The following is a 224,956-nucleotide window of genomic DNA, read 5'->3' on the forward strand; positions in this document are numbered from 1 at the left end:
GCCGTCGAAGATCGACTCGTCGTGTATACGGACAAAGGCGCGCAAGCGTGCGGGGCAGGTTAGCCTTACCGCAGCTCAGGGCCTGTATGACGGTTCGATAACGAACTTTGCGTTTTGCTGGCGAGGATCCTCCATGTTCTGGCAAGGGTAGGCGCCGTCACGCGCTGAGCTGGGCGAACGCGTCGAGTGCCTGCCTGATGCGCGTGCGCATGGCGTCACTGCCCGTGTGTCCGGCGTCGTCGATGACGGCGAGCTCCGCGTCCGGCCAGGCGCGCTCGAGCAGCCACGCCGTGTCGAGCGGGCAGCTCAGATCGAGCTTGCCGTGGATCAGCACGCCGGGGATGCCGGCCAGTCGCCCCGCGTTCCGCAACAGCGCGCCCTCCTCGAGCCACGCTCCGTGGGAGAAGTAGTGCGCGCAGAGCCGGACGACGGCGAGCCGGTCGCGCAGCGGTCGGCTACGAAACGCGCCAGGTGTGCCGTTCGGCTCGGTGTCCAGCAGCGCGTCCTCCCAGGCGCACCACGCGTCGGTGGCCCTGATCCGCACGTCCGGGTCCGGGTCCTCCAGGAGGCGTGCGTAGGCGGCGAGCAGGTCGCCGTCGCGGTCGGCCTCCGGCACGGCGTCGCGGAACCGTTCCCATTCGGCGGGGAGGAACCGGCCCGCGCCGTGGTAGAGCCAGTCGAGCTCACGGCGGCTGGTGGTGGTGACGCCGGCGATGACGATCTCGGTGACCCGGTGGGGGTGTCGCTGGGCGTAGGCGAGCTGCAGCGTCGAGCCCCACGAGCCGCCGAACAGCAGCCAGCGATCGACTCCGAGGTGCTCGCGCAACCGCTCCAGGTCGCCGAGCAAGTGTTCCGTGGTGTTGTGGCTCAGGTCGGTGGCCGGGTCGCTCGCGTGCGGGGTGCTGCGGCCGCAGCCGCGCTGGTCGAAGCAGATCAGCCGGTAGCGGGCGGGGTCGAAGTAGCGGCGGCGCTCCGGGTTCGTTCCCCAGCCGGGTCCGCCGTGGACGAACACCGCGGGTTTGCCATCGGGGTTGCCCGATGTCTCCCAGTGGATGTGGTTGCCGTCACCGACGTCGAGCTTGCCCTCGGCGTAGGGCTCGAACGCGGGGTACAGCGGGTCGGTCACGGGCACGGTTCCCTTCTGGCGAGTTACAACAGTGCTGTTATATTAGCGCTGTTGCGGCCGCTGTCCAGGGCTGATGCCGTATTTCGCTCAGGGGAACGACGCATTACATGCAGTCGAACACGTTTTGTGGGCAATTGAACACATAGCATTTTCAATTGCATCTCTCGTCGAGGTTGCTCCGTAAAACATTGTTGATCTGTGTTTCCCGACACGCGTTAGTGATTTCGCTGTTTCCGTTTCGTAATCTCGCGGAGGCGTCGCGCCGAGATCCCCTCTGTCCTCAGCGGACAGTCGCGCGCGGCCCCGTCGTTCAGGCCCCCGACTGAGCGACGATCCCCCACCCCGAAGGAGACCACGTCAGTGGCTTGGAACACACTGGCGCGGCGTGCCAAGGAATACGTCGCGCAGATTGCCCCGACCCGAAATCCCGATCCGATCGACGGCCCCGCGCGCAACAGGGTGCGCGGTTACGCCGCGATGGGCCTGCTTGCCGCCGCGATCGGCGGCGTGGCCGGAACGGGTGCCCTCGCGGACGCCGGCGACCCCGCACCGGCGGCCGCGAAGTCCGAGGCGCACCAGCAGCAGCGGCCCGCGGAGACCGAGAAGAAGGACTCCAAGCAGGACAAGGCGAAGCCGGCCGCCGAGCGTGCCGACGGCAACGAAAAGGCGCGCAAGGAGGCCAAGGCTGCCAAGGAGACCAAGGCGGCCAAGGAGACCAAGCCGGCGCAGCAGAAGCCCGCGCCTGCCAAGGTCGCCAAGAAGCCCGCTCCGCCCGCCCCGCCCAAGGACCCGGTCGAGCGGTGGATCGCGAACGCGATCGACATCATGCAGAAGAAGGGTGTCCCGGTGTCCACATCGGACAGCGATGAGATCCGCACCGTCATCGAGAAGGAGTCCAGCGGGAACCCGCGGGCCATCAACCTGTGGGACAGCAACGCCGCGAAGGGCATTCCGTCGAAGGGTCTGATGCAGACGATCGACCCGACGTTCGATGCGTACAAGCTGCCGGGTTACAACGACATCTACGACCCGGTGTCCAACATCATCGCCGGCGTGCGCTACACCCTGGCCCGCTACGGCAGCTTCGCCGAGCACCCCGGACTCGCCTCGATGGCCGGGGGCGGCGGCTACCAGGGCTACTGATCCGCGGTCACTGTTCGCCGGGGAGTCGTGCCGGACGCACCGTCGCGAACTCCCCGGCGAAGCGGCCCGGGCGATAGGGCGCGAGGCGCTCCTGTTCCTCGCCGGTCAGCTCACGCGCCACCAGCTCACCGAGCAACGGCGCGAGCGTGACGGCGCTGTGGCTGGCCACGACGTAGCCGCGCGGGGCGACCGGGCCCACCACGGGCAGTCCGTCCACGGGCAGCGAGCGCTGACCCACGAGCATCGCGTCGATCCGCACCGGAACGCCCACGCGTCCGGCGATCCGGTCCCGCATCGTCTCGGTGACGTGCTCAGGGGCCGGGCCGTCCGGATCGGCGTGCACGTCCTGGTCGAGCGTCTGCGCCAGCAGCGACCCCCCGCCCGCGGGCCGCAGGTTCACCGACGCGGTGGTGACCACGCGCGAGAGCCGCACCGGAACCGGTGCGGTCCGGCCGAGAAAGCCCATCACCGCGTTCCCCTTCTCCGGCTCCACCATGCGCACTTCGGGATGCAGGGAGCCGGTGTGCCTGCCAAGGCAGGTCACCACCTGGTCGGCGGTCCGCCTCGAGCCGTCGGCCAGGTGCACGGTTCCGTCGCCGGTCACCGCGGTCACCTTGTGACCGGTCTCCACGGTGACCGGCGCGGAGCCGAGCATCGCGGCGACGAACAACTCGGGAAAGCAGTGCGCCTCCCCGGGAAACCAGCCGATGAGCGCGTCCGGCGCGACGCGCAGGTCCGGCTCCAGTCGCGCCGCCTGTTCCCGGCCGAGGAATTCCGCGGGGTAACCGGCGTCGCGGAGGCGTTCGACGCGCGCCGTGAGGCGGCTGCGGTGGTCGTCGTCGGTCGCGTACTCCAGATGGCCGGTACGCACGAGCCAGCCCGCGTCCTCGCCGCCGATCCGCACGTGCTCGCGCAGCGCGTCGGCGTTGAGCCGCTGGTAGTGCGGCGGTTGCTTGTTGTTGCCGTTGACCCAGCCGAAAGTCGTCGACGACGTGCCCCGCGCGGGCGCCCCGGCGGCGTCGAGCACGGTGACCGCATGACCACGCCGCGCCAGGTTGGCGGCCACGGCCGCTCCGACGACGCCGAGACCGAGAACGATGACGCGCACGGGGTTCCCTTCTAGTCGGTGGGCAGGGGAGAGACGTCCAGTTCGGCACCGACGACGTTGGCCCGGAGCCGGTTGATCAGGCGCAGTGCGTCCACCGCGGTGTCGTGGGTGGCGGCGGCGACGCTGAGCGTGAGCGCGTGCGCCAACACGAGCCCCGCGGTCACCTCGCTCGCGGCCGTCGTCGTCGACTGCGGGGTGGAGAGCACCGCGTGCACCTTCGGCGCCAGCGCTAGGCCGAGGCTCTCGGTGACCACGACGACCTTCGCGCCCACCGTGTTCGCGTGTTCGACGATCACCGAGATCTCCCGGAACTGCCGGATGGGGGCGAACACGACCACCACTTCGTCGTCGCGCAGCGTCAGCAGCTCGTCGGCGAGCCGGAAACCCGTGACGCCCCCGCCGCGTGCGCGCACGCCGATGCGGGTGAGTGAAAGGCACAGGTAGTCGGCGAGGCTGGCGGCGGGCCCGATGCCGTAGGTCAGCACGCCGGGCGCGGCGATGAGCGCGTCGACGGCCCGCTGCCACGACTCGGTGTCCAGTCCCCGGCGCAGCTGGCCGAGCAGTGCGATGGTGTCGTCGAGGACGCGGGCGACCTGGTTGTCCGCAGTGGACACCCTGGCGAGCCGGTCGTCCATGGTGGCCGCGAGGTCACGCTGGCGGGTCAGCACGTCGAGCATGCTCCGCTTCAGCTCACGGAATCCTTGGTAGCCAAGGGCCTTCGCCGCACGCACCACCGTCGCGTCGCTGGTGCCGGTACGGGCGCCGAGCTCGCTGGCCGAGCAGGACACGACGACCTCGGGGTGGTCGGCCATGAACTCGGCGACCATGCGCTCGCTGGCTGACATGCCGCCGGCCAGCGCCGCCACGCGCTCGTGCAGCGGCGCGTCTCGCGAGTCGTTACTTGTAGTTTTCATTACGACATTGACCCCTTCCTGTCGTGAAGCTTACATTAGCTCGCGTCGCCGAGCCCGTACATCGTGGAGGTAACCATGTCCGACCGGGGTTCCGGTTCCGACGCCGACGTCGTCGTGATCGGCGTCGGCACGATGGGCAGCATGGCGCTGTGGCGCCTCGCCCGGGACGGGCTCAGGGTGATCGGGCTCGAACAGCACGCGCAGCTGGGACACGAGCACGGCGCCGCGGGCGGGCGGACCCGGATCTTCCGCGTCGCCTACAAGGAGGGCGCCTGGTACGTGCCGCTGCTGCGGCGCGCCGCGCGAGCCTGGGCCGAACTGGCCGAGGCGACCGGGCAGCGGATCATGCTGCCCACCGGCGCGCTCAGCATCGGCGCCCCCGAGCACCCCGACGTCGCCGAGGTGCTGCGCAGTGCCGAGCAGTTCGGCCTGCCGCACCAGCGGCTCGACCACGACCAGCTCGCCGCCCGCTACCCGCAGCACATCCTGCGTGACGACGACGTGGGCGTGTTCGACCCGCAGGGCGGGCTGCTGTTCCCCTCCACCGCGATCCGCGCCGCCGCGGGTCTTGCGCGCGACCTCGGCGCCGACGTGCGCACCGGTGTGCGCTGCACCGGCATCGACGAGGCGGGCGACCACGTCCGGGTGCACACCACCGGCGGCGTGCTCACCGCGAGCCGCGTGCTCGTGTGCGGAGGGCCGTGGACCGCCGAGCTGCTCCCGGGCGTGCGGGGACGGTACGAGGTGCGCAGGGTGGTGCTGCACTGGTTCCGCGCCACCGACCCCGCCGCGTTCGCCCCCGAGCGCTTCCCCGTCGGCATCCGGCGCAGCGGACCGGAGGCCGAGCTCTCGTTCTTCCCGCCCGACGGCGACGGACTCGTCAAGGTCAACCTCCACATCCCCAAGGAGACCGTGCCCGACCTGTCCACATTCGACAGAGCCGTGCCCGCCGGCTACACCCGGCGGGTCGAGACGGCCATCGGCGGCCTGTTCACCGGACTGGAACCCAGTGCCGAGGGCGCCGCCGCGTTCATCGAGGGCTACACCCCGGACAACCACGGGCTCATCGGCAGCCCGCCCGGCTTCGAGCGTGTCGTGTCGATGAGCGGCTTCTCGGGGCACGGATTCAAGCTCTCGCCCGTGCTCGCCTCGCTCGCGGTCGACGCACTGCTCGGCCTCGGCGACGACCCGCTTCCCGCCCGGCTCGATCTGGCCAGGACCTCCCAGGAGACCGCATGATCCGTATCGGAGTCGACGTCGGCGGCACGTTCACCGACGTGACCGCGCTGGACACCGGCAGCGGCCGGTTCCACATCTTCAAGCTCCCCTCCACCGGCCACGATCAGTCGATCGCCGTCGCCGACGGCATCCGGCACGTGCTCGGCGACGCCGGGCGCGAGGCGGACGACGTGACCTACCTCGGCCACGGCACCACCGTCGCGACCAACGCGCTGCTGGAGCTCAAGGGCGCCACCACGGCGCTGCTCGTCACCGGTGGCGTGCCGGACGTGCTGGAGATCGCGCGTCAGCGCAGGCCACACCTGTACGACCTGTTCGCGGACAAGCCGCGCGTGCTCGTGCCGCGCGAGCTGACGTTCGGCGTCGCCGAACGGCTCGCCGCGTCCGGCGAGGTCGTCACCGAGCTGACCGGCGCCGAGATCGAGCGGGTCGCCGCCGAGCTGGAGGAGTGTGGGGCCGAGTCGGTCGCGATCTGCTTCCTGCACAGCTATCGCGACGCGGCGCACGAGATCCGCGTCGAGGAGGCGCTCGCGCTGCGTCTTCCTGACGTGTTCGTGTCGCGCTCCAGCCGCGTCGCGCCGGAGTTCCGCGAGTACGAACGGTTCTCCACGGCCGTGATCAACTCCTTCATCGGACCGGTCGTCTCCCGCTACATCCGCCGCCTCGGCGAGCGCGTGGCCGAGGCCGGCCTGCCCGTGGGGCCGCGCGTGATCCAGTCCAACGGCGGGCTCGCCTCCACCGACGCGGTGGCCGAGCGGCCGGTGACGACGCTGCTCTCGGGACCCAGCGCCGGCGTGGTCGGCGCCAGCTACCTCGCGGGACTGGCCGGGATCGGCGACCTGATCACGTTCGACATGGGCGGCACCTCCACCGACGTGTGCCTGATCAGGGACGGGCGGCCCGCCTCGGCCAACGAGCGTGGCCTCGGCGGCTACCCGATCCGCGTGCCTTCGGTGGACGTGCACACGATCGGCGCGGGCGGCGGCAGCATCGCCTCCGTCGACGGCGCGGGCGGGCTGCGCGTCGGCCCGGAGAGCGCGGGCGCCCGCCCCGGTCCGGCGGCATACGGCCACGGCGGCACGCGGCCGACCACCACCGACGCCAACGTAGTCCGGGGCAGGCAGAACCCGGAAAGCGCACTGGGCGGGGCGATGCCGATCGACGGCGCCGCCGCCGAACGCGCCGTCGCCACCGTCGCCGAGGGGCTCGGCACGAGCGTCGTCGAGGCCGCCCGCGGAATCGGCAGGCTCGCGAACTCCCACATGGCCCGCGCCGTGCGGCAGGTGTCGGTGGAGGCGGGGGAGGACCCGCGCGAGTACGTGCTGATGGCCTACGGCGGAGCGGGTCCGCTGCACGCCGCCGAGGTCGCGGCGGAAGTCGGCATGACGCGGCTGCTCGTCCCGCCGCATCCCGGCACGCTCTGTGCGCTCGGCCTGCTGGTGAGCGACGTGCGCAGCGAGTTCACCAGCTCCTTCCTTCGCCGGGCCGAACCGGACACGCTGCCCGCGCTCAACGAGGCGGTCGCCGCGCTGGTCGCCGAAGGCAGCGCATGGCTGGCCGAGGAGGCGCGCATCGCGCAGCGGCACGAGGTCACGATCCTCGCCGACGCGCGGTACCCGAGGCAGAACTTCGAGCTGCGCATCCCGCTGCCCCCGGCGGGGCTCGACGAATCCTCGCTCGCATCGGTGGTCGCGGACTTCCACGCGCAGCACGAGAAGGCCTACGGCTTCGCGCACCCGGACTCGCCCGTGCAGTTGGTGAACCTGCGGGCCATCGCGCACGGTGAGGTCGCCAAGCCGGAGATGCCCCGCGTCGCGGCGGGCACCGCGACGCCGGAGCAGGACGCGTTGCTCGGCACCCGTGACGTGGACTTCGGCGAGGAGCACGGTGCGTTGCCGACGCCGGTGTTCGACCGGGCGAAGCTCAAGTCCGGCAACACGTTCGCCGGGCCGGTGATCGTGGAACAACTCGACTCGACCACCGTCGTGCCCCCGGGGTGGTCGTCCACTGTGGACGAGTTCGGAAACCTGCTGATCGAGGTGGTCGCGGAATGACGGAGATCGTTGTGGACCAGGTGAGCGTGCAGGTGATCGGCAACGCGATGCTGTCGGTCGCCGAGGAGATGGGCGCCGTGCTGCGCCGCGCGAGCTACTCCACCAACATCAAGGAACGCGTCGACTGCTCCACGGCGCTGTTCGACGCCCAGGGCAGGCTCGTCGCGCAGGCCGAGCACATTCCCATCCACATGGGCTCGATGCAGGGCCTGGTGCAGGCGCTGCTCGACGAGAAGGGCGCCTCGCAGTTGCGTCCCGGCGACGTCTACATCACCAACGACCCCTACACCGGCGGCGGCACGCACCTGCCCGACATCACGATGGCGGCGCCCGTGTTCCACGAGGGCGGGCTCGTCGGGTTCAGCGCCAACATCGCGCACCACTCGGACGTGGGCGGGCACGTGCCGGGCAGCAACTCCGGTGACTCCACGAGCATCTTCCAGGAGGGCCTGCGCATCCCGATGGTGCGCTTCATGATCGACGGCGCGGTGAACGAGGAGGTGCTGGCGTTCGTCACCCTCAACTCCCGGCTGCCCGAGGAGCGCAGGGGTGACCTGCTGGCCCAGCTCGCCGCCGTGCACACGGGCGGCAGCCGCTTCGCCGAGCTGCACGGGAAGTACGGCAGCGCCGTGATCGACGTGGCGTGCGCGCAGCTGCTCGCCTACGCCAGGCGCAGGCTCGAGGTGGCCGTCGCCGCGATCCCGGACGGCACCTACACGGCCGAGGACTGGCTCGACAGCGACAGCCCCGGCCAGGAGCCCATCCGCATCCGGACCGCCATCACCGTGGCGGGCGAGGACATCTCCATCGACTTCGCGGGCACCGGACGGCAGGCCGACGTGGCGATCAACGTGGTCCGCTCCGCGCTGGAGGCCACCGTCTACTACGCGCTGAAGGCCGCGCTGGACCCCGACATCCCGGCCAACGGCGGGTTCTTCGACGCCGTGCGTATCGACGCCCCGCTCGGCAGCATCGTCAACCCCCGCCCGCCCGCCGCCGTGGCGGCACGCACCGACGCGTGCCAGCGGGTCGCCGACGTGCTGCTGGGCGCGCTCGCCAAGGCGGTGCCCGGCCGCGTCCCCGCCGGCTCCCACAGCTCCATCACCTACGTCACGTTCGCCGGACCCGACGAGGAGTTCTTCGTCTACCCCGAGGTGATCGCGGGCGGGGCGGGCGCGCGCTCGGACCGCGACGGCCTCGACGCCGTGCAGGTGCACGTCACCAACTCGTCGAATCTGCCGATCGAGGCACTGGAGCTGGAGTACCCGCTGCGGGTCGACACCTACGAGCTGATCACCGACTCGGGGGGAGCGGGCCGGCATCGAGGTGGGCTCGGCGTGCGGCGCGACATCCGGGTCCTGTCCGGGCAGGCCGACTTCTCGGCGCACGCCGACCGGCAGACGTTCCCTCCCCTCGGGCTCGAAGGCGGCAAGGACGGCACCACCGGGAAGTTCATCCTCCGCCCCGGCACCGAAGCCGAACGCACGCTGCCCGGCGGCCGGGTCTCCGGCATCACCCTCGACCACGGCGACGTCGTGCGCATCGAGAGCCCCGGCTCCGGTGGCTACGGCGACCCGTTCACGCGCCCGGCCGACCTGGTCGCCCGCGACGTCGCGCAGGGAAGGGTGAGCGCGCAGAGCGCACTGCGGGACTACGGCGTGGTGCTCAGCGAGCACGGTGCCGTCGACGCCGGGGCCACCGCCCGCGTCCGCGGCGACCGGCGGGAGGGGTGACGTCGATGCGCTCGTTCGTGCGGGTGGCGGCGGCCGTCTGCACCGCCGCGCTGCTCACCTCGTGTGCCGCCGCGGCGGAGACCGCGGCGAGCTACCCGAGCCGGTCGATCGACTACGTGGTGCCCTTCGCCGCGGGCGGCTCCACCGACATCGCCGCGCGGGCGGGAGCCGAGGCATTGTCGGACGAGCTGGGCGTGCCGGTCAACGTGATCAACAAGCCGGGCGCCGACCAGATCATCGGCGTCAGCTCGGTGCGTTCGGCCGAGCCCGACGGCTACACCCTGCTCGCCGACGGCGCGGGGTCCAGCTCCATCCAGGGCCTGCTGCCGTACGTGCCCTACGACTGGGCCGACCGCACGTTCGTCGCCAAGTTCGCCGAGGGCCCGCACGTCTACGTCGTCGGCGGCGAGTCGTCCTACCGCGACTACGACGACGTGGTCGAGACCGCCAAGCGGGACCCGGACCACTTCACCGTAGGCTGGATCGGCGGCAGCAGCACCAGCGACTACGCGACGCTGCAGTTCCTCGCCGAGAACGGGATCGACGCCGCGCGCGTGCAGCGCGTGCCGTTCCGCAGCTCCGGCGAGGTGATGCGCGCCGTCGCCGCGGGCGACATCGACTTCGGCGCCGGTGGCGCGAGCTCCGCGTTCAGCCTCAGCAAGACGGGCAAGCTGCGGCCGATCGCCCTCACCGGCGACAAGCCGGTCACCAAGCTCGAGGGCGTGCCCACCGCCGCCGAGCTCGGCCACCCCGGGCTCGACATGCGGTACTGGGTCGGCGTGTCCGCGCCGCCGGGTCTGCCCGGAGACCTCACCACGAAACTCGCCGACGCCGTCGCGGCCATCGCCGAGGACGAGACCGTCGTCGAGGCGCTCGACGCCGTGGGGCTATCCCCCGCCGTGCTCACCGGCGAGGACCTGCGCGCCGACATCGACCGCGAGAAACACCGCTTCGCCACGCTGTCGGAGCAGATCGGCGTCGCGGGCTGACCCCACCTTTCCTCCACCGCTCCCCAGGAGGCCACATGGCCACGACCACCCCGCGCAGCTCCTCCAGGGCTCGCACACTGGGCGCCTACGCCCCGATGCTCGTTCTCCTGCTGCTCGCCGGACTGTCCATCGAGGAGGGTCTGCGCCTGCTGCTCACCGTGGATCCCGCCGCGCAGGCCGGCATGGCGGGCTGGTACGTCCTCGTGCTCGGCGTCGTGCTCGCCCTCACGAGCGCCTTCGCCGAACGCCCCTCGGTCACCGAAGGCACCGGGGACTCCGCCGACGACGAACCCGCCGCGTCCCCGTCCCGCCGCCGCGACCTGCTCGTCTGCCTGGCACTCGTGGCCGCCTACGCCGCGCTGCTCGGCACGCTCGGTTACGTGCTCGCCGGTGTCGCCGTCGTGTTCGTGTTCCTGCGCGTGATCTCCGGCTACGGCTGGGTTCGGTCCACTGTGTACACGATCGCGATCAACGCCGTCTTCGTCGCTCTGTTCGAACTGTCGGGAGTGGTCCTTCCCGCCGGAATCCTCAGGTTCTGAGGGAGGCTGCCAGATGGGACTGTCCGAACTGCTCGCCGGTTTCGCCGAGGTGTTCCAGCCGCAGGTGCTGCTGCTGGCCTTCCTCGGCTGTCTCGCCGGGACGATGGTCGGGGTGCTGCCAGGCCTCGGCCCGGTGTCGGCGATCGCGATCCTGTTCCCGCTCACCGCCTACCTCGGCCCGGCCGCGGCCATCGTGGTGCTCGCCGCGATCTACTACGGCGCCATGTACGGAGGATCGACCAGCGCGATCCTGCTGAAGATCCCGGGCGAGGTGTCGTCGCTGCCCGCCGCGCTGGAGGGCTACCCGATGACGAGGCGCGGCCGGGCGGGCACCGCGCTCGCGATCGCCGCCGGGGCGTCGTTCGTGGCCGGGATCGTCGGCACGATCGGCGTGTGGCTAATCGGGCCGCATCTCGCCGGGTTCGCGCTGGAGTTCGGCCCGCCGGAGATGCTGGGGCTCGTGCTGTTCAGCCTCACCGCGATCGCAGGCCTGTCGTCGGGCTCCGTCGTGCGCGGCATCGGGATGGCCGTCGCCGGGATGCTGCTCGCGTCGGTGGGCCTCGACCTCACCAGCAGCCAGCAGCGCATGACGTTCGGTTCGCTGGAGCTGATGCAGGGACTCGACATCGTGCCGGTGATGATCGGCCTGTTCGGCGTCGCCGAGGTGCTGCGCACGCTCGAACGCGGCACGCCCGTCGCGCAGGCCGCGAAGGTGGGCGGGTTCCTGCCCACGCGTGACGAGTTCCGCCGCAGCGCCGGTGCCGCGGGCCGGGGCACGGTGACGGGCTTCCTGCTGGGGCTCATCCCCGGCATGCTGCCGTCCACCACCACGTTCCTCAGCTACGCCAGTGAACGCCGCCGCGCGGAGCGGAAGGGCAACTCGCGCTTCGGCCAGGGTGCCGTCGAGGGGATCGGTGGCCCCGAGGCCGCCAACAACGCCACGGCGATGAGCGGGTTCGTGCCGCTGTTCAGCCTCGGCATCCCGACGGGGCCGACGATGGCGCTGATCATGGCGGCGCTCATGGTCTACGGCGTGGTGCCGGGCCCCACGATGTTCACCTCCGACGCCGACATCACCGCCGCCGTCATCGCGAGCTTCTTCGTGGCCAACGTGATCCTGCTCGTGCTCAACCTGCCGCTGGCCGGGGTGTGGGCGAAGATCGCCCGCGTGCCGTACGGCGTGCTCGGGCCGGTGATCCTGGTGTGCTGCGGCGTCGGCGCCTACACCGCGCGCAACAGCGTGTTCGACATCGTGGTGTGCCTCGTCGCCGGGGTCGCGGGCTGGGCGATGGGCAAGCGCGGGCTGCCGGTGGCGCCGTTCGTGATGGGCTTCATCCTCGGCCCGATGCTGGAGCTCTCGCTGCGCCAGACCGTCGCGATCTCCCCGATGTCGCTGGTGGAGAGCCCGATCTTCCTGTGCTTCGCCGCGGCGGCGCTGGTGTCGGTCTGGGTGGCCTACCGGCTGCACCGCAAGGGCGTGGAGAAGGTGGACGCCAACGCGTGAGCCTCAGGCGGCGAGGCGGTCGTCGAGCCAGTCGAACACCCGCTGCTCGACGACCAGCCTGCCGAGGGGCTCGCAGTGCCGGTCGGCGCCCTCGGCGGCGGTGAACGCGCTCAGGTGCGCCTCGCGGACGAGCCCCGCGAGGTGACGCGACTGGCCCGGCCAGAACTCCTCGCCCTCCGGATCGGCGATCAGCAACGGTGTCCGGACCCGCGCGCCGTCGGCCGCGAGCAGGCGGTAGGTGCGCACGGTGGTGTACAGGTCGAACCAGTTGTCGTGCCGGTACGGCCTGGCCCGGAAGGCCAGGGTGCGGCGCAGCGCCGGGATCCGGGTCGCCAGCCGCATTCCCCGCTCGAATCCCGTGCGGTCGCCGTTGTCGAGCTGCGCGGCGAGGCGGGCGCCGAGCTGCCTCGTCCACGGCGCCGACATGTCCACCACGCCGGGATCGACCACGGCCGCGCGCAGCCGGTGCTCGAAGGCCAGTGCGCGCGGCAGCCAGAAGCCGCCCTGGCTCAGCCCATACCCGGTCAGCCGATCGGCGTCGACGTCCGCTCTGGTGAGCAGCGTGTCGAGCACGGGCGTGAGCACGGCCTCCCAGTCGGCACGGAACCCGATGCCGTGCTCGAACAGCATCGACTGCTGGCCGGGGCCGTCGTAGACGAACGCGTTCCAGTCCCGCTCCAGCGCCGCCGCGACCCCGGCGCCGCTCCACAGGTCGCTGAGCGCGCCGTCGCTGCCGTTGGTCACCACGAGCGTGGGCCGCGGCCTGCCCGAGTCGTCCGGCCGCAGCAGGTACCCGGGCAGAGTCGTGTCCTCGTACGGCACGCTCACGCGCTGGTGCGCCCCGCCGGAGCAGTCGACGAACGCGTCCCAGCACGCGCGGTGCCTGCGAAACGTCGGCAGCAGGATCTCCTCGGTGTGCTTCTCACGGAAGGCGTCGACGCCGCCGAGTGCGCACGCCCAGTAGGTCGCCGCGCGCAGGAACGCGCCGCGGGCGCTGACGAGGTGCCCGGCCTCACGTGCGCCGATCGCGGCCCGCTCGGTGGCCTCGGCGGTCGCGCACCACTCGCGATACCACGCGTGGTGGCCGCCAACGCGGCCGACCGTCGCCAGCACGGCGCCCGGTTCGCTCGCCCCGTGCACGGCGGCGCCGAGCACGACCCTGGTCCGGAAGTCGAGAGACCGGTCGCGGAAGAACCCCGTCGTCAGTACCTTGTTGCGCGCCGCCATACCGGGAAAGTCGCGCGCGCCGCCTTGATCGTCACTCCGAGACATTTTTCGTGCCGAGTCAACAATGCCCACGATGCGAACACCATTGCCGGGAAATCGCGCTTTTGCTGTGCTGGAAATCGTGACTCAGCCGACCGCGCCAACGAGAGAGACCGCTGCCCCCATCGTGATCGACGCCGGTGCGCGGATCGTGTTCGCCGCCGGTGTTCCGGTGCCGCTGACCCGGCTCGAATACGACCTGCTGCTGCACCTTTTCCGGAATGCGGGCAGGGTGTGTCACCGCGTGGCCCTGCTCGACCGCGTGTGGGGCATCGCGAGGGCGAGCGGACACCGCAGCCGCACGCTCGACGTCCACATCCGGAAGCTGCGCGCGAAGCTCGGTGACGACCTGCCGTTGATCACCACGGTGCGCGGGGTGGGGTACCGGTTCGACGGTGCCACCTTGGTCCGGCTGGCGCCGGATTCGTAATTTACAGAACGAAATTAATCCGCGGTGCTCGGTGTGCTGTGACGAATTTCTTTCTTCCCGGCGAAACGTTCGCGCGAACGGGTGGAACTGATACGTTCGGCGACCGAAACCAGCCCGAAAGGAATTCCTCCCGATGAGCGTGACGCTGCACTGGTTCCTGCCCAGCCACGGTGACGGCAGGTCGATCGTGGACCGTCCGCACGTCACGGCGAGCGGCGCGAACACTCCGCGCGAGCCGGAGATCGAGTACCTGGCCCAGGTCGCGCAGGCCGCGGAGCACCTCGGCTTCACCGGCATGCTGACGCCCACCGGCACGTGGTGCCAGGACGCGTGGCTGAGCACGGCTGCGCTGCTGACCCGCACGAGCCGCATCAAGTTCCTCGTCGCCTTCCGCCCCGGCACCCTCACTCCCACGCTGGCGGCCCAGCTCGCGGTGACCTACCAGAAGATCTCGGGCGGCAGGCTGCTGCTCAACGTCGTGACCGGCGGCGACTCGGTGGAACAGCGGCGGTTCGGCGACTGGCTCGACCACGACCAGCGCTACGAGCGCACCGACGAGTTCCTCCGCCTGCTGCGCGCGATCTGGTCGGGAGAGCCGGTGGACTTCGACGGCAAGCACTACCAGGTACGCGACGCGCGCGCCTTCGACCTTCCCGACCCGGTGCCGCCGCTGTACTTCGGCGGCTCGTCCGAGGCGGCACTGCCCGTCGCGGCCCGCCGCGCGGACGTCCACCTCACGTGGGGCGAGCCCCCGGCGGCGGTGGGGGCCAAGGTCGCGCGGCTGCGCGAACTCGCCGAGGAGGAGGGGCGGACACTGCGGTTCGGCGTCCGCGCCCACGTCATCACGCGCGACGCGAGCGCGGACGCGTGGGGCACCGCCCAGCGGTTCCTCGACGAGATGGACCCTGCCGACGTCGCCGCGTCCCAGAAGCGCATGGCCGGACTGGAGTCCGCCGGGCAGCAGGCCATGAACCGCCTGCACAGCGGTGTGAAGACGGGCGACGTGCGGGAACTGGAGGTGCACCCGGGCCTGTGGGCCGGGGTCGGCCTGCTGCGCGGCGGCGCGGGCACCGCGTTCGTCGGCAGCCACACCGAGGTCGCCGACCTCGTGGAGGAGTACCACGCGGCCGGGATCGAGGAGTTCGTCCTGTCCGGCTACCCGCACCTCGAGGAGGCGTACTGGGTGGGCGAGGGCCTGCGGCCCGAGCTGCGCCGCCGCGGCCTGCTCGCACCGGAGGAGGCCACGCGTTGACCGTGCAGATCCTGTCGCTGGCGGTACTGCTGGCGATGTTCGTGCTGGCGTCGTTCGTGCCGGTGAACCTCGGCATCCTGGCGCTGGTCGCCGCGTTCGTCGTCGGCGTCGGGTTCGGCGGCCTCGACATCGACGGCATGCTGGGCGGCTTCCCGGCCGACCTGCTGGTGCTGCTCGTCGGCGTGACCTACCTCTTCGGGATCGCGCAGACCAACGGGACGCTGGAGCGCATCGTCGACGGCGGCGTGCGGCTCGTGCGCGGCCGCGTCGCGCTGGTGCCGTGGCTGCTGTTCGTCCTCACGGCGTTCGTCGCCGCCGTCGGTGCGCTGAGTGCGGCGGCCGTGGCGATCGTGGCACCCATCGCGATGCGGTTCGCTCAGCAGTACCGCATCAGCCCGCTGCTCACCGGTCTCATGGTGGTGCAGGGCGCGACGGCGGGTTCGTTCTCGCCACTGAGCCCGTTCGGAGCCATCACCGGGCAGCTGCTCGTGGGGGAGGGGCTGCCCGACCAGCAGCCGTGGTTGTTCGTCAACAGCTTCCTGTTCAACGCCGCGCTGGGTGTCCTCGTGTTCTGCGTCTTCGGCGGCGTGCGGCTGGTGCGCGAGCGCAGGCGGGACGAACCCGGGCCGGAACCGGCGAGCGGCGGTGGCGGGGTCGCCACGACGACCGTCACCACGACGCGGACCCGGTTCACCGTGCACCAGGTGCTCACGCTGGTGGGGCTGGCGGGGCTCGTGGTCGCGGGCACCGTGTTCGGCCTGGACGTCGGGTTCACGGCGCTCAGCATCGGTCTCGTGCTGACGCTGCTGGCGCCGAAGGACTACGCCGAGGCCATCGGCCGCATCCCGTGGTCGGCCGTGCTGCTCGTGTGCGGGGTGATCACCTATGTCGGCGTGCTCGACGAGATCGGCACGATCGACTACCTGCGGGATGCGATCTCCGGCGGCGGGAGCCCGCTGCTCACCGCACTGGCGGCCGCCTACATCGGTGGCGTCATCTCGGCGTTCGCCTCCACCGCGGGCGTGCTCGGCGCGTCCATCCCGCTGACCGTGCCGTTGCTCGACGACGGCGCACTGCCGCTGCTCGGCACGATCAGCGCGATCGGCATCGCCTCCAGCGTGGTCGACGTCAGCCCGCTGTCCACCAACGGCGCGCTGCTCGTGGCCAACCAGCAGTCGATGGACTCGCGGCTGTTCTTCCGCAAGCTGCTGTCGTGGGCGGTCCCGGTGATCGCGCTGGCGCCTGGGCTCAGCTGGCTGATCTTCGTGGTCTTCTGACGCCCCTCGCGTGACGGGGTGCGGTCGGCCCTGTTCGGAGCGATGATGGAGGGGTGAGCACCTCAGCGGGCGCCGGCCGCGAGGACGAGCCGCCGGCCAACCAGGGCAATGTCGACGTACCGGGAGGGCCCTCGCCCGACGCGCAGGGCGGGGGAGTGGCGCCGCCGACGGGGGCACGGGCCCAGCCGGAACGGGTGGTCAAGCGCACCCGGATCAGCGCCGCGTGGGTCGCCGCGATCGTCGGCGTCCTGGTGCTGATCCTGCTGCTGATCTTCATCCTGCAGAACCAGGATTCGGCGACCGTGAACTTCCTGTGGATGTCCGGCTCGCTCCCGGTGGGCGTGGGGGTGCTGCTGGCCGCGGTCGGCGGCGCCCTGCTCGTCGCCCTCCTGGGCGCGGCCAGGATCCTCCAGCTGCGGCACCGCTTCCGCAAGGCCAACGGCGGCCGCCACCAAGCCTGACCGACTGCCCCCAAGGCCACCTTTGTTGCGTTCAACGCAACAAAGGTGGCCTTGGGGGCACGATGCCGTCAGGCGGGCTGGCCGGCGAAGGCGGGCATGATCTCGTCGTGAACGAGGCGCAGCTGTTCGCGCATCGTCGCCACGCCAGGCAGCTCCAGGCCCGAGAACGCCTTCACCAGCGCGGCGTCGGTGATCGCGAGGATCAGGTGGTTGACACCCGCCGACGTGATCTGGGACTTGATCTTCTCGGCGCACTCCTCGGGCGTGCCCGCCACCGAGAGCCGGTCGGCCAGCTCCGGCGAGGTCAGCTCGAACGCGCGGTCCACCCTGCCCTCGCCGACCGCGGCGATGATGTCGGTCAGCTCGGCCGGGTCGACGTCGTTGCGCTCGAGCTGCTCGACCGGCATCGACGACGCGTACAGGCCCACCATCGCGCGCGCCGCGTCCTTGGCCGCCCGCGAGTCGGGGCCCGTGGCGAACACGATCCACGCGCCCAGGTCCAGCGAGGCGGCGTCGCGGCCGGCCCGCTCGGCTCCGATCCGGACGTTGTCCACCATGTACTCGTACGCGCGCCTGGTGTAGCTCAGGGCGTGGTGGACGCCGTCGGAGAGCTCGCCCGCCGTCTGGAACGACTTCGGCCCGCGCATCGCGCCGAGCTTCACCGGCACCCGCTCCTGCACCGGCCGGGCGAAGGTGAACAGCCCGCTGTAGGAGTAGAACTCGCCGTCGTAGGTGATCGCGCCCTCGTCGAGCAGCGTGCGGACGACGTGGTGGGCCTCCTTCATCCTGGTCAGCGGCTTCGTCTTGACCCAGTCGATGCCGTACTGCGCGAGCAGGCCGAAGTTGCCCGAGCCGAGCACGCACTCGGCGCGTCCCCCGGTCAGTTCGTCGAGCGTGGCCGTGGCCTGCGCGATCAGCGACGGTTCCCGCAGCGTCACCGCCGAGAGGCTCGGCCCGAACCGGATGTTCTTCGTCTTGTCGGCCGCCGCCGCGAACAACAGCCACAGGTCCTTGTGCCAGGTCTCGTCCGCGGCGTAGCAGGCGTAGAACCCGAGCTCGTCGGCCAGCTTGATGGACTCGATCGTGTCGTCGAGGGGATAGTCGGGCAGCATCACGTAGCTGAATCGCATGGTCTCCCACCTTCGCGGACGTTAGACGTCTACATTGGACATCACGTGCTTGACCCTCGTGTAGTCCTCGAGGCCGTACATGGACAGGTCCTTGCCGTACCCCGAGTGCTTGAACCCGCCGTGTGGCATCTCCGCGACCAGCGGGATGTGCGTGTTGATCCAGACACAGCCGAAGTCGAGCCCCTTCGACATCCGCATCGCCCTGCCGTGGTCGCGGGTCCACACCGACGACGCGAGCCCGTACTCGACGCCGTTGGCCCACCGCAGTGCCTCGTCCTCGTCGGTGAACCGCTGCACGCTGATCACCGGACCGAACACCTCCTGTTGCACCACCTCGTCGTCCTGGCGCAGCCCCGCGACCACGGTGGGCGCGTAGAAGAACCCGCGCTCACCCACCCGCTCCCCGCCGTGGGCGAGGTTCGCGTGGTCGGGCAGCCGGTCGACGAACCCGCTCACCTTCGCCAGCTGATCGGCGTTGTTGAGCGGCCCGTAGTCCACATCGGACTCCGTGCCGGTGCGGGTGCCCGCCGCCTGCTCCGCCAGCGCGGCCACCAGGTCGTCGTGCACCCTCGGCCCGGCCAGCACCCGGCTCGCCGCGGTGCAGTCCTCGCCCGCGTTGAAGTAGCCCGCCGCGGCCACGGCCTCCGCGGTCGCGGCGATGTCGGCGTCGTCGAACACGATCACCGGCGCCTTGCCACCCAGCTCCAGGTGCACCCGCTTGAGGTCGGCCGCCGCCGCGGCCGCCACCTCCCGCCCCGCGCGCACGCTGCCCGTGATCGACGCCATCGCCGGGATCGGGTGCGACACCAGCCCGGCACCGGTCTCGCGGTCGCCGCAGATCACGTTGAACACGCCCGGCGGCAGGAACTCCGCGGCCAGCTCGGCCAGGAAGACCGTGCTGACCGGCGTGGTGTCGGACGGCTTGAGCACCACGGCGTTGCCGGCCGCCAGCGCGGGCGCGAACTTCCACAGCGCCATCAGGGCCGGGTAGTTCCACGGCGTCACCTGCGCGCACACGCCCACCGGCTCACGGCGGATCCACGACGTGTGCCCGCGCAGGTACTCGCCCGCCGACTTGCCCTCCAGTACCCGTGCCGCGCCGGCGAAGAACCGCAGCTGGTCGAGCAGCATCGGCAGCTCCTCCTGCCGCGTCAGCTCCACCGGCTTGCCGGTGTTCTCGCACTCCAGCGCCAGCAGCTCGTCGGCGCGTTCCTCGATCCGGTCGGCGAGGCGCGACAGTGCGAGCTGCCGCTCCGCGGGCGTGGAGTCACGCCACGTGGCGAACGCGTCGCGCGCCACGGTCAGCGCCCGGTCCACGTCCTCCTGCCCGGACACCGGCGCCGTCGCGAAGACGTCGCCGGTGGCGGGGTCGACCAGTTCGGCGGTCCGGCCGCTGAGCGCGTCGGTGTACTCGCCGCCGACGAAGTTCCGTACCGTGCGCACGGCTGTGCTCGTCATGTGCCCTCCCTGGAGTTCGCGATCGCGTCACCGGCGATCGCGTCGCTGTGCCGGTACGGCCGCAGCAGCACGAGGAGCAGCAGGCCCGCGCCCACCACGACGACCCCGGAGAGCAGCACCAGGTAGTCGTCGTACCAGGGCGCGTCCGGCGTGCGCGGCCACACCATGTTCACGATGGCCGCGACGCCGTAGAGCAGCGCCGCGACGTTGACGGGCAGCCCCCACCGGCCCAGCGTGAAGCTGCCGGAGGGGCGCCAGCCCTTCAGCCTTGCCCGCAGCGCGGCGAGCACGACCAGCTGGAAGCCGAGGTAGATGCCGAGCACCGCGAAGGAGACGATCTTGGTGATCGCGTCCTCCGAGAAGCGAGAGACGAGCACCACCACGGCAGGCACCACGGCGGCCACCAGCAGTGTGTAGGGCGGCACCCCGCGGGCGCGGGAGAACCGGGCGAGCACGCCGCTGCCGGGCAGCATCCGGTCCCTCGCGTAGGAGTACATCAGCCTGCTCGCCGCGGCCTGCAGGCTCAGGGCACAGGACAGGAAGGACACGAGCACGACCGCCAGCACCACCTTGGCGCCCCAGTCGCCGAACGCCGTCGCCAGCACGCCGGACACCGGGTCGGCGTTCTCCCCGGAGATCACCGCGCCGAAGTCGGGCACGGCGAGCACCAGCGCCAGGCACACGAACGTGGCCGCTGCGCCGCCGACGTAGATCGTCATCCGCATCGCCTTGGGGATGCGCCTGCTCGCGTCAGGCACCTCCTCGGCGACGTCACCACAGGCCTCGAAGCCGTAGTACTGGAAGATGCCGATCAGGCTCGCCGCGAGGAACGCCGCGAGGTACGAGCCGCCCGCCTCGGCGCCGAAGCTGTCGAACAGCACCCCGAGCCCGTGGTGCCGCTCGGAGATCAGCAGCCAGCCGCCCACCACGAGCGCGCCGATGATCTCGGTGGTGAACCCGATCAGCGCGGCGATGCCGAGGACCTTCGTGCCGCCCAGGTTGATCGCCGTCGCCAGCACGATCATCGCCAGCGCGCAGACGATCGTGGTGTTGGTGGACACCGTGAGGTCGAGCAGCGAGGCGAGGTACGGGCCGGCGCCGTAGACGACGCTCGCGATGGTGACCAGCAGCGCGATCGCGTACACCCAGCCGGTGAGCCACGCCCACTTCGGCCCCCACAACCGCCGCGCCCACGGGTAGATCCCGCCCGCGATCGGGTACTGGGAGACGACCTCGCCGAAGACCAGCGCCACCAGCAGCTGTCCGAGCCCGACGATGAGCAGGCTCCAGATCATCGGCGGTCCGCCGACCGCGAGCGACACCGCGAACAGCGTGTAGATGCCGACGACGGGGGAGAGGTAGGTGAACCCGAGCGAGAAGTTCGCCCACAGGCTCATGTCCCTGCGGAACTCCGAGGTGTAGCCCAGCGCGGCGAGCTGCTGGGCGTCGCTGGAGACGTCGGCCCCGGATCCGGTGGTCGTCATCGGTCACCGTCCCCGGCGTCGAGCTCGTCGAGCAGCTTCTGCCCGGAGACCGCCTCGGCCGCCCAGTGCCGGTGCATCCACTCGAGGTGGTCGCCCCTGCTCGCGGCGATGCGCAGCGTGTCCCAGTTGGGGAACAGCTGCTGGGCCACGTGGACCGTCATCAGCTTCGGGTCCACCTCGAAGATGTGCTCGAAGCGCTCCACCGCCACGTCGGTGACCTGCCGGGCTGGAGGCGGCGTGTGCTGCTCCTCGAAACGGTAGGCACTCATGGTGCCTCCTCGTAGGCACGCTGGAGCCCGTACTTCCCGGGGTTCATGATGTTGTTGGGGTCCAGGGCCCTCTTGACCTGCAGCATCACGTCGTAGCCGCCGCCGAGCTCCAGCGGCACGAGGTCGACCTCGCCTTCACGGCAGGAACCGTGGCACGCGCTGATGGAGCCGCCGTGGTTCAGCGCCACGGCGGCGATGTCGCGTTTGGCGTCCACCCACGCCGCCCACGCTGCGTCGTCCAGCTCCTGCTCCCAGATGCCGACGTCGATCTCGGTGAGGTAGTCGACGCCCGTGTCGGCGCTGGTGTAGAAGAACATGCCCCAGTCGTCGAAGATGGGGTGCTTGTCCCGCAGCCGCGCGACGATGGAGTGCCACTCCCGCCGCACGGCGGGCAGGTTCGTGTAGTTGATCGCCGCGTCCTCGCAGTGCCAGCTCATCGGCGCCACCTGCCCGGCGGGCGTGCGGCCGTGCAGCGGCGTCGCGTAGCGGTCGTGCCGCGCGGCCCAGTCGCCGTGCGAGATCTCGTCGCCGAGGTAGCGGGCCCCGGCGTCACGGGCGATCCGCAGCAGGCGCCTGCCGCCGGCGCGGACCTCGTCGTCGTTGCCGTAGGCCACGGCGCACACGAGCGCGCGCACGTCGGCGGGCTGCGGGATGTAGGCCTCGTCGTCGCGGCGCAGGTAGTCCACCTTCCACTCGTCGAACAGCACCGCGCCCGCGAAGGTGGCCACGCCCGCCCTCGCCAGCTCGCCCACGCAGCGGTAGGCCGAGTCGAAGTCGGGGAACGCCCAGAACGGCGAGAACTCCGCCTCCGGCTTGGGATAGAGCTTCAGTGTGGCCTCCGTGGCGATGCCGAGTGTGCCCTGGTGGCCCATGAACAGGTGCTTGAGCTGGTAGCCGCTGGAGCTCTTCGACACCTTGCGCCCGCCGCCGTCGCCGACGCGGATGAGCTTTCCGGTCGGTAGCACCAGCTCGAAGCTGAGCACCAGGTCCCGGGTGTGCCCGAAGCGGGAGCCGACGAGCGACCAGCCGCTGGTGCCGATCCGCCCACCCACCAGGGAGCACGGGTAGGACGCCGGGTCGTCCGGGTAGATCAGGCCGTGCGCGCCGAGCACCTCGTTGAGCTTCAGCATGTTGATGCCCGTGCCGACCGTGCACGTGCGGTTGTCGAGGTCGATCTCCTTGATGTCGTCGAGCCGCTTGACGTCCACGACGATGCCGCGGCGTTCGGGCACCGCACCGTCGGTGAGCCCGGTGCCGCCGTCGCGCGGCACGATGGGGATGCGGTGGGCGTTGGCGATGCGTACCACCTCGGCGACCTGCTCGGCCGAGCCGGGCAGCACCACGAGGTCCGGCACCCGCTCACGCCAGCGGTGCACCGGGAACGGCGCGGGCACGCGTGCCCGGTTGTAGCGCGCGGTCTTCGACGTCAGCACGTACTCGCCGCCGAGCGCGTCGGTCAGCTCGGCCAGCACGCGGTCGGACAGCTGCGGTGCGGTTCCGGTGATCGTCATCGTCCCGTGCTCCCGCCCACCTCGATGCCCACCGACTCGGCGAGCAGCTCGTGGATGTCCACGACGTCGATCGCGCGCGCCTCGCCCGCCTCCGACAGCGGCCGCTCCGACCACGGGCACGCCGACACGAGCGTGTCCACGTCGAGCTCGGCGGCCTTGTCGAGGCGCGAGGCGCTGATCCGCGCGGTCAGTTCCGGCTTCTCGACGGGAAGGCCGCCGCCCCCGCCGGAGCAGTACGACCACTGCGTCACCCGGTCGACGTCGTGGAAGGTCAGTCCCGGAATGGCGCGCAGGATCTGCCTCGGCTCCTGCCAGATGCCCTTGCGTTTGTTGAGGCGGCAGGGATCGTGGTAGGTGATCGTGCGCTCGATCGGCACCGTCGGCGTCAGCCTGCCCTCGGCGAGGAACTGGGCCAGCAGTTCCACGACGAGCACGATCTCGATGTCGTAGTCGTCGCCGAAGTAGGCCGGGTAGTCCTCGGTGAAGGTGATGTAGTCGTGCGGGTCGAGCACGAGCACGCGCTTGACGCCGGAGGCGCGCCAGTCGGCGAGGTTGTGCTCGGCGAAGCGCCGCGACTGGTCGCGGTAGCCCATCTCCGCGGCGGGCCCGCCGCAGCACCACTGCTCGCGCATCAGCCCGAACTCGTAACCGGCGCGCTGGAGCAGTTGCGCGACCGCGCGCGGCACCGAGGTGCGGTAGAACGCGGCCTCGCAGTCGACGAACAGGATCGTCTCGCCGCCGATGGGGATGTCGAGTCCCTCGGCCCAGTCCCGCACGCGGTCCTGGCTCACCGGCACGTCGCCGAGCACGGGCTCGTGCGTGCGCTCGTCGGTCAGCTCGTTCCAGCGCCGGTAGCCGGGCTGGTGCACGCCGTTGTCGACGGCGAGCGCGCGCATCTGCTTCACCAGGTCGACGGTGCGGGTGCGGAAGCGGTAGAAGTCCCCGGTGAACAGGGTGTTGGGGCAGCGCAGCTCACACGCGCCGCACTGGGTGCAGTTGACGTAGTCCTCGGCGACGTCCTCGACGGTCAGCTCGCCCTGCTCCATCGCGACGACGTTGGCGTGGAAGGCGGTCGGGGTCCACGACTCGTTGCGGGTCACCTGCATGACGGGGCAGACCTCGCGGCAGAACTTGTGGCCGGAGGAGAAGCAGTTGTAGGCGGCGTTGCGCCAGTCGGCGAGGAACTCCATGGTCACGGGCTCGTGGCCGTTGCCACCGGCCGCGCCTGCTGACGTGGTGGGTTCGGTGTCTGTCATCGGTTGCGGCTCCACTCGGCGGCAGTCGGTTCGGGTTGGGATGTCGACGTTGCAGGTAGCTCCGTGACCGCGATCACAGTAGGCTTTAACATATGACTTCATATTTCAAATGGCAAGGGTCCGGCCGAAGATCCGGTTAAGCTCGGGTTCGCTGTGCGGGGAGGAGATCCAACGGTGACCGACGCCGATGTCTCGCGTGCCGCCCGCCATGTCGTGTTCGCGCCGCTGCGCGACGGCGGCAGGGTCGAGGTGGTCGCGCGGCGGATCAGCGAGGCCATCGGGCTGGGCCTGATCGCCGACGGCGAGCAGCTGCCGAGCGAGCTGGAGCTGGCGGGTGCGCTGGCCGTGTCGACGGTGACCCTGCGCGAGGCGCTCGCGTTGCTGCGCCAGCGCGGCCTCGTCGAGACGCGGCGGGGCAGGGGCGGCGGCTCGTTCGTCCGCGCGCCGGTGGATGCCTCGGTCGAGCGGCTGCGGACGGTGCTGCGCGAGACCGGCGTGCACGAGCTGCGGGAGATCGGCGACCACCTGCTGGCCGTCACCGCCACCGCCGCCCGGCTCGCCGCCGAGCGGGCCTCGGACGACCAGATCGCGCGGCTGGCCGAGCTGATCGACCAGCTCGAGGCCGCCGAGACGGTGGGGGAGCGCCGCAGAGCCGACGGGCTCTTCCACATCGAGATCGCCGCCGCCGCGCAGTCGGCCAGGCTGACCCGGCAGGAGATCGACCTGCAGGGCGAGATCGGCGAGCTGCTCTGGATTCCCTTCGGCGAGGCCATCGAACGCGACGAGCGGGTGGCACAGCACCGCGCGGTGCTCGCCGCGATCGCCGACGGCGACGGCGACCGTGCGCGCCGGCTCACCGAGGAACACGTCGAACTGGCCATTTCGCGGCTGATCGAGTTCCATCTACAACTTACCCAGAGTTCGCCCTAACCTGGGTGGGCAGACCCGCCACCGACCGTGGAGCAACCGTGCAGGAAGCCAGCCCGTACGCCGGTGAGGCCGCCACCACGGTGGAGGCTCTGCTCCGGGAGACCTTCGCGGGCATCGACGCGCTGCGCGAGCTCGCCGTCGGCGTGCACCGCGACGCCCGCGCGCGGGGCCGCGCTCCCACCACCGCGGACCTCGCGGCGATCCGGCCCACCGTGCTGCGTCAGCTCGCTTCGGCCGACATGCTCGCGGGCACCGGCGTGATCGCCGCGCCCGGCACCCTCGCCGACCGGCCGCGCTGGCTGGAGTGGTGGCGGCGCTCGCCGTCGGGCGGCGGCCCCAGGCCGCTGGCCGTCGACCTGGATCCCGGCAACATCGGCAGCTACGAGTACCCCGTGGCGCCGTGGTTCGACGTGCCGTGCCGGACAGGACGGCGCGTGGTGGTGGGGCCCTACGTCGACTACGCGGGCACCGACGAGTACATCCTCACCTTCGCCGCCCCGGTCACGAGCGACGCCGGCTTCTTCGGGGTCGCCGCCGCGGACATCAGGGCGACGGACATCGAGCGCGCGATGCTGCCGATGCTCAACGCCGAGGGTCCGGCGAGCCTGCTCGTGAACGCGAGCGGCCGCGTGATCGCGTCCAACACCCCGGCGACGATCGTCGGCTCCATCGTGCGGCGGGACCACGGCGAACGCCGCGAGCTGACGCACCGCGAGAACTGGGCCGACTGCACCGGTCTCCCGTGGTTTCTGGTGCGAACGACGGCGTAGCCACCCAGGTCTGGACCACCGAGGATAGGAGGAGCCGATCCAGCCTCGTGGACCTCGATCGCATCAGGGCGGGCCCCGGCGATCCGGACGGGCTCAACCCCGCCTGCGACAGCGGCGACAAGCCGCACCCCAACGACGCCCGCTACCGCGCGATGGCACTGGCCGTCCTGCCCGTGCTGCGGTGAGCTGATGTCAGGATGTGCGGCGTGACCAGTCGAATCGCCGCCCTCGCCATCGATGCCGTCGAGCCTCGCGTCGTCGCGGAGTTCTGGTGCGCCGTTCTCGGATGGACCGTGGTGGACACGGCCTCCGACGGCATCACCATCGGCCCCGCCGGCGGTGCGGGGCTCACGATCGACGTATTCGCCGTGCCGGAGCGCAAGAGCGTCAAGAACCGCCTGCACCTGGACCTGCGTGCCGATGGCGGCAGTACCGTCGAGGAGCTGCGGCGGTTGCTGGATCTGGGCGCGCGGCGGGTGGATGTCGGGCAGGGATCCGATGTCAGCTGGGTGGTGCTTGCCGACCCCGAGGGGAACGAGTTCTGTCTGCTGTCCCGCACCGTGCAGGAGGTGCTCAGCTCCTCGTGAGCGCGGCGACGGTCGGCGCCCAGCGCGCCGCGTAGTCGGTGAGCACGGAGTCCTCGGTGTAGGTGGAGTCGATGAGGTAGAGGCCGGGCAATGCGCACGTGCCGCCCAGCTCGCTCAGCACGGGCTTGAGGAGCAGATCCGGCGCGAGCGCGTGGCCGGGGCCCGCGCCGAGCATGAGCGGCACCGACACCACGCCCCGCAGGCCGGTGCCACCGGCGAACTGGTCGAGGAACAGCTTGAGCAGTCCCGTGTAGGTGGCCTTGAAGGTGGGGCTCGCGAAGACCACCAGCGATGACGCCCCGACGGTCTCGACCGCCCGGGACACGGTCTCATCGCCCCAGCCGAGCAGGCCGGGGCCGAGTTCCACGACGTCGATGACGTGGTCGGCGGGGCGGCCGGTGAGCGCCTCGGCGAGGCGCTGCCCGGCGTCGAGCGTGCGGGAGGCCGGTTTCGGGTTGCCCGCGACGACAGTGGTGGTCACATCCGCTCCTCGCGTGATCGATCGGTTGCGGCGCAGCCATGATCACACGGGGCCGGGTGCGAAGGGGACTCCCGCGTGCTTCTTTCCGGGAGTTCGCGCGCCTTCAGACGTCGATGACCTGCCCGGCGGCGCCGAGGTAGTCGACGAGGTTGCGGGGCGCGTACGGCGGCCGCATGCGCTCGCGCCGGAACACCGCGGACGAGGCGGCGTACTCGCCCGCCCGGTCCGTGACGCCGATTCGGCGCTCGTCCCTTCCGAGGACGCTGGTGAGCGTGCGCCACGTGTCGTGCAGCGTGCCGCACTCGTCGCGCCGGGGCAGGCGCGCGAGTGCGTCCGGCTCGAGGCCGAGACCGCGGTCCCGCGCGCGGCCCGCGAGCCAGCGCAGCGCGATGTCGGCGAGCGCGGTGTCGGAGTGCCCGCCGCCGACGTCGGAGTGGTCTCCGGCGAACCACACCTGCTCGCGCCGCTGCCCGTCGGCGGAGCTGGACACCTGCCAGACCGCGGGCGTGAACGAGCGTCGGTGCTCGTCGACGGCCAGCGCCTGGAACGCCGCCCGCACGGTGTGGCTCAGCGTCGTGTCGTGGAACTGCCAGCGCTGGTTGAACCGGTGGAGGAGCCGGCCGCCGCTGAGCGGGATGCCCAGTGCGCCCACGGTGTCCCACACCCCGACGAACTCCACCGGCGTCTGGTTCTCGTGCGCGAAGCTCGCGCGGAAGCGGGTCGCGCGTTCCCGGCCCGGCGCGGTCGCGCGGTCCCGGTCGCGGTAGAGCTCGTAGGCCTCGTCCAGCCGGCCGGCGTGCTGCGGCCGCAGGATGCCGCAGTTGACGATGAAGCCGACGGTGCTGCGTGCCGTGTAGGCGCCCCGGCTGAAGCCGAAGAAGAACAGCTCGTCGCCCGGTTCGTAGTGGTGGACCAGGAACTCGTACGCCGCCTTGACGTTGGCGGAGAGGCCGTAGCCGAACGCCCCGCCGAGCAGGCGCTGCCACGGTTTCGTGCCGACCCCCTCGAGGTAGCGGCACTGCTGCTTGACGCCGTCCGCTCCGACGGGGGCCACTGCGGCCTTGAGCCTGGCCACGTTCGTCGGACTGCGCTGGGTGAGGGTGTTCCAGGTGCCGTCGCAGAGCACCACGAGCCGCTTGGCCATGCCGCCTCCCCGGTGAGGTTGGTCAGCAGGATGCGACCGGGCGGGCGCTCCCGGTAGAGGCTTACGTCCCCTCGGCCGTGTCGAGGAGGCCGCCGATCAGTGTGGCGAGGCGCTTCCGGTCACCGGAGGTCAGGTCGTCGGCCAGCCGTTCCAGCCTCGTCACCACCTCGTCGTGGGTTCGCGTGGTGAGCCGCCGAGGTGGCCGCGGCCAAGATCCGCGCACGCGTCGACGGCGGCCCCGGCGGAGGGGCGTCGTACACACCGAGTGTCGGCGTGCTCGGCGCCGAGGACACCGCGCGGTTCAAGGGCGCGGAGCTCAACCCCGGAACCTACCTCGGCCTGCTCGGGCTCGGAGACCAGCGAGCGGGCATCTCGTCCCAGGTGCGGCCGTCGAGCACCCGGCCGCCCGCGTTGCGGGTGCGCCCGCCCCACTGCTTGAACAGGAACGGGATGCCCTCGGCGACACAGCGGTCGCGGACCTGCCGCACCCACGCCGGGTCCATCGGCCGGTGGCCCGCGCCTGACTCGCCTCCGACGTACACCCAGTCGATGTGGTCCAGGCCGAGGCTCGGCACCGGGCCGAGCAACGGTTGCAGCGACAGGAACCGCACGCTGGCGGGGGTGTCGCGCAGCCTGTCGGCGCGCTTCACGTAGTCGTCGCTCTCGACGGTGGTGCCCCACCACACGTTGGGAAGCGGCCGCGGCCGCAGCCGGGTGAGCACCGAGGCCATCCGGGCAGGCCGCTTGGTGAGCACGAAGAACGTGTGGCGTTCGGCCTGTTCCATCACGCGCAGCACCTCGGCGAGGTAGCTCTCCGGGACGCGCGGGTGGAACAGGTCGCTCATCGAGTCGACGAACACCAGCCGAGGGGCGCGCCAGCGGGCGGGATGCCGCAGGCGCTCGGGGTGCAGGGTGAGCCCGAAACCGGGACCGCTGGTGCGCGGATCACCGTCCCGCCGGTAGCCGGTATTGCCCATCGCCTTGAGCCGCTTGGCGAAGGCGAGCGCGTAGCAGTGGTCGCAGCCGGGGCTGACCACGTCACAGCCCGTCGTGGGGTTCCACGTGGCGGTCTCGATCTGGCCGTCGCGCGTGCGAGCGACCCGGCGCCGTCGCGAGGTCGTCATCCCTCCATGGTGCGCCTGCCCAGCGTCACCGACTCCGCCAGCGGCCTTCCCGGGACACCGGCCACGGCGCGGCCGCCGTGGCGGAGCGCGCCCAGAACCCAGAGCAGGCCCGAGGATGCGACGTCGGCGAGCAGGTCCGGCGAGACACCCGCGAAGCTCACCAGCCGTTCGGTCCCGTCGGGCAGCCGGACCCGCCCTTTCGCGTGGGCCGTCAGGTGGCCGCTGTGCTCGATCTCCCCGTCGATGGTCGCGGGCAGTGGGGTCCAGGTGAGTGCCCGGCCCGCCCGGCCCGCCCGGACGAACTCGGTGAGATACGCACCGGCCGAGAACACGGCCAGCCCGGCGATCGCCAGCGCGGCCGCGAGCACCCACGCGTTGCGGCCCGGGTCCTCGGTGCGCAGCAGCACCGGCAGGTGCGACTGCACGAGCCAGCCGAGTACGAGCAGCCACCACACCGAGGAGAGCGCGGAGATGCGCCGCCGGGAACGCATGTGCGCCTGTACAGCGGCGTCGTCGCAGGGCGCCGACGGCCCGTAGGCCAGCGGAGTGACGGGGCGTGCGCCGCGTGGTGGCCGGCTCTGGACGCGCGCGACACGCAGCATGGCCGAGCCCGGTGTCGCGGCGAGTGCGACGCCCTTCCGGCCGGGGCCGACCAGCCACAACCGGGGATCGGCCCTGAGCTGGGCCCGTGCGCCCGCTCCGAGCCGGAGCAGCACCCACCGTTCCTCCGGCACGTCGGCGATGCGCAGCGCCACGGCCAGCGTGCTGTACCGCAGCCCGCCCTCACGGGCGGTCACGTACCGGCCCGGCTCGTCGAGCAGCCGTTTCGTGGGTGCGACGCTGACGAACCAGGCCGTCAGGTTGTTCAGCCAGAGCGGTCCGAGCGTCGCGACGAGCAGCACGGGCGCGGCGAGGCCGGACTGCCCGCCATCGAGGACCAGCAGGACGACGCCCGCCGCCGCGCCGAGCGGGTGGAGGAGCAACGTCCGTCCGACCATGTCGCGCCAGCTGCCGAACACGGGCGCCAGCACCGGTTCGTCGCGCGTCGGCCGGCCGCCGAGCGGGGAGAACGGCCCCGGCCGGTACTCGGTGGCGGGGTCGTTCATCGTGGGCGGGCAGTCTTCGCGCGCCTGCCCAGGATCACGGGGTCGAGCACGGGCTGACCGGGAATCCCGGCCAGCGCCGCGCCTCCCGCGCCCGGCGCGCCGATGATCCACAGCTGTCGCGAACACCGGATGTTCGCGACGAGTTCGGGGGAGACCCGTCGCAGGCGCAGGGTGCGCTGGGTTCCGTCGGGCAGCCAGACGCGTCCCGTGGCGTCCATGCGCAGCACGGATCGGAAGCGGATGTCGTCGTCGAGCACGGCGGGCAGCGGCGTCCAGGTGAGCGCGTGCGCCGCTTTGGAGAGGCGCGGCAGCCCGGGCAGGAGCGTAGCCACGACACTCAGCAGCAGGACGACGGCCAGGGCCGGGATTGTGACGTCCACCCAGCCCGCAGCCAGGGCCGACTGAAGTAGCCAGCCCGCCGAGACTGCGCCCGCGACCGTACCGAGCACGGACCACCGCCGAACCCAGCGCACGTGTGCGCAGAGCACCGGATCGTCGCACGGCGCCGAGAGTCCCTGCCGCACCGGGTTCGCCGGCCGCGACCGGCGCGGCGGCACTGTGGTGATGCGGGCAGGCCGCAGCAGAGTGGCGCCGGGCAGCGCCACCAGCGCCCTGCCCTTCCGGTCGGGACCCACCACCCACAGGCGCGGTTCGGCGAGCAGCTGCGTGCGCAGTCCGGCGGGCAACCCCATCCGGAGCCACTGCTCTTCCGGTGCTCCGGCGACGCGCATCGTCACCCGCAGCCTCGTGACTCGCATTCCGGCGGCTGTCGCGGTCATCTCCCGGACCGGTTGCGCCAGCAGCTTCTTCGCCGGGCGCCCGAGGAACGTGAACCACAGCACGAGGTTGTACAGCGAACCGAGGCCGAAGAAGGCAGTGCCGAGCACGGGCAGGGCAAGAGGGGCCCGCGGGTCGCCGAGCACGAGACCTGCTGCGAAGGGCACGGTCAGCAGGGGATACAGGAGGAGAGTGGGCCGGGCCTTGCGCCGCAACCGGAGCAGTGGCGGGCCGAGCAGCGGCTCGTCCCGTGCGGGCCGGTCGCCGAGCGGCCGGGCCCGAAGCGGGGCCAGTGGCCCTACTCCGTCGGTGGTGGGTCGGCCGTCGTCGATGATCTCTGTCATGGTCGGCCGAGAACCTACCCGGCGCCGACGACCATGACGGAGTGGCGTGACGAAACCGTTGCGACGTCAGAACCGGCCGTGCCGCGGTCGATGTTGGTGAATCCCCAGCAGTTCCACAGTGGACCACCACTGTGGACGGATCAGCGGCTCAGCTCAACCGTGCCCTGGGCGTGGAGCGGATCGCGCAGGAACGTCAGCAGTGGCATGCCGACCCCGTAGGTGTTGAGCCGGCGAGCCGGGGTGATGCGCAGGAAGCACCCGTCGGGTTCGGTGAGCTCGCCGTGCTTGGTGATGGCGGGCAGCGCGCCGTCCTCCACGAGGCGCAGCAGGTGCTCGTCGTCGAGTGCGAGGATGTCGGCCACCGCCTGGAACTGCACCGACGAAGGCGGGCCGAAGGGCAGGCGGCGTACGGGGATGCACACGCCGACGTTCGGATTGGCGGCGATGTTGCGGGCCTTCCGGCTGCCGCGCAGGGTGCTGACGTACAAGGTGGACCCCACCGCCTGGTACAGCACACCGGCCACGTGGGGCCGGTGTGCCGCGGAGGTGGTGGCGAGCGTGCAGAAGGAACGCTTCGTGATCGCCTCGAGTACCTGGCGGGTGGTCTTGTCCTGGATGTTGGTGGTCATGAGGACAGTCAACGACGCGGGGCGGCGGGGGAGCCATCGCTGAGCGTCTCGCCTCCATCTTCCACACGCTCGCGGCCGCGCCGCAGTAGGACGAGCGCCTGCACACCGGTGTAGGCGAGCAGGGCGGCACCGACGACGGCGCTCACCTGGACCCCTTGCACGAACGCCTCCTTCGCCGACGCGAGCAGGGCCGCCGACTGCTCGGGCGGCAGCTGCGCCGCCGTCGCCACCGCGCCGCCGAGCGTCTCGCGTGCGGCCTCTCCCGCCTCGGCGGGCACGCCCGCGCGGTAGACCGCCGTCGCGACGCTTCCGAGCACCGCCGTGCCGAGCGCGCCGCCGAGTTCGAAGCCGGTCTCCGAGATCGCCGAGGCCGCCCCGGCTCGCTCCGGGGGCGCGGCCGTGATGATCAGATCGTTCGTCAGCGTCTCCGACAGCGGCACGCCGAACCCGACCAGCGCCATCCCGGTCACGAGCATCGCGAGTCCACTGTCGACACCGATCGTCACCAGCACGGCGAAGCCCACGGCCGCGACGAGCAGCCCGCCGCCGATCAGCCACGGCACCGGGAACCGGCGCGAGAGCCTTGCCGCGGCGAACGAGCCCGCGACACCGGCGGCCGTGGTCGGCAGCAGCCACAGCGCCGCCGTCATGGGCCGCATCCCGAGCACCAGCTGGAGGTACTGCGGCACCAGGAACAGCAGGCCGACGAGCGCGAAGACGCCGAGCATGTTCGTGAGCACGGAGGCGCTGAAGGCCCGATCGCGGAACAGGGACAGGTCGAGCATCGGGTCGGGCAGAGCGCGTTGCCTGCGCACGAACACCACGCCGAGCGCGATGCCGGCGAGCGCGCTGAGCGCCGCGAGCGGTTCGGCGCCGTACTCGGCGAAACGCTTGATCCCGTAGACGATGGGCAGGATCGCCGCCAGCGACAGCAGCGCCGACAGCGGGTCGAACCGGCCGGGGCTCGGGTCGCGCGCCTCCGGCAGCAGGAACGGCCCCGCCACGAGCAGCACCAGCATCACCGGCACGTTGATGAGGAACACCGAGCCCCACCAGAAGTGCTCCAGCAGCCAGCCGCCGATCACCGGGCCCAGCGCCATGCCGCCCGAGAAGCCGGAGCCCCAGACGGCGATGGCGAGCCGCCGCTGCGCCGGGTCGGCGAAGATACTGCGGATCAGCGAGAGGGTCGACGGCATGAGCGTCGCGCCGCCGACACCGAGCAGCGCCCGCGCGGCGATGAGCATGCCGGGGCTGCTCGCGAACGCGGCCAGCACCGAAGCCGCGCCGAACGCCGCGGCGCCCGCGAGCAGCAGCTTGCGTCGGCCGATGCGGTCGCCGAGGGTACCCATGAGCACCAGCAGCCCGGCGAGCACGAACGAGTAGATGTCGACGATCCACAGCTGCTCGGCGCCGCTCGGGCCGAGGTCCTCGCTCAGGTACGGCAGGGCGAACCCGAGCACGGTCATGTCGACGCTGATCAGCAGCACCGGCAGCACCAGCACTGCGAGCGCCAGCCAGTCCCGGCGTCCCGCCTTTGTCACGATGTCTCCCCTGAAAAACTGAACAGTCCAGACGGTAAAGTTTGCCCCTCGATTCGAAACTAAACCGTCTGGACGGTATAGTCAAGCGTCATGGGTCGGCCTTCAGCGCGCGAACAGGTCCTCGACGCCTACGAGGACATCCTCATCGAGAGCGGCTCTGCCGCCGTGACGCTCGACGCCGTCGCGGCGCGAGCGAAGGTGTCCAAGGGCGGACTGCTCTACCACTTCGGTTCCAAGGACGCCCTGCTCGACGGGCTGCTCGACCGGCTGCTGCGGCTCACCGCCGCCGACGCGGAGTACGCCCGCACGGCGCCAGAGGGCGTGGTGCGCTACTACCTGCTGTCCTCGGTCACCGACGCCAGCATGGACAAACCCGCACATCGCTCGTCCGTGGCCGCGCTCCGGCTGCTCGGCAGCGAGCCGAAGGTGGCCGAGGTGATGGCCGACGTCGGCCGGATCTGGTCCGCCCTGCTCGCCGAGTACGTCGACGACCCGCTCACCGCCGAGCTGGTCGCCGTCCTCGGCGACGGCCTCTACCTGCGGGCGACGGTGGGAGGTGCCGATGGGCAGCCGTTGCTCGACCGGCTGCCCGACGTCCTGCGCCGCCTCGAGCTGAGTTAGCTCTGGGTCAGCTCGACTCGACGTTGCTGTGGAGCTGGGAGGGGAGCACGAACTCGCCCGGCGTCCACAGCCCCGTCCTGGTCACCGTGCGCTGGTGCTCGGCGGCCTCGGCCGGAAGCGCGTCCGGCTCGTACGGCTCGAGGACGTAGAGCGAGCCCCAATCGCGGTTGAAGTCGCCCTTCAGGTAGGTGGGCAGCTCGCGGGCCTGCGTCGTCACGGTGATCCAGCCGAACGGTCCTCCGGCCTTGGGGGAGGACCAGGACTCGCCGATGTCGCGGAACGAGCCGCCGGCGCTCACCCGGTACTTCGGCATCTCCGCGACGCCGTTGACGACCGTGGACGGGCTCAGGCACGGGTGCTGGAAGGCCGCCGCCCACTCCAGGAAGGTCGGCGTGTCACCCACGACGTCGGTCATCCGCTCCAGCGCGGGCACCCGGGGCGCGGTGAAGCCGAGCCACGCGTCGGGGCCTAGCCCGTTGTCCTCGGCGACGATGCGGATCTGGTCGGCCTCGCTCGCCGCACCGTCCACGGTGATGCGCGCGTCGCGCCAGTCCGGCCCGCTGGAGGAGGCGGTGACCGGGCGCCGGTCGACGATCTCGAAGCCGTTCTCGGTCTGCCTGCCGAACTCGGCGGTCATCGAGTTGGCGCCGTCGACCTGTCCCGCCACCGCGACGACCACGGGGACGTCCCCGTCCCGCGCCCGCTGCGGCACCGGGTACCAGGCGGTGCGCAGCTCGCCGGTCCCGTTGCCGGTCGGCTCGTAGCTGCCCCACGCCGGCGCGTTCCGGCCGCCCAGTTCCTCCGGCGGCTGCCAGCTCTGCCCGTCCGACGTCCTCGGCAGACCGCCCCCGGTGACGAAGCCGTCCTGTGCCGGCTGCAGCCACTGCTCGGGAGTGACCTCCGGCATCGTGCCCTCCGGGGTCTGCCAGCCCGGCGCCGGTACGACCGGCTGTTCGGGGCTGGGATCGAGCAGGCCACGGCGGGGATGCTGCTCCACGTAGATGTAGTCCGACAGCCCGCAGCTCTGCCTCGCCAGCTGCGCGACGTTGTCGGTACCGCTGTTGTAGGTGTTCCATCGCTCCGCCGTGGCCTTGCCGATGCTGCCGATCTCGAAGAGCACCAGCACGGCGCACACGATCGACAGCGGCGCGGTGCCGAGCCGCAGCGCGCGGCTGCGGCTCTCCATGCGCGGCGGCAGCTCGAACGGCTTGTGCTCGTCGTGCTTGATGTGCTCCACCACGGCGACGGCGAACGCGACGGCGGCCGCCACCAGCAGCATGGTGCTGAGCGGGATGCCCAGGAGCTGCGGCGGCATGTCGTACCACGGCACACCCCAGCCCGACACGTACCACCACGCGTTCGGGCCCGTCGCGGCGAGCGCGGCGATGACGAGCAGCGCGGCGACGAACCCGGCCCGGTTGCGGCGGGACAGCAGCACGTTGGTGCTGGTCGCCAGCGCCGTGAGCGCGGCGAGGGCACCGCCGATCGTCGCGAGCATCCCGAAGTGGTGCGAGTGCTTGGTCGGCGTCAGGGCCAGCACCACGAACGACAGGCCGGCCATCGCGAGCAGGCGCCTGCTCGGCCCGAGCGCCGCGCCACGGATGATGCCGCGGCGCAGCAGCACCACCGCGCACGTGGCGAGGCACAGCAGCACCAGCAGCACCGGGAACCGGCGGGTCATCGAGCCGTCGGGACCGTCGGTGAAGAGCATCGTGTAGCGCGACAGTTCCTGGTGCCACGCCTGGTTGGGGCCGATCGCCGTCCGCAGTTCGGTCGCGCCGAGCGCGCCGCCGAGCGTCTGGTCGTAGAAGACGAGGTTGAGGATCACGAAGCCGCTGGCCGCGATCGGTGCGAGCACCGGGAGCCAGCCGAACTGCCGGGCGTGGTGGCGCACCATCTTGAACAGCGGCTTGCCCGCGACGATGAAGGGCAGCACCGCCATGAGGCCGTGCGGGTTGGCCGCCACGGACAGCGCCGCGGTGGTGAGACCGAGCGCCGCGGGCAGCAGCCTGCGCGTGGCGACCGCGCGCTCGACCGCACACAGCGTGATCAGCGACAGGACCGCGACGATGTTCTCCGGCCGCAGCCCGTTGTTGTAGGGCAGCCAGAACGCGAGGAACACCGCGCCGGCCGCCCACGCGGCGGCGCTGCTGCGGCGCACCTGCTGACCGAGGCGCGGCAGGACCTCCCTGCTGATGAGCACCCACGACGCGATCCCCATGAGCAACGACGGCAGCCGCATCCACGGCGCGAGCGTGCTGACGTGCGTCATCGCGGCGTAGAGGTCCACGAACCACGCCATCGGGGAGTCGGCCGTGCCGTACCAGCGGTAGTACTCGCCGATGTAGCCCGCGTCGTCGCGGATCCGGGCCATCGTGAGGAAGTAGCCGTCGTCGGCGGTCATCGCGCCGATGAGCCACCAGGCCACGAGCGTGCCGATCACGGCGAAGTCCAGCGGCCTCGGCTTCCACCAGCCGCGCGGGGCGAGGCGCGGCGGCTTGCGGCCGGTCAGCCGGTCGAGGCGGTACAGCGCCCACATGGCGACCACGAAGCAGCAGACCGACAACATGATCGCGATCCACTTGATCACGGTGGCCGTGGTGTCCCAGCGGTTGTCGACCTCCACCGACACCGACAGTCCGCGCACGTCGTCGCGGCCGGCGTCCAGGTCGGAGTAGATACCGGTGACCTGAGGGCGGTAGTCGCCCTCGGCGGCGGCGAGCACCTCGTCGCCGATCCGCGCCGACGTGCCCGCGCTGTCCGAGCGGATCTCGATCACGCAGGCGCCGGGACCGATGGGCGCCGAGCCGAGCTGCTGACCGCGTGTGGTGAACGTCAGCAGGCCGCTGTCGACACGCAGTGCCAGCCCGGTGAGCCTGCCCGGCTCCGACGCGGGGGCATTGGTGCTGACCAGCGTGGCGGGGCCGTCGGTGCGCTGGTCGAGGGCCGTGGCGGCGGCGCAGGGGACCTCGGCGGTCAACCGCACCGGGGCCTGCGCGGTCAGCGGTGCCGCGACCGCGCGCGTGCCCTGCTCCGTCGGCCAGTCGAGCGTCGTGACCTGCTGGTTCACCGGCAGCAGGGGTACGGCGACCGCGAGTATCGCGCTCAGCGTGCCCACGATCGTGGCGAGCAGGCCCAGTAGCTTGACGCGCCGCCGCCGGGACGACTCCTCGCTCACGCAGCGTTCCTTCCGGTCCGGGCTGCTGGGCCGCGCACCCTCATGCCCCCGAGATCTACCTCTTGTCCGGGAGGAATGTACGACCGTGCGTAGCCGGGCGACCGAGGGGGTCCCCACTCCCGCCCGCGAGTCGTGCGTTCCTGCCCGCGAGTCGTGCGTTCCTGGCCGCGAGTCGTGCGTTCCTGCCCGCGAGTCGTGCGCCCGAGCGCAAGACCCGGCGTCCTGAGTGCAAGACTCGGCGTCCTGAGTGCACGACTCGCGGTCGTGAGTGCACGACTCGCGGCCTCAGCCGGTGGCGTGGCGCTCGCGGAGCTCTCGGCGCAGGAGCTTGCCGGAGACGGTTTTCGGGATCTCGTCGAGGAACTCCACCCGGCGCGGGATCTTGTAGGCGGCGAGGCGCTGCCTCGCGAACGCGATCAGTTCCTCCTCGGTCACCCGTTCGCCTGACCGCAGGCTCACGAAGGCCTTGATCGTTTCGCCGCGGTAGTCGTCGGGCACGCCGACCACGGCGGCCTCGCGCACGGCCGGGTGTTCGTAGAGCACGTCCTCGACCTCGCGCGGCCACACCTTGTAACCGCTCGCGTTGATCTGATCCTTCTTCCGGTCGACGAGATAGAACCAGCCCTCCGCATCCATGTACCCGACGTCACCGGTGTGGAGCGCTCCGCCGGGGATGGCGCGCGCCGTCTCGTCCGGCTTGTTCCAGTAGCCCTCCACGACCTGGGGCCCGCTGATCACCACCTCGCCGATCTCGCCCGGCGACAGCTCGGTGCCGTCGTCGCCGACGATTCGCGCCACCGTGCCGGACACCGGGACGCCGATCGACACCGCGCCGGAGTGCTCGTCGACGGGTGCCCGCGCGTGCGCGGGAACGCCGTGGCTCGGCGACGTGGTCTCGGTGAGGCCGTAGATGTTGTGGATGTAGGTGCCGGTCAGCTCCTCGAACGCCGCGATCGTCGACCGCGGGATCGGCGCGCCGCCCGACCAGATCTTGCGCAGCGACGCGAACGCGGCGCGGTCGGCGTTCGGCGCGTTGAGCAACGCGATGAACACCGTGATCGCACCCACCGTGAACGTGGGCCGCTCAGCACGGATCACGTCGACCACCAGCGACGGCTCGAACCGGTACGTCAGCACGAGCGGCGCCCCGAGCAGCAGCGCGACGGTGACGTGACCGATCAGCCCGGTGATGTGAAAGACGGGTGCGACGCCCAGCACCACGTCGTCCGGTCCGAGCTCGCACAGGTGCCGATAGCACTGGGAGTTGAACACGATGTTGCCGTGCGTGTTCATGGCGCCCTTCGGTGGCCCGGTGGTGCCCGACGTGTAGGTCAGCACGGCGGTGTCTCCCGGCGTGAACGACACCGGCGGCGGCGCCTGGCCACGGTGCGCCGCCAGCAGCTCCGCCAGGTCCACCGCGCCGTCGGCCGCGCCCGTGCGTTCGACCCCGGCGAACACCCGCGCGTCGCCGCGGGTCTGGTACTCCAGCTCCGAGGTGGTGAGCACGGTGCGCACCGCCGTGTCGCCGACGACGGCGGCCGCGACGTCGCGGTGCAGCCCCTCGAGGGTCAGCAGCACCGTCGCGCCCGAGTCGCGCAGCAGCAGCTCCAGCTCGCGCTCGCGGTTCATCGGGTTGACGTTGACGGCGATGCCGCCCGCCTTCCACGTCCCGAGCAGCCCGATCACGTACTGCGGCACGTTCTGCAGGTACAGCGCCACCCGCTCGCCGGGGGTGAACCCGCGCTCCAGCAGGCCCACGGCGAAGGCGTCGCTGAGCGCGGCCAGCTCGGCGAAGCTGAGACGGCCGTCGAAGTAGCGGATCGCGTCGCCGCCGGGGTCACGCCGCACCGTGGCCTCGAACATCGCCAGCGCGTGCGGGAACTGCGGTACCAGCTCGGCCGGCTGGTGCTCGCCGTAATGCGCGAGCCAGGGCCGGTCGTCGTAGACGGACACGAGGCACCTCCTCACCCGACCTAAGTCGGCCGGAGGGTACGCGTCAACTCCGCGACCTTGCTCCTGCGCACGGTCTCCAGGTGCCGCGCCATCACCTCGCCCGCGGTCGCCGGGTCGCGGCGGCGCAGCGCGGTGACGATCTCGTGGTGCTGCCGCTGGCCGAGCGCGATCTCCTCCACCTCGTGCTGGTGCATGAGGGGGTTGTAGATCCGCTGCACGTCCAGCACCTGTTCGAGCAGCCGCGCGAGCGTGCCGTTGTTGCCGCAGGCGCGCAGCGCGTCGTGCCAGGCGACGTTGAGCGGGCGGATCCGCGCCCGGAGGTCGTCCGCCGTCTCCTCGTCGTCGCCCGCCGCCCAGAGCGCGCGCACGAGCCGGTCCAGCTCGTCGGTGAGCTGTTCGAGGTGGGCGAGCCGCAGCTCGCTCGCCGAGGTCGCGGCCCGCTCGGCGATGGCGCGTTCGAGGACGATCCGGGCGTCGAAGACCTCGATGATCTCCTCCGGTGACAGCTCGTGCACGACGTACCCTCTAGTCCGCCTCGTGATCAGCCCCTCCTGGGCGAGCCGGGCGAGTGCCTCGCGCACCGGTGTTCTCGACACGCCGAGCCGTTGAGAGAGGGGCGTCTCCAGCAGCACGGTGCCCGGCGGGAGCTCGCGGTCGAGGATCATGCCGCGCAGTCGCTGGTGCTGGACGGTCGCGGTGTCGTCCGGTCGCGTCATGTCGCCGAGTGTATCCATTTCCGTAACGAACGAGGACACCGGAGAAATCGTTCACGGAATTACTAATTCCGCGACCACAAATACGCCGACGTCCACATTTCAGGATGGATACACAGTCGATTGACATGTACACAAAATCGCGCCTAGGTTGATCTTGCGCCGGGCGATTCCGGCCGTTTCCCGCACCGCGGCGATCTCGTGAACCCAGCTCATGACGGAGTGAACCCATGTCTACCTCGCGCACCGACGCACCCGCGGCCCGGAGCCGCAGGGCCGGGCTCGTCCTCGGGCAGGTAGCCCTGCTCGCCGGAGTGCTGGCGCTGTGTGAGGCGCTGGTCCGTGGCAACGTGGTGTCGAGCCTGTACCTGCCGGCGCCGACCGACGTCCTCGACGAGGTGGTGCTGCTGCTGTCGGGGGAGAACGGTTTCTACGGCAACCTCGCCGTGACGCTGCAGGAATTCCTCACGGGCTACCTGCTCGCCGTGGCGGCGGGAATTCTTTTCGGCCTGTTCCTTGCGCTCGTCCCGCTCGCCGAGGCGTTTTTCCGGCCGTTTCTCGCGGCGTTGATGGCGGTGCCGAAGGTGACGGTGATCCCGTTGCTCACCCTGTGGTTCGGGCTCGGCCTCGGGCACAAGGTGATCATCGTGTTCCTGTTCTGCTTCTTCCCGATCGTCTACAACACGATCGCCGGCGTGAAGCAGACGTCGGCCGACCACCTGAAGGTCGCGAGGTCGTTCCGGGCGAGCCGGCTCCAGGTGGTCACCAAGGTGGTGCTGCCCTCGGCGGTGCCCACGATCTTCGCGGCGCTGCGGGTCGAGGCGGCCGCCGCGCTCGTCGGAGCGATCTTCGGCGAGATGGTCGCGTCGAAGGCGGGGCTGGGCAACGGCCTCACCGAGGCCACGTCGCTCTACGACACCCCGAGGGCGTTCGCCTTCATCATCCTGATCACGCTCGTCTCCGTCACGAGCGTCACCGTGATCGACCAGCTCGAGAAACGGGTCTTCCTCAAGTGGCGGCCCCGGCAGTCCCGGCTGCGCTGAGCGGCCGTCCCCCCCCCGAACCAGGAGGCAATCCCCGAAATGTCGCACAGCAGGAGAAAACCGGTCGCCGCGGCGGTCGCGGTGGTGCTGGCACTGACGATGACGGCCTGCACGCAGGAGGCCGAGCGCACCTCGTCCGGCCTGATCAAGATCACCTACGCGTCGTTCGCCGGACCGAGCGGGCTGCCCGCGAAGTTCGGCAAGGAGAAGGGTTTCTTCGAGGAACAGGGCCTCGACGTGACCTTCGTCGAGGCACAGGATCCCGTGGGCCTGGTCAGCAGCGGCGACGTGCAGATCGCCGACTCGGACACCACCTCGGCCGTGATCGCCGCGGGCAAGTCGGCGCCGATCAAGATCGTGTCCTCGATGTACCGCACCAAGGGCCCGTTCTACCTCATCGGCGGGAAGAACGTGCGGGATCTGGCCGATCTCAAGGGAAAGCGGATCGGCATCGGTCGCAAAGGCTCGGGCATGGAGGTCTACACCCGCTACATCCTGCGGGAGAACGGCATCTCCGAGTCGGACGTGACGCTCATCCCGACCGGCGCCTACCAGCCCGCCTACGCCGCGCTGGAGAGCGGTCAGGTGGACGCCACGATCATCCACGAGCCGTTCGTGTCGCTCGCCGAGTCCACCGGGGTCGGGCACCTGCTCGCCAAGGGGTGGGACTACCTGCCGACCTTCCACACGGGCGTCGAGATCACGAGCACGCGGTTCGCCGAGCAGAACCCCGACGTGGTGAAGAAGTTCCTGACCGCCTACTTCCGCTCCGCCATCTACGCGAAGGAGCACCAGGACGAGTTCCGCGACTTCGCGATCTCGCAGATCAAGGTGCCCGCCGAGGTTCAGGCCAGCGCGCTGCGCAGGGAGGAGCCGATCTGGGAGAACCGGCCCGAGGTCGACGCGAGCGCGCTGCGGGACACGCAGGAGATCCAGCGGGAGCTGGGTTTCCAGGACACGGTCTACGACACGAGCGAGATCGTCGACGACACGTATCTGCCGAGTGCGGGGGACCTCGCGGCCGCGGGCAGCGCGCGATGAGCGGGCAGGGCTTCACGGTCACGGGTGTGTCGAAGACCTACGAGGGTTCCGGGCTGGTTCAGGCGCTCGACGGTATCGACCTGACCGTCGGGGAAGGGGAGTTCGTGGTGCTGCTCGGCCGCAGCGGCTGCGGCAAGAGCACCCTGCTGGAGATCATGGCCGGGCTGCAGACGCCGACCAGCGGCACGGTACGGCTCGGCGACCGCGAGATCACCGCGCCCGACGAGCGGATCGGCGTGGTGTTCCAGGATCCCTCGCTGTACCCGTGGCGCACGGTCGGCCGCAACGTCGAGCTCGGCCTCGAACTCGCCGGGGTGCCGAAGGCACGGCGGCGGGCCGTCGCGCAGGAGCACCTGGAACTCGTGGGCCTGCCGGACGTCGGGAACAAGTACCCCCGGCAGCTCTCCGGCGGCATGCGCCAGCGGGTCGGCATCGCGCGGGCGCTGGCGACCCGGCCGGACGTGCTGCTCATGGACGAGCCGTTCGGCGCCGTCGACCACCTCACGCGCCTGCAGCTCCAACGGGACCTGCTGCGCCTGCAGGCCGAGGACACCCGCACGGTGGTGTTCGTGACCCACGACGTCGCCGAGGCTATCGTGCTCGCCGACCGGATCGTGCTGCTGACCCCGGGACCGGGACGGATCGCGCGGACGTGGGACGTGTCGCGCCCGAGGCCCCGCACGCTCGGCGACCCGGAGCTGACGGTGCTACGGGAGGAGATCTACGCCCACCTCGAGGACAGGGAGCGACAGCCACGATGACCGTCGACATCAGACGCCCGTATCCCGGCCTGCGGGAGCGGCGCGGCCGTGAGCTGGAACGCGTGCTCGGCGAGACCGCCCCGGCGTCCTCGCCCCACACCGGCGCCGCGCCGGAAACGCTGGCCGCGCTCACCGAGCGGCTCGGCGCGCTGGCGCCTGAGCTGACCGCGCTGTCGCTCGACCTGCACGCCCATCCCGAGCTCGCCTACGCCGAGCACCACGCGGCGTCGGCGATCGCCGAGGTGGTGGGCGCACACGGGATCGCCGCCGACACCGGGGCCTACGGCCTGCCGACGGCGGTGCGCGCGGTCGCAGGGCGAGGCGGTCCGCGCGTCGGGGTCGTCGCCGAGTACGACGCGCTGCCGGGCATCGGGCACGCGTGCGGGCACAACATCATCGCGGCGAGCGCCGTGGGCGCGTTCCTCGCGCTGGCCCGCACGTTGCGGGACGGCGAGGGGACCGTCGAGCTGATCGGCACGCCCGCCGAAGAGGGTGGTGGCGGCAAGCAGCGCATCCTCGACGCGGGCGGATTCGACGACGTCGACTTCGCGCTCATGGTCCACCCCGGCAACCTCGACGTCGCCGGGAGCCGCTCGCTCGGCTTCCGGCAGGTCGCGGTCACCTACCGGGGCCTGGCCGCGCATTCGGCGACCGGGCCGCACTGGGGCGTCAACGCGCTCGACGCCGTGGTCGCCGCCTACAACGGCATCGCGCAGCTGCGTCAGCACATTCTCTCGTCGGACAAGGTGCACGGCATCATCACCGACGGCGGCCAGGCGCCGAACGTGGTGCCCGAGACCGCGTCCGCGGTGTTCTACGTGCGCTCGCTGGACCTCGACACGCTGGCCGACCTGCACGAGCGCGTGGACGCCGTCCTGCGGGCAGCGGCACTCGCGACGGGCACGGTGGCCGAGATCAGCTGGGACGGCGCACCCGCGTACCTGCCGTTGCGCACGAACGCGACCCTGGAGGCGCGCTACGCCGTGAACCTCGCGGGCAGGCGCACGGTCCTGCCCGCCACGGCACGCCCAGCCGACGAGGTGGCCTCCACCGACATGGGCAACGTCAGCGTGTACGTGCCCGCGATCCACCCGATCATCGCCATCGCGCCGCGCGGCGTCGCCAACCACACCGCCGAGTTCGCCACCTACGCGGCAGCGGACTCCGGTACGGCCGCCGTGCACGACGCCGCGTTCGGCATCGCCGCCACCGCGGCCGACTTTCTCGCCGACGAGCGCCTGCGCGCCGACGCCCGCGCCGAGTTCGAGCGCGCGGGCGGCCGGGTGCGGCTCGCCGACGCACTTCATCCCGACACACCGAAAGGCACCGGCCCATGACCGAACCTCTGCTCGACCACCTCGTCTACGCGGCCCCCGACATCGACGAGCTGGTGACCGCCTTCGCCGAGCGCACGGGCGTCAAGCCGGTCCTCGGTGGCAGGCACGTCGGCCGCGGCACCCGCAACTACCTCGCCGGGCTCGGCGGCAACGCCTACCTCGAACTGATCGGGCCCGACGATCCCCGTGCGCCGGAAGGGAAGCCGGCGACGTTCGGCATCGACCGGCTCACCGGCCCCAGGCTCGCCGCGTGGGTCGTGCGCCCGCCGGACATCGAGGCGACCGTCGCGCGCGCGAGGGCCGAGGGCTACGACCCCGGCGACATCGGGCCCCTGTCGCGGCGCACGCCGGACGGGACGTTGCTGGAGTGGCGGCTGACGCCCAACCGCGGCGACCGCTTCGACGGGCTCGCTCCCGCGCTCATCGACTGGCTGGCCGCGCCGCATCCGACGACGAATGACCTGCCCGTGCTGCCGCTGGTGTCCCTGCGCGGATTCCACCCCGACCCGGCGGCGCTGCTGGCCGCTTTGCGGGCGCTGGATGTCGAGCTCGACGTCGCCGAGGGCGCCCCGGCACTGGAAGCCGTGCTGGACACGCCGCACGGTCCGATCACCCTTCGCTAGCGCGGAACCGAGAGAAAGGGACTTCATGACACAGCAGCGGCAGATCGGCCTGACCCTGCCCCAGCGTGGCGCGTTCTTCGACGTGCTCAGCCTGGGGGAGCTCGTCGAGACCGGGCACTACGCCGACGAGACGGGTCTGTTCGACTCCGTCTGGATCGGCGACAGTCTCCTGGCGAAGCCGCGGCCGGAGGCCATCGCCCTGTTCGGCTCGCTCGCCGCCGTCACCTCTCGCGTGCGGCTCGCCGTCGGCTGCCTCGCGAGCTTCCCGGTGCGCGACCCGATCCTGTTCGCGGACCAGTGGGCGACGCTCGACCAGCTCTCCGGCGGCAGGATGCTGCTCGCCGTGTGCACGGGGATCGTGAAGGCCAGGGACGCCTCCGCGAAGGAGGGCGCGCTCTACGGCGTCACCGACCGCTCGCGCGCCGCAAGGCTGGAGGAGAACACGGAGATCATCCGTCGCCTATGGACGGAGGACAACGTGACCTTCCACGGCGAGTTCACGTCGTTCGAGGACGTGACCGTGCTGCCGAAGCCCGTGCAGTCGCCGCCGCCGGTCTACATCGCCTCCAACCCGGCGCCGCGGCCGCTCGCCAAGCGCGCGCTGCGCCGCGTCGCCCGTATCGCGGACGGCTGGATGACCACCCGCAAGAGCCCCGAGCACCTGACCGTGAACCTGCCGGCCATCAAGGAGTTCCTCGCCGAGGAGGGTCGCGACCCGGAGAGCTTCGGCGTCTCGGCGTACCACAACCTCAACCTCAACCCCGACCGCGAGGCCGCGTACGACGAGAGCTACCGGTTCCTCGGCGAGTACTACGGTCCCGTGTTCAGCAGGGAGGACACCCGGCACTGGACGGCTACCGGTACGCCGGAGCAGGCGGCGGCCGACATCCAGGCGCTCTACGCCGACGGCGCGACCGAGGTGACCCTGCGCATCACGTCGTGGGACTGGCGGCGCCAGCTGAAGCTCCTGGTCGAGGAGGTGATCCCCCGCCTGGAGCTGCGCCCCTGAGGCCAGCCGGGAAGGCCTTTGCAGTGAAGCCCACCACTGCAGTGAAGGCCACCTTCCCTGCGTTCAACGCAGGGAAGGTGGCCTTCACTGCATTCGGGCCTAGCGGCGGTCGATGGCCAGGTACGTCTCGCGCAGGCGGTGCAGGTGCTGCTGCATCAGCTCGCCCGCGGCGGCGGCGTCGCGCCGCTCGATCGCCTCCACCATCTCGCCGTGGTCGGTGCATACCCGCTGCCAGAACGACGCCGGCGCGTTGCCGCGCAGGAAGCGGCTCTTCAGCACGGAGAAGATCGGCTGGGTCACCACCTCGAGCAGGCTGTTGTGCGTGCACGTCAGCAGCAGGATGTGGAACCCCTGCGGGTGCTCGTGCTGCGGGCCCGCCTCGACGTTCTCCTCCTCCACCGCCGTGCGCAGCGCGGCCAGCTCGTCCTCGGTCCGCTCGGTGGCGGCGAGGCGGGCGGCCGGCACCTCCAGGATCTCGCGCACGGCGAGCAGCTCGTCGACGGTGAGCCTGCTCGCGGTGAGCAGGCCGAGGCTGGTCTCGAGATAGGCGCTGATGCTGTGTGGGTCGACGTCGGCGACGAACGTGCCGCCGTTGACGCCCCGGCTCGTGTAGACGAGGTTCTGGGAGCTGAGTGAGCGCAGCGCCTCGCGCACCGTGCTGCGGCCGACGCCGAACGCCTGCCCCAGCTCGGGCTCCGACGGCAGCCGGTCGCCAGGAGCCAGCCCGCCGCTCACGATCAGCTCGCGCAGCTGGTCGGCGATCTGCTGGTACGCCGACCGCACCGGGGTCACGCCGAGCCCGCGCGGGGCGGCCTGCCTGCTCACCTTGCTCACGCCGCCAGTCTAGCCGTCCGGACTGATGATTCGCGACGGGTCTCGGCGGGCAAAAACATCGGAACGAAGACCGATCGGAAATCTTTGGGAGATAACCGATCAAGACGCAGACTGCGTCTTGACGGCAATACGTCTGACGTTTTAGCGTTCGGGGTCATGAGTGCTACGTCGCCACAGGTTCGGCAGGGATGGCAGGGGCGGTTCTACGAGGACTTCGAGGTCGGCGACATCTACCGTCATCCCCTCGGGCGCACGGTCAGCGAGACCGACAACACCTGGTTCACGTTGCTGAGCATGAACACCAACCAGGCACACTTCAACGCCCAGCACGCCGCGGAGTCGGAGTTCGGCAAACCACTCGTGGTGTCCACGCTGACGCTCGCGATCGCGATCGGCCAGAGCGTCACCGACGTCACCCAGAACGCCTTCGCCAACCTCGGGCTCGACGACGTGAAGTTCTCCCACCCCGTCTTCGCGGGCGACACGTTGTGGTCGGAGTCGATCGTGCTGTCCAAACGGGAGTCGGGCAGCAGGCCGAAGGCCGGCATCGTCACCATTCGCACGCGCACGCTCAACCAGGACGGTGCCGTGGTGTGCAGCTTCGTCCGCACCTTCTACGTCCACAAGCACGGTGCACAGGCGGGCAGGGACTCGTTCCCGGTCGCCGCCGAGCCGCTGACCGTGAACTGAGGCGCGCATGCTCCCGTTGCAGGACGTCAGGATCGTCTCGCTCGAACAGTACGGCGCGGGCCCGTTCGGCTCGCTGCACCTGGCCGAGCTGGGCGCCGAGATCATCAAGATCGAGGACCCTTCGGCCGGCGGAGACGTCGGGCGCACGGTGCCGCCGTACACGCGGGGGGAGGACTCGCTGTTCTTCGAGTCCTTCAACCGCAACAAGTCCAGCATCTCCCTGGACATGGCCACGCCCGAGGGCCGCGCCGTGTTCGAGGACCTCGTGCGCGAGGCCGACGCCGTCTACTCCAACCTGCGCGGCGACGTGCCGGCGAAGCTGCGCATCACCTACGACGACCTCAAGCACGTCAACCCTGCCATCGTGTGCTGCTCGCTGTCGGGCTTCGGGATGACCGGCCCGCGGGTCAAGGAACCCGGGTACGACTACATCCTCCAGGGCCTCGCGGGCTGGATGTCCGTGGGCGGAGAGCCGGACGGCCCGCCGCAGAAGACCGGACTGTCCATGGTGGACTACAGCGGTGGGCTCGTCGCCGCGATCGCGCTCGTATCCGGCATCCACGCGGCCCGTCGCGACGGCACCGGCATGGACTGCGACGTGAGCCTCTACGACACGGCGATCAGCATGCTGACCTACCTCGCCACGTGGCACCTGAGCGCGGGCCACGAGCCGCGGCGCACCGCCCGGTCGGCGCACCCTTCGCTGGTGCCCTTCCAGACGTTCCCCGCGAGCGACGGCTGGCTGGTGATCGGCTGCGCCAAGGAGAAGTTCTGGCAGCGGCTCGTCACCATCATCGGCAGGGAGGACCTGCTGGAGGACCCCCGGTTCCGCACCTTCACCGACCGGGCCGAACACCACGGCGAACTCGAGAAGATCCTCGACGCCGAGCTGGCCAGGGCGACCGTGGCCCAGTGGCTGGAGAAGATGCGCGCGGCGGCGATCCCGTGCGCGCCCATCAACAGCATCCCGCAGGCACTCGCCGACGAGCAGGCGCTCGCCCGCGAGCTCGTGGTCGCCACCGACCACCCGGTGTTCGGCACGGTCCGCGGGGTCGCCTCCCCGGTCCGCGTCGGGCCCGCGCGCGCCACACCTCACCGGGCGCCGCAGCGGGGCGAGCACACCGAATCACTGCTGCGTGACCTGCTCGGCTATTCGGCCGAGCACATCGCCGGCATCCGCGCGGCGGGCGCCTTCGGCACCGGCTGACCCATCCCCACCAGGAGTGACGAATGGACTTCTCGTTCAACGACGAACAACGGCTGTTCCGCGACACGCTGCGCGACTTCGTGGACAAGGAGATCATCCCGGTCGCGCGCGACTGGGAGCAGTCGGGCCGCTACCCGACCGAGATCGTCGCCACGATGCGGCAACTGGGCCTCTTCGGGCTCGCCGTGCCCCAGTCCTACGGCGGCCTCGGTGCCGACACGGTGTCGTTCGTGCTCACCTTCGAGGAGCTCTCGCGCGGCTGGATGGGCATCGCGGGCATCCTCGGCAGCCATTCGGTGTCGTGCTTCATGATCGCCAGGCACGGCACCGAGGAGCAGAAGGCGCGGTACCTGCCGAGGCTCGCGACCGGCGAGCTGCGCACCGGCATCGCACTGACCGAGCCGGGCGCGGGCACCGACCTGCAGGGAATCCGCACCACCGCGCGGCTCGACGGCGACCACTACGTCGTGAACGGCTCCAAGATGTGGATCACCAACGCCCGCCACGCCAACCCGCTGCCGGTACTGGTCAAGACCGACCCCACGGCGAGCCCCGCCCACCGCGGCATGAGCGTGCTGCTCGTGGACACCACGTCCGAGGGCTTCACGGTGGAGAAGGACATCCCGAAGCTCGGCTACAAGGGCACCGAGTCGTGTGAGCTGCGGCTCGACAACGTGCGCGTGCCCCGCTCGGCGTTGCTCGGCGGTGTGGAGGGCACGGGGCTGCGGCAGGCACTGTCCTCGTTGGAGACCGGGAGGGTCAACATCTCGGCCCGCTCGGTCGGCATCGCCCAGCGCGCCTACGAGGAGGCGCTGCGCTACGCCAGGGAACGTGAGGCGTTCGGCCGGGCGATCGGCGACTTCCAGGCCGTGCAGCTCAAGCTCGCCGAGATCGCGATCCAGCTGCAGGCGGCGCGGCTCATGACCTACTGGGCGGCGTCGCAGATGGACGCCGGCGTGCGGATGGACGCCGAGTCGGGCATGGCGAAGGTGTTCAGCTCGGAGACCGCCCTGCAGTGCGCGCTCGACGCGATGCGCATCCACGGCGGCTACGGCTACTCCGCGGAGTTCGAGGTGGAACGGCTCTACCGCGACGCTCCGCTCATGGCGATCGGTGAGGGCACCAACGACGTGCTGCGCACCGTGATCGCCAAGGCGCTGCTCGGGGGTAAGGCCCATGTGGGGTAGGCGGGCCCGAGGAGTCGTCGCCGCGCTCGCCGGGCTCGGCCTGCTCGCGGCGGGGTGTGCCGAGCCGCCCGCCGCCGACGACCCGAACGGGCCGATCCGCATCGGGGCGGCCGTGTCCGACACCGGCAAGTACTCGATCGAGGGCCAGGCGGTCAAGCGCGGCTACCAGCTGTGGGCCGACATGGTGAACAACGAGCTCGGCGGCATCCAGGTCGGTGATCGCAAGCGCAAGGTCGAGATCGTCTACTACGACGACCAGTCCGACCCCGAGCAAGCCGTCCGGCTCACGCAGCGGCTGATCAGCGAGGACGGCATCGACTTCATCTTCGGCTCGTACTCGTCGGGGCTCACCATCGCCGCGTCGGCGGTGACCGAGCCGAACAAGCGGATCCTCTTCGCGGGCGGCGCCGCGGCCGACACCGTGTTCAGCCAGGGCTCGGACTACGTGTTCAGCCCGCTGACCAACACGAGCCGCTACACCGAGTCGGCGCTGCGGGAGCTCGCCAAACGCGGGGTGAAGACCATCGGCATCCTGCACACCGACGAGGCGCCGATGGTGGACATCCAGGAAGCCACCGAGAAGCTCGCCGGCGAGCTCGGCATCCAGGTGGTCGGCACGCAGCGGGTGCCCAGCGACGCCAACGACATCCGGGGCGCGGTGACCCAGCTGCGCCAGGCGAACCCCGACGTGCTCGTCGAGGCAGGGCACACGCTGATGGGCGTGCTGACCGTGCAGACCATGCGGAGCATGGACTGGGCGCCCAGGTACGTGGTGATGATCCAGGCGCCCACCGAGCACAGCTTCGTGGAGCAGCTCGGCCCGGCCGCGACGGAGGGCATCATGGCGCCGACGCAGTGGCACGCCTCCGCGCAGTTCGCCGACGAGTACTTCGGCACCGCCGCCGACTACCGGCGCCGCTACGTCGAACGGTACGGCGAGGAGCCCTCCTACATGCCGCCCAGCGGCAGCGCCGTCGCCCTCTCGCTGCAGCTGGCCATCGAGAAGGCGGGCAGTGTCGACGTCGAGAAGGTCCGCAAGGCGCTGCTGGAGCTGGACGTCGACACGTTCTACGGCCACATCGACTACTCGGGCGAGGGCCATCCCAGTGGGCTCAAGGGCGCGAACGTCAACCGTCCGATGCTCACGATCCAGCTCAACGCCAAGGGCGAGCAGGTCGTCGTCGCCCCCGAGGAGAACGCCTCCGCGGAGATCGTCCCCATGAAGCCGTGGTCCCAGCGCAGGTAGTCCACGGCTAGCCCATCGGCGCACCGGAGCGCCGTGCTGACAAAGGAGTTACGCGTATGGGCCAGTTGAGTCAGGTGGTGCTCGACGGCATCGTGCTCGGCGGGTTCTATGCCCTCATCGCGCAGGGGCTCTCGCTGGTGTTCGGGGTGATGGGCGTGCTCAACCTCGCCCACGGCGAATGCGTGCTGATCGGCGCCTACCTCGCGTGGACCGCCCAGCACTACCTCGGGATCGACCCGCTCGTCGCACTGCCGGTGATCATGGTGCTCGGCTTCGGTTTCGGCTGGGTGCTGTGCAAGACGCTCGTGGGCAGGGTCGTGGAGCGGCCCCCGCTGATGTCGCTGCTGCTGACCTTCGGCATCGGCGCCGTCGCGCAGGGCGTGCTGCTGCGGCTGTTCAGCAGCACCCCGAGGGTGACCACGACGAGCTACTCCGACGACGTGGTGAACGTCTTCGGCCTCACGATCCCCACGCCGAGGGCGTTCATGCTCCTCGGTGCGGTGGTGATCCTGGTGCTCACGTGGGCATTGCTCAACCGCACGCGCGTCGGCCGCTCGATCCAGGCGGCGGCGCAGAACAAGGCCGCGGCGCGGGTCGTGGGCATCGACATCGGTGCCGTGTACGCGATCGCGTTCGGGATCGGCATCGCGCTGGTGTTCGCCGGCGGGACCCTGCTCGGCTCCGCGCAGGGCTTCTATCCGTTCCTCGGCCCGCTGCTGACCATGAAGGCGTTCGCGATCGTCGTGCTCGGCGGTGTGGGCCGGATGACCGGCACGGTGCTCGCGGCGATGGTGATCGGTCTCATCGAGACGATGCTGGCTTCCTACGTCCCCTCGGTCGGCACCGGTCTCGGCATCGCGGCCGCGTTCATCCTCGTGGTGCTCGTGCTCGTGGTGCGCCCCAACGGAATCAGCGGAGGAAAGCAGGTGACCGCCGGTGTCTAGCGGAACCCCCACGATCGGCACCGCGCCGCACCAGAAGGCGGCGGACCGGCTCTCCGCCGCACCCGCGCGCGGCCTCGCCTCGTCCCGGTTCGCCGACCCCCGGCTGCGGGCCGGGCTCTTCGCGGCCGGTCTCGCGGCCCTGCTGGTGACCCCGGCGTTCGGGCTGAACAACTCGGCGTTGTTGCTGCTGTCCACCGTGTTCATGTGGATCGGGCTCACGTCGAGCTGGAACATCATCTCCGGCTTCACCGGCTACGTGGACTTCGGGCACGGCGTGTTCTTCGGCATCGGCGGTTACACCGCCGGTCTGCTCGTGACGCACGTGGACATGCCCTTCTGGTACACCGTGCCGCTGGCGCCGGTGGCCGGGCTCGTCTTCGCTCTGCTCGTCGGCTACCCGCTGCTGCGGCTGCGGGGCGTGTACTTCTCGATCGCGATGCTCGGCGCCTTCATGGCGATGCGGGAGCTGGCGCTGGTGTTCCGCGACTTCACGGGCGGTTCCGGCGGCATCATCTTCAAGGCCGTGATCGACCGCACGCTGTTCTACTACGTGTTCCTCGGCATCGCGGTGGCCGTGGTGCTGGGCACGGTGTGGCTGCGGCGTTCCCAGCTCGGGTCGAGCATGCTCGCGGTGCGGGAGAACGAGATCGGCGCCGAGGCACGCGGCATCAACACCACGGCGGTGAAGCTCACGGCGTTCTGCGTGTCGGGTGCGATCACGGCGCTCATCGGCAGCCTGTGGGCCTACCAGACGGCGTTCATCGACCCGGCGATCATGTTCCGCGACATCCTGCTGATCAACCTCGCGCTCATGGTCACGCTCGGGGGCCTCGGCACCGTGTGGGGGCCCGCGCTCGGCGCGACGGTGTTCATCCTCCTGCGCGAGACGCTGTGGGGCACCGAGGGCGAGGACTTCCTGCTGTTCTTCGGGGTCGCGCTCATCGTGGTGGTCCTGGTGCTGCCCAAGGGGATCGTCGGCTCGCTCGCCGACCGAGCCCACCTGGCGAGGGCCCGGCGGGCCGGGAAGGAGGACGGCCGATGACGGCACTGCTCATGGCCGAGGGCGTCACGTGCCGCTTCGGCGGGCTGGTCGCGCTCGACGCGGTGGACTTCCACGTCGGTGAGGGCGAGATCGTGGGACTGATCGGGCCCAACGGCTCCGGCAAGTCCACGCTGCTGAGCTGCCTGTCCGCCGGTCGGCGCGCAGACGCTGGCCGGATCCGGCTGAGCGGCAGGGACATCACGCGCCGCCGTCCGTCCACAGTGGCCAGGATGGGGCTCACCAGGACGTTCCAGGACGCCCGCGTGTTCGGCGAGCTGACCGTCACGGAGAACGTCCTGCTGTCGCGGGACTGGACCCGCTTGCCCTCGTTCGGGCTGCTCCGCCCGCCGGAGCGGGCCGCGAGGGAGCGGGCGGCCATGCTGCTCGACCTGGTGGGCCTCGGCGGGCTGGCGGGAGAGAAGGCCGGCAGCCTCTCCGGCGGCCAGCAGCGGCTGCTGGAGCTGGTGATGGCGATGATGCCGGGGCCGAAGGTCGTGATGCTCGACGAGGCGACCTCGGGCGTCAATCCCGCGCTGATCGCCGAGCTGTCGCAGCACCTGCGCCTGTTGCACCGCGAGGAGCGCGTGTCCTTCGTGATCGTCGAGCACAACGTCGGGTTCGTGTTCGGCATGGCCGACCGGATCGTGGTGCTGCAGCAGGGGCGCGTGCTCGCCGAGGGGCCGCCCGCCGAGGTCAAGTCCAACCAGGAGGTCATCGATGCCTATCTCGGAGCCTGAGGCGGCACCGCGCACCGACGGCGCGGAACGCGGGCCGTTGCTGGAGGTGCGCGGGCTGCGTGCCGGGTACCGCGGCGTCGACATCCTGCACGGCGTGGACCTCGACGTCGCCGAGGGCGAGATCGTCTGCGTGGTCGGGCCCAACGGCTCCGGCAAGTCCACGGTGTTCAAGGCGCTGTACGGGCTGATCGACGTGCGCGAGGGCAGCGTCGTGTTCGGGGGCGAGGACATCACCTCGCACGGGCCGCAGCAGCTGCTGACGGCGGGGATCGCGCTCGTGCCGCAGCAGCCGGCGATCTTCCCGGCGATGACCGTCCACGAGAACATCGAGCTGGGCATGTATCTCGAACGCGACAAGGGCAAGATCCGCCGCCGCGTCGCCGAGGTGTTCGAGCTGTTCCCCAAGCTCGCCGCCCGGCGGTCGCAGCAGGCCGGGACGCTCTCCGGTGGCGAGCGGCGGGCGCTGGAGATCGGGCGCTCGCTCATGCTGCGGCCCCGGCTGGTGCTCATGGACGAGCCGTCCGTGGGCCTGTCGCCGGTGCTCGTACACGAGGTGTTCGAGCAGCTCCGCTCGCTGCGCGACGCGGCGGGCCTGACCTTCCTGATGATCGAGCAGAACGCGAAGTCCGGGCTCGAACTGAGCGACCGGGGCTACGTGATCGAACGCGGCCGCGTCACCTACTCCGGTGCGGGCGCGGAGCTGCTGGCCGACGACGAGGTACGCAGGACGTTTCTGGGCGTGGGAAAGGACAGTCGATGACAGCGACACACACTGCTGCGCAGCGGATCGCCGGGTTCACGGCGAACCTGAAGGCGGAGTCCCTGCCGGAGGAGGTCAAGGACGCCGCGGTGCTGCACGTGCTCGACACGCTCGGCTGCGGGCTCGCCGCGTCGGCGCTGGGGGAGGCGTCCTATGTGGTCTCCGGTGCGGACGAGGGAGCCGGGAACGGGCCGGCGACCGGGATCGGCGTGGCACACGGCCTGCCCGCCGCCGAGGCGGCGTTCGTCAACGGCGTGCTGTGCCACGCGCTCGACTTCGACGACACCCACCCCGACTCGGTGACCCACGTCAGCGTCGCGGTGACCCCGGCCGCGCTCGCCGCGGGTGAGGCCGCGGGTGCCGACGGCGCGACCGTGCTCGCCGCGCTGGTGGCGGGCAACGAGGTGTCGACCAGGATCGGCGCGGCGGCCGGCGGATTGTTCCATGCCAGGGGCCTGCACCCGAGCGGGGTCTGCGGGGTGTTCGGCGCGACAGCCGCCGCGGCGCGGGCGCGCGGGCTCGACGCGGCCACCACCGCGCACGCGCTCGGCATCGCGGGCAGCATGGCGTCGGGCCTGCTGGAGTTCCTCGCCGACGGCGCCGACACGAAACGCCTGCACCCCGGCTGGGCCGCCCAGGCCGGGATCACCGCCGCCCGGCTCGCCGCGCACGGCGCCACCGGGCCCGCGACGGTGTTCGAGGGCAGGCGCGGCTTCTACGCGACCTACCTCGCCGGGATCGACGTGGACCTCGGCGCGGGCCTCGCCGATCTGGGCGAGCGCTGGAACACCCCCGCGATCGCCTACAAGCCGTATCCCGCGTGCCACTACACGCACGCGCCCGTCGACGCGCTCGCGGAGCTGCTGCGGGAGCACCCGGTGCGGCCGGAGGAGGTGACGCGCTTGGTGGCGTTCACCGACAAGACCGGCGTGGACCTCGTGCTCGAACCCGCGGGGGACAAGGTGCGCCCGCGCACGCCGTACGACGCGAAGTTCAGCCTGCCCTACTGCCTGGCGAGCCTGCTCGTGCGCGGCAGCGTGGAGGTCGCGAGCTTCACCGCAGAGGCGATCACCGACGAGGCGGTGCTGGCGGTGACGCCGCGCGTCGGCTACGAGACCCGCGAGTACTCGCCGCGCCCGGACGCGTTCGGCGGCGGGGTGCGGGTGGAGACCACCGACGGTCGCACGTTCGAGGCGCAGCTGCGCTACCAGCGGGGCGGCATGGAGAACCCGATGACCGAGGACGACGTGCGCGGCAAGTACCGCGCCAACGCCGGCCTCGCGCTGGACGCCGAGGCCGTGCGGGAGCTGGAGGACGCGGTGACCACACTCGGCGAGCGGCCGGGGCTCGGTTTCCTCGCGGCGGTGCGGTCGTGACACTGGCGTTCGAGGCGGTGCGCTCCCTGCTGTTCGCGCCCGGCAAGGACGAGCGCAAGCTCACGAAGGCGCTCGCGAGCGGGGCCGACCTCGTGGTGGCCGACCTGGAGGACGCGGTGCCGCCGGGGGAGAAGGAGGCGGCACGCGAGACCATCGCGCGCGTGTTCGCCCGCGAGCCCCGTGACCGCCCGCGGTTCGTGCGGATCAACGCGCCCGGCACGGAGTGGGCCGACGGCGACCTCGCGGCGCTGGCGGACATCCGGCCGGACGGGATCATGGTGCCGAAGGCGACGCCGTCGGCGCTCGCCGCCCTCGGCGAGCACGGCCCGCCCGTGCTGGCGCTGATCGAGACCGCCGCCGGGGTGCGGGAGGCCTACGAGACCGCCGCGCACCCGAGGGTCGCCGCACTGATGCTGGGCGGCGCCGACCTCGCCGCCGAGGCGAACCTGGAGGTCAGGGCCGACGGGCAGGAGCTGCTGCACGCCCGCTCGACGCTCGTGTTCGCCTCCGTCGCCGCGGGCATTCGCCCGCCGTTCGACGTCGTCCACCTCGACGTGCGCGACGACGCGGGCCAGGAGGCGGAGGCCCGGCTGGCCCGATCACTCGGCTTCGGCGGCAAGGCGTGCGTGCATCCCGCGCAGCTCTCCGGGGTGCACCGCGTCTTCACCCCGACCGAGGCGGAGACGGCGCACGCGAAAGCCGTGCTCGCCGCGTTCGACGACGCGGCCGGGCGCGGCGAGTCCGTGGTGCTTCTCGACGGCAAGCTCGTCGATCCGCCGATCGTGGCCAGGGCGCGTACGACGCTGGCCAGGGCCGGAGGATGACGGGATGAAGGTCGGGATCTTCCTCACCAACCAGCAGCGGCCGGGCACCGACCAGGTGCGGGCGCTGGGGGAACAGCTGACGCTGCTGCGGGCCGCGCGCGACGGCGGCTGGGACTCGGTGTTCGCCGGGCAGCACTACCTCAGCGAGGGCGTCACCCATATCCAGCCGCTGCCGTACCTCGCGCGGCTCGCGGCCGAGGCGGGGGAGATGCGGGTCGGCATCGGCATCCTCCTGCTCGCGCTGCAGAACCCGGTGGAGGTCGCGGAGAACTACGCGGCGCTCGACGTCGTCACGGGCGGGCGGCTGATCTTCGGCGTCGGGCTCGGCTACCGCGAGGTCGAGTACAACGCCCTCGGCGTGCCACCGGAGGACAAGGTCCGCCGGTTCGAGGCGAACCTCGGCATCGTGAGGCGGCTGTGGGCGGGCGAGACGGTGGATGCCGACCTGCCGTGGTGCCGGCTCGACGGGGCGAAGCTGGGCCTGCTGCCCGTGCAGCGGCCCGGTCCGCCGGTGTGGATGGCCGCCAACAGCGACGGCGCGGTGCGCAGGGCTGCCCGGCTCACCGGCACCTGGATGATCAACCCGCACGCGACCGTCGACACGATCAGCAGGCAGGCGGACCTGTTCCGCGCCGAGGCCGCCGCGCACGGCAGGCCGGAGCCCGCCGAGCGGCCCGCCATGCGCGAGATCTTCTGCGCCGAGGACCGGGCGACCGCGCTCGAGCGGGCGATGCCGTACCTGAGCGACAAGTACCGCACCTACGCGCAGTGGGGTCAGCACCGGGTGATGCCAGGCCGCGAGTCGTTCGACATCCCGTACGAGCAGCTCGCCGAACAGCGGTTCGTGGTGGGCTCCCCGGAGGACTGCGTGCGCGCGCTGCTGCCGTGGCGCGACGAGCTGGGCGTCGACCACCTGATCCTGCGCACGCAGTGGGCGGGGATGCCGGTGGAGCACTCGCTGCGGTCGGTCGAGCTGCTGAGCCGGGAGGTGCTGCCGGTGCTCAGGGGGTGAGGCGCTCGCGGGCCTCCTGCACGCCCTTGACGGCGAGCTTGTCGGCACGCTCGTTCTCGGGGTGCCCGGCGTGGCCCTTCACCCAGTGCCACTCGACCTGATGCCTGCTCACCGCGGCCTCGAGGCGCTGCCACAGGTCTGCGTTCTTCACCGGCTCCCTGGTGCTGGTGAGCCAGCCGTTGCCCTTCCAGCGGGTCACCCAGCTCGTGATGCCGTTGCGGACGTAGCTGGAGTCGGTGTAGAGCTTCACCACCGAGGGGCGCGTCAGCGCCTCCAGCGCGCGGATCGGCGCCGTCAGCTCCATCCGGTTGTTGGTGGTGGTCTCGGGCTCGCCGCCGTACAGCTCGCGCTCGTGGCGGCCGTAGCGGAGCACCGCGCCCCAGCCGCCGGGGCCGGGATTGCCGCTGCACGCGCCGTCGGTGTAGATCTCCACGATCATCGGCTCGGCGGCGTCCACGCGGCGAGGTTAGCAACCTCAGGGGAAGCCGAGCTCGTAGCCCTGCGCCAACAGCCACGGCAGCAGCTCGGCCAGTGCCGCCACCGTCTGCTCGCGCTGGCCACCGCCGTCGTGCAGCAGCACCACCGCGCCCGGTTCGACGCCCTCCTTGACGGCGGCGACGATCCGCTCGGTGCCCGGAAGCGTCCAGTCGCGGGAGTCGACCGACCACGCGAGCGAGCGCATGCCGTTGCGGGCCGCGACGGCGCTCGTCCGCTCCGACCAGTTCCCGGCGGGCGCACGGAAATAGGGAACGGGCACATCGCGGCCCGCGGCGATCTGCAGATCGGTCCAGCCGCCCATGACCTCGGCCGTGATGCGCTGTTCGCTGCGCGTGCGCAGGTCCTGGTCGTGGCTGACGGTGTGGTCGCACAGGCGCATGCCGCGCGCCAGCACCTGCTGGACGAGCTCGGGATGGCGGCGGGCCTCGGAGCCCAGCATGCAGAACGTCGCCACGGCGTCGTGTTCGGACAGCAGGTCGAGAATTCGCGGCGTGTAGACCGGATCGGGGCCGTCGTCGAACGTGAGCGCGACGACCCGGCCGGGACGATCGGTGTGCCGGACCACCTCGGCGGCGACCGGAGGCGGTGTCGCGCGGGCAGGCGTGGATGTCGCGTGGCCGAGCGGATTCGCGGCCGTGGGCGCGCCCACGGCCGACGAGGTGCGCAGCGCGGCGACGGCGAACGTGGTGACCGTGACCAGCGTCAGGATCAGCACGGCCCAGCGATAACAGTAGGGAGGCCGCAGCACGCGGTGGCGCATGCCGTAGCACGATAAGGTGAAATTGTCCTCGGACGAGTGAACGAATTGCGCGTGTCGTCTTTTTCGATCGCATTCGAGGTCATTCGGTGACCATGTCCGGCGCGGCTGAGGCGCCTGGCCGGACCAACCGGTTCAGTGGCGGCGGTGGGCTTTGACGACCACGTCGTGGATCGAGACCTCCCGGCCGCCGGGACCGGTCACGGTCCGGTGCGGCTCCTCGGCGGTGGCGATCGCCCACGTGGCCGGGTCGAGACGCGCCGTGATGCCGGCGGCCGTCGCGGAGGCCGAGGCGGGTGGCCCGGTCTCACGGTGCCGGTGCCCGTCGTGATGGAGGTGGCCGACGATCAGCAGGGTGCCCGCAGGGGCGACCCACGACGCGATGCGGTCGTAGAAGTCGAGCTGCGGCATCGCGGGGTGTGCGTAGTGCGTGGTGACCAGGTCGTAGCGGGCGTCCGGTTCCCATGTGGACAGATCCGCCTCGACCCACCGCACCCGGCTCGCGCCACCGCCGGCGGTGACGCGCGCAGCCCCACGGGCGAGCGCCGCGGTGGCGATGTCCGCCGCGGTGACCTGCCAGCCACGCGTGGCGAGCCAGACCGCCTCGGCCCCGGCGCCGCAGCCCGCGTCGAGGGCCGTCCCCGGCGTCAGGCCGCGCACGTGCCGCACCAGGTGCGGGTTGGGCTGACTCGCGCCCATCGACGCGGCGCGCTCGCCCTGCCAGATCCGGTCCCAGTACTCCTTGTCGAACGAGTGCGTCATCGGGCGTCGTCCTCGCCGGCGTTGAGGTGCTGCGCCGCGCCATCCCCTGCGACCACCACGTCTCGAATCGCACCCGCTTGTTCTGCCACGTCCTGTCCTCTCGACGAACCCGCGGCCGCTCACCGGCCGCGTCTTTTACAGTGGCCACTGCCGGGCAAAATGGCAAAGTTATTTGCCGAATGGCAAACTGGATCGGTGAACGACACGATCGGCCGCACCCTCGACGCCGTCGGACCCCGGCTCAAGCAACTGCGACAGCGCCGCGAGATCACACTGACCGACCTCGCCGAGGAGACCGGCATCTCCGCCACCACCCTGTCCCGGCTCGAGGCCGGGCTGCGCCGCCCCACCCTCGAGCAGCTCCTGCCCCTGGCCCGCGCGTACGGCGTCACCCTGGACGAGCTCGTCGACGCACCGCCGACCGGCGACCCACGCGTCAACCTGCGTCCGATCCGCAGCGGCGACGGATCCACCATCCTGCCCCTGACCCGGCGGCCGGGCGGCATCCAGGCCTACAAGTTCATCCTCCCGGCGGGACGCGACGACACCGAACCCGATCTCCGCACCCACGAGGGTTACGACTGGGCCTTCGTCCTCAACGGCAGGCTCCGGCTCGTGCTCGGCGAGCACGACCTCGTTCTCGAACCCGGTGAGGCCGTCGAGTTCGACACCCGAACCCCGCACTGGTTCGGCGCCACCAGCTCCGGACCCGTGGAGTTCCTCAGCCTGGTCGGCAAACAGGGTGAACGCGCTCACGTCCGTGCCGCCCCCAAGCGGCGCGGCACCGCCTAGCCGCGGTTTCGCCGGTGCCGCGGCGCCTGCTAACGCACGACCTGGTAGCGCAGGTGGATCGCGTCGCGGCCCTGGAGTCGCCGGACGAGCCGCAGCTCGACGGGGGCGGCGCCCCGGTCGCCGAACAGGCGCCTGCCCGCGCCGAGGAGGACGGGCACGAGGTGGAGCTCCAGCTCGTCGAGCTGGCCCGCCTCCAGCAGCGCCCGCGCCGCTCCGGCGCCGTGCACGAGGATGGCGCGGTCACCCGCCGCGGCCCTGGCCTCGGCGGCACAGGCGGCGACATCGGTGTAGAAGCGGGCGCTGCCCGGCGGGTCGTCACCGTCGTCGACGTGATGCGTCAGCACGTGGATCGGCACCCCGTCGTGGTGGTCGCCCTGCCACCGGCCCGCCAGCTCGAACGTCCGCCTGCCGGAGATCACGGCACCGGTCGCCAACGCCTCGCGGAACACCTGCCCGTCCGGCCCCTCGGACTGCCTGTGGTCGAGCCAGTTGAACAGGCGCCCGCCGCCCTGGCCGAGTTCCTGGCCAGGCCGGTCGTCCGGCCCTGCGATGAAGCCGTCCAGCGACATGGCCATGTACAACCTGATCGGCGCGGTCTCTCGTGTCATCGGATCATCCTTTCCTCGTGACTGCCACTTGCCTACGCGTCGAACACGGGGGGCGCTTTTCGACACACCCTGCTCCCGGGCGAGGCCAAGCCGGTGAACCCGGGCCCGCGCCCTTGGTGGGTGCCGGGACGGGGGACGAGACTCTCGGGCGCGGCCGAATCCGAGGGAGGACCATCCGTGCTGTCCGAGTGGCTGGTCAAGGAGATCGACGAGGTTCCTCCGTTCACCGCGTTCGCCGGGGTCGACGAGCTGCACCGGCGGCTGCGTGCCGTGGCCTCGGCGTACCCGGAGATCACGCGCCTGCGCCGGGTGGGCACGTCGCGGCAGGGGGAGCCGTTGCTGTGCCTGTCCGTCGACGCGGACGCGGACCTGCCGGTGGCGCTCGTGTTCGGGCTCCCGCACCCCAACGAGCCCATCGGCGGGCTGACCGCGCTGCACCTGGCCGAGCGCCTGTGTGCCGACGCCGGCCTGCGGGAACGGCTGGGACACCGCTGGGAGATCATCGCGTGCATCGACCCCGATGGCCTGCGGCTCAACGAGGGCTGGCTCGCCGGACCGTTCACCCGCGAGCACTACTCGCGCCACTTCTACCGGCCCGCGGGCGGCGACCAGGTGGAGTGGACCTTTCCGCTCGACTACAAGGACGCCTACTTCGACGCGGCGCTGCCGGAGACCCAGGCGCTCATGCGGCTGATCGACCAGCTGCGCCCGGCGCTCGTCTGCTCGCTGCACAACAGCGAACTCGGCGGCGTCTACTACTACCTCAACCGGCCCGAGACCGTGCTGTACCCGGTGCTGCAGGAGATCCCGCAGCTGCTGGGGCTGCCGCTCGACCGCGGCGAGCCGGAGGGACCGCACATGGTCCGCCTGGCCGACGCCGTCTTCCGCGCCTCGTCGATCCGGCCCGCGTACGACCGGCTGGTGGAGAACGGAGGCCGGTGGCCGGGCGACTCGGGGGACAACACCGCGTCCTATGCCCAGCGCTACGGGGCGCTGGCGCTCATCAGCGAGGTGCCGCACTGGAAGGACTCGGCCACGGCCGACGAGACGCCGTCGGACACGCCGTACTCCGCGGCGCTCGCCACGAAGGCGAGCCACCTCGACGAGTTGCACGCGGTGCTGCGGGCCGGCCTCGATGCCGTGGAGGGCGGTCTCATGGTCCCCGACTCTCCGTACTGGCGGGCGACCCGGTTCTTCGCCACCTTCCTTTCCGGTGCGGCGGAATCGGCGCGCCAGCGCAGCGGGCTGGCCGAATCGCGGCGCCCGGCGACGGTCGCCGAGGTCGCCTCGCTGGCGGGCGACGTCCATTGTTTCCGCCTGCGCTACGGCGGAATCCTTCTCCGCGCGCTGGACGGGGAACTGGCCGTCGGCAACGTCCGCTCCGCCGTGCGGGCGGCGAGGGAGCGGGTCGCGTCGCGCTACGACCGCTGGCTCGCCGAGGATGCCGCGGTGGAGGCCTACGAGGTGATCCCGATCCGTCCCCTCGTGGCCACGCAGTACGCCGCCACGATCGCCGCCGCCGAGTACCTCACCTCCCGCGCCGCCATGCCCGCGTCCGGGTGAATCGTCCGATACCGCGGGAAAAGCCCGAGTAGCGTCCCCCACGTCGAGAGTCCGAAGAGGACTTGTCGTCGTGGGGAGGGCTGTGATGCGGACCATCGGTGCCGGACGGCGGACGGTGCTGGGCGCGACGTGCTGTGGGCTTGCGGCCGTCGTGCTGATCGCGGGGATGTCGCCGGGACGGCAGGCCAGCGCCCAGGCCGAGGCGCCCGTCAACCCGGTGCGCCCCGTGAGCCCCGACGATGTCCAGACCGATCCGAGCCACGGCTTCCTCGTTCTCGTCGAGGGCGACGCCGGACTGTACGAGAACGAAACCGAGGGACCGGTCGCCGTCGGCGGCGATATCCGCTTCCGTGCCTACCAGGTCGCGCTCAACAACCCCGGCACCTACGTCGCGCCCGGGGACGACCACGTGACCGGCCTCGTCGTCGGTGGCGCGCCGGACTACGAGGGCAGCCCCGCCGGCGGACGGCTGAACGTGCTGACCCAGACCTACGCCAAGATCGGCGACCTCGGCGACTCCGACGTGCTGCCCACCGGCGGTGAGACCCACGTCGTGCCCGACGGCGGGGGAGAGGGCACCCACCCGCAGGTGGACATCCAGACCCCGCAGCCGGCCGAGTCGGTCGGCGGCGACAGCGGATTCGACCTGCCCGCGCTGTTCTCGATCTACCGGGACCTCAACACCCGCATGTCGCGGTGTGCCCAGACCGTCCAGCTGACCGACCAGAACGGGCAGGAGGAGTGGAACGGCACCGACCCGGTCGCCACGCTGGGCCTGCGGCCGGGGCAGAACGTTCTCGAACTCACCGAGGAGGAGCTCGCGGCGCTGCGATTCATCAACCCCCGCAACGGTTATCTCCAGCCGGGCGACGAGGCGTGGCTGGTGATCAACGTGCAGGTCGACGGTGACTACACGTGGCCGGTGCCCGAGGTGAGCTGGCAGGGCACGCAGCCCTCGACGCACGTGCTGTGGAACTTCACGACGTCGGGCACGATCACGCTGCCCGAGGGCTCGCCGACGGTGTGGGGCACCGTGTACGCCCCGAACGCCGGGCTGGTGGACGAGAGCTCGGCCAACATCGAGGGCAACGTCGTGGTCCGGACCTTCGAGCACGGCGGGGCCGTCAGCGGGTCTGGCGGGGCGAACGGCGGCGAGGTGCATTACGCGCCGTTCGCCGACCTGATCGCTCCCTGCGCGGACGTGCCGGAGCCGACGACCGAGCCCACGACGACCGGGCCGACGACCACGGAGCCCACGACCACCGACCCGACCACGGCCACCACCGAACCGACGACGACGGAGCCGACGCCCACCGGCGACGTGCCGACCACCACGACGGAACCCACGTCCACCACCACCGAGCCCGCGCCGGTCGCGCCGACCTCGCCGGGGGACGCCGGGACCGGGCCGGAGGGCACCGGCGGCACCGACAGCACGGCTGGGCGACTGTCCGAGACCGGCACGGAGGTCACGCCGTGGCTCGTGCTCGGACTGTCCCTGCTCGGTGTGGGCGTGCTGCTGCTGGCGGGTCCCGCACTGGTCCGGCCGCGACCGGGCGGCCGGGGCTCAGCGGACGACGGCTGACGCCTTCCGCCAGGCCCTGCCGCCGAGCAGGCGCAGGCCGTTGAGCCCGACGAGCACGGTGGAGCCCTCGTGCCCGGCGACGCCGAGCGGCAGCGGGAGCGTGCCGAGCAGGTCCCACAGCACCAGGCCGGCGATGAAGGACCCGGCGATCACGAGGTTCGCCGTCACCACCCGCCGCGCCCGCCGTGCCAGTGCGAGCGCGGCGGGCACGGCGGTGAGGTCGTCGCGCACCACGATCGCGTCGGCGGCCCGCAGCGTGAGATCCGAGCCCGCCCCGCCCATCGCGATGCCGGCGTGTGCGGCGGCCAGCGCGGGAGCGTCGTTGATGCCATCACCGACCACCGCCACCCGCCGCCCCGCGGCCTCGAGCTCGCCGACCGCGGAGACCTTGTCCGCCGGCAGCAGCCCGGCACGGACGTCGGCGATGCCGACCGCCCCGGCCAGCCGGGCCGCGGCGGCGTGGTTGTCGCCGGTGAGCAGCACGGGAGCCGTGCCGGTCAGTGTGGTCACCGCGGCGACGGCGGGGGCGGCCTCGCGCCGGACCTGATCGGTGATGCCCAGCACCCCGGCGACGTGACCATCGCGCACGACGACGACAGCGGTGTGGCCGCGCCGTTCCAGTTCGTGGGCGACGGGGTGACCCTCCGGCACCAGCGCGGCGGGGGAGCCCACCCGCACGAGCTCGCCGTCGACCCGCGCCGAGACGCCACGGCCGGGCTGTGCGGCGAAGTCGTGGGCCGGGGGCAGGTGGAGACCGCGGTCGCGCGCGGCGCGCACGACCGCGCGGGCCAGCGGGTGCTCGCTCGGCTGCTCGGCGGCGGCCGCCAGGCGCAGCAGACCGTCCGCGTCGAGCCCCGGCACGGGACGCAGCTCGGCGAGCTCGGGAGCGCCCCTGGTGAGCGTGCCGGTCTTGTCGAACGCGACCCGCGTGGTGCTGCCGAGCCGTTCGAGGGCGACGGCGGACTTGACGAGCACGCCGTGCCTGCCCGCGTTGGCGATCGCGGCGAGCAGTGGGGGCATCGTCGCCAGCACGACCGCGCAGGGCGAGGCGACGATCATGAACGTCATCGCCCGCAGCAGTGACTCCTCGGCGGACGCGCCCCACAGCAGCGGCAGGGCGAACACCGCGATCGTCGCGGCCACCATGCCGATCGCATAGCGCTGCTCGATCTTCTCGATGAACAGCTGGGTGCGGGCCTTGGTCCGGCTCGCCTGCTCCACGAGTGCCGAGATGCGGGCTACCACGGAATCCTCGGCGCGGCGGCCGACGCGGATCCGCAGGGCACCCGTGCCGTTGAGTGTCCCGGCGAACACCTCGTCGCCCGGTGCCTTGTCCACGGGCAGCGGCTCACCGGTGATCGTGGACTGGTCGACCTCGCTGCCGCCGGACTCGACGGTGCCGTCCGCCGTGAGCCGCTCGCCCGGCCGGACCAGCACCAGGTCGCCCACCTCGAGGTCGGCCGCGGGCACGGTCTCCTCACCGTCACCGGTGAGCCGGGTAGCGGTCTCCGGGGCCAGCTCCAGCAGGCCGCGCACGGAGTCCTCGGTGCGCGCGGTCGCCAGCGCCTCCAGCGCGCCGGAGGTGGCGAAGATGACGATCAGCAGCGCGCCGTCGAGTACCTGCCCGATCGAGGCCGCGCCGAGCGCCGCCACGACCATGAGCAGGTCCACGTCCAGCCTGCGTGCACGCAGTTCCCGCAGCCCGGCGAGCGCGGGCTCCCAGCCGCCTGCCACGTAGCAGCCGAGGTAGAGCGCCCACCACAGCCACGCGGGGCCGCCGAGCAGGTCGGCGGCGAGTCCCGCGAGGAACAGCGCGAGCGCGGCGGCCGCCCACCGCGTCTCGGGCAGGGCGAACGGGCTCCGGCCGCGCACGGGCGTGGACGGGCGAGGCGGGGCGGTGAACGAGGAGATGACCACGGGCCGACCATAACAGAACAAATGAAGACGTCTTCATATAAGTTGCCTGCGCTACACTCCGGCCATGGGACACGGCGTGGAGGGCAGGGACCGGCCCGCGGCGCGGCTGGACGCCGACGCCGCCACCCACGTCGCCACCACCCTGCAGGCGCTCGCGACGCCGAGCAGGCTGCTGATCCTCACCGAGCTGCGGCAGGGGCCCCGGCCCGTCACCGAGCTGGCCGAGGCGGTCGGCATGGAGCAGTCCGCCGTCTCCCACCAGCTGCGGCTGCTGCGCAACCTCGGCCTGGTCAGCGGCACGCGCTCAGGCCGCAGCATCGTCTACAGCCTCTACGACACCCATGTGGCACAACTGCTCGACGAGGCGGTCTATCACATCGAGCACCTGCGCCTCGGTCTCGCCGACCGGCCCGGGGCCGCCGGCTGACCGTCCTCAGTGGACTACGGCTGGAAGTGGGTCAGCAGTTCGCGCACCGGTTTGCGGCCGGCCGGGATCGCCGGACGCCCCGGCGGCACCGGTGCGGGATGGCCGAGCGCGATAGCGTGGTCGGCGCGCCACGGCGCGGCAAGGCCCACGAGCCGCGCCGCGGCGCGGGCGTTGTCCTCCGGGTAGAGGGAAACCGGGCAGCTGCCCAGCGACCGGGCGTGTGCCGCGAGCAGCACCGACTGGCAGACGCGGCCGAGGTCGAACTCGGTGTCCCGGCCACGGTCGGGGCCCGACAGCAGGAGCAGCACCGTCGGCGCGTGCGCGAGGACCTGGGCGTACTGCCCGAGGCGGGAGAGTCCGGCCCGCACCCCGTGATCGCTCACCGACACGAACCGCCAGGGCTGCCGGTTGCGCGCCGAGCCCGTCCAGCGGGCGACGTCCACGATCGCCTCGATGTCCTCAGGCGGCACGGCCCGGTCGAAGAAGAAGCGGGTCGCGCGCAGCGACGTGATGAGGCCGGTGTCGGTCATGCCGCCATCGTCGCAGCCGCCGGCGACGTAATTCACGAGCGGCTCGCGATCTTCGTCTGTTACCGTGGAGCCGTGCAGTACCTCTTCTTCCTCTGAGCAGCCGAGCACCTGGCCGCCCGTGTCGTCTCCGGGCCGGGCCGGGCATGTCCTCGTTCGCTCGAACTTCCCGGATCGTTCGCCCATGCGCGCGAGGTCCGGACCATTCGGAGGAAGTATGTCCAGTCTCATCGCGCTGCCCGCACGGGCGCGTGCACACCTCAACGCCGCCGACGTCTCGCTCGCGCGTGGCGGCAGGCCCGTCCTGACCGGAGTGGACGTCACCGTGTCCCCTGGCGACCGTCTCGGCGTCGTCGGTGAGAACGGCAGGGGCAAGACCACGCTGCTGCGCGTCCTCGCGGGAACGCTCGCGCCCGACTCGGGTTCCGTGCACCGCGCGGGCACCCTCGGCGTCGCCGACCAGGAGATGCCGTCGGGCGACCACCGCACGGTCGGTGACCTCATCGACGTCGAGCTGAGGCAGGTGCGGGCCGTGCTCCGGGACTTCGAGGCGGCCACGCTGGCACTCGCCGAGGACCGTCCCGGCGCCGGCGAGACCTACGCCGAGGCGCTCGCGGCGGCCGAGGCGATCGGCGCGTGGGAGGCCGACCGTCGCGTGGACGTCTCGCTCGCCGCCCTGGGTGCCGTGGCCGATCGTGACCGTCCGCTGGCGGAGCTGTCCGTGGGGCAGCGCTACCGGATCCGGCTCGCGTGCCTGCTCGGCGCGGGGCACGACCTGCTGCTGCTCGACGAGCCGACCAACCACCTCGACGCGAGCGGCCTCGACCATCTGACGGCGAAGCTGCGGGAGCATCCGGGTGGTGTCGTGCTCGTGAGCCACGACCGCGCGCTGCTGTCCGATGTGGTCACCACGGTGCTCGACCTCGACCCGACCTCCGACGGGCGTCCCCGCGTGTACGGCGGTGGGTACGCCGGATACCGCGAGGGGCAGCGCGCCGAGCGGGAACGGTGGGAGACCGCTTATCGCGACCAGCAGAACGAGCGGCACCGGCTCGCGCAGGACCTCTCGGCGGCGCAGAACCGGCTGTCCACGGGCTGGCGCCCGGAGAAGGGCACCGGCAAGCACACCCGCGCCACGAGGGCACCCGCGCTGGTGCGGGCGGTGCACCGCAGACAGGAGGAACTGGAGGCCCACGTCGTCGACGTGCCGAAGCCGCCGTTGCGGTTCCAGCTGCCGGACCTGGCAACTTTCCCAGGCGCCACACTGCTGCGGGCCGACGAGGTGACCGTGCGCGGACGACTGACCGGGCCGGCGTCGGTGCTCCTGCGCTCCGGTGACCGGCTCGTGGTGACCGGGCCGAACGGCTCGGGCAAGTCCACGCTGCTCGCGGTGCTCGGGGGAGTGCTCGAACCCGGCACCGGCTCGGTGCAGCGCAGGCGCGGCGCCAGGATCGGCCTGCTCGCTCAGGAGTCACCGCAGCCGTCGAGGCGGCCGGCGTTCGAGGTCTTCGAGGCCGCGGTGGGCAGGCGCGTCAGCGAGGGACGGCTGGCCGGGTCCGAGCGGATCGGGCTCGGGCAGCTGGGCCTGCTGCCCTCCGGGGCCGCGCACCGGCCGGTGCGTGAGCTGTCGATCGGGCAGCAGCGCAGGCTCGATCTCGCGATCCTGCTGGCGGCGCGGCCGCACGTCGTGCTGCTCGACGAGCCGACCAACCATCTGTCGATGGCGCTCGTGGACGAGCTGACCGACGCGCTCGGAGCCACGGGCGCGGCGGTGGTGCTCGCGACGCACGACCGGCAGCTGCTGCGGGACACCGCGGGCTGGCCGAGGCTCGCGGTGAGTTGATCGCCCGGGGGTGCCGGGACCCGAGCCCGGCACCCCCGGGGCACGGCTACTCGCCCTGCCAGCGCGCGATGTCGGCGTCGGTGATCTCGACCGGGCCGTCGGCGAGCTGCGTGATGCGGAGGTGGTTGCCGAACGGGTCGCGCAGGGCGCAGTCGATGCCGTAAGGCTGTTTCGTGGGTTCCTCGGTGAATTCGACACCGCGGGCGCGGAGGGTCTCGTACGTCTGCTGGCAGTCGTCGGTGTTGAGGATCGCGGCCGTGCCCAGCGCGCCCTTGGTCACCAGGTCACGGACCTGCGCGGCGACCTCGTCGCTCAGCGCCGGCGGGCCGGGTACCTCCAGCAGCAGCTGGCGGTCGGGGTCGGACGGCAGCGCGACGGTCAGCCAGCGCATGAAGCCGAGGTCGACGTCCGAGGAGACCTCGAAGCCGAGCTTGCCGACGTAGAAGTTGAGCGCTTCCTGCTGGTCGAGCACGGGTACGGAGTGGATGCTGATGCGGGTGAACATGACCAGAACCGTAGGCGGTCGCGGGCCGCGGCGGCTTATCCGAAACGACTCGGCCGGGTCCACGCCTTGACGAAGCACACCGGCACCGAGAGCGGCCGCGCGCTCGCCCGGTACTCGCTCGGGGACCGGCCGGTGACGGCGCGGAACGTGCGGCTGAACGTCCCGAGGCTTTCGAAGCCCACCTTCGCGGCCACGTCGGTGACGGTCGCCGAGGGTGTCCGCAGCAGGGCCATCGCCCGCTCGATCCGCCGCCGGCGCAGGTACTGGTGCGGTGTCTCGCCGAACGTGGTGCGGAACGAGCGGGTGAAGTGCGTCGGCGACATCAGCGCGATCCGCGCGAGCGCGGGTACGTCCAGCGGGCAGGCGTAGTCGCGGTCGATCGCGTCCTTGGCCCGCAGCAGACGCCGGTTCTGATCCTCGCGCGGGTTCAGGAAGGGTGTCACGCGGTCATCGTAGAAGGCGGGGAACACAGCGGGAGCTCCCGCGGTTGCGATCAGGTATGAAGATCGGTGTGTTCCTGCCTGGCCAGGTTCCGGAGGAGATCCCCGCGAGCGCACGATACGCCGAGGAGGCGGGGCTGGAGTCGGTGTGGGCGACCGACCAGCTCGTCGCGAGCGGCCCGATACTCGACAGCACGGTGGCGCTCGCGACGGCCGCGGCCGTGACCGAGCGGATCACGATCGGCTACGGCGTACTGCTGCTGGCGCTGCGCCGCGTGGCCGCGGCGGCCAAGCAGATCAGCAGTCTCCAGCTCGTGTCGGGCGGCCGGCTCGCGGTCGGCGTCGGCACCGGGAACCCCGCGCACGGCGACACCGGATGGCGGGCCGCGGGCACGTCGCTCGCCGGAAGGGGCCGCCGCACCGACGAGGCGCTTCGGGTGCTGCCCGCGCTGGTCACCGGGCAGCGGACCGTACTCGACGACGGACTGGAGGTGGCGCTCGCGCCGGGTTCGCCGATGCCGCCGGTACTGGTGGGCGGCAACGGCGAGCGGGCGTGGCGCCGTGCCGCCGAGTTCGGCGACGGCTGGATCTCCATCGCCTCCACCCCCGGCGACGTCGCGGCGGGTCTCGCGACGCTCGGTGACCTCGCCGCCAAGCACGGCAGGCCCGTCCCGCGCGCGACGGTGGTCGCCCCGGCACTCGACGGGTCGCCCGCGCGCGCCGCCGAGCAGCTGGCCGCCTACGCCGACGCCGGAACGGAACGCGTGATCCTCGCTCCCGGCGACGACTGGCGCGCGGGCCACGACTTCGCCGCCGAGGTGCGCGCCGCGCTCGGCTCTCCCGCCTAGACTGGCCCGATGCCCGCCGAGAACGCCGTGACGCTGCGGCCCGCCGAAGCGGGGGACGCCGCCGCCGTGGCCAGGATCTGGTACCTCGGCTGGCAGGACGGCCACCTCGGCAATGTCCCCGACGAGCTGCTCGCCATCCGCACCGAGGACTCGTTCACCGCCCGGGCGGCGCAGCGCATCGAAGACACCACCGACACCACCGTCGCCACGGTCGACGGCTCCGTCGTCGGTTTCGTGATGGTGGTGGAGGACGAGGTCGAGCAGGTGTACGTGGCCAGGGAGCACCGGGGAAGCGGGGTCGCTGCGCTGTTGCTCGCCGACGCGGAGCGGCTGGTGGCCGAGGCCGGGTACGAGCAGGCGTGGCTCGCGGTGGTCGGTGGCAACGCGAGGGCGCGCCGGTTCTACGAGCGCGGCGGCTGGCGCGACGAGGGACGCTTCGACTACGCCGCCGCGAGCGAGGACGGGCCCATTCCGGTGCCCTCGCACCGTTACGTCAAGGACGTCACGCCACCCGCCCGTAGTACTCCGCCAGCGCCGTGAACGCGGCCTTGGGTTCCCACGGCACCTCCCGGCCGCGGTCGGCGAGTACCTTCACCACCCCGTAGCTGGCCCGGTCGAGGTCCGCACGCGGGTCGTCGCGGTGTGGCAGGTGGTAGGAGGCGAAGGTGCACACGAACGCGCTGTCCACACCCGCCGCGCCGAAGACGTCCAGCAGCTCACGCAGGTAGCCGGCCTGCTCCTGCTCGTCGCGCGCGTAGTCGCCGTCGAGACGGACCGGTCTCGCGCCGTCCCATTCGATCATCAGGTCGCCCCTGGCTCCCTTGCCGGCCGCGCCCGTGTGCGTGGTGCAGCCGAACTCGGTGATCGCCACGGGTTTGCCCTGCGCCACGAGCGCCCTGATCGCCTCGGGGAACGTCCCGGCGATCTCGGCGGTGCGGTAGCAGTCGACGGAGACGAAGTCGAACGGGCTCCAGTCCACGGCCTCCAGCGGAATGGACGCGTAGGTGACAGGGCCGCCGAACCTGCCACGCACGAGTGAGGCCGCCTCGGCGAGGAAGTCGTTGAGGCGTGCGGGAAGTCCGGCCAGCAGGTCGCGGATTCCGGCTCCGGCGCCGAGTAGCGCGCCGATCCGGTCGGTGCACACCTCACCCGGCAGGAACCCCTTGGTGAACAGGCTCAGCTCCGCGCCGGTGACGAACACGACCTCGGCACCGCGTCGCCGGATCCGCTCGGCCCGTTCGGCGCAGTCGGCGAGGACGGCGAGCAGTTCGCTGGTGGTGAGGTCGCACGTGAAGGGGGAGAACCAGACCTCGAGGCCGAGGTCGGCGGCGATGGTCGCGGCCAGTTCGAGGCGGTCCGGGTCGGCGCCGGTGACCCGCACCGCGTCGCAGTGCAGTTCCTCGCGGATCACGCGCAGCTCGTGCCGCACGAGGCCGGGGTCGAAGTGCTCGCGGGTGCTGACGCCGAGGTTGACGAACCCGGTGTCGTAGGTGATGCCCTTGGCTCTCATGCCGCTCCTCTCACCATTAAGGTACGTCGAGTACCTTGGCGGCGACAGTAGCACGCCAGCTGGCGCCCAGGTGCCGGTACGATCGGTACCCATGTCAGAGGAGGCGACGCCGACCCGGCGGCGCGGCGCCGCGCTGGAGCAGGCGATCCTGCGCGCCGCCGCGGATGAGCTGACCGAACACGGCTACGCGGGGCTCACGATGGACCGCGTCGCCCGGCGCGCGGGCACGAACAAGAACGCGATCTACCGCCGCTGGCCGACGAAGGGCGCGCTCGGGGTCGCCGCCTACCAGCTGCTGGTCGAGACCGAGCTGCGCGCCCCCGACACCGGGGACCTGCGGGAGGACGTGCTCACGCTGCTGCGCCGCATCAACCGGGACCTCTCCTCGCCGCGGGGCGACGTCCTGCGCGGGCTGCTCGCCGGGGTGAGCGACGAACCGGAGCTGCTGGCCCGGCTGCGGGAGCGGGCGGGGGACGGCGCCCCTGGCGTCTGGCTGACGGTTCTGGGGCGGGCGGTGGCCAGGGGGGAGGTCCCGCCCGAGTCCCTCCGCCCCCGGATCGCCACCGTCGCCCTCGTGCTGCTGCGCAACGAGTACGTCACGCGCGGGCTCGCCACGGTCTCCGACGACGTGCTCGCCGAGATCGTCGACGAGGTGTACCTGCCGCTGGTACGCGCGGGCGCTACCGCCGGCTGAGCCGTCCGTCCACGCGGCTGTCGCCGATCACCAAGTTGTCGAACCTGAGACCGTCCACATTGATCGGTGGGTACCTCCCGCCGAGCTCGCCGGGGTAGTCGAGCTGGCGGCTGATGAGAGCTGCCGTTGCGCCTGCTGGGCACGGTCCGCGACCGGCTCGCCGTCGGTGGGACGCCGCGGTGGGCGGCGCTCGGGGTGGCCGCGTGGATGGTCTACGTCGCGCTCGGGCACGACCGGCGGGGCAGGCCGCCGCTGCCGCTCGACGACCCGCTCGCGGCCCGCCTGCGGGCCGCCGTGGGCACCGAACCCGCGTCGATCGTCGCCGGGCTGCTCGGGGTCACCGAGCTGTTCGGCGACGACCTGCCCGGGCACGCTGAGTTCCGCGCCCTGCTCACCGACTCTGGGTGATCGCAGGCCAGATTCATTGGATGAATCGTGGCTCCCCTTGTCCGGTTTCGGTCACGCTCCTTCGTTGATTGGGTGTTGGTGGGGACTTAACCTCGCTAGAGATCCGATCTCTGGGAGGCTCGTATGAGGACCGGCAGGGCGGCGCTCGCGGGAATTCTGGCCACGGTCATGGTCGCCGTCGCCCCGGCGCCGGCGGCTCCGGCTCAGGAAGCCGAACCGGAGCCCGCACCACACGCGGCGCCGAGGTGGTTCAACGACGCCAAGCTCGGCTTCTTCATCCACTGGGGCCCGTACTCGGTGCCCGCCTACGCACCCGAAACCGGTGGCGCGCGGGACGGTTCCTTCCGCTACGCCGAGTGGTACTGGTACGAGATGAACCACCCGGGCAGCGCGACCCACCGGCACCACGCGGAGAAATACGGCACCGGCTTTCCCTACGACCGGTTCATCGAGCAGTGGAAACCGGACCGCTTCGACCCTCGGGAGTGGCTGGACCTCTTCGTGGACGGTGGCGCGAAATACTTCGTGCTGACGTCCAAGCACCACGACGGCGTCGCATTGTGGGACTCGGAGACCACCGGCCGCGACACCGTCCAGCTCGGCCCGCACCGCGACGTCGTCTCCGAGCTGTTCACCGCCGCCGAGAAGTACCCGCTCAAGAAGGGGCTCTACTACTCGCTCGCCGAGTGGTACCACCCGAAGGGCGGCTGGGTGCCGCCGCGCGGGCACAGCCTCGAGGAGGGACCGGTCAACCCGTACACCGGCGAGCCCGTGCCCTACACCGGCTACACCCCGGTGAACGACGACGTCATGGACCACCAGTACCCGCAGATGGTCGAGCTGGTGGAGAAGTTCGACCCCGACATCATGTGGTGTGACATCGGCATCCACGTGCCGAACAACAGCGAGGCGTTCGTCGACTACTACTTCGAGCAGGCGGCGAACCGGCCCCGGCCGAAGGACGTCACGGTCAACGACCGCTGCGGCAACGAGCACGCGGACTTCACCACCCCCGAGTACGAGACCCAGGCCGACATCGACCCCGCCAAGTGGGAGGCGACCAGGGGCATCGGCCACTCCTTCGGCTACAACGCCGAGGAGGGACCCGAGGACTACCTCAGCTCCGAGGACCTGGTGGAGAGCTTCGTCGACATCGTCAGCAAGAACGGCAACCTGCTGCTCAACATCGGCCCGAAGGCCGACGGCTCCATCCCGGAGATCCAGGCCGAGCGTGTCCGCGAGCTGGGCGCGTGGCTGAAGATCAACGGCGAGGCCATCTACGGCAGCACCTACTGGTCGCACGCCGAAGACGAGTACAGCAACGTGCCGGTGCGCTACACCGAACGGGACGGCAACCTCTACGTCACCGCGCTTGCGTGGCCCGGCGAGGAGCTCACGCTCTCCGGTGACCTGCCGCTGGCCGCGTCGAGCCGGATCACCCTCCTGGGCTCCGACGGCGCGAGCCTGCCGTGGCAGCGCGAGGACGGCCGGGTGCGGATCACGATGCCGGAGCGGGGCGAGTCGGCGACCACGAGCCGCTACGCCTACACGTTCAAGATCGCCACGCCCGGCCTGCGAGCGCCGCTGCACACCGGGCTGGACCTGCCCGGCCAGCCCGAACCCGGCGAGCCGATCCCGGCGACGGTGACCATCACCAACCCGGGCAGGCACGATGCCCCGGCGACCCGCGTGCGGCTCGCGGCACCCGATGGCTGGAGCGTCGAACCCGCCCGCGTGAACCAGCCGCCGCTGCGGCCGGGGGAGACGAGGACGGTGAGGTTCACCGTCACGCCGCCGCGGGGCGCGCCGCCCGCGCACTACCGGCTCACCGCCGACGTCGCCGCGGGCAACGTGGTCTACCAGCCCGCCGGCTCGATCCTGCTGACCGACCTGGTGCGCGTGCTCCAGCCCGAGAAGCTGACCGACCTGACCATCGCGGGGGCCGGCGTGCGGCCCTACGTCGACCGGAACTGGGCGCTCACCGAGGTACCGGACGAGCTGACCGGCGCGGTGCTCGTGCCCGGCGCCAACGACGACAAGCGGATCCAGCCGGGGGCGATGTCCGTTGTGGACGGACGGGCGCGGGTAGCGGGCGGCGACGTCACCCTTGCCGGGACGGGCCACGAGTGGGCCGACTACGACCTGGAGCTGACGGTGCGGCCCACCACGCGCGGCGCCGGCTGGGTGTTCCGGGCGCCGGACCGGCGCAACGGGTACCTGTGGCAGCTCTATCCCGGCACCGGGCTCACCCCGCACGTCCAGCGGGACGGCACGTTCACGCGGCTGGCGGGCACCATCCCGCTCGACGTCGTCGCCGGGCGCGACCACCGGGTCCGGATGGAGCTGCGCGGCCCGCTGATCCGCACGTTCGTCGACGGGATGCTGGTGGACGAGCGTGAGGACGGCACGTTCGCCGAGGGCACCGTGGGCTTCCGCGAGGCGGCCAACGAGACGGCGGAGTTCGACGACGTGCGCGTGACCGATCCCGCCGGGCAGGTGCTGCTGGCCGACGACTTCTCGGCGGGCACCGGTCAGTGGGACAACGACACGTTCGCCGACTACCTCGTCTTCGACCTGCGCCGCGACGCCACCGTGTACGTGGCATTCGACGAGCGGGGCGCCCCCGAGCGGGACGACTGGTGGCCGGACTGGCTCGCCGAGCTGGGCTTCGAGCGCACCGGTCTCACGGTCGGCACCGACGACCCTGGCGGCGCCCGTCTCGTGGTGCACCGCGCCGAACTGCCCGCGGGCCGGATCACACTCGGCCCCAACGGGGCGACCACGGGCAGCTCGTCGAGCTACGTCACCTTCGTGACCGAGCCCTAACCCCCGCGAGTCGTGCGTTCGGGACCGCGAGTCGTGCGCTCAGGGCCGCGAGTCGTGCGTTCAGGACCGCGAGTCGTGCGTTCGGGAACGGGCAACTCGCGGTCCCGAACGCGGAACTCGCCGTCGGGAGCGCACGACTCGCGAACGGGAGCGCACGACTCGCGCCCGGGGGTGCACGACTCGCGCCCGGGAACGCACGACTCGCGGGGGCGGGTCCTGGGCTTGCGGGTCCGAGGTCACTCGAAGCAGGGGCTTTCGGCCCACGCGTGCGGCCCGTCGTTCCGGTCACGATGAGGGCACAGTCCCATCACGGAAGGCCGGGGAGCATATGAGCACGATCGTCGCGGGCGTGGACGGGTCCACCTCTGCTCTGCACGCGGTGGCCTGGGCCGCCGCCGAGGCGGCACCACGCCGCGAGAAGCTTCGGCTCGTCGCCGCGTACCTGGTGCCCGAGCACGGCTACCCGTCGTTTCTGACCACGGTGCGCGAGCTCCGTGAAGGGCTGCGCGCCCAGGGCGAGGACCGGCTGCGGGAGGCGAGGGAGGCCGCCGAGAAGGCCGCCCCGGGCGTGGACGTGGAGACCGTGCTCGTCGAGGCGGATCCGACCGTGACCATGCTCGCCGAGTCCAGGACGGCCCGCGTGGTGGTCCTCGGCTCACGGGGGCTCGGCGGCTTCAGCGGCCTGCTCGTCGGCTCGACGGCCGTGGCGCTGGCCGCTCACGGGAGCTGCCCGGTCGTGGTGGTGCGCGGGCGGGGCGCCGAGGGAGTGCCGCCGACCGAGGGTCCGGTGGTGGTGGGCGTCGACGGCTCCCCGGCGAGCGTCGTCGCGATCGAGTTCGCGTTCGCCGAGGCGGCGGCGCGCGACGTGCCGCTGGTGGCGGTGCGCACCTGGAACGACGCGATGCTCGAGGCGACGGTGCGCATGTACCCGCTCTCGGTGAACCCGGACGACATCGACGCCGAGGAGCGCGCGCTGCTGGAAGCGCAGGTCGACGCCGTGCGGGAGGACTACCCGGATGTGCCCGTGGAGCCGGTCCTCGCGCGCGGGCGCCCCGCGCGCACACTCCTGGAGCAGGCCGAGCGCGCTCAGCTGATCGTGGTCGGCAGCAGGGGGAGAGGGGGATTCCGTGGGCTGCTGCTCGGCTCCACGAGCCGGGCACTGGTGACACACGCGACGTGCCCCGTCGCCGTGGTGCGCCCGCCGGAAACCGGGGAGAACCGATGAGCACGATCGTCCCGGCGAGCATCACCACACCCGGCATCGAGGCGGCCCTCGCGGCCGCCGTCCGGGCTCCCTCGCCACACAACACCCAGCCCTGGCGCTTCCGCGTCCATGCGGGACGGATCGACGTCCTGCTCGACCCGGAGCGGGTGCTGCGAGTGTGCGATCCCGACGCGCGGGAGGCCCTGCTCGCGTGCGGGGCCGCGATCCTCAACATCCGGCTCAGCATCGCCGAGGCGGGCCGGACGCCGATCGTGGACCTGCTGCCCGACCGCGAGCAGCCCCTGCTGCTCGCCACGATCCGGCCCGGCCGGCCACGCAGCCCGGGCCCCGAGGACATCAGGCTCGCCGCCGCGATCCAGCGCCGCCACACCAACCGCAGGCCGTTCCTCGACCGCCGGGTGCCGCTGCACCTGCGGCACGCCCTCCGCCGCGCGGCCATCGCGGAGGGTGCCCGGCTCGTGCTGCTCGACCACCCGGGACAGCTGGACGCCTTCGCGGCGCTGCTGCGGCGTTCCGACCAGCTGCAGACGCAGGACCCGGCGTTCCGCGCCGAGCTCGCCGCGTGGACGCGCGACGGCGCGGCCGTCGACGGCGTGCCGAGAACGGCGGGCGGGCCGAGGGCACTCGACGGTGGCGTGCTGGCGTTGCGCGACTACGGCGGGCGTGACTCGGTGGCGGAGCGCCGGTTCGAGCGGGACCCACTGGTCGCCGTGCTGCAGGCTCCCGGCGACACGCGGCTGGCCCGGTTGCGTGCGGGACAGGCGCTGCAGCGGGTGCTGCTGACAGCGACCGCCCACGGCCTGAGCGCCTCATTCCTGGCGCAGCCCGTCGAGGTGCCCGCGGGGCGCGCGGTGCTCAAGGCGATGCTCGGCGACCGCGAGCACCCGCAGGCGGTACTGCGCCTCGGCTACGGGTTCCCCGCCACGGGCACACCACGCAGGCCCGCCCACGCCGTCACCGAGGCACTACCGCAGCGGTAGGCGCCGCATCCCGGAACGCAACCCGGGGCTGAGGACGCGTTCGCCCTCGCGCTCCTACGTTTCTCCCCGTGCCGGTGAGGGGCACCGGCGCGGACCGGACGGGAGAAACCTATGGGGCGCAAGGCATGCAGGGCGATGAGCACGGGTACGGCCGTAGCCTTGGTGGTGGCGGCGATCGTCGGCGGCTCGGCGCTGGTCTCCGCCGCGGAGCCCGGCACCGCGACGCCTGCCTCCGGTTCCGAGCGGGAGCGTGCGCTGGCCGCGTTCGACCGGATCCGCGAGCAGCAGGCGGACGCCTGGTACCGGGAGGACAGCGCCGCGTTCGCGGCGACCTTCACCTCGGACGCCGACGTCGTGACGTTCAACGGCGATCACCTGCGCACCCGCGACGGCATCGAAGAGGGCATGCGGTTCTATTTCGAGCACTACATCGACCACACGCGACTGCGCACCGTGGACGAGCACGTCCGGTTCGCCGGGCCGGATCTCGCGATCATCGTGCGCACCGGCTGCCAGCTCGAGCCGCCGAACACCGAGTGCCGCGAGGATTCGTTGTCCCGCAACACGAATGTCCTGGTGAAACGCCACGGCCGGTGGCTGCAGCAGTCCTTCCAGAACACCCGGGTGGTGGAACTTCCGAACCCGGCCTGAGCCAGCCCGAACGTACCGGCAGCGCACCACGGCCACGGGCACGGCCGCCGCCGCGGAGGGGGACGACGGGAACGCCGCCGCGAGTGCGCCGGTCTACGTCGTGCTCGGCTACAACGACAACGAGGCGTCGGACTGCGCGTCGCTGTGGGGCAACGCCATAGGCTGCGTCGAGCAGCAGGGCAGGTGCCGTTCGTCGCCCGAGACCCTCGCCTATCACGGCGGCGACTCGAACTGCGACGTCGACCTCGGCAACGCCACCACGGGCACGCGGAGCAAGACGATCGCGGCGGCCCGAAGTTCAACCTCCGCTGCTGGCATTCGCGCGAGGGCGAGCCGCACGACACCACGGGCGGCCGGGGCCGCTGGAGACCGCCTACAACGCGCGGGACCGCGACGGCGACGGGTGAGCCCGCGGCGGAGAACGACGGCGGCGGCCACCGCGCTCGCCGCCGTCGCCGCTGGTCAGCGACTTGGGCGCCGGGGTAGCCTGCGCACGACCTCGCGCCGGGTGTGTTCTACGTCGCGTACCCGGTGCGGTGGTTCGTGACAGGATCGAACGTTGTCGAGCGACGCGGAGGAGAGGCCCAGTGGTGAGTCAGCCCGAGCACGTCGTGGTGATCGGAGCCGGGCTCGGTGGTGTGCGCACGGCCGAGCAGCTGCGAGGCGCCGGGTACGACGGCGAGATCAGCCTGGTCGGTGCGGAGCCACACGCGCCCTACGACCGCCCGCCGCTGTCGAAGCAGGTGCTCACGGGAGCCTGGCCCGCCGAGAAGGTGGTGCTGCGTGACGAGGACGCGCTCGCCGAGCTCAAGGTGCGGACCCACTTCGGGGTCGCCGCGGTGGGTGTGCACGACGGCGCGGTGGAACTCGCCGACGGGACACTGCTCAACGCCGACGCCGTGGTGATCGCCACCGGTGCGCGGGCGCGGACGCTGCCCGGCCAGCCCGACGGCGTGCACACGCTGCGGACGCTCGACGACTCCCTCGCCCTGCAGGCCGCGCTGAAGGACGCGCGGTCGCTACTCGTCGTCGGCGCGGGCTTCATCGGCGCCGAGGTGGCCAGCGGGGCCCGCGACCAGGGCCTCGACGTGACCGTGCTGGAAGCGCTGCCGGTGCCGTGCGAGCGCGCACTCGGGCCCGAGGTCGGCACGCTGTGCGGCAGGCTGCTCACCGAGGCCGGGGTCGACCTGCGGCTCGGCGCGCGACTGGAACGGTTCGTGGACGCCCACACCGTCGAGCTGGCGGGCGGGGAGCGCCTGACGGCCGACGTCGTGCTGGTCGGTGTCGGCGCGGCTCCGATGCTCGACTGGCTGGGCGGCACCGCGGCGGGCAGGGAGCTCGACGTGAGCGCCGGCTTGGCCTGCGACGAGCGCGGCCGGGTCGTCGGAGCGCCGGGCGTCTGGGCGGTCGGCGACGTCGCCGCGTGGGAGGATCCCGCTCGCGGCGCGCGGTCGCGTTGTGAGCATTGGACCAACGCGGTCGACCAGGCCGCGGTCGTGGCCAGGGACATCGCCGGTGCCGCACCGCCGCCGCCGAGCGTGCCGTACGTGTGGTCGGACCAGTTCGGCATGAAGATCCAGGTCATCGGCAGGCCCGAGCTCGCCGACAACGTCGCGGTGCTGCAGGGCGAAGGGCTCGCGGGCGGGGCCGTGCGCGGGACCGTGGCCGGTTACTTCGCGGGTGACCGGCTCGTCGGCGTCGCCGGGTTCGGCGCCGCGCGCCACGTCGCCCGTTACCGGGCGCTCGTCGCCAGGGGCGCCGAGCGGCCCGAGGTGCTGGCCGCGGCCTGACGGCGCGGGCGGGTCACGACCGCTCGGGCACGGTGGTGGTGGCCAGCACGGTCGATGAGGATGGTCATGATGATGAGGAACATACCGCCAGCTCGGTCCGCAGCGCGACCCCAAAGCGGACCATCCATCTACTGAGGACTTTCGGTGGCGAGCAGGCGACGGGCCTCGGCTAGCGCGGAGTCGCGGCCCGCCGACAGCTCTGCCTCGGTGAAGACCGGAACGCGGACATCCGGCGGGATTCCCGTGCCGTCGTAGGTGTTTCCTTCGCTGGTCAGGTACTCCTCGTTCGGCACGACGGCTCGCCAGTCCCGGCCCGGCAGCGCGCGGTACATCGTGTCGGAGTAGACGCCCTGCGTGTTCTGTCCGATGAGGACAGGACGTGGGCTGCGGTTGGTCAGTGCCTGCACGAACGTCTCGCCCGCCGACACGTCGAGGCTGCCGATGAGCACCGCGAGCGGACCGCCGTAGCGCGGTCCCCGGTAGGGGTGCACGAAGAACGGCTCCGGCGTGGTGAACGAGGCAGGATCGTGCGCGTCGTCGCGCGCCCGCTTGGCGTAGGCGAAATGCGGGGTGTCCGTGAGCCGCGCGGCGAGCCGCAGGCCTAGCGGGTCGGCACCGCCGCCGTTGACGCGCAGATCCAGAATCAGGCCGGGCAGCCCGCGGACCCGGGTGGGCGTGAAGATCGCGTCCAGTGCGCGGTCGAGCTCGGCGCGGTCAGCGGCGAACGTGCCCGCGTCGGTGTAGCCGGTGAAGCCGGTGACGCGCAGATACCCCATGCCGTCGGGGAGATCAGCGTAGACGAGCTTGCCGTCGGCGAACCGCCGGAGCTCCATCGCGCCGAGGTTCGCGTCGGTCACCTCGGCGATGCGCCCGCGCAGCGCGGGGTCGCCCGCGTAGTCCGGTGTTCCTGGCCGGGTGTTCACGCACGGCTCGTGTCCGCTTGCGAGCAGGCCGGTGTGTGCGTCGTGCAGCGGCCGGAGCAGACCGCAGAGGACGCCGTACAGCTCGTCCGGCGTGGTGTCCTCGGTGATCCGGCTTCGGGCCCGCTCGCCTTCGGCGCGCCAGTTGACGCCCTTGGCCGTGAAGAACGGGTAGTTCTCGGCATAGGTGTGCCAGAAGGTGTCGAACACCGGCAGCGGGCCGTCCGGCGGCGGAGTCGTGCACGGTGAGGGGAGTGCGGGCAGGCGGGTGAGCGTGCGGGCGCCGAGCATCCCGTCGAAGGTCAGCCGGGCCCGGTTCCTCCCGTGTGGACGGACCGTCGCCACGAGCCCGTCGGCCGTGCGGAACGTGCGCGGCCCGGTGCGTTCGCCGCGCAGCGCGCCGGGAAGGCAGCTCACGGCGGTGATGTCGTACCCCGTGAGCGCCCCGTTGCCGATGCTGATGACCGTGCCGTACCCTTCGCCACGCCACACGCCGTCCACACCATCCACACCGTCCACGCCGGACACTGGTACCGCCGCGCTCACCACCGCCAGTGCCGCCATGCCGAGCGCTGCGGCCGTGCGCATGCGCCGTCCCCCTCGTCGGTGTCCCATGATCGCGACGCTAGTCGGCGGGCCACGGCCCCGGAATGTGGCGCGCTCCCTCGGCGGAGGTGGGGACGGCCCTACCCCGTGGTCAGCGGCACCGATCCGGGCTACCGTGGGAAACCATGCGCGCGCTGGGGACTGCACACGGGTCGGCGCCGGTCATGTTCGGGCAGCCGGCGCCGCCGGGTGAGCTGCTGCCGTGGGACTGGGCCGAACGGCGCCTCGTCGCCGCGGTCAACTACTGGATCGCGACCGCGGGCCCCGCAGGACGCCCGCATTGCCGACCGGTCTGGGGAGTGTGGCTGCCCGACGGCTTCTGGTTCAGCACTGGCTCGGTCACGGCCCGGAACCTGTCGGTCAACGCCGAGATCACCGTGCACCTCGAGAGCGGGCAGGAGGTCGTGATCGTCGAGGGCACCGCGCGCGAGGTCCGCGACCAGCCGTCGCTGCACGCGATGTGCGAGGCGTACGGCCCGAAGTACGACTACCCCGTGGCGCCGACCCCCGAGCGCACCGTCGCCGACAGCTCGGGCACCGGCGTGCCCGCCTACCTCGTCACCCCGAGCGCGGTGTTCGGCTGGGACGCGGACATGACGTCACCGACGAAATGGACCTTCGGCCGCTGACGTTGGCCTGGCCGCCACCTGCCGGGGGAGTGGGCGTTCAGCAGAGCCCCGCGTCGTGCACGAGCAGCGCCACCTGCGTGCGGTTGCCGAGCCCGAGCTTGGTGAGGATGTGGGTGATGTGCGCCTTGACCGTCGCGACGCTGACGAACAGCTCCCCGGCGATCTCGGCGTTGGACTTGCCCTCCCCGAGCGCGACGGCGACCTCGTGCTCGCGGGTGCTCAGCGCGGCGAGGGCGGTGCGGGCCCGGTCGTAGGCGGTGGCGTCGGTGGCGGCGCGGTCCATGAGCCTGCGCGTGATGCCGGGGGAGAGGATCGGGTCACCGGCGGCGACCGTGCGCACGGCTTCGGCGATCTCCGCAGGCGGCGAGTCCTTGAGCAGGAAGCCGCTCGCCCCGGCCCGCAGCGCCCGCAGCACGTTCTCGTCGGTGTCGAACGTGGTTAGCACGATCACCTCGGGCGGGTTCCTCCTGGCGCGCACCCGGCGGGTCGCGGCGATCCCGTTCACCCTCGGCATCCGGACGTCCATGAGCACCACGTCGGTGACGCGCGTGTCGAGCGCCGCGGGCACCTGGTCGCCGTCGTCGGCCTCGCCGACCACGACGATGCCGTCGCTGCCGTCGAGCATCATCGTCAGCCCGGCGCGCACCAGCGCGTCGTCGTCGACGATGAGCACCCTGACCGGTTCCGTCATGCCGGCCACGGTAGGCGGGCGTGCAGGCGGAACTCGCGGGCCGTGGCCTCGTGGTCGAGCCTGCCCCCGGCGAGCCGCACCCGTTCGGTGAGCCCGACGAGGCCCGTTCCGGTGCCGGGGACCGACGACATCGCGCGGTCGGTGAGCGGGTTCGACACCGTGATCACCAGCTGCGTGCCCGGCGTGCCGTCAAGCGCGATGGTTACCCGCTGGCCCGGCGCGTGCTTGCGGGCGTTGGTGAGCGCCTCCTGCAGCACGCGGTACGCGGTGCGCCCGGTGGTGCCGGGCAGTGCGGCGGGGTCGGCGAGCCCGTCGCGCACGTTGACGACGGTGCCGGCGGAGCGGGACTCGGCGACCAGTTCCGGCAGGTCCGCCAGCGCGGGTATGGGCCGGTCGGTGCCCTCGCTCTCCGGGTCCTCACGCAGGAGCGCGATCACGTCCCGCAGCTCGTTCAGTGCCTGGTGCACGGTCAGCCGGATCACGCCGGCGGCCTCGGACACCCGCTCGGCGGGCATGCCCGGCCGGTACTCCAGCGCACCCGCGTAGGTGGCCAGCAACGACAGGCGGTGAGCCAGCACGTCGTGCATCTCCCTCGCGATGCGCGTGCGTTCGGCGGCCCGCGCCTCGGCGACGCGCCTGCCCTGCTCGGCTTCCGCGCGCTCGGCGCGTTCCCGCAGCGACGCGATGAGCGCGCGGCGAGCCTCGGCCAGTGCCCCCCAGCCGAGCAGGGCGGCGTGCGCCACGACCAGCAGTGCCAGCCACCACCAGAAGGACAACCCGCCCAGCGGCCGCCACAACCAGCGCAGCAGGTGCGCGGCGACGCTCACCGCGGCGACCCCCACCGCCACGGGGAACGGCCGCGTGCGCGCGGTGTGCAGCACACCGACGCTGGCGGCCGGGGTACCGGCGGGCGACACCAGCGCGAGCGCCGTGATCACCAGCGTTGTGGCCGCGGGCCTGCGCAGCAGCACCGGCACCAGACAGCACCCGGCCACCACGACCGCGAGGTCGATCGCGAGCGGCCAGCCGCGCGTGCCTGCCGCGAACTCCCCCCACGTGGTCGCGGCCGCGCCGAGCCCCACCACCGCGACGGGCAACGCGGTGCGCGTCGCGCAGAACAGCTCACCAGGCACGATCCCGAGCCTACGGCCGGCCCGACGGTGCGCATACCGACCAAAGTCGAACCCGGACCCGGCCTCGGGACACCGCTCACCCGCCCGGTGGCCGATGTGGGCGACGGCTCCACGCCGCGACGCTGCTGCCATGACCACGAGCTTCCAGCCGGCCTCGCTGCGGGCCGCCCTGCTCGGACCGTTGCGCGGCACCGTGCTCGAACTGGGCCCCGGTACCGGCGTGAACCTGCCGTACTACGCGCCCGGCGTCACCTGGATCGGTGTCGAGCCCGACGCGCGGCGCCGCGCCCGGCTCGCCACGGCGGTCGCGCGGCGCGGTGGCGGCGGCGAGGTGCTGGCGGGCCGGGCCGAGCGGCTCGACGTGCCCGCGCACAGCGTCGACGCCGTCGTGGCGACGTTCGTGCTGTGCTCGGTCGACGACGTCACGGCGGCGCTCGCGGAGATCCGCAGGGTGCTGCGCCCCGGCGCACGCTATGTTCTCGCCGAGCACGTCGCCGCGCCCGAAGGCAGCTGGGTGCGGCGGGGACAGGACGGCTGGGCGCGGGCGAGCCGCTGGTTCGGCGCCCAGTGCAGGCCGAACCGGAGCATCGGCCCCGCCATCGAGCGGGCGGGATTCGCGCTCGCCGAGGTCCACCGGTTCGTCGTGCCGGGTCCGCTGGGGGCCGGCATTCCGCACCTCGCCGGCGCCGCCGTGTGCCCGGCCGACACAGGGAAAGGAACTACCTCATGAGCGACCCGGCCACGACCACGGGCACCGTCGAGATCCCCGCCGAGGGCGGCTACCGCATCGACCCGGAGCACTCCACGATCTCCTTCGTCACGCGCCACGTGTTCGGGCTCGCGCCCGTGCGCGGGACCTTCTCCCTGGCTGAAGGGCACATCGAGGTGGCGGAGCCGCTGTCGGCGTCCTCGGCGAGGGCGACCATTCCGGCCGCGAGCGTCGACACCCGCAACGCCGCCAGGGACACCACGGTCCGTTCCGCTCAGTACCTCGACGCCGAGAACCATCCGCACATCGGGTTCGTCTCGACCGGCCTGAGCCACGGCGACGGCGGCTGGGTGCTGAACGGCGAACTCACCGTGCGCGGAGTGACCCGCCCGCTCGCTGTCCGGGTGGAGCGCGCGAGCGCCGGCGGCGGCACCCTCCGGCTGCGGGCGAGCGCGGAGGTCGACCGCTACGCGTTCGGCATCACCGCGATGAAGGGCATGACGGGGCGGCGCCTGACCATGACCCTCGCCGTCACCGCTGTGCGCTCACCCGAGTGAGTCCTGCCGGAACTCCGCGGGCGTGCGGCCGGTCTCCCGCTTGCACACCTGCCCGAAGTGGGACGCGTTCGGGAAGCCCCACCGGGACGCGAGCGCGGCGACCGGCACGTCCCGCAGCAGCGGGTCGGCGAGATGCTCGTCGATGCAGGCGCGCACGCGCTCCAGCAACGCCTCCCTTGGAGCGGCGCGGCCTTCGGCGCGCTCGCCCCGCTCGGCGCGCAGCATGACCGCGACCAGACCCAGCACGGAACGCACCGCGTGCGGTCCGTTCGCGCCCAGCGCCGCCACGTTGCGGTTGAGGCTCAGCAGCATGTCCCACACCGCCGAGGGCAGGCCCGGCGCGCAGTCGAACGCGGTGGCCGTGATCCCGGCGAGCGGGTCGCTGCGCCCGCCGGGATGCGTCGGTCGACACGGCCCGGTTCCACGCCGAGAACGCGCAGGCGGAGGCGAAGCTGGGGGCGCGAGGGCGGGCGATGGAGGTGTGGTGGGCGGCGACGGCCGCGCTGCGCAGGGGCGACCTGCAGCGCTACGTGCGCGACCTGCACGCGGGGACCCAGCACGTCACCTCCGGCCCGGTCGTGCTGCAGAACTGCGGCAGGTGGCTGGCCGGTCTCGCGCCGGACGCGAGGTGGGCGTCCTCGACTCACCGACTGAGGACCAACGACTCTTCGCCCGCCCGCCGTTCCCGTCGATGCTGGACGCCGGGGACCACGGCCGGGTCCGCGTCCACACTGGAGGGGAGTGCCGATGAAGGTCGAGGAGTTGCTGACGAGGGCCCGCGACACCATCACGGTCGGCCGCGTGTACGGCGAGCCGATCGAGCGCGACGGCGTCACCGTGATCCCGGCCGCCGCCGTGCTGGGGGGCGGCGGGGCCGGGCAGGGCGTCGACGAGAAGGGCGCGCAGGGAGAGGGCGGCGGGTTCGGCGCCGCGGCCCGTCCCGTGGGCGCGTACCTGATCCGGGACCGCGCGGTGACGTGGGTGCCCGCCGTCGACGTCAACCGGCTGCTGATCGTGGTGGGCGTGGTGGTGGCGGTGGTCGTGCTCGTCCGGGCCAGGGTCGCCAGGGCCCGCGCGAAGGCGCGGGTGCGTCCTGAGGCAACCATCGAACCGGCTGCTCAGTGACCTTCCCCATCCGACGGCGAGGCCCCGGACCGGTCTTCGTCGCGACGTACTTGTTCGGCATGCCGCGCCCGGTTGGGCTCCACACCGGTCCGGACCACCGGCGCTGAGCCGCTCCTGGACCTCGCGGCACACGGAGGGGCCCACCCCGAGTGGCGGCGGGGTGGGCCCTCCTCGTCGTGCCCGGCCTCAGCTGGCCGCGACGGGCAGCTCCAGCGGGGCACCGGTCTTCGCGCGCACCTCGTCCTCGGTGACATCGGGAGCGAGGTCCACCAGCCGCAGGCCGTCCGGCGTCACGTCGATCACCGCGAGGTCGGTGATGATCCGGTTCACGACACCCGCACCGGTCAGCGGCAGCGTGCAGTCGTCGACGATCTTCGGGCTGCCGTCCTTGGCGACGTGGTCGGTGAGCACCACGATCCGGCGGGCACCGACCACGAGGTCCATCGCCCCGCCCATGCCCTTCACCAGAGCGCCGGGAATGGTCCAGTTGGCGAGGTCGCCCTTCGCGGTCACCTGCAGCGCACCGAGGATGGCGATGTCGATGTGCCCGCCGCGGATCATCCCGAACGACGTCGCCGAGTCGAAGTAGCTGGCGCCGGGCACCACCGTCACGGTCTGCTTGCCGGCGTTGATGACGTCGGCATCCTCCTCGCCCTCGAAGGGGAACGGGCCGAGACCCAGGATGCCGTTCTCGCTCTGCAGGGTCACCTGCACGCCGTCGGGGATGTGGTTGGCGACCAGCGTCGGGATGCCGATCCCGAGGTTGACGTAGTCGCCGTCGTTGAGCTCGGCGGCCGCGATCGCCGCCATCTCGTCACGTGTCCAGGGCATGCGGCTACTCCTAGGCTCCGACGGTCTCGCGGGGGCGGACCGTGCGCTTCTCGATGTCCTTGACCCGCTCGCGCGCCCGCACGAGGTGGTTCACGTAGATGCCGGGCGTCGCGACGAGCCCTGGGTCGATGAACGTGGGTGACACGTGCTCGGCCTCCGCGACCGTGACCTTGCCGCACGTGGCGGCCAGCGGGTTGAAGTTGCGCGCGGTGGCCCGGTAGGTCAGGTTGCCCGCCTCGTCGGCGGTGTGGGCGTGCACGAGCGCCACATCGGCCACGATCGCGCGCTCCTGGACGTAGGTGTGCCCGTCGAACTCCGCGTGCGGCTTGCCCTCGGCGATGGGCGTGCCCACGCCGGACCGCGTGTAGAAGGCGGCGATCCCGGCACCACCCGCCCGCATGCGCTCGGCGAGCGTGCCCTGCGGCGAGAACTCCACGTCCAGCACCTTGTCCAGGTACTGCTGGGCGAACAGCTTGTTCTCGCCCACGTAGGAGGCGATCACCTTGGTCACCTGGCGGTTCTCCAGCAGCAGTCCGAGCCCCTTGCCGTCGACGCCCATGTTGTTGGACACGATCGTCAGCCCGGTGACCCCGGAGTCCCTCACCACCTCGATGAGATCGTTCGGGATGCCGCACAGGCCGAACCCGCCGACGGCGATGGTCATCCCGTCGGTCAGCACTCCGGCCAAGGCGGCCTGCGCGTCCGCGCGGAGTTTCGACAACTCGCCCACCTCTCGGTCGTTCATTCTTCGAGCGCCCCGAGTCAACGTGCGGACCAGGGGCTTTCGCAAGGAACAGGCCGAAGGGCCCCGGAAATCGGTCGTCCGGCGGCCGTGATCCGGGCGCAGCGTTCACTCAGTGAACGTATGCTCGGCGGCATGGACACGACCCCCTCGGCCCACCTCGTCGGCAGGGTGGGTGCCGTGCTGCGCGCGCTGTCGACGGTCAACGAGTCCGGGGCGGGCACCGCGGAGCTCGCGCGGGCGGCGGGCCTGCCCAGGCCGACCGTGCACCGCCTGCTCGTCTCACTCGCCGACGAGGGGTTCGTCGACCGCGACCAGCGCAGCGGCCGGTGGTACCTCGGGCCCGAGCTGTACCTGCTCGGCGAGGCGGCGGGACGGCGCTACGACGTCACCCAGCACGCACGCGAGAGCGTGCACCGGCTCGCGACGGCGACGGGGGAGAGCGCGTTCTTCTCCGCGCGCCGCGGCGGGGAGACGGTGTGCCTGGTGCGCGAGGACGGCGACTTCCCGATCCGGTCGTTCGTGCTGTACGAGGGCGCCCGCTTCCCGCTCGGGGTGGTGTCGGCGGGGCTGGTGGTGCTGTCGTTCCTCACCGACGCCGAGATCGACGCCTACCTGGAGAGCACGGACCTCGTGAGCCGCTGGGGCGCCCCGCACGCGCCGGACGCGGTGCGCGAACGGATCGCCCGCACCCGCACCGACGGCTACGCCGTGAACCCCGGTCTCGTGGTCGAAGGCAGCTGGGGCATGGCGGCAGCCGTGTTCGACCGCGCGGGACAGCCCGCCTGGGCGCTGACGCTGACCGGCGTCGAGACGAGGTTCCGCCCCGAGCGCAGGCCCGAGCTGGGTGCCCTGCTGTTGCGGGAGGCCCACGCGCTCGGCCGCGTCATCGGCAGCGGAGAGCCCGCGCGCCGCTGAGGGCTCCGGCGACCCGCCGCAACGCCGGATTGTCACACCCACCTGCCACGGTGAGGGCAGTCCGGGAGGGTGCCCTGCCGGACCTTGGGGGGACGAGAATGCCGAGCGATTCTTCAGCGCGTGAGCGGGCTGTGCGGCCGGAGAACCTGAGCAGGTTCGTCGTGGACCGGCTCAACGCCGGCCGGTGTTCGCGCGAGGAGAGCAGCAGCCGACGCTCCGCACCGGCGAGCTCGCCCTGACCTCGGCGCGGCTCGCCGATGGTGGGGCCACGGTGGAGGTCGCCCGCCGGCAGGCGGACGGCACCTGGTTGTGGGTGCTGGACCGGCCCAGAGTCCTCGGCTGGCTAGCCGTGGCGGTGCCTGCCGCGGCGCGGCCGCCAATGCCGTCCCCGGCGTGGGCCCGGTTCGGCGTGGGCGAGCATGACGTCGCGGTGGCGCGCGGCGAACTCGGGCGCGGTGATCCCCATCAGCACGACGTACCGGATGCCGCCCAGCGACAGTTCCGTGTCGCGCAGCCTGGCCTCCTCGCGGAAGCCGAGCGCGCCGTGCAGCGACAGTGAACCGACGTTGCCGCCGTAGATGCTCACCTGGCACCGGCGGAAGCTCCGCTCGAAGAACATGAACGACAGCAGCACCGTGATGGCGTCGCTGGCGTAGCCGCACCGCCGGTGCTGGGCGCCGATGCCGATGCCGTAGCTGAACCGGTCGGACTCGGTGTCGTCCTGGCTGAGGCACAGCGAACCGACGAGCATCCCGCCGCGCAGCGTCTCGATCGCGAAGTGGCTGTCGCCCGACGCCGGGGCGCCCGCGCGGTGCGCCGCCCAGTGCCGGTACCCGCCCACCTGCGCGGACCGCTCCCGCGCCGCGGCGCGGTCGAAGCCGATCAGCGTGCGATGGTCGGCGGGATCGATCTCGCGCAGCCGCACCTTGCGTCCGGCCCAGCCCGGCGCCAGCCCACGACCGGCGGTCAGCGCGGAATGAGGCGGGTGCGTCATCATCGGCGATGACCATACCGCTACGCCGCAACGGACTCGCAGGGGTGCTCGGCCCCGGCCAGGGTCCGTTGCGGCGCAGCGGAAACGGTGCGCGTGCCTCAGATCTTGGACGGGTGCTTGGCCAGCGGCGTGACCTTGATGTCCATGTACGGGAACAGCGGCAGGCCCGACAGGATGTCGTGCAGCTCGTCGCCGGACTCGACGTCGAAGACGGAGAAGTTGGAGTACTCACCCACGATCCGCCAGATGTGCGGCCACTTCCCGGAGCGCTGCAGCTGCTGGCTGTAGGCCTTCTCGCGGGCAACGATGTCGGCGCGCACCTCCGGGTCCAGGTCCGGGGGCAGGTGCACGTCCATCCGTACGTGGAACAGCATGGGTGAGTACTCCTTCTCCGCGTCGGTGGTGCTCAGGCCTTGACCGGGTCGAGGACGAAGCCGTAGGACACGGTCTCGCCCCTGCCGTCGGCCGCGGGCTTCGGGTCGAGCACCAGCTCCGGCTTCACGGCCGAGGCGATGTCGTCGTCGTTGTGCTCGTCGCCGGGGAAGTACAGCTGCGCGGTGAGCAATTCGTGTCCCGGCGCCGACACCTTGACGTGCAGGTGCGCGGGCCGCCAGGCGTGCCAGCCCGCCGCGGCGATCAGCTTGCCGCACGCGCCGTCGGTCGGGATCTGGTACGGGGCGGGGCGGACGGTACGGATCTCGAAGTAGCCGTCGGCGTCCACGGAGAACGTGCCGCGCAGGTTCCACTCGGGGATGCCGGGCGCGAACTGCGAGTACAGGCCCTCGGCGTCGGCGTGCCACAGCTCGACCTTGGCCTGGTCGAGAACGCTGCCGTCGGTGGAGGTGACCCGGCCGGTCCACACCAGCGGCGTGCCCGGCTCGTCGTCGCGCATCGGCACCGCGCCGCGGGAGCCCTGCTCCGGGGAGTCAGGCACGTAGTACGGGCCCTCGATGGTGCCCTTGTTGCCCTCGCGGTGTTCGGTGGCGACCTCCTCGACGACGTGCTCGACCCAGACGTCCAGGAACAGCGGCCACTCGCCGTCCTCACCGACGCTGATCAGCCACGCCTTGAGGGCGTTGTACTCGTCGTAGGTGACCTTGTGCTTGCGGATCGTCGCGTGCACGGCCTCGAGCACCTCGCGGGCCAGCAGCGACACGCGCTCCTTGGGGGTGTCCGCGACGTTGGCGAACTTGTCCGACTTGAACCGCTCGGTGGCGCTGGCGCCGGAGTCCGCCGCGGACGGCGACGGGGCGTGGTGGGTGGCGGTCATGGGATCCTCCTTGATTCCTCGGGGTCGGGTTCAGGTGTCCTGGCGGTAGCGGGCGAGCTTGTCCGGGTCGATCTCGACCCCGAGCCCGGCGCCGGGACGGATGGTGAGCTCACCGTCGTGGATCTCCAGCGGTTCGGTGAGGAGGTCGTCGCTCATGTCGAGGAAGTTCGACAGCTCGCCCGCGCGGCGCGAGGTGAGCTGGTACGACGAGCCGAACGCGACCGTGCACAGCGAGCCCAGCTGGCCGTCGATCTGGTTTCCCATCACGACCTCGAGGCCGAGCCCCTCGGCGAGGTGGTGCACGCGCTGCGAGTGCGTGAAGCCGGTGCGGGCGACCTTGATGCTGATCGCCGTGGCCGAGCCGCCCAGCACCTCCCTGGTCACGTCGGCGGGGGTGACGGCGGACTCGTCGGCGATGAACGGCACGTCGAGCTGGGACACCAGCCAGCGCCTGCCGAGCACGTCGTCGGCGGGGCACAGCTCCTCGGCGAACAGCAGGCCGAGGTCCGACATCTCCTTCATCGCCATCGCCGACTCCGAGGCGGTCCAACCCCGGTTGCCGTCGACGTAGAGCTCGACGTCGTCGCCGAGGCCCTCGCGCAGGGCCCGCACCACGGCGGTGTCGAGGCCGACCGGGCGGCGGCCGACCTTGACCTTGAACGTGGTGATGCCGTGCCGCTCCCGCATGCGCTCCGCCTCGGCGACCATCGCGGCGGGCTCGTCGAAGCCCAGCATGTGCGACACGCGCATGCGGTCGGTGTAGCCGCCGAGCAGCTCGGTGACCTGCACGTCGAGGGTGCGGCCGAGCGCGTCCCACACGGCCATGTCGATGGCGGCCTTGGCCGCGGGGTTGCCGACGGTGCGGGCGAGCCTGGTCGCCATCGTCTCGCGCTCCAGCAGGCTCAGGCCCACCACCTGCGGGGCGAAGATCTTCTCGATCACCGCGAGCACGCCGGCCTGCGTCTCGCCGTAGGTGAACGGGCGCGGCGGGGCCTCGGCCACGCCGACGACGCCGTCATCGGTGTGCACGCGGACCAGGACGTGCTCGGCCACGTGCACCTCGCCGGAGGCGAACTTGAGCGGCTTGCGGTACGGGATGGCGAAGGGGATCGCCTCCACGCTGGTGATCTTCATCGGCTGACCTCGAAGGGGTGTGGTTCGGTGGCGATAGCGGTTTCGAGCACGTCGAGGACCGACCGGACGAGGGGGGAGTCGTTGTCGGCGCGCCAGGCCAGCGCCAGCTCGACGCTGCCGGCGTCGGCGAGGTCGCGGAACACCACGCCCGCCAGCGGCAGCGAGCGGGCCGACGCGGGCAGGACCGCGACCCCCAGCCCGCCCGCGACCAGCGCGAGCAGCACGGCCGTGCCCGCGGCCTCGTGCTCGCGTTGGGGGGTGAACCCCGCGGCCTGGCAGCTGCGCTGCACGGCGTCGTTGACCACGGAGTCCTTGCTGGCGTAGACGATGAAGCCCTCGGTGCGCAGGTCGGACATCGACACCTCGGGCTCGACCGCGAGCCGGTGATCGGCGGGCACGGCGAGGATCAGCGGCTCCACCTCGATGGTGCGCAGCTCGATGCCCTCGCCGCTGGCAGGCGGGCGCAGCACGCCGAGGTCGAGCGAGCCCGTGCGCAGCCCGTCGCACTGGTCGGGCGTGAGCAGGTCGGCGTGGACCTCCAGCGCGACCTCGGGCACGTCCCGCTTGACCGCGCGGGCGATGCGGGGCAGCTGCGAGAACGCCGAGGTGCCGGTGAAGCCGACCCGGACGATCCCGAGCCTGCCGTCGGCGATCCGCCGCACGCCCTGCATGCTCTGCTCGACCGAGTCGAGCACCCTCGTCGCCTCCGCGAGGAGGTACTCACCGGCGGGGGTGAGCCGGACCTGCCGGGTAGTGCGGGTGAACAGGGGCGCACCCAGCTCGGCCTCCAGCTGCCGGATGGCGTGCGACAGTGCGGGCTGGGCCATGTGCAGGCGTTCCGCGGCCTTGCCGAAGTGGCAGGTGTCGGCCACCGCGGCGAAGTAGCGCAGGTGACGCAGTTCCATCGCCGGACCTCCCTTCCTGCTCCACGCCGACGTTGCCGGTGGCCTCGATTGATTCACGGTAGGTACCGATATTGAGTCAAGACAAGGAGCAGTTTTCGACTGATTGATAGCTGCCATCGATTAATAGCACCCTAGGTCAGGACTAGGTATTCGCCCGGTGTGACTGGTGCCACCCGCTGCCATGGTCGGGAGAACACGCCACGGCGGCCCCCGGCCGCTGGAGGCCGGTCAAAGCCGATCAAGGCCACCGTGGAGGACCCATGACTGACACGCTCGATCGCCTCTCCGCCGTCCTCGCCGACGCCGTCATCGAGGACCGCGAGGCCGGGATCTACCGGGCGAACCGCCGGATCTTCACCGACGAGGAGATCTTCGAGCTCGAGATGAAGCACATCTTCGAGGGCAACTGGATCTACCTGGCGCATGAGAGCCAGCTCCCCAACCCCGGCGACTACTTCACCACCTACATCGGCAGGCAGCCGGTGGTGATCACCCGGGACAAGGACGGCGAGCTGCACTGCCTGATCAACGCCTGTGCCCACCGCGGCGCGATGATCTGCCGCCGCAAGACCGACAACCGGTCGACGCTCACCTGTCCGTTCCACGGCTGGACGTTCCGCAACGACGGCAAGCTGCTCAAGGTCAAGGACCCCGACGGCGCAGGCTATCCCGAGTCGTTCAACTCGGGCGGCTCGCACGACCTGACGCGCGTGGCCCGCTTCGAGAGCTACCGCGGCTTCCTCTTCGGCAGCCTTAACCCGGACGTGCCGCCGCTCGCCGAGCACCTCGGCGACACGACCAAGATCATCGACATGCTGGTGGACCAGTCGCCGGAGGGGCTGGAGGTGCTGCGCGGCTCCTCGACCTACACCTACGACGGCAACTGGAAGGTGCAGGCCGAGAACGGCGCCGACGGCTACCACGTCACGGCGACCCACTGGAACTACGCGGCCACGACGGCGCGGCGCGGCACCGGTGCGTCCACGAACGACACCAAGACGCTCGACGCGGGCAGCTGGGGCAAGTCCGGCGGCGGCTACTGGTCGTTCCCCCAGGGCCACCTGTGCCTGTGGACGTGGGCGGGCAACCCGCAGGACCGTCCACTGTGGAACAAGATGGACGACCTGAAGCGCGAGTTCGGCGACGCCAAGGGCGAGTTCATGGTCAAGGGCTCCCGGAACCTGTGCCTGTACCCGAACGTGTACCTGATGGACCAGTTCTCCACGCAGATCAGGCACTTCCGGCCCATCGCGCCGGACAAGACCGAGGTCACCATCTACTGCATCGCGCCGAAGGGCGAGAGCCCCGAGGCCCGCGCGTGGCGCATCCGCCAGTACGAGGACTTCTTCAACGCCTCCGGCATGGCCACCCCGGACGACCTGGAGGAGTTCCGCTCCTGCCAGCTGACCTTCCGCGCGTCGGCCGCCCCGTGGAACGACATGAGCCGCGGCGCCGAACACTGGCTGACCGGGCCGGACGAGGTCGCCGAGACGCTCGGCCTGACCGGCGTCATCTCCGCGGGCCAGAAGAACGAGGACGAGGGCCTCTACCCCGTGCAGCACGGCTACTGGGCGGAGACCCTGCGCGCGGCGATCGCCCGGGAACGGGCGGAGTCCGGGCAGGACGACCCGCAGCCGACCGCCGCCACCGCCTGAGGAGCATCCCGATGACCGTCACCGCCGACACCACCACCGCCGCCAGTGCGACGAAAACCATCACCCAGAACGACATCGAGCAGTTCCTCTACCGCGAGGCGCGCTACCTCGACGACCGCGAGTTCGAGAAGTGGCTCGACTGCTACGCCGACGACGTCGTGTACTGGATGCCCTCCTGGGGCGACGACGACCTGCTCACCGAGAACCCGCAGACCGACATCTCCCTGATCTACTACCCGAACAAGGGCGGGCTCGAGGACCGGGTGTTCCGGATCCGCACGGAGCGCTCCAGCGCGACGTCGATCCCGGAGCCGCGCACGAGCCACAACATCAGCAACGTCGAGCTCATCGAGCGCCGCGGTGACCTCGTGGACGTGCGGTTCAACTGGCACACCATGTACTTCCGGTACAAGACGGTGGACCCCTACTACGGGACCTCGTTCTACACGATCGACTTCTCCGGCGACGCGCCGCTCATCCGCCGCAAGACTGTGGTCCTGAAGAACGACTACATCCACCACGTCGTCGACATCTACCACTTCTGACAACTGCCCGGAGCGGCTTGCGTTGCGGTGCGGGTGGCTCCGCCGCTTCGGAAAGCCCCGGTCCCAGGGAGGGGTCATGACTTACCAGGTCGCACTGTCCTTCGAGGACGGTGTCACCCGCTTCATCACGTGTGCGGAGGGCCAGACGGTCGCCGACGCGTCGTACCGCCAGCGGATCAACATCCCGCTGGACTGCCGGGACGGCGCGTGCGGCACCTGCAAGGCGCTCTGCGAGTCCGGCACCTACGACGGCGGCGCCTACATCGAGGACGCACTGTCCGACGACGAGGCGCGGCGTGGCTACGTGCTGCCGTGCAGCATGAAGCCGACCTCGGACCTGGTGCTGCGGATCGCGAGCACGTCGGCGGTCGCCAAGACCGAGGCGGCGACCTACCCCGCGACGCTGACCGCGCTGGACCGGCTCTCGCCCACGACGTTCGCGCTGACCGTGGAGACGCCGGACCGTGACAAGCTGGCGTTCCTGCCCGGCCAGTACGTCAACATCGAGGTGCCCGGCACCGGCGAGACGCGCTCGTACTCGTTCAGCAACGCACCGGACGACAAGTCACTGACGTTCCTGGTGAAGCTCACGCCGGGCGGCGTGATGTCGGACTACCTCACCGAGCGGGCCACCGCGGGCGACGAGCTCAGCTTCACCGGCCCCAACGGCAGCTTCTTCCTGCGCGAGGCCGACCGGCCCGTGCTGCTGCTCGCCGGTGGCACGGGGCTGGCGCCGATCCTGTCGATCGTGCGCACGCTGCGGGCCACGGGCTCGACGCGGCCCGCGCACCTGATCTACGGCGTGAGCACCGACGACGACCTGGTGGAGCTGGACACGCTCGCCGAGCTGGCCGCGCAGGTGGAGGGCTTCACCTGGGACTACTGCGTCGCCGACCCGGGCAGCGCCGCTCCCAACAAGGGCTACGTGACGAGCCTGATCGGCGACGAGCACCTGCACGGCGGGGACGTCGCCGTGTACCTGTGCGGCCCGCCGCCGATGGTCGAGGCGGTGCGCACGCACTTCACCGAGCGGGGCGTGGAGCCGACCGGGTTCTACTACGAGAAGTTCGCGCTCTCCAACGCCGCCGCGCAGGCCGGGCCCGCGGTGGTGGAGACGCCGCCCGAGCCGGAGCCCGTCGTGGAACCCGCACCCGAACCCGAGCCGGTGCGCCCGGTGACGCTCGAGGGCGAGGGCAGGACGATGGCCGGGCAGCGGATCTTCGAGCCCGCCGCGCTGAGCCCGCTGCTCGCGGGCGCCGCGCGCACGGCCGCCGAGGAGGCCGCCACGGCGAGGACCGTGGCGGGGCAGGCGATCTGGCCCGGCGACGGCGCGGGCACCCACGCCCTCGCGCCCGGCGAGGCGCCGCTGCCCGCCGGCAACGCCCGTGCGGTCGCGGGCCAGGAAATGCTGCCCCCGGCCGACGACCTCGCGCCGCTCGTGGCGCCGGCCGAGCCGGAGGGCCGCTACGAGATCGGCGAGGAACACCCGTCGGTGCACGAGTCCGACGCCGTGTTCGAGGCACGGCGGGCACTGGAGCTCGGCGCGCTGGAACTCGTGATCGGCAGGCTCACCTCGCAGCAGCTCGCGGGCTACCGGCTGCTGGCCGAGGCGACCGTGCCCTATGTGGACGGTGACCGCTTCGTCGACGCCGCCGCCTTCACCGAGACCAACGCGGCCTTCCACGACTACCTGTTCACCCTCACCGGCAACGAGCACCTGCTCCAGGCCTACCGCGCGCTGGGCGTGCAGGGGCACATGGAGGAGACGCTGCGGGACGCGACGTGGTGCCATCCCCGGTGCACGCAGGACCACCTCGACATCGTCACCGCGTTCGAGGCGGGGGATCGCGCGACGGCCCGCAGGCTGGTGGTGGAGCACGCCGAGCGCGCGAAGGCCACCACCCGCAGGGCGATGGACGACGCGCGGTCGTCGCGGGCGCCCGCCTTCGTGAGCCCTGGCCGCTTCGACGGCAAGGTCGTGGTGGTCACCGGTGCCGCGCAGGGCATCGGCGAACGCGTGGCCAGGCGGATCAGCGCCGAGGGCGGCACGGTGGTGCTCGCCGACCGGGCCGACCTCGTCACCGCGCTGGCCGACGAGCTGACCGGCGAGGCGCTGCCGGTGCTCGCCGACCTGGAGACGTGGGAGGGCGCACAGGCGGTGGCCGACGCCGCGCTCGCGCGCTACGGCCGGATCGACGTGCTCGTCAACAACGTCGGCGGCGCGATCTGGTTCAAGCCGTTCACCGAGTTCACCCCCGCCGAGATCGAGGCGGAGATCCGGCGCTCGCTGATGACCACCCTGTTCTCCTGCCGCGCCGCGCTGCCGTCGATGACGGAGCGGGGCCGCGGCGTGATCGTCAACGTATCGTCCGCGGCGACGCGCGGCATCCACCGGATCCCGTACTCGGCGGCCAAGGGCGGCATCAACGCCATCACCGCCTCCCTCGCGTTCGAATGCGCCGACGCCGGAATCCGGGTGGTCGCCACCGCGCCGGGTGGCACCGAGGCGCCCCCGCGCCGCATCTCCCGGGGCGGCTCGGCGCTGGAGACCGAGCAGGAGCAGACCTGGTTCCAGGCGCACATCGACCAGACCGTGAGCACCTCGCTGATGAAGCGCTACGGCACGCTCGACGAGCAGGCCGCGGCGATCGCCTTCCTCGCCTCCGACGAGGCGTCCTACATCACCGGCACCGTGCTGCCGGTCGCGGGCGGCGACCTCGGCTGACCCCGGCCGGGCGAGCCACGCGCAGTCGTGCGGCTTCCCGCCGCCGGGCGGTCCCATCCGGGGCCGCCCTCCTTCTCCCCACCAACACTCCCGGGAGTTCCTCATGTCCGAAACCGACGCAATGACGCGCCGGCGCCAGCGCACCGTGTCCTGGGTGGTCGCACTGTCGACCATCGCACTCGTATTCGACGGGTACGACCTCGTCGTGTACGGCACCGTGCTGCCCACCCTGCTCGCCGACCCCACGCAGCTCGGGGCGATCACGCCCGGCCAGGCGGGCGCGCTCGGCAGCTACGCACTCGTCGGTGTCCTCGTGGGGGCACTGGCCGCGGGCAGCCTCGGCGACTGGATCGGGCGCCGCAGGATCATGCTGATCAACCTCGCCTGGTTCTCGATCGGGATGGGCGCGACCGCGCTGACCCAGAACGTCACCGCCTTCGGCGTCGGCCGGTTCCTCACCGGCATCGGCGTGGGCGCACTGGTGGCCACGGTCGGCGCGCTCGTGGCCGAGTTCGCCCCGCCGGGGCGGCGGAACCGGCTCAACGCGATCGTCTACAGTGGAGTGCCCGCCGGTGGCGTGCTGGCCGCGCTGCTCGCTCTCGTCCTCGCCGACGCGGTCGGCTGGCGCGGGCTGTTCTGGATCGGCGCGCTGCCGATCGTGCTGGTGCTCCCGCTGGCCGTGGTGAAGCTCCCGGAGTCGCCGAAGTGGCTGGCCTCGCGGGGCCGCGCCGAGCAGGCGAGGGTGCTCGCCGAGCGCACCGGCATCGCCCTGTCCGCCGAGCCCGAGGCGCCGGCCGGGACCACCCGCGTGGGCTTCCCGGCGCTGGCCACCAGGTCGCTGGCGTGGCCGACACTGCTGCTGGGCACGATGAGCTTCGCCGGGCTGCTGCTCACCTACGGCCTCAACACCTGGCTGCCGCAGATCATGGCCGACAACGGCTACGGCAAAAGCTACTCCCTGACCTTCCTGCTGGTGCTCAACCTCGGCGCGATCGTCGGCGGGCTGTTCGCGTCGCTGTGGGCGGACCGGGCCGGCGCCAAGCGCGTCGTCGCCACCACGTTCGTCCTCGCCGCCTGCACGCTCGCACTGCTGCCGCTGCGCCTCCCGCTGGGCGCCCTGCTGCTGGCGGTCGCCGTGGCGGGCATCGGCACAATCGGCACACAGGTGCTCGTCTACGGCCTGGTGTCGAACTACTACCCGACCAGGGCGCGCGCGGCCGGTGTCGCCTGGTGCGCTGGGTTCGGCAGGCTGGGCGGCATCGTCGGCCCCGTGGTCGGTGGCGTGCTCGTCGGCGCGGGACTCGGCGGCACCACGGCGTTCTACCTGTTCGCCGCCGTCGCGCTCACCGCCGCGGTGGTGACGGCGCTGGTGCCCCGTTCGCAACACGCCGGGGAGGAGCTGCCCGAGGTGGCGCCGACGGCCGGCACCCCCCGTCCGGCGTAGGCCGCGGCTGACGGATCCTGTCCCCGCTCGCGGCGGAAAGATCCATCAGCCACGGCCTAGGGTGACCATGTGGTCCACCCCCGTCCTCCGCTGATCGCCCGCGACGCCGCGCTCGGCGAACTGGAGCGCCTGCTGCACGGCGCAGCCGAGCAGGGACCGGCGTTCGTGCTGGTCAGCGGCAGGTCGGGCGTCGGAAGGACCACGCTCGCCGACGCACTGGCGGCCCGTCACGACGGGCCGCTGCTGCGTGCCACGGGCGCGGAGTGGGAACGGGACCGGGCCTCTGGCGTCGTGAGCCAGCTGCTCGGCGAGGCCGGTCCCGCCGACGTCGCCGAGGTGTCGTGCGCGCTCGCCCGGCACGTCGGCGCACTGGGCGGCACCGTGCTCGCCATCGTGGACGACGCGCACTGGGCCGACCAGCCGTCGCTGCAGGCACTGGCCTCCGCGGTGCGGCACCACCGGGACACGCGGCTGTTCGTGCTCGCCACCGCCGTCACCGGCGATCCTGGTGTCCCCGCGCCCGCGGTCGAGCTGCTGCACCGGGTCGCGGACCACGCGATCGCGGTCGAGCCGTTCACCGCGCCCGAGGTGGGGGAACTCGCCGCCGCGCACGGCGTCCTGCTGCACCCGTCGATGGCGGAACGCCTGTGGCGGCACACGGGAGGCCTCGCGCGGCCGCTGGGGCAGCTGCTCGCCGAGGTACCGAGGACCACGTGGGCGCGGTTCGACCCGGCACTCCCCGCTCCCGCCGCCGTGGCGGCCACGGTGCGCACGGCGCTCGCCGGGTGCTCCCAGCAGGCGCGCGGCCTCGCCGAGGCCGCCGCCGTGCTCGGGCCGGGGACCACCGTGCGTGACGCCGCCCAGCTGGCCGGGTTGTCCGGCGACGTGCTGCCAGCGCTGGACGAGGCGGTCGCCGCGCGGCTGGTGGAGTTCGCCGGACGCGGGCTCACCGAGATCGGCCCGCCGGACCCGATGGTCAGGGCCGCCGTGCTCGCCGCGATGGGACCAGCCGCGGCCGCCCACGCCCATCGCCGGGCCGCCGACCTCATCGAGGACCCGGTGCGCCGCATGCGGCTGCTGGTCGCCGCCTCGCCGATGCCGGACCCGGACGTGGCCGACCGGCTCGACGCGCTCGCCGCCGAGCGAGCGGCCGAGGGAGCGTGGGGCGTCGCGGCCTCGCTGCTCAACGACGCCAGCAGGCTCACCGAGGACCGCCTCAAGCGCGAGAGCAGACTCACCAGAGCCGTCGACGCCCTGATCGGCGCGGGCGACGCGTTCGCGGCGGCCGCGCTGGTGCCCGAGGTGGAGAGCCTGCGCGAGACGCCGCTGCGCAACGCCGTGCTGGGCTACCTCGCGATCGTGCGCGGCCGCGCCGCGGAGGCCGAGAACCGGCTCGGCCGCGCCTGGGACCTCGTGAACACCGAGCGCGAGCCGGACGTCGCCGCGTCGATTTGCCAGCGCTACGTGCTGCACTCGCTGTCCCACCTGCGGCCGGAGGAACTGGTGTCGTGGGCGGACCGGGCCATCGCGCTGGCGGGCGAGGACGCACCGGCGGGCATCGAGGCGGCCGCGATCCGGGGCCTCGGGCTCGCCGCCGCGGGCCGGGCTGGCGAGGCGCTCGCCGCGTACGCCGAGCTGGCCGAGCGCGTCCAGCACGGCGCGCAGGCCCAGCGGATCCTGATGGGCAGGGGCTGGCTCAGCCTCATGGTCGACGCCGTTGACGACGCGAGGGCCGACCTGGAGAGCTCGGTCCCGACGACGTTTCTCGGCGGCTCCACGCGGATCTCGCTGTGGGCGAGGGCGTGGCTGGCGCGGGCGCAGTTCCTCACGGGGGAGTGGGACGAGTCGCTGCGCACGGTGCGCGAGGCGACGCCGCTGCTCGACCGGGCCGGGATCGTGCTCGCGGGTCCGCTGCTGCACTGGACGGCCGTGGCCGTGCACGCGCTGCGTGGCGACTGGGACGACGCCGAGCTGGCGCTGCGCCACGCCGACGCGGGACCGCAGGACTACGAGATCATGCGCGTGCCGTCGTACCTGGCCCGCGCGCACGTGGCCGAGGCGCGCGCCGACTCGGCGGGGGTGCTGCGGGCGCTGCGCCCGCTCACGCAGCCCTGGGCGGGCGGTGGCGTCGACCAGCCGGGTCAGTGGCCGTGGGCCGACATGTACGCGCACGCGCTCGTACTGGAGGGCAGGTACGCCGAGGCGGAGGAGTTCCTCACGCGGCAGGAGGCGCTCGCGGCCGACCGGGGCCCCGGTTCGGCGCGGGCGCGGCTCGGCGCGGCACGGGGGAGGCTGCTGGGCAGCCAGGGCGAGCTGGACCCGGCGCGCGAGGCGTTCGACGCGGCGCTGCAACTGCTGGAGGACCTGCCGTTGCGCTACGACCGCGCGCGCGTGAACTTCGCCTACGGCCAGATTCTGCGCAGGGCGGGCAAGCGCCGGGACGCCGACACCGTGCTCACCACCGCGCGCGAGGCGTTCGCGGCGCTGGGCGCCACGACCTACGTCGCGCGGTGCGACCGCGAGCTGAAGGCGGGCGGGGTGCACCTGCCGAGGACGGAGCGTGGTCTCGGCGAGCTCACGCCGCAGGAGGAGGCGGTGTCGCAGCTGGTCGCCAGTGGACTGTCCAACCGGGAGGTCGCGGCCGAGCTTTTCCTGTCCACCAAGACGGTGCAGTACCACCTGACGCGGATCTACGCGAAGCTCGGCATCCGTTCACGGGCCGAGCTGGCCGCGCGCCGTGGGTCATGAGCGCTCGGCGGCGTAGTCGGCCCGTTCGAGCAACAGCGACACCGCGACTCCCGCGACGAGGCCCCAGAACGCGGCGCTGAGGTTCAGCGGCTCGACGCCCGAGACGGTCACCAGGAACGCCACGAGCGCGCCCAGCGTGCACCGGGAGCGGAACGCGGTGACGAACGCGGTCTGCAACGCGCGGAGCATCGCGAGGCCGCCCAGCACCGCGATGAACGCCTCGGGCGTCGCGAGCATGAGCCGCACGAACGCGGGCGCGAACAGGCCCACCAGCATGGCGAGCAGCCCGCACACGATGGCCGCGGTGTACTGGCGCCCGCGCTCTCCTGAGGCGACCAGCAGGGCGTTGGTGGGTCCGGTGAGGCAGGTCGGCACGGCGCCGACGAACGCTCCGGGCAGCGACCAGAGTCCGCACAGGACGGTGGAGACGTTCGTCGGCGGCTCGTGCCCTGCCTGGCGCAGTACGGCCACGCCCTGCCCGTTCTGCACGACGAGGACGGTGATCGCGAGCGGCACCACCAGTTCGAGGATCGCCCGCCACGAGAACTGCGGTGCCTGCAGGATGGGTGCGGCCAGCCAGCCGGTGCTCGCGGGGTCGGGCGTGAACCGGCCGGACAGGGCCACGGCGAGCACACCGGCCACGAGGGCGCCGAGGATCGGCGGGAATCGGCGGCCCAGCCCGGGAAGCGCGGACAGCAGCAGGAAGACTGCCACCATCGGCACCGCGATGCCGGGGTCGAGCCCGAGCGAGTGGATCAGGTCGAGACCGAAGCGGAGGAAGACACCGGCGACCATCGCCATGACCACCGGCATCGGCAGAACCGCCATGACGGGGCGCACCCAGCCGGTGAGCCCGAGTACGAGGATCAGCAGCGCCGTGCCGACGAAGGCGCCGACGACCTGCGGCCACGGCAGGTGGTCGAGCGAGCCACCGACGACGACGGCGCCGGGAATGGTCCAGAAGAACGCCAGTGGCTGCCGGTAGAGCCAGGACGCGAGCACGGTGAGCAGGCCGTTGAACAGGAAGGCGCCGAAGATCCACGACCCGAGCTGTGCCGGGGACAGATCGCCCTGCGCGCCGACCGCGAGAATCACCGCGACGGGCCCGGTCGCGGAGAACACGATGCCGATGAGGCCGTTGGTCGCCGTCTCGGTGGTCGTGTCGCGCAGGACGCCGCGCGGTCCCGTGACCGGCCGGGCAGGCCGTTCGAACCGGTGCGGTGCGCCACCGTCGCCCCTGAGGGTGGTGGTCAAGGAACCTCCTCCGTCGATGCCCGTACGCATGCTGAACACTGAGTCGCAATGCGTACACCCGGTTGTGGCATGTCCCACCCCGGGTGCTGGAAGGATCCCGTGCCACGCTTCGCGGCGGTCAGAGCGCGTAGCGGCTGACGGCCTCCGGGTGGATCACGAGCCGCACGAGGTCCCCGGCCAGCATCTCGGAGAGGACGTCCGCGCGAGCCGGATCGTCGAGGTCCCAGTAGCGAACGGCCAGGCGGCGGCACAGCTCGTGCGCCCCGCCGGGTTCGACCGTCGTACGGCCCGCAACGGAAACCCAGCGCTCGGGTTCGCCCACGGGCGCGCCGACGACGATCGAGGCGCGGGGATCGCGGCCCAGGTGCCGCACCTTCGGCGAGTCCGGCAGGCTGAACAGCTGGATCGTGCCCTCGGCGGTCGCCTCGAACCACACCGGCCGGGGCTGTGGCGGCACGGGGCCTCCGGCCATCGACAGGAACCCGTGCAGGGGGCGCTGGAGGAACTCGAGGTCGTCGGCGGTCAGCGAACTGGTGCTCATGCTGCCGATCCAACCGGGTCGCACTCGGACGATACCATAGGTGAGAAGCCGGATTGGCTGCGTGATCGTCTAATCTTGCCGAGGTGGACGCGTTCAGTGACCTGATCCGTGGGGTGCGTGCCCACGGCTCGCTGTTCGGCAGCTCGACCCTGACCCCGCCGTGGGCACTGCACTTCGTGGACGGCGCGCCGCTGACCCTGTGCACCGTTCTCACCGGGGCCGGCTGGATCATGCCCGAGGGCCGTCCGCCCGAGCCGCTTCGCACCCGCGAGACGATCGTCGTGCGCGGCCCCGCCCCGTTCACCTTCGTCGACGAGGTCGGCACCGCCGCCGAGCCGATCGCGTGCGGCGAGCACTGCGCGACGCCCGAGCAGGGTGGGACCCGGCACCGCCTCGGCTGGCACGACCCGGGCGACGGTGCCACGACCCTCATCGTCGGCGCCTACCCGGTGCGCGGCGAGATCAGCAGGCGGCTGCTGGACGCGCTGCCCGTCGTGCTGCGCGCGGACGCCGGGGGCACCGCGGACGCCGTACTCGACCACCTCGCCGCCGAGGTCGCCATCGACACTCCCGGCCAGCAGGTGGTGCTCGACCGGCTGCTGGACTGGATGCTGGTCTGCACCCTGCGCGAATGGTTCGACCGGCCCGGTGGCGAGCCCCCGGCCTGGTGGGCCGCGCAGCGGGACCCGGTGGTCGGCCGGGCGCTGCGGCTGCTGCACGCCGAACCGGCGGCGCCGTGGACGGTCGCCGCACTGGCCGACCACACCGGGGTGTCGCGATCGACACTGGCCAAGAGGTTCGCCGACCTGGTCGGCGAACCTCCGCTGACGTACCTCACCCGCTGGCGCATGACGCTCGCGGCGGACCTCCTGCTGGAACGGGACGCGGCGACCGTCGCGGACGTCGCCCGCGCGGTGGGCTACTCCGACCCGTTCGGGTTCAGCGCGGCCTTCAAGCGGGTCCGGGGAGCCAACCCGAGCGAGTTCCGGCGCCGCGCGGGGGCCGTCACCGCCGGCGGGCCCTGAGCACGGTGTCGTGACTGTGCCGGGTTCCCTCCGGCGCGGGATCGACCCGAGGCCGCGTCTCGTCGACCTCGACCGTCCACTCGCTACCGAGGAGCCCGGCGATGTCGTGCGGCAGGTAGAAGTCGCGAGGGTCGTGGCCGCCCTCTCCGGGTTCGGGCCAGTCCGCCACGTCGTGACCGGCGACGAGCAGGGTGCCGCCCGGCGCGACGGCGGCCAGCAGCGAACGCAGGGCGCCCTCGCCGCCCTCGCGCAACAGCGGAAAGTACTGTGCGGAGACGAGGTCGAAGGAGCCGGCGGGCGGGCTCGACACGGTGAGGTCGGCGCGCGTCCACGCCACCCGCTCGGCGACGTCGGCGCCCGCCTTCGCCGCGCGCCGCAGCGCCACGGCGGAGACATCGATCGCGGTGACCCGCCAGCCGCGGCGGGCCAGCCAGATCGCGTCGCCGCCCTCGCCGCAGCCGACGTCGAGTGCCTGCCCGGGCGGCAGGCCGGAGACCTCGGTGACGAGCACCCCGTTGGGTCTGCCGCTGAAGAGCTGGTCGCGGCTCGCGTACCGCTCGTCCCAGAACTGTGCGTCCATCGTGTCCTTCCGGTCAGAGTCCGTGGCGCCGCTCGCCCATGACGAGCTCGCAGATCAGGTTCTCCGTGGTGTGCGTGAACGGATCGGGCTGGTGCATGTGTGTCCACCTCCGCGACCCACTGTGCGCTCCTCCCGGCGAAGCTGACAAAGAACCTTGCCAAAACAGCAAATCGGCGTCGTCAACCGCGTGGGTAGAGGGCGGCGAGTTCGGCACCGATCCGGGCCAGTTCCGTGCGTACCGACGGGGGTTCCACCACCTCCACGAGTGCTCCCCAGCCCGCGAGGTGCCTCGCGACGTCGAGCGCCGTCGGCGCGCCGAGGCGCACCCGCGCCCGGTTGCCGTCCGCGTCGCCGTTTGTGTGGCAGTGCCGCCCGAACTGGTCCCGCAGAATCGGCACGAACCGCTGGTCGATGAGCACGGTCGCCCAGGTGCGGGAGCGCCGCTGCTCGACCTCGCCGACCACCCGGTCCCATGCGGCCGCCAGCGCGAAGTCGTCGGGCCGCTCGGCGGGCTCGTCGGTCGGCTCCGCCGCGACGATCCGGTCGACGCGGAAGGTTCGTTGCCCGCGCTCGGTCCCCGCGATCAGGTACCAGAGGTCGTCCTTGTCCACCAGGCCCCACGGGTCGACCAGCCGTTCGCTGCGCTCCCTGGCGCTGTTGGTGTAGGTCAGCCGCACCTTCCGCCTGCGCACCACGGCGGTCTGCAGCAGGCCGACGACCTCGGGCCGGTCGCGGTCGCGCTCGCCCCACCGCGTCGAGTCGATCATGATCGCGCCCGCGGCGGCCTCGGCCTCGGCACGCAGCGTGGCCGGCAGCGCGCGCACGAGCTTGCGCAGCGCCGCCTTCGCCTCGCCCGAGACGGCGGCCGCGGGGCCGACCAGAAGGAACAGGGCCTGCGCCTCGGCCGAGGACAACCCGCTCAGATCGGTGCGGGCACCGCCGACGAGGGACCAGCCACCGCCGCGGCCCGGCTGCGGGTACACCGGGATGCCCGCGCTGGACAGCGCCTCCAGGTCGCGGCGCGCGGTCGCGACCGAAACCTCCAGCTCGGTGGCCAGCTCGGCCGCGGTCACCCGCCCCTTCGCCTGCATGAGCAGCAGGGCGGCGACGAGACGGTCTGCGCGCATGACGTCCAGCTTCCGCGACAAAGTGCTCAGTTGGTGAGCACTTTAGGCGCGAGCATGGGGATTGTCAGCGAGAACCCGACGAAAGGACCGGACCGATGTTGCGTGGACTCACCACCGTCACCTACTTCGCCGACGACCTCCCCGCCGCGCGGCGCTGGTACACCGAACTCCTCGGCGTGGAGCCGTACTTCGCGCGTTCCGCGGGCGACGAGGTGGCCTACCTCGAATACCGCATCGGCGACTACCTCGCCGAGCTGGGACTGCTCGACCGGCGGTACGTGCCGGACAGGGCCGCGGGCGCGGGCGCGGGACTGGTCTACTGGGCCGTCGACGACGTGCGTGCCGCGTTCGACCGCCTGCTCGCCCTCGGCGCCACCGAGCACGAGAAGCCGGTCGAGCGCGGCCCGGGTTTCGTCACGGCGTCGGTGACCGACCCGTTCGGCAACGTCCTCGGCGTGATGTACAACCAGCACTACCTCGACGTGCTCGCGGCACGGACGGAGGGATGAGATGAACACCGTGCATCCCGCGACCGTCGCGGACTGGCGGCAGTGGCTCGCCGGAAACCACCGGTCGCACAAGGAGATCTGGCTCGTGATCCCGCGCAAGGACAGCGGTATCCCGGGCGTGCGCTACGCCGAGGCGATCGAGCACGCGCTGTGCTTCGGCTGGATCGACAGTCAGGCAAGGAAACGGGATCCCGAGTCGATGTTGTTGCGCTTCACCCCGCGTCGTCCTCGCAGCGCATGGAGCCGGATCAACCGGGAGCGGGCGGAACGGATGATCGCGCGGGGCCTGATGACCGAGTCCGGCGCCGCGCTGATCGAGGTGGCCAAGGCGAAGGGCACCTGGACGGCCGTGTCCGGCGAGCCCGCCCCGAGAAGCGTGTGACAGCAACGGATCGCCGTCGCCAGCGACCCTGTACTCGGGGCTGACGCGCGAGTCGTGCGCCCAGGACCGCGAGTCGTACGCCCAGGACCGCGAGTCGTACGCCCAGGACCGCGAGTTGTGCGTTCCCGCGTGCGCCGAACGCACGACTCGCGTGCGGGAGTGCACGACTCGCGTGCGGGAGTGCACGACTCGCGGTGGGGGTCCGGATTGTCGGTGGGGTGGGGGAGAATCGCGGCATGGGTGTGCCGAGCGCGGAGTTCCTGCGGATGGTCGACGATCTCGCCGAGGTCGAACAGGCGAAGGCGAGGGACTACACGTCATTCAGCGTGCGCGGCAAGCGGTTCGGGTACTACTGGCCGCGGACGCAGACCGTCGGGTTGAAGCAGACGCTCTCCGAGCAGGCCGCGCTCGTCGCCGAACGGCCGGACGTGTTCGAGGTGCAGTTCACCGCGGGCGGGTTCGGCTGGGTGGTCGTGTACCTGCGGGGCATCGACGGCGACGAGCTCGCCGAACTCGTGTACGAGGCCTGGCGCCTCTCGGCGCCCGAGGAGCTCGTCGCCGAGCACCCCATGCCGTAGGCCGGGTGGTGGCGCGGGGGCGGCCACACCACCCGGCGCGGCTACTTCCAGTCCTCGTCCTTGTTCTTCTTCCAGTCGCCGATCACGGGCGGGGCGATCGCCTGCTCGCCGGCGAAGAGGTTCTCCTCCGCCTCCAGGTAGTCGGCGACGCGGTGCTCCTTGTCCTCCTCCTGCTGGCGGCCGGCGCCGCCGGCAGGCATGCCCGCCATGCCCGCGGTCATGCCACGCGCACCCGCGGCGCCCGCGGCACCCGCGGCGGCTGCGGCGGCTGCGCCCGGAACACCGCCCTTCGCCGCGCCCGACGCCTGGCCCGGGGCGGCCCCACTGGAGGCACCGCCGGCCCCGGCGCCACTCGCGGCACCGCCGCCCGCGCCGAGCCCGCCCGCGCCGCCGCTGCCACCGGTGCCGAGCGTCGGCGCCGAACCGCCTGGACCACCCGCGCCGCCACCGTCGAGGCCGCCGAGCCTGCTGGAGATGCTGTCGCCGTTCACGCCGCCCGACCAGCCGAGCGTGGGCGTCTTCCCGAGCCCCGGCCCCTTCGAGTCCGGCCGTGGGTACGACGACGGCGTCGTCCTGCCGGGCAGACCCGGCACGACCCCCACACCGCCGGGGCCGGACCCGATGCCCCCCGGACCTCCGGCGCCACCGATGTTGCCGCCCGTGGGCAGGTCCGGTGTCTTGAGCGGTGGCGGGGCCGACATGGCCGGGGTACTCGACGTGTGCGTGGTGTCGTCGAGGTTCACGCCCCCGGGAAGGCCGCCGCCGGTCGCGGTGAGCGGCAGCGGCTGACCGGCGGTGGTCCCCGGCGTGGGGGACAGGGGCGGCACGGTCCCGCCCGCCGCCGGGTCGACACGACCGGGCAGCGCACCGCCGCCCGCGCCCACTCCGGCGCCGACGCCGCCAGCGCCCTCGGGATCACCGATGCCGCCGGTGCCCCCGGGACCGACGAGACCCTCGGCACTCGCGCCGGTTCCGGCCAGGCCGGCGACGGCGAGATCCGGCTGCCGCGCCGTGGCACCGGGCGCCCCGGCCCCGCCACCGGCGCGGGAATCGAGCCGCGCGGCCGTCCTCGCGGTCGCGGTCGCGAGCTTCGGCGGCGGCGCGAACAGCGGCATGTCGATCGCCGTGCCGACCGTGTCGTCGAACTGGGTCATGATCCGCGCGGCCTGCGCGCGGGCCGCCTGCTGGGCCTGCATGGTCTGGATCGCCTGCGACGCCGCCTGCGCGTACTGCACCGGATCGGTGATCTGCATCAGCTGCGCGTTGGCCTCCTGCGCCGAGAACCGCACCGGCGGGTTGGCGGCCAGCTGCTTCTGCGACTCGTTGAGCGTCTGCGAGTGGATCTGCTGCTGGCGGCCGGTGAGCACCGCGCCCTGCGCGGTGAGGCCGAGCCACTTCGCCACCTCGGTCAGGTGCTCGCGCGCCGCGTCGCCGCCCTCGCCGGTCCAGTTGCCCATGCTGTCGTCGATGGCGTCGGTGACGGCCCGCTGGTGGAGCGTGAGGTCGTTGCCGAGCCGCACCCATTCCTCGGAGGTCTCGGCGATCGCGACGGAGTCGGCGTTCGTGTTGAGCACCTCCACCATCTGCTCGTGCGACGCGTTGTCCCACACGGTCGTGGGGCGCTCGCCCGTTTGCCGCAGCTCGAGCCCGTCGCCGAGGCCCTGCCGCGCGCCGGAGATCGCGTTTAGGTAGCGGCGCTGGATCTCCTGGTCCTTCTGCTTCTCGGCGAGCGCGCTCGCGAGCGGGTCGTCCTCCACCTGCGCGGTCACCTCGGCGCGGATGTCGTCGCCGGAGCGCGCCGCGTCGTCGACCGGGCCGACGTAGAACCTCGACGACGGGTCGAGGGTGACGTCGTAGAACGGGCTGGCCGGGTCGTAGTCCTCGCTGCTGGGATCCGACGCCGCTGCGGTCTTGCCGGCGGAACTGGACACGGAACTGGCACCTCATTCCGGTCTCGCCCGGTGCGGGCGGAAGCTGGTGATCAGGACAGGTCGGGCTGGAAGCCGCCGAGAGTGGTGCGCGTGCCCGACTCCGTCTCGGCGTAACGGCGCTTGGCCGTGCGTATGGCCTCGACGTACTGGGGCAGTTCCTCGCGGGCGCGCCGCAGCTGGGTGAGCAGCCCGCGATCGTCGGACGCCGTGTGCACCGTGTGCTGGGCCACCCACTGCGCCGTGGCCGACGTGCTGAGCGGCGGAGCGGTACCCAGCTTCTCCAGTGCCGCCCACCGCTCGTTGAGGGCGTCGATCATGTCCTCGAGCGCGCTGATCATCCGGTCGCCGGTGGTCTCGTCCACCGCGAAGCCGCCCCGGTCGGCGAGCTGCTTGAGTTCCACACCGCTGAGCGCACGCCTCGCCGACGTCATCGGTGCGGCGGCCTGCTGCCTGCTCAGCTCCTGCACGTTGTCATCGCTCATGCTTGCTCCGGTCAGTAGGCGCGGGAGACCGCGTCTCGGATGGCGCGAACCACGTCGTCGTAGCCTGCGGGTTCGTAGCGGGCGACGAACTCACCGCCGTCGCCGGTGGTGTGGACCAGATACCGGCCCGCCTCGGCGTCGAGCCAGCTGAGCGAGTGCGGGGCGGCCCCGCCGTGGCCGGTGACGGTGATCTGCCCACCGCCGTGCCGTTCACCGGCCAGCACGCGGCGCAGCCGCCGCTCGTCGCTCTCTCCGTCGCCGCGGTTCCGCTCCGGCGGGGGCTCGACCATGCTGATGATGCTGATGTTGCCGAACGCGTCAGTCTCTTCCTCGTCGTGCTCGCGTTCGGCCGCTCTGCGGGCCGCGAGCGCGGATTTGTGCTCGGTGACGCTGCTGCGGACCGTGGCCGGGGCACCGGGCGCGGCCTGCGCGGCGGGCAGCACGCCCGCGAGGACGTCGACGAACTCGTCGTCGGAGAAGAGGGAGAAGAACAGCTCGTCGTCGCCGCGCTGGGTGATGCCGAGTGCCTGGGAGCCGTCGGTGAAGGCGAGGACGGTGATGTGCTCGCCGAGTCCGTCGATACCGGTGATCGCGACGGACAGGCGGTGGTCGCCGAACAACCCGAACGCGTTCTGGACTTGGTTGTGCAGTGCGTTGCCGACGACGAGCCTGCGCTTGGCGAGCTCCCCGGTGACGATCTTGGCGAGCTTGATCAGCCGTACCGGGTCGGTGGTGGTGTTGCGGATCCGCAGCGGGAATCGGCGTACGTCAACGCCCAGCGCCTGTCCGACGACGCTCGCCTCCACACTGCCCAGCACGAATTCGAACCGTTCCGACACGTCGCTGGAGGCCGCCTTTCCGGTGATGTCGCCTCGACCCAGTCCCGGAGCGGACTGTAGCAAATGATCAACAGGGCGGGACACCACGCAGCGAGGATCACGCCGGTTTCGCTCAGATGAGCGGGTTTCCGGGCTTGTCGTGAAGTTGTCTGGACCGCCCTCGAGCTCGACATGGTCCGATGTGGACACCCAAAGGGGTGCTCAGACGTTCGCCGGGAGCAGGTTGGGGTGGGGTGGCGTCGGCCACTCCATCATGAGCAGCGTGGCGTCGTCGTGGAGCACGCCCTGCTGGTGCTCCAGCATCGCGTGGCTGATCCTGCGGAGGGTCTCCGGCGCGGGCAGGCCCGCCGCGCAATGGCGTTCGACGAGCCCGGTGAGGCGCTCCACCCCGAACTCCTCGCCGTGCTCGTCCCGGGCCTGCGTGATGCCGTCGGTGTAGAGCAGGAGCCGGTCGCCCGGCTCGAGTCTCTCCCGGCCGGGAACCACCGGTTTCCCGCTCAGGTGTTGCAACCCGAGTGGCATCCGCCTGCCGTCCGGCAGCTCCTTGAGCGCCTTGCCCCCGCGCAGCAGGATCGGCGGCGGGTGTCCGGCGTTGAGGTACGACAGGACGCCCGTGTCGAGCCGCAGCTCCACCAGCACCGCCGTGGCGAAGCGGGAACCGGCCGCGTTCGCGCGCAGGATCTCGTCGGCCTGGCGCGCCATGTCCAGCAGCGACCGGCCGGCCCTGCGCGCCCGGCGGGTGGCGGCCAGCGCCATCGAGCACACGAGCCCGGCCTGCAGGTCGTGACCGGTCGCGTCGAACACGGCGACGTGCCCGACGGTGCCCTGCGTGGTGTAGTCGTAGCCGTCGCCGCCCGCCTGGTCGTAGTACTCCACCACGGCGCTCACCGTCAGGTCGCGGCACGCGAACGTCCTGGGCGGCAGCAACTGCCACAGCAGCTCCGCGGTGACCGCGAGCGCCTTGGGCCGGATCAGCCGGTGCAGCGTGTCGCTCTGCGGGAACTTGGTGACGCACAGGTGGCCGATCAGCCCCGCCAGCGTCCAGCATCGCGCCGCGAGATCCCGGTCGGCCGCGTTGGCGCCCTCGGGCAGCACCACCGACAGCACCCCGATCCGCGCGGTGCCGTCGACGACCGGAACCCACAGCGCCGGTCTGCCGGTGGTGCGGTCGGTGGTGGCGAGCAGCTCGATCAGGCGAAACGCCCGACCGGCGAGCGTGCTGTCGATGTCGAGCGGCTCGGCCAGGTCGGTGCGGAGCGGATGGAGCTGCCGCTGGGGAAGGTCGGCGAGGTACAGCTCGAGGTCGAGGCCGACCCGCGAGCCCGCCCGCGCGACGACCCAGGCGAGGTCGTCGCCACCCGCGACGTGGGCGAGCTCCACGACGTCGCGCAGGGCGGCGTACCAGTTCGGCGCTTCCACCTGTTCACCGTAGGCGCCGGAGGCGGCGGGCGAAACCGAGGCTCAGGCGGCCGCGGCGCCGGCACGCCGGTTCCGCAGCCCGCGCACGACCACGGCGGTCCCGGCGAGGACCACCACGGCGCCCGCGCCGCCGAACACCCAGGGCTGCCAGCGGACGGGAAGCTTGCCGGTGACGGTCACGATCCGGCCCTCACCGGGCACGGCCGTCAGGTCCTGCGGCGCGAGGATCCAGTCGCCGGTGCCGAACAGGTCGTTGTCGTCGCGGAAGTCATCCAGCCCGTCGTAGGTGCCGCCCTCCGAGTCGATCAGCAAGGCCGCGCCGTCGGGCCTGCGCGCGACGTACAGGGTCACCAGTTCCAGCGAACCGTCCTCGTAACGGGCCACGATGGACCTCCCGAACAGCTCCCCGCCTGCGCCGGCGAAGTCGTTCCGCGCCTGCGTCACGCGCGTGTTCGGCCTGCACTCCTCGCTCTCGGCGCAGGGGTACGCCGAGAGCAGCACGGTCTGCAACTGCTCTGGCGTGTACGACGCCGCGAAGTTGGCGAGCCGGTCCTCACCCGAGCTGTCGGTGGGGAAGCGGTCGTTCTCGACCTCGCCCGACCTGGCGTACTCCATGAAGACGTCCGGCGGCTCGCCCGGCTCGGCCGCGCCGCACGCGGGCAGCGTCAGGGCGAGCGCCGTCATGACGGCCGCGAGAACTCCGGGTCCGGCACGCATCGCGGGGCTCCTCTCCAACCGGGGTGAGCCGTCACGGTATCAACGCCACCGCGTACGGCCGGTGGCGTTGTCCGCAACCTGCCAGCGGTCAGCCGGTGTCACGCGCCAGCCACGCGGCGATCTGGGTGCGGGAGGTGAAGCCGAGCTTGCTGAGGATGTTCTCGACGTGGGTCTCGGCCGTGCGCTGCGAGATCACCAGCGTGCTCGCGATGGCCTTGTTCGACAGGCCCTGTGCGACGAGCTCGGCCACCTCGTTCTCCCGCTTGGTGAGCGCGGTCGGCGCCGGCCTGCCGGTCTCCGGTGCGGGCGCGCTGGGCTGCTCCTCGAGCGCGAAGTCCAGGCCCTCGGCCGCGCCGAGCTGCGTGCCCTTCTCCATCGCGCGCCGGACCCGCCGCTCGCCGAGCTCCCGCCGCAGCCGCTCGACGCACTCGTGGTGGGGCCCGACCACCCAGGGCAGCCTGCTCGCGCTGGTGCCCAGCGCGTCGAAGCGGGCCTCGGCGACGCCGAGCAACACGGCGCCACGCTGCGGGTCGCGCTGGGTGGTCGCCCACGCGATGCCCTCGATGCACAGTGCGGCGCCGAGCTGGTCGGCGAGGTCCCGTTTGAGCCGCAGCGCGTTGCGCAGCGTCGTGATCGCCCGCTCGGCGTCGCCGCGCTGCCAGTACATGACGCCGGCGTGCCACAGGCTGTAGGAGCGGAACCAGTAGTCCCCGATCTGCTCGCAGCGGCGCAGGCACTCGGCGTGGCGGCGCAGTGCGGGCTCGGTCTCACCCGCGGAGCCGTACGCCAGCTGCAGCGAGATCAGCGCGCTGATCTCCTGGTTGACGGCACCGGCCGACTGGAAGACCGTCAGCGCGCGCTCGTTGTCGGCGATCGCCGTGGCGGGGTCGCCGGTGAGGACCGCGATCATCCCGCTGAGGTTGTCGAACTGCGCGCGCATCACGTCGTCGAGTTCCCTCGCCGTTGTGCGGCCCCGCTCGATCAGCGGCGCCGCGTAGCCGACGTCGGCCTGCACCACACCCAGCCAGGCGGCGGCGTAGAGTGCCCGCGCGCACGTCTCGGGGGAGTAGTCACCCCGGGCCAGTAGCAGATCGAACCAGTGCCTGCCCTCGTCGAGGGCACCGGAGCGCAGCCAGTGCTCGCGCAGTCCGCCCGCGATGCGCAGACCTTCCTCCTCCTCGCCGGGCTGGTCGACGCAGAAGCCCAGTGCGGCCTGGAAGTTCAGGTGGTCGCGGCGCAGCCGGTCCATCCACTCCCGCTGCGCGGAGCCGATCCACTCCGCTCCCGACCGGTCGGCCAGCGCGGCGTAGAAGTCGCGGTGCCGGACCCTCGCCGCGTGCTCCTTGCCCGCATCGCGCAGTCGTTCCAGCCCGTACTGGGCGATCACCTCGAGCATGCGGTAACGCATCCGGCCGCCTGCGTCCTCGGAGACCACAATGGACTTGTCAACCAGGGACAGCAGGGTTTCCAGCAGCGCCATGGGTTCCACGCCGCAGATCGCCTCGGCCGCGTCGAGTTCGAACCCGCCGGTGAACACCGAGACGCACGCCCACAGGTCCTGCTCGGTCGGTGTGCAGAGGTCGTAGCTCCAGTCGACGCATCCACGGAGGGTGCGTTGCCGGTCCGGTGCGGTGCGGCTGCCCGAGTTGAGCAGCTGGAACCGGTCGCTGAGCCGCTCGGCCAGCTCGGCCGGTGAGAGGCCCCGGAGCCGGACGGCCGCGAGTTCCAGCGCCAGGGGAATGCCGTCGAGGTGGCGGCACACGGTGACGACGGCGTCGCGGTTCTCCTCGGTGAGCCGGAAGCCGGGCACGACGGAGCGGGCGCGGTCGACGAACAGGGCGACGGCCTCGTACGCGGTGGGGTCCGCGCTCGTGCCGGGCTCGTCGGGAGGCACGGGCAGCGGGGCGACCTGCAGCACGTTCTCGCCCATGATCCCCAGCGGCTCCCGGCTGGTCGCCAGCACGTGCAGCTCGGGGCAGGCGCGCAGCAGCTCGTCGATGAGGCCGGCGCAGGCGCCGAGGAGGTGCTCGCAGTTGTCGAAGATGAGCAGGGCGCTGCGGGAGGCGAGCTGGTCGACGAGGGAGTCCTCGACCCGGGTGGAGGGCTGCGTCTGCAGGCCCAGCGCCTTGGCCACGGTCCCGGCGAGCAGCGCGGAGCTGCTGACCGACGCCGCGCTGATGAACCACACCCCGTCGCGGAAGGCCCGCCGGACGTCGGCCGCGGCGCGCTGGCTGAGCCGGGTCTTGCCGACGCCGCCGGGTCCGGTGAGGGTCACGAGGCGGCTGCCGGAGAGCAGCCGTTTGACGTCGGCGCGTTCCTGCCGCCTGCCGACGAACGTGGTGAGATCCGCGGGCAGGTTGCCCACGGAACCGCGCAGCATGATCGGCGCAGTCACGCACCGAAGTCTAGTCGGCTCGGGGGCCCGGAACGGGATTGGAGGAGCGCGGCGGGGCGAGGGTGGCGGGGAGTACACCCTCGGCCCCGCCGCGCCCTTGGCAGCGCGGTACGGGCGGTGCCTGCTCCGTAACGCGTCGCCTGGCTGGAGGGACCCGCCGCCTCAGGCCGCGCGCGGGGTCACGCGGTCGTCGGTACGCCTCGCCGCCCGCCTGGCCCACGTCGGGGCGCCGCACCGGGGGCGCCAGGTTCCGACGTGAACCCACTGGCGGCCCCAGTGGTACGACATCAGCACCGTGGGGCGCCGGCAGTGGGGGCAGGGCTGCGGATGCGAGTCGATGGGCATGGGTCTCTCCGTACCGGGAATCGGTCGTGTTCCAGGTTCGCGCGCTCCCGGCCGGGGCACATCGGGAGGGCTACGTACGCACCTACGGAGATTTGCGCTGCCGGGAGAGCCGGGCCACACGCAGGGCCAGGCCGTCGAGGTGGCGGGTCAGGCCGAGGTCCAGCACCCCGTCGAGGTCCTCGGCCACCTGGCCGTCGGTCTCGGCGAGGTGGGGGAAGCGGCCGGTGCCGAGCACGGCACCGACCTCGCCGGACAGCGCCAGCCACCACTGCTGGTTGGTGAGCCCGCTCGCCCGCTCGGCCTCGAGCTCCGCGGTGACCGACAGCGCGAGGCCCCTGACGAGCGCGGGTAGCGCCATCGCCTCGCGCAGGCGCTCGTCCGCGCCGAGTCCGAGCCCGTCGAGCGCGGCGAGCGTCCACTCGGTGTGGGCCATCGCCTCGGGGATGAGCAGCGGCCGGGTCATCGACACGAGCCCGGGGAGCCACGGGTGCCGCCGGTAGGTGTTCCACTGCAGCCGGCAGATCAGCTCCAGTTTCGCGCGCCAGCCGGGAGGCCCTGGCATGGGCGGCTGGTTGCGCGCGAAGACGTCCCTCGCCATCAGCAGCACCAGCTCGTCCTTGCCCGCCACGTGGCGGTACAGCGACATCGCCCCGGCGCCGAGGTCGGCGGCGACGCGGCGCATCGACACCGCGCCGAGTCCCTCCTCGTCGGCGATCGCGATGCCGGCCTCGGCGACCCGTCGCCTGGTCAGCGCGCCCTCGGCGGTCCGGCGGACGGGCGGTGCCGACGGGGCGCGCACGACCGTGCCCACGCCGGTGCGGGCCTCGGCGAGCCCCTCCTGGCGCAGGGTCGCGAGCACCTTGGTCGCGGTGGCCATCGCGACGCCCCATTCGCGGACGATCTGCCGGGCCGACGGGATGCGGTCGCCGGGAGCCAGCTCGCCGTCGGCGATGCGGTCCCGGATCGAGGCGACGATGCGGAGGTAGGGAGGCACGGTGTCCACCTCTGAAGTGTACTAGTGCACTAGGTGGGGAGAACCCCCATATTTGTCCTACTCAGAGACTCTTTTGCTCGCGCGTGGGTACGTTGTACGCATGATGATCGACGAGAGTGCGAGCATCGGGGTGCTCGTCGCGGCGTTCCAGGACGACCCCGTGTCGTGCTGGCTCTTCCCTGAGGACGAGTCGCGGCCGCGGGCGGCCGAACGGCTGTTCGCGCCGCTGGTTGCGCGGTCGGCGGCCGACGGCGAGCTGGTCGTGACAGGTGACGGTGCGGCGGTGGCGGTGTGGGTGCCGCTGTCCGCGGGCGAGTCCGTCATGGGGGACTCCGACGACGAGTTGCCGCCGGAGCTGCTCCCGCACGCGCGACGGCTGGTGACGTTCGCGGAGCTGGCGGCACAGCGGCACCCGCACGACCGGGCCCACCTGTACCTGCCGTTCCTCGGCGTCGAGCCGGGCCGACGGGGGAGCGGGCTCGGCGGGGCGCTGCTCGCCGAGCGGCTGGCGAGGGCCGACCGGCAGGGCCTGCCCGCCTACCTGGAGGCCAGCTCCGCCCGCAGCCGACCGCTGTACGAGCGGCACGGGTTCCACGTCACCGCGGCCCGATCACCCTGCCCGACGGCCCGGAGGTCTGGCCGATGTGGCGCGAACCGGCACAACGACAAGGAGAACTCAGATGACCACGCACCACGAGATCGTCGCGGGTGGCCGCGACGGCGACTTCATGACCGTCCGCCGCCTGCGGCTCGCCGGCAGCCAGACCGAGATCGGCAGAGGTCTCGCCGAAGCCGCCCGGGAGACCTACGGCTGGTGGCCGCTCGCCGCCGACCCCCGCCGGGCCCGCGCCCGGCGCGAGTGGTTCGCGAAGCACTGGCCGCAGCACGCCGCCCGCCTGCGCGGGGCGGCCTCGGTGGCCGGGGTGGATCCGGAGGCCCCGGTGTTCCTCGATCCGATCACCGGCGTGCCCGAGGGCTCGGCCTGCTCGGTGACGTTCTGCCCGCCCTCGCTCACCGAGGAGGGCCGGGGCCTCGTCGGCCGCAACTACGACTTCTTCCTCACCAGCGAGGCGGCGCTGTTCGCGATGCTCTCCGGCGAGCCGGTCGAGGACGACGCACCGCCGATGGCCTCGCTGCCCTACGTGATCACGAGCGTGCCCGACGACGGGCCGGCCACCACGGTGCTCACGATGAACGAACTGGAGGGCTGCATGGAGGGCGTCAACGAGCACGGCCTCACCGTGGCGCTGCTGATCGCCGACGCCGAGAGCGCCGGTGCTCCGGTGGACGCGGGCCCGCAGGTCGGCCTCGGCAGCGGGCAGCTGCCCCGGTTCGTCCTCGACACGTGCGCGACGGCGGAGGAGGCCAGGCTGGCCCTGCTCGCGGCGAAACACTACGACCTCGGCACACCGCTGCACTACCTCGTCGCCGACGCCTCGGGGGACGCCTTCGTGTGGGAGCGCGGGCCGGGCGGCGACGAGCACATCATCGACGCGGACTCCGCGGCGCTGTGCGTCACCAACCACCTTCTCCACTGCCACCCGGACCCCGGGAACCTGCCCGAGGACAACGAGGAGACGATGGAGACCTACCACCGGTACCGCTCGCTGCGGCGGTGGAACGAGAAGGGCGAGCTGTCCGGTCCGGCGCTGCGGGCGGCGCTCGACGACGTGCGGTACGAGGCGCGCAACGCGGGCGGCTACCCGCTGCGCACGCTGTGGCGTTCGGTGCTCGACACCGGCGAGCGGACCATGTCGACGCACTTCTACCTCGGCGACAACGCCGACGGTTCCGCGCGCTACAGCGAGGAGCTGGTGTTCGCGGCGAGGTGATGGGTGAGGGCGGCGCGGTCAGGACCCGGCCGCCGCCTCCCGGAGCAGGCTCAGGCGGATGGCGCGCGCGGTGTTCATGTGGTCGGCGGCGATGGTCCGCGCGCGCGTCTCGTCCTTGGCCCGCACGGCGTTCAGCAGTGCCTCGTGCTCGCCGAGCGCCTCGGTCCAGCGGTCGCCGACCGACAGCGTGGAGCGGGGCGCGTGCACCAGGTGCCCGGTGAGCCGCTCCAGGAGGTCGATCAGCACCGGGTTGTGCGTGGCGTGCCACAGCGCGGCGTGGAACTCGAGGTTGGTGCGCATGCGCGTGGCGTCGTCGGGCTCGGCCAGCTCGCGGTCGCGCGACAGCAGGCCCTCCAGCGTGAGCAGGTCGGTGGTGCGACGGGCCGAGGCCGCCTGGCCCGCCGCCTCGGCCTCCAGCAGCACGCGCATGTCGTAGATCTGCACGACCTCCTCGGGGTCGATGCTGCGGACCTCCATGCCGCGGGAGCCCGCGACGAGCAGCCGGTCCTGCTCCAGCCGGCGCAGCGCCTCCCGCACCGGGGTGCGGGAGACACCGAACCGGCTCGCGAGCGCGGTTTCCCGCAGCGGGTCGCCCGGCGAGACGGCGCCGGAGAGAATCTCCGCGCGCAACTGGGCGTACACGGTCTGTGCGTCGGTCCGCCCACCTGTGCCGCTGACTGTCATCGCCGGGTTCGTTCCTTTCGCCTCGTGCTCAGGCCAGTGTCCCAGCCCGGCGGCCGAACACCGCGCCCGAGGTGAGGCCGGTGCCGCCGGGGTAGTTGCCGCTGAACAACCCGCCCAGCATCTCGCCGCAGACGAACAGCCCGGGGATCGCCGCGCCGGAGGCGTCCAGCACCCGCCCGTGCGTGTCGGCCCGCAGCCCGCCGAACGTGAACGTGATGCCGCACGTGACCGGGAAGGCGTAGAACGGCGCCCGCTCCAGCGGGATGGCCCAGTTGGACTTCGGCGGGTCGACGTGCGCGGCCCTGCCGTCCTGGACGGCGATGTCGAGCGGAACGTCGGGGTCGATGGACTTGTTGAACTCCCGCACCGTGCGCGCGAGCGCCTCGGCGTCCACGCCCATGCCTGCTGCGAGCTCGTCGAGGGTGTCGGCCGTGACGACGGAGGCGCCCGGCATGTCGTACTCCTCGGTGCGCAGCTTCGGGCGGGTCTGCGCGTCGAAGACCTGGAACGCGAGTCCCTCGGGCTGCGCGAGGATCCGGGAGCCGTACACGGCGTAGGTGTAGTTGCGGAAGTCGGCGCCCTCGTCGACGAACCGCTCGCCACGCTTGTTGACCACGATGCCGAGCGGGTAGCCGCCTCTGGTCAGCTGGTTGGTGAGCTCGCGGTTGCTCTCGTTGTTCTCGGCCCACGCGTCCCAGGCGACGCTGTGGCACGTGCTCCAGTCGCCGAAGGTGTCGGCCCCGGCGGCGATCGCGGCGGTGAGCATGTCGCCGGTGTTGAGCGGGGTGCCTCGGACCTTCGCGCGCTGCCAGCCTTCGCCGAGATGTTCCTGCCGCAGCTCGGGGCTGGCCTCGAAGCCGCCCGCCGCGAGGATCACGGAGTCCGCGTGCACGGCGCCCTCGTTGCCGTCCTCGCCGGTCCAGGTCAGGCCGGTGACGCGGGCGCCGTCGCGCACGAGGTCGCGCGCACGCACGCCGTAACGGATCTCCACGCCCGCGCGTGCGGCGGCCGCTGTGTGGTCGGCGATGAGGCCGCGCCCGCCGCCGGTGTTGCCCACGGCGAGTCCGCCCCAGAACACCTGACGGCCCTGGTCGTCGGGGTAGGCCTGACGCTCGTACATGAGCCGGTAGCGCAGGCCCTTGGAGTGCAGCCAGCGGATCGTGTCCTGGCTTTCGGCGACCAGCACCTCGGTGAGCGCGGCGTCGTTGCGCCCGGAGGTCACCTTGGTCATGTCGGCGTGGAACTGCTCGGCCGGGTACGGCGGCAGCTCCGTGACCGCGTGGCGCTCGTCAGGGTCGAGCAGATCGGCGACGGAGGCGAGGCCGTCGTGCGTGATCCGGACCGCGCCAGCGGTGTAGAAGCTGTTGCCGCCTTCCTGGCCGCGAGCTCCTTTCTCCAGCAGCAGGACCCGCCGTCCGCGCTCGGCCGCCGCGTGTGCGGCGCTGAAGCCGGCGTTGCCTCCGCCGACCACGACCACGTCGACGTGCTCGGTTCCGGAACCGGGTGCGGCCTGCGTCATCGAACCTCCAAAGCTTGTCAACATCTGCACACCACTGTATACAGTCGTGTCCAGAAGAGCGAGCCGGTGCGGTGTGATGCCGGTCGGCCAGATCCGAGACGAGGGACCATCGATGGAGCAACGAGGCTCACCGGCCGAGCAGGTGGGTACGGAGCAGCGCACCCGGCGCTGGACGCGCTGGGTTCCCTGGACGGTGGCGGTGGTCGCCACCGGCGCCGTCGTGGCGACCACGCCGACGGGGGAGTCACACGCGGGCTCGACCGTGCAGGACGTGCTCGGCGGGGAACAGCTGCGGATCATGGCGCCCGCGGCGCCCGGAGGCGGCTGGGACCAGACGTCGCGCGAGATGCAGGGCGCGCTGCGGGAACTCGTCGGGCGCACCGAGGTCTACAACGTCGCGGGCGCGGGCGGCACGATCGGGCTCAGCCAGTTCGTCCGCTTCGACGGCGACCCGACCCAGCTGCTCACCACCGGGCTGATCATGGTCGGCGCCGTGAAGGCGAACGGCTCGGGGCACTCCCTCGCCGACACCACCCCGCTCGTGCGGCTGACCACCGACTACCAGGCGATCGTCGTGCCGGCGGACTCGCCGTTGCGCGACACCGCCGACCTCGTGGCCGCGATGCGCGAGGACCTGCCCTCGGTGTCGATCGCGGGCGGCTCCGCGGGCGGGGTCGAGCAGATCCTCGCCGGGATGCTCGCCAAGGCGGTCGGCGGTGACCCCGCGCAGGTGAGCTACGTCGCCCACTCCGGCGGTGGCGAGGCACTCACCACGCTGCTCTCCGGGAGGGCGACGATCGGGATCTCCGGCGTCTCCGAGATCGAGCCGCAGATCGAGGCGGGCACCGTCCGCGCGCTCGCCGTGTCCAGCCCCGAGCGCCTGCCCGCAGTGCCGGACGTGCCGACACTGCGCGAGGGCGGGCTCGACGTCGAACTGCAGAACTGGCGGGGCGTGGCCGCGCCCAAGGGCATCAGCGCCGAGGAGGAGCGGGCACTGGAGGGCCTGCTGCTGGACATGACGCGCACCAGGGAGTGGCGGGACGCGCTCGAACGCAGGGGCTGGGGCGACGCGACGCTCGCGGGCCCCGAGTTCGAGGACTTCGTCCGGTCCGAACAGGAACGCGTGTCGCGGGTGCTCGACGAGATCGGACTGGGGTGAGCGACGTGACGGAAACCCTGCCGGTGGAACAGACCGGGGTGACCGACGACCGCAGGACCGTGCTCGCGACCGCGCTCTTCGGCGGGCTGATGCTCGTGGCCGCCGTGCTCGTGGTGGTGGACGCCGTACGCCTTCCGGAGACCTCCGGGATCGTGGGACCTGCCGCGGTGCCGCTGCCCGTCGGGGTCCTGCTCGGCGCGGTCGGTGCGGCGCTGCTCGTGCGTGCCCGCACTCAGCTGCGCGACGCGCGGCCGGGCTCCCGGCGGCCCGCGCACGGCGCCTTGCGCGTCTGCGGCATGGTCGCCGCGCTCGTCGCGTTCGCGCTGCTGCTGCCCGTACTCGGCTACGTGGTGTCGTCGGCGGCGCTGTTCGCCGTCACCGCCATTTTGCTCGGCGCGCCGAGGGCCCCGCAGGCGATCGCCTACGGCTGGGCGCTCGCCGCGCTCGTCTTCCTCGTCTTCGACCGCCTGATCGGCCTCACGCTGCCGACCGGACCCTGGGGGTTCTGAGTGGACCAGTTCGGACTCCTGCTCGACGGGTTCGCGTCGGCGCTGACCCCCGGGCACCTGCTGTGGGCGCTCGTGGGTGTCACGATCGGCACGGCCGTCGGCGTGCTGCCGGGCATCGGTCCCGCGCTCACCGTCGCACTGCTGCTGCCGATCACCTTCCGGCTCGACCCGGCGAGCGCGCTGATCCTGTTCGCCGGCATCTACTACGGAGGCATGTACGGCGGGTCGACCACGTCGATCCTGCTCAACACACCCGGCGAGAGCGCGTCGATGATCTCCGCGCTGGAGGGCAACAAGATGGCGCGCGCGGGCCGGGCCGCCGCGGCGCTCGCCACGGCGGCGATCGGCAGCTTCGTCGCGGGCACCATCGGCACGGTCGCGCTGACGTTCGTCGCCCCGGTGCTGTCGGACTTCGCGACGAGCTTCGGCCCGCCCGAGTACGTCGCGCTCATGGCGCTGGCGTTCGTGACCGTGAGCGCGCTGCTGGGTCCGAGCCTGCTCAAGGGCGCCGCGAGCCTGCTGGTGGGCATCACCATCGGCCTCGTCGGCATCGACTCCCAGACCGGTCAGCCCCGCTTGGTGTTCGGTATCGACTCGCTGCTGGACGGCATCGACGTCGTGATCGTGGTGGTGGCCCTGTTCGCGCTCAGCGAGGCGTTCGGGCACCTGCTCACCGGCACCGGGCACAGCACCGTGCAGCCACTGCGCGAGCGCGCGATCCTGTCCAGGAAGGACTTCCGGCGCTCGTGGCCGTCGTGGCTGCGCGGGACGGCCCTGGGCTTTCCCATCGGCAGCCTGCCCGCCGGTGGCGCCGAGGTGCCGACGTTCCTGAGTTACAGCGTCGAGAAGAAGCTCAGCAAGCAACCCGAGGAGTTCGGCAAGGGCGCGATCGAGGGGGTCGCCGGACCCGAGGCCGCCAACAACGCGGCCGCGGCGGGCGTGCTGGTGCCGTTGCTCACCATCGGGTTGCCGACCTCGGCGACGGCGGCCGTGATCCTCACGGCGTTCCAGTCCTACGGCCTGCAGCCGGGACCGCAGCTGTTCAGCGAGTCCGGCCCGCTGGTGTGGACGCTCATCGCCAGCCTCTACGTCGGCAACGTCATGCTGCTGGTGCTCAACCTGCCGCTGGTGCGGATGTGGGCGAAACTGCTCACCATTCCCTCCTACGGGATCTACGCGGGCGTGCTCGTCTTCGCGACGCTCGGCGCGTACGCGGCCGGCGGGACCACAGTGGATCTGCTGATCCTGTGCGCGCTCGGGGTGCTCGGCCTGCTCATGCGCGAGGCCGGAATCCCGGTGGCACCGGCGATCGTGGGCCTGATCCTCGGACCGCTCGCCGAGCAGCAGCTGCGGCGAGCGCTGACACTGTCCGAAGGGGACCCGTCGATCCTGCTCTCCGGCCCGATCACGGTCGTGCTGTGGAGTGTCGTGGTGCTGGCGCTGCTCACGCCCGCGGCGGGGGCGTGGTTCAGGAACCGGCGGCGGGCGGACGCGCCGAGCCCGGTCCGGTGAGCAGGCCGTGCTGCAGCGCGCGCAGCACGGCCCGCGTCCGGTCCCGCACGCCGAGCTTCATGAGCAGGCTCGACACGTGGTTCTTCACCGTGCCCTCGGCGAGGTGCAGTGCCGCGGCGATCTCCCGGTTGGCGTAGCCGCCCGCCAGCAGCCGCAGGATCTCCAGCTCCCTGGTGGTCAGCGGCTGTGGCGGTGGGAGGTCGTCGATCTCCTGCTGCGGGGGCAGGTCGCCCGCGGCGCGCACCAGCCGGTCGGTGAGGGCGGGCTGCACGAGCGTGCCACCCTCGGCCAGCACCCGGATCGCCCCGATGAGCTGGTCGAGGGTCACGTCCTTGAGCAGGTAGCCGTGGGCGCCCGCGCGCAGCGCGCTGAGCACGAGCTCGTCGTCGTCGAACGTCGTCAGCACGAGCGTGGGCAGCGAGCTGCCGCGAGCGCGCAGCTCACGGAGCGTGGCGATGCCGTCCCTGCCCGGCATCCGCAGGTCCAGCAGCAGCACGTCGGGCGGGCACTGTTCGATCACGGCGAGCGCCTCGTCGCCGTCGCCGGCCTCGCCGACGACGGTCACCTCGGGGGAGAGCTCCAGCAGGCCGCGGATGCCGTGCCGGACGATCGTCTGGTCGTCGACGACGCACACGCGGATCACGGCGCGGGCACCGTCGCGTCGAGGCGGAAACCGGACCTGCTCTCGAAGCTCACCCGCCCCCCGAGCTGTTCGACGCGCTCGCGCACGCCGGTGAGCCCGTTGCCGATCCGCAGCAGCTCGGCGCCACGGCCGTCGTCCTCGGCGCGCAGCGTGATCTCCCCGGACCCGGCGCGGTCGACCCGCAGCCACAGGTTCTCGGCCTCCGAGTGCCGGATGGCGTTGGTGACCACTTCCTGCACGCAGCGGATCAACGTCACGGCGCACTCCTCGTCGGGCTCGAGGTCGTCGGCGACGCTGAGATGCACGCGCGGCCGCGGCAGGTCCGCGACGATCTCGGTCAGCGCCTCGCGCAGCCGGGGCGGGCGCGACCGCAGCTCGCCGACCGCCGTGCGCACGTCACCGAGCAGTTCCCTGGCAAGCCCCCTGGCCCGGCGCACGTGGTCGGCCGCGGCGTCGCCCCGGTGGTGGGAGGCGACCTCCAGCTCGAGGACGAGCGCGGTGAGCTGATGCCCCACCAGGTCGTGCAGCTCGCGGGCGATGCGCAGGCGCTCCGTCGAGCGGCTCGACTCGGCGAGCAGCGCGGTGGCCGCCCGCAGTTCCGTGTTGGCCACGGCGAGCCGTTCGCGTGCGGTCCGCTCGCGCTGCTCGCTCCACACCGCCCACACCGAGCACGTCTGAAGGGCAGCGTAGACCAGTGCGGTCAGGCCCACCTCCGGCAGCGAACCGCCCGCGATCGCGGCGGCGAGCGCCACCACGCCGGTGTTGGCGACCAGGTAGACGGCGGTGAGCCGGCGGGACCCCAGCGTCGCCGCGCAGGCGGTGACGAACACCAGCAGGATCGGCGTGAAGCCGGCGCGTGCGGCGAGCAGGACGGTGCCTGCCGCGCACAGTGCGAGCGGGACCAGCACGATCACCGGGCGCCTGACGACCGTGGCGTTGTCCAGGAAGATGAGCCCCAGCAGGGCCAGATAGCCCAGATAGCAGATCCACCACGCCCAGGCCGGGCCCGTGGTCGCGGTGCCATCGCCGAACAGGTCGACGACGACGGGAACCGCGACGAGCAGTGAGACGGCGACCAGGCTCGCCGCCGTCCAGATCTCGAGCCGTGACTCGCTCATCGCCCCAGGCTACGCAGGACGTCCGCCGTTGACCCGTGCCGGAAGTCATGGTCGCCGATCATGACCTCTGGCACCTGCCCCTGATCCCTCGCGCTGCCTACCTTCGTCGCCACGACGGCAGAACGGAGAAGACATGGCCGTGATCGAGATCGACGGCGTGCGAAAACGCTACGGCGCAACGGTGGCCGCCGACGACGTCAGCCTCACTGTCGAGCGCGGGGAGATCTTCGGGCTGCTCGGCCCGAACGGCGCGGGCAAGACCACACTGGTCGAGTGCGTCGCGGGCCTGCGCACGCCCGACGCGGGAAGGATCCGGGTGCTCGGGCTCGACCCCCTGCGTGATCGCACCCGGCTCCGGCAGGTGCTGGGCGTGCAACTGCAGCAGGGGCACCTCCCGGAGGCGCTGCGGGTCGGTGAGGTGGTGACGCTGTACCGCTCCTTCTACCGCGACGGCGCCGATCCGCGGCGGCTCGTGGCCGATCTCGGGCTCGCCGAGCAGTGGGAGAGCCCGTTCGGGAAGCTCTCCGGTGGGCAGGCCCAGCGGCTCTCGATCGCGCTCGCCCTCGTGGGCAGGCCCAGGGTCGCCGTGCTCGACGAACTGAGCACCGGCCTCGATCCGCGTGGCCGCAGGAACATCTGGGAGATCGTCGAGCGCATCCGTGACACCGGCGTGACGGTGGTGCTCGTCAGTCACCTCCTCGAGGAGGTGCACCGGTTGTGCGACCGGGTCGCCGTGCTCGACCGCGGCCGGGTGGTCGCCCTCGACACCCCTGACGGGCTCGTGGCCCGCGAGGGCGGAGGACAGCGGATCCGGCTGCGGGTGGGCGAACCGCTCGAGGCCGCCGTGCTGGAGGCGCTGCCCGGCGTCACGGGGGTGCGGGAGGACGACGGCGAGTTCCTGTTGAGCGGAACGGACGAGATGCTGCCCGCCGTCACCGCGGAGCTGGCCCGCAGGTCGGTGACCGTCACCGCGCTGCGGCTGGAGGAAGCCACCCTCGACGACGCCTACCTCGCGATCACCGGCCGCACCACGGAGGAGAACCCCGATGACTGAGACAGTCGCCCCCATCGTCGCCGCGCGCCCCGGCCCGGCCGCGTGGGCGCGGCTCATGCTCACCGAGGCGAAGCTCGTCGCCAGGGACACCTCGGGCCTCGTGGTCCCGTTCGGACTGCCGATGCTGATCATGGTGATGAACGGCCTCGGCTCCGACCGCACACCCGTTCCCGCGTTCGGGGGGCTGCCCGCGCTCGACGCCTACGTCGTGCCGATGACGATCGCGATGGTCGTGGCGCTCATCGGCATCGTGAACATGCCGTCGTTCCTGGCGGGCTACCGCACGATGGGGGTGCTGCGCAGGCTGTCGGTCACGCCCGCGCACCCGGCGCTCGTGCTCGTCGCGCAGTCCGTGGTGAGCCTGGTGCAGGCGGTCACCGGGGTGGCGCTCGCCCTCGTGCTCGCGCGGCTGGCGTTCGACCTCACCGTCCCGCGCTCGCTCGCAGGCGCGATCGGCGTGTTCCTGCTGGCGGTCGCCGCGATGTACGCGGTGGGCATGCTCGTCGCCGCGATCGCCCCGACGGTCAACGCCGCCGTCGCGATCGGGCTGGTGCTGTTCTTCGCCTTCCTCGCGACGGGCGGCGGCTTCGGCGGCAGGGAACACCTTCCCGGCTGGCTCGCCGACGCCGGCGCGTACCTGCCGTTCGGTGCCACACTCGACCTGCTGGGCGACTGCTGGGCCGGACTGGCACCCGCGCCGGGACAGCTCGTCGCACTCGTGGTGACCACCGTGATCTCCGGCACCGCCGCGGCCTGGCTGTTCCGCTGGGAGTGACCGGGCTTCAGGCCGGGGCGCCCGTCCGCTGGAAGGCGGCGCGGTAGGCGTTCGGGTTCGTGCCGACGATCCGCTTGAACCGGTCGCGGAACGCGGTGGGGGAGCCGAATCCGACCTGCGTGGCGATGCGGTCGACCGGATGTGTGGTGGCCTCCAGCAGGTGCTGCGCCTGCCGGATGCGCGCCCGCAGCAGCCACTGCAGCGGGGTGGTGCCGATCTGCTCGCGGAAGCGGCGGTTGAGCGTACGGGTGCTCATCCCCGCCTCCGCGGCGATGTCGCCGAGCGTGAGGTCGCGCGCGGCGTTGTCCTCCAGCCAGCCCAGCAGCGGCTCCAGTGTCGCGCCGCTGGGCACCGGCGGCCGGTCGTGGACGATGAACTGTGCCTGCCCGCCCTCGCGTTCGAGCGGCATCACCGACAGCCGGGCGGCGTCGGCGGCCACGGCGGAGCCGTGGTCCCTGCGGATCAGGTGCAGGCACAGGTCGAGCCCCGCCGCGGCGCCGGCCGACGTCAGGAACTGTCCATTGTCGACGTACAGCACGTCGGGATCGACCTCGATCCCGGGGTGGAGCCGGGCCAGCACGTCCGCGCCGAGCCAGTGCGTGGTGGCCCGGTGCCCGTCCAGCAGTCCCGTCGCGGCGAGGACGAACGCGCCCGAGCAGATCGACGCGATCCGCGTGCCCCGGGCGGCGGCCCGCCGCAACGCCTCTAGCACCGGCTCCGGCACGGGGCGCGCCGGGTCGGCGCAGCCGGGCAGGATGATCGTGTCCGCGTCGGCGAGCGCGTCGAGCCCCCACGGTGCCCGCAGGGTGAACGTGCCCGCGTCGACCTCCGGCGTGACGCCGCAGACCCGCACGCGGTACGCCTGGCGCCCGTCGGGCAGCCGGGTGCGGGTGAACACCTCGATCGGCGTCGACAGGTCGAAGGGGACCACCGTGTCCAGCGCGAGAACGGCCACCGTGTGCATGGCGACACGGTAACCGGCCACCTGATTCCGGCCACCGCCGTTACCTGCTGAGACCGGCGCCACAGCTCGATATGGTGTTGGCGGGAATCCGTTGGAATGTGGCGATCGAGCCACTTCTCGTGATCAACACTGGTCGTTACCGTCGGCCGCGTGACCAAGTTCCTCCTCGCGGTGCACGTCCTGGCCGCGATCATCGCGATCGGCCCGGTGACGGTGGCCGCGAGCATGTTCCCCGCCGTCGCGCGGCGCGCGGCGTCCGGCAGCCCCCGTGAGCTGACGGTGCTGCGCACGCTGCACCGCATCTGCCGCGTCTACGCCACGGTGGGGATCGTCGTCCCGGTGTTCGGTCTCGCCACCGCGAGCAGTCTCGGGGTGCTGGGCGACGCGTGGCTGATCGCGTCGATGGCGCTCACGGCCTGCGCCGCGGCGGTGCTCGTCCTGCTGGTGCTGCCCCGGCAGGAAACGCTGCTCGGCGGGCTCGCGAAGCAACCCGCCGAGCACGACACCCGGATGCCCGCGCGGCTGGCGATGTACACCGGGATGTTCAACGTGCTGTGGGCCGTGGTGACGGTGCTGATGATCGTGCGGCCCGGCTCGACGACCGGAGTGTGACGATGGGTTCCCCGCAGACACTGCGTGTCGCCGCGGCCGCGGAGGCGGGCTCGCTCGCCGTGCTCCTGCTCAACCTCGTCACCGTGCACTGGGAACCGGTGTCCTCCGTGACCGGCCCCGTGCACGGTTGCGCCTACCTGTTCGTGGTCGTCCTCGCGTTCCGGTCCGATCGGCGGGCCGCCACGCGCATCGCCTCGCTGGTGCCCGGGATCGGCGGCCTGCTCGTGCTCAGGACGGTGGAGCCGCGGTCTCGAAGACCAGCGGAACCTGCCTCGTCCCCCACTCCGCCCAGCGAGCCATCAGGATCTCGCCGCCCACGTGGAAGTCGGTGGTGCGTGCCAAGAGTTCCTCCAGCGTGATCCGCAGCATCATCCGCGCCAGCGGGGCGCCAGGGCACGCGTGGATGCCGGCGCCGAACGGGATCGCCTCGCGGAGGTTCGGCCGGTCGAGCACGAAGTTCTCGCCGTCCTCGAACACGGTCTCGTCGCGGTTCGCTGAGGTATAGACCAGTGCGATGGGCTCGTCCTTGCGGATGAGCCGCCCGCCGATCACCACGTCGCGCGTGGCCGTGCGGGACATGCCGCGGTACGGCGTGTAGAGCCGCAGGTACTCGTCGACGGCGGCGGGGATCCGGTCCGGTGTGCCCCGCAGCAAGCGCTGGAGATCCTTGTGCTCGGCCAGATGCGCGAGCATCGTCCCGATGAAGACGCTCGGCGCGACCATGCCGGTGACGAGCAGCTGCCGGACGCAGCCGAGCACCATGTCGTCCGGCAACGGCTCGCCGCCGGGGCGGGCCGCGAGCAGAGCCGTGGTGAGGTCCTCGCCGGGATCGAGCGCCGCGTCACGCCGATGCTCGATCACCTCGGCGGCGATGTCGTAGAGCAGCCGGCTGCTGCGCTTCACCTCCGCGTCGTCCACCACCTGGATGGCGCGCACGTACTCCGCGCTGATCTGCTCGATCCGCTCGGCCAGATGCAGTGGCAGATGGAAGAAGTCGGCGAAGACGTGTGCGGGGAACACGCGGGCGTAGTCGGCCGAGATGTCGGACTCGCCGCGGGCGACGAGCTCGCCGAGCAGGCGCGCGGCGTGCCCGCGCACGGCGGGCTCCAGCGCGGTCATCTTGCCCCTGGTGAAGAAGCGATTGATGACGCGGCGGTAGTCGGTGTGCTCGGGTGGGTCGAGGTGCAGTGGCGGGCGGCGCCCGGTGAAGGCGAACTTGGGCACCACGTTCTGCACGCTGGTGGTGAACGTGTCGCTGTCGGACAGTACGGCGGTGACGTCGGCGTGCCGGAACAGCGCCCAGAATCCGCCGTAGGTCCGGCTGCGGGCCACCGGGCAACGCCCGCGCAGCTCGCGGTAGGTCTCGTGCGCGCTGGTGAAGGTCTCCTCGGCGAGCGGGTCGAAGTCGTGTTCGTCCGGCTGGGCTGGCCTTGGTGCGGTCATGCGCTCACTTCCGTGGTCGGCTGGTGTGTTTCCGGTGCGGAGGCGGTGGTGCGGCGCAGCAGGCGTCTGCCGACCGTGCACGCGGTGACGGCGGCGGCCACCAGCAGTGTCACGTACGCGGCCACGACCCACGAGGCTCCGCCCGCAGCCTCGACGAGAATCCCGGCGACAAGCGGGGTGGTACCACCGAGGATCGCGTCGCTGGTCTTGAAGCTGAAGCCGGCGCCGGTGACGCGGTCGGCGGGCGGGAAGAGCAGGACGTAGATCGGCACCGAGGAGATCACCATGCCGTTGACCGCGATCTGACCGAGCGCGAGCGCGCCGATCACGACGGCGCTGCTGCCGCTGTCGAGTGCGGCGAACAGCACCCACGCGACCACGGCGAGCGCGACGGCGCTGCCTTGGTACAGCCGCGCCAGGCCGATGCGGTCGATACGCGACAGCAGCACGAGCGCGGCGGCGACGGCGATGATCTGGGCGGTGGTCATGAAGCCGAGCATCGCGGAGCGGTCGAGGCCGGCGTGGTTCACCGCGTAGGACAGCGTGTAGGTGTTGAGCAGGTAGATGCCGGTGACGGCGGCGCCGGCGAGGAAGAACACGAGCGTCATGGGCCTGCCGTTGTGGGTGAGCACGCGCCACAGGTCGTGCTTCGGGCGGACGCGGGTGGCGACCTCGGTGCGGAACACCGGCGACTCGTCCACGCCCAGCCGGATCCACAGGCCCACGGCCACGAGCACGGCGCTCACCAGGAACGGCACGCGCCAGCCCCACGAGAGGAACGCCGCTTCCGAGAGACCCGCCGACAGGGGAAGCACCGTGAGCGCGCCGAGGATCGAGCCGATCGGTCCGCCGATGCCGACCATGCCGCCCCAGAAACCGCGCCGGTGCGCGGGGGCGTGCTCGACGGCGAGTGTCGCGGCGCCGCCCCATTCGCCTCCGACGGCGAGCCCCTGCGCGAGGCGCAGCACGGTCAGCAGGATCGGCGCGGCGACGCCGATAGCCGCGTACGTCGGCAGCAGGCCGATGCCGATGGTCGCGACGCCCATGAGGACGAGCGCGGAGACGACGACGGTGCGCCGGCCGAACCGGTCGCCGATGCGGCCGAAGAGCAGGCCTCCCAACGGTTTCGCGAGGAAGCCGACGGCGAACGTGGTGAACGCGGCGAGCGTGCCCGCGGTGGGGCTGAGCGAGGGGAAGAACAGTTCGTTGATCACGAGCGCCGACATCGTGCCGTAGATGCCGAACTCGTAGTTGGCCAGGCAGGCGCCCATCGGGCCGGCGAGCAGTGCTCGCAGGCCGGGGGAGCGCCGGGCGGGGTGATCGGGCGAGGTGGGTGTGGACACGACTGCCTCCGCTGTGAGACGTCGGGTGACCGGCCGTGCGGGCCGGGCGGATGAGCGAAAGGCTACACAGGCATGTCCGAGAGGACAAGAAGCAGTTGCCTATTGCTCGTCCAGGTGCCTGCCGATCGGTCCGGCCCAGCTCGGTGCTCCGTCGCTGGGCCAATCGGGCTGATCGGCGGGCTCGCCGCGCGCGATGTCGTCGCTCGTGCGGTACGCGGCGAGGCCGGCCAGGGCGGGGGCGTGCGGCGCGAGCAGCTGGCGGAAGCGCTGCTCGGCGATCGGCCCCAGCGTGTCGTAGATGTCGATGAAGCACTGCCGGGCCTCGCGCCGGGGCCAGTCGTCCGGCAGGAGCTCGCCGGGCAGGTCCGGGTCGAGGTCGGGGAACTGGCGCCACTCGGTCATGAGTAGCGTGCGCCCGATCAGCGCCTCGGCCGGGCCGACGGTCCCGGCGGCGACACGGGCACGCAGTCCGGCGTGGCGGTCCAGAAAGGCCAGGTAGGACTCGCGAAGACTCTCGAGGTTCCACGCGCGCAGCGGGTGCCCGCGCTCCGGGGTGGCGGGGGCGAGCTCCGCGCGGGAGATGGTGGCGGCCTCGACGGCCAGCTCGGTGAGCACGTCGAGTGCGGCCGCGCCGGTGTCCCACGGGCAGACCCACACGCCGTCGTACAGGGGCGCGAACCCGAGCCAGCGCAGGCGGCTGCGCAGGGTGCGCCGGTTCTCGCGCTGCTCCTCCGGGATCGAGAACATCGCGAAGGTCCACCTGCCGTCCCACTCGCGCTTCTCCGCGCCGAACTCCAGCAGGCGCCTCAGGTGGTTGACGATCAGCTCGTGGGTGCGGGCGGGCACGCCGTAGGCGGTGGTGCGGCCCGACTTCGACGCCACGATGAGCCCGCGGGCGGCCGCCCGCCGGATGGCGGCGCGCGCGGCGGTCTCGGTGAGCCCGAACTCGCGCAGCAGCCCGGCGAGCGCCGAGGACGGGAGGTGCTCGGGGCGCCAGAACCAGTAGTCGCCGAGCAGGGTGCCCAGCAGTCGTTGTGAATGCTGTGGCCCGGCGTCCCCGTTCATGCGCCGAGTCTAGGCGGCCGTCACCGCCGCCCAGATAGGAAACACAATGATTGACGGTCGCCACGAGAATAGTTCATCCTGTTGCGGGCGCTCGACGACTGAGCTTCCATCGGGCTCGGCGCCGCGCCAGGAGAGAGAGGCATTGTGCCGTGAAGCTGTCCCTCCGCATTCCGCTCGTCACCGCGCTCGCCACCGTTTTGGTGGTCACCGCCGCGAGTGCGTTGTTCTCCCCACCGCAGCCTCGAACGTCCCCGGCCGCGCCGAGGACGGCGGCGATCGACACCTTCCACCCCGTCGTCCGGGAGCCCGCGCGGCACACCCGCGACCTCGCCGCCGAGTACACCGTGTACCGCCCAGCCGATCTCCGTGCCGTGCGGGGGAAGCTGCCGGTCGTCGTGTTCGGCAACGGCGCGTGCAGGCACACCAGCAACCACGTGCTCATCGGCACTCACATGCTGCTGGCCGCACACGGGTTCCTGGTGGTCTCGGTCGGCGGCTTCGACAACCCGACCTACGACGAGAACGGCACGCCCGTACCCGAGGTGCTGCTGGACGGCATCACGTGGGCCGAACGGGAGAACCGGCGCGCGGACAGCCCGCTGCGGCACCGGATCGACACCGGCCGCGTCGCGGTCGCCGGCAACTCGTGCGGCGGGCTGGAGGCCCTCGTCGCGGGTGCCGATCCGCGGGTGACGTCCGTGCTCTCCCTCAACAGCGGCTTCTTCGCCGACGGCCGGTACGGCTACGGCCGCGAGGAGCTGGCGAAGCTGCACACGCCGGTGCTGTTCCTCGACGGCGGGCCCACCGATCAGGCGTACGAGAACACGATCGCCAACTACGACCTGGTGACCGTGCCCGCGGTGCGGGCGAGCAACCCGTCGGCGGGCCACAGTGGATTCTGGTACGGCGTGCGCGACGGCGACACCGACGCGACCATCCGCGAGGAGGCCGTCACCACGCTCGTGCAGTGGCTCGACCTCACCCTCAACGGCAATCCCGACGCTCGTGCCTACTTCCTCGGCGATGCCTGCGGATTATGCGGCGTGCCCGGCTGGTCGGTCTCGGTGAAGAACTTCCGGACGGGGGAGTAGCCGATGCGCGCAACGGTTCTCCGTCGCCTGACGACGGTGCTCGCCCTCGTGCTGGCGGCTACGGGAATGCCCTCGGCCGCGGCCGCCGAGCCCGCGCCGGGTTGCCTCGCGAGCACGGCGGCACGGCACCAGTGCGCCGAGGGCACCCTCGCCGACGGCACGCCCTACCGGTTCGTCCGGCCGGACCGGTGGAACGGCATCGTGCTGGTGGACCTCGACTTCGCGAGCAGGGCACCCGGTGACGCGCTCGCGGGACGCCTCGTCGACCTTGGCTACGCGGTCGGCGGCACCACCCGCACCGTCACCGGCTGGGAGATCGCCGCGGCGATCGACAACCAGGCCGCAGCGCTGGACCGGTTCGAGGCGGCGTTCGGCAAGGCCCGCTGGGCGATCGCGTCGGGACGGTCCATGGGCGGCATGGTGTCGGCGGGCGTGGCCCAGGTGCATCCGGACCGCTTCGCCGCCGCGGTGCCGTTCTGCGGTGGTCTCGGCGGGGCCGTCGGGCAGTGGAACCAGAAGCTCGACACCGTCTTCACCCTCAAGACGTTGCTGTTCGCCGACACCGCCCTGCCGGTCACCGGCATTCCCGCCGACGTCGCCGGTGCGCAACGGGCGTGGCTCGGGGCGGTCGGCGAGGCCCAGCGGACGCCGGAGGGCAGGGCCCGCATCGCGCTCGCGGCCGCCATCGGCCAGCTGCCCGCGTGGGGGCTCACCGCTGAGGGCGAGCCGACTCCGCGACCGGATCCGCGCGATGCGGCCGCGTTGCAGGAGGGCATGTACCTCGCGCTGGCCGGGGGAGCGTTGCCGTACCTGGGCCAGGCGATGAGCAGCAGGCGCACCATCGAGCAGCTCACGGGCGGCAACCCGTCCTGGAACACCGGGGTGGACTACGCCCGCCAGCTCGCGCTCGCCGAGCCGGCGCACCGCCGCGCGGTCCGCGAGCTCTACGCCCGCGCCGGACTCGACCTCGGCGCCGATCTGCGTACGCTCGCCGGCGCACCCAGGATCCGGGCCGACCGCCACGCGGTGTCCACTGTGGAGCGGGGCATCGTGTTCGACGGCGACCTGCGGATCCCGGTGCTGACCGTGAACCCCATCGGGGATCAGATCTCGACGGTGGCGCAGCAGCAGTCCTACGGCGCCGTGGTGCGCGAGAAGGGGAACGCGGCGCTGCTGCGGCAGACCTACCTGGCCACGGCCGGGCACTGCACGTTCACCACGGCCGAGCAGGAGGCCGCGATCACCGCGATGACCCACCGGCTGCGCACGGGTCACTGGGGCCCGACGAACGCCGAGGCGATGAACCGGCTGGCCCGGTCGGACCGCTACCTCGGCTACCGCCCGCCGGTCTTCAACCGTCCCTACTACGGCGAGGAGAACAGGTGAGAGCGCTCTGGCGAGCCACGCTCGCGACGTTGTTGCTGATCGCCACGGCGGCCCCGGCCGCCGTGGCCGAACCGGAGCCGCGCGTGTCGCGGCCCGGTGAGTACTCGGGCTACGCGGAAGCCCGCTACGACGAGTGGGTGCGTACCTCGCAGTACGTGCCGATGCGCGACGGCACGCGGCTCGCCGTCGACCTCTACCGGCCCGCCGTCGACGGACGTGCGGTGGACACGCCGTACCCCGTGGTGTGGGAGCACCAGCTGAGCCGTGCGTCCCGCGCGGAGGACGGTTCGGTGAGCCTGCGCGGGGTGACCAGCGGGATGGCGGAGCTGACCCGCTACGGCTACGTGGTGGCCTTCGTCGACCGGCGCGGCAACGGCGCGTCCTTCGGCACGATGAAGGGCTACCACTCGCGCACCGAGGCGGCCGACGCCTACGACGTGATGGATTGGCTGGCGACGCAACCGTGGAGCGACGGGCGGATCGGGGTGTTCGGCTGCTCCAACACCGGCGAGGCGGCGATGCACGCGGCGACGGCCGGTTCGCCACACCTGAAGGCCGTCTTCGCGGGCAACTACTCCTTCCACAAGTACGACGGCTTCGAGCGGGGCGGCATCCGCGCCAACTGGGGCGTGGGTCCGAACCGGACGCTCAAGGAGGACCTGCGCAACCTCCCGGTCGACGCCGATCCGAATGGCGAGCTGCTGTACCAGGCAGCACTGCAGCACCGGGACAACACCGTGTTGCGGGACATGTGGCGGGAGGCTCCGTTCCGGGACAGCCACGTCGAGTCGGTGGGCACGCGGCCGTGGCTCGACTACAGCGTCGCCACCTACGCCGAGCAGATCGAGCGCTCCGGTGTGCCGATCTACAGCTACGACGGCTGGGACGACGACTTCCGCAAGGAGATCCTCGTGAGCGCGGCGTCGCTGTCCAACCCCCACAAGGTGCTCATCGGTCCCTGGCCGCACTGTGGCCACGACGGCTTCGACCTGGTGGCGGAGCGGCACCGGTTCTTCGACTACTGGCTCAAGGGCATCGACAACGGGATCATGGCGGAACCGCCGGTGCACTACTACACGGTTTCCGGTGAGTCCGGCCGGTGGCGCTCCGCGGAGTCGTGGCCGCCGAAGCAGCGCGCGGTGCGGTACTACCTCGCGGACGGTCCCACGGGCACTGTCGGCTCGGTGAACGACGGCGGGCTCACCACGCGGCCTCCGCACGGCGGCGCCGACGACTACCGCGTCGACTACTCGGTGAGCTGCCCGGAGCCGGTCGGGCTGAACCAGACGTGCCCGCAGGACGAGAAGGGCCTCACCTACACGAGCGCACCGCTGGCGAGGGACACCGAGCTCACCGGTCATCCGGTGGTGTCGCTGCGGTTGTCGTCGACGGCGGCGGACGGCAACGTCTTCGCCTACCTCGAATCCGTCGCCCCGGACGGCAGCGTGCGCATCCTGACCGACGGCAGGCTCCGGCTGTCACTGCGGGACACGGCGAAGGCGCCCTACGACGTGCTGGGCACGCCGTGGCACCGCGGGTTCGAGCGCGACGCCGAGCCGATGCGGCCGGGCAGGGCGGAACGGGTGTCCTTCGACCTGTTGCCGGTGTCCACGGTGGTCCCGGCGGGGCACCGCCTGCGGGTGACGGTCACCGGCGCCGACGTGCGGGAGAGCAACCGCCAGGAGCACAACCCGGCACCCGTCTACACCGTCCACCGCACGCCGGGCGCATTCTCGTCGATCGACCTCCCCATCGCGCGCTGACAACCGTCCCCCAAGGCCACCTTTGTTGCGTTCAACGCAACAAAGGTGGCCTTGGGGGCGGTGACGTGCCCCCTTCAGCGCGTGCCCAGTGGGGTCTCCCTGAGCAGGAGTACCGCGGCGAGGGCCGCCAGTGCGAGGGGGATCGCGAGGACGAACACGGAGCCGAGGCCGCTGGTGTAGGCCACGCGGACCGCCTCGGCGAGGGCGGGCGGCAGTTCGGCGATGCGCTCGGGAGTCCCGAGCAGGCTCCGCACGTCGTCACCGGCGAGCCCGGAGCCCGCGAGCGCGGAAGGCAGGTCGCTGTGCAGCCGGGTGGTGATCACGGCGCCGAACGCGGCGACGCCGACCGCGCCGCCGAGGGTGCGGGTGAACGTCGCCGCCGAGCTGGCCACACCGAGATCACCGGGGCCCACGGAGTTCTGCGCGATCAGCACGAGTACCTGCTGAGTCATGCCGGTGCCGGCGCCCAGCACAGCCATGCCGGCGGCGAGCCACCACGATGCCGTGTCGGGCGCGAGCGGGGACAGCATGACCATCCCGGCCGTGAGCAGCGCGCAGCCCGCGACGGGGAACGCCTTCCACCGGCCGGTCCTCGCGATGAGGTACCCGGACAGTGTCGAGGCGATGATCATCGTGCCGATCTGGGGCAGCATGAGCAGACCGGCGGTCGTGGCGTCGTGCCCCCGCACCACCTGCAGGTACTGGGGCAGGTAGATGATCCCGCCGAACATCACGGCGCCGAGCAGGAAACCGGTGGCGCAGGCTACCGTGAAGGTGCGGGTGCGGAACAGCCGCGGCGGCAGGATCGGGTCGCTCGCGCGCCGCTCGTGCAGCACCGCCAGCACCGTCAGTGCGACGACACCCAGTCCGAACGCGACGGTGGGCCACGACGCCCACGGCCACGCGCGTCCGCCCGCGGACAGCAGCACGACGAGCCCGGTGGCCGCCGCGGCGAACAGGGTGCCGCCGGGCAGATCGACGGTTCCGCGCGGCTCGGCGGGCGCGCGGTGCGGGGCGAGGCGGACCAGCGCGGCGGCCAGCAGGGCCACGGGCACCACGCCGAGGAAACACCAGCGCCAGCCCAGCCCGGGCATGCCCACCAGCAGTCCGCCGATGAGCGGTCCCGCCACCGACGCGACACCGAAGGACACCCCGAACCACCCGGTGTAGCGGCCCCGTTCGCGCGCGGGCACCAGGCCGGCGATCAGGGTGTTGGTGAGCGCGAGCATCCCGCCCGCTGCGGCGCCCTGCACCGCGCGGCCCGCGATGAGCGTGCCCATGTCGGGGGCGCAGCCCGCGAGCACCGACCCGGCGACGAACACGCCGAGTGCGGCCAGGAGCAGCGGCCTCGGCCCCCTGCGGTCGGCCGCCTTGCCCCACAACGGCGTCGAGACCGTCATCGTGAGCAACGCCGCGCTCGCCACCCACGGCACCTGGTCCTGGCCGCCGAGCTCGCCCGCGATGGTCGGCAGCGCGATGCCGACGATGGTGTTGGTGAGCGAGCCGACGAACAACGCGACGAGCGCCCCGGACAGCACCGCCGGCATCGAGGGCGGTTCAGTCACGCGCGAGCACCCGGCGGTCGAGCCACTCACCGACGGTGCGCGTGATCGCCTCCGCGTCGGCGCCCCTGGAGTCCACGTTGTCCGCGCGCAGCTCCAGCACCGGGATCCCGGCCGCCTCGAGCGCACGCGTGGTGAAGTAGCCGCCGCGCGCGTCCTCGGACACCAGGTGCACCACGCCGTCGACGCCGTGGTGGCGGGCCTCCTTCACGTACCACTCCGCCGACCACGGCGGGGTGTAGAGCTGGTCGGAGAACGCGGCGAACCGCGCCGCGAGGGCGCGCAGCGGGTCGTCGCCGTAACGCAGGTAGCCGTCCGCGGCGATCGCGAGGTACATCGACCACACGAACACGGCGCCGTGGGACTCCTGGAACCGCCGGTAGAAGTCGAGGTCGAACCACAGGCCCCGGCCGATCCACATGAGCCGGGCCCGCTCGCCGGGACAGACGGCGGCTCCCTCGCCGACGCGCTCGGCGACCTCGTCGTGGAACGCCTTCGCCGCGTCTCTCGCCCACGTGGTGCCGCGATGCCACTGCGGGATCATCACGCTCGGGATGCTGTCCGTGACCGCCAACGGGCACGGCCGCGCCCGGGCGATGAGGTCACGGGTGCGCCGGTTCCACTCCTGCTGCTCGTTGACCAGTTCCATGACCTCGCGAAAGCGCGTCTCGGAGAACACCAGGCCCGTGGTCTGTTCCAGAAACCGGATCAGCCCTTCCAGCTCGCCGGTCAGCAGGTCGAGCCGGTCGCCGCCGACGGCCTCCTCCCAGCGCCTCGGCATCAGCTCCCACCACCGCACCGGGACGTCGTTCTCCGCCGCGCTCTCCAGCGGGTAGAACGTGATCCCCGGTTGCTCGCCCCAGACGTCGAAGATCTTGCGGGAGGCGTCGCCGGTGGTCTCCGCGAGCACGAGCGACGGCCGGGGCAGTCCGCCCCACGGCGCCGAGCCGGGATCCGGGTCGAACAGGGAACCGAGCGAGACGGAGCTGTACTGCTCGATGTGGTCTGGGTAGCCGCGCTCGCGCAGGTGGCCCAGATAGTCCTGGGTGCGCCGCTTCGCGGTGACGATCGAGGCCCACCACTGGTTCACGACATAGGGGATCCCCATCGCACGGAAGATCTCCTGCGGCGCGTCGGCGTTCACGAGGGCGAGCGGCGCACCGTCGGCCGCCTGCGTCCGAAGGCGGGCGAACCAGTCACGCTGGTAGGCGGTGGCCGCCGTGGCCGAGGCCAGCCGGGCGCTCATCGGACGGCCCCCACCGGTCCGCGCAGCCCGGCCGCGGCGGCCAGTGCGTCGTCGGTGAGCCCTCCGTAGGGCTGCCGGTCCAGCAGCACCGACGGCAGACCGCACAGGGCGCGCTGCGCGGGGAAGTCCCACGGTGGCGCGTCGTCGTGCACCCGCGCGTAGGAGATCAGCGCCCCGGCTCCGCGGGCGCGGGCGGCGGAGGAGGTGTGCTCGGCGCGCCGGCGGATGGACGCGCGCGGCGCGGAGGGCCCGTTGTGCTGGTACCGCTCGGCCAGCGCGAGCATCGTCGGCGCCTCCACGTCGCGCAGCGAGAGCAGGTCACCCCAGTCGTGGTCCTCGCCGACGATCACCAGCCCCGCCTCCTCCAGTGCCGCGTACACGCCGGGCTCGTCGTGCCCGCTGCCGGTGAGGAACACCCGTAGACCGTCCACCTCGGACGGTTGCTCGGCGAGCAGCCGCTCGGCGAGCGAGCACGCGTCCCGCACGGGCAGCCGGGTCGTGGCGGCCACCAGCGACAGCGCCTGCGTTCCGGACAGCAGCGCCGGGGTGCGCCCGCGCAGCTCACCGATCTCGCGCAGCAGGTGCCGCAGCCGGTTGTGCTGCCCGATCGCCTCCGCGAGGTCGTCGTCGGTGATCGGGCGGCCCGCCCACGTCTCCAGGGTCGCCCGCAGCCCGGCGAGCTTCGCGTGCACGTACCGGGTGGTGGTGCGATGCGGCAGGTGCAGCACGTCCACCAGCTGCACCGGGGGCAGCGGTGCCGCCGGGTCGATCCGTTTCAGTTCCCTGACCGCGTAGAACAGCCGCGACGACGCCTCGCAGTCGCGGCTCACCACCAGGCCGTCGAGGTGGCCGTAGGCGCCGTCGAGCAGCCGGGTGAGCACCGAGCGCGCGACCGGGTCGAGCCCCGTGCCGAGGTAGCGGTCGCCGGCGGTGCTCGGCTCGCCGGGCGAGCCGGTGAGCCGCAGCGGGTGCATCCCGGCGGCCGTCAGCAGTTCGACGGGCACGTCGGCGCCGACGTAGCCGACCACGGGACGGCTCCCGTCGGGTTCGGCGGGCGTGGCGAGCCGCGCGAGGGCAGCGGACATGGTTCTCCTTCCGGGAAACGGGTGCGCGGCGTCAGATCACGGCGTCGGCGGCGAGGTCGGCCAGTTCGTCCTCGCTGTAGCCGAGCCGCTCCCGGTACACGGCGTCGTTGTGCTCGCCGAGACCGGGAGCGGGCCGGTCGAAGCCCGCCCGCGCCGAGGAGAACCGGATGGGCACGCCGGTGGCCGCGAGGTCGGCGACGTCGCCGTAGCGGGGGTGCGTCACGGGGACCACCTCCTCGCGTTTCCGCACGAGCGGGTCGCGCACGGCGTCCCTCGGCTCGCGGACCTCGGCGGCGGGCACGCCCTCGGCGGTGAACGCGTCGATCACCTCGGCGAGCGGCCGCGCCCGGCACCACTGCCGGATGAGCTCGTGCAGCTCGTCGGCGTGCCGCACCCGCTGGTCCCGGTTGCGGAAACGGGCGTCGTCGATCAGGTCGGGCCTGCCGATCGCGCGCAGCACGCCGTGAGCGAACCCGTCGGTCGGCGCGCACAGCGCGAGGTGCCCGTCGGCGGCGGGCAGGATCCCGAACGGCGCGAGCCTCGGCACCATCGAGCCCGTGCGCTGCGGGAGGCCGACCGCGTCGAACGCGTCGAACGGTTCGCACGCCACGAGCGAGGTCAGCGCGCCCAGCATCGAGACGTCCACGTGCTGACCCTCGCCGGTGTGCTCGGCCTGCAGCAGCGCGGAGACCGTGCCGATCACCGCGAACAGCGGCGCGAGCATGTCGCCGACGGGCAGCCCGAACCGGACCGGGCCCTCGTCGGGCTCACCCGCGGTCATCATCACGCCGGAGAGCGCCTGGATGATCGAGTCCATCGCCTTGCCGGAGCCGGGGCCGCCCTGCGCGCCGAAACCGCTGATCGAGGTGTAGACGATCTTGGGGTTGAGCTCGCGCACGGCGGCGTAGTCGATGCCGAGCCGCTGGGTGACGCCGGGGCTGTAGTTCTCCACCACCACGTCGGCATCGCGCACGAGGTCGGCGAACACGGCGAGCGCGCGCGGGTTCTTGAGGTTGAGCGTGACGCTCTGCTTGTTGCGGCCGCGCACGAGCATCGACACGGACATGTCGTCGGCGTCCTCGCGGGCCAGCGAGAGACCGTCGCGGCCGACGTAGGGGGCGTTGTTGCGGGCCGAGTCCCCGCCGGTGGCCGGGTTCTCGACCTTGATCACGGTGGCGCCGAGGCCGGCGAGCAGCAGGGTGGCGTAGGGGCCGGCGAGGGCGGTGGTCAGGTCGATGACGGTGCGCCCGGCGAGTGGCTGGTCGGTCATGGTGTCCTTTCGGTGCTCTCGGGCTCGATGACGACGCGGTCGCCGCGCGGGGCGAACCGGCCGTTCAGCCCCGCTGCGCGGGTGATCTGCTCGATGTAGGCGGTGACGCGCTCGCCGTCGGGGGTTCCGCCGCAGGGCACGGGCCGCCCCCACTCGTCGATCCAGCACGGCACGAACCCGGCCTCCGCGAGACCGTTCGCGTCGAACCGGCACCACGCGATCGCGGTGTTGCGGCTCTCCGGATGGAACGGGTAGTACGGCATGTCCGGGTCGGGCGCGAAGCCGTACAGCTTCTTGCGTTTCTCGGCCCACGCCTCCAGCTCGGCGCTGGACTCGGCTCCCTGGCCGGGCGTGAGCGCGTGGGTGACGGTGACGAAGTTGCCGAGCCCGTGGAAGATCGGCCTGCCGCGGTGGGTCTCGATGCCGCGCATGATGTGCGCGTGGTGGGAGAACACCGCGTCGGCCCCCGCGTCGATCGCCGCGCGGGCGACCGGCCGCTCGTACATCGCGACCGCCGCGGGCGTGTGCCCGACGCCCTTGTGCAGTGACACGAGCACGACGTCGGCTTGCGCCCGGAGTGCCCGGACGTCGGACTCCATCGCCTCCAGGCTGTCCGGGTCGGCGAAGGTGTAGATCTTCGGCGGGCCACCGGGGCTGGCGTGGTCGAGCTCGTAGTGCGTGAGCACGTGTACGTAGGCGCAGCCGGGCTTGCGCGAGGTCGCCCACGACTCGCGCGGGCCAACACAGTTGTAGGACAGCACGCCCACGCGGAGCCCGCCGCGCTCGACGACCGCGGGGGTGCGCGCCTCGGCGAGGTTCGCGCCCGCGCCGGTGGGCACGAGCCCAGCGGCGCGGGCGTGGGCGACCGTGTCGGCGATGCCGACGTCGCCGGCATCGTGGATGTGGTTGCCCGCGAGGGTGACCACGTCGAAACCCGCGTCGGCGAGTGCGGGCAGCGCGGCCGGGTCGGCGGGCGGCGCCGGCACGTCGGTGCTCTGCGAGACGGTGGTGGTGGAGTGCGGCACCTCGACGTGCCCGATGGTGACGTCCGCGGCCCGCAGCAGCGTGGCAGCGGGTTCGAGGAACGACGCCGGGGCTGGCTCGTCGAGGATCAGGTCGCCGACGGACGCGACGGTGATCACGAGACACTCTCCACAGTGGATGGAACCGGCTGCGCGTTGTGGTGCCGGGCGAGGAACGACCGCAGGCGGGCGCTGCGGGGCGCGGTGAACAACTCCGAGGGCGGGCCGGACTCCACTACACGGCCCGCCTCCATGAACACGCAGCGGTCGGCCACCTCACGGGCGAAGGCCATCTCGTGGGTCACCACGACCATCGTCATGCCGTCGGCGGCAAGGCCGCGCATGACGCCGAGCACGTCCTCGACGAGCTCGGGGTCGAGTGCGCTGGTGGGCTCGTCGAACAGCGTGATCCTCGGCTTGGTCGCCACGGCGCGGGCGATCGCGACCCGCTGCTGCTGCCCGCCGGAGAGCTGGCGTGGGTAGTGCTGGGCGCGGTCGGCCAGGCCGACCCGTTCCAGCAGCTCCATCGCCTCGGACTCCGCGTCGGCCCGCGCCCGGCCGTGAACGCGAACGGGCGCCTCCGTGATGTTGCGCAGCACCGTGAAGTGGGGGATGAGGTTGAACTGCTGGAACACCATGCTCATCCGGCTGCGCTGGGCGGCGACCCTGCGCTCGCCCAGCGCCCGCAGCCCGCCCCGGTGCCGCTCGTAGCCGAGCAGCTCGCCGTCGAGGTAGACCGCGCCCGCGTCGATGGCCTCGAGCTGGTGCACGCACCGGATGAGCGTGGACTTGCCGGAGCCGGAGGGCCCGATCACCACGACGACCTCGCCCTCCCGCACGTCGAGGCTCACGTCGTCGAGCGCGGCGTGATCGCCGAATGTCTTGCGCACGCCCAGTACGCGCAGGGCCGGTTGTCCGGTCATGCTGCTGCTCCGTCCGATGTGGATACCGTGCGGCGACGCGACGTCGTGGCCGCCGTGTGGCCGCGGGAGAAGTGCCGTTCGAGCCAGCGCTGGCCGATGGTGAGCACGGTGACGACCACCAGGTACCAGAGGCACGCGACGATGAGCAGCGGCACGATCTGGTAGGTCCGGTTGTAGATCACCTGCACCGAGTGCAACAGGTCGGCCATCGCGATCACGGACACGAGCGCGGTTCCCTTGAGCACGCTGATGAACTGGCTGCCGCTCGGGGGGATGATCACGCGCATCGCCTGCGGGAGGACGACCCTGGCGAACGTCTGGGCCGGGGTGAACCCCATGGCTCTCGCGGCGTCGCGCTGACCGGGGTCGACGCCGAGCAGGCCCGCCCTGATGATCTCGGCCAGGTACGCGGACTCGACGAGCGACAGGCCGATGACGGCCGCGGTGAGCGGCGTGATCAGGGCGTTGGCGTCCCACGACGCGAACTCCGGTCCGAACGGGATGCCGATCGAGATGCGCGGCAGCAGGTAGGCGAGGTTGAACCAGAAGATCAGCTGCACCAGCGGCGGAATGCCGCGGAACACGCCGACGTAGAGGGTCGCCGCCCAGCGCAGCGGCGCGAAGTCGCTCAGCTGCGCCGCCGCGAGCAGCCCGCCGACCACCGAGCCGATGGCCATCGCCACCACCGCGAGCAGCACGGTGGTGGCCAGCCCGGACAGCACGGTCGGCTCGAACAGGTACTGCGCGACGACGTCCCATTCGAAGCGGTCGTTGTTCACGAGGAACCAGGCGAGCTGTGCGGCGACGACGGCGAGCGCGACGCCGGCCGCCCAGCGCCACGGCCGCGCGCGCCGCCGGGCGGTGGCGACGTCGTCGAACGCCTCGGACGGAGGCGCGGACAGGGTTGTCATGATGGGGATCGCTCCTGCGTCGTGACGGTCGGGCTCAGCGCTGCGCGCTGGCGACGTTGAGCAGCGGCTTCTCGACCATGACCTCGGTCAGGCCCCACTGCTCCATGATCCGGCGGTACTCGCCGGAGTCGAACAGCTCCTGGAACGCCTGGTGCAGCACCGGTCCGAGTCCGCTGTCCTTCGGCACGAACAGCGCGAGGTTGTCGGCGGTGGCGCCCTGCGCCTCGGTCTGCGTGACGTAGGTGTAGGTGTCCTTCTGCGCCCTGGTGACGTCGATGGCGGCGGCCTGCGTCATCCCGGCGGCGTCGGCGCGGCCCGAACGGGTCGCGAGCATCGTCGCGTTGGTGTCGTCGAGCCCGATCGTCTGCGCGGGCCGCCTGCCGCTGCCGGTGCAGAACTCCGACAGCTTGGCCAGCTGCTCCTCCACCACGCTTGCCTTGACCACCGCGACCCGCTTGCCGCACAGGTCCTCGGCGTCGTCGATGCCCGCGTTCGAGTCGGTGGGCACCACGTACGACGTCCTCGTGGTCATCCAGGTGATCGTGTCGAACTGCCGTTCGCGTTCGGCGGTGGCCTTGACCGGGCCGTTGAAGGCGTCGTACCGGCCGCTGAGCATGCCCTGCAACGCGGCGGGGAGGTTGTTGACGATGCTCGTCTCCGGGCGCACGCCGAGTACGTCGCCCAGTGCGTCCTGGAAGTCCTTGTCGATGCCCGTGATGGAACCGTCGGCGCCCACGGTGCGGTAGGGCGGGTGTGAGTCGCCGGCGAACCGCAGCACGCCGGAGTCCTTGACGGACTGGGGGAGCGCGTCGTGCAGCGCGGGCACCGAGGACTGGGTCTGCTCGGCGCCGTCGTCCTGCGCGGCGGCGCCACAGCCCGCCGTGGTGAGCGCGGCGGCAATGGCGATCCCGAGTAAGCGGTGACGGCGGGCGGGGTGGCGCATGGCGGTCTTCTCCCTGCGTTGGGCCTAGAGCCAGGCGTGGATCCGGTGGGGACACCCCCGGCCGAGCGGAGCGCCGGGGACGTTGTTGTCGTGTGTGGCGACGAGCGTCGCATGAGATGTCGCCTATTTCAAGTCTCATGCGACACTTGCTGTGGATCCGCCGTGCGACAACACGGAGACCGACCGGAGCCGTAGGCTTGAACAGACCGTGACCGGCGAATGACGCAGCAGGGATGACGAGGGATGTCAGGGATGACCACGGACCCGTCGAGGGCCGAGCTGCCCCGCCCGCAGAACGGCGCGGAACCGCAGCTGTTGCTGACCTCGCTGCTGGGTGACTTCTGGTACTGGCGCGACGAGCACATCCCGGCGACCGCGCTGGTCAGGCTGCTCGCCGACTTCGACGTGACCTCCGACGGCGCCCGTGCCGCGATGCGCAGGCTGGCGGCGCGCGGGCTGCTCGCGGTGTCGCGCAGCGGCCGGACCACGGCCTACGGCATCCCGGCCCGCACCTCCGAGGTGATCATCGAGCGCACTCACCGGATGCTGACGTTCGGTGCTTCGGCGCCGGAGTGGGACGGCCGGTGGACCGTGGTGGCCTTCTCCGTGCCGGAGCAGGACCGCGGGGTGCGGACCACCCTCCGGTCACGGCTGCGGGTCCTGCACTTCGCCGCGCTCTACGACGGCGTGTGGGTGTCGCCGCACGACCGGGCGCGCGAGGTGCTGGACATGCTCGGGGAACTGGGCGTACGGACGGCGACCGTGCTGCGTTCCGAGGAGGTGCCGGGCGTCCCGGAGCGGGGCAGCCCGCGCTCGGCGTTCGACCTCGCGCCGCTGGCGAAGGAGTACCGGGCGTTCGCCGAGCGGTACGAGCCGCTGCTGGAGAGCCTCGACGCCGGGCTGATCGGCCCCGCGCAGGCGCTGCGGGCACGCACCGAGCTGCGCGTCGATTGGCGGCAGTTCCCGGAGACCGACCCGGACCTTCCCTCCGAACTGCTGCCCGAGGGCTGGGACCGGCCCAGGGCGCAGCGCGTCTTCGTGGAGATCTACGACCGGCTCGGCCCGCTCGCCGAGATCCGCTTCCGGCAGATCCTCGGGTCCGTCGCCCCCGGCCTTGTCGACTTCGCCTCCCACCACGACTCGGCGACGGTGGCCAGGTTGTACGCCTCGCTGGGCGATCGCAGGGCACACGGCGACACGCCGTTCGAGCAGGCGGCGCAGGCGCGGCGGCTCGCCGAGGCCGCGCGCAGGCGAGGCTAGCCGGGCCCGGCCGCACCGTCGACGTGCCAGGTGAGCGTCACCGTGGTGCCCGCCGCGGCGGGGCGGATCTCGGCGTGGTCGCTCAGCGCGTGGATCAGGGGCAACCCCCTGCCGTGGAGGATGCCCGGGTCGGCGGGCGGCGTCCGCCAGCGACCACGATCGCTGACGACCACCGCGACGCCGTCGCCCTGGCGGTCCGCACGCAACTCCAGCACACCGGTGGTGCCTGCGGGGTAGGCGTGGGTGACCACGTTGGCCATCGCCTCGTACGCCGCGATCGCGATCGCGTCCCGCGTCTGTTCCGGCAGGCCGAGGCCGCGGGACCACTCGGCCAGCTCACCGCGTAGCTCGGTCGCGTGCCGGGCGTGCGCGGCGCACCGGAGGTGCAGCCGGGCAGGCACGTCCGTGGCGTATCGAGCCGGACACATAGCGATACCCCTTGTCAGCTCCCTGCGCCGGATCCCTCCGGCCTTTCCCCGATCTGACTACCCGCAGGGGAGTGACCAATTCACCCGCTGTGTGTGTTTTCTTAGCGGCCCGCGGCGAGTGCCTCGTCGAGGGTCGGATGGATGGGAAGCTGCTCGTCGAGCCCCACCACCTGGAGTGACCGCGCGGTGGCGCGGCCCGTGGCGACGACGCGGACGGTGGTGTTCTCGCCGGCGGCCTGCTGGGCCGACACGAGTGCGGCCATACCGGCGGAGGCCAGGAACGTCACTCCGGTGAGGTCGATGACCAGCACCTGCGGCTTGCCGCGCAGTGCGGTGGTGACCATCTCGTCCAGCTTCGGGGTGGAGAGCATGTCGAGTTCGCCGGTCACCACGAGCGCCACCGCGTCGCCGTGTTGCTCGGCGTTCACCGTGACACCGCCCGCGTTGCCGGACGGCGGGTGCGGACTGCTCGGGTTCGGATCGGGTACTGGCATGACCCCATCCTTCCCCAGCCGTCGCCGGAACGAAACAGTACCCGCCACGCCGGGGGGGAGCCCGCCCCGCTGCGGTGAAGCCGCAGTGAAGGTGGCCTTCACTGCGGGCGGGCCTCCACCTCGGGCGTCAGCCCGTCGTGCGGGTCAGCAGCTCCCGCAGCGCTTTGATCACCTCCGCGGGGCCCTGCTCCGCCATGAAGTGTCCCGACGTGACCGTGCGGTGGTCGAGGTCGCCGGCCCACGCCCGCCACACCGCCTCCGCGTCGTAGCCGAGCGCGGCGCCCCAGTCCTGCTGCAGCACGGTGACGGGCATCCGCAGCCGGTTGCCCGCCTCGCGGTCGGCGGTGTCGTGCTCGACGTCGATCGTCGCCGAGGCCCGGTAGTCGGCCACGATCGAGGGCACCGCCTCGCGGGAGGCCCGCAGGTACTCGGCGCGCACGTCGGCGGGCAGCGCGTCGCCCGGCCCCGACCACGCGTCGAGGAAATGGCCGAAGAACGCGTCCGGTGTGGCTCCGATCAGCGTCTCGGGCAGTCCGGGTGGCTGGGCCATGAGGTAGAGGTGGAACGCGACGGCCGCGTTGGCGCCGTGCAGGACGTCCCACATGTCCAGAGTGGGCAGCACGTCCAGTGAGGCGAGGTGCGTGATCGTCTCCGGGTGGTCCAGCCCGGCGCGGATGGCGACCAGCGCGCCGCGGTCGTGTCCCGCGAGTGCGAACCGGTCGTGCCCGAAGGCGCGGGCCAGCGCGACGACATCGGCGGCCATCGTGCGCTTGGAGTAGGTCCGAGGGTCGGTGCCGTCGGGCTTGTCGCTGTCGCCGTAGCCGCGCAGGTCGGGGCAGAGCACGGTGTGGTCGGCCGCGAGGTCGGCGGCCACGTGCCGCCACATCAGGTGCGTCTGGGGGAAGCCGTGCAGGAGCACGACGGGGCTGCCCGAGCCCGCGACGGCCACGTTGAGCGCGACGCCGTCGGCGACGGGAACCCGCTGGTAGTCGAATCCGGTGAGTTGCATGCCCTCAGCATCGGCCGAGCCGATCAGCAACGGATCAGCGAACGCCCAGTGCCTAGAATCCGGTCCCGATGGGCTCGTCGGTGCGGTTCGGGGTGCTCGGTCCGCTCGTGGCCGAGGACGCGGGAGGTGCTGTCGATCTCAAGGGACCGCGCCACCGGGCCGTGCTGGCGCGGTTGCTGATCGCGCGGGGCCGGGTGGTGCCGGTCCACCGGCTCGTGGACGACCTCTGGGTCAGCCCGCCCGACGGCGCGGTGGGGGCGATCCAGACCTTCGTCGGCGCGCTGCGCAAGGCACTGGAGCCGGACCGGCCGCCGAGGACGCCGGCGCGCCTGCTGGTCACCGTCCCGCCCGGGTACGCCCTGCGCGCCGAGGCCGACGCGGTGGACGCGTGGCGGTTCGAGGCGGGTGTCACGGCATCGGGGGAGGCGCTCGCCCGAGGCGACGCGCGCGGCGCACTGACCACTGTGGATGAGGCGCTGGCGTGGTGGCGCGGTCCCGCCTACGCCGGGTTCGCCGACGAGCCGTGGGCCAGGGGCGAGGTGACCAGACTCGACGAGCTGCGGCTGCTCGCGGTCGAACGGCGGGCGCAGGCGCTGCTCGACCTGGGCCGGGGAGCCGAGGCGGTGCCCGACCTGGAGGCCCACCTCGAGGCGCGGCCGTGGCGAGAGGAGGCGTGGCGGCTGCTGGCGCTGGCCCGGTACCGGGCCGGACGCCAGGGCGACGCGCTGGAGACCCTGCGTCGCGCCAGGGCCGTGCTGGCAGGGGAACTCGGCGTGGATCCAGGTCCGGCGCTGCGCGAGCTGGAGTCCGACATCCTCGCCCAGTCGCCCCGGCTCGACCCGGCGCCCGCCGTGCGGATGCCCACCCTGGTCGGCCGGGCGGCCGAGCTGGACCGGCTCATCGGGGCCGCGGACGCCGCCGTCGCGCGGGGACGGCTCGGGCTCGCGCTCGTGTCCGGCGAGGCGGGAGCGGGCAAGACCGCGCTCGCGGAGGCGCTGAGCGCGCGCCTCGCGGACCGGGGCTGGGTCACCGCGTGGGGTGCGAGCCCGGAGCAGGACGGCTCACCGGCCGCGTGGCCGTGGACGCGGATCCTCACCGAGCTGGCCGCTGAAGGCACCGTGCCGGCCGAGCCAGGGCCGGGTACCGCTCCGGCGACGGCACGGTTCGAGTGGCACCGCGCCGTCGCCGGGTTCCTCGGCACCCTGGCCCGGCGCGCCCCGCTGTCGCTCGTGCTCGACGACCTCCACTGGGCGGGGGAGGCGACCCTGGAGCTGCTGGCCGCACTCGGCACCGACCCCGTGCCCGCGCCGGTGCTCGTCGTGGCGACCTACCGCACCACGGACACCTCCCCGGCGCTGACCGCGCTGCTCGGCCGCCTGGCCCGCGCGGAGCCCGCGCGCGTGTACCTCGGCGGGCTGCCGGCCGGGGAGCTGCCCGCCCTGGTCCGCGCCACCACGGGCCGGGAGATCGACGCCGCGACCGCCGGTGCCCTGCACGAGCGCACCGGCGGCAACCCGTTCTTCGTCAGGGAGCTCGCGCGCCTGCTCGACACCGAGGGCGGGCTGTCGGGGGTGCCCGCCGGGGTGCGCGACGTGGTCCGCTATCGCCTGGACACGCTGCCGGAGAGCGTGCGGACGGTGCTGAGGGAGGCCGCGGTGGTGGGCACCGAGGTCGACCTGGAACTGCTGTCCGGCGACGACGCGCTCGACGCCGCCGAGACGGCAACGGCGGCGGGGTTTCTCGTCGAGCACGAGCCGGGGCGGTTCCGGTTCGCCCACGCGCTGCTGCGCGACACCCTCTACGCGGACCTGTCCGCGTCGCGCCGGGCCCGCCTGCACGCCGCGGTCGCCGGGCGGCTCGAACGTCTCCGCCCCGGCGATGTCGCCGCACTGGCCCACCACCATCTCCTCGCCGGAACCGCGGTCAGCGCGGAGCGCACAGTGCGGTACACGCGCGCCGCGGCCGAGCACGCCGAGCGCCGCTTCGCCCCGCACGAGGCGGCCCGGCTGTGGCGGGCCGCGCTCGCCGCCGACGACCGTGCCGGCGACGGCGACGTCCGGCACCGCCTCGACCTGATCATGGGGCTGGTGCGCGCACAGGCCGTCACCGGTGCGCTCGGCGAGGCGCGCGACCTGCGGGCCGAGGCGCTCACCCTCGCCGAGCGGCTCGGCGACCCCGTGCTGACCGCACGCGTGCTGGGTGCCTTCGACGTACCCGCGATCTGGACCGAACCGGACGATCCCGCCCTCGCGCACCGGATCGCCGAGGTCGCCGAGCGGACGCTCGCGGCGCTGGCCCCTGACGAGTCCGCGCTGCGCGGCCGTCTGCTCGCGACGCTCGCGCTGGAGCTGCGCAACACCGGCGGCGACCGCGCGCGGGAGGCGGCCGAGCTGGCCGAGTCCGTCGCCCGCTCCGTGGGCGACCCGGGCCTGCTGGCGTTCGCGCTCAACGCCCGGTTCATGCAGTCGTTCGACCGGGCCGGGCTCGCGCCCGAGCGCGTGCGGATCGGTACCGAGCTGCTGGAGCTGGCGACCACGAACGCGCTGGTGACGTTCGAGGTGCTCGGCCACCTGGTGCTCGTGCAGGCTCACTCGGCGCTCGCCGACTTCCACGCGGCCGACCGGCACGCCCAGGCGGCCGGGCGGCTCGGCGACGACCACGACATCCCGCTCGTGGGCGTGTTCACGCAGTGGTACGAGGCGCTGCGGACCGCGGTGACGGGCCCGCCCGCCGCGGCCGAGGCCGCCTACCGCGTTGCCGCCACGCGGTTGAGCGGCACGGGAATGTCCGGTGTGGACAACGGGATCCTGCCGCTCGCGCTGCTCTGCCACCGTCTGCAGCGCGGCGGCTCACCCGATCCCGGCAGGGACATCGATTTCGGCGGGTACACGCCCTGGTGCAGGCCGCTCGTGCTGCTCGCCGAGGGCCGCACCGCCGAGGCGCGGGAGCCGGCGATCCCCGCTTCGCCGAGGGACCTGCTGTTCGAGGCGCGGACGTGCCTGCACGCGGTGGCCGCGATCGCGCTCGGCGACCAGGACACGATGGCCCGCCTCTACACCGAGCTGGAACCCGCCGCGGGGGAGCTGGCCGGTGCGGGCAGCGGGCTGGTGACGCTCGGCCCGGTCGCGCACCACCTCGGTGACCTCGCCGCCGCCCTCGGGCGCCGCGCCGTGGCAGGGGAGCACTACCGGCAGGCACTCGACGTCGCCGAGCGGGCCGGCGCGCCGCACTGGGCTGAGGCCGCCAGGCGGCGGTTGGGCTGATCACGGCGGGCTCGTCTGGCCATAGTGGACCAGCTGGCTCATGTCACTCACCTGAACGCAGCACGGCGCGCAGCGCGTCCAGCACCGAAGGGTCCTCGATCGTCGAGGGCACCGGCACCTGCTTGCCCTCGACGATGCCCCGCATGCTGGCCCGCAGGATCTTGCCCGAGCGCGTCTTCGGCAGCGCGTCGACGATCGACACCTGCCGGAACGCCGCCACGGCCCCGATGTCGGCGCGCACCGCGGCCACCAGCTCGTCGCGCAGCGCGTCCTCCCGCACCTCGGCGCCGGCCTTGAGCACCACGAAACCGCGCGGCAGCTGGCCCTTGAGCTCGTCGGGCACGCCGATCACCGCGCATTCGGCGACCGCGGGGTGCGCGGCGAGCACCGCCTCCATCGCGCCCGTCGACAGCCGGTGCCCCGCCACGTTGATCACGTCGTCGGTGCGGCCCATCACGAACAGGTAGCCGTCCTCGTCGACGTAGCCGCCGTCGCCGGTGAGGTAGTAGCCCTCGTAGCGCGACAGGTACGACGAGACGAACCGGTCGTCGTCTCCCCACAGCGTTGGCAGGGTGCCCGGCGGCAGCGGCAGTTTGAGGCAGATCGCGCCCTCCTTGCCCGCGGGCAATTCCTCGCCGTCCTGGCCCAGGATCCGGACGTCGTAGCCCGGCATCGGCACCGACGGCGAGCCCGGTTTGATCGGCAGCGGGGACAGGCCGCGCGGGTTGGCGGCCACCGCCCAGCCGGTCTCGGTCTGCCACCAGTGGTCCACCACCGGCACGCCGAGCGACTCCCCGGCCCAGTGGTGGGTCTCCGGATCGAGCCGTTCCCCGGCGAGGAACAGCGTGCGCAGGCTCGACAGGTCGTGCCTGGCCACCTCGGCGGCCTCGGGATCGACGCGCTTGATCGCCCGCATCGCGGTGGGCGCGGTGAACAGCGCCTTCACGCCGTACTGCTCGATCACCCGCCAGAACGCGCCCGCGTCGGGCGTGCCGACCGGTTTGCCCTCGTACAGCACCGTGGTGGCGCCGGCGAACAGCGGCCCGTAGACGATGTAGGAGTGGCCGACGACCCAGCCCACGTCCGACGCCGTCCACCAGACGTCACCGGGACCGATGTCGTAGATGTTGGCCATGCTCCAGGCCAGCGCGACCGCGTGCCCGCCGTTGTCGCGCACCACGCCCTTCGGCTTGCCCGTCGTTCCCGACGTGTAGAGCACGTAGAGCGGGTCGGTCGCGGCCACCGGCACGCACTCGGCGGGCTGCGCCGAGGCCATCAGCTCGGTCCAGTCGTGGTCGTGCTCGCCGAGCTCGGCGCGCAGCCGCTCGCGCTGGAACACCACCACCGACGGCCTCGGCCCGCCCGCCGTCGCGATCGCCTCGTCCACGATGGGCTTGTACGGGATCACGCGGGTCGGCTCCGCGCCGCACGAGCCGCACACCACCACCTTCGGTGCCACGTCGGCGATCCGCACGGCCAGCTCCTTCGGCGCGAAGCCGCCGAAGACCACGGAGTGCACGGCGCCGAGCCGCGCGCACGCGAGCATGGCGATCACCGCCTGCGGCACCATCGGCAGGTAGATCACCACGCGGTCGCCCTTGCCGACGCCGAGCCCGCGCAGGGCACCGGCGAAGCGCGCGACCTCGTCCAGCAGCTCGGCATAGGTGTAGCGCGCGGTCTCCCCGGTGACGGGGGAGTCGTGAACGAGCGCGAGCCGGTCGCCGTTGCCCGCGGCCACGTGCCGGTCGAGTGCGTTGTGGCAGGTGTTGAGCTCCCCGTCGGGGAACCACCGGTAGAACGGGGGACGGCTGTCGTCGAGCGCCCTGCCCGGGCGCCGGGACCACACGATCGACCCGGCCGCCGACAGCCAGAACCCCTCCGGATCCTTCAGGCTCTCCGCGTAGACGTCGGCGTAGCCGCCCATGTCCGTTCTCTCCGTTCGCTTCAGTTGTCGTCCAGTTCGGTCAGTTCGTCGTCGGTGAGCAGCCGCGACCGGATCAGGAACCGCACACCCTCCGGGGCCTCCAGGGAGAACCCGCTGCCCCGGCCCGGCACGACGTCGATGGTCAGGTGGGTGTGCTTCCAGTACTCGAACTGCGCCGCCGACATCCACACCGCGACCGGCGAGGGCACCCCGGCGACGTCGAGGTCGCCGAGGTGCACGTCGGAACCGCCGGTGCGGAACTCGCCCGCCGGGTAACACATGGGCGCGCTGCCGTCGCAGCAGCCGCCCGACTGATGGAACATCAGCGGCCCGTGGTCGGCGGCGAGGCGCCGCAGCAACGCCGCGGCGTCCTCGGTGAGGTCCACCCGGTTCACCGCCATGATCAGAAGAAGCCCTGCGCGTTGGGGGAGTAGGACACGAGCAGGTTCTTCGTCTGCTGGTAGTGGTCGAGCATCATCTTGTGGGTCTCGCGCCCGATGCCGGACTGCTTGTAGCCGCCGAACGCCGCGTGCGCCGGGTAGGCGTGGTAGCAGTTCGTCCACACGCGACCGGCCTGGATGTCGCGGCCCGCGCGGTAGGCGGTGCTGCCGTCGCGCGACCAGACGCCCGCGCCGAGGCCGTACAGGGTGTCGTTGGCGATCTTGATGGCGTCGTCGTAGTCGTCGAACTTCGCGACCGACACCACCGGGCCGAAGATCTCCTCCTGGAAGATCCGCATCTTGTTGTCGCCCTCGAACACGGTCGGCTGGATGTAGTAGCCGCCGGACAGCTCGCCGCCGAGGTCGGACTTCTCGCCACCGGTGAGGACCTTCGCGCCCTCCTGCTTGCCGATGTCGATGTAGGACAGGATCTTCTCGAACTGGTCGTTCGAGGCCTGCGCGCCGATCATCGTGTCGGTGTCGAGCGGGTGCCCCTGCTTGATCTTGCCGACGCGCGCGACGCCGTCGCCGACGAACCGGTCGTAGATCGAGGACTGCACCAGCGCGCGCGACGGGCACGTGCACACCTCGCCCTGGTTCAGCGCGAACATCGCGAAGCCCTCCTGCGCCTTGTCGTAGAAGGCGTCCTGGGCGGAGGCGACGTCGGCGAAGAAGATGTTCGGGCTCTTGCCGCCGAGCTCCAGCGTCACCGGGATGATGTTCTCGCTGGCGTACTGCATGATCAGCCTGCCGGTGGTGGTCTCACCGGTGAACGCGACCTTGCGGATGTCCTTGTGCTGGGCGAGCGGCTTGCCCGCCTCCACCCCGAAGCCGTTGACGACGTTGAGCACGCCGGGCGGCAGCAGGTCGGAGATCAGCCCGATCAGCACGTGGATCGAGGCCGGGGTCTGCTCGGCGGGCTTGAGCACCACGCAGTTGCCCGCGGCCAAGGCGGGCGCGAGCTTCCACGTCGCCATGAGGATCGGGAAGTTCCACGGGATGATCTGGCCGACCACGCCCAGCGGCTCGTGCAGGTGGTAGGCGACGGTGTCGTCGTCGATCTGCGAGATCGAGCCCTCCTGCGCCCTGATGGCACCGGCGAAGTAGCGGAAGTGGTCGATCGCCAGCGGGATGTCGGCGGCCAGGGTTTCGCGCACCGGCTTGCCGTTGTCCCACGTCTCGGCGACCGCGAGCTTCTCGAGGTTCTGCTCCATGCGGTCGGCGATCTTGTTCAGTACCGCAGCGCGTTCGGCCGGTGCGGTGCGGCCCCATGCCGCGGCGGCTCCGTTCGCGGCGGCGACGGCACGGTCGACGTCCTCGGCGGTTCCCCTGGCGATCTCCGTGAACGTCTTGCCCGTGACCGGAGTGGGGTTCTCGAAGTAGGCGCCCTTGGCCGGCGCCACGTACTCCCCGCCGATGAAGTGGTCGTAGCGCGGTTCGAAGGCGACGACACTGCCGGCTTCGCCCGGCGCCGCGTACTTCGTCATGTGGCAACCCTCCTGTCGGTGATCGGCGCGTGCTTCTTCGGCGCACCGGCCGCCAACGTAGGTAACGCGACGTTGCAGCGCCGTTGCACGAGGTCGTCGCCGCAGGTGGGCCGTGGGTGGTAGTTGCCTTGCAGAACGAGGGGCCCGCCCGGCATGCTGCCTGCTGGACCGGAGCGTTCGTTTCGCCTATGTTCCGGCCGAGCAGCCCTCGCCGACGTTGCCGTGGAGTGCCGATGAGAACCGAGACCGTGAAGACCGCGGGCCCCGCGACAACCCTGAGCCTGTCAGCGGACCCGCTGGCGCAGTTCGCGTTGCTCCAGGAGGTCAGGGAGGCCACGCTCAGTGGCAACCGTCCTCCCGCATCACCCCGTTCGGTGATTTCCGAGTCCTGGCAACGGTCACTCGCCGCGCACATCGATCCCGACGACTACCGGCCACCGATCGTCTACCAGCCCGACGAACTGGCCGACGTGCGCTCCGCGCATCCGCTGCAGGCGGTCCTGCCGCCACTGCGGGAGCTGCTGGTCAGCATCGCCGACGAGTCCCAGCACGTCATGATCGTCACCGACGCCGAGGGCACCATCCTGTGGCGCGAGGGTCCCGCCGGGCTGTGCGCGCAGGCGGACCCGGTGGGGCTGTGCGAGGGCACCCGCTGGGCCGAGGAGTCGATCGGCACCAACGCGATGGGCACGGCGCTCGCGCTGGACGCCCCCGTGCAGATCTACTCCGCCGAGCACCTCGTGCGCGCCTACCACACGTGGACGTGCGCGGCGGCGCCGATCCACGACCCCGACACCGGCACGGTGCTCGGCGCGATCGACATCAGCGGCCTGCTCGACACGCTGCACCCGGCCACGGTCTCGCTGGTCAACGCCACCGCGCAGCTCGCCGAGAGTCACCTGCGGCGGCGGATGGAGCTGCTCGACGAGCAGCTGCTGACCAGGAACATGCCGCACCTGGCACGGTTGCGCGGCGAGCCCGGTGCGCTGCTCACGCCGACGGGGCGCGTGATCGCCGCCGAGCGGCTCGGGCACTGGCCCAAGCGCGTCGCGGTGGGCCACGGCAGCGACCGGATCCTGCTCGACGACGGCCGCGAGGCCAGGCTGGAGCCGCTGGCGGAGGGCTACCTGCTGCGCGTCAAGCCACCGTCGGCCTCGCGCAGGCCCACGCTGACCCTGACGTTCCTCGGTGACAACCCGGTCGCGGTGATCAACGGCAGGGAGCTGCCCCTGACGCTGCGCCGCGCGGAGATCCTGGCCCTGCTCGCGCTGCATCCGGCGGGGCTCACCGCCGAGCAGCTCGCGTTGCAGCTCTACGGCGACGACGGCAACCCGACCACCGTGCGCGCCGAGATCCACCGCCTGCGCACCCAGCTCGGGGCGGAGGCCATGCGGGCCAAGCCGTACCAGCTGTGCGCCGACGTCGACGCCGACTTCCTGACCGTGCGCAGCGCGCTGCGTGAGGGCGACGTCGCGGCCGCCTCGGCGGCGTGTCCCGCGCCGTTGCTCGCTCGCTCCGACGCGCCCGCGATCCGCGCGGAGCGGGACCAGCTGGTGGCGGCGCTGCGGTCGGCCGTGCTGGACCACAGCGACCTCGACGCGCTGTGGGCGTTCGGGCAGAGCGAGACCGGGCAGTACGACGTGGAGGTGTTCGACCGGCTCGCGCGTGAGCTGCCCTCGGGTGACCCGCGTGCCTCGGTGGCGCTGGCCAGGCTGGAGTGGCTGCTCGACGAGGACTGAGCCGCGCTCAGCTCAGCGGCGGGGGCGCACTGCGGTAGGCCGGGGGAGTGGCCGACAGCCCGATGGGGTTGCGGGTGAGGCGGGCGGCGGTGCCGTCGTCGCGCGGGATGCTGACGATCGGGTCGAGTCCCAGGTCCGCGGCGAGGCGGAACGCGCCGGCGAGGTCGTTGACCACCCCGGCGGGCACGCGCGCCGCGCTGAGCTCCTTGGCCCAGTCGGCGGCGGGCCGCTCCCCGAGCAGCCGCACCAGCTCGGCCCGCAGCGACTCGCGGTTCCGCACCCGCGCGGTGTTGGTGGCGTAACGCGGGTCCTCGGCCAGGTCCGGCGCGCCGAGCCGCTCGCACAGCACCGCGAACTGCCGGTCGTTGCCGACCGCGAGCACGAGGTCGCCCTCGCCGCACGGCAGCACCTCGTAGGGGGAGACGCTCGGGTGCGCGTTGCCCATCCGAGCCGGGACCACGCCGCCCGCCGTGTAGCCCGTGCCCTGGTTGACCAGCGCGGCCAGCAGCGACGAGAGCAGGTTGATCTCCACGCGCTGGCCCTCACCGGTGGCGTCGCGATGACGCACGGCAGCGAGCATCCCGACGGTGGCGAACAGGCCGGCGAAGACGTCGACCACGGCCACGCCGACCTTCTGCGGCTCGCCGTCCGGGCTGCCCGTGATGCTCATCAGCCCGCCCAGCGCCTGGATGAGCAGGTCGTAGCCGGGCAGCTCCGCGCCCTTGTCGCGGCCGAAGCCCGTGATCGAGCAGTAGACGAGCCCCGGGTTGTCCGCGCGCAGGTCGTCGTAGCCGAGGCCCAGTGTCTCCATGAGGCCGGGCCGGAAGTTCTCCACCACGACGTCGGCCTCGCGGGCGAGCGCGCGGGCCCGCTCCAGGCCGGCCGCGTCGGTGAGGTCGAGGGTGATGCTCTCCTTGTTGCGGTTGACCGACTGGAAGTAGGTGGCCTGGCCGCTCTCGTCGAAGGGCGGACCCCAGCCGCGCGTGTCGTCGCCGGTGCCCGGGCGCTCGATCTTGGTCACGGTGGCGCCGAGGTCCGCGAGCAGCATCGTGGCGAACGGCCCGGCCAGCACGCGGGAGAAGTCGACGACGCGCAGGTCGCCCAGTGACGAACTCATGGGTGCTAATCCCCTCGTTTAGATTTTCGAAAATCTAAGCTATGGTCTCGCCAGGACCACGTCAAGGAGATCAGCACGATGCCCAGTCACAGCAGCACCGCCGCCGCGCTCGACCCGCGCGACTTTCTCGCCATCGACCACCTGCTCTCGGACGAGGAGCGCGACATCCGCGACGTCGTGCGGTCCTTCGTCCGCGACCACGTCGTCCCCAACGTGGGCGAGTGGTTCGAGGAGGGCCGGATCCCCCGGGAGCTGCCGCGTGAGCTGGGCAAGCTCGGCGTGCTCGGCATGCACCTCGACGGCTACGGCTGCGCCGGGGCCAGCGCGACCGCCTACGGCCTCGCGTGCCTGGAGCTGGAGGCGGGCGACAGCGGCGTCCGCAGTCTCGTGTCGGTGCAGGGCTCGCTCGCGATGTACGCGATCTACCGCTGGGGCTCCGAGGAGCAGAAGCAGGAGTGGCTGCCGCGCATGGCGGCGGGCGAGGCCGTCGGCTGCTTCGGCCTGACCGAGCCCGACTCCGGCTCCGACCCCGGCTCGATGCGCACCTACGCCCGCCGCGACGGCGACGACTGGATCCTGCGCGGCCAGAAGATGTGGATCACCAACGGCTCCCTCGCCGACGTCGCCGTGGTGTGGGCGAGCACGGATGAGGGCATCCGTGGCTTCGTCGTTCCCAAGGGCACCAAGGGTTTCACGACGCAGGACATCCACAGCAAGATGTCGCTGCGCGCGTCGGTGACCTCCGAGCTGATCCTCGACGAGGTGCGCCTGCCGTCGTCGGCCATGCTGCCGGGCGCGACGTCGCTGCGCGGTCCGCTGTCGTGCCTCAACGAGGCGCGCTACGGCATCGTGTGGGGTGCGGCCGGTGCCGCGCGGGCCTGCTACGAGGCGGCCCTCGACTACAGCACGACGCGCGTGCAGTTCGGCAAGCCCATCGCGTCGTTCCAGCTGCAGCAGCAGAAGCTCGCGAACATGGCGCTCGAAGTCAACCGCGCGACGCTGCTGGCGCTGCACCTCGGCCGCATGAAGGACGAGGGCAGGCTGCGCCCCGAGCACGTGAGCATGGGCAAGCTCGGCAACGTCAACGCCGCGCTGGACGTGGCGCGCACGGCGCGGCAGGTGCTCGGCGCCAACGGGATCACGCTGGAGTACCCGGTGATCCGGCACATGAACAACCTGGAGTCGGTGGTGACCTACGAGGGCACCGCGGACGTGCACGCGCTCGTCATCGGTGGTGCCGTCACCGGGATCCAGGCGTTCCGCTGACGAGACACGGATAGGGTCGAGCGGTGAACACGCGTCAGTCCGGCCCCGGTACCACGGCACAGCACGCGCTGGAGGGCCTGCGCCGGGCCATCATCGCCGGCGAGCTCCGGCCGGGCCAGCGGGTGCGGCAGGAGGAGATCGCCGACAACCTCGGCGTGAGCGTCGCCCCGGTGCGCGAGGCGCTGCGGGTGCTGGAGCAGGAGGGGCAGGTCGAGTACCGGCCCCGGCGCGGCTACTTCATCACCGAGCTGTGGGCGAGCGATCTCGCGGAGATCTACGCGCTGCGGCAGGTGCTCGAGGAGCGGGCCGCACGCAAGGCGCTGCCCACCCTCGACGACGACGCCATCGAGCGGATCGCCCTGGCGGCCCGCGACTGCGCCGAGGCGGCCGAGCGCGGGGACGTCGCGGCGGAGCTGGCCGCCAACCGCCGGTTCCACTTCGGCATGCTGGAGTCGCCGGACCAGGTGCACACGATGCGCCTGATCCGGCTCCTCTGGGACTCCACGGAGTCCTACCGGGCGCTGTACTACAACTCGCCGGAGGAGCGGGCCAAGACGGTGCACGCGCACGACGCGATCCTGGCGGCCGTGCGCCGCCGCGACGCCGACGCGCTGGTCGCCGAGCTGGACGCGCACCGCTCCCGCGCGCTGGAGGTCCTCACACGCGTCCTCGACGGCGGCGGCGAGCGGTAGCGTCACGAACCGGACACGAATCCCGCCCGGGTGCAATGCACCCGCCCCTTCCCGCGTGGGTAGGGGTGGAGGTGGTTCGTGGACGGTCACGGCACGGCGGCGGACCTCGAGGCGTGGATCGACGTCCACGGCGGTGCCCTGCTGCGCTTCGCCTACCTCCTGACGGCCGACCGCGACCGCGCGGCGGACGCGGTGCAGGACGCGCTGGTGGCCGCCTACCCGAGGTGGGAGCGGATCGTCGCGGCCGGTGACCCCGGTGCGTACCTGAGGCGCAGCGTCGTCAACGCCCACACCTCGCGCTGGCGGCGGTCGCTGCGCCGCGAACAGCCCGTCGCCGATGTCGCCGGCCTGGCCGGACGGCACGTCGACGACCCCGCGGACCGCATCGCCACCGAGGACGCGCTGTGGCTGCTGTGCCGCGCGCTGCCCGGCAGGCAGCGCGCGGCCGTGGTGCTGCGCTACTACGAGGGCCGTTCCGACCCCGAGATCGCGGCCACGCTCGACTACTCGGTCAGCACCGTGCGCTCCCAGATCCACCGTGCCCTCGCGACGTTGCGGACCCGGCTGGCCGACGACGAGGAGGAGGTCAGCTCGCCATGACCGACCACGACGAGCGGATCGCCGAGCCGCTGACCGGTGCGCTGCGGCGCCACGCCGGGGAGGCGCCCGCCGCGGAGGGGCTGGCCGAGCGTGTGCTCGCGAGAACGTCCATCCGGCGGACACGGCGCGGGTTCGCGGCGGTGGCGGCAGTGGTGCTCGCCGTCGTGGTGCTGTCGCTCGGGGCCGTGTTGCTGGCCCAGGACAGGGGCGGCGACCCGGTGTCGGAGCCGGTCCTTCCGCAGGGCTGGCGATGGGAGTCGTACCGGGGGGTGGCGGTCGGGGTGCCCTCGACGTGGGGCTACGGCGTTCCCGGTCCGGCCTGGTGTGCGGCACTCCCGGACGGCGAACGGAATACCACCAGGCCCGGCGCGGTCGGCAGGCCCGCCGCCGTGCCTGCTGTCGGCTGCCCTTCGGAGTACCCGCCCCTCGCCGAGCGCGAGCAGTGGCTGACGTTCGCGGACTCCGGTGACGTGGGCATCCGCGAGTTCGACCGCGGCTGGGTGGAGGAGACGCGGGAGCTCGACGGTGTGTTCGTGACCCTGTTCTCCGCCGACGTCGACCTCCGGTCGACGGTGCTCGGCACGCTGCGACCCGGGAACGAGGAGATCGCTCTCGGGTGCGGGCCGATGCATCCCGCGGCCGAGGGCCGCACCTACCGGCCGGAGGCGGGCGCTCCGCTGGCGCCGGAGGACGTCCGCTCGGTCTCGGTCTGCCGGTACGCCCGCAGCGACGCCGTGCCGGACGGTCCGCCCCTGCTCGCGGCACGTTTCGCGAGTGGTGACGAGGCCCTGCGGCTCGCCTCCGCTGTGCTGACGGCGCCGGAGGGAGCGGGCCCCGACGACCCGGCGAACTGCGCGCCCGAGTACGACTACGGTCCTGAGCTGATCCTGCTGCACCTGCGCGCCGAGGACCGATCTCAGGAGGTTGTGGTGCGGTACGCGGGCTGCGAGGGCAACGGCACCGACGACGGCACCATCCGCCGCGCCCTCACGGGCGACCTGATGCGAGCACTGGAGCCCCCGCCGACCAACCCGGGCCAGCTCCAGGTGGTGGTGGCGCAGCTGCTGCGCTGACCCCACCTCCTCCTGCTCCGCCGCCGACCGCAGTGAAGGCCACCTTGCCTGCGTTCAACGCAGGCAAGGTGGCCTTCACTGCAGTCGGGTACACGTGTGTGCGCGGCCCGAGGGCTCAGGCCGTGGTCTGCTCGTCGGCGGGGGCCGGCGTGCCGCGGCGGGCCCAGAACGTGGCGAGCAGTGCGCCGGAGACGTTGTGCCACACCGAGAACAGCGCGGCGGGCAACGCGGCGAGCGGGGCGAAGTGGGTGGTCGCGAGGCTGGCCGCGAGCCCGGAGTTCTGCATGCCGACCTCGACGCTGACGGCGCGGCTCGCCGACTCGTCGAGGCCGGTGAGCCGCGCGGCTGCGTAACCGAGCAGCAGCCCTGCGCTGTTGTGGGCGATCACGGCGAGGATGAGCAGCAGGCCGCTGGTGAGGATCACGTCGGCATTGGCGCCGACGACGGCGGCCACGACGAGCAGGATCCCACCGGACGACACGAGCGGCAGGTACGGCAGCACGCGCTCGACCAGGCCGCCCGCCAGCGCCCGGACCACGACGCCCGCGACGATCGGCAGCAGCACCACCTGGAGGATCGAGGAGAACAGGTCGCCGAAGCCGACGGGCAGGTCCGATCCGGCCAGCCACAGCACCAGCAGCGGGGTCAGCAGCGGTGCGAGCAGGGTCGCCACGGAGGTCAGGGTCACCGACAGCGCCACGTCGCCCCTCGCGAAATACACGATCACGTTCGAGGCGGTGCCGCCGGGCGCGGCCCCGACGAGGATCATGCCGATCATCAGCATGCCGCTGAAACCGAACAGCGAGCCGATGCCCCACGCCGTCAACGGCATGATCAGATACTGGGCGAGCAGGCCGATCAGCACGGCGTGCGGGCGGCGCAGCACCAGCGCGAAGTCGGCGGCGCGCAGCGTCAGCCCCATCCCGAACATGATCACGCCGAGGAGCACGGGCACGTACTCGGACAACTGCGCGGCCTGGTCGGGCACGACCAGGCCCGCGAGCGCGCCGAGCAGCACGAGCAGTGCGAACCACCGGCCCGCGAAGTCGGCGACCTTCCTCAAGACACCCCGCTGCTCCGCCATGTCCTCCGCCAGGTTCGATCCGACTGGGCCGGTCGATCACTGTAGGACACGGGCGGGTGTGTCCCGGCTCACCCAGCCGGGTACTGGTCGGCGCGCAGCAGCCGCGCCAGGTGTGCGGCGTTGCGGGCCAGCGTCGCGTTGGTGGAGGCCACGGCCTTCGGCGTCTCGTCGAGATCCTGGTAATCGGTGGGGTTCATGGCCTCGTTGTTCCAGTACGTGCCGCCCTGCGCGGGAATGGTGAAGCCGGTGTCGGCGAGCGCCTGGTAGAGGTCGGCGGTGATCTTGTGCGCGCCGTCCTCGTTGCCGACCACGGCGGTGACGGCGACCTTGCCGAACATCGAGGGCCTGCCCTCGTCGTCGGTCTCCGACAGCTCCGCGTCGAGCCGCTCCAGCACGCGCTGGGCGACGCTGGACATGTGCCCCACCCAGGTCGGTGTGGAGATCAGCAGGATGTCCGCCTCGGCGATCCGTTCGCGCAGCCGCGGCCACTCGTCGCCGTCGCCCATGTCGGCTTCCACACCAGGTTTGATGTCGTGGTCCACCACGCGCACGACCTCCCCTTCCACGCCGTGGGACCGCAGTTCGCCGAGCACCTGTTCGGCGATGAGCTGGCTGCTCGAGCGTTCGGCCGAGGGCTTGAGGCTGCACGCGAGCGCGAGCGCGCGCAGCGGAGGGCTCGTGGACGTCATGCCGGGCGGGTACCCGGAGCGCCGGGGACTATGCGGGTTCGGGGCGCAGCGGCAGGCGGACCTGGAACCGGGTGTCGCCGGGAACGGATTCGACGCGCAGGTCGCCGTGATGTTTCTTGACCACGATGCGCCACGAGATGTCCAGTCCGAGCCCGGTGCCCTCACCGAACGGTTTCGTGGTGAAGAACGGGTCGAAGATGCGGCCGCGGATCTCGGGAGGCACACCGGGGCCGGTGTCGCCGATCTCGACGAGCAGGCGGTCGCCGTCGGCGGCGGTGCGTACCGTGAGCGTCCCGCTGCCGGCCATCGCCGACACCGCGTTGTCGATCAGATTGGTCCAGACCTGGTTCAGCTCCGCGGCGTAGACCGGGATGGGCGGCAGGCTCCGGTCGTAGTCCTTGACCACGGTGATGCCGTCGCCGATCTTGCGGGCCAGCATGGTGAGCGTGCTGTCGAGCAGTTCGTGTACATCGACCGTCCGATTCGGAGCGCGGTCGAGCTGGCTGTACTGCTTGGCGGCACCGACGAGGCTCGAGACCCGCGTGGTGGAGTCCTCGATCTCGCTCATCAGCTGCTCGGTCTCGATGGTGTAGTACAGCCAGCGGACGGCGCCTTCGAGGTGGCCGGATTCGCCGACGGTCGCGGCGACCTTCTCCAGCCAGTCCGGTCCGAGCCCGGCGGCGACGAACGTCGAGGCCATCTCCCAGCCGCCGCCGATGTCGTGGTCGTCGAGCCAGTCGGAGACGGCGTCCTCGCGGTCGCCGGCCTCGATGGGGCTCAGTGCCGTGGCCTTGGCGGCGTGCTCGACGGCGTCCTCCTGGAGCAGGATGAGCGACTCCAAGGTGGCCCGGTCGAACGGGCCGGCGGCGATGAGGCGGAGCTTGTGCCGCATCGCGGTGACGCGCTCGCGCAGAGCCCCGGTGGCCCGTACCGCCGCGGCGGCGGGGTTGTTCAGCTCATGGGTGAGCCCCGCCGAGAGCGAGCCGAGCGCGAGCAGGCGTTCCCGCTGACCGATGGCCTGCTGCGTGTTGTGGAACCCGAAGAACAGGCCCTCCAGCATGTGCACGGCCATCGGGAACCACTCGCGCATCACGGTGGCGAGCTTCTCGGCGTCCAGCACGTAGAACCGGGAAGGCTCCGTCGCGGTCAGGGTGTTGTTGTAGGTCTGCGGCACGCGGTCGCCGAGATAGGCCTGCCACGCCCCCGCGTACACGCCGCGCTGGGTGGTGCGCTGGATCTCGATCTCGTCGTCGCCGACCTTCCTGGAGAGGGCGACGCCGCCCTCGATGAGGACGTAGAAGCACGTGGCCTCCTCGCCCTCGGCGAACAGGACGCCGGGTTCGACGGTCTTGACGTAGCCCTCGCGGCACAGCCGGTCGAGCTGCTCGTCGGTCAGCTTCTCGAACAGGAACAGGGTGCGCAGCTCGTCGGCGTCGCAGGGCTGGGTGCTCATGGCTTCTCCAGGTAGCGGTGGACGAGCGCGACGGCCATCGCGCCGTCGCCGACGGCGGAGGCGACCCGCTTCATGGAGTCGGCGCGGGCGTCTCCCGCGACGAACACGCCGGGCAGACTGGTCTCCAGGTGGTAGGGGTCGCGGTCGAGTGCCCAGCCGGGTGGCCGTTTGCCGTCGACCATCAGGTCGGGTCCGGAAAGGACGAACCCGGTGTCGTCGCGGGCGACGACACCGTCGAGCCAGTCGGTGTGCGGGCTGGCGCCGATGAACACGAACAACCACGACGCGTCGATGGTGTCGGTCGCGCCGCTGGGGATGTGCCGCAGCTCCAGCTTGTCGAGGTGCTCGGTGCCATGTGCGGCGACCACCTCGGTGCACGGGCGCACCGCGACGTTGGGCAGCGCGGCGAGCTGCTGGATCAGGTAGTGCGACATGGACGCCTCCAGCGACGGGCCGCGCACCAGGAGGGTCACCGACCGGGCCTGCCGGGCGAAGTGGACGGCGGCCTGGCCGGCGGAGTTGGCCCCGCCGACGATGTAGACGTCCTCGCCGGCGCAGCTGGCGGCCTCGGTGAGCGCCGAGCCGTAGAACACGCCCCTGCTGGTGAGGTCCTCGACGCCGGGCGCCCGCAGCTGCCGGTAGGTGACGCCCGTGGCGAGGATGACGGCGTGGGCGTGCAGCTGTGAGCCGTCGGCGAAGCGGACCGACCTGGCCGAGCCGCTGGCCTCGAGGCCGATCGCGTGGCGCGTGGTCAGCACCTCGGCGCCGAAGCGGGTCGCCTGCCGCCGCGCGCGGTCGGTGAGCTGTGAGCCGGACACGCCGTCGGGGAAGCCGAGGTAGTTCTCGATGCGCGAGCTCTGCCCGGCCTGGCCCCCGGTGGCGGTGCGTTCGACGAGTACGGTGCGCAGGCCCTCCGACGCCGCGTAGACGGCCGCGCCGAGCCCGGCGGGTCCGCCGCCGATGACGACGACGTCGTAGAAGTCGGCCGACGGCACCGTGGAGAGCCCGACGCGCTCGGCGAGCTCGGCGTCGCTGGGCTCGATCAGCGTCTCGCCGCCGGGCGCGACCACGACGGGCAGCCGCAGGCCGTCGGTGCCCGCGGCGTCGAGGAGCCGCTTGCCCTCGGGCTCCTCGGCGAGGCACCAGCGGTAGGCGATCTGGTTGCGGGCCAGGAAGTCACGGACCTCGTGCGAGCGGGCCGACCAGCGGTGGCCGACGACCCTGGTCTCGGTGACGGGCGCGTGGTCGGCGGTGCGCCACGCGTCGAGCAGGGCGTCGACGACGGGGTAGAGCTTCTCCTCGGGCGGGTCCCACGGCTTGAGCAGGTAGTGGTCGAGGTCCACGACGTTGATGGCGTCGATGGCGGCGCCGGTGTCGGCGTAGGCGGTGAGCAGCACGCGCCGCGCGGCGGGGAAGAGGTCCATCGCCTGTTCGAGGAACTCGATGCCCGTCATGCCGGGCATCCGGTAGTCGGCGAGCAGCACGGCCACCTGGTCGCCGCGCAGGGTCAGCTCGCGGAGCGCTTCGAGTGCCTGCTCACCGGATTCGGCGCGCACGATCCGGTGGTGCTCGCCGTAGCGGCGGCGCAGGTCCCGTGCCACGGCGCGGGAGATGCTCGGGTCGTCGTCGACGGTCAGCAGGACCGGTCTCAGGCCGGCCAGACTCTGGGTCACGGCGTCGAGTATGCCGTTCGCGCGCCATGACCAGAACCGGCTCGGCGGTTGGGCTCGTTCAGCGGCGGGTACGTGGTCCCCATGACGAAGGCGGCGAGGCGATGATCGGGGTCAGCAGGGTGATGCCGGTACCACCGGACCAGGTGTTCGGGGTGCTGGCGGACGGCTGGTCGTACGCGGGCTGGGTGGTGGGCAACGCCCACATTCGCAAGGTCGACCCGGACTGGCCCGCGGAGGGCAGCCGGATCCACCACAGCGCGGGCATGTGGCCGGTGCAGGTGCCCGACACCTCGACGGTCGTGGCGGTGCGCCGGGACGAGCTGCTGGAGCTGGACGCCCGGCTGTGGGTGCTCGGGCGGGCCCGGGTGCGGTTCACGCTGCGGCCGGAGGAGGACGGCTCCACGAGGGTGATCATGGAGGAGCAGGCGGTGTCGGGCCCGGCCGGCCTTGTTCCGGCGGCCGGGCAGGCGCTGCTGCTGAAACCCCGCAACGCCGAGTCGCTCGCCCGCCTGGCCGACATGGTGGTGGCCCGGGCGAGCCGGAGGAGCACGCCTCAGGCCTGAGACTGGTGGCTCGGCCTGCCCCACGGCACGGCCTGCAGCCGGGCGGGCAGGCCCGAGGGCGGCGGCGCGAGCGGGGCGCTGCCGGTTCCGGCGCCCGCGCGCAGGCCTGCGGCGAACTCGGCGAGTGTGTCGGACGCGCTGTGCGCGGGCTGCCAGCCGAGTTCCTCCCGTGCCCTGGTGGTGTCGGCGAGCGCGGCCTGGTCGGCCAGCGCGAGCCAGCCGGGGTGCACGGGTTGCAGCCCGCCCCGCCACGTGAGCCACGCGAGCGCCGTGGCCGCGCGCCGGGGTACGGGCAGCCGGGGCCCGCCGAGCGCGGCCGCGAGGTCGGCCGCCGTGAGCACGGGTTCGGCGGCGAGGTTGAACGGTCCCTCGGCGCGCCGGGCGAGGATCAGGCGCAGCGCCGCGGCGACGTCGGCCGAGTGGACGACCTGGGCGCGCAGGCGGGGCCACAGCGGCAGCGGCAGCCAGGGCCGTCCAACGGCGCTGCCGGGCAGCAGCGTGCTGAGCAGCCAGCCCGCGAACTGGCCTGCGGCGTCGTGCTGGAGGATCGCGCAGGGCCGGACGCGGGCGATCGCCGTCAGGGGTGTGCGCTGTTCGAACTCGTCGAGCTCCCGTTCCAGCCACGCCTTGCCCCGGCTGTAGGCGCTGTGGGGGACGCCGTCGCGCCGCCAGCCCTCGGTGACGCGCGACCAGCGGGGCGGTGGGGAGTACGCGGCCACCGACGATGCCGCGACCAGGTGCGGTACCCCGGCCTCGCCCGCGGCGCGCAGCAGGTTGCGTGTGCCCACGACGTTGGTGCGCCGCATGGGCGGGTCGCCGCGGCCGGGGTGGATCGCCCACGCCAGGTGCACGACGGCATCGACACCGTCGAGCACCCCGGCGAGCACATCGGGCGCGACCGGGCCGCCGAGGTCGCACGCGACCCAGCGTGCCCGGTCGTACGGTTCCCGGTCCCGGCCGGGCGGTCTGCGCACGACACCGGTGACGGTCCAGTCCGGTTCGTGCCGGAGCAGGCGCAGCAGCGCGGTGCCGACGTTGCCGCTCGCGCCGGTGACGACGATCCTCACGTCCTGGAAGGTCCCCGGTGGCGGGTGCTCCGAAACCCCAGGTGTAGTGGGACGGCCGCGCGGGAAGCCAGCGTGGCGTGGAGCGCGTTGACGAGGCCGCCGACGCGGTCGTGATCGGAGCGGGCCCGAACGGCCTGGTGGCCGCCAACGTTCTCGCCGACGCGGGCTGGGACGTGCTGGTGCTGGAGGCCGCCGAGAGCCCTGGGGGAGCGGTGCGGACGGCCGAGCTGACCGAACCGGGCTTCCAGCACGACGTTTTCAGTGCCTTCTACCCGCTGGCGGCGGCCTCGCCGGTCATCGCGGGGCTCGGGCTGGAGGAACACGGGCTGCGCTGGCGGCACGCGCCGTCGGTGCTCGCGCACGTGCTCCCCGACGACCGGTGTGCCGTGGTGTCGCGCTCGCTGGAGGACACGATGGCGTCGCTGGCGGAGTTCGACCCTCGCGACGGGCGGGCATGGGCCGGGGAGTTCGCGGCGTGGTCGGCGATCCGCGACCGGTTGCTGGACGCGTTGTTCACGCCGTTCCCGCCGGTCCGGTCGGCGGCGCGGCTGTTCCGCGCGCTCGGCGTGGCGGACGGGCTGCGGTTCGCGCGGATGGTGACGATGCCCGCCCGCGCGTTCGGGCGGGAACGTTTCGGGGGCGACGGCGCGAGACTGCTGCTCGCGGGCAACGCCCTGCACACCGACCTGGGGCCGGGGCACGCGGGCAGCGCGTTGTTCGGCTGGCTGCTGTGCATGCTGGGCCAGGACGTGGGATTTCCCGTGCCGGAGGGCGGCGCGGGCAGGCTGAGTGGTGCGCTGGTGGCGCGGCTGACGGCCAGGGGAGGGCGGGTCGCGTGCGGCCGGGAGGTGACGGGGGTGCTGACGGCGCGCGGGCGCGCGCTGGGCGTGGTGGACGCTTCGGGTGCGCGGGTTCGGGCGCGCCGTGCGGTGCTGGCCGATGTGCCCGCGCCGACGTTGTACCTGCGCCTGGTGGGGGAGGAGTCGCTGCCGTCGCGGTTCGTGACGGATCTGCGGCGGTTCCAGTGGGACGACGCCACGGTGAAGGTCGACTGGGCGTTGTCTGGTCCGATCCCGTGGAGCAACCCGCAGGCGGCCGCGGCCGGGACGGTGCATCTGGACAACGACCTGCCCGGCCTGTCGCGTTACAGCGCGGAGCTGGCGGCGGGCAGTGTGCCGGAGGAGCCGATGCTGATCGTGGGGCAGATGACCACGGCGGATCCGACCCGCTCGCCGGCGGGCACCGAGACGGCGTGGGCGTACACGCACGTGCCGCGCGGGCATGCATGGGACGCCGACCGGCTGCGCCGCTACGCCGACCGGGTGGAGGAGATCGTGGAGCGGCACGCGCCGGGGTTCCGCGGCCGCGTCCGCGGCCGGTATCTGCAGGGGCCGCGCGAGCTGGAACGCGCCAACCCGAGCCTGGTCGAGGGCGCGGTCAACGCGGGCAGCGCGGCGATGCACCAGCAGCTGGTGTTCCGGCCGGTGCCCGGCCTGGGAAGGGCCGACACGCCGATCGACCGGCTGTTCCTGGCGGGTGCCTCGGCGCATCCCGGGGGCGCGGTGCACGGCGGGCCGGGCGCGAACGCCGCCCGCGCCGCGCTGGCAAGGGCCGGGTTCGCGGGTCCGCTCTACGCGGAGCTGATCCGGCGGCTGCACGGCGCGGTCTACGCGCGGTAGCGGCGCAGCATCCTCGCGACGGCGCGTTCGATGCGCTCGCGGTCACGATCGGTGCGGATGCCCTCCCCGCCGACGCGGCGCACGGCGGCCTCGACGGTGGTTCCCTGCTCGTACGCCGCGATCACCCTGGGGTCCACATAGGACTTGCGGGCGACGGTGGGGGTGTTGCCGAGTTCCTCGGCTACCTCGCGCATGGCGGCCGTGACGGCGCGTTTGCGGCCGCGCTGGGACGTCGGCCGGTCGGAGGCGGCGAGGGCGACGGCGGCGAGCACGGTGGCGTTCCAGGTGCGGAGGTCCTTGACGGTGAACTCCTCACCGGCGAGCTCTTTGAAGCGCTCGTTGACCTCGCCGGCGTGGATCTCGTGCCAGCCGCGGCCGCCCCGGCACACGAACAACCGGTCGGTCTCGGCACGGCACCGCCGCAGCGACTTGAGTACGGCGGCGAGCTCGCCGTCGCGCATGGTCAGCTCGCGCTCGAGGCCGCCTTTGGCGGTGTAGGTGAACGTCAGCTCGTCGCCGCGGATGCGCACGTTCTCGCGGAGCAGTGTGGTGGCGCCGCGGGATCCGTTGGCCTCCAGGTATTCCTCGCCGCCGGTGCGGAACACTCCGCGGTCGATCATGCGCAGTGCGGCGGCGAGGACGCGGCGCCGGTCGAGACCCTTGCGGGCGAGGTCCTCACCGATGGCCTCCCGCACAGCGGGCAGCCTGTCCGCGAGTGCCAGGACCCGCTCGTGTTTCTCCTCGTCGCGGGCCCGGCGCCATTCGGGGTGGTAGAGGTACTGGCGGCGCCCGGCGTCGTCGATGCCGACGGCCTGGATGTGCCCGTCGGGTTCGGGGCAGATCCACACCCGGCGCCACGCGGGCGGGATGACGAGTGCGTCGATGCGGTCGCGCGTGCGCGGGTCGCTCACCGGGGAGCCGTCCGGGGTCCGGTAGCTGAAGCCCCGGCCGCGCCGTTGTCTGCGGATACCCGGCGTGGACGGGTCACTACGCCGCAAGCGCATGGTTCCGTGATGCCCCCGAACAGGGAAAACGAAACCGCCTGGCTCGTCAGAGCGGGCTGAGGACGTCGGCGGCGAGCGCACGCATGACGCCCCGCAGTCCGTGGACGGCGATGCGGCGTTGGCGTTGCGCCCCCGTGCCGCGCCGGGCCAGCCGGCCGAGCAGGTCGCGGACGAGTGTGAGGTCGCCGGTGTCCTCGAGCGCGGCGGCGGTGCGGTCGAGCAGCAGCGGGACCAGCTCGTGGGCGGGGCGCGTGCATTCGCGCCACGGGTCGACGGCCGGGCCCGCCATGCCGTATCGCGCGGCCGACCAGAGCGCCGAGGCGGCCACGCGCTCGTTGCCGCGTGGTGCTTCGCGGCCCGCGGCGAGATCGGCCAGTGCGGCGTCGACGAGTGCCCGCGTCAGCAGTGCCTGGAGCAGCGCCTCGTCGGCCGTGGTGGCCGTGTCGGCGGCCCGGATCTCGACGGTGGGCAGTGCGGGGGAGGGGCGGGCGAGCCAGAACGTCATGCGGTCGTCGAGCAGCGCACCGCACGCGAGCAGACGGTCCACTTCGGATCGGTACTCGGTGAAGGAGCCGAACCACGGAGGGATCCCGGCGGCGGGGAAGCGCGACTGCTCGACGATGCGCCAGCTGACGTGGCCGGTGTCGCGGCCGTGGGCGAACGGCGAGTTGGCCGACAGCGCCACGAGTGTGGGCAGCCACGGTCTCAGGTGGTTCACGACCGCGACGGCGTGGTCGCGGTCGGGGACCTCGCAGTGGATGTGGCAGCCGCAGGCCTGGTAGCCGGTGACGAGCGCGCGGTATCGCCCGTCGATGAGCGCGAACCGGGTGTCGGGTCCTCCCGGTGGTTCGGGGCCGGCGAGCACGGGGGTGCCCGAGGCGACGAGGACGGCGTGTGCGCGTTCGGCGGCGGCGCCGAGCACCCGTCTTCCTGCCAGGAGGTCGGCGCGCAGTTGCGTGCGGGTGGCGCGGATGGCGGTGGCGGCCTCCACTTGGCTCGCACGCAGTTCGGGCTGGCAGGTGCCCGCGTAGGGCTCGGCGCGGGCGAGCACGTCGGCCGCGGCGGGGACGGTGTGCCAGGCGACCGGGTCGGCGAGCAGGAACTCCTCCTCGACGCCCAGCTTGCGGCCGGGGCTCAGTCGTCCGGTCCCTCGTTGAGCCGGCGCAGGGGCCGGGTCGCCGGGCCTTGGATCACGGTGCCGTCGGTGCCGAAGCGGGATCCGTGGCAGGCGCAGTCCCAGGTCTGTTCGGCGTTGTTGAACGTCACCAGGCAGCCGAGGTGGGTGCAGCGGGCGCTCACGGCGTGCAGTTCGCCGTCGGGCGCGCGGTAGGCGGCGGTCATCTTGGCGCCGACGCGGGTGACCGTGGCCTCGCCCGCGGGCAGTTGGTCCAGTTCGGCGGGTGTGCGCAGGGCGCGGACGTGGTCGCCGACGAGGTGCCTGGCGACGGCGACGTTGTCCTTGACGACCTCGGGCGCGGAGCGTAGGTGCGCGCGGTTGGGGTCGTACAGCGGTGCCGCCGGGTTCTCGTCGTCGAGGATGAGGTCGCGCAGCAGCTGTCCGGCGGCGGTGCCGCCCGTCATGCCCCACTGGCCGAAGCCGGTGGCGACCCACACGCGGGCGGTGAGCGGGTGGTACCGGCCGACGTAGGGCACGGAGTCCGGAGTGGACATGTCGTGTGCCGACCAGCGGTGGGTGATCCGCAGTCCGAGCAGGTCGCGGGCCCAGGTGGCGAGTTCGCGGTAGCGGCCTTCGACGTCGAGGTTCTCGCCGGTGCGGTAGTGCTCGCCGCCGACGACGGCGATCGGTTCGGTCGCGGAGTCGTAGCCGCGCACGGAGTGGTGGGTGACGGCGTCGAGGTACATGCCGGCCGGCATCCGTTCCACGGGTACCGGCCCGGCGACGACGAGGTCGCGTACGGGGTCGAGCCGGGCGAAGAACAGGCCCCGGTCGAGGATGGGGTAGTGGGTGGTCACCACGACGTGGTCGGTGCGCACGCGCCCGCGCGGGGTGCGCACGCTCAGCGTCGGCCATTCGGTGACGGCCTGTGCGGGCGCGTGCTGGGCGATGCGGCCGCCGAGCCGCTCGATTTCGTCGGCGAGGCCGAGTAGCCAGCGCCGGGGGTGGAACTGGGCCTGACCGGTGAAGCGGACGGCGCCGACGGCGGGTGCGGCGAGCCCGATGTCGTCGGTGAACGACGCGGGCAGCCCGGCCCGCGCGGCGGCGTCCGCCTCGGCCTTCAGCTCGTCGAGCCGGTCCTCGTCGGTGGTGTAGACGAAGGAGTCGCGGCGGGCGAAGTCGCAGTCGATGCCCAGTTCGGTGGAGGTTTTGGCGATCCAGTCGACGGCGGCGTGCTGGGTCTCGGCGTACCGCATCGCCGCCTCGCGGCCCTTGGCGCGCTCCAGTCCGGCGTACTTGAGGGCGTGCTGTGCGCTGAGTTTCGCCGTGGTGTGCCCGGAGACGCCCGCGGCCAACTCCTTGGCTTCGAGCACGAGCACGGAGCGGCCCTCGCGCGCGAGCAGGTACGCGGTGGTGAGTCCGGCGATGCCCGCGCCGATCACGACGACGTCGGCCTCGGTCGGCAGGTCGCGGTCGGCGCGCGCGGGTGCCGGTGCGCTGTCGATCCACAGTGAACGGGGCGCGGGCAGGCCGGCAGCGGGCTCCATGTGACTCCTCCTCGGCTCGCCCCAGCGGAGTTCCCCCGGCGGGCCAGGTGAAACGCTCGCTCACGCGGCGCGCCGGGTCCGGTCGGACGCGGGCCACACGTAGGGCAGGTCAGCGGTCACACCGGGAAACCAGCGGCGGTAGTGGCCGGGGTCTTTGCGGACGAGCGCGGACCGGTGGCTGCGGTGGAACGCCTCGTCGCCGAGCCACGGCGGCACCTCTCGGGCCTCGGCCAGCCGCGACTGTGTTCGTGGTTCGGTGATGCCGGTGGCCTCGGCCAGGTCGGCCTTGAGCTTGTCCGCGCACGTGTCGGCGTGCCCTTCGGCGCACCACACGGCGCACACGTCGAGGCCGTAGCGGGCCAGTGCCTCCTCGTAGCCGGTCCACATTTTCACGGCGGGATGGCGCCGCCAGCCGTAGGTGGGCACGGTGAGGCCGCGCAGGATCTGCAGTGCCTCCACGCGCTGGCGGCCCAGCCTGCGCCGGTCGAGCACCCGTGCGGCGTCGACGAAGCCGGGGTAGGGGAGGAAGGTCTGCATCAGGCGACCGGCTCGTCGGGATACGCCTCGTGTCCCCGCAGCCCGTTGGTGCGGCGGTTGCGTTTCAGCTCCGCCTCGTGGAGGTGCCGCCTGCCGCCGGTGAGTTCGCGGCTTTGCCGTTCGAACGCGCGGAAGACGTCGTAGTAGGTGTCCTCGTAGTCCTCGACGACCTGGTAGGTCCACCGGCCCGGGAGCACGTTGCGGCCGAGCAGTTCCGTTTCCAGTCGCTCGGCCAGGTCGCCGTGGCCAGCGTGGCGGAGGAGGTCGATGGCCTCGTCCAGGGTGAAGTCCGCCGTTCCGGTGAGGCGGTGGAAGGCGTACAGGTGTCCGCGCGCGACCTCGACGGTCTCGAGCGCTTCGGTGAGTTTGCCGACGGCTTCGACGGTGGCCGGATCGGGCTCCGGGGCTGATGTGTACCTCATGGCAGCGCGGGTACCCGAACTTCAGGACGTGATGCACAACCGTTGCGTCGTGCCCCCCGAGCGAGACAAGGAGGTTGTAGTGAGCACGATCACCAAGGCGGTGGACGTGAACGTCCCGGTGTCGACCGCGTACAACCAGTGGACCCAGTTCGAGTCCTTCCCCGAGTTCATGGAGGGTGTCGAGGAGGTCCGTCAGCTCGACGCGACCCACACTCACTGGGTCACGAAGATCGGCGGTAGTACCCGGGAGTTCGACGCCACCATCACCGAGCAGCACCCCGACGAGCGCGTCGCCTGGACCACGGATTCGGGCCCCAACCACGGCGGCGTGGTGACCTTCCACCGCATCGGCGACAACGTCACGCGGGTGACGGCCCAGATGGACATCGATCCGGAGGGTTTCGCCGAGAACGTGGCCGACAAGACCGGCATGATCGACCAGCGCGTCAACGGTGACCTTCAGCGGTTCAAGAAGTTCATCGAGGAGCGTGGCCGCGAGACCGGCGCCTGGCGCGGTGACGTCCAGCGCCCCGGTCAGTAGCATCCGTCCCCCAGTGCGCTGTGGTCGCGTTCAACGCGACCACAGCGCACTGGGGGTGTGGGTCATTTTCCGGTGAAGCGGGCTTCGCGGCGTTCGAGGAAGCTCTGCAGGCCTTCTTTCGCGTCTTCGCTGGCGACGACCGCGGGCAGGGTCGCGCGCAGGTGTTCGGCGGCGGCCTGCTCCGAGCCCGACCGCAGCGCGACCCTCGCGTTGGCCAGCGTGCCCTGCACCCCGAGCGGTGCCTGCGCCGCGATGACCTTCGCCAGCGCCATCGCGCGGCCGAGCTGCTCACCGGGTTTCACGACTTCCTGCACGAGGCCGATGCGGTACGCCTCGCCCGCCCCGAACTCTTCGCCGGTGAGCAGGAACTTCATCGCGTTGCCCCAGCCGAGCTGAGCCGGTGCCCGCAGTGTCGCACCGCCGAAGGGCAGGATGCCCCTCCTGGTCTCCAGCTGCCGGAATCGCACGTCATCGGCGGCGATCACGATGTCACTCGCGAGCGCCAGTTCGATCGACAGCGTGAAGGCGATTCCCTGCACGGCCATCACCACCGGCTTCGGCACCGGCTCCTTCCACAGTCCGAAGGGGTCGTGACGCCCGGCACCCGCGAGGGCGTCCGGACCGTGCTCCGTCACGGCCGGCCACACGTCTCCCAGGTCGAGTCCGGCACTGAAGTGGTCGCCGTGGCCGAAGACCACGCCGACTCGCGATTCCGGGTCGTCGGCGAGCCGGTCGTAGGCGAGGGCCACCTCGTCGATCGTCTGCCGGTCCCAGGCGTTGCGCTTCTCCGGCCGGTTGACGCCGATCAACAGGACCTGCCCGTCGCGTTCGACGGTGACTCGAGGGGACACGCTTGACCTCCTGCCCTTGGCTACGACTCACCGAGACTCTCACGAGGGAGATGTATAACGACCTATACGGCTCGGGAATGTAGCGCTGGTTTGCCGCCAGTCGCGTCCACCACTCACCTCAAAACAGCGGGGAGGAGTGCGGGTTTCGGCCGGGTCATACCACAAACGTAGCCAGCTACACGACGCGATCCGGGCTCGGTACCCGTTCCGCGGGGAACTGTCGCTAGTGGACAGTCAACGTGCCCGGCCCGTGAAGCGACAGTTTCCCACGGCGCGCCGAAGGCGTGCCTGGAACCCAGGGACCCCTTGGAAAACGCCTACAGCACATCCCGTCGCCGCAACAACCACCCACCAGCCACGGCGAACGCCACGAGGTAAGCACCGACCACCACGACAGCCTGCCCCGAACCCACAAGGTCAGACACCCCAGGCGTCCCCTCCGGCGCACCCAAAGCCGCGACCAGAGACCCGGCATTCGGCCCAGGCAGCACCTTCTGCAGCTCGGCAACCCACTCCAGCAACGGCGCGGCCACAGCAGCCAGCAGATTCTGCACAGCCAGCAACCACACGAGCCCCAGCCCGATCGGCAACGCGATACCCCGGAACGCAACCGCGAGAAACACGCCGAGCATCGCCCACATCATGGTGATCAGCCAGCCACCACCGGCCCCGACAACGATCTCACCAACGGAAGGCCACACCACAGGTTGTCCCTCCAGCAAGGCAACGCCCACCCCCGCCAAGGCTCCCGTCCCAAGCAGCGCTAGCACCAGCACGAGCGAGCCCAAGCCCGCAACGACAACCTTCGCCGCGAAGACGCTAGACCTCGATGATCCTTGCGTGAGCACCGTCTTCCAGGTCTCCCAGCCATACTCGCTCCCAGCGACGAGCACACCGAAGATCAACGCGAGCGCACCGACGAACACGGGCGTCCCGGCAATGGTGTTGCCAACCAGCTCCGCCGGCAGCATCGACTCCAGCCCGCGCCCGCCACGGGGTCCCTCAGACCGGCCCGTGTACCCCAGATACGGGATCACGTACGCAAAGGTCAACGTCAGCACCAACGCAACGCCGAACAGCAACCAGTGCGCGGGCCGGCGAACCTGCTTGATCAACTCCGCGCGAACGTCATCGAGTACCACGAGAACCACCTCCGGTGAGTTCGAGAAATGTCTGTTCGAGATCGGCCTCGGCAGGCCGGAGCTCGCGGACCGAAACTCCAGAGTGGACCAGCTCGGCGTTGATCGTCGCGGCCATCGCGGCCTCGACGTCCAGCCGAAGCACGTCCCCGTCAACCCGAACCCGGTCCGCGCCGACGAGCTCGGCCACCCGCGCCCGCGCGTCGTCGATCGGATCCGCCATGACCAGCAGCCCGGTCGCGCGCAGCTCGGCCACGGACATCTCGGCGACCAGCTGTCCACGCGAGATCATGCCCACGCGGTCACAGATCTGCTGGACCTCGCCGAGCAGGTGGCTCGACAGGAGTACGGTGCGCCCCTCGTCCGCGAGGCCACGGATCACGGCACGGATATCTGCCATGCCGGCCGGATCGAGCCCGTTGGTCGGCTCGTCCAGTATCAGCAGCCCGGGGTCCTTCAGCAGTGCAGCCGCGAGTCCGAGCCGTTGCTTCATGCCCAGGGAGTACGTCGAGTACCGGTCCCCGGCGCGCTCGGCGAGGTCCACGACGTCGAGCACCTCGGCCACACGCCCGCGCCCGACACCGGCATGACGGGCGAGCACGCGCAGGTTGTCGCGGCCCGACAGGTAGGGATAGAAACCGGGCCCCTCGATCAACGCCCCGACACCCGCGAGGCGCCGCCCCGCACCGGAAGCGTGGCCGAAGAGCCGCACGTCACCCGACGTCGGCCGGATGAGCCCGAGCAGCATGCGCAGCGTCGTGGTCTTGCCAGCGCCGTTCGGGCCGAGAAAGCCGTAGACCTCGCCCTGACGCACAACGAGGTCCAGTGAATCGACGGCGACGAGGTCGCCGTAGCGCTTGGTCAGCGCGTTGGTTTCGACAGGATCGCTCATGGCACCCATCGTGGGCGCGTGGCGGCCCGCAGTCGTCAGCCCGGAAGCGCGTTACCCGCCTACGCCCGCCGACGTAGGCTGCGCAGGTGACCGACTCCGACTGGCAACGCCGCGTCGACGACGCGTGGGCGTCGTTCGACCAGCACACCGAAGAGGACTTCCTGGCCCTCATCGACCGCCTCGCCGCCGAGCGGCCGCCACACGACGCCGGCGCACTGTTCGAACGGGCGGGCGCCTTCGACGCGACCGGTCACCCCGACCAGGCCGTTCCGCTCTACCGCGAAGCCCTTGATCGCGGACTCGACGGCGAACGCAGGCGGTGCGCCGTGATCCAGCTGGCCAGCTCCCTGCGCAACCTCGGTGAGGCGGACACGAGCGTCGCGCTCCTCACGGCTGAGCTGGACGCCACCTCCGACCACCTCGACGATGCGGTCAGGGCCTTCCTCGCCCTCGCGCTCGCCGACACGGGCAGGGAACGCGAGGCAGTGTCGCACGTCCTCACCGCGCTCGCGTCCCATCTGCCCACGTATCAACGCTCCGTGGCCGGCTACGCCCGGGAGCTCATCCGCTGACGAGCGCCGCGAGCTCCTCAGCCAAGGGGCGGGTCGCGGCCACGACACCGGACCACCGCCGCGTCAGATCGGGATCGATCTCCAGCGGCCTGCCGTGGGCGTCGAGCACCACACCCCCTGCCGCGGGCACCGTGACCATCGCCGCCGCGAGGTCGACGATGCGATGCGTGTCGGACCCGGGGTCGCAAAAGGCATCCGTGGAGCCCTCTGCCACGAGCACCGCCTCCAGCACCGTGCTCGACAGGACCCGCACCCGCCCCGCCGCCTGCTCGACGCGCCACCACGCATCGGCGCTCGCCGGTTTCGGCCGCAGCATGCTCACCGCCGCACCCGCGAGCTTCGTGCGCCCGCTCGTGCGGTACGGCACGGGCCTGCCCGCCACGGCGTGCCACGCCCGTCCCGTGTCGAGCCACGTCGTCAGCGCCTCCGTGGCCCTGCCGTCGACGGCGACCACGCCGCCGAAGCAGCACAGGGGCACGCCGGCCGCGGCGTTGGCCGAACCGTCCATGGGGTCGACGACGAGTGTGACCGCCGACGCGTTGTCGACGAACCCGGCCTCCTCGCTCAGGAGGTTCACGCCGCACCGGCTCGCGGCCTCGGCGATCGCGTCCTCCACGAGCTGGTCGACGCGCATCGTGGGGGTGCCGTCGGCGCCGTCGGCGATCTCCTCGGCGAGCTCGTCCCTCGTGAAGCGGTGGCGGGCGGCGGCGTAGGCCGCCGAGGCGGCGCGGGCGGCGGCGGCCAGTGCGCCGTGCACGTCGTCGGGTAGCTCGGGTTGGGGAACGGGCCAGGCGATCTTGGTGCTCACCGCTCCATCCTTACCGGCTCGCCCGCGCGCAGCACGGCGGGGATCGCGGGCCACGGGCTGCCCGGCGCCACGAGCGCGAGGTCGGCTCGCAGCCCCGGTTCGAGCCTGCCGCGATCGGTGAGCCCGGCGACGTCGGCGGCACCACTCGTCACCAGTGCCACGGCCTCCGGCAGGCTCACCAGTCCCTGCTCGGCGAGCAGCAGCGCGGCACCGAGGAGCCCGGACGGCAGGTAGTCCGACGCCAGCGCCGTCACGAGGCCGTGCGACACCAGTTCCCTGGCCGACGCGTTGCCGTTGTGCGAGCCGCCGCGCAGCACGTTCGGCGCGCCCATCACGACGGCGAGCCCCTGCTTCCTCGCCGCCCGCGCCGCGTCCACGGTCGTGGGAAACTCCGCGACCAGCCCGCCCCGCTCCCGCAGCGCGGTGATCTCGGCGGGGGAGTCGGGGTCGTGGCCGAGCAGCCGCAGCCTGCCCGCCCTGGCCTGGGTTCCGAGCCATTCCAGCGACTCGTCGCGCACCGCGAGCCTGCTTTCGCGATCGGAGATCAGCTCGTCGACGTGCTCACGCGCCTCGGCGTCACTCAGCCCGCGCGTGCCCGCCAGGTAGCGCTCGTAGTATCTGCGGTCGGCGTATTGGCCCTGGCCCGGTGTGTGGTCCTCGTGCGACACGAGCGCGGGACCGGCCACGTCGGCAAGCCGCTCCCGCAACGCGGCGAGCCCGGTGGAGCAGCGCACGTCGAGCCGGTACAGGATCCGGTGGTCCACGAGCGCGCCCCGCTGGGAGTCCACGGTCCGGCACACCTCCAGCGCCGTGGCGACCGACCGCGCGAGACCCCGGCCGAGGCTCTCCTCGAACCCGGCGCCGTGGAACACGGTCGTCACGCCCGCCGCCCGCAGCTTGCCCTCGAACGACAGCAGCGCGAACTCGATCGGCAGTGCGGCGCCGGGCCTCGGCAGGCGTTCCTTCTCCAGTCCGTCGCTGTGCACGTCGACCAGTCCCGGCAGGCACAGCAGTCCCTGACCGTCCACATCGGCCGCGACGCCGGGGCGGTGAGGCTCGACCGCCGCGAGCACACCGTCGCGCACGGCCACCAGTGCGTCGTCGAGCACGCGGTCCAGCAGGACGGCCCGCACGTGGCCCAGCACGTAGTCGCTCGGCGGGGCCGCGAGGGTCCACGGCGCGGTCAGCGTGGTCATGCCGCCTCCAGCAGTTCGGCAGGGGAGCCCTGCTCCGCGATCAGTCCGTCGCGCATCAGCACGACGCGGGTGGCCAGCCTGCGCATGGCGTCGAGGTCGTGGAACACCGCCAGCACGGCCACGCCCTGCTCGGTGAGCGCCTCGATCAGGTGCAGCGCCGCCTCACGATTGGCGGGGTCGAGCGCCGACACCGGCTCGTCGAGCAGCAGCAGCCTGGGCGGGCGGACGGTGCCCGCCGCGAGGTTGACGCGCTGCCGTTCGCCGCCGGAGAGGACGGAGCAGTCGACGTCCCACAGCGCCTCGTCGAGGTTGAGCCGCCGCAGCGCCTCGGCGGCGGCCTCGCGTGCCTCGGCGGCGTCGAGCCCGCGTCGGCGGGCCGCGGCCGCCACCACCTCCCACGGCCCGGTCCTCGGCGGCGCGCTCAGGAACTGCGAGACGTAGCCGAACTCGCGGCCGCGGAGGCGCGCCATCGCGCGGTCGGGCAGGTCGGTGAGCTCCAGTTCACCGAGCCCCACCGAGCCGGAGTCGGGCAGGTACGTGCGGTGCACACAGCGCAGCAGCGACGACTTGCCCGCGCCGCTCGGCCCGGCGAGCGCGACGTGCTCGCCCTCGTGGACGTCGAGGTCGACGCCGTGCAGTGACGACACCGTGCGCCCGTCAATGGTGTGCAGGGTGAAGGACTTGCGCAGCCCTCGGATCGAGAGCACCGGCATGGCGGTCACCTCCGTGCCGCGGCGACGAGCCGCTGGGTGTAGGGGTGGTGCGGGTCGTGGAAGAGCTGGTCGGTGAGCCCGCGCTCGACGACGCGGCCGAGCTGCATCACCAGCGTGCGATCGGTGAGCGCCTCGATCACCGCGAAGTCGTGGCTCACCACCACGGCGGCGATGTCGCGCTCGGCGAGCAGCCCGCGCAGCAGGTCGAGCACCCCGGCCGCGACCGAGGCGTCCAGTCCGGTCGTGGGCTCGTCGAGCAGCAGCACCGGAGGTTCCGTGGCGAGTGCCTTGGCGATCTGCACGCGCTGGCGCATGCCGCCGGAGAAGGTCCGCACCGGATCGTCCATCCGGGACAGTGGCACCTCGACACGGTCGAGCAGCTCGGCCGCCCGCCTGCGGATGTCGTGGTAGCCGCGCCAACCCGCAGCCGTGAGCCGTTCGGCGATGTTGCCGCCCGCGGTGACCCGCAGGTCGAGGCCCGCGGCGGAATTCTGGTGCACGACCGCCATCGAGTCGACGCGCAGCCGCCTGCGGGCGTCGCCGGGCAGCGTCAGCAGGTCGGTGCGCCCCTCGTCGAGCGCGGCGAGCCGCACATGTCCCGCGGTGGCCTGCTCGTCGCCGATCACGCAGCCGAGCACGGTGGACTTGCCCGAGCCGGACTCGCCGATCACGCCCAGCGCCTCGCCGGGCGCGACGTCGAAGGACACGTCCCACGCGGCGACGATCGCGCCGGTGGCGGGACTGATGGCGGTGCCGTGGTCGGGTCCGGTGCCGGGCACCGCGTCCGCCGCGCCGGGGCCGAACACCTTGCCGAGCCCGTCGACGCGCAGCGCCCAGTCCTGCCCTTCCGGTAGCGCCGGGCGGGGGCGCTCGGGACGTGCCGTGGTGGTGGCGGGAGCACGCAGGCGCGCGGCCGGGTCGGGCAGGAGGTGCAGGGGGGCACGCTCGTGGTGCGCCTGGATGTCGGCGTCGCCCTCGCGCACGCGCGCGCACCATTCGGTGTCGCTGCACGCGTACGCTCCCGTGGTGCCCGCCTCGACGAGGAAGACGTCGTCGCTGCCGCACAGCACGCACCGCGCACCCGGTGCGTACTCGACCTCGAACGGGACGTCGTCGAAGGTGAGCGGCCGGACGTCGGTGTGGGGCGGGATCGCGTAGATCCGCTTCTCGCGGCCCGCGCCGAAGAGGCTCAGGTGGTCGCTCTCGTGCAGGCGAGGCACGTCCCAGCGGGGGATCGGCGTCGTCGCCAGCACGTAGCGGCCGCCGACGAGCACCGGGTAGCCCGTGGTCCTGGTGATCATGCCGTTGCGGACGAGGTCCTCGTAGAGGCTGACCCACATCGCCGAGTAGTCGCCCTCGGCGTGCATGCGGGCGCATTCGATCACCGACTTCTCCACGCCGCGCAGGGGTTCGGGCACGGGAACCTGCAGCACGAGCACCTGCCCGTCACGCAGCCGTTCCTCCGGAACGCGGTGGCGGGTCTGGACGATCGTGGCCTCCCGGGTGTCGGCGGTGTCGGCGCAGCCGGTGGTTCCGGCGATCATGCGGCGCAGGTTGGTGGCGTTCACCCCGGCGTCGTCGCCCTGGTCGATCACCTTCACGGTGTCGGCGGCGCCGATCACGCCGAGCGTCACCTGGAGACCGCCGGAGCCCCAGCCGCGGGCCACGGGCATTTCGCGCGAGCCGAACGGCACCTGGTAGCCGGGCACGCACACGGCGGTGAGCGTGGCGCGGCGGATCTCGCGCTTGGCGCCCTCGTCGAGGATGCCCGCGGGGAGCTCCGCCTCCCGCTCGGTGAGCAGTGTGTCCAGTGTGGACGTCATCGGCACTCCTGTCCTGCCGGTTCGGCGACGCGGGGGCCTTCGTCGGCCTCGCCCGCGGCGCGCATGGCCTGCTTGCGCTCGACCATCGAGCGAAACGTGACGTAGTGGGGGAGCTTGAGGTGCTCCAGGAAGCCGGCGGAGTCGAGGCCGTCGGTGGTGAGCAGCAGGAGTTGCTCCAGAGGGCCGGTGCGGCCGAAGCGCCGGTTGGCGACGTCGAGGTTGGCCATGGCGATGGCCTTGCGCTCGTTGTGGCCGAAGCACAGGCCATAGCCCACGTCGAAGCGGCTGCGGTCCTCGTCGGCGCCGTCGAGGTCCTCGATCGCCTCGGCCTCGGTGACGCGGAACTCGCCGACCCGCACCGGGTTGCCGGTGTGCGGGTGACGCACGCGCAGCGGGAGCCTGCCGTGGCGGACCTCGCCGAGCGTGACCTCGTGGATGTCGCCGTCGGGGCCGAGGATCGAGCGGTACCACAGCGCGACGAGGGCCCCGGTCTCCGCGCGGGCCATCGACGCGAGCGCGGCGGACCGCTCGGCGGGCGGCCGCGCGGGTTTGCGCGTGATGTCGAACGGCTCCGGGTCGTCGGCGCGCCGGTGGTCGACCACGAGGTCGAGCTTGCGGAGCAGGTCGAGGAACCGGCCCGGCCTGCGCTGGGTCTCGGTCCGGTCGGGCGGCGTCGCCGGTGTGCGGGACTGCCGTGGCGGGGGACCGGCGGGCTGTTCGAGCAGCCTGCCGGTGTAGTCGGTGGTGCGGCCGAGCAGCTGCGGGCCGTCGGGTTCCCGGAAGGCGGGCACGATGCGGCGCAGCACCACCATCTCGTCGGGGTCGACGGGCTCGCTCACGGCCAGCCTCGGCAGCGTGGACCGGTGTGCGCGCACCAGGTGTGCCGCCTCCAGCGGGTCGCCCTCGGCTTGCCGCAGCGCGGCCGCCGACGTGTCCTCGTGGTACAGCCCGGCCTCGCCCAGCACGCGGTCGACGGCGAGCCGGAAGCGGGCGGTGATCTGCTCGGTCGGCGCCCACGGCGCGGGCGCGTGGTCGCGGGCGCGGCGGACGAGGTCCTCGGCGGCGAGGATCGCCTCGAGGCCGCCGCGTGCTCCGGAGTATCCCATCAGTCCTCCCTGCTGGTGACGAGTTCGAGGTGGGTGCTGCGGGGCAGGCCGAGCAGCCTGCCGTCGGGTGCGACGAGCAGCAGGTCGATCCCGGCGGGGAAGTCACCGGGTCCCCTGGCCGGGGCGAACCCCTCCGGCAGGCCGGCCGGCGCGATCACGACCTCGCCGGGCACGCCCGGCCCCGTGAGCCGCATCGCCTGCTCGCCACCGATCACGTCGGGCACCGCGAGTGCCGCGAGCGCGGCGTCCTCGGGTGCGGCGGCGCTGCCCCGGTGCAGGGTGCGCAGCTCGGCGGCCGTGACGGGCCGCAGCGCCGCCACGAGGCGCGCGCGAGCGAGTGGGGCCGGCACCGCGTTGGTGGCCACGGCGGTGACATCGGCCCAGCGCGGATCGTCGGAGAGGACGTGCACGCCCGTGCCGAGATCGGCCAGCGCGAGCACGGGCAGCAGTGCGGCCGGGACCTTTTCCAGGGGCTCCTGGGGCAGCCGCGTCACGCGGCCGGGGCACGCGATGGCGTCGAGCATCGCGCGGAAGGTGCGCTGCGCCTGGTCGGGGCGCAGGGTCGCCGACCGGATCAGCTCGGCCGTCTGGTTCATGTCAGCTCCTCGAACTCGACGACGGTCGGGGCGAGCTCCGCCCACTCGGCGGCTTCGCGCTCCTGCCGCCTGCGGGCCACGCGGGCGCACAGCTCGGCGACGTCGGCCGCGTGCGGCCGAGCCGCCTCGGCCTCGGCGTCGAGCACCGCGGCGGCGAGGGCGGCGGCCCGGTCGTCGCCGAGCCGCATGGCCCACCCGCGGTGGCCCGCGAGCTCGACCTCGGCTCGGCACGTGAGCACGTCGCCGAGCAGGAACCGTTCCGCCGCAACGGGTTCGCGCACCTGCGCCGTCACGAAGCCGACCTCGGGGCCGACGAGCACGCGCACGTCGGCGCCGTCGGCGAGGCACTGTTCGGCCAGCGCCCTCAGCTCGTCCGGTTCCGCCTCGGCCAGCAGGCCGCAGCGTTCCTCGCGGCTCACGTCTGTCACCGCTGTTCCTCCTCGGGTTGATCGGGATGCAAGGTCTCCTGGAGCTCGACGACCATGCGGACGGCGTCGGCGCGCGTCCACGCGGTGCTGCAGGTCAGGCCGGCGCCGGTCTCGGCGTCGCAGCTGAGGCTCTCCACCTGCCACGTCGGTGCGCTCGCCTCGATGCGAAGGTTGCGCACCACCTCCGGCGGCGGCACGTCGAGGCTCGCGCGGCACCAGGCGCGCACGGGCTTCACCCGGCCCATCTGCCGCAGCACGAGATCGAGCGAGTCCGCGGCGTGCAGCGCCAACTCCAGCTCCGGCACCACGTCGACGGGGATCCACTCCTGGATCCAGGTCGCCAGCAGGTCGTCGATGTAGAACTCGCGTGCGACGCGGTGGGCGAGGGTGCCGGGTTTGCGGCGCAGCTGTGCCGCGAACCCCGCCGACAGCGGCAGCCGGTCGACGTCCTTGATGACCGAGCGCGGCACCGCGCCCGCCGCCTGCACCGTCGCGCTCCACGAGGGTGGCCTGCTGTGCGAGATCACGTAGTCGATGCGCCGGTTGACGAACGTGCCCGCCCCCTGCACGCGGCGCACCAGCAGCCGCCGCTCCAGCTCCTGTAGTGCCGAACGGGCTGCCGCCCTGCCGACCCCGAACCGCTGCGCCAGCTCGGGTTCACTGGCCACCCGCGTGCCCGCGGGGCGGCCGGCCAGCTCGGCGGCGAGCCGTTCGGCGATCTCCAGGTATCTCGTCGAGCTCATGTCCACGAGCTTGCGCCGCGGGCTTGTCCGGACAACTTCGTCGCAGCCAACGCGACCGGCCCCGCAGGTGAACATCCGGCACGGTTGTTCTGAACTAGCTCGCCACCCTGCGCAGCCACACCGCGATCAGCTCTACCACCATCGCCAGCGCGAACACGAGCAGCAGCACCGTGGTGACCACGCCGAACTCCAGCACCCTGGAGGCGTTCTGCAGGTAGAAACCGATGCCTCCGGCGCCGACGATGCCGAGGAGCGTCGCGGAGCGGATGTTGACGTCGAGCTGGTACAGGACGTGCCCGACGAACGCGGGCGCGGCCTGCGGCACCGTGGCCGAGGCGAACACCTGCCAGCGCGTCGCCCCGGTGGCGCGGACGGCGTTCTCCACGCGCTCGTCGACCTCCTCCAGCGAGTCGGCGACGAGCTTGCCGAGCAGGCCGACCGCGCCGACCGCCAGCGCGAGCGTGCCCGCGACCTCACCGAGGCCGGTGAGCACCACGAACACCACCGCGAGCACGAGCTCGGGGATGCCCCTGATGAGCACGATCAGCCCGCGGAACGCCGCGCCCACCCTCGGCGACGGCGCCACGTTGCGCGCCGCGAGCGTCCCGATGGGCAGCGCGAGCACGGCACCGAGCAGCGTCGCCGCGAGTGCGATCTTCACCGTCACCCACAGCGCCGCGAGCAGGTCGGGCAGGATCCCGCCGGTCTCGGGCGGCCAGAACAGCCCGAGCGTGGTGCCCAGCGTGCCGAGCCCGTCGACGAAGCCTGCGGGGGAGAGCTCCGCACCCCACAGCGACGCCAGCACGACGAGTGCGGTGACCAGGCCGTAGACGGTGCGGCGGAGCCTGCTCGCCGTCCACGGTGGACTGACGCGGCCCGGTGCCGGCCGGACCCTGCTCGTCGGCGGCCTGGTGAGCCCGCGCCGGATCGCGCCCGACAGCAGCTCCGCCAGTACGCACAGCACGAGCACCACGAAGGCGAGCGCCATGCCGCGCTGGTAGTCCAGCTCCCGGAACGCCGAGGCGATCGCGAACCCGAGGCCGTCGACGCCGACGAAGCCGAGCAGTACGGACACCCGCAGGTTGATGTCGAACCGGTGCAGCGCGGTCGAGACGAACGCGGGAAGCACCTGCGGCAGCACCCCGCTCGCGAGCTCCTGCAGGCGGCCCGCGCCGCCCGCGCGCACGGCGGTGCGCGGTCCCTCGTCGATCTGCTCCACGGCGTCGGCGTAGAGCTTGCCGACCATGCCCACCGAGTGCAGGCCCATCGCCAGCACCCCGGCCATCGAGCCGAGCCCGAACACGCGAATGAACACGATGGCCAGCACCACGTCGGGCACAGCCCTCGCGAGCACGATCGCCGCGCGTGCGCCGAGCCGGGCCACGCGGTTCGGCGTGGTGTTGCCCGCCGCGAGCACGGCCGCCGGGACGCTGAGCAGCACCGAGAGCAGCGTCGCCGACACCACGATCGCCAGCGTCGTCCCGCACAGCCGGAGCAGTTCGGCCACCGGTGGGAAGTCCAGCGGGAACATCCGCTGCGCGAAGTCGGCGGCGTTGCCGACGCTGTCGACGAGCGTGGCGACGTTGATGCCGAGGTCGGCCGCCGCCCACACCCCGGCGCCGAGGATGGCGAGCACCACGGCCGTGGCCGCCACCCCCGGCCCGGACGGAGCGGGCAGCGTCCGGCGTTCGGCCACCGCGCGGCTCATGCGACGGCGGCCGGCACGCTCGCGACGGCCGAGTACACCGCCATCGCCTCGTCCCGGCCGAGCCCAGCGGCCTGCCGGTCGAGCACGACGCGGCCCGAACGCAGTCCGATCACCCGGTCGCCCCAGCTCAGCGCGAGGTCGACCTGGTGGAGGCTGCACAGCACGGTGAGGTTCCGCTCGGCGCTGATCTCACGCAGCAACCGCATGACCTGGCCAGCCGACTCGGGATCGAGCGAGGCCACCGGCTCGTCGGCGAGCAGGATCTCCGGCCGCTGCAGCAGGGCTCGCGCGATGGCGACCCGCTGCTGCTGCCCGCCCGAGAGTGTGTCGGCGCGCTGGAACGCCTGCTCGGTGAGCCCCACGCGATCGAGGTGCCGTAGCGCCTCCTGCCGCACGCGCTTCGGGTAGGTGAACAGCCCGAGGCGCGGGCCGCGCAACCCGCCCAGTGCGCCGGTGCAGACGTTCTCCAGCACCGTGAGCCCGCCGACCAGGTGGAACTGCTGGAACACGAAACCGACGCGGCGCCGCAGTGCCCGCAGCCGCGTCCCGCTCGCCGTCGCGAGGTCGGTGCCCAGCACGCTGACCGATCCCGTGCTCGCGCGCTGGAGTCCGTCGACGTGGCGCAGCAGCGTCGACTTGCCCGAACCGGACAGGCCGAGCAGCACAGCGATCTGACCCTCGGGCACGCTGAGCGACACCTCGTCGAGCGCGACGGTGGCGCCGAACCGCTTGCTGACCCGGTGGAACGTCACGACGTCGTGCACTGCTCGTCCTTCGTGATGTCGCAGACGCGGCGCACGCCGTCGAAGAAGCCGTCGTCGACCTTCGCGAAGCCCCACACGTCGTCACCGACGACGCAGTCCTCGCCGCAGAAACCGTTGGAGCGCAGGTAGTCGACGTTCGCCTTCTCCTGGATCGCCCTGGCGATCTTGCCGCGCAGCGCCGGGTCGAGCTCGTCGCTCACCGCGATCGGCGGGCCCGCGATGACCTCGGACCTCCAGACCGTGCGGACGTCACCCTGCTTCAACTGTCCCTTCTGGATCAGCTGCGTGTCGACCATGCTGTCCATGGCGAACCCGACCTCACACTGTCCACTCGCGACGGCGAGTACAGACGCGTCGTGCCCGCCCGCCATGACCGGTGTGATGCCGGACTCGGGGTCGATGCCCTCGTTGATCAGCCCGGCCGTGGGGTAGAGGTAGCCGGAGGTGGAACCGGGGTCGACGAAGCACGTCTTCTTGCCCTGGAACCCGGCGAGGTCGCGCACCGGCGAGGCGGCGTTCACGATGCCGTAGGACTGGTAGCCCGGCTCGCCACCCTTCTCCTCGACCTGGGAGGCGACGGCCGTGGTCTCGACGCCGCTGTTGCGGGCGAGCACGTAGGAGAACGCGCCGTACTGGGCGATGTCGATCTTGCCGGCCCGCTGGCCCTCGATGATCGCCGCGTAGTCGGTGGCCTGCTGGAACTCGATCTGCTTGCCGGTCTCCTGCTCCAGCATGTCGATCACCGGCTGGAACGCCTCCTGCAGGCTCGTCGACTCCTCGGAGGGGATGGAGGCGAAGACGAGGGTGTCGGCATCACCGGAGCCGCCGTCGTCGTTGGCCGCGCTCTGGCCGCAGCCGGCGAGAGCGAGCGTGGCGACCGCGATCAGGCCGAGGCCGCGCCGGGGAGTCGGGGACATGGAGGTGCCTTTCGTTCTGGGGTGGTGGCACCTGAGAGGTTGCGTGCGGGGGATGCCCGCCACGCGGCCTCCGGGTTACCGGGAACCGAACGCGGCGGGTCGCCTCTGTTCACCCGACCGGACGACCGCGACGGGTCACGCGCGGTGTGCGCCCGGCCTGCCCTCCTCGACCACGAACGACGCGAACGTGGACTCGGCCGCGTCGCGGCGGCCGACCGTGTCCACCATCTGGAGATCGGCCCGGAACTCACCGCGGTCGACCCGGCACCGCACGTAGCCGCGCCGGTCGCCGTCGAAGAACCGGATGTGCGGGTTGTACTTGATCATCGGGCCGTAGTAGGGCCCGTACACCTCGCCGTCACCGTTGGAGGAGATGGACGTGCCGACGAACTCGGTCGCGACCACGGGGGAGTCCGGGCGGTCGAAATCGCCGTGGATGTCGTTGACGAAGCTGGAATGCCAATCACCCGTGACCACGACGGGGTTGCGCACGTCGTGGCGCAGCCAGGCGTCGGTGAGCCGCTTGCGGGCCGCGGGGAAGCCGTCCCACGCGTCGTGCCACAGCCTGCTGCCCGACGGCCCGTCGTGGTCGAGGCGCGCCATCATCACGTTGCTGCCGAGCAGGTTCCACGTCGCCGACGACGCCGCGAACCCGTCGTAGAGCCACCGTTCCTGCGGGAAGCCGAGCATCGTGACGTCGGGCGCGTACGCGGCCGGGCACGCGTCGGCCTCACCCCAGCCGCACGGCGGCACGCTGCGGTGCTGTCTGCCGTCGACCACGTCGAGCTGCGCCAGCCTGCCCCAGCGCAGCCTGCGGTGAATGCGGGGGCCGCCGAGCGCGTCGTGCCGCGACGGGGCGCGCACCGGCTGGTGCTCGTACCACGCCTGGTAGGCCGCGGCCCGCAACGCGCTGATGTCGCCCGCCTGCTCCTGCTCGGTGCCCGCGTAGTCGTTCTTGACCTCGTGGTCGTCCCACGTCACCAGCCACGGGAACCGCGCGTGCGCGAGCTGCAGGTCGGGGTCGCTCTTGTAGAGGGCGTACTGCATGCGCCATCGTTCGAGGTCGAGCGGCGCGGTGCGCAGCACGTCCGGCGTGGCCTGCCTGCGGTAGCCGCCGTCGGCGGGGATGCCGCCCTCGTAGACGTAGTCGCCGAGGTGCAGCACCAGGTCGAGGTCCTCCCGCGCCAGATGCCGGTATGACGGGTAGTAGCCGCTGGCCCAGTCCTGGCACGACGCGAACGCGAACGCCAGCGCACCCACCGGAGCTCCCGGGCGGGGCGCGGTCCTGGTGCGGCCGACGGGGGAGACTTCGCCGCGATAGCGGAACCGGTAGAACCACTCGCGGTCGGGTGCCAGGCCCTGGACCTCCACGTGCACGGAGTGCGCCAGCTCAGGCAGCGCCCACGCCGAGCCGACGGCGACGACGTGGCGGAAGCGCTCGTCGCGCGCGACCTGCCACTCGACGGGCACCCTGCGGGGTTCCATGCCGCCGCCGGGCACGAACGGTTCGGGCACCAGGCGGGTCCACAGCACCACGCCCGTGGCGGTCGGATCGCCGCTGGCGACACCCAGCCGGAACGGATAGTTGCCGCCGCCGGGCCTGGTCGTGGCCGCGGAGCGGCCGACGGGCAGCCCGGCCAGCGCGGCGGCACCGGCGACGGCGGAGACCCCGGCGAGGAACCGCCGGCGCCCGAGATCGGTCGAGGCTTCGCTCATCCGCCCTGTCTAACCGGTTCGGGTGGCTCCGAGGCCACGCCGAGGTGAACCGCGGATGGGGGCCAGGCGTCGCGACCCCTGCCGACTCGCTGCCGCCCGCGATGCAGTGAAGGCCACCATGCCTGCGTTCAACGCAGTGAAGGTGGCCTTCACTGCATCGCGGCGAGCGCGCCTGGTTCCGGTCGAACCGCTACCGGCCGGAGGACTCCCGCGCGCTCAGCACCGGCCGCTCGACGTACTCCAGCAGGCCGCGCTCGAGCAGCAGGTCCAGGATCCGCCCCGCCGCGGTCTCGGCGTCGAGCTCGCTCGTGTCCACCCGCAGATCGGGCGACTCGGGCTGCTCGTAGACGTCGTCCACGCCGGTCAGGCCGGTCACCTCGCCCGCGGCCGCCTTCGCGTACAGGCCCTTCGGGTCGCGGCGCGCGCATTCCCGCAGCGGCGTGCTGACGTACACCTCCAGGAACGCCGACCCGCGCTCCTCGTGGCGCTGCCGCACCGCCTGCCGCGTCTCGGCGTACGGAGCGATCACCGGCACCAGCGTCAGCACGCGGTGGCGCGACAGCAGCTCGGCGATGAACCCGACGCGGCGCCCCTGCGCGTCCCGGTCGGGCCGGGAAAACCCGAGGTCACTGGAGATGGTCTTGCGGATCTCGTCGCCGTCGAGCACCTCGACCTCGGCACCGTCTCCCACCAGTGACACCACCGTGCGGGCGAGGGTCGACTTGCCCGCGCCGGACAGGCCGGTCAGCCATACCGTCACGCCTCGGTTGAGCCGCAGGGCGGGGCCCGGTGACATACAAGGTCCTCCTCGGTATCGCCCGGCCACGGGGCCGGTCCTCGCTCATGGTCGCCCATCATGCCGCTCGGCACGTCGCTCGTATCGTGCTGAGAGAAATAATCAGGAAGGTGCCAGGAAACCATCCCGCCCGACCCACTAACATCCCGGGGCCATGACCTCCCCCACCCAGCGCGTGTACCTGCACATCGGCTTGCCGAAGACGGGCACCACGTCCCTGCAGGAACTGCTGTGGCACCACCGTGAGGCGATCGCCGAGGACGGGGTCCTCTACCCGGGTCACGACCAGGCCGCCCACCACCGGGCCGCGATGGACGTGCACCACGGCCGCTACGGGCAGTGGAAGGAACCGGGCACGGCCGGCTCGTGGGACTGGATCGTCGAGCAGGCGCGCGCCTGGCGGGGCACGTCGGTGATCTCGACCGAGCTGCTCGCGCCCGCGAGCCCCGACGAGGCCGCCCGCGCGCTGGCCGACCTCGACTTCGCCGAGGTGCACGTGCTGTGCACGGCCCGCGACCTCGCCCGGCAGATCCCGTCGGTGTGGCAGGAGAACGTCAAGACCCGGCAGCGGACGTCGTTCGCCGACTTCCTCGCCGCCCTGCGCGAGCCGGAGCTGAACGACACCTCCCGCCTGTTCTGGGACTACCAGGACCTGCCCAGGGTCCTGCGCACGTGGGGAGCGGGCCTGCCGCCCGAGCGGGTCCACGTGGTCACCGTCCCGCCGCGCGGGACCCCGAGCGGCGTGCTGTGGGAGCGGTTCGCGGCCGTGCTCGGGCTCGACCCGGCCAGGTTCCCCAGTGACGTGCCGCTGTACAACAACTTCTCCCTCGGCATGACCGAGACTGAGCTGCTGCGCCGGGTCAACCTCGCGCTCGGCGACGAGCTGCCGTGGCTGCGCTACGCGGACGTGGTCAAGGACGACTTCGCCGCGAAGGTCCTGTCCCAGCTGAGCGGCTCCACCCACATCCCGCTGCCCGCGAGGGACCACGGCTGGGTCGCCGAGGCCGCGCAGCGGTTCCACGACGAGTTGGCCGCCGCCGGATACACCGTGGTCGGCGACCTCGGAGACCTGCTGCCCTCGGCACCGGTGGGCACGGCGGCCGACGCCGACGCGGCGGCGCCGACGGACGCCGAGCTGCTCGCCGCCGCGGTCGACGCCCTGGTGGCCCTGCTGCGGCGTGACCCGCCGGAGGCTCCCGCGACACAGCGGCCGCCGACAGGTGTCGGCCGGTTCCGGCAGACTCTGCTGCACCTGTCCGAGCAGTACCCGCAGGCGATGCACGCCCGGCGGCTCTACTGGCGCGCGAAGGCTCAGCTGCGCCGCTGACACCTCGACCGGTTCGGGTGGTTGAGACGCGGGACCGGTGGGGTAGCCGGGCGCCGTGAGATCACGACTGAGTGCACTGACGACGGCCGGATCCCTGCTGCTTTCCCTGTTCGGCCTGCCCGCGTTCACCGCGCGCGTGGCGCCGCCCGAACCGCTGATCCCGCGCAACTTCCCCGATCCCGACGTCAGCGTGTTCGGCGGGACCTACTACGGCTACGCCACGGGCGGCGAGCGGGAACGCGTTCCCTACGCCGTCGCCGACGACGACGGAGGTAACTGGACCACCCGCGGCGACGCGCTGCCGCGGAAGCCGGCGTGGATGGCGCCCGGCGTTGGCGCCTGGGCGCCCGACGTGTCCCAGCGCCCGCAGGGCGACTACCTCATGTACTTCACGGGCGCCCGCGTCGGCGACAACACCATGTGCCTCGGTGCCGCCGTCGCGAGCACCCCCGAGGGACCGTTCACGCCGATCGGTGACCGCCCGCTGGTGTGCGAGCCGCGGCTCGGCGGCAACATCGACCCGGCGAGCTTCGTCGACGCCGACGGCAGCCGGTATCTGCTCTACAAGACCAACGCGCACCCGTCGACGATCTGGCTGCAGCCCGTGGCCGCCGACGGGCTCACCTTCACCGGTCCCCGCGTGGAGCTGCTGCGCGTCGACCGGCCCGACGAGGGCCGCGTCGTGGAAGCACCGGTGCTGATCAAACGGGACACGCAGTACGTGCTGTTCTACTCCGCCAACCACTTCCAGAGCGCGGCCTACCAGACGCGCTTCGCCACCTCGCCGTCGCTGACCGGGCCCTACACCAAGGCCAGTGAACCGCTGCTGACCAGCCGGTCGACCGGGGTCGAGTCGCCGGGCGGGGCCGACGTGACCGGCGAGCACCTCTACTTCCACGCCTGGCGCGACGGCCGGCGGGAGGTCCGCGCGATGTACCGCACCGACCTGCTCTGGACAGCCGACACGCCCTACGTGCCCTAGCGAACGCCGTGCCGTCGGCCGGCGGTGGTCCTGATCTCAGTGCCAGGTCAGGAGCCGGTAATGCAACCCGGTCGACGACTCCTGCCACGCCCCGACGGAGTCCGGCGAGCGCCCCACGTCCGGCGCGTGCGTGTCGCCTTCGAAGTGCTCGCGGATCTCGGTGACCACGATGCGGTCGGCGACCGGCAGCGCCGTCCGGTACAGCTCCGCGCCGCCGATCACCCACATGTCCCCGGACACCGCGGCAAGCGCACGCGGCAGGTCGGGCAACGTCTCCACGCCCTCCTGCGGCGTGCGCGACAGCACGAGATTGCGCCTGCCCGGCAGCGGCCGGAACCGCGGCGGAAGCGATTCCCAGGTGCGGCGGCCCATGAGCACGGTGGCGCCCGCGGTGAGGGAGCGGAAGTGCTTGAGGTCCTCCGGCAGGTGCCACGGCAGCGTGCCATCGCGGCCGATGACGCCGTTCGCCGACTGCGCCCAGACGAGCCCGATCACACCGCCACCGGTGCCTTGATGCCGGGGTGCGGGTCGTAGCCGTCGAGCGTGATGTGCTCGTAGGTGTAGTCGAACAGGCTGTCCGACGGTTTGAGGCTCAGCGTCGGGAACGGCCGCGCCTGGCGTGCGAGCTGGGTGCGGACCTGGTCCTCGTGGTTGTCGTAGATGTGACAGTCACCTCCGGTCCACACGAAGTCACCGACGCCGAGGCCCACCTGCTCGGCGATCATGTGCGTCAGCAGCGCATAGCTCGCGATGTTGAACGGCACACCCAGGAACAGGTCGGCGCTGCGCTGGTACAGCTGGCAGGAGAGCTTGCCGTCGGCGACGTAGAACTGGAAGAACGCGTGGCACGGGGGCAGCGCCATCCGCGGGATGTCGGCGACGTTCCACGCGGACACGATGATCCGCCGGGAGTCGGGATTCTCGCGCAGCGTGCGCAGCACTTCGCTGATCTGGTCGATGTGCCCGCCGTCCGGCGTCGGCCACGACCGCCACTGCACCCCGTAGATCGGGCCGAGATCACCGTCCGGCGCGGCCCACTCGTCCCAGATCGTGACGCCGTTCTCCCTCAGCCAGGTGACGTTCGCGTCGCCGCGCAGGAACCACAGCAGCTCATAGGCGATCGAGCGGAAGTGGACCTTCTTCGTGGTGATCAGCGGGAAGCCGTGGGCCAGCCGATAGCGCAGCTGGTGACCGAAGATCGAGCGCGTGCCGGTGCCGGTGCGGTCCTCCTTGCGGGCGCCGGTGTCGAGCACGTGGCGGAGCAGGTCTTCGTACTGCGTGTCCAGCATGCCTGCGAGCGTAGCCAGGCCCGAACACCGCCGAACTTCGGCCGGGCGGACGACGTCAGCAGCGGCGTGGCGGGCCGAATAGGCCCGCCACGCCGGACGCCGATCTCGCTAGGTGTAGAGCAGCTCGTCGAGCAGGTCCTGCATCGTGACCAGCCCGACGACGGCGTCGCCGTCCTTGACGAGCGCGAGATGGTCGCGCCGGTCCCGCATCGTCGTCAGCGCCGTGTGCACCGGCGTGTCGGCGGGCAGGGCCTGCGCCGGCCGCATCAGGTCGGCCGCCGTCGTGCCCTCCGGCTCGGCGAGCGTGTCGCGGACGTGCACGACGCCGAGCGTGCGCGAGTCCTCGCCGAAGACGACCAGACGCAGGTGCCCGCTCGTGCGCGACACCTCCTGGATCTCGGCGACGCTCGCGGCGAGCGGCACCGCGGCGACGTCCTCCCTCGGGGCCATGACGTCCCGCACCCGCCGTGACCGCAGGTCCAGAGCGGTGGCCAGCTGCTCGTGCCGCGACGCGTCCAGCGCGCCCGCCTCGGCCGAGTGGTCGACGAGCTGACGGAGGTCGTCGGGCGTACGGCCCGCACTGACCTCGTCCACGGCCTCCACACCCACGCGGTGCAGGCACCAGTTGGCGATGCCGTTGAGCGCGACCAGCAGGGGCCGGGTGAACCACATGAACACCCGCATCGGGATCGCCAGCATGGTCGCCGAGCGCTCCGGGTGCGCGATGGCCCACGACTTCGGCGCCATCTCGCCCACCACGAGGTGCAGGAACGTGACCACCACGAGGGACAGCACGAACGCCAGCACGTCCGACGTCGCCGCGGGTACGCCCCAGCCCTCCATCACGGGCGTGAGCATGTGGTGCACGGCTGGCTTCGCGACCGCACCGAGCGCGAGCGTGCACAGCGTGATGCCCAGCTGCGAACCGGCCAGCAGCAGGGAGAGCTCCCTGGCGCTGGCCAGTGCGGCCCGGGCGGAGGCGCTGGACTCGGCCGCGTCCTCCAGCCGGTAACGCCGGGCGGCGACGAGCGCGAACTCGACCGCGACGAAGAACGCGCTCAGCGCGATGATCGCGGCCGCGATCGCCATGGCGAGCCACGGACTCAGGTCGCTCACCGGTCCACCTCCTCGGTCGTCCGGCTGCGTTCCTCGACCCGGAGGCGCACGCTCGCGGGGACGTGCCGGTCCACGGCGCCGACGGTGACCGTCAGCAGCCGCTGGGGCTCCTCGTCGGTGGCGCCGGGGCGGCGGGGCAGCTCGACCGTGACGCTGTCGCCCTGGCCCGGCAGTGTGCCGAGCTCGGTGATCACCAGGCCGCCGATCGTCTCGTAGTCGCCCTGCGGGAGGTCGTGCCCGAGCAGGCGCTCGACCTCGTCGATGTGCACGCTGCCCGCGAGCAGCCAGCCGCCGTCGTCGAGCCGCGTCGCCGCCTCGCCCGCCGGGTCGTGCTCGTCGGCGATCTCGCCGACGAGCTCCTCGGCGACGTCCTCCACGGTGATCACCCCGGCCAGGCCGCCGTACTCGTCGACGACGCAGGCGAGCTGCTCACCGGCCTCGCGCAGCTGCGCGAGCACCTGCCGCAGCGGCAGCGACGAGGGCACCATCACCGCGTCCCGCGCGATGTCGGTGACCCGGCGCGCGCCGCGGTCGGCGGGGGAGAGGGCGAGGACGTCGCGCAGGCACACGATGCCGCGCACGTCGTCGACGCCGTCGCCGAGCACCGGGTAGCGGGAGTGCCCAGACGCCATCAGGGTCATCACCTCGTCGACGGTCGCCGTGCCCGGCACCGTCGCGACGCGCGGACGCGGGATCATCGCGTGCTCGGCGGTGCGCTCGTGGAGATCGAGCACGCGGTCGAGCAGCGTGGACAGCTCGTCGGGCAGGTCGCCGCTGCGGCGCGACTCGTCGACGATGCGCTCGAGGTCACGCGGGGTCGCCGCGTGCTCGACGTCGTGCACCGGTTCGATGCGCACCGCCTTGAGAAGCAGGTTCGAGGCGTGGTCGAACAGTTTGATCAGCCAGCCGAACGCCGCGAGGTAGACGTTGGTCGACCACGCGAGCCACCGGGAGACGGGTTCGGGCCGTGCGATCGCCAGGTTCTTCGGGAACAGCTCCCCGAAGACCATCTGCACCACGGTGGAGAACAGCAGGGCGAGCACGGTACCGATCGCCACGCCCGCCGACTGGGAGAGGCCGGCACCGCCGAGCAGCTCGCCGACACCGGCGCCGATCAGCGGCTCGGCGACGTAACCGACGAGCAGACCGGTGACGGTGATGCCCAGCTGGGCACCGGAGAGCATGAACGACGTGCGCCTGGTGATCGTCAGTGCACGGGCGGCGCCGCTGTCGCCGTCGGCGGCGCGGGCCTTGAGTCGGGAACGGTCCACGGCCATGTAGGCGAACTCCTGGGCGACGAAATAGCCCGTCGCGGCGGTGAGCAGGAGAACCACGAGCATGCCGAGGAGAATGTCGACAATGATCATCGCGTCGGCACCAGCTCACTGAGCTCGGCGGCGACGCGGACGGTACTTCGGGAGGGGTCCATTGTCCTCTCGTCAGGGTCAGCCGGAATTGTCCGCTATCCATAGCACGATCGGACCCCTTCCGAAAGTTCCAGCACCCCACCGAGTGTGGCGCAGATCAACTCCCCGCGAGTCGTGCACTCCGGACCGCGAGTCGTGCACTCCGGACTGCGAGTCGTGCACTCCGGACTGCGAGTCGTGCACTCCGGACTGCGAGTCGTGCACTCCGGACTGCGAGTCGTGCACTCCAGACCGCGAGTCGTGCACTCCCGTGCCGCGGCGGGCGACCTGAACGCACAACTCGCGGTCCTGAACGCACGACTCGCGAGCGGGAACGCACGACTCGCGGCGCGTCAGCGCAGTGGGGCACCAGCGTGGTGGAGGTGCCGTAGCGCCTCGCGGTAGGAGGTGACGAGGCCCGTCTCGTGGTAGGGCACGCCGATCTCGGCGCAGTAGTCGCGCACGATCGGCTGCGCGCGGCGCAGGTGCGGCGACGGCATGCTCGGGAACAGGTGGTGCTCGATCTGGTAGTTGAGCCCGCCGAGCGCGACGTCGGTGAACCAGCCGCCGCGCACGTTGCGCGAGGTGAGCACCTGACGGCGGAGGAAGTCGGGCCGCTCGTCGCCGCTGAACATCGGCATGCCCTTGTGGTTCGGCGCGAAGATCGATCCCATGTAGACACCCCAGAGTCCCTGGTGGACGGCGATGAACACGAGGGCCTTGCCCGGGGAGAGCACGAGGAACACGGCGGCGAGGTAGGCCACGACGTGGGTGGTGAGCAGCAGGGCCTCCAGACTGCGCCGCTTGAGCCCGGGGGAACACACGGCCCGGAAGCCCGACACGTGCAGGTTGAGACCCTCCAGTGTCAGCAGTGGGAAGAACAGGGCCGCCTGCCTGCGCCCGATGAACCGCGCCAACCCCGAGCTGTGCCGCGCCTGCCGCTGCGACCACACCAGGATGTCGGGCGCGACGTCGGGGTCGAGCTCCTCGTGGTTCGGGTTGGCGTGGTGGCGCGTGTGCTTGTCCATCCACCAGCCGTAGCTGAGGCCGATGCCGAGGTTGCCCACCAGCAGCCCGAGCGCCTCCGTCGGCCGGCGGCGCCGGAACACCTGGCGGTGGGCGAGGTCGTGCGCCAGCAGCGCGATCTGTCCGAAGAGGACGGCCAGGAACGCCGCCACCGCGAGCTGCCACCACGAGTCGCCCAGCAGGAAGAACGCCAGCCATGCGGCCGCGAACAGCACACCCACGACGGCGAACCTGGCGACGTAGTAGCCCGGACGGCGCCGGAACAACCCGGCCTCGGAGATCCGCTGGGACAGGCGGGAGTAATCGCTGCCGCGAACGGGCGGCGCGAGGTCGTCGATAGTCACCTGCCCGAGTCTGGTCATGGCGGGCCCGCGCGATAAGCCCGCGGACACCCGCATGCGTACGGGGGCCTGCCCTACCTCCGGCCGGGTGCCGGGAGCCCGTCGACCACGCGGTCCACCACCCGGCGCAGGAACGCGTCGGTCACCGCCTCGCCCGTGACGAGCACGCGGAAGTAGGGCGGGCCGAGCACGGCTTCGATCACCTCGCGCGGGTCGGTCCGGCCGATCTCCCCGCGGGCGACGGCCCGTTCGACCACCGCCCCGTCGACGCCGAGCCGGCCGGTCCAGAACGCGGCGACGGCCTCCGCGACCACCGGGTCGTGTGGTGCGAGCGCCACCGCGGCTCGCACCAGGGCCCCCACCTCGGGGGTGCGCAGGTTCGCGATGGCTGCGCGAACCAGATCGAGCAGGTCGGCGCGCAGCGAGCCGTTGTCGGGAATGGGTACCCGGGTCTCGGCCCGCTCACGGATGGCGTCGAGCAGCAGTGCCTCACGGGTGCCCCAGCGGCGGTACACCGTGGTCTTGTGCACGCCCGCCCTGCGCGCGATGCCGTCGAGACTCAGTGCGTGGTAGCCCGCGTCGGCGAGTTCGGCGAGCGCGGCACCCAGCACGGCGGCCTTGACCTTCGCGCTGCGCCCGCCCGGGCGTGGTGCTCCCGACATGAGCGCGAAGCTTAACGCAACACTTCGTTGCACGAGTGCCCGATCTTCCGGTAGAGCTAAAAGCGACATCGAGTTGCTTTAGTCAGGAGTTCCCCATGACGCACGAACACAGCAGACGCGCGGTCCTCGGCGGAGTGGCCGGCGCGGGAGCGGTCGCGGGCCTCACGGCACTGGCACCGTCGGCGGTGGCCGACGAGCAGCCGTTCCAGGGCAGGCAGGCCCGGCCGTTCGAGGGCAAGATCGTGCAGATCACCGGCGCCACCTCGGGAATCGGAGAGGCCACCGCGAAGGCCTTCGCCGCGGCGGGCGCGAAGGTCGCTTTCTGCGGCAGGCGCAGGAACCTCGGCCGCGAGGTCGAGCGCGCGATCCGCGAGTCCGGCGGCGAGGCGACCTACACACACGCCGACGTCCGCGATCCCCGGTCCGTCCAGCGGTTCGTCGACGGCGCCGTCCGGCGCTACGGCGGCCTCGACATCGCCTTCAACAACGCGGGCATCCAGTACTCGGCGCGGCTGCACGAGACCACGCTCGAGCAGTGGGACGACCTCATGGACACCAACGCGCGCGGGGTCTTCCTGGCGATGAAGTATCAGATCCCGCACCTGATCGACGCGGGCGGCGGGCAGGTCATCGTCAACTCGTCGGTGGGCGCCGTCGTGGGACGGCCCGAGCTCTCGCTGTACCAGGCGAGCAAGCAGGCGGTTCAGGCGCTCGTGCAGTCGGCGGCGCTCGAATACGGCGGGCACGGCATCCGCGTCAACGCGATCCTGCCCGGCATCACCGACACGCCGATGATCCGCCCGCCGGAGCTCGACGACGCGACGTGGGAGCAGGCGAAGGTCGCGCTCGGCCAGCTCAACGTCGACGGGCTGAAAACCGTCGCCACTCCCGACCAGATCGCACAGGCCGTGCTGGCGATGGCGGCGCCCGGGTTCGGCTACCTCACCGGCGTCTCGCTCCCCGTCGACGGAGGCGTCGCGGCGGGCCGCCGGATGCTCCTGCCGGAGCGGTGAACTAGAGCGGCGGACGCAGGATCCGCACGGGCGGTGGGGTGGCGTCGTAGCGCTCCACCTGCACCCTGGCGTGCTGGCCGGAGCAGCCCTGGGCCAGCCGCGACGTGGGCACGTCCTCGGTGAGCACGTTCGGGTTTCCGTGCACGCACAGCGATCCACCTGGCTGTGCGGGATCGTCGAGCGGATCGAACCACGCGCCCGTGGCGAGTACCGCGACGCCGCGCCGCACTCCGTCGTTCAGCCGCGCACCGGCCAGGCACGCGCCCCGGCCGTTGAAGACCCGCACGACGTCGCCGTCCGCGATACCGCGCTCGGCGGCGTCCCCCGGGTGCAGCTCGATCGGCTCCCGGCCCCGCACCTTGGCCGCCTGGCTCGTCGCGCCGACGTCGCCCTGCCCGTGCAGCCGCGTACGGGGCTGGTTGGCGATCAGCCACAGTGGATGTTCCACATCGGACTCCGGCTCCAGCCACACGGGATGGCCGGGGCAGTCGGGATAACCGAAACCGGCCACTGTGGACGAGAACAGTTCGATCCGTCCGCTCGGCGTGTGCAACGGCCGCCGCACGGGATCGGCGCGGAAGGCGGCGAAGGGCGTCGGCTGCTCGGCCGCGGTGGGGAGCCGCCACTCGCCGTCGGCCCAGAACCGGCCGAACGGCGGCGCGTCGTGCCCGCGCTCGGCGAGCCGCCCGCGCCACCCCTCGTAGAGGTGGACGATCCACTCGCGGGCGGTCCTGCCCTCGGTGAACCGCTCGCCCACGCCGAGCCGTTGGGCGATCCCGGCGAGGATCGTGTAGTCGTCGCGTGCCTCGCCGACCGGGTCGAGCACACGGTGCATCGCGATCAGGTGGGTGTCGCGGCGACCGGAGCCCAGATCCTCGCGCTCGAGCGGCGTGGTGGCCGGCAGGACGATGTCGGCGTGCCGGGCCGTAGCCGTCCAATGTGGCTCGTGCACGACGATGGTGTCCGGCCTGGCGAACGCGCGGCGGAGACGGTTGAGGTCCTGGTGGTGGTGGAACGGGTTGCCGCCCGCCCAGTAGACGAGCCGGATGTCCGGATAGTGGTGGGTGGCGCCGTTGTAGTCGTAGCGCTCGCCGGGGCGCAGCAGCAGGTCCGCGATGCGGGCGACCGGGATGAAGGTCCGCACCGGATTGTGTCCCTGCGGCAGCGTCGGCAAGGGCAGCAGCGGGCCGTCGTCGCCGACGTCGCCGATCGAGCCGTAGCCGTGGCCGAATCCGCCACCGGGCAGGCCGATCTGGCCGAGCATGGCCGCGAGCAGCAGCCCCGCCCACACCGGCTGCTCACCGTGCCGCGTGCGCTGCAGCGACCACGAGACCGTGACGAGCGTGCGGCCCTCGGCCATCCTCCTGGCGAGCGCGCGGATCTCCGCCGCGGAGATGCCGCACCGCACCGCGGCCCACTCGGCGTCCTTCACGGTGCCGTCGGCGCCGAGGAGGTAGCCGGCGACCGTGTCGAACCCCGTGCAGTAGCGGTCGAGGAAGGTGGCGTCGTGCCGGTTCTCGGTGAGCAGCGTGTGCGCCAGGCCGAGCATGAGCGCGACGTCGGACGCGGGGACGATCGGGTACCAGCGGGCCCGTGGCGTCTTCGGCACGTCGTCGGCGAGCGGGCTGACCACGGCCAGCTCCACCCCGGACTCGCCGATCGTGCCCAGCGCCGTCGCCGTCGGGTGCTCGGTGTTGCCGCCCGGCGTCACCGAGACGTTCTTGAGCGGCAGGCCACCGAAGGCCACCACCAGGTCCGTGTTCGCCGCGATCGTGCCCCACGTATCGGCGCGGTACAGCAGCGTGCCCGCGTCGCCGACGAGGTGCGGCAGCAGCACCGCCGACGTGCCGTGGCTGTAGGTGTCGCGCGAGGCCGTGTAGCCGCCGAGGACGTTGAGCAGCCGGTGCAGCTGGCTCTGTGTGTGGTGGAAGCGGCCCGCGCTGCCCCAGCCGTAGGAACCACCGAAGATCGCCCCGTTGCCGTGTTCGCGGCGGACGCGGTCCAGCTCGGCGGCGACCAGCTCGGTCGCCGTCTCCCACGACACCTCCACGAACTCGTCGGCGCCCCGGTGCTCGCTCGGCCCCGGCCCGCGCTCCAGCCAGCCGCGGCGGATCGCAGGCCTGCGCACGCGGGTGGGGTGCCGGACGCTGCCCGCGACGTTGCCCAGCAGCGGGGACGGCTGCCGGTCCAGCGGATGCGGGGCGATCTCCAGCTCGCCGGACGCGGTGGTCCGCGCGCGGAACGCACCCCAGTGCGAGGTGGTGGGGGACCAGCTCATGCCGGAGTCAGCGCGACCGTGCTGCGTGCCATGCGGTCACGATAGGCCGGTGGGCTGCCCGGCACCGCGCCGGGCAGCCCACCGGCGCGCTCAGCGGCCGACGCGGTCGAACTGCAGGTAGTCCAGGTTGAAGTTCTGGTAGGCGTTCTCGTTCATCCGCACCACGAACTCATGGTCGCCCTTGCCGAGGTGGCGCCGCTCCAGCGGCTGCACCTCGAACGCCTCGTGGTGGGTGGTGTTGCCGATCGAGAACGGCCCGCTCTCGGTGTGGCCCCAGTCGAGCGTGATCGTGCCGGCGGGGGAGTAGGGCGAGGAGACGCGCGCGGAGACGTCGTACACGCCGGCCTTCTCGACGGTGACGGTGTACTTCAGCCACTCGCCCGCCCTGATCCAGTTGACGGCGATGGCGCCCTCCAGATCGCAGATGTCGACGCCCTCGTCGAGACGCGCCACGGTGCAGCGGTTCGGGTCGAGGTCGTGGTAGCCCACGCCCTCCCCGCCAGGGGCGAAGTCCTCGGCCTGGACGCGGATCGACCGGTTGCCGGGCAGCTTGCCGTACCGGTCGAGGTCGCCGCCGTCGCGCCAGTAGCCGAGCGCCTCGACGTTGTCGGTCTGGATCATGCTCGCGCCGTAGCGCTGCACGACCGTACGCCAGCCGAGCCGCTCGTCGCGCAGCGACGCCTCGTCGGTGTGGTCGATCGCGAGGTTCTTCCACATCGTGTTGATCCAGATCCTGCTGTCCTCGCGGATCTTCGCGAGTGTGGCGGGCTGGACCTGCGGGTCGGCGGCGTCGTCGAACACGACCTCGTACGCCACGGGCTGCCTGCCGGGGAACGTGCCGACGACGCCCGCCGTGGCGTCGTTGATGATGTGCATGTACAGAATGGCCGGATCCTTCGCCATGAACGCCGCCGCCTCGGCGACCGTCGGGCTGCCCTTGAACAGGCCGTGGTCGACCGTCCCGGTCCGGCGCAGCACCTCGTACATCTGCTCACGCACGGGCCAGCCCTTGTCGAGGTTCACCATCGCCCTGTCCTTGACGGCGAGCATGGCCTCCTCGAACGTCGGCACCGTGTGCGACGTGAGCGGAGCCTGCGCGCCGCCGAGGCCCTTCTTGAGGCGGAGCGACTTGACCTGCGCGAGCGTGAGCTCAGACACCTTGCCGGTGCCGTTGGTCGTGCGATTCACCGTCTCGTCGTGCATGAGGACGAGGTGACCGTCGCGCGTGGGCCGCACGTCGATCTCCACGATCTCGGCGCCGTCGGCGATGGCGTGCCGGATGGCCGCGAGCGAGTTCTCGGGTGCGTCCCGCCACTGCCCGCGATGGGCGGCGATCAGCAGGGGAGCGCCGGGGTCGTGGCGCAGCAGCCGGTCGTGGATGCGGTCGAGGCTGGTGGGGCCGGCGGCCGACGCGGGCCCGGCGACCAGCGAGGCGAACACGGCGACAATCGCCGCGAGGAGGACGAGTCGGATTCTTCGGACCATGAGCGGTGAGTCTCGCCCGGCCGGTTATCCGGGCCGTGAACGCTCGCGGGGTGTTTTGCTGAACGCGGGATAGATCTTGATACTCCTTGGACGGCGAGTAGGCACGCGGACGGAGAGTGAGCACGCGATGAGCAAGGTGGCCCTGGACAACGACGGCGGGCAGTGGACCCTGACCCTGACCGACCCGGATCGGCGCAACTGCCTCGACGAGGCGATGATCCGGGAACTCGGGGACGCCGTGTCGGCCGTCGCCGCCGAACCCGGCGCGAGGACGCTCGTCGTCGCGGGAGAGGGCACCGCGTTCTGCGCGGGTGCCGACCTGCCCGCCCTGTTCGGGGAGGCCGCGGGCCGCTCGGTCGGGGACCTGCGTGGCCATTTGCACAACGTCTACGACAGCTTCCTGCGGCTGCGGGCGCTGAAGATCCCGACCATCGCGGCCGTGCAGGGCGCGGCCGTCGGCGCCGGGCTCAACCTCGCGATGGCGTGCGACGTCCGCATCGCCGGTCCGCGGGCGTCGTTCGCGGCCACGTTCTCGAAGATCGGCCTGCACCCCGGTGGCGGCTGCACGTGGTTCCTCGTGGACGCGCTCGGCCCGCAGAAGGCGCTCGCGCTGCTGCTCGACGGCGGCGCGCTCGACGGCGAGGAGGCCGTCCGGCAGGGGCTCGCGCTGGCGCTGGCCGACGACCCGCTCGCCGCCGCCCACGAGAAGGCCGCCCGGTGGGCGGCCCTGGACCCGGCGCTCGCCCGCGACATCAAGTCCGCGGTCGGCGTGGCGCGTTCCGACGACTTCGGCGCGACCCTGGAGTTCGAGTCGTGGGCGCAGGCGTCGTCGGCCACCGGGCCCGCGATCCAGGAGGTCGTCGCGCGGTTCCGCAAATCGTGACCTCGCGGGCGGCCGGGCACAAGGCCGTCAAGACCGCGCTGTCCCGGCTCGACGACCGGCGGCTTGCCGAGCTCGTCGGCCAGGCGCGCCCGCTCGGCTCCGGCATCGGCGGGACGTCGGCGCTGCTGGACGTGGAGGGCGTTCGCGTGTTCGTCAAGCGGGTGCCGCTGACCGATCTCGAACGCCTCCCCGGGCGGCTCGGCTCCACGGCCAACGTCTTCGGGCTTCCGGTGTGCTACCAGTACGGCATCGGCTCGGCGGGGTTCGGCGCGTGGCGCGAGCTGGCCGCTCACGTCCTGACCACGGACTGGGTCCTGGGCGGGCACAGTCCGAGCTTCCCGCTGCTGCACCAGTGGCGCGTGCTGCCGAGAACCGCGACGACGGAGCCCGGGCCCGGCGAGCCCGCGGAGTTGGAACGTGCGGTCGCGTTCTGGGACGGCTCACCGGCCGTGCGGGCCCGGCTCGAGGCCGTCGCGAACGCCTCGGCCGACGTGGTCCTCTTCCTCGAGTACGTCCCGTGGAGCCTGCACGACTGGCTGGCCGCGCAGGTCGCACTCGGCGACGAAGCCGTCGAGGCGGCGTGCGCGCTGGTCGGCCGCGAGCTCGGCGCGGCGGTGTCGGCGATGGGCGCTGGGGGCCTGCACCACTTCGACGTCCATTTCCGCAACGTGCTCACCGATGGGGAGCACCTGTACGTCGGGGACTTCGGGCTCGCGGTGTCCCCACGCTTCGCCCTGTCGCGCGAGGAGCTGGGCTTCCTGGCGGCCAACGCCACCCACGACCGGCACTACGCGGCGGCGCAGTGGGTCAACTGGCTCGTGACCGCGCTGTGCCGTCCTCCGGAGCGCAACGAGTTCATCCGGTACTGCGCCGAGGGCGGCGACCCCGGGTACCTCGTGCCGTCGGCTGCGGCGGCGATCCGGCGGCACGCCCGGGAGACGGTGGTCGTGAACGACTTCTACCGCAGGCTGTACCTGGAGAGCCGGGGCACGCCGTACCCGGCGGAGCTGCTCAGCTGAACAGGCGGTCGAGCCGGTAGTCCACCAGCTCGACCGCCTCGGCGGCGGTGTAGGTGCCGATGAGGATGCCGGGCGCCAGTCCGCTGACCATCGCGAGCAGCGAGTCGAGCTCACGCCGGACATCGAGTCCCTTGTGGACCGTGCCCCGGTCCTGTGCCGTGGTCAGCACCGGGACGAGCCTGCTCGCGAGCTCGTGCGGGATGCGGTTGTTGAGCGCCGCGATCTCCGGGTCGGTGATGCTTAGCGTCAGGTAGGCGCCGTGCACCGTGCTCAGCCTCCGGCTGTGCTCGTCGACCGGCAGTACGCCGACCAGGCAGGCCCGCAGGATCGCCTTCGGGTCCCTGCTCGGCAGCACCTCAGCCAGCTCGGCCTGGATCCGGGCCGAGGCCACCTCGGTCAGCCGGGCCAGCCCGTAGCGGACCATCTCGTCCTTGGTGGTGAAGTAGTACTGCACGAGGTTCATGGAGATCCCGGCCTCGGCGGCGACCCTGCGCAGCGTCACCGCGCGCAGTCCCTCGACGGCGGCGACGCGCCAGAGCGCCTCGGCGATCTCGCGACGCCGTTGCTCGTGATCAACCCGCTTCGGCACGGCGTCACTCTCCCACATCGCTGCTTGTCGTCCGGCACAACTGTCTTTTATAGTGCAAGTGCACGATAAAAATCTGGGGAGGCAGGATGATCAGCGGATTTCTCGACGAGAGAAGCCGGCAGCGCTACCACGACGTCTACGACTCGCTGCTCGACTGGCCGGTGCCCAGCGAGGACCTGACCGTCGAGACCCGGTTCGGGCCGACCTACGTCCGCCGCAGCGGCGCGGAGACCGGAATGCCGGTCGTCCTGCTGCACGGCGTGCTCGCCACCTCGCTGTCGTGGCAGGACTGCGCCGCCGAACTCGGGGCACGGAACCCGGTGTACGCCGTCGACTCGATCGGCGAACCGGGCCGCAGCGTGCAGACCGAGCCCATGCCCGACGCGCGGTCGAACGCGGACTGGCTCGCCGACGTGCTGGCCGGGCTGGGCCACGACCGGTACCACGTCGCCGGTGTCTCGCGCGGCGGCTGGCTCGCGCTCAACCTCGCGCTGCGCGACCCCGGCCGCGTCGCGGGCGTGACCGCGTTCGACCCCGGCGGCCTCGACGAGCTGGGGTGGCGGCTGCGCCGCTGGATGGTCGCAGGGCTGGCCGTCATGCTCGCGCCCGCGTTCATCCGCCGCAGGTTCGGGCCGGGTTCGGCCTACAGCGCGTTCACCGATCCGATGCACCGGCGGCTGGTACTGGCCCAGCTCAAGCACCGGACCGCGGTGTCCGCGCTCGACCGGTTCACCGACGACCAATGGCGCTCCCTGGCCGTTCCCACCACGCTGGTGCTCGCCGAGCACAGTCCCGCGCACGACAGCGAGGAGGTCCGGCAACGGCTGCGCGACCTCGCACCACACGTCGAGGTGGAGATCGTGCCGGGCACCGCACACGGCATGGACCTGTTCACCCCCGAGCGGCTCAGCGACCGGATTCTGCGGGGGACACCCGAGAGCTGAGGTTCTTGAAGAAATCCGGGAGGCGGTGTCGGATCGGGGTGACGGCGTTCGTGGCAGGGGTGAGAGGTCGCCCGCCAGGGGCGTCCGCGGACAAGGAACCCGATCATGAGACTCACCGCAACCATCCAGGTCTCCGTCGACGGCGTGATGCAGGGAAACGGCGGACCCGACCACGCCGGCGGATTCGAGCGAGGCGGCTGGGCAAGGCCGCTGTTCGACAGCGACGCCATGACCTTCGTCGACCAGGTCTACCAGCGCGCCGACGCGTTCGTGTTCGGCAGGCGTACCTACGAGCTCTTCGCGCGCTACTGGGGCGTGAGGAAGGACCTCGAGAACCCGATCGTCGGTGCGCTGAACACCAAGCCCAAGTACGTCGCCTCGAACACGCTCACCGATCCGGAGTGGGCGGACACGACCGTCCTCTCCGGTGACCTCGCGGCGGCCATCGGCGAGCTGAAGGCGAAACCGGGCGGTGAGCTGCAGGTACACGGCAGCGGCGCGCTGCTCCGGTGGCTGTTCGAGCACGGCCTCGTCGACGAGCTGAACCTGCTCCTCGTCCCGGTGGTCGTCGGCCAGGGCGTGCGACTGTTCCCTGCGAACGGCCCCGACCTGGCGCTCCACCTGGTCGAATCGCGATCCTTCCCGAAAGGCATCACGCTCCAGGTCTACCGGCCTGCCGGGCGCCCGCAGTACGCGACCGATTGAGGAGATGATCCGAGTGCGGTATCTGCCGAGAGTCTGTCGCCAGCAGGCCGAGGTGCGGCCGTTCCCGTGAACGGGCTCGACGTTCACGCGGCTGTCACGCGGGCCCACCGCGAGGAATGGGCCCGGGTCGTCGCCGCCCTGACCAGGCGCTTCGGTGACCTCGACGTCGCCGAGGAGGCGGCGGCCGAGGCGTTCGCGACCGCGGTCGAGCGGTGGCCCGCCGACGGCGTGCCCGCCAACCCCGGCGCCTGGCTGACCACCACCGCCAACCGCAAGGCGATCGACCGCATCCGGCGCGAGAACAAACGCGACGACAAGCAGAAGGAGGCTCAGATCTTGTGGGACGACCCGTCTGTGCCTCCCGCCGCCATCGAGGACGAGCGGCTCCGGCTGCTCTTCACCTGCTGCCACCCGGCGCTCGCACTCGAGACCCGCGTGGCGCTGACGCTACGCATGGTCGGCGGTCTCACCGTGCCCGAGATCGCCCGTGCCTTCCTGGTGCAGGAGGCCACGATGGGGCAGCGGATCACCCGGGCGAAGGCCAAGATCAAGGCGGCACGCATCCCTTACCGGGTACCGGCCGCGGAGGATCTCCCCGCCCGTGTCTCCGGCGTGCTCGCGGTCCTGTTCCTCGTCTTCAACGAGGGCTACCTGGCGACCAGCCCCGACACCGATCCGGTGCGTCAGGACCTGACCGCCGAGGCGATCCGGCTCACCCGCCTGGTCCGTGGCCTCCTTCCGGAGGACGGTGAGGTGGCGGGACTGCTGGCCCTGATGCTCCTCACCGAGGCCCGCCGCACCGCACGGGTTTCGGCGAACGGCGAACTGGTGCCTCTCGACGAACAGAACCGAGGGGCCTGGGACACCGGCCTGATCGCCGAGGGGCATCGGCTGGTGCGCGAGCGCCTGGCCGGCGGGGTCGCTCCGGGCCGCTACCAGATCCTCGCCGCGATCAACGCCGTGCACACCTCCGCCCGAGACATCCGCGACACCGACTGGTCCCAGGTCGTCGCCCTCTACGACCAGCTCGTCAGCCTCGACCCCTCGCCGATCATCGCCCTCAACCGGGCCATCGCGGTCGCCGAGATCGACGGCCCCGAGGTGGCGTTGGCGGCCATCGACCGCCTCGACGACAAGCTGGCCGGCTATCACGCCTACCACGCCACCCGCGCCGACCTGCTGCGCAGGCTGGGCCGCGGCCGCGAGTCGCGCGCGGCGTACGACAAGGCCATCGAGCTGGCGGGCAACACCGCCGAGGCCGCGTACCTGACCCGCCGCCGCGACCAGCTGGGGTAGCGCCCCGCCAGGAAACCGACGCGGATTGTCGGTGGGGCATGCGAACATATGTTCGTGTCGAACGAGGGTCCGATCCTGCACGCCGACCTCGACGCGTTCTACGCGTCGGTGGAGCAGCGCGATGATCCACGCCTGCGCGGCAGGCCCGTCATCGTCGGTGGCGGGGTCGTGCTCGCGGCCAGCTACGAGGCCAAGGCCCACGGTGTGCGCACGGCGATGGGCGGCGCGCTCGCACGACGGCTGTGCCCGCAGGCGATCGTGGTCCCGCCGCGCATGGCTGCCTACTCCGCGGCGAGCAAGGCCGTCTTCGCCGTCTTCGGGCAGACCACGCCCGTGGTCGAGGGCCTGTCGATCGACGAGGCGTTCCTCGACGTCGGCGGCCTCCGGCGGATCGCGGGCACGCCGACCGAGATCGCGCGGCGGCTACGGCAGGACGTGGCGGAGCAGGTCGGGCTGCCCATCACGGTGGGCGTGGCCAGGACGAAGTTCCTCGCCAAGGTCGCCAGCGGGGTGGCGAAGCCGGACGGGCTGCTGGTCGTGCCCCACGACGGGGAGCTGGAGTTCCTGCATCCCCTCCCGGTCGAGCGCCTGTGGGGCGTCGGGCGCGTCACCGCCGAGAAGCTGCGCAAGCGGGGCATCACCACGGTCGGCCAGGTCGCCGCGCTCGACGAGCACTCGCTGGTCTCGATGCTGGGCCGGGCCTCCGGCCGGCACCTGCACGCGCTGTCCCACAACCGCGACCCCCGTCCCGTGCAGGTGGGCCGCAGACGCCGTTCGATCGGCGCCCAGCGGGCGCTCGGCCGGAGGAGGCGGTCACCGGCGGAGCTGGACGCGCTGCTCGCCGGGCTCGTCGACAAGCTCGCCAGGCGGCTGCGCGCCGCCAAGCGCGTCTGCCGCACCGTCGTACTCCGTCTGCGCTACGCCGACTTCACGCGCGTCACGCGGTCGCACACCATCGCCGAGGCCACCGCCCACACCGAGACGATCCTCGCCACGGCGAGGATCCTGCTGGCGGCGGCGATGCCGACGATCGAGCGCGAAGGACTCACGCTCATCGGCGTCGCGCTCACCAACCTCGACGACGACGGAGCCATCCAGCTCGCTCTGCCCTTCGACGAGCGGTCGGGCGGCGCCCTGGACTCCACATTGGACACCGTGCGCGACCGGTTCGGCGCGGCCTCGGTCACCAGGGCCACGCTGCTCGGCCGCGATCCCGGCCTGTCCGTGCCGCTACTGCCCGACTAACTCGTGCACCACCGCGACGAGATCGGCCACCACGCCCGGCGGCTCGGCCCGGTCGGCACGCCACACGGCGACGGTGGTGATGCGCAGTTTCACGCCCTCCACGGGCAGCACCACCACGGGCTCCCCGGCGAACGCGCGGCTGGTGATGCCGGCCTCGACGCCGATGAGCGTGAACGCCTGCCCGGTGGCGACCACGTGGGCGAGCCCGCCGAAGTTGTGCCCCTCCACCACCATCCGCTTGCGCACGCCGAAACCGCTGAGCAGCTCGTCGGTCCGGCGGTAGATCTCCGGCGCCGCGTCGTAGCCGATCGAGGCGAACGGCAGGTGCGCCAGCTCCTCCAGCCGCACCGACTCCCGGCCGTCGAAGCCGGTGCCCGCGCCGGTCACCACCGCGACGGGGTGCGTCTCCAGCTGTGCCGTGCGCAGCCCGCGGCCCGCGACGGGCCCGTGCACGAGCGCCAGCTCGATCTCTCCGTGCCGCACCGCGTGCACGAGCGGCTCGGTGCTCGCCGGGCGCAGCCTGACCTCCAGGCCGGGAAACCGGTCGGCCACCGCACCGAGGAACCTCGTGCGCAGCCCCGTGGTGACGTCCGAGGCGATGCCGACCACCGCTGTCCTCGGCTCACCGTGCGCCCGCACCAGCTCCGGCACGGCGTCGAAGCGCTGGATCACGTCGCGGGCGGCGGGCAGCAGCGCCTCGCCCGCGCCCGTGAGCTCGACCCGGTGATGGCCGCGCACGAACAGCGCCGCACCGAGTTCCCGTTCGAGGTCCTTCACCCGCCTGCTCAACGGGGAGACGGCCATGTGCAGGCGCTGTGCCGCCCGCGTGAAGTTGAGCTCCTCGGCGACCGCGACGAAATAGCGCAGGTGCAGCATCTCCACCCGGCTACCGTATTCGCCCGTCCCGCGACGTGACCGCCGCGGTCACGTGCACGTTCGCACGACGGTGATGGCCGCGGCGCCCCCGCACGCCTACCGTGACAACGGTGACCGAGCGCCCGATCCGCATCGCCAACTTCTCCGGCTACCTCGGCGACCGCTACACCGCCTTCGCGGAGGCGATGGCCGGCGACGCGGTGGATGTGCTGATGGGGGACTACCTCGCGGAGATCACCCTGGCCGCGCTCGCCGCGCGCAACCAGCAGGACTCCACCAAGGGCTACGTCGAGTACTTCCTCGGTCAGCTCGGCCCGCACCTGGGGGCCATCGCCGAGCGCGGCGTCAAGGTCGTCACCAACGCGGGCGGGTTCAACCCCGCCGGGCTCGCCGACGCGGTCCGCGGGCTGGCCGCCGAGGCCGGAGTGAACCTGCGCGTCGCGCACGTCGAGGGGGACAACGTGCTCTTGGCGCTGCCCGGCTACCAGCACGCCGGGCACCGGCTGGAGAACCTCGACACCGGGCAGCCGCTGTCGTCGTGGCACGCCGAGCCGGTCGCCGCCAACGCCTATCTCGGCGGGTGGGGTATCGCGGCGGCGCTGGCCGAGGGCGCCGACATCGTCGTGTGCGGGCGGGTCACGGACGCCTCACTCACGGTGGGGCCGGCCGCCTGGTGGCACGGGTGGAGCCGGGACGACTGGGACGCCCTCGCCGGCGCCGTCACCGCTGGCCACGTCATCGAATGCGGCGCACACGCGACGGGCGGGAACTTCTCCGGCTACACCACGATCCCCGGCCTGCTCGCGCCCGGCTTCCCGATCGCCGAGATCGCGGCCGACGGCAGCAGCGTGATCACCAAGCATTCTCGCGACGGCGGCGCGGTCACCGTCGACACCGTCACCGCGCAGCTGGTCTACGAGATCCAGGGGCCGCGCTACCTCAACCCCGACGTCACCGTGCACCTCGACACCGTCGAGCTGATGAGGGTCGGCCCTGACCGCGTGCGGGTCTCCGGCGCCACCGGCACGCCACCGCCGCCGACCACGAAGGTCGCCGTCTTCGGAATGCTCGGGTACCAGCTCGTCAACACGGTGTTCGTCACCGCACCCGACGTCGACGCCAAGATCGACCTGCTGCGAGCCCAGATCGGCAGGGGCCTGCCCGACGGCGTGGAGCTGGACTTCACGCGCATCGGCACCGTCGCGGCCGACCCCGACATCCAGTGGGACGCCACCGTGGCACTGCGGATCATGGCGACCGCGCGCGACCGCGCGTCGCTGGAGAAGCTCGGGCTCCCGGGGCGGCTGCTGGGCCTGTACCTGCAGAGCATCCCCGGCTTCTACCACGACGGCGCCGCCGGACTGCCCGGTTCGCCGCGTCGCCGGATCGACTACTGGCCCGCGCTGCTGCCGATGTCCGCGGTGGAGCACCGGGTCGTCCTCGATGCCCGTGTGCTGACCGTGGAGCCGTCGCCGTCGGCGCAGCCGCCGCCGCAGCCGGTGCACCCGGAGCCCGCCGAGTACGTCGTCGAGGGCCCGGTGCGGCGCGCGCCGCTCGGCACGATCGCCCACGCCCGCAGCGGCGACAAGGGCGGCAACGCCAACGTCGGCGTGTGGGTGGCCGACGAGCGTGCCTGGCCGTGGCTGCGCGCGACGTTGTCGACCGCCGAGCTGCGCAGGCTCCTGCCCGAGGCGAAGGACCTCGACATCGTGCGGCACGAGTTTCCCCACCTGCGGGCCGTGCACTTCGTGCTGCGCGGTCTGCTCGGCACCGGTGGCTCGGCCAACCTGCGCGTCGACCAGGCCGGCAAGGCCGTGGGGGAGTACCTGCGGGCCAAGCACGTTCTCGTTCCCGAGCACCTGCTCCAGCGCCGGGAGGGCACGCATGTCGCTGACTGAACGGGTGGCCAAGGCCGTCGCGAACCCGGCGACCGGCGACGCGTTCGACCCGCACGCCGAGCTCGCCGACGTGCTGTCCGGGGTCGGACTGTCCACGGCCGACTCCGGCGGCGAGATCTCCTTTCGCGGCGCGGATCCGGTCGTGCCGAGCACGCTGCGCCTCGGCGCGGCCTCGGCCGTCGCGCTCGCCGCGAAGTCCGTGGCGATCGCGAAACTCTGGCGGTTGCGTGGCGGGCACGGCCAGGACATCGGCGTGGACCTGCGGGTGGCACCACACCGCCTGTGCCCGTTCTACGACCGGAAATGGGAACTGCTCAACGGCTATCCGGCCGGAACGCAGGCCAACCCCACGCAGGCGCTCGGCTTCCGGTTCTACCGCACGGCCGACGGCCGGTGGATGATGCCGCTCAACCCGTACCCGAAGATCAAGGTCGCCGCCCAGCGGCTGCTCGGTACGCCGGACGACAAGACCGCCGTCGCGGAGGCCATCGCCCGGTGGAACGCGCGCGACCTCGAGGACGCCGCCACCGAGGCGGGCGTGGTGCTGCCGATGCTGCGCACCACCGAGGAGCTGCTCGCCGAGCGCCACTACCGCGAAGTCCTCGCCGAGCAGCCGCTCATCGAGATCACCAGGATCGGCGACAGCGAGCCCGAACCCCTGGCGGCCGCGGACGACCCGCTGGCCGGGGTGCGCGCACTCGGCATGGGACACGTCATCGCGGGCGCCGGCGCGGGCAGGGCACTCGCGCTGCACGGCGCCGACGTGCTCAACCTGTGGCGACCCAACGAACTGGAGCACGACGCCACCTACGTCACCGCCAATGTGGGCGTGCGGTCGGCGACGATCGACCCGTACCGCGAGGAGGGCGCCGCCCGGATCCGGGCGCTGCTCGCGGGCGCGTCTTGTACGCCAACCGCAGGCCCGGCTACCTCGACGGCATCGGTCTCTCCCCGGAGCAGGCCGCCGCCGCGCGGCCCGGAATCGTTCACGCCACGGTGTCGCTCGCGGGCGAGCGCGGACCGTGGGCGAACCGTGTCGGCTTCGACCAGACCGCGGGCGGCCTCACCGGCATGCTCCTGCTGGAGGGCGACGGCGAACGGCCCTCGCTGCCGCCGATCATGGTCGTCAACGACTACGTCGTCTCCTGGCTGCTGACCGCCGGCATTGTCGAAGCCCTCGCCCGCAGGACCACGGAGGGCGGCAGCTACCGCGTGCACGTCTCGCTCACCCGCGCCGCGCTGTGGATCCTCGGCATGGGTGTCTTCGACCGCGACTACGCCCACGAGACCGCGGGCCACGGCGAGGAACACGCCTACCTCGACCCGGAGACGTTCACCGCCGACACCCCTCTCGGGCACTACCAGGGCGTGACCGAACAGGTGCGGATGTCGGCGACGCCGGGCCGCTACCGCACCGTGCTGGTGCCGCGCGGGTCCTCTCGTCCCGAATGGCTCAGTTCTTAGCTGAACTCCCTTCCGCTGCGTGCGCGGTAACGGATGTGGTGCTGCGGCACGAAGGCCGTGACCACAGTCCGCCACTCCAGGTCCGCCGTGAGCAGTTGGTAGCTCACGATCCCCAGCGGTGCCCCGTCCACGGCGGGCATCCAGCCGCGCAGCAGCCCTTTGACCTCGTAGCGGTACTGCAGCCCGTCGGGGGCGTCGTCGTGAAACGCGAACGGATCGCGCCGCAACGCCGCCCGCAGGTCCACCCACACCCACTGGGCGGGCTCCACCGGCCGGTATCCGGGAGGCGGGACATCGGACGGCGTCCACACCGGGCGGGTGGGTGTCGAGCTGACGTCACGCCGCCACCACCGGCACGGCGGCTGAGCTGGTTGGTTCACGCGCACTCCCTGACTGACCACTCGATTCGAACAAGAGTTCGACTGTGTTGTCAAGGGGCTGTCACGCCGGTCACGGGACGGGGTGGCGGGAACGCAGAACTCGTTGTCAGGAACGCACAACTCGCGGTCCTGAGCGCAAAACTCGGCGTCTGGAGCGGGCGACTCGCGGGCGTGAGCGCACGACTCGCGAGGGTCACGAGTGGGGCATCGGCTCCAGCGTGTGCAGGAGCTTGGCGATGCGCTCGGGGACCGGGGTCTTGCGGTGCTCCAGGTCGCGGCACGCGAACGTCATGGTGCCGGTGGTCACCAGTTCGTCGCCTCGGTGGAAGGTGAAACCGAGCGTGTACGAGGAGCCGCCGACCCGTTCGCGCCGCACCTCGCACGTCAGCTCGTCGAAGACCGTCACCTGGCGCAGGTAGGTCGCCTCCGAGTGCACGCCCACGACGTACACGCCGAGCTCCTCGGACAGCTGTCCCGCCCGGATCCCGTTGTCGTAGAGCCACGAACTGTAGGTGCGCTCCATCCACGGGTAGTAGATCGCGAAGTAGGCGATTCCCACTGTGTCGCAGTCTCCGTACGACAGCCGGAAACTCTGCGTCGTGCCGCTCAACGGATCCCTCACTCTCCCAACAGGACGGTCGCGGTGCCGCTCAGCACCGGGTCGCCTCCGGACACTCGCAGCCACACGTCGCAGTCCGCCACCCGGCCGGAACCGTCCCCGCGCACCGCGGTGACGGTTCCGCCCGCCACCAGCCGGTCACCGGCGAAGACGTTGCCGAGGAACCGCAGCCGCAGTGCCCGCACCCGGTCCGCGCCTCCCGCCCAGCGGGTCAGCATCGTCACGACGTAGGACTGGTTGAGCGGACCCTGGTTCACCACGCGGTCGCCGAGGCCGAGCGCGCGCACGGCCGCCGGGTCGAAGTGGATCGGGTTGGCGTCGCGCATGAGCGCCGACATCGTCTTCATCTTCTCCGCGCTCACCGGCCCGACCTCGTAGGCGGGCAGCTCGTCGCCGGGCGCGGTCACAGCGACCTCCTCGGGAAGATGATCGAGTTGGTACAGCTCGCCGCGAGCGAGCCGTGCTCGTCGTGCAGGTCGAGCCGGTAACCTACGAGGTCGAACACACCCGTGCGCGCGCCGCGCTTGCGCACGGCCGACACGATCTCGCCGCTCACCGTGTAGGTCGCGCCCACCCGCAACGGCTCGACGATCTCGGTCGCGGTCTCCCCGGCCATCGGCCCGTCGGCCTCGGTCGCGCCGAAGTGCGCCCACAGCTGTTCCCACGACCAGCCCATCGCCGCCGTCGCCGCGAGGAACGCGAACACCGGGCTCGCCGCGCCGTCCGAGGCCGGGGCGAGCGCGCAGTCGTTGACCAGCCGCACCCACCACGGCTCGAACGTGAACGTGCCGCCGGGAAACGGCGTGCCGACGAGCTTCCCGAGCTCGTCCTCGTCCGGTACCGCCGTCACACCGACCGCTCCCGGTCCGCCCAGTACGGCGCCCGCAGCTCCCGCTTCATGATCTTGCCGGTGGGTGCCTTCGGCAGGCTGTCGACGAAGTCCACCGACTTCGGCTTCTGGTACGAGGCGAGGTTCTGCTTCGCCGTCCCGATGATGTCGGCCTCCGTGGCCGATTGCCCCGGTTTGAGCACCACCACCGCCTTCACGCTCTCACCCCACTCCTCGTCCGGTACGCCGATCACCGCGCACTCGAGCACCGCGGGATGCGCCGCGATGGCCTCCTCCACCTGCACGCTGTAGATGTTCTCGCCGCCCGAGATGATCATGTCCTTGGCGCGGTCAACGATGTAGACGTAGCTGTGCTCGTCCCACGTCGCGATGTCCCCGGTCCACATCCAGCCGTCGCGGATGGTCCGCGCGGTCAGCTCGGGCTGGTTCCAGTAGCCGATCATGTTCGCCTCGGACTTCACCACGATCTCGCCCGCCGTCCTGCCGTCACGCGGCACGTCGGCGCCGGTCTCGTCCACCACGCGCAGGCGCCCGACGAAACCCTCCCGGCCACACGAGCGCAGCCGGTGCGCGTGGCGGCCCGCGACCGCCTCGGTGTGGTCCTCCTGCGACAGGAACGTCATGCCGGGCCCCTCGGTCTGCCCGTAGCCCTGGATGAGCGTGCAGGGGAACGACTCCAGCGCCGCGCGCACGATCGAGGACGGCATCGGGCCGCCGCCGTACTGGATGTTGCGCAGGCTCGACAGGTCGTAGCCCGAGAAGCCCGGCACGGCCATCATCCAGTTCAGCATCGTGGTGATCCCGAGGAACGCCGACACGCGCTCGGCCTCGATCACCCGCAGCGCCTGCTCGGCCTCGAAGTTGACCAGCACCAGTGGGCAGCCGTGGCGCAGGTAGTTCATCGAGAGCACGACGGGAATGTGGTACATCTGCCCGGTCAGCATGTACACGTCGGACGGCACGATGCGCTCGGCGACAGTCTGGTTGAGCCCGCCCATCGCGGCGCTGTGGTGCGTGTGCAGCGCGCCCTTGCTCCGGCCCGTGGTGCCCCCGGTGTAGAGGATGAAGAACGGGTCGTCGCCGCCGACCTTCGCCGAGGTCACGGGCTCGTCCGCGCTCGAGCGCGCCAGCAGGTCCTCGTAGCTGCCGTCGCCGCCCTCGCCGAACTCGAGCCAGGTCGGCACGTCGCAGTCCCGCTGCAGCTCCTTCGCCACGTCACGCCACTCCGCGGAGGTGATCACCACGCGCGGTGCCGCGTCGCCAATGAGCCTGGCCAGCTCGGCGGAGCCCAGCCGCCAGTTCAGTGGCTGCAGGATCAGGCCTGCCCGCCCGGCGGCGAAGTACAGCTCCTGGAACTCCACGCTGTTGCGGGTGAGCACGGCGACCCGGTCGCCGACCTCCAGCCCGAAGGAGCGCAGCCCGTTGGCGAGCCTGCGGACCCGCTCGTCCAGCTCGCGCCAGGCCATCCTCCGGTTGTTCGGGACGTCGTAGAGCGCCTGCGCGTCCGGGGTGAGCGCGGCCCACTTCGCGGGGATGAGCCCCTGGTTGATGGTCATCGCGGGCGCCTCAGTAGGGGAGATCCAGCGCGATGTGACGCTTGCGCAGCCGCCAGCCCGCGTCGGTCCGCACCAGCTCGTCGCGGTACTTGCCCGTCGAGAGCGCCGTGAGCACGCCGTCCTTCGCCGAGAAGATCGTGAGGTAGGACAGGCACGACGCCGTGTCGCCGTCGGCGTCGATGATGACGTTGGTGGTGACGTGACGGCGCTGGTCGTCCTGCGAGTGCGCGGAGTCGCGCATCAGCTGCATGATCGCGTCCCTGCCCTCGAAGGGGCCGACGAGGTCGCCGTCCGCGATGCGGAGCGTGAGCACCGCGTCGGGGGTGAAGCTGTCCTCCACCAGCCGCAGGTCACCGTCGTCGTAGCCGATGGCGTAGCGGTGGAGCGTGTTCTCGATGTCGTCGCGTACCGAGGAAGACGTCATTGTCCCTCCAGTCACTGGATCTATTTGATGTTGGCGCCCGCGTCGACGGGCAACGTCGCCCCCGTGATGTAGCGGGCCTCGTCGCTGGCGAGGAAGAGCACCGCGTTGCTGACGTCGAGCGGCTCGACCCAGGGCACCGGAAGCGCGTTGAGCGACATGAAGCCCGGCACCGCCTTCTCCTGGTTCGGCTCGGGATCGTCGGGCACGAACATGCCGTAGGTGCCCGGGTTCTGGATCATCGTGGTGTCCACATTGGTCGGATGCACGGTGTTGACCCTGATGTGGTGCGGCGCGAGCTCGTTGGCCATCGTGCGCATGAGGCCGACGATGCCGTGCTTGGCGGCGACGTAGTGCCCGACGTGCTGGATCCCCTTGAGACCGCCGATGGAGCTGGTGAAGACGATCGAACCGCCGTGCCCGCCCTCGATCAGCGCGGGAATCGCCACCTTGGCCGTGTGGAACACGCCGGTCAGGTTCACGTCGATCATGTCCCGCCACTGCTCGGCCGAGAGCTCCCACGACCTGCCGAACGTCGCGATGCCGGCGTTGGCCACCACGGCGTCGATCCGGCCCAGCTCCTCGACGCCGGAGTCGAACGCCTTCTGCAACGAGCCGAGGTCGCGGACGTCGGCCTGGTGCGCGACGATGCGCCTGCCCAGCGACTCGACGTCCGACACCGTGCGAGCGAGGTCGGCGGGCGTGGCCAGCGAGTAGAACGGCGTCACCGTGTCGATGTCGGCGCAGATGTCGACGGCGATGATGTCCGCGCCCTCCTCGGCCAGCCGCACGGCGTGCGCGCGCCCCTGGCCTCGGGCGGCACCGGTGATGAAAGCGACCTTGCCCGCCATCCGTCCGGTCATGTCAGCGTCTCCTTCACACGGTCTCGGTCACGGGCAGTAGCCGCTTGCCTGGAGTGAACCGGGCGGGGATGCTGACGTAGCCCATGTTCACGCCCTGACGCGGGTAGCGTTTCAGCGCGGCGAAGTCGACGGTGTAGTCGGGCATGCGCTCGAGCACGGAGGAGATGAGCGTCTTGGACATCAGCCGGCCGAGATGCGAGCCCGCGCAGCGGTGCACGCCGACCCCGAACGCCGTGTGCCGGTTGGGCCACCGGTCGATGTCGATCTCGTCCGGGTTGTCGAACTTCGTCTCGTCACGGTTCGCCGACGACCACGCCAGCAGCACGCGGTCACCGGCCTTCATCGGGCACCCGTGGAAGTCGACGTCGGTGGTCACCGTGCGGGCGAGGGCCTGGGTGGGGGAGAAGAACCGGAGGAACTCCTCCACGGCGCGGTCGAGCAGGCTCGGGTCGTCGATCAGCCGCTGCCGCACGTCGGTGTGCTCCGCGAGCCACACGAGCGCCTGGCTGACCAGCGACGCGGTGGTGCCGACCCCGCCGGCCACGAGCAGGTCGATGATGCCGAACACCTCGTCGTCGGTCAGCGGCCGGTCATCGACCTCCTGGGTGACCAGGTAGCTGATGATGTCGTCCTGTGGCTCGGCGCGGCGCTGCCTGATGACGTCCCACATCTGGTCGGCCAGGTACGGCAGGTCCACCTTGGTGGCCTGCTCGAAGGCGGGGCTGCCCTGCGGCTCGGCGAGGACGGCGTGATGGGCCCGCGAGTAGCGCTGCCACTCCTCGATCGGCAGTCCCAGCCAGTCGATGGTGACGATCGAGGGCACGCCGATCACCGAGGTCAGGTCGCATTCGCCCTGCTCGATCACGCTGTCGATGAACTCCGTGGTGTGCCGTTCGACCATGTCGCGCATCTTCTCGATGGCCGCGGGCGCGGTGATGCGGTTGACGATCTTGCGGTACTTGCGAAAGTCGGGCGGGTCGAGCTCGATCGGAATGTGCAGGTGCATCGGGGTCTTGGGGATGACCACCGAAAGTCCCTCACCGCCGGAGTCGGTGCGCCGGGAGGTGAAGATGTCGTCGTCGCGAGCCGCCTCGAACACGCTGTCGTAGTCCGAGAGCACCCAGTAGCCGCCGCTGGCGTCGGTCCAGCCGCGCTTCGGGCCCTGCCGGAGCTCGCGGTACGCCCCGACGGGATCCGCCGAGTGCTCGGGGGAGTTGTGATCGAACCGGATCACCGGACAGCGTTTCTCATCGGACATGCGTCTCCGTGCCCCTTCGTCGCATCAACTTCGCCGTTGACCTGATAATGGTTATACTAGATCTGGTCGATGTCAATAAGCACGGCAAACGAGGCTTCAAGGAGGAAGCGATGCGCGTTCGGGTCGATGCCGAGCAGTGCCAGGGCCACGGCCTGTGCCAGATGACCGCACCGCAGGTGTTCGCGCTGCGGGAGGAGGACGGTCATGCCTACGTGCTGACCGACGAGGTGGGCTCGGAGCTCTCGGGGCCCGCCAGGGACGGCGCCGACTCCTGCCCCGAGCGGGCCATCACCGTCGAGTGAGCGTCACTGGTACGGCGACGTCCACGGGATGACCTGCGTGAGCACGTCGGGGTACTTGCGCCGCGCGTAGCGCGTGTAGGCGTCGATGTGCTCACGCATCCGCAGCTCGGACTCCGCGGGGTCGCGCTTGCTCAGTGCGGCGAGGATTTCCTCGTGCGCGGTGATGATCGCGGCCCTCCGGGGAGCCGGGTAGTCGATGCCGATCACGGTGCCGTCCATGATCC

The 224,956-nt window shown here is 72.1% G+C and carries 214 protein-coding genes and 2 pseudogenes (1 of these 216 running past the window's edge); 96 read left to right on the forward strand and 120 right to left on the reverse strand.

Going from position 1 to position 224,956, the window contains the following annotated elements; translation table 11 throughout:
• Positions 1-157: 157 nt before the first annotated feature.
• Positions 158-1,126 carry a prolyl aminopeptidase gene (pip, locus tag BA062_RS10015; RefSeq protein WP_110335783.1) on the reverse strand — a complete coding sequence of 323 codons (969 nt, stop codon included), beginning with the start codon at positions 1,124-1,126 and terminating at the stop codon, positions 158-160.
• A 360-nt stretch (positions 1,127-1,486) separates the two neighbouring features.
• On the opposite strand from pip, the gene BA062_RS10020 reads away from it, so the two are divergent.
• Positions 1,487-2,269, forward strand: a complete 783-nt coding sequence (locus BA062_RS10020; RefSeq protein WP_245959755.1) for a transglycosylase SLT domain-containing protein — start codon at positions 1,487-1,489, stop codon at positions 2,267-2,269.
• A 7-nt stretch (positions 2,270-2,276) separates the two neighbouring features.
• On the opposite strand, the gene BA062_RS10025 is transcribed toward BA062_RS10020, so the two are convergent.
• Together BA062_RS10025 and BA062_RS10030 are read right to left on the reverse strand one after the other, a co-directional pair.
• The gene (locus BA062_RS10025) at positions 2,277-3,377 is read right to left on the reverse strand and encodes an NAD(P)/FAD-dependent oxidoreductase (protein ID WP_110335784.1); all 1,101 of its coding nucleotides are present in this window, start codon (positions 3,375-3,377) and stop codon (positions 2,277-2,279) included.
• An 11-nt stretch (positions 3,378-3,388) separates the two neighbouring features.
• Positions 3,389-4,291: a MurR/RpiR family transcriptional regulator gene (locus tag BA062_RS10030; protein ID WP_110335785.1), complete on the reverse strand. Its 903-nt coding sequence runs from the start codon at positions 4,289-4,291 to the stop codon at positions 3,389-3,391.
• A 75-nt stretch (positions 4,292-4,366) separates the two neighbouring features.
• Between BA062_RS10030 and solA the strand changes: the two genes are divergently transcribed.
• Genes solA through BA062_RS10060 form a run of 6 tightly spaced genes read left to right on the forward strand, consistent with a single transcriptional unit; the run spans position 4,367 to position 12,349 of the window.
• Positions 4,367-5,530, forward strand: coding sequence for an N-methyl-L-tryptophan oxidase (solA, locus tag BA062_RS10035; RefSeq protein WP_110335786.1), 1,164 nt, complete (start codon positions 4,367-4,369; stop codon positions 5,528-5,530).
• Positions 5,527-7,584: a hydantoinase/oxoprolinase family protein gene (locus BA062_RS10040; protein ID WP_110335787.1), complete on the forward strand. Its 2,058-nt coding sequence runs from the start codon at positions 5,527-5,529 to the stop codon at positions 7,582-7,584. The genes solA and BA062_RS10040 overlap by 4 nt, the downstream gene beginning before the upstream one ends.
• Entirely contained in the window at positions 7,581-9,317 is a 1,737-nt protein-coding gene (locus BA062_RS10045; RefSeq protein WP_110335788.1) for a hydantoinase B/oxoprolinase family protein, read from the forward strand. The genes BA062_RS10040 and BA062_RS10045 overlap by 4 nt, the downstream gene beginning before the upstream one ends.
• Before the next feature lie 5 nt (positions 9,318-9,322).
• Positions 9,323-10,306: a tripartite tricarboxylate transporter substrate binding protein gene (locus tag BA062_RS10050; RefSeq protein ID WP_146240020.1), complete on the forward strand. Its 984-nt coding sequence runs from the start codon at positions 9,323-9,325 to the stop codon at positions 10,304-10,306.
• Positions 10,307-10,341: 35 nt separating this feature from the next.
• Entirely contained in the window at positions 10,342-10,845 is a 504-nt protein-coding gene (locus BA062_RS10055; protein ID WP_110335790.1) for a tripartite tricarboxylate transporter TctB family protein, read from the forward strand.
• A gap of 13 nt (positions 10,846-10,858) precedes the next feature.
• Positions 10,859-12,349: a tripartite tricarboxylate transporter permease gene (locus BA062_RS10060; RefSeq protein ID WP_110335791.1), complete on the forward strand. Its 1,491-nt coding sequence runs from the start codon at positions 10,859-10,861 to the stop codon at positions 12,347-12,349.
• 3 nt (positions 12,350-12,352) lie between these two features.
• Here BA062_RS10060 and BA062_RS10065 read toward each other — a convergent pair whose 3' ends face one another.
• Positions 12,353-13,576, reverse strand: a complete 1,224-nt coding sequence (locus BA062_RS10065; RefSeq protein WP_110335792.1) for an alpha/beta hydrolase family protein — start codon at positions 13,574-13,576, stop codon at positions 12,353-12,355.
• A 121-nt stretch (positions 13,577-13,697) separates the two neighbouring features.
• Here BA062_RS10065 and BA062_RS10070 point away from each other — a divergent pair, with 121 nt between their 5' ends.
• The 4 genes from BA062_RS10070 (at position 13,698) to BA062_RS10085 (ending at position 17,035) form a co-directional block, all read left to right on the forward strand.
• Entirely contained in the window at positions 13,698-14,045 is a 348-nt protein-coding gene (locus tag BA062_RS10070) for a winged helix-turn-helix domain-containing protein (protein WP_210406812.1), read from the forward strand.
• 133 nt (positions 14,046-14,178) lie between these two features.
• Positions 14,179-15,297 carry an LLM class flavin-dependent oxidoreductase gene (locus BA062_RS10075; protein WP_110335794.1) on the forward strand — a complete coding sequence of 373 codons (1,119 nt, stop codon included), beginning with the start codon at positions 14,179-14,181 and terminating at the stop codon, positions 15,295-15,297.
• Positions 15,298-15,299: 2 nt separating this feature from the next.
• Complete coding sequence (locus BA062_RS10080; protein ID WP_110335795.1) at positions 15,300-16,574, forward strand: SLC13 family permease; 1,275 nt, start codon at positions 15,300-15,302, stop codon at positions 16,572-16,574.
• 53 nt (positions 16,575-16,627) lie between these two features.
• Positions 16,628-17,035 carry a lipopolysaccharide assembly protein LapA domain-containing protein gene (locus tag BA062_RS10085; RefSeq protein ID WP_245959756.1) on the forward strand — a complete coding sequence of 136 codons (408 nt, stop codon included), beginning with the start codon at positions 16,628-16,630 and terminating at the stop codon, positions 17,033-17,035.
• A gap of 68 nt (positions 17,036-17,103) precedes the next feature.
• On the opposite strand, the gene BA062_RS10090 is transcribed toward BA062_RS10085, so the two are convergent.
• The 6 genes from BA062_RS10090 to BA062_RS10115 are packed head-to-tail and all read right to left on the reverse strand — an operon-like array spanning position 17,104 to position 24,143.
• Positions 17,104-18,165, reverse strand: coding sequence for an LLM class flavin-dependent oxidoreductase (locus BA062_RS10090; RefSeq protein WP_110335796.1), 1,062 nt, complete (start codon positions 18,163-18,165; stop codon positions 17,104-17,106).
• 21 nt (positions 18,166-18,186) lie between these two features.
• Positions 18,187-19,623 (reverse strand): gamma-aminobutyraldehyde dehydrogenase, encoded by a 1,437-nt coding sequence (locus BA062_RS10095; protein WP_110335797.1) that lies wholly within the window; start codon positions 19,621-19,623, stop codon positions 18,187-18,189.
• Positions 19,620-21,107: an APC family permease gene (locus tag BA062_RS10100; protein WP_110335798.1), complete on the reverse strand. Its 1,488-nt coding sequence runs from the start codon at positions 21,105-21,107 to the stop codon at positions 19,620-19,622. The genes BA062_RS10095 and BA062_RS10100 overlap by 4 nt, the downstream gene beginning before the upstream one ends.
• Complete coding sequence (locus BA062_RS10105) at positions 21,104-21,376, reverse strand: hypothetical protein (protein WP_110335799.1); 273 nt, start codon at positions 21,374-21,376, stop codon at positions 21,104-21,106. The genes BA062_RS10100 and BA062_RS10105 overlap by 4 nt, the downstream gene beginning before the upstream one ends.
• Positions 21,373-22,887 carry an FAD-binding oxidoreductase gene (locus BA062_RS10110; protein WP_110335800.1) on the reverse strand — a complete coding sequence of 505 codons (1,515 nt, stop codon included), beginning with the start codon at positions 22,885-22,887 and terminating at the stop codon, positions 21,373-21,375. Before BA062_RS10110 ends, BA062_RS10105 begins: the two co-directional genes overlap by 4 nt.
• Positions 22,884-24,143, reverse strand: a complete 1,260-nt coding sequence (locus tag BA062_RS10115; protein ID WP_110335801.1) for a (Fe-S)-binding protein — start codon at positions 24,141-24,143, stop codon at positions 22,884-22,886. Before BA062_RS10115 ends, BA062_RS10110 begins: the two co-directional genes overlap by 4 nt.
• A gap of 174 nt (positions 24,144-24,317) precedes the next feature.
• Between BA062_RS10115 and BA062_RS10120 the strand changes: the two genes are divergently transcribed.
• The 4 genes from BA062_RS10120 to BA062_RS10130 are packed head-to-tail and all read left to right on the forward strand — an operon-like array spanning position 24,318 to position 26,430.
• On the forward strand, positions 24,318-25,073 hold the full coding sequence (locus BA062_RS10120) for a FadR/GntR family transcriptional regulator (protein ID WP_245959757.1): 756 nt from the start codon (positions 24,318-24,320) through the stop codon (positions 25,071-25,073).
• 38 nt (positions 25,074-25,111) lie between these two features.
• Positions 25,112-25,843 carry a cache domain-containing protein gene (locus BA062_RS10125; protein ID WP_110335802.1) on the forward strand — a complete coding sequence of 244 codons (732 nt, stop codon included), beginning with the start codon at positions 25,112-25,114 and terminating at the stop codon, positions 25,841-25,843.
• Between the two features lie 47 nt (positions 25,844-25,890).
• Positions 25,891-26,028, forward strand: coding sequence for a hypothetical protein (locus BA062_RS39780; RefSeq protein WP_168213913.1), 138 nt, complete (start codon positions 25,891-25,893; stop codon positions 26,026-26,028).
• A 21-nt stretch (positions 26,029-26,049) separates the two neighbouring features.
• Positions 26,050-26,430, forward strand: coding sequence for a VOC family protein (locus BA062_RS10130; protein ID WP_245959758.1), 381 nt, complete (start codon positions 26,050-26,052; stop codon positions 26,428-26,430).
• Here BA062_RS10130 and BA062_RS10135 read toward each other — a convergent pair.
• The 7 genes from BA062_RS10135 to BA062_RS10165 form a co-directional block, all read right to left on the reverse strand.
• Positions 26,417-26,911, reverse strand: coding sequence for an NADPH-dependent FMN reductase (locus BA062_RS10135; RefSeq protein ID WP_110335804.1), 495 nt, complete (start codon positions 26,909-26,911; stop codon positions 26,417-26,419). The two genes, BA062_RS10130 and BA062_RS10135, sit on opposite strands and share 14 nt — an antisense overlap.
• A 103-nt stretch (positions 26,912-27,014) precedes the next feature.
• Positions 27,015-28,055, reverse strand: a complete 1,041-nt coding sequence (locus BA062_RS10140; RefSeq protein ID WP_110335805.1) for a DUF2235 domain-containing protein — start codon at positions 28,053-28,055, stop codon at positions 27,015-27,017.
• Positions 28,056-28,384: 329 nt separating this feature from the next.
• Positions 28,385-29,179: a DUF5131 family protein gene (locus tag BA062_RS10145; protein WP_110335806.1), complete on the reverse strand. Its 795-nt coding sequence runs from the start codon at positions 29,177-29,179 to the stop codon at positions 28,385-28,387.
• Positions 29,176-30,285 (reverse strand): hypothetical protein, encoded by a 1,110-nt coding sequence (locus BA062_RS10150; protein WP_110335807.1) that lies wholly within the window; start codon positions 30,283-30,285, stop codon positions 29,176-29,178. Before BA062_RS10150 ends, BA062_RS10145 begins: the two co-directional genes overlap by 4 nt.
• Positions 30,282-31,406 carry a hypothetical protein gene (locus tag BA062_RS10155; protein WP_110335808.1) on the reverse strand — a complete coding sequence of 375 codons (1,125 nt, stop codon included), beginning with the start codon at positions 31,404-31,406 and terminating at the stop codon, positions 30,282-30,284. The genes BA062_RS10150 and BA062_RS10155 overlap by 4 nt, the downstream gene beginning before the upstream one ends.
• 140 nt (positions 31,407-31,546) lie before the next feature.
• A complete protein-coding gene (locus BA062_RS10160; protein WP_110335809.1) occupies positions 31,547-32,035 on the reverse strand; it encodes a pyridoxamine 5'-phosphate oxidase family protein in 489 nt (162 codons plus the stop codon).
• An 8-nt stretch (positions 32,036-32,043) separates the two neighbouring features.
• Positions 32,044-33,576, reverse strand: a complete 1,533-nt coding sequence (locus tag BA062_RS10165) for an MFS transporter (RefSeq protein ID WP_110335810.1) — start codon at positions 33,574-33,576, stop codon at positions 32,044-32,046.
• A 90-nt stretch (positions 33,577-33,666) separates the two neighbouring features.
• Here BA062_RS10165 and BA062_RS10170 point away from each other — a divergent pair, with 90 nt between their 5' ends.
• Complete coding sequence (locus BA062_RS10170) at positions 33,667-34,197, forward strand: TetR/AcrR family transcriptional regulator (RefSeq protein WP_110335811.1); 531 nt, start codon at positions 33,667-33,669, stop codon at positions 34,195-34,197.
• Positions 34,198-34,204: 7 nt separating this feature from the next.
• On the opposite strand, the gene BA062_RS10175 is transcribed toward BA062_RS10170, so the two are convergent.
• From BA062_RS10175 to BA062_RS10185, 3 genes are all read right to left on the reverse strand, one after another.
• Positions 34,205-37,375, reverse strand: a complete 3,171-nt coding sequence (locus BA062_RS10175) for an arabinosyltransferase domain-containing protein (RefSeq protein WP_110335812.1) — start codon at positions 37,373-37,375, stop codon at positions 34,205-34,207.
• Between the two features lie 285 nt (positions 37,376-37,660).
• Positions 37,661-39,328 (reverse strand): AMP-binding protein, encoded by a 1,668-nt coding sequence (locus BA062_RS10180; protein ID WP_210406813.1) that lies wholly within the window; start codon positions 39,326-39,328, stop codon positions 37,661-37,663.
• Between the two features lie 20 nt (positions 39,329-39,348).
• On the reverse strand, positions 39,349-40,044 hold the full coding sequence (locus tag BA062_RS10185) for a GntR family transcriptional regulator (protein WP_110337180.1): 696 nt from the start codon (positions 40,042-40,044) through the stop codon (positions 39,349-39,351).
• 227 nt (positions 40,045-40,271) lie between these two features.
• Between BA062_RS10185 and BA062_RS10190 the strand changes: the two genes are divergently transcribed.
• From BA062_RS10190 to BA062_RS10215, 6 genes are read left to right on the forward strand one after another with little or no spacing between them, the layout of a single operon-like run.
• Positions 40,272-41,084 carry an ABC transporter permease gene (locus BA062_RS10190; RefSeq protein ID WP_110335813.1) on the forward strand — a complete coding sequence of 271 codons (813 nt, stop codon included), beginning with the start codon at positions 40,272-40,274 and terminating at the stop codon, positions 41,082-41,084.
• A 39-nt stretch (positions 41,085-41,123) separates the two neighbouring features.
• On the forward strand, positions 41,124-42,125 hold the full coding sequence (locus tag BA062_RS10195; protein WP_110335814.1) for an ABC transporter substrate-binding protein: 1,002 nt from the start codon (positions 41,124-41,126) through the stop codon (positions 42,123-42,125).
• On the forward strand, positions 42,122-42,886 hold the full coding sequence (locus BA062_RS10200; protein ID WP_110335815.1) for an ABC transporter ATP-binding protein: 765 nt from the start codon (positions 42,122-42,124) through the stop codon (positions 42,884-42,886). Before BA062_RS10195 ends, BA062_RS10200 begins: the two co-directional genes overlap by 4 nt.
• Positions 42,883-44,223: a M20 family metallopeptidase gene (locus tag BA062_RS10205; protein WP_110335816.1), complete on the forward strand. Its 1,341-nt coding sequence runs from the start codon at positions 42,883-42,885 to the stop codon at positions 44,221-44,223. The genes BA062_RS10200 and BA062_RS10205 overlap by 4 nt, the downstream gene beginning before the upstream one ends.
• A complete protein-coding gene (locus BA062_RS10210; RefSeq protein ID WP_110335817.1) occupies positions 44,220-44,846 on the forward strand; it encodes a VOC family protein in 627 nt (208 codons plus the stop codon). The genes BA062_RS10205 and BA062_RS10210 overlap by 4 nt, the downstream gene beginning before the upstream one ends.
• Before the next feature lie 25 nt (positions 44,847-44,871).
• Positions 44,872-45,855 (forward strand): LLM class flavin-dependent oxidoreductase, encoded by a 984-nt coding sequence (locus tag BA062_RS10215; protein ID WP_168213914.1) that lies wholly within the window; start codon positions 44,872-44,874, stop codon positions 45,853-45,855.
• Positions 45,856-45,954: 99 nt separating this feature from the next.
• On the opposite strand, the gene BA062_RS10220 is transcribed toward BA062_RS10215, so the two are convergent.
• A complete protein-coding gene (locus tag BA062_RS10220; protein ID WP_110335819.1) occupies positions 45,955-46,689 on the reverse strand; it encodes a FadR/GntR family transcriptional regulator in 735 nt (244 codons plus the stop codon).
• A gap of 156 nt (positions 46,690-46,845) precedes the next feature.
• Here BA062_RS10220 and BA062_RS10225 point away from each other — a divergent pair, with 156 nt between their 5' ends.
• Genes BA062_RS10225 through BA062_RS10275 form a run of 11 tightly spaced genes read left to right on the forward strand, consistent with a single transcriptional unit; the run spans position 46,846 to position 57,714 of the window.
• A complete protein-coding gene (locus BA062_RS10225) occupies positions 46,846-47,379 on the forward strand; it encodes a MaoC family dehydratase (protein ID WP_110335820.1) in 534 nt (177 codons plus the stop codon).
• A gap of 7 nt (positions 47,380-47,386) precedes the next feature.
• Entirely contained in the window at positions 47,387-48,586 is a 1,200-nt protein-coding gene (locus tag BA062_RS10230) for a CaiB/BaiF CoA transferase family protein (RefSeq protein ID WP_110335821.1), read from the forward strand.
• Positions 48,587-48,609: 23 nt separating this feature from the next.
• Positions 48,610-49,773, forward strand: coding sequence for an acyl-CoA dehydrogenase family protein (locus BA062_RS10235; RefSeq protein WP_110335822.1), 1,164 nt, complete (start codon positions 48,610-48,612; stop codon positions 49,771-49,773).
• Positions 49,763-51,019, forward strand: coding sequence for an amino acid ABC transporter substrate-binding protein (locus BA062_RS10240; protein WP_110335823.1), 1,257 nt, complete (start codon positions 49,763-49,765; stop codon positions 51,017-51,019). The genes BA062_RS10235 and BA062_RS10240 overlap by 11 nt, the downstream gene beginning before the upstream one ends.
• 56 nt (positions 51,020-51,075) lie before the next feature.
• Positions 51,076-51,963 carry a branched-chain amino acid ABC transporter permease gene (locus BA062_RS10245; RefSeq protein WP_110335824.1) on the forward strand — a complete coding sequence of 296 codons (888 nt, stop codon included), beginning with the start codon at positions 51,076-51,078 and terminating at the stop codon, positions 51,961-51,963.
• A complete protein-coding gene (locus BA062_RS10250; protein ID WP_110335825.1) occupies positions 51,956-53,005 on the forward strand; it encodes a branched-chain amino acid ABC transporter permease in 1,050 nt (349 codons plus the stop codon). Before BA062_RS10245 ends, BA062_RS10250 begins: the two co-directional genes overlap by 8 nt.
• Positions 53,002-53,742, forward strand: a complete 741-nt coding sequence (locus BA062_RS10255; protein ID WP_110335826.1) for an ABC transporter ATP-binding protein — start codon at positions 53,002-53,004, stop codon at positions 53,740-53,742. The genes BA062_RS10250 and BA062_RS10255 overlap by 4 nt, the downstream gene beginning before the upstream one ends.
• Positions 53,723-54,502, forward strand: coding sequence for an ABC transporter ATP-binding protein (locus tag BA062_RS10260; protein WP_110335827.1), 780 nt, complete (start codon positions 53,723-53,725; stop codon positions 54,500-54,502). Before BA062_RS10255 ends, BA062_RS10260 begins: the two co-directional genes overlap by 20 nt.
• Positions 54,499-55,878 carry an MmgE/PrpD family protein gene (locus tag BA062_RS10265; protein WP_110335828.1) on the forward strand — a complete coding sequence of 460 codons (1,380 nt, stop codon included), beginning with the start codon at positions 54,499-54,501 and terminating at the stop codon, positions 55,876-55,878. The genes BA062_RS10260 and BA062_RS10265 overlap by 4 nt, the downstream gene beginning before the upstream one ends.
• Entirely contained in the window at positions 55,875-56,702 is an 828-nt protein-coding gene (locus tag BA062_RS10270) for an HpcH/HpaI aldolase/citrate lyase family protein (RefSeq protein WP_245959759.1), read from the forward strand. The genes BA062_RS10265 and BA062_RS10270 overlap by 4 nt, the downstream gene beginning before the upstream one ends.
• Before the next feature lie 4 nt (positions 56,703-56,706).
• A complete protein-coding gene (locus BA062_RS10275) occupies positions 56,707-57,714 on the forward strand; it encodes an LLM class flavin-dependent oxidoreductase (protein ID WP_110335829.1) in 1,008 nt (335 codons plus the stop codon).
• Here the strand turns inward: BA062_RS10275 and rnhA are convergent.
• From rnhA to BA062_RS10290, 3 genes are all read right to left on the reverse strand, one after another.
• Positions 57,704-58,153, reverse strand: a complete 450-nt coding sequence (gene rnhA, locus BA062_RS10280) for a ribonuclease HI (protein ID WP_110337184.1) — start codon at positions 58,151-58,153, stop codon at positions 57,704-57,706. The genes BA062_RS10275 and rnhA overlap by 11 nt on opposite strands.
• A 36-nt stretch (positions 58,154-58,189) precedes the next feature.
• A complete protein-coding gene (locus BA062_RS10285; protein WP_110335830.1) occupies positions 58,190-58,972 on the reverse strand; it encodes a polysaccharide deacetylase family protein in 783 nt (260 codons plus the stop codon).
• A gap of 132 nt (positions 58,973-59,104) precedes the next feature.
• A complete protein-coding gene (locus BA062_RS10290) occupies positions 59,105-59,731 on the reverse strand; it encodes a class I SAM-dependent methyltransferase (RefSeq protein WP_110335831.1) in 627 nt (208 codons plus the stop codon).
• 195 nt (positions 59,732-59,926) lie between these two features.
• On the opposite strand from BA062_RS10290, the gene BA062_RS10295 reads away from it, so the two are divergent.
• A complete protein-coding gene (locus BA062_RS10295) occupies positions 59,927-60,523 on the forward strand; it encodes a helix-turn-helix domain-containing protein (RefSeq protein ID WP_110335832.1) in 597 nt (198 codons plus the stop codon).
• Between the two features lie 29 nt (positions 60,524-60,552).
• On the opposite strand, the gene BA062_RS10300 is transcribed toward BA062_RS10295, so the two are convergent.
• Positions 60,553-61,131: a dihydrofolate reductase family protein gene (locus tag BA062_RS10300; RefSeq protein WP_110335833.1), complete on the reverse strand. Its 579-nt coding sequence runs from the start codon at positions 61,129-61,131 to the stop codon at positions 60,553-60,555.
• A 177-nt stretch (positions 61,132-61,308) separates the two neighbouring features.
• Here BA062_RS10300 and BA062_RS10305 point away from each other — a divergent pair, with 177 nt between their 5' ends.
• Positions 61,309-62,694: a M14 family zinc carboxypeptidase gene (locus BA062_RS10305; protein ID WP_110335834.1), complete on the forward strand. Its 1,386-nt coding sequence runs from the start codon at positions 61,309-61,311 to the stop codon at positions 62,692-62,694.
• An 85-nt stretch (positions 62,695-62,779) separates the two neighbouring features.
• The gene (locus BA062_RS10310) at positions 62,780-64,279 is read left to right on the forward strand and encodes a collagen-binding domain-containing protein (protein WP_110335835.1); all 1,500 of its coding nucleotides are present in this window, start codon (positions 62,780-62,782) and stop codon (positions 64,277-64,279) included.
• Here BA062_RS10310 and BA062_RS10315 read toward each other — a convergent pair.
• The gene (locus BA062_RS10315) at positions 64,262-66,196 is read right to left on the reverse strand and encodes a heavy metal translocating P-type ATPase (RefSeq protein ID WP_210406814.1); all 1,935 of its coding nucleotides are present in this window, start codon (positions 66,194-66,196) and stop codon (positions 64,262-64,264) included. The genes BA062_RS10310 and BA062_RS10315 overlap by 18 nt on opposite strands.
• Before the next feature lie 64 nt (positions 66,197-66,260).
• Here BA062_RS10315 and BA062_RS10320 point away from each other — a divergent pair, with 64 nt between their 5' ends.
• The gene (locus BA062_RS10320) at positions 66,261-66,623 is read left to right on the forward strand and encodes an ArsR/SmtB family transcription factor (RefSeq protein ID WP_110335836.1); all 363 of its coding nucleotides are present in this window, start codon (positions 66,261-66,263) and stop codon (positions 66,621-66,623) included.
• 14 nt (positions 66,624-66,637) lie between these two features.
• On the opposite strand, the gene BA062_RS10325 is transcribed toward BA062_RS10320, so the two are convergent.
• A complete protein-coding gene (locus tag BA062_RS10325) occupies positions 66,638-67,153 on the reverse strand; it encodes a nitroreductase family protein (RefSeq protein WP_110335837.1) in 516 nt (171 codons plus the stop codon).
• A 214-nt stretch (positions 67,154-67,367) separates the two neighbouring features.
• On the opposite strand from BA062_RS10325, the gene BA062_RS10330 reads away from it, so the two are divergent.
• On the forward strand, positions 67,368-68,993 hold the full coding sequence (locus BA062_RS10330; protein WP_110335838.1) for an ABC-F family ATP-binding cassette domain-containing protein: 1,626 nt from the start codon (positions 67,368-67,370) through the stop codon (positions 68,991-68,993).
• Between the two features lie 46 nt (positions 68,994-69,039).
• Here BA062_RS10330 and BA062_RS10335 read toward each other — a convergent pair whose 3' ends face one another.
• On the reverse strand, positions 69,040-69,498 hold the full coding sequence (locus BA062_RS10335) for a VOC family protein (RefSeq protein ID WP_110335839.1): 459 nt from the start codon (positions 69,496-69,498) through the stop codon (positions 69,040-69,042).
• Positions 69,499-69,533: 35 nt separating this feature from the next.
• Positions 69,534-69,941, reverse strand: a complete 408-nt coding sequence (locus BA062_RS10340; RefSeq protein WP_245959760.1) for a helix-turn-helix domain-containing protein — start codon at positions 69,939-69,941, stop codon at positions 69,534-69,536.
• 56 nt (positions 69,942-69,997) lie between these two features.
• Here BA062_RS10340 and BA062_RS10345 point away from each other — a divergent pair, with 56 nt between their 5' ends.
• Positions 69,998-70,786 carry an LLM class flavin-dependent oxidoreductase gene (locus tag BA062_RS10345; protein WP_110335840.1) on the forward strand — a complete coding sequence of 263 codons (789 nt, stop codon included), beginning with the start codon at positions 69,998-70,000 and terminating at the stop codon, positions 70,784-70,786.
• Positions 70,787-70,795: 9 nt separating this feature from the next.
• A complete protein-coding gene (locus tag BA062_RS10350; protein WP_110335841.1) occupies positions 70,796-71,326 on the forward strand; it encodes a GNAT family N-acetyltransferase in 531 nt (176 codons plus the stop codon).
• On the opposite strand, the gene BA062_RS10355 is transcribed toward BA062_RS10350, so the two are convergent.
• Positions 71,289-72,296 carry a glycoside hydrolase family 113 protein gene (locus BA062_RS10355; RefSeq protein WP_110335842.1) on the reverse strand — a complete coding sequence of 336 codons (1,008 nt, stop codon included), beginning with the start codon at positions 72,294-72,296 and terminating at the stop codon, positions 71,289-71,291. The genes BA062_RS10350 and BA062_RS10355 overlap by 38 nt on opposite strands.
• 91 nt (positions 72,297-72,387) lie before the next feature.
• Between BA062_RS10355 and BA062_RS10360 the strand changes: the two genes are divergently transcribed.
• The 7 genes from BA062_RS10360 (at position 72,388) to BA062_RS10395 (ending at position 80,870) form a co-directional block, all read left to right on the forward strand.
• The gene (locus BA062_RS10360) at positions 72,388-72,990 is read left to right on the forward strand and encodes a TetR/AcrR family transcriptional regulator (RefSeq protein ID WP_110335843.1); all 603 of its coding nucleotides are present in this window, start codon (positions 72,388-72,390) and stop codon (positions 72,988-72,990) included.
• A gap of 126 nt (positions 72,991-73,116) precedes the next feature.
• Positions 73,117-73,398, forward strand: a complete 282-nt coding sequence (locus tag BA062_RS10365; protein ID WP_110335844.1) for a hypothetical protein — start codon at positions 73,117-73,119, stop codon at positions 73,396-73,398.
• A gap of 123 nt (positions 73,399-73,521) precedes the next feature.
• Complete coding sequence (locus tag BA062_RS39785) at positions 73,522-76,224, forward strand: alpha-L-fucosidase (protein WP_168213916.1); 2,703 nt, start codon at positions 73,522-73,524, stop codon at positions 76,222-76,224.
• A gap of 328 nt (positions 76,225-76,552) precedes the next feature.
• The gene (locus BA062_RS10380; RefSeq protein WP_110335845.1) at positions 76,553-77,449 is read left to right on the forward strand and encodes a universal stress protein; all 897 of its coding nucleotides are present in this window, start codon (positions 76,553-76,555) and stop codon (positions 77,447-77,449) included.
• The gene (locus tag BA062_RS10385) at positions 77,446-78,429 is read left to right on the forward strand and encodes an Acg family FMN-binding oxidoreductase (protein WP_110335846.1); all 984 of its coding nucleotides are present in this window, start codon (positions 77,446-77,448) and stop codon (positions 78,427-78,429) included. The genes BA062_RS10380 and BA062_RS10385 overlap by 4 nt, the downstream gene beginning before the upstream one ends.
• A 135-nt stretch (positions 78,430-78,564) precedes the next feature.
• The gene (locus BA062_RS10390) at positions 78,565-79,080 is read left to right on the forward strand and encodes an SgcJ/EcaC family oxidoreductase (RefSeq protein WP_168213917.1); all 516 of its coding nucleotides are present in this window, start codon (positions 78,565-78,567) and stop codon (positions 79,078-79,080) included.
• A 590-nt stretch (positions 79,081-79,670) separates the two neighbouring features.
• Entirely contained in the window at positions 79,671-80,870 is a 1,200-nt protein-coding gene (locus BA062_RS10395) for an NAD(P)/FAD-dependent oxidoreductase (protein ID WP_110337190.1), read from the forward strand.
• 128 nt (positions 80,871-80,998) lie between these two features.
• Here BA062_RS10395 and BA062_RS10400 read toward each other — a convergent pair whose 3' ends face one another.
• Complete coding sequence (locus BA062_RS10400) at positions 80,999-82,378, reverse strand: S41 family peptidase (RefSeq protein WP_245959761.1); 1,380 nt, start codon at positions 82,376-82,378, stop codon at positions 80,999-81,001.
• 143 nt (positions 82,379-82,521) lie between these two features.
• Here BA062_RS10400 and BA062_RS10405 point away from each other — a divergent pair, with 143 nt between their 5' ends.
• Positions 82,522-83,025 carry a pyridoxamine 5'-phosphate oxidase family protein gene (locus BA062_RS10405; RefSeq protein ID WP_168213918.1) on the forward strand — a complete coding sequence of 168 codons (504 nt, stop codon included), beginning with the start codon at positions 82,522-82,524 and terminating at the stop codon, positions 83,023-83,025.
• Positions 83,026-83,062: 37 nt separating this feature from the next.
• Here BA062_RS10405 and BA062_RS10410 read toward each other — a convergent pair whose 3' ends face one another.
• Together BA062_RS10410 and BA062_RS10415 are read right to left on the reverse strand one after the other, a co-directional pair.
• On the reverse strand, positions 83,063-83,716 hold the full coding sequence (locus tag BA062_RS10410; RefSeq protein WP_110337192.1) for a response regulator transcription factor: 654 nt from the start codon (positions 83,714-83,716) through the stop codon (positions 83,063-83,065).
• Complete coding sequence (locus BA062_RS10415; RefSeq protein WP_245959762.1) at positions 83,713-84,849, reverse strand: sensor histidine kinase; 1,137 nt, start codon at positions 84,847-84,849, stop codon at positions 83,713-83,715. The genes BA062_RS10410 and BA062_RS10415 overlap by 4 nt, the downstream gene beginning before the upstream one ends.
• A gap of 130 nt (positions 84,850-84,979) precedes the next feature.
• Between BA062_RS10415 and BA062_RS10420 the strand changes: the two genes are divergently transcribed.
• A complete protein-coding gene (locus BA062_RS10420) occupies positions 84,980-85,579 on the forward strand; it encodes a class I SAM-dependent methyltransferase (RefSeq protein WP_168213919.1) in 600 nt (199 codons plus the stop codon).
• Positions 85,576-86,115 (forward strand): YceI family protein, encoded by a 540-nt coding sequence (locus tag BA062_RS10425; protein WP_110335850.1) that lies wholly within the window; start codon positions 85,576-85,578, stop codon positions 86,113-86,115. The genes BA062_RS10420 and BA062_RS10425 overlap by 4 nt, the downstream gene beginning before the upstream one ends.
• Here BA062_RS10425 and BA062_RS10430 read toward each other — a convergent pair.
• Positions 86,104-86,427, reverse strand: a complete 324-nt coding sequence (locus tag BA062_RS10430; RefSeq protein ID WP_110335851.1) for a helix-turn-helix domain-containing protein — start codon at positions 86,425-86,427, stop codon at positions 86,104-86,106. The genes BA062_RS10425 and BA062_RS10430 overlap by 12 nt on opposite strands.
• Positions 86,428-86,862: 435 nt before the next feature.
• On the opposite strand from BA062_RS10430, the gene BA062_RS10440 reads away from it, so the two are divergent.
• Complete coding sequence (locus BA062_RS10440; protein ID WP_110335852.1) at positions 86,863-87,240, forward strand: sporulation protein; 378 nt, start codon at positions 86,863-86,865, stop codon at positions 87,238-87,240.
• Between the two features lie 186 nt (positions 87,241-87,426).
• Here the strand turns inward: BA062_RS10440 and BA062_RS10445 are convergent, their stop codons facing one another.
• Together BA062_RS10445 and BA062_RS10450 are read right to left on the reverse strand one after the other, a co-directional pair.
• Positions 87,427-88,071, reverse strand: coding sequence for a CoA transferase subunit B (locus BA062_RS10445; protein WP_110335853.1), 645 nt, complete (start codon positions 88,069-88,071; stop codon positions 87,427-87,429).
• Positions 88,072-88,081: 10 nt separating this feature from the next.
• Positions 88,082-88,816 carry a CoA transferase subunit A gene (locus BA062_RS10450; protein WP_110335854.1) on the reverse strand — a complete coding sequence of 245 codons (735 nt, stop codon included), beginning with the start codon at positions 88,814-88,816 and terminating at the stop codon, positions 88,082-88,084.
• 132 nt (positions 88,817-88,948) lie between these two features.
• Here BA062_RS10450 and BA062_RS10455 point away from each other — a divergent pair, with 132 nt between their 5' ends.
• On the forward strand, positions 88,949-89,731 hold the full coding sequence (locus tag BA062_RS10455) for an IclR family transcriptional regulator (RefSeq protein ID WP_110337198.1): 783 nt from the start codon (positions 88,949-88,951) through the stop codon (positions 89,729-89,731).
• 343 nt (positions 89,732-90,074) lie between these two features.
• Here the strand turns inward: BA062_RS10455 and BA062_RS10465 are convergent, their stop codons facing one another.
• The 5 genes from BA062_RS10465 to BA062_RS10485 all read right to left on the reverse strand — a co-directional run bounded on the left by BA062_RS10465 (position 90,075) and on the right by BA062_RS10485 (position 94,034).
• The gene (locus BA062_RS10465; RefSeq protein WP_168213920.1) at positions 90,075-90,728 is read right to left on the reverse strand and encodes a GNAT family N-acetyltransferase; all 654 of its coding nucleotides are present in this window, start codon (positions 90,726-90,728) and stop codon (positions 90,075-90,077) included.
• Positions 90,729-90,823: 95 nt separating this feature from the next.
• Entirely contained in the window at positions 90,824-91,099 is a 276-nt protein-coding gene (catC, locus tag BA062_RS10470; RefSeq protein ID WP_110335855.1) for a muconolactone Delta-isomerase, read from the reverse strand.
• Positions 91,100-91,131: 32 nt separating this feature from the next.
• A complete protein-coding gene (catA, locus tag BA062_RS10475) occupies positions 91,132-91,995 on the reverse strand; it encodes a catechol 1,2-dioxygenase (RefSeq protein ID WP_110335856.1) in 864 nt (287 codons plus the stop codon).
• A gap of 30 nt (positions 91,996-92,025) precedes the next feature.
• A complete protein-coding gene (locus tag BA062_RS10480; RefSeq protein ID WP_110335857.1) occupies positions 92,026-93,129 on the reverse strand; it encodes a mandelate racemase/muconate lactonizing enzyme family protein in 1,104 nt (367 codons plus the stop codon).
• Positions 93,126-94,034, reverse strand: coding sequence for a LysR substrate-binding domain-containing protein (locus BA062_RS10485; RefSeq protein WP_110335858.1), 909 nt, complete (start codon positions 94,032-94,034; stop codon positions 93,126-93,128). Before BA062_RS10485 ends, BA062_RS10480 begins: the two co-directional genes overlap by 4 nt.
• Before the next feature lie 260 nt (positions 94,035-94,294).
• On the opposite strand from BA062_RS10485, the gene benA reads away from it, so the two are divergent.
• The 5 genes from benA (at position 94,295) to BA062_RS10510 (ending at position 103,151) form a co-directional block, all read left to right on the forward strand.
• Positions 94,295-95,689: a benzoate 1,2-dioxygenase large subunit gene (gene benA / locus BA062_RS10490; protein WP_110335859.1), complete on the forward strand. Its 1,395-nt coding sequence runs from the start codon at positions 94,295-94,297 to the stop codon at positions 95,687-95,689.
• An 11-nt stretch (positions 95,690-95,700) separates the two neighbouring features.
• Positions 95,701-96,234 (forward strand): benzoate 1,2-dioxygenase small subunit, encoded by a 534-nt coding sequence (benB, locus tag BA062_RS10495; RefSeq protein ID WP_110335860.1) that lies wholly within the window; start codon positions 95,701-95,703, stop codon positions 96,232-96,234.
• Positions 96,235-96,310: 76 nt separating this feature from the next.
• On the forward strand, positions 96,311-98,959 hold the full coding sequence (gene benC, locus BA062_RS10500) for a benzoate 1,2-dioxygenase electron transfer component BenC (RefSeq protein WP_110335861.1): 2,649 nt from the start codon (positions 96,311-96,313) through the stop codon (positions 98,957-98,959).
• Between the two features lie 103 nt (positions 98,960-99,062).
• Positions 99,063-100,403, forward strand: a complete 1,341-nt coding sequence (locus BA062_RS10505; RefSeq protein WP_110335862.1) for an MFS transporter — start codon at positions 99,063-99,065, stop codon at positions 100,401-100,403.
• Positions 100,404-100,472: 69 nt separating this feature from the next.
• Positions 100,473-103,151 carry a helix-turn-helix transcriptional regulator gene (locus BA062_RS10510; RefSeq protein ID WP_110335863.1) on the forward strand — a complete coding sequence of 893 codons (2,679 nt, stop codon included), beginning with the start codon at positions 100,473-100,475 and terminating at the stop codon, positions 103,149-103,151.
• Here the strand turns inward: BA062_RS10510 and BA062_RS10515 are convergent.
• Together BA062_RS10515 and BA062_RS10520 are read right to left on the reverse strand one after the other, a co-directional pair.
• Complete coding sequence (locus BA062_RS10515; RefSeq protein WP_245959764.1) at positions 103,146-104,405, reverse strand: benzoate/H(+) symporter BenE family transporter; 1,260 nt, start codon at positions 104,403-104,405, stop codon at positions 103,146-103,148. The two genes, BA062_RS10510 and BA062_RS10515, sit on opposite strands and share 6 nt — an antisense overlap.
• A gap of 118 nt (positions 104,406-104,523) precedes the next feature.
• On the reverse strand, positions 104,524-104,946 hold the full coding sequence (locus tag BA062_RS10520; protein ID WP_110335864.1) for a pyridoxamine 5'-phosphate oxidase family protein: 423 nt from the start codon (positions 104,944-104,946) through the stop codon (positions 104,524-104,526).
• 83 nt (positions 104,947-105,029) lie between these two features.
• Between BA062_RS10520 and BA062_RS10525 the strand changes: the two genes are divergently transcribed.
• Positions 105,030-105,971 (forward strand): AraC family transcriptional regulator, encoded by a 942-nt coding sequence (locus tag BA062_RS10525; protein ID WP_110335865.1) that lies wholly within the window; start codon positions 105,030-105,032, stop codon positions 105,969-105,971.
• Here the strand turns inward: BA062_RS10525 and BA062_RS10530 are convergent.
• Both BA062_RS10530 and BA062_RS10535 read right to left on the reverse strand, forming a co-directional pair.
• A complete protein-coding gene (locus BA062_RS10530; RefSeq protein ID WP_110335866.1) occupies positions 105,952-106,551 on the reverse strand; it encodes a class I SAM-dependent methyltransferase in 600 nt (199 codons plus the stop codon). The two genes, BA062_RS10525 and BA062_RS10530, sit on opposite strands and share 20 nt — an antisense overlap.
• 179 nt (positions 106,552-106,730) lie before the next feature.
• Positions 106,731-107,678, reverse strand: coding sequence for a helix-turn-helix transcriptional regulator (locus BA062_RS10535; protein WP_110337204.1), 948 nt, complete (start codon positions 107,676-107,678; stop codon positions 106,731-106,733).
• 95 nt (positions 107,679-107,773) lie between these two features.
• On the opposite strand from BA062_RS10535, the gene BA062_RS10540 reads away from it, so the two are divergent.
• From BA062_RS10540 to BA062_RS10550, 3 genes are all read left to right on the forward strand, one after another.
• Positions 107,774-108,187 (forward strand): VOC family protein, encoded by a 414-nt coding sequence (locus tag BA062_RS10540; RefSeq protein ID WP_110335867.1) that lies wholly within the window; start codon positions 107,774-107,776, stop codon positions 108,185-108,187.
• Position 108,188: 1 nt separating this feature from the next.
• Positions 108,189-108,569 (forward strand): YdeI/OmpD-associated family protein, encoded by a 381-nt coding sequence (locus BA062_RS10545; protein ID WP_110335868.1) that lies wholly within the window; start codon positions 108,189-108,191, stop codon positions 108,567-108,569.
• Positions 108,570-108,805: 236 nt separating this feature from the next.
• On the forward strand, positions 108,806-109,147 hold the full coding sequence (locus BA062_RS10550; RefSeq protein WP_110335869.1) for an MmcQ/YjbR family DNA-binding protein: 342 nt from the start codon (positions 108,806-108,808) through the stop codon (positions 109,145-109,147).
• A gap of 41 nt (positions 109,148-109,188) precedes the next feature.
• On the opposite strand, the gene BA062_RS10555 is transcribed toward BA062_RS10550, so the two are convergent.
• From BA062_RS10555 to BA062_RS10585, 7 genes are all read right to left on the reverse strand, one after another.
• Entirely contained in the window at positions 109,189-111,078 is a 1,890-nt protein-coding gene (locus BA062_RS10555; RefSeq protein WP_110335870.1) for a hypothetical protein, read from the reverse strand.
• Between the two features lie 50 nt (positions 111,079-111,128).
• On the reverse strand, positions 111,129-111,560 hold the full coding sequence (locus BA062_RS10560) for a hypothetical protein (protein WP_245959765.1): 432 nt from the start codon (positions 111,558-111,560) through the stop codon (positions 111,129-111,131).
• 11 nt (positions 111,561-111,571) lie between these two features.
• Entirely contained in the window at positions 111,572-112,399 is an 828-nt protein-coding gene (locus BA062_RS10565) for an ESX secretion-associated protein EspG (RefSeq protein WP_110335871.1), read from the reverse strand.
• Positions 112,400-112,600: 201 nt separating this feature from the next.
• The gene (locus tag BA062_RS10570; protein ID WP_110335872.1) at positions 112,601-113,818 is read right to left on the reverse strand and encodes a PP2C family protein-serine/threonine phosphatase; all 1,218 of its coding nucleotides are present in this window, start codon (positions 113,816-113,818) and stop codon (positions 112,601-112,603) included.
• A 42-nt stretch (positions 113,819-113,860) separates the two neighbouring features.
• Positions 113,861-114,535: a hypothetical protein gene (locus BA062_RS10575; protein WP_110335873.1), complete on the reverse strand. Its 675-nt coding sequence runs from the start codon at positions 114,533-114,535 to the stop codon at positions 113,861-113,863.
• Positions 114,536-114,623: 88 nt separating this feature from the next.
• The gene (locus tag BA062_RS10580) at positions 114,624-116,930 is read right to left on the reverse strand and encodes an ATP-binding protein (protein WP_146240022.1); all 2,307 of its coding nucleotides are present in this window, start codon (positions 116,928-116,930) and stop codon (positions 114,624-114,626) included.
• 427 nt (positions 116,931-117,357) lie between these two features.
• Positions 117,358-118,278 (reverse strand): GntR family transcriptional regulator, encoded by a 921-nt coding sequence (locus BA062_RS10585; protein ID WP_110335875.1) that lies wholly within the window; start codon positions 118,276-118,278, stop codon positions 117,358-117,360.
• Between the two features lie 313 nt (positions 118,279-118,591).
• Here BA062_RS10585 and BA062_RS41300 point away from each other — a divergent pair.
• A pseudogene (locus BA062_RS41300) lies at positions 118,592-118,813 on the forward strand (GNAT family N-acetyltransferase); the annotation flags it as partial.
• Positions 118,814-118,949: 136 nt separating this feature from the next.
• Positions 118,950-120,101, forward strand: a complete 1,152-nt coding sequence (locus BA062_RS10595; protein ID WP_110335876.1) for a C45 family autoproteolytic acyltransferase/hydrolase — start codon at positions 118,950-118,952, stop codon at positions 120,099-120,101.
• 18 nt (positions 120,102-120,119) lie between these two features.
• Here BA062_RS10595 and BA062_RS10600 read toward each other — a convergent pair whose 3' ends face one another.
• Both BA062_RS10600 and tcuA read right to left on the reverse strand, forming a co-directional pair.
• The gene (locus BA062_RS10600) at positions 120,120-120,785 is read right to left on the reverse strand and encodes a GntR family transcriptional regulator (protein WP_110335877.1); all 666 of its coding nucleotides are present in this window, start codon (positions 120,783-120,785) and stop codon (positions 120,120-120,122) included.
• Positions 120,786-120,813: 28 nt separating this feature from the next.
• On the reverse strand, positions 120,814-122,328 hold the full coding sequence (gene tcuA, locus BA062_RS10605; RefSeq protein WP_342768898.1) for an FAD-dependent tricarballylate dehydrogenase TcuA: 1,515 nt from the start codon (positions 122,326-122,328) through the stop codon (positions 120,814-120,816).
• Between the two features lie 88 nt (positions 122,329-122,416).
• Here tcuA and BA062_RS10610 point away from each other — a divergent pair, with 88 nt between their 5' ends.
• The 3 genes from BA062_RS10610 to BA062_RS10620 are packed head-to-tail and all read left to right on the forward strand — an operon-like array spanning position 122,417 to position 125,484.
• Complete coding sequence (locus BA062_RS10610; RefSeq protein ID WP_110335879.1) at positions 122,417-123,463, forward strand: tripartite tricarboxylate transporter substrate binding protein; 1,047 nt, start codon at positions 122,417-122,419, stop codon at positions 123,461-123,463.
• Positions 123,464-123,468: 5 nt separating this feature from the next.
• A complete protein-coding gene (locus BA062_RS10615) occupies positions 123,469-123,972 on the forward strand; it encodes a tripartite tricarboxylate transporter TctB family protein (RefSeq protein ID WP_146240023.1) in 504 nt (167 codons plus the stop codon).
• Positions 123,973-125,484, forward strand: a complete 1,512-nt coding sequence (locus tag BA062_RS10620; protein WP_110335881.1) for a tripartite tricarboxylate transporter permease — start codon at positions 123,973-123,975, stop codon at positions 125,482-125,484.
• Here BA062_RS10620 and BA062_RS10625 read toward each other — a convergent pair.
• Together BA062_RS10625 and BA062_RS10630 are read right to left on the reverse strand one after the other, a co-directional pair.
• Positions 125,441-126,127, reverse strand: a complete 687-nt coding sequence (locus BA062_RS10625) for a response regulator (protein ID WP_110335882.1) — start codon at positions 126,125-126,127, stop codon at positions 125,441-125,443. The genes BA062_RS10620 and BA062_RS10625 overlap by 44 nt on opposite strands.
• A complete protein-coding gene (locus BA062_RS10630) occupies positions 126,124-127,245 on the reverse strand; it encodes a sensor histidine kinase (protein WP_110335883.1) in 1,122 nt (373 codons plus the stop codon). The genes BA062_RS10625 and BA062_RS10630 overlap by 4 nt, the downstream gene beginning before the upstream one ends.
• Before the next feature lie 133 nt (positions 127,246-127,378).
• Between BA062_RS10630 and BA062_RS10635 the strand changes: the two genes are divergently transcribed.
• Together BA062_RS10635 and BA062_RS10640 are read left to right on the forward strand one after the other, a co-directional pair.
• A complete protein-coding gene (locus BA062_RS10635; protein ID WP_110335884.1) occupies positions 127,379-128,299 on the forward strand; it encodes an ABC transporter ATP-binding protein in 921 nt (306 codons plus the stop codon).
• Positions 128,292-129,074 carry an ABC transporter permease gene (locus BA062_RS10640; RefSeq protein ID WP_110335885.1) on the forward strand — a complete coding sequence of 261 codons (783 nt, stop codon included), beginning with the start codon at positions 128,292-128,294 and terminating at the stop codon, positions 129,072-129,074. The genes BA062_RS10635 and BA062_RS10640 overlap by 8 nt, the downstream gene beginning before the upstream one ends.
• A 7-nt stretch (positions 129,075-129,081) precedes the next feature.
• Here BA062_RS10640 and BA062_RS10645 read toward each other — a convergent pair whose 3' ends face one another.
• Positions 129,082-130,038, reverse strand: a complete 957-nt coding sequence (locus BA062_RS10645) for a GlxA family transcriptional regulator (RefSeq protein WP_110337208.1) — start codon at positions 130,036-130,038, stop codon at positions 129,082-129,084.
• A 150-nt stretch (positions 130,039-130,188) separates the two neighbouring features.
• Between BA062_RS10645 and BA062_RS10650 the strand changes: the two genes are divergently transcribed.
• The gene (locus tag BA062_RS10650) at positions 130,189-130,650 is read left to right on the forward strand and encodes a DUF2269 family protein (protein ID WP_110335886.1); all 462 of its coding nucleotides are present in this window, start codon (positions 130,189-130,191) and stop codon (positions 130,648-130,650) included.
• A gap of 2 nt (positions 130,651-130,652) precedes the next feature.
• Positions 130,653-130,823: pseudogene (locus BA062_RS41165) on the forward strand (DUF3817 domain-containing protein); the annotation flags it as partial.
• 55 nt (positions 130,824-130,878) lie between these two features.
• Here BA062_RS41165 and BA062_RS10660 read toward each other — a convergent pair.
• From BA062_RS10660 to BA062_RS10670, 3 genes are all read right to left on the reverse strand, one after another.
• On the reverse strand, positions 130,879-132,093 hold the full coding sequence (locus BA062_RS10660) for a cytochrome P450 (RefSeq protein ID WP_110335887.1): 1,215 nt from the start codon (positions 132,091-132,093) through the stop codon (positions 130,879-130,881).
• Positions 132,090-133,436, reverse strand: a complete 1,347-nt coding sequence (locus BA062_RS10665; RefSeq protein ID WP_110335888.1) for an MFS transporter — start codon at positions 133,434-133,436, stop codon at positions 132,090-132,092. Before BA062_RS10665 ends, BA062_RS10660 begins: the two co-directional genes overlap by 4 nt.
• 99 nt (positions 133,437-133,535) lie before the next feature.
• Positions 133,536-134,501 carry a PaaX family transcriptional regulator gene (locus tag BA062_RS10670; protein WP_110335889.1) on the reverse strand — a complete coding sequence of 322 codons (966 nt, stop codon included), beginning with the start codon at positions 134,499-134,501 and terminating at the stop codon, positions 133,536-133,538.
• Positions 134,502-134,650: 149 nt separating this feature from the next.
• Here BA062_RS10670 and BA062_RS10675 point away from each other — a divergent pair, with 149 nt between their 5' ends.
• From BA062_RS10675 to BA062_RS10685, 3 genes are read left to right on the forward strand one after another with little or no spacing between them, the layout of a single operon-like run.
• Positions 134,651-135,592: an alpha/beta hydrolase gene (locus tag BA062_RS10675; protein ID WP_110335890.1), complete on the forward strand. Its 942-nt coding sequence runs from the start codon at positions 134,651-134,653 to the stop codon at positions 135,590-135,592.
• Between the two features lie 3 nt (positions 135,593-135,595).
• Positions 135,596-136,978 (forward strand): alpha/beta hydrolase, encoded by a 1,383-nt coding sequence (locus tag BA062_RS10680; protein ID WP_245959767.1) that lies wholly within the window; start codon positions 135,596-135,598, stop codon positions 136,976-136,978.
• Positions 136,975-138,741, forward strand: coding sequence for a CocE/NonD family hydrolase (locus tag BA062_RS10685; protein ID WP_110335891.1), 1,767 nt, complete (start codon positions 136,975-136,977; stop codon positions 138,739-138,741). Before BA062_RS10680 ends, BA062_RS10685 begins: the two co-directional genes overlap by 4 nt.
• Before the next feature lie 74 nt (positions 138,742-138,815).
• Here the strand turns inward: BA062_RS10685 and BA062_RS10690 are convergent, their stop codons facing one another.
• From BA062_RS10690 to BA062_RS10725, 8 genes are read right to left on the reverse strand one after another with little or no spacing between them, the layout of a single operon-like run.
• Positions 138,816-140,306 (reverse strand): MDR family MFS transporter, encoded by a 1,491-nt coding sequence (locus BA062_RS10690; protein ID WP_245959768.1) that lies wholly within the window; start codon positions 140,304-140,306, stop codon positions 138,816-138,818.
• Positions 140,299-141,549, reverse strand: coding sequence for a 2-hydroxyacyl-CoA dehydratase family protein (locus BA062_RS10695; protein ID WP_110335893.1), 1,251 nt, complete (start codon positions 141,547-141,549; stop codon positions 140,299-140,301). Before BA062_RS10695 ends, BA062_RS10690 begins: the two co-directional genes overlap by 8 nt.
• Positions 141,546-142,634: a 2-hydroxyacyl-CoA dehydratase subunit D gene (locus tag BA062_RS10700; protein ID WP_110335894.1), complete on the reverse strand. Its 1,089-nt coding sequence runs from the start codon at positions 142,632-142,634 to the stop codon at positions 141,546-141,548. Before BA062_RS10700 ends, BA062_RS10695 begins: the two co-directional genes overlap by 4 nt.
• Before the next feature lie 31 nt (positions 142,635-142,665).
• The gene (locus BA062_RS10705; protein ID WP_110335895.1) at positions 142,666-143,904 is read right to left on the reverse strand and encodes a CaiB/BaiF CoA transferase family protein; all 1,239 of its coding nucleotides are present in this window, start codon (positions 143,902-143,904) and stop codon (positions 142,666-142,668) included.
• Positions 143,901-145,046, reverse strand: coding sequence for a CapA family protein (locus tag BA062_RS10710; protein ID WP_110335896.1), 1,146 nt, complete (start codon positions 145,044-145,046; stop codon positions 143,901-143,903). Before BA062_RS10710 ends, BA062_RS10705 begins: the two co-directional genes overlap by 4 nt.
• A complete protein-coding gene (locus BA062_RS10715; protein WP_110335897.1) occupies positions 145,043-145,849 on the reverse strand; it encodes an amino acid ABC transporter ATP-binding protein in 807 nt (268 codons plus the stop codon). Before BA062_RS10715 ends, BA062_RS10710 begins: the two co-directional genes overlap by 4 nt.
• Positions 145,846-146,760 carry an amino acid ABC transporter permease gene (locus BA062_RS10720; protein WP_110335898.1) on the reverse strand — a complete coding sequence of 305 codons (915 nt, stop codon included), beginning with the start codon at positions 146,758-146,760 and terminating at the stop codon, positions 145,846-145,848. The genes BA062_RS10715 and BA062_RS10720 overlap by 4 nt, the downstream gene beginning before the upstream one ends.
• A 34-nt stretch (positions 146,761-146,794) precedes the next feature.
• On the reverse strand, positions 146,795-147,703 hold the full coding sequence (locus BA062_RS10725) for a transporter substrate-binding domain-containing protein (RefSeq protein WP_110335899.1): 909 nt from the start codon (positions 147,701-147,703) through the stop codon (positions 146,795-146,797).
• A gap of 252 nt (positions 147,704-147,955) precedes the next feature.
• Between BA062_RS10725 and BA062_RS10730 the strand changes: the two genes are divergently transcribed.
• Positions 147,956-148,963 carry a PaaX family transcriptional regulator gene (locus BA062_RS10730; RefSeq protein WP_110335900.1) on the forward strand — a complete coding sequence of 336 codons (1,008 nt, stop codon included), beginning with the start codon at positions 147,956-147,958 and terminating at the stop codon, positions 148,961-148,963.
• Here the strand turns inward: BA062_RS10730 and BA062_RS10735 are convergent.
• From BA062_RS10735 to BA062_RS10745, 3 genes are all read right to left on the reverse strand, one after another.
• A complete protein-coding gene (locus BA062_RS10735) occupies positions 148,960-149,364 on the reverse strand; it encodes an ATP-binding protein (RefSeq protein ID WP_245959769.1) in 405 nt (134 codons plus the stop codon). The genes BA062_RS10730 and BA062_RS10735 overlap by 4 nt on opposite strands.
• A 128-nt stretch (positions 149,365-149,492) precedes the next feature.
• On the reverse strand, positions 149,493-149,885 hold the full coding sequence (locus tag BA062_RS10740; protein ID WP_110335902.1) for an STAS domain-containing protein: 393 nt from the start codon (positions 149,883-149,885) through the stop codon (positions 149,493-149,495).
• Positions 149,886-150,012: 127 nt separating this feature from the next.
• Positions 150,013-150,894, reverse strand: coding sequence for an alpha/beta fold hydrolase (locus tag BA062_RS10745; protein ID WP_110337212.1), 882 nt, complete (start codon positions 150,892-150,894; stop codon positions 150,013-150,015).
• 68 nt (positions 150,895-150,962) lie between these two features.
• Between BA062_RS10745 and BA062_RS10750 the strand changes: the two genes are divergently transcribed.
• Positions 150,963-154,157: an ATP-binding protein gene (locus tag BA062_RS10750; RefSeq protein ID WP_110335903.1), complete on the forward strand. Its 3,195-nt coding sequence runs from the start codon at positions 150,963-150,965 to the stop codon at positions 154,155-154,157.
• Positions 154,158-154,200: 43 nt separating this feature from the next.
• Here the strand turns inward: BA062_RS10750 and BA062_RS10755 are convergent, their stop codons facing one another.
• The 3 genes from BA062_RS10755 to adh are packed head-to-tail and all read right to left on the reverse strand — an operon-like array spanning position 154,201 to position 158,008.
• Entirely contained in the window at positions 154,201-156,081 is a 1,881-nt protein-coding gene (locus BA062_RS10755; protein WP_110335904.1) for a propionyl-CoA synthetase, read from the reverse strand.
• 20 nt (positions 156,082-156,101) lie between these two features.
• The gene (locus BA062_RS10760; RefSeq protein ID WP_110335905.1) at positions 156,102-156,482 is read right to left on the reverse strand and encodes a DUF779 domain-containing protein; all 381 of its coding nucleotides are present in this window, start codon (positions 156,480-156,482) and stop codon (positions 156,102-156,104) included.
• Positions 156,483-156,484: 2 nt separating this feature from the next.
• Complete coding sequence (adh, locus tag BA062_RS10765; protein WP_110335906.1) at positions 156,485-158,008, reverse strand: aldehyde dehydrogenase; 1,524 nt, start codon at positions 158,006-158,008, stop codon at positions 156,485-156,487.
• Positions 158,009-158,241: 233 nt separating this feature from the next.
• Between adh and BA062_RS10770 the strand changes: the two genes are divergently transcribed.
• Complete coding sequence (locus BA062_RS10770; RefSeq protein ID WP_110335907.1) at positions 158,242-159,747, forward strand: GAF domain-containing protein; 1,506 nt, start codon at positions 158,242-158,244, stop codon at positions 159,745-159,747.
• Positions 159,748-159,754: 7 nt separating this feature from the next.
• Here the strand turns inward: BA062_RS10770 and BA062_RS10775 are convergent, their stop codons facing one another.
• Positions 159,755-160,864, reverse strand: a complete 1,110-nt coding sequence (locus tag BA062_RS10775; protein WP_110335908.1) for a CaiB/BaiF CoA transferase family protein — start codon at positions 160,862-160,864, stop codon at positions 159,755-159,757.
• Positions 160,865-160,942: 78 nt separating this feature from the next.
• Between BA062_RS10775 and BA062_RS10780 the strand changes: the two genes are divergently transcribed.
• From BA062_RS10780 to BA062_RS10795, 4 genes are all read left to right on the forward strand, one after another.
• Positions 160,943-162,130: an acyl-CoA dehydrogenase family protein gene (locus tag BA062_RS10780; protein WP_110335909.1), complete on the forward strand. Its 1,188-nt coding sequence runs from the start codon at positions 160,943-160,945 to the stop codon at positions 162,128-162,130.
• A 23-nt stretch (positions 162,131-162,153) separates the two neighbouring features.
• Positions 162,154-162,822, forward strand: coding sequence for a GntR family transcriptional regulator (locus BA062_RS10785; RefSeq protein ID WP_110335910.1), 669 nt, complete (start codon positions 162,154-162,156; stop codon positions 162,820-162,822).
• A gap of 78 nt (positions 162,823-162,900) precedes the next feature.
• Positions 162,901-163,422, forward strand: a complete 522-nt coding sequence (locus tag BA062_RS10790) for a SigE family RNA polymerase sigma factor (RefSeq protein WP_110335911.1) — start codon at positions 162,901-162,903, stop codon at positions 163,420-163,422.
• Complete coding sequence (locus BA062_RS10795; protein WP_110335912.1) at positions 163,419-164,495, forward strand: hypothetical protein; 1,077 nt, start codon at positions 163,419-163,421, stop codon at positions 164,493-164,495. The genes BA062_RS10790 and BA062_RS10795 overlap by 4 nt, the downstream gene beginning before the upstream one ends.
• A gap of 115 nt (positions 164,496-164,610) precedes the next feature.
• Here the strand turns inward: BA062_RS10795 and BA062_RS10800 are convergent, their stop codons facing one another.
• From BA062_RS10800 to BA062_RS10815, 4 genes are all read right to left on the reverse strand, one after another.
• On the reverse strand, positions 164,611-165,579 hold the full coding sequence (locus tag BA062_RS10800) for a bile acid:sodium symporter family protein (protein WP_110335913.1): 969 nt from the start codon (positions 165,577-165,579) through the stop codon (positions 164,611-164,613).
• 68 nt (positions 165,580-165,647) lie between these two features.
• Positions 165,648-166,268 carry a flavodoxin family protein gene (locus tag BA062_RS10805; protein ID WP_110335914.1) on the reverse strand — a complete coding sequence of 207 codons (621 nt, stop codon included), beginning with the start codon at positions 166,266-166,268 and terminating at the stop codon, positions 165,648-165,650.
• A 28-nt stretch (positions 166,269-166,296) separates the two neighbouring features.
• Positions 166,297-167,721, reverse strand: a complete 1,425-nt coding sequence (locus tag BA062_RS10810) for an ATP-binding protein (RefSeq protein WP_110335915.1) — start codon at positions 167,719-167,721, stop codon at positions 166,297-166,299.
• Positions 167,718-169,394, reverse strand: a complete 1,677-nt coding sequence (locus tag BA062_RS10815) for an NAD(P)/FAD-dependent oxidoreductase (protein ID WP_110335916.1) — start codon at positions 169,392-169,394, stop codon at positions 167,718-167,720. Before BA062_RS10815 ends, BA062_RS10810 begins: the two co-directional genes overlap by 4 nt.
• A gap of 101 nt (positions 169,395-169,495) precedes the next feature.
• Between BA062_RS10815 and BA062_RS10820 the strand changes: the two genes are divergently transcribed.
• Complete coding sequence (locus tag BA062_RS10820) at positions 169,496-169,957, forward strand: SRPBCC family protein (protein ID WP_110335917.1); 462 nt, start codon at positions 169,496-169,498, stop codon at positions 169,955-169,957.
• On the opposite strand, the gene BA062_RS10825 is transcribed toward BA062_RS10820, so the two are convergent.
• On the reverse strand, positions 169,948-171,024 hold the full coding sequence (locus BA062_RS10825) for an NAD-dependent epimerase/dehydratase family protein (RefSeq protein ID WP_110335918.1): 1,077 nt from the start codon (positions 171,022-171,024) through the stop codon (positions 169,948-169,950). The two genes, BA062_RS10820 and BA062_RS10825, sit on opposite strands and share 10 nt — an antisense overlap.
• 77 nt (positions 171,025-171,101) lie before the next feature.
• Between BA062_RS10825 and BA062_RS10830 the strand changes: the two genes are divergently transcribed.
• Positions 171,102-172,703 carry a phytoene desaturase family protein gene (locus BA062_RS10830; protein ID WP_110335919.1) on the forward strand — a complete coding sequence of 534 codons (1,602 nt, stop codon included), beginning with the start codon at positions 171,102-171,104 and terminating at the stop codon, positions 172,701-172,703.
• Here the strand turns inward: BA062_RS10830 and BA062_RS10835 are convergent.
• From BA062_RS10835 to BA062_RS10855, 5 genes are read right to left on the reverse strand one after another with little or no spacing between them, the layout of a single operon-like run.
• Positions 172,691-173,707: a DNA topoisomerase IB gene (locus BA062_RS10835; RefSeq protein WP_110335920.1), complete on the reverse strand. Its 1,017-nt coding sequence runs from the start codon at positions 173,705-173,707 to the stop codon at positions 172,691-172,693. The two genes, BA062_RS10830 and BA062_RS10835, sit on opposite strands and share 13 nt — an antisense overlap.
• 46 nt (positions 173,708-173,753) lie before the next feature.
• Positions 173,754-174,845 (reverse strand): carboxylate-amine ligase, encoded by a 1,092-nt coding sequence (locus BA062_RS39790; protein ID WP_425452911.1) that lies wholly within the window; start codon positions 174,843-174,845, stop codon positions 173,754-173,756.
• Positions 174,842-176,371: an FAD-dependent oxidoreductase gene (locus tag BA062_RS10845; RefSeq protein WP_110335921.1), complete on the reverse strand. Its 1,530-nt coding sequence runs from the start codon at positions 176,369-176,371 to the stop codon at positions 174,842-174,844. The genes BA062_RS39790 and BA062_RS10845 overlap by 4 nt, the downstream gene beginning before the upstream one ends.
• A gap of 60 nt (positions 176,372-176,431) precedes the next feature.
• Positions 176,432-176,908 carry an MSMEG_6728 family protein gene (locus BA062_RS10850; protein ID WP_110335922.1) on the reverse strand — a complete coding sequence of 159 codons (477 nt, stop codon included), beginning with the start codon at positions 176,906-176,908 and terminating at the stop codon, positions 176,432-176,434.
• A complete protein-coding gene (locus BA062_RS10855) occupies positions 176,908-177,330 on the reverse strand; it encodes a hypothetical protein (protein ID WP_110335923.1) in 423 nt (140 codons plus the stop codon). Before BA062_RS10855 ends, BA062_RS10850 begins: the two co-directional genes overlap by 1 nt.
• 79 nt (positions 177,331-177,409) lie before the next feature.
• Between BA062_RS10855 and BA062_RS10860 the strand changes: the two genes are divergently transcribed.
• The gene (locus BA062_RS10860; RefSeq protein ID WP_110335924.1) at positions 177,410-177,871 is read left to right on the forward strand and encodes an SRPBCC family protein; all 462 of its coding nucleotides are present in this window, start codon (positions 177,410-177,412) and stop codon (positions 177,869-177,871) included.
• Between the two features lie 62 nt (positions 177,872-177,933).
• On the opposite strand, the gene BA062_RS10865 is transcribed toward BA062_RS10860, so the two are convergent.
• The 3 genes from BA062_RS10865 to BA062_RS10875 form a co-directional block, all read right to left on the reverse strand.
• Positions 177,934-178,722, reverse strand: a complete 789-nt coding sequence (locus BA062_RS10865) for a crotonase/enoyl-CoA hydratase family protein (RefSeq protein ID WP_110335925.1) — start codon at positions 178,720-178,722, stop codon at positions 177,934-177,936.
• A gap of 317 nt (positions 178,723-179,039) precedes the next feature.
• On the reverse strand, positions 179,040-179,864 hold the full coding sequence (locus BA062_RS10870) for an ABC transporter permease (protein ID WP_110335926.1): 825 nt from the start codon (positions 179,862-179,864) through the stop codon (positions 179,040-179,042).
• Complete coding sequence (locus tag BA062_RS10875; protein WP_110335927.1) at positions 179,851-180,753, reverse strand: ATP-binding cassette domain-containing protein; 903 nt, start codon at positions 180,751-180,753, stop codon at positions 179,851-179,853. The genes BA062_RS10870 and BA062_RS10875 overlap by 14 nt, the downstream gene beginning before the upstream one ends.
• Positions 180,754-180,839: 86 nt before the next feature.
• Between BA062_RS10875 and BA062_RS10880 the strand changes: the two genes are divergently transcribed.
• Positions 180,840-181,325, forward strand: coding sequence for a tetratricopeptide repeat protein (locus BA062_RS10880; RefSeq protein WP_110335928.1), 486 nt, complete (start codon positions 180,840-180,842; stop codon positions 181,323-181,325).
• Here the strand turns inward: BA062_RS10880 and BA062_RS10885 are convergent.
• The 13 genes from BA062_RS10885 to cysC all read right to left on the reverse strand — a co-directional run bounded on the left by BA062_RS10885 (position 181,315) and on the right by cysC (position 194,639).
• Positions 181,315-182,133 (reverse strand): inositol monophosphatase family protein, encoded by an 819-nt coding sequence (locus tag BA062_RS10885; RefSeq protein WP_110335929.1) that lies wholly within the window; start codon positions 182,131-182,133, stop codon positions 181,315-181,317. The genes BA062_RS10880 and BA062_RS10885 overlap by 11 nt on opposite strands.
• Positions 182,130-183,329: an alpha-D-ribose 1-methylphosphonate 5-triphosphate diphosphatase gene (locus tag BA062_RS10890; protein ID WP_110335930.1), complete on the reverse strand. Its 1,200-nt coding sequence runs from the start codon at positions 183,327-183,329 to the stop codon at positions 182,130-182,132. The genes BA062_RS10885 and BA062_RS10890 overlap by 4 nt, the downstream gene beginning before the upstream one ends.
• Positions 183,326-184,042 (reverse strand): ATP-binding cassette domain-containing protein, encoded by a 717-nt coding sequence (locus BA062_RS10895; protein ID WP_110337216.1) that lies wholly within the window; start codon positions 184,040-184,042, stop codon positions 183,326-183,328. Before BA062_RS10895 ends, BA062_RS10890 begins: the two co-directional genes overlap by 4 nt.
• Positions 184,043-184,047: 5 nt before the next feature.
• Positions 184,048-185,865, reverse strand: a complete 1,818-nt coding sequence (locus tag BA062_RS10900) for an alpha-D-ribose 1-methylphosphonate 5-phosphate C-P-lyase PhnJ (protein WP_110335931.1) — start codon at positions 185,863-185,865, stop codon at positions 184,048-184,050.
• Positions 185,862-186,971 carry a carbon-phosphorus lyase complex subunit PhnI gene (locus tag BA062_RS10905; protein ID WP_110335932.1) on the reverse strand — a complete coding sequence of 370 codons (1,110 nt, stop codon included), beginning with the start codon at positions 186,969-186,971 and terminating at the stop codon, positions 185,862-185,864. Before BA062_RS10905 ends, BA062_RS10900 begins: the two co-directional genes overlap by 4 nt.
• Positions 186,971-187,567: a phosphonate C-P lyase system protein PhnH gene (gene phnH, locus BA062_RS10910; RefSeq protein WP_110335933.1), complete on the reverse strand. Its 597-nt coding sequence runs from the start codon at positions 187,565-187,567 to the stop codon at positions 186,971-186,973. Before phnH ends, BA062_RS10905 begins: the two co-directional genes overlap by 1 nt.
• Positions 187,564-187,995 carry a phosphonate C-P lyase system protein PhnG gene (gene phnG, locus BA062_RS10915; RefSeq protein ID WP_110335934.1) on the reverse strand — a complete coding sequence of 144 codons (432 nt, stop codon included), beginning with the start codon at positions 187,993-187,995 and terminating at the stop codon, positions 187,564-187,566. The genes phnH and phnG overlap by 4 nt, the downstream gene beginning before the upstream one ends.
• Positions 187,992-188,738, reverse strand: coding sequence for a GntR family transcriptional regulator (locus tag BA062_RS10920; RefSeq protein WP_110337218.1), 747 nt, complete (start codon positions 188,736-188,738; stop codon positions 187,992-187,994). The genes phnG and BA062_RS10920 overlap by 4 nt, the downstream gene beginning before the upstream one ends.
• Before the next feature lie 94 nt (positions 188,739-188,832).
• A complete protein-coding gene (phnE, locus tag BA062_RS10925; RefSeq protein WP_110335935.1) occupies positions 188,833-190,446 on the reverse strand; it encodes a phosphonate ABC transporter, permease protein PhnE in 1,614 nt (537 codons plus the stop codon).
• The gene (phnC, locus tag BA062_RS10930) at positions 190,443-191,210 is read right to left on the reverse strand and encodes a phosphonate ABC transporter ATP-binding protein (protein WP_110335936.1); all 768 of its coding nucleotides are present in this window, start codon (positions 191,208-191,210) and stop codon (positions 190,443-190,445) included. Before phnC ends, phnE begins: the two co-directional genes overlap by 4 nt.
• The gene (locus BA062_RS10935; RefSeq protein WP_110335937.1) at positions 191,195-192,127 is read right to left on the reverse strand and encodes a phosphate/phosphite/phosphonate ABC transporter substrate-binding protein; all 933 of its coding nucleotides are present in this window, start codon (positions 192,125-192,127) and stop codon (positions 191,195-191,197) included. The genes phnC and BA062_RS10935 overlap by 16 nt, the downstream gene beginning before the upstream one ends.
• A 135-nt stretch (positions 192,128-192,262) precedes the next feature.
• Positions 192,263-193,843: an alkaline phosphatase D family protein gene (locus BA062_RS10940; RefSeq protein WP_110335938.1), complete on the reverse strand. Its 1,581-nt coding sequence runs from the start codon at positions 193,841-193,843 to the stop codon at positions 192,263-192,265.
• A gap of 190 nt (positions 193,844-194,033) precedes the next feature.
• Positions 194,034-194,639, reverse strand: coding sequence for an adenylyl-sulfate kinase (cysC, locus tag BA062_RS10945; protein ID WP_110335939.1), 606 nt, complete (start codon positions 194,637-194,639; stop codon positions 194,034-194,036).
• Positions 194,640-194,793: 154 nt separating this feature from the next.
• Here cysC and BA062_RS10950 point away from each other — a divergent pair, with 154 nt between their 5' ends.
• Complete coding sequence (locus BA062_RS10950) at positions 194,794-195,966, forward strand: hypothetical protein (RefSeq protein ID WP_110335940.1); 1,173 nt, start codon at positions 194,794-194,796, stop codon at positions 195,964-195,966.
• 55 nt (positions 195,967-196,021) lie between these two features.
• Positions 196,022-196,948: a glycoside hydrolase family 43 protein gene (locus BA062_RS10955; RefSeq protein WP_110335941.1), complete on the forward strand. Its 927-nt coding sequence runs from the start codon at positions 196,022-196,024 to the stop codon at positions 196,946-196,948.
• A gap of 36 nt (positions 196,949-196,984) precedes the next feature.
• Here BA062_RS10955 and BA062_RS10960 read toward each other — a convergent pair whose 3' ends face one another.
• The 6 genes from BA062_RS10960 to BA062_RS10985 all read right to left on the reverse strand — a co-directional run bounded on the left by BA062_RS10960 (position 196,985) and on the right by BA062_RS10985 (position 202,788).
• Positions 196,985-197,443 carry a dihydrofolate reductase gene (locus BA062_RS10960; protein ID WP_110335942.1) on the reverse strand — a complete coding sequence of 153 codons (459 nt, stop codon included), beginning with the start codon at positions 197,441-197,443 and terminating at the stop codon, positions 196,985-196,987.
• Positions 197,440-198,237 carry a thymidylate synthase gene (locus tag BA062_RS10965; protein ID WP_110335943.1) on the reverse strand — a complete coding sequence of 266 codons (798 nt, stop codon included), beginning with the start codon at positions 198,235-198,237 and terminating at the stop codon, positions 197,440-197,442. Before BA062_RS10965 ends, BA062_RS10960 begins: the two co-directional genes overlap by 4 nt.
• 108 nt (positions 198,238-198,345) lie before the next feature.
• Complete coding sequence (locus tag BA062_RS10970; RefSeq protein WP_110335944.1) at positions 198,346-199,353, reverse strand: hemolysin family protein; 1,008 nt, start codon at positions 199,351-199,353, stop codon at positions 198,346-198,348.
• Positions 199,350-200,720, reverse strand: a complete 1,371-nt coding sequence (locus BA062_RS10975; RefSeq protein WP_110335945.1) for a hemolysin family protein — start codon at positions 200,718-200,720, stop codon at positions 199,350-199,352. The genes BA062_RS10970 and BA062_RS10975 overlap by 4 nt, the downstream gene beginning before the upstream one ends.
• Before the next feature lie 392 nt (positions 200,721-201,112).
• Complete coding sequence (locus BA062_RS10980; RefSeq protein WP_110335946.1) at positions 201,113-202,147, reverse strand: fatty acid desaturase family protein; 1,035 nt, start codon at positions 202,145-202,147, stop codon at positions 201,113-201,115.
• Positions 202,148-202,200: 53 nt separating this feature from the next.
• Complete coding sequence (locus BA062_RS10985; protein WP_168213921.1) at positions 202,201-202,788, reverse strand: TetR/AcrR family transcriptional regulator; 588 nt, start codon at positions 202,786-202,788, stop codon at positions 202,201-202,203.
• 95 nt (positions 202,789-202,883) lie between these two features.
• Here BA062_RS10985 and BA062_RS10990 point away from each other — a divergent pair, with 95 nt between their 5' ends.
• The gene (locus BA062_RS10990) at positions 202,884-203,801 is read left to right on the forward strand and encodes an SDR family NAD(P)-dependent oxidoreductase (RefSeq protein ID WP_110335948.1); all 918 of its coding nucleotides are present in this window, start codon (positions 202,884-202,886) and stop codon (positions 203,799-203,801) included.
• A gap of 1 nt (position 203,802) precedes the next feature.
• Here the strand turns inward: BA062_RS10990 and BA062_RS10995 are convergent, their stop codons facing one another.
• Both BA062_RS10995 and BA062_RS11000 read right to left on the reverse strand, forming a co-directional pair.
• Positions 203,803-206,079: a molybdopterin-dependent oxidoreductase gene (locus BA062_RS10995; protein ID WP_110335949.1), complete on the reverse strand. Its 2,277-nt coding sequence runs from the start codon at positions 206,077-206,079 to the stop codon at positions 203,803-203,805.
• 90 nt (positions 206,080-206,169) lie between these two features.
• Entirely contained in the window at positions 206,170-207,564 is a 1,395-nt protein-coding gene (locus BA062_RS11000) for a glycerophosphodiester phosphodiesterase family protein (RefSeq protein WP_110335950.1), read from the reverse strand.
• A gap of 127 nt (positions 207,565-207,691) precedes the next feature.
• Here BA062_RS11000 and BA062_RS11005 point away from each other — a divergent pair, with 127 nt between their 5' ends.
• Positions 207,692-208,447, forward strand: a complete 756-nt coding sequence (locus BA062_RS11005) for an enoyl-CoA hydratase (protein WP_110335951.1) — start codon at positions 207,692-207,694, stop codon at positions 208,445-208,447.
• A complete protein-coding gene (locus BA062_RS11010; RefSeq protein WP_210406815.1) occupies positions 208,444-209,466 on the forward strand; it encodes a BUD32 family EKC/KEOPS complex subunit in 1,023 nt (340 codons plus the stop codon). The genes BA062_RS11005 and BA062_RS11010 overlap by 4 nt, the downstream gene beginning before the upstream one ends.
• On the opposite strand, the gene BA062_RS11015 is transcribed toward BA062_RS11010, so the two are convergent.
• Positions 209,459-210,055 carry a TetR/AcrR family transcriptional regulator gene (locus BA062_RS11015; RefSeq protein WP_110337220.1) on the reverse strand — a complete coding sequence of 199 codons (597 nt, stop codon included), beginning with the start codon at positions 210,053-210,055 and terminating at the stop codon, positions 209,459-209,461. The two genes, BA062_RS11010 and BA062_RS11015, sit on opposite strands and share 8 nt — an antisense overlap.
• An 86-nt stretch (positions 210,056-210,141) precedes the next feature.
• Between BA062_RS11015 and BA062_RS11020 the strand changes: the two genes are divergently transcribed.
• From BA062_RS11020 to dinB, 4 genes are all read left to right on the forward strand, one after another.
• Positions 210,142-210,999 carry an alpha/beta fold hydrolase gene (locus BA062_RS11020; protein ID WP_110335952.1) on the forward strand — a complete coding sequence of 286 codons (858 nt, stop codon included), beginning with the start codon at positions 210,142-210,144 and terminating at the stop codon, positions 210,997-210,999.
• 105 nt (positions 211,000-211,104) lie between these two features.
• On the forward strand, positions 211,105-211,704 hold the full coding sequence (locus tag BA062_RS11025; RefSeq protein WP_110335953.1) for a dihydrofolate reductase family protein: 600 nt from the start codon (positions 211,105-211,107) through the stop codon (positions 211,702-211,704).
• Between the two features lie 66 nt (positions 211,705-211,770).
• Positions 211,771-213,000, forward strand: a complete 1,230-nt coding sequence (locus tag BA062_RS11030) for an RNA polymerase sigma factor (RefSeq protein ID WP_110335954.1) — start codon at positions 211,771-211,773, stop codon at positions 212,998-213,000.
• Positions 213,001-213,048: 48 nt separating this feature from the next.
• Positions 213,049-214,245 (forward strand): DNA polymerase IV, encoded by a 1,197-nt coding sequence (gene dinB, locus BA062_RS11035; RefSeq protein WP_110335955.1) that lies wholly within the window; start codon positions 213,049-213,051, stop codon positions 214,243-214,245.
• On the opposite strand, the gene BA062_RS11040 is transcribed toward dinB, so the two are convergent.
• Positions 214,231-215,121, reverse strand: coding sequence for a LysR family transcriptional regulator (locus BA062_RS11040; protein WP_110337224.1), 891 nt, complete (start codon positions 215,119-215,121; stop codon positions 214,231-214,233). The two genes, dinB and BA062_RS11040, sit on opposite strands and share 15 nt — an antisense overlap.
• Positions 215,122-215,231: 110 nt before the next feature.
• Here BA062_RS11040 and BA062_RS11045 point away from each other — a divergent pair, with 110 nt between their 5' ends.
• Positions 215,232-217,019, forward strand: coding sequence for an acyclic terpene utilization AtuA family protein (locus BA062_RS11045; protein ID WP_110335956.1), 1,788 nt, complete (start codon positions 215,232-215,234; stop codon positions 217,017-217,019).
• Positions 217,020-217,322: 303 nt separating this feature from the next.
• Entirely contained in the window at positions 217,323-218,483 is a 1,161-nt protein-coding gene (locus BA062_RS11050) for a CoA transferase (RefSeq protein ID WP_342768917.1), read from the forward strand.
• Here BA062_RS11050 and BA062_RS11055 read toward each other — a convergent pair.
• The 8 genes from BA062_RS11055 to BA062_RS11090 all read right to left on the reverse strand — a co-directional run bounded on the left by BA062_RS11055 (position 218,480) and on the right by BA062_RS11090 (position 224,430).
• On the reverse strand, positions 218,480-218,863 hold the full coding sequence (locus tag BA062_RS11055; protein ID WP_245959770.1) for a hypothetical protein: 384 nt from the start codon (positions 218,861-218,863) through the stop codon (positions 218,480-218,482). The genes BA062_RS11050 and BA062_RS11055 overlap by 4 nt on opposite strands.
• 193 nt (positions 218,864-219,056) lie before the next feature.
• A complete protein-coding gene (locus tag BA062_RS11060; RefSeq protein WP_210406817.1) occupies positions 219,057-219,473 on the reverse strand; it encodes an acyl-CoA thioesterase in 417 nt (138 codons plus the stop codon).
• An 8-nt stretch (positions 219,474-219,481) separates the two neighbouring features.
• Positions 219,482-219,889, reverse strand: coding sequence for a MaoC family dehydratase (locus tag BA062_RS11065; RefSeq protein WP_245959771.1), 408 nt, complete (start codon positions 219,887-219,889; stop codon positions 219,482-219,484).
• Positions 219,886-220,332 carry a hypothetical protein gene (locus tag BA062_RS11070; RefSeq protein WP_110335958.1) on the reverse strand — a complete coding sequence of 149 codons (447 nt, stop codon included), beginning with the start codon at positions 220,330-220,332 and terminating at the stop codon, positions 219,886-219,888. Before BA062_RS11070 ends, BA062_RS11065 begins: the two co-directional genes overlap by 4 nt.
• Positions 220,329-221,888, reverse strand: coding sequence for an AMP-binding protein (locus BA062_RS11075; RefSeq protein ID WP_110335959.1), 1,560 nt, complete (start codon positions 221,886-221,888; stop codon positions 220,329-220,331). The genes BA062_RS11070 and BA062_RS11075 overlap by 4 nt, the downstream gene beginning before the upstream one ends.
• Positions 221,889-221,898: 10 nt before the next feature.
• Entirely contained in the window at positions 221,899-222,312 is a 414-nt protein-coding gene (locus BA062_RS11080; RefSeq protein ID WP_110335960.1) for a nuclear transport factor 2 family protein, read from the reverse strand.
• 20 nt (positions 222,313-222,332) lie between these two features.
• Positions 222,333-223,172 carry a mycofactocin-coupled SDR family oxidoreductase gene (locus BA062_RS11085; protein ID WP_110335961.1) on the reverse strand — a complete coding sequence of 280 codons (840 nt, stop codon included), beginning with the start codon at positions 223,170-223,172 and terminating at the stop codon, positions 222,333-222,335.
• 13 nt (positions 223,173-223,185) lie between these two features.
• A complete protein-coding gene (locus tag BA062_RS11090; protein WP_110335962.1) occupies positions 223,186-224,430 on the reverse strand; it encodes a cytochrome P450 in 1,245 nt (414 codons plus the stop codon).
• Between the two features lie 110 nt (positions 224,431-224,540).
• Here BA062_RS11090 and BA062_RS11095 point away from each other — a divergent pair, with 110 nt between their 5' ends.
• A complete protein-coding gene (locus tag BA062_RS11095; RefSeq protein ID WP_110335963.1) occupies positions 224,541-224,732 on the forward strand; it encodes a ferredoxin in 192 nt (63 codons plus the stop codon).
• A 3-nt stretch (positions 224,733-224,735) separates the two neighbouring features.
• On the opposite strand, the gene BA062_RS11100 is transcribed toward BA062_RS11095, so the two are convergent.
• Positions 224,736-224,956 carry the 3' portion of a FadR/GntR family transcriptional regulator gene (locus BA062_RS11100; protein ID WP_110335964.1) on the reverse strand. It continues 520 nt past the right edge of the window, so only the last 221 of its 741 coding nucleotides appear in the window; its start codon lies beyond the right edge, outside the window; its stop codon occupies positions 224,736-224,738.

This window comes from Prauserella flavalba (genome assembly GCF_003202235.1).
Taxonomy (GTDB): Bacteria; Actinomycetota; Actinomycetes; order Mycobacteriales; family Pseudonocardiaceae; genus Prauserella_A; species Prauserella_A flavalba.

What these genes read in the sequence shown, in the direction of transcription:
- BA062_RS10030 (WP_110335785.1), bottom strand. Translation starts at nt 4,291, where the DNA reads ATGAAAACTACAAGTAACGACTCGCGAGACGCGCCGCTGCACGAGCGC.
- solA (WP_110335786.1), top strand. Translation starts at nt 4,367, where the DNA reads ATGTCCGACCGGGGTTCCGGTTCCGACGCCGACGTCGTCGTGATCGGC.
- BA062_RS10040 (WP_110335787.1), top strand. Translation starts at nt 5,527, where the DNA reads ATGATCCGTATCGGAGTCGACGTCGGCGGCACGTTCACCGACGTGACC.
- BA062_RS10045 (WP_110335788.1), top strand. Translation starts at nt 7,581, where the DNA reads ATGACGGAGATCGTTGTGGACCAGGTGAGCGTGCAGGTGATCGGCAAC.
- BA062_RS10050 (WP_146240020.1), top strand. Translation starts at nt 9,323, where the DNA reads ATGCGCTCGTTCGTGCGGGTGGCGGCGGCCGTCTGCACCGCCGCGCTG.
- BA062_RS10055 (WP_110335790.1), top strand. Translation starts at nt 10,342, where the DNA reads ATGGCCACGACCACCCCGCGCAGCTCCTCCAGGGCTCGCACACTGGGC.
- BA062_RS10060 (WP_110335791.1), top strand. Translation starts at nt 10,859, where the DNA reads ATGGGACTGTCCGAACTGCTCGCCGGTTTCGCCGAGGTGTTCCAGCCG.
- BA062_RS10065 (WP_110335792.1), bottom strand. Translation starts at nt 13,576, where the DNA reads ATGGCGGCGCGCAACAAGGTACTGACGACGGGGTTCTTCCGCGACCGG.
- BA062_RS10075 (WP_110335794.1), top strand. Translation starts at nt 14,179, where the DNA reads ATGAGCGTGACGCTGCACTGGTTCCTGCCCAGCCACGGTGACGGCAGG.
- BA062_RS10090 (WP_110335796.1), bottom strand. Translation starts at nt 18,165, where the DNA reads ATGCGATTCAGCTACGTGATGCTGCCCGACTATCCCCTCGACGACACG.
- BA062_RS10095 (WP_110335797.1), bottom strand. Translation starts at nt 19,623, where the DNA reads ATGACGAGCACAGCCGTGCGCACGGTACGGAACTTCGTCGGCGGCGAG.
- BA062_RS10100 (WP_110335798.1), bottom strand. Translation starts at nt 21,107, where the DNA reads ATGACGACCACCGGATCCGGGGCCGACGTCTCCAGCGACGCCCAGCAG.
- BA062_RS10105 (WP_110335799.1), bottom strand. Translation starts at nt 21,376, where the DNA reads ATGAGTGCCTACCGTTTCGAGGAGCAGCACACGCCGCCTCCAGCCCGG.
- BA062_RS10110 (WP_110335800.1), bottom strand. Translation starts at nt 22,887, where the DNA reads ATGACGATCACCGGAACCGCACCGCAGCTGTCCGACCGCGTGCTGGCC.
- BA062_RS10115 (WP_110335801.1), bottom strand. Translation starts at nt 24,143, where the DNA reads ATGACAGACACCGAACCCACCACGTCAGCAGGCGCGGCCGGTGGCAAC.
- BA062_RS10140 (WP_110335805.1), bottom strand. Translation starts at nt 28,055, where the DNA reads ATGGCCAAGCGGCTCGTGGTGCTCTGCGACGGCACCTGGAACACCCTC.
- BA062_RS10145 (WP_110335806.1), bottom strand. Translation starts at nt 29,179, where the DNA reads ATGACGACCTCGCGACGGCGCCGGGTCGCTCGCACGCGCGACGGCCAG.
- BA062_RS10150 (WP_110335807.1), bottom strand. Translation starts at nt 30,285, where the DNA reads ATGAACGACCCCGCCACCGAGTACCGGCCGGGGCCGTTCTCCCCGCTC.
- BA062_RS10155 (WP_110335808.1), bottom strand. Translation starts at nt 31,406, where the DNA reads ATGACAGAGATCATCGACGACGGCCGACCCACCACCGACGGAGTAGGG.
- BA062_RS10160 (WP_110335809.1), bottom strand. Translation starts at nt 32,035, where the DNA reads ATGACCACCAACATCCAGGACAAGACCACCCGCCAGGTACTCGAGGCG.
- BA062_RS10170 (WP_110335811.1), top strand. Translation starts at nt 33,667, where the DNA reads ATGGGTCGGCCTTCAGCGCGCGAACAGGTCCTCGACGCCTACGAGGAC.
- BA062_RS10185 (WP_110337180.1), bottom strand. Translation starts at nt 40,044, where the DNA reads ATGACGCGACCGGACGACACCGCGACCGTCCAGCACCAGCGACTGCGC.
- BA062_RS10190 (WP_110335813.1), top strand. Translation starts at nt 40,272, where the DNA reads ATGTCTACCTCGCGCACCGACGCACCCGCGGCCCGGAGCCGCAGGGCC.
- BA062_RS10195 (WP_110335814.1), top strand. Translation starts at nt 41,124, where the DNA reads ATGTCGCACAGCAGGAGAAAACCGGTCGCCGCGGCGGTCGCGGTGGTG.
- BA062_RS10200 (WP_110335815.1), top strand. Translation starts at nt 42,122, where the DNA reads ATGAGCGGGCAGGGCTTCACGGTCACGGGTGTGTCGAAGACCTACGAG.
- BA062_RS10205 (WP_110335816.1), top strand. Translation starts at nt 42,883, where the DNA reads ATGACCGTCGACATCAGACGCCCGTATCCCGGCCTGCGGGAGCGGCGC.
- BA062_RS10210 (WP_110335817.1), top strand. Translation starts at nt 44,220, where the DNA reads ATGACCGAACCTCTGCTCGACCACCTCGTCTACGCGGCCCCCGACATC.
- BA062_RS10215 (WP_168213914.1), top strand. Translation starts at nt 44,872, where the DNA reads ATGACACAGCAGCGGCAGATCGGCCTGACCCTGCCCCAGCGTGGCGCG.
- BA062_RS10225 (WP_110335820.1), top strand. Translation starts at nt 46,846, where the DNA reads ATGAGTGCTACGTCGCCACAGGTTCGGCAGGGATGGCAGGGGCGGTTC.
- BA062_RS10230 (WP_110335821.1), top strand. Translation starts at nt 47,387, where the DNA reads ATGCTCCCGTTGCAGGACGTCAGGATCGTCTCGCTCGAACAGTACGGC.
- BA062_RS10235 (WP_110335822.1), top strand. Translation starts at nt 48,610, where the DNA reads ATGGACTTCTCGTTCAACGACGAACAACGGCTGTTCCGCGACACGCTG.
- BA062_RS10240 (WP_110335823.1), top strand. Translation starts at nt 49,763, where the DNA reads ATGTGGGGTAGGCGGGCCCGAGGAGTCGTCGCCGCGCTCGCCGGGCTC.
- BA062_RS10245 (WP_110335824.1), top strand. Translation starts at nt 51,076, where the DNA reads ATGGGCCAGTTGAGTCAGGTGGTGCTCGACGGCATCGTGCTCGGCGGG.
- BA062_RS10255 (WP_110335826.1), top strand. Translation starts at nt 53,002, where the DNA reads ATGACGGCACTGCTCATGGCCGAGGGCGTCACGTGCCGCTTCGGCGGG.
- BA062_RS10260 (WP_110335827.1), top strand. Translation starts at nt 53,723, where the DNA reads ATGCCTATCTCGGAGCCTGAGGCGGCACCGCGCACCGACGGCGCGGAA.
- BA062_RS10265 (WP_110335828.1), top strand. Translation starts at nt 54,499, where the DNA reads ATGACAGCGACACACACTGCTGCGCAGCGGATCGCCGGGTTCACGGCG.
- BA062_RS10275 (WP_110335829.1), top strand. Translation starts at nt 56,707, where the DNA reads ATGAAGGTCGGGATCTTCCTCACCAACCAGCAGCGGCCGGGCACCGAC.
- rnhA (WP_110337184.1), bottom strand. Translation starts at nt 58,153, where the DNA reads ATGATCGTGGAGATCTACACCGACGGCGCGTGCAGCGGCAATCCCGGC.
- BA062_RS10285 (WP_110335830.1), bottom strand. Translation starts at nt 58,972, where the DNA reads ATGCGCCACCGCGTGCTGCGGCCTCCCTACTGTTATCGCTGGGCCGTG.
- BA062_RS10290 (WP_110335831.1), bottom strand. Translation starts at nt 59,731, where the DNA reads ATGACGCACTCGTTCGACAAGGAGTACTGGGACCGGATCTGGCAGGGC.
- BA062_RS10300 (WP_110335833.1), bottom strand. Translation starts at nt 61,131, where the DNA reads ATGACACGAGAGACCGCGCCGATCAGGTTGTACATGGCCATGTCGCTG.
- BA062_RS10310 (WP_110335835.1), top strand. Translation starts at nt 62,780, where the DNA reads ATGCGGACCATCGGTGCCGGACGGCGGACGGTGCTGGGCGCGACGTGC.
- BA062_RS10320 (WP_110335836.1), top strand. Translation starts at nt 66,261, where the DNA reads ATGGGACACGGCGTGGAGGGCAGGGACCGGCCCGCGGCGCGGCTGGAC.
- BA062_RS10325 (WP_110335837.1), bottom strand. Translation starts at nt 67,153, where the DNA reads ATGACCGACACCGGCCTCATCACGTCGCTGCGCGCGACCCGCTTCTTC.
- BA062_RS10330 (WP_110335838.1), top strand. Translation starts at nt 67,368, where the DNA reads ATGTCCAGTCTCATCGCGCTGCCCGCACGGGCGCGTGCACACCTCAAC.
- BA062_RS10335 (WP_110335839.1), bottom strand. Translation starts at nt 69,498, where the DNA reads ATGTTCACCCGCATCAGCATCCACTCCGTACCCGTGCTCGACCAGCAG.
- BA062_RS10345 (WP_110335840.1), top strand. Translation starts at nt 69,998, where the DNA reads ATGAAGATCGGTGTGTTCCTGCCTGGCCAGGTTCCGGAGGAGATCCCC.
- BA062_RS10350 (WP_110335841.1), top strand. Translation starts at nt 70,796, where the DNA reads ATGCCCGCCGAGAACGCCGTGACGCTGCGGCCCGCCGAAGCGGGGGAC.
- BA062_RS10355 (WP_110335842.1), bottom strand. Translation starts at nt 72,296, where the DNA reads ATGAGAGCCAAGGGCATCACCTACGACACCGGGTTCGTCAACCTCGGC.
- BA062_RS10360 (WP_110335843.1), top strand. Translation starts at nt 72,388, where the DNA reads ATGTCAGAGGAGGCGACGCCGACCCGGCGGCGCGGCGCCGCGCTGGAG.
- BA062_RS39785 (WP_168213916.1), top strand. Translation starts at nt 73,522, where the DNA reads ATGAGGACCGGCAGGGCGGCGCTCGCGGGAATTCTGGCCACGGTCATG.
- BA062_RS10380 (WP_110335845.1), top strand. Translation starts at nt 76,553, where the DNA reads ATGAGCACGATCGTCGCGGGCGTGGACGGGTCCACCTCTGCTCTGCAC.
- BA062_RS10385 (WP_110335846.1), top strand. Translation starts at nt 77,446, where the DNA reads ATGAGCACGATCGTCCCGGCGAGCATCACCACACCCGGCATCGAGGCG.
- BA062_RS10390 (WP_168213917.1), top strand. Translation starts at nt 78,565, where the DNA reads ATGAGCACGGGTACGGCCGTAGCCTTGGTGGTGGCGGCGATCGTCGGC.
- BA062_RS10400 (WP_245959761.1), bottom strand. Translation starts at nt 82,378, where the DNA reads ATGCGCACGGCCGCAGCGCTCGGCATGGCGGCACTGGCGGTGGTGAGC.
- BA062_RS10405 (WP_168213918.1), top strand. Translation starts at nt 82,522, where the DNA reads ATGCGCGCGCTGGGGACTGCACACGGGTCGGCGCCGGTCATGTTCGGG.
- BA062_RS10410 (WP_110337192.1), bottom strand. Translation starts at nt 83,716, where the DNA reads ATGACGGAACCGGTCAGGGTGCTCATCGTCGACGACGACGCGCTGGTG.
- BA062_RS10420 (WP_168213919.1), top strand. Translation starts at nt 84,980, where the DNA reads ATGACCACGAGCTTCCAGCCGGCCTCGCTGCGGGCCGCCCTGCTCGGA.
- BA062_RS10425 (WP_110335850.1), top strand. Translation starts at nt 85,576, where the DNA reads ATGAGCGACCCGGCCACGACCACGGGCACCGTCGAGATCCCCGCCGAG.
- BA062_RS10430 (WP_110335851.1), bottom strand. Translation starts at nt 86,427, where the DNA reads ATGCTGCTGAGCCTCAACCGCAACGTGGCGGCGCTGGGCGCGAACGGA.
- BA062_RS10440 (WP_110335852.1), top strand. Translation starts at nt 86,863, where the DNA reads ATGAAGGTCGAGGAGTTGCTGACGAGGGCCCGCGACACCATCACGGTC.
- BA062_RS10445 (WP_110335853.1), bottom strand. Translation starts at nt 88,071, where the DNA reads ATGCCCTGGACACGTGACGAGATGGCGGCGATCGCGGCCGCCGAGCTC.
- BA062_RS10450 (WP_110335854.1), bottom strand. Translation starts at nt 88,816, where the DNA reads ATGAACGACCGAGAGGTGGGCGAGTTGTCGAAACTCCGCGCGGACGCG.
- BA062_RS10455 (WP_110337198.1), top strand. Translation starts at nt 88,949, where the DNA reads ATGGACACGACCCCCTCGGCCCACCTCGTCGGCAGGGTGGGTGCCGTG.
- BA062_RS10465 (WP_168213920.1), bottom strand. Translation starts at nt 90,728, where the DNA reads ATGATGACGCACCCGCCTCATTCCGCGCTGACCGCCGGTCGTGGGCTG.
- catC (WP_110335855.1), bottom strand. Translation starts at nt 91,099, where the DNA reads ATGCTGTTCCACGTACGGATGGACGTGCACCTGCCCCCGGACCTGGAC.
- catA (WP_110335856.1), bottom strand. Translation starts at nt 91,995, where the DNA reads ATGACCGCCACCCACCACGCCCCGTCGCCGTCCGCGGCGGACTCCGGC.
- BA062_RS10480 (WP_110335857.1), bottom strand. Translation starts at nt 93,129, where the DNA reads ATGAAGATCACCAGCGTGGAGGCGATCCCCTTCGCCATCCCGTACCGC.
- BA062_RS10485 (WP_110335858.1), bottom strand. Translation starts at nt 94,034, where the DNA reads ATGGAACTGCGTCACCTGCGCTACTTCGCCGCGGTGGCCGACACCTGC.
- benA (WP_110335859.1), top strand. Translation starts at nt 94,295, where the DNA reads ATGACTGACACGCTCGATCGCCTCTCCGCCGTCCTCGCCGACGCCGTC.
- benB (WP_110335860.1), top strand. Translation starts at nt 95,701, where the DNA reads ATGACCGTCACCGCCGACACCACCACCGCCGCCAGTGCGACGAAAACC.
- benC (WP_110335861.1), top strand. Translation starts at nt 96,311, where the DNA reads ATGACTTACCAGGTCGCACTGTCCTTCGAGGACGGTGTCACCCGCTTC.
- BA062_RS10505 (WP_110335862.1), top strand. Translation starts at nt 99,063, where the DNA reads ATGTCCGAAACCGACGCAATGACGCGCCGGCGCCAGCGCACCGTGTCC.
- BA062_RS10520 (WP_110335864.1), bottom strand. Translation starts at nt 104,946, where the DNA reads ATGAGCACCAGTTCGCTGACCGCCGACGACCTCGAGTTCCTCCAGCGC.
- BA062_RS10530 (WP_110335866.1), bottom strand. Translation starts at nt 106,551, where the DNA reads ATGGACGCACAGTTCTGGGACGAGCGGTACGCGAGCCGCGACCAGCTC.
- BA062_RS10535 (WP_110337204.1), bottom strand. Translation starts at nt 107,678, where the DNA reads ATGCGCGCAGACCGTCTCGTCGCCGCCCTGCTGCTCATGCAGGCGAAG.
- BA062_RS10540 (WP_110335867.1), top strand. Translation starts at nt 107,774, where the DNA reads ATGTTGCGTGGACTCACCACCGTCACCTACTTCGCCGACGACCTCCCC.
- BA062_RS10545 (WP_110335868.1), top strand. Translation starts at nt 108,189, where the DNA reads ATGAACACCGTGCATCCCGCGACCGTCGCGGACTGGCGGCAGTGGCTC.
- BA062_RS10550 (WP_110335869.1), top strand. Translation starts at nt 108,806, where the DNA reads ATGGGTGTGCCGAGCGCGGAGTTCCTGCGGATGGTCGACGATCTCGCC.
- BA062_RS10560 (WP_245959765.1), bottom strand. Translation starts at nt 111,560, where the DNA reads ATGAGCGATGACAACGTGCAGGAGCTGAGCAGGCAGCAGGCCGCCGCA.
- BA062_RS10575 (WP_110335873.1), bottom strand. Translation starts at nt 114,535, where the DNA reads ATGCGTGCCGGACCCGGAGTTCTCGCGGCCGTCATGACGGCGCTCGCC.
- BA062_RS10595 (WP_110335876.1), top strand. Translation starts at nt 118,950, where the DNA reads ATGACCACGCACCACGAGATCGTCGCGGGTGGCCGCGACGGCGACTTC.
- BA062_RS10600 (WP_110335877.1), bottom strand. Translation starts at nt 120,785, where the DNA reads ATGACAGTCAGCGGCACAGGTGGGCGGACCGACGCACAGACCGTGTAC.
- tcuA (WP_342768898.1), bottom strand. Translation starts at nt 122,328, where the DNA reads ATGTTGACAAGCTTTGGAGGTTCGATGACGCAGGCCGCACCCGGTTCC.
- BA062_RS10610 (WP_110335879.1), top strand. Translation starts at nt 122,417, where the DNA reads ATGGAGCAACGAGGCTCACCGGCCGAGCAGGTGGGTACGGAGCAGCGC.
- BA062_RS10630 (WP_110335883.1), bottom strand. Translation starts at nt 127,245, where the DNA reads ATGAGCGAGTCACGGCTCGAGATCTGGACGGCGGCGAGCCTGGTCGCC.
- BA062_RS10635 (WP_110335884.1), top strand. Translation starts at nt 127,379, where the DNA reads ATGGCCGTGATCGAGATCGACGGCGTGCGAAAACGCTACGGCGCAACG.
- BA062_RS10640 (WP_110335885.1), top strand. Translation starts at nt 128,292, where the DNA reads ATGACTGAGACAGTCGCCCCCATCGTCGCCGCGCGCCCCGGCCCGGCC.
- BA062_RS10645 (WP_110337208.1), bottom strand. Translation starts at nt 130,038, where the DNA reads ATGCACACGGTGGCCGTTCTCGCGCTGGACACGGTGGTCCCCTTCGAC.
- BA062_RS10660 (WP_110335887.1), bottom strand. Translation starts at nt 132,093, where the DNA reads ATGACCGCACCAAGGCCAGCCCAGCCGGACGAACACGACTTCGACCCG.
- BA062_RS10670 (WP_110335889.1), bottom strand. Translation starts at nt 134,501, where the DNA reads ATGAACGGGGACGCCGGGCCACAGCATTCACAACGACTGCTGGGCACC.
- BA062_RS10680 (WP_245959767.1), top strand. Translation starts at nt 135,596, where the DNA reads ATGCGCGCAACGGTTCTCCGTCGCCTGACGACGGTGCTCGCCCTCGTG.
- BA062_RS10695 (WP_110335893.1), bottom strand. Translation starts at nt 141,549, where the DNA reads ATGAGCGCCCGGCTGGCCTCGGCCACGGCGGCCACCGCCTACCAGCGT.
- BA062_RS10700 (WP_110335894.1), bottom strand. Translation starts at nt 142,634, where the DNA reads ATGTCCGCTGCCCTCGCGCGGCTCGCCACGCCCGCCGAACCCGACGGG.
- BA062_RS10705 (WP_110335895.1), bottom strand. Translation starts at nt 143,904, where the DNA reads ATGACCGACCAGCCACTCGCCGGGCGCACCGTCATCGACCTGACCACC.
- BA062_RS10715 (WP_110335897.1), bottom strand. Translation starts at nt 145,849, where the DNA reads ATGACCGGACAACCGGCCCTGCGCGTACTGGGCGTGCGCAAGACATTC.
- BA062_RS10720 (WP_110335898.1), bottom strand. Translation starts at nt 146,760, where the DNA reads ATGACAACCCTGTCCGCGCCTCCGTCCGAGGCGTTCGACGACGTCGCC.
- BA062_RS10725 (WP_110335899.1), bottom strand. Translation starts at nt 147,703, where the DNA reads ATGCGCCACCCCGCCCGCCGTCACCGCTTACTCGGGATCGCCATTGCC.
- BA062_RS10730 (WP_110335900.1), top strand. Translation starts at nt 147,956, where the DNA reads ATGACCACGGACCCGTCGAGGGCCGAGCTGCCCCGCCCGCAGAACGGC.
- BA062_RS10740 (WP_110335902.1), bottom strand. Translation starts at nt 149,885, where the DNA reads ATGCCAGTACCCGATCCGAACCCGAGCAGTCCGCACCCGCCGTCCGGC.
- BA062_RS10745 (WP_110337212.1), bottom strand. Translation starts at nt 150,894, where the DNA reads ATGCAACTCACCGGATTCGACTACCAGCGGGTTCCCGTCGCCGACGGC.
- BA062_RS10750 (WP_110335903.1), top strand. Translation starts at nt 150,963, where the DNA reads ATGGGCTCGTCGGTGCGGTTCGGGGTGCTCGGTCCGCTCGTGGCCGAG.
- BA062_RS10755 (WP_110335904.1), bottom strand. Translation starts at nt 156,081, where the DNA reads ATGGGCGGCTACGCCGACGTCTACGCGGAGAGCCTGAAGGATCCGGAG.
- BA062_RS10760 (WP_110335905.1), bottom strand. Translation starts at nt 156,482, where the DNA reads ATGGCGGTGAACCGGGTGGACCTCACCGAGGACGCCGCGGCGTTGCTG.
- adh (WP_110335906.1), bottom strand. Translation starts at nt 158,008, where the DNA reads ATGACGAAGTACGCGGCGCCGGGCGAAGCCGGCAGTGTCGTCGCCTTC.
- BA062_RS10770 (WP_110335907.1), top strand. Translation starts at nt 158,242, where the DNA reads ATGAGAACCGAGACCGTGAAGACCGCGGGCCCCGCGACAACCCTGAGC.
- BA062_RS10775 (WP_110335908.1), bottom strand. Translation starts at nt 160,864, where the DNA reads ATGAGTTCGTCACTGGGCGACCTGCGCGTCGTCGACTTCTCCCGCGTG.
- BA062_RS10780 (WP_110335909.1), top strand. Translation starts at nt 160,943, where the DNA reads ATGCCCAGTCACAGCAGCACCGCCGCCGCGCTCGACCCGCGCGACTTT.
- BA062_RS10795 (WP_110335912.1), top strand. Translation starts at nt 163,419, where the DNA reads ATGACCGACCACGACGAGCGGATCGCCGAGCCGCTGACCGGTGCGCTG.
- BA062_RS10800 (WP_110335913.1), bottom strand. Translation starts at nt 165,579, where the DNA reads ATGGCGGAGCAGCGGGGTGTCTTGAGGAAGGTCGCCGACTTCGCGGGC.
- BA062_RS10805 (WP_110335914.1), bottom strand. Translation starts at nt 166,268, where the DNA reads ATGACGTCCACGAGCCCTCCGCTGCGCGCGCTCGCGCTCGCGTGCAGC.
- BA062_RS10810 (WP_110335915.1), bottom strand. Translation starts at nt 167,721, where the DNA reads ATGAGCACCCAGCCCTGCGACGCCGACGAGCTGCGCACCCTGTTCCTG.
- BA062_RS10820 (WP_110335917.1), top strand. Translation starts at nt 169,496, where the DNA reads ATGATCGGGGTCAGCAGGGTGATGCCGGTACCACCGGACCAGGTGTTC.
- BA062_RS10835 (WP_110335920.1), bottom strand. Translation starts at nt 173,707, where the DNA reads ATGCGCTTGCGGCGTAGTGACCCGTCCACGCCGGGTATCCGCAGACAA.
- BA062_RS10845 (WP_110335921.1), bottom strand. Translation starts at nt 176,371, where the DNA reads ATGGAGCCCGCTGCCGGCCTGCCCGCGCCCCGTTCACTGTGGATCGAC.
- BA062_RS10850 (WP_110335922.1), bottom strand. Translation starts at nt 176,908, where the DNA reads ATGCAGACCTTCCTCCCCTACCCCGGCTTCGTCGACGCCGCACGGGTG.
- BA062_RS10855 (WP_110335923.1), bottom strand. Translation starts at nt 177,330, where the DNA reads ATGAGGTACACATCAGCCCCGGAGCCCGATCCGGCCACCGTCGAAGCC.
- BA062_RS10875 (WP_110335927.1), bottom strand. Translation starts at nt 180,753, where the DNA reads ATGAGCGATCCTGTCGAAACCAACGCGCTGACCAAGCGCTACGGCGAC.
- BA062_RS10890 (WP_110335930.1), bottom strand. Translation starts at nt 183,329, where the DNA reads ATGACCACGCTGACCGCGCCGTGGACCCTCGCGGCCCCGCCGAGCGAC.
- BA062_RS10895 (WP_110337216.1), bottom strand. Translation starts at nt 184,042, where the DNA reads ATGCCGGTGCTCTCGATCCGAGGGCTGCGCAAGTCCTTCACCCTGCAC.
- BA062_RS10900 (WP_110335931.1), bottom strand. Translation starts at nt 185,865, where the DNA reads ATGACGTCCACACTGGACACACTGCTCACCGAGCGGGAGGCGGAGCTC.
- BA062_RS10905 (WP_110335932.1), bottom strand. Translation starts at nt 186,971, where the DNA reads ATGGGATACTCCGGAGCACGCGGCGGCCTCGAGGCGATCCTCGCCGCC.
- phnH (WP_110335933.1), bottom strand. Translation starts at nt 187,567, where the DNA reads ATGAACCAGACGGCCGAGCTGATCCGGTCGGCGACCCTGCGCCCCGAC.
- BA062_RS10920 (WP_110337218.1), bottom strand. Translation starts at nt 188,738, where the DNA reads ATGAGCTCGACGAGATACCTGGAGATCGCCGAACGGCTCGCCGCCGAG.
- phnE (WP_110335935.1), bottom strand. Translation starts at nt 190,446, where the DNA reads ATGAGCCGCGCGGTGGCCGAACGCCGGACGCTGCCCGCTCCGTCCGGG.
- BA062_RS10935 (WP_110335937.1), bottom strand. Translation starts at nt 192,127, where the DNA reads ATGTCCCCGACTCCCCGGCGCGGCCTCGGCCTGATCGCGGTCGCCACG.
- BA062_RS10940 (WP_110335938.1), bottom strand. Translation starts at nt 193,843, where the DNA reads ATGAGCGAAGCCTCGACCGATCTCGGGCGCCGGCGGTTCCTCGCCGGG.
- cysC (WP_110335939.1), bottom strand. Translation starts at nt 194,639, where the DNA reads ATGTCACCGGGCCCCGCCCTGCGGCTCAACCGAGGCGTGACGGTATGG.
- BA062_RS10950 (WP_110335940.1), top strand. Translation starts at nt 194,794, where the DNA reads ATGACCTCCCCCACCCAGCGCGTGTACCTGCACATCGGCTTGCCGAAG.
- BA062_RS10965 (WP_110335943.1), bottom strand. Translation starts at nt 198,237, where the DNA reads ATGCTGGACACGCAGTACGAAGACCTGCTCCGCCACGTGCTCGACACC.
- BA062_RS10975 (WP_110335945.1), bottom strand. Translation starts at nt 200,720, where the DNA reads ATGATCATTGTCGACATTCTCCTCGGCATGCTCGTGGTTCTCCTGCTC.
- BA062_RS10980 (WP_110335946.1), bottom strand. Translation starts at nt 202,147, where the DNA reads ATGACCAGACTCGGGCAGGTGACTATCGACGACCTCGCGCCGCCCGTT.
- BA062_RS10985 (WP_168213921.1), bottom strand. Translation starts at nt 202,788, where the DNA reads ATGTCGGGAGCACCACGCCCGGGCGGGCGCAGCGCGAAGGTCAAGGCC.
- BA062_RS10990 (WP_110335948.1), top strand. Translation starts at nt 202,884, where the DNA reads ATGACGCACGAACACAGCAGACGCGCGGTCCTCGGCGGAGTGGCCGGC.
- BA062_RS10995 (WP_110335949.1), bottom strand. Translation starts at nt 206,079, where the DNA reads ATGAGCTGGTCCCCCACCACCTCGCACTGGGGTGCGTTCCGCGCGCGG.
- BA062_RS11000 (WP_110335950.1), bottom strand. Translation starts at nt 207,564, where the DNA reads ATGGTCCGAAGAATCCGACTCGTCCTCCTCGCGGCGATTGTCGCCGTG.
- BA062_RS11005 (WP_110335951.1), top strand. Translation starts at nt 207,692, where the DNA reads ATGAGCAAGGTGGCCCTGGACAACGACGGCGGGCAGTGGACCCTGACC.
- BA062_RS11020 (WP_110335952.1), top strand. Translation starts at nt 210,142, where the DNA reads ATGATCAGCGGATTTCTCGACGAGAGAAGCCGGCAGCGCTACCACGAC.
- BA062_RS11025 (WP_110335953.1), top strand. Translation starts at nt 211,105, where the DNA reads ATGAGACTCACCGCAACCATCCAGGTCTCCGTCGACGGCGTGATGCAG.
- dinB (WP_110335955.1), top strand. Translation starts at nt 213,049, where the DNA reads ATGTTCGTGTCGAACGAGGGTCCGATCCTGCACGCCGACCTCGACGCG.
- BA062_RS11040 (WP_110337224.1), bottom strand. Translation starts at nt 215,121, where the DNA reads ATGCTGCACCTGCGCTATTTCGTCGCGGTCGCCGAGGAGCTCAACTTC.
- BA062_RS11050 (WP_342768917.1), top strand. Translation starts at nt 217,323, where the DNA reads ATGGGAACTGCTCAACGGCTATCCGGCCGGAACGCAGGCCAACCCCAC.
- BA062_RS11075 (WP_110335959.1), bottom strand. Translation starts at nt 221,888, where the DNA reads ATGACCATCAACCAGGGGCTCATCCCCGCGAAGTGGGCCGCGCTCACC.
- BA062_RS11080 (WP_110335960.1), bottom strand. Translation starts at nt 222,312, where the DNA reads ATGACGTCTTCCTCGGTACGCGACGACATCGAGAACACGCTCCACCGC.
- BA062_RS11085 (WP_110335961.1), bottom strand. Translation starts at nt 223,172, where the DNA reads ATGACCGGACGGATGGCGGGCAAGGTCGCTTTCATCACCGGTGCCGCC.
- BA062_RS11090 (WP_110335962.1), bottom strand. Translation starts at nt 224,430, where the DNA reads ATGTCCGATGAGAAACGCTGTCCGGTGATCCGGTTCGATCACAACTCC.
- BA062_RS11095 (WP_110335963.1), top strand. Translation starts at nt 224,541, where the DNA reads ATGCGCGTTCGGGTCGATGCCGAGCAGTGCCAGGGCCACGGCCTGTGC.